At 67.4% G+C, this 221,540-nt stretch carries 208 protein-coding genes and 1 tRNA gene (2 of these 209 only partly in view); 94 read left to right on the forward strand and 115 right to left on the reverse strand.

Translation table 11 applies throughout. From position 1 onward, the window contains the following. From CHRYSEO8AT_RS04975 to typA, 5 genes are all read right to left on the reverse strand, one after another. Positions 1-97, reverse strand: partial view of an OsmC family protein gene (locus CHRYSEO8AT_RS04975; RefSeq protein ID WP_159847093.1) — the 5' end (the start) only. 368 nt of this gene lie to the left of the window's left edge; the window shows 97 of its 465 coding nt (coding positions 1-97); its start codon is at positions 95-97; its stop codon lies off the left edge, out of view. Next, positions 97-1,140 carry a tryptophan--tRNA ligase gene (trpS, locus tag CHRYSEO8AT_RS04980; protein ID WP_159847096.1) on the reverse strand — a complete coding sequence of 348 codons (1,044 nt, stop codon included), beginning with the start codon at positions 1,138-1,140 and terminating at the stop codon, positions 97-99. Before trpS ends, CHRYSEO8AT_RS04975 begins: the two co-directional genes overlap by 1 nt. Positions 1,141-1,264: 124 nt before the next feature. After that, positions 1,265-2,860 carry a murein biosynthesis integral membrane protein MurJ gene (murJ, locus tag CHRYSEO8AT_RS04985; RefSeq protein WP_159847099.1) on the reverse strand — a complete coding sequence of 532 codons (1,596 nt, stop codon included), beginning with the start codon at positions 2,858-2,860 and terminating at the stop codon, positions 1,265-1,267. A 37-nt stretch (positions 2,861-2,897) separates the two neighbouring features. Further along, a complete protein-coding gene (gene glnD / locus CHRYSEO8AT_RS04990) occupies positions 2,898-5,603 on the reverse strand; it encodes a [protein-PII] uridylyltransferase (RefSeq protein WP_159847102.1) in 2,706 nt (901 codons plus the stop codon). A 48-nt stretch (positions 5,604-5,651) separates the two neighbouring features. Continuing rightward, positions 5,652-7,484, reverse strand: a complete 1,833-nt coding sequence (gene typA, locus CHRYSEO8AT_RS04995; RefSeq protein ID WP_159847105.1) for a translational GTPase TypA — start codon at positions 7,482-7,484, stop codon at positions 5,652-5,654. A 218-nt stretch (positions 7,485-7,702) separates the two neighbouring features. Between typA and CHRYSEO8AT_RS05000 the strand changes: the two genes are divergently transcribed. Then, the gene (locus tag CHRYSEO8AT_RS05000) at positions 7,703-8,026 is read left to right on the forward strand and encodes a hypothetical protein (RefSeq protein ID WP_159847108.1); all 324 of its coding nucleotides are present in this window, start codon (positions 7,703-7,705) and stop codon (positions 8,024-8,026) included. Here the strand turns inward: CHRYSEO8AT_RS05000 and CHRYSEO8AT_RS05005 are convergent. Genes CHRYSEO8AT_RS05005 through CHRYSEO8AT_RS05035 form a run of 7 tightly spaced genes read right to left on the reverse strand, consistent with a single transcriptional unit; the run spans position 8,023 to position 12,245 of the window. Next, positions 8,023-8,499: a GNAT family N-acetyltransferase gene (locus CHRYSEO8AT_RS05005; protein WP_159847111.1), complete on the reverse strand. Its 477-nt coding sequence runs from the start codon at positions 8,497-8,499 to the stop codon at positions 8,023-8,025. The genes CHRYSEO8AT_RS05000 and CHRYSEO8AT_RS05005 overlap by 4 nt on opposite strands. 20 nt (positions 8,500-8,519) lie before the next feature. Then, entirely contained in the window at positions 8,520-8,987 is a 468-nt protein-coding gene (locus CHRYSEO8AT_RS05010; protein WP_236547427.1) for a DUF6265 family protein, read from the reverse strand. A 33-nt stretch (positions 8,988-9,020) separates the two neighbouring features. Next, on the reverse strand, positions 9,021-9,845 hold the full coding sequence (locus CHRYSEO8AT_RS05015; RefSeq protein WP_159847117.1) for a DUF6597 domain-containing transcriptional factor: 825 nt from the start codon (positions 9,843-9,845) through the stop codon (positions 9,021-9,023). Position 9,846: 1 nt separating this feature from the next. Next, positions 9,847-10,281, reverse strand: a complete 435-nt coding sequence (locus tag CHRYSEO8AT_RS05020) for a DUF1178 family protein (RefSeq protein ID WP_159847120.1) — start codon at positions 10,279-10,281, stop codon at positions 9,847-9,849. Between the two features lie 7 nt (positions 10,282-10,288). Next, on the reverse strand, positions 10,289-11,128 hold the full coding sequence (locus tag CHRYSEO8AT_RS05025; RefSeq protein ID WP_159847123.1) for a carbon-nitrogen hydrolase family protein: 840 nt from the start codon (positions 11,126-11,128) through the stop codon (positions 10,289-10,291). Between the two features lie 4 nt (positions 11,129-11,132). Beyond that, positions 11,133-11,390 carry a glutaredoxin 3 gene (gene grxC, locus CHRYSEO8AT_RS05030; RefSeq protein ID WP_159847128.1) on the reverse strand — a complete coding sequence of 86 codons (258 nt, stop codon included), beginning with the start codon at positions 11,388-11,390 and terminating at the stop codon, positions 11,133-11,135. 60 nt (positions 11,391-11,450) lie between these two features. Beyond that, on the reverse strand, positions 11,451-12,245 hold the full coding sequence (locus CHRYSEO8AT_RS05035) for a ComF family protein (RefSeq protein ID WP_159847131.1): 795 nt from the start codon (positions 12,243-12,245) through the stop codon (positions 11,451-11,453). Here CHRYSEO8AT_RS05035 and CHRYSEO8AT_RS05040 point away from each other — a divergent pair. After that, a complete protein-coding gene (locus CHRYSEO8AT_RS05040; protein ID WP_159847134.1) occupies positions 12,244-13,146 on the forward strand; it encodes a methyltransferase domain-containing protein in 903 nt (300 codons plus the stop codon). The genes CHRYSEO8AT_RS05035 and CHRYSEO8AT_RS05040 overlap by 2 nt on opposite strands. On the opposite strand, the gene CHRYSEO8AT_RS05045 is transcribed toward CHRYSEO8AT_RS05040, so the two are convergent. Genes CHRYSEO8AT_RS05045 through CHRYSEO8AT_RS05060 form a run of 4 tightly spaced genes read right to left on the reverse strand, consistent with a single transcriptional unit; the run spans position 13,143 to position 16,029 of the window. After that, positions 13,143-13,334 (reverse strand): Flp family type IVb pilin, encoded by a 192-nt coding sequence (locus CHRYSEO8AT_RS05045; RefSeq protein WP_159847137.1) that lies wholly within the window; start codon positions 13,332-13,334, stop codon positions 13,143-13,145. The two genes, CHRYSEO8AT_RS05040 and CHRYSEO8AT_RS05045, sit on opposite strands and share 4 nt — an antisense overlap. Before the next feature lie 25 nt (positions 13,335-13,359). Continuing rightward, positions 13,360-13,773 (reverse strand): (deoxy)nucleoside triphosphate pyrophosphohydrolase, encoded by a 414-nt coding sequence (locus tag CHRYSEO8AT_RS05050; protein ID WP_159847141.1) that lies wholly within the window; start codon positions 13,771-13,773, stop codon positions 13,360-13,362. Further along, on the reverse strand, positions 13,770-15,158 hold the full coding sequence (gene argJ, locus CHRYSEO8AT_RS05055) for a bifunctional glutamate N-acetyltransferase/amino-acid acetyltransferase ArgJ (RefSeq protein ID WP_159847144.1): 1,389 nt from the start codon (positions 15,156-15,158) through the stop codon (positions 13,770-13,772). Before argJ ends, CHRYSEO8AT_RS05050 begins: the two co-directional genes overlap by 4 nt. 1 nt (position 15,159) lies before the next feature. Beyond that, the gene (locus CHRYSEO8AT_RS05060) at positions 15,160-16,029 is read right to left on the reverse strand and encodes a peptidylprolyl isomerase (protein ID WP_236547428.1); all 870 of its coding nucleotides are present in this window, start codon (positions 16,027-16,029) and stop codon (positions 15,160-15,162) included. Positions 16,030-16,318: 289 nt separating this feature from the next. Between CHRYSEO8AT_RS05060 and secA the strand changes: the two genes are divergently transcribed. From secA to CHRYSEO8AT_RS05080, 4 genes are read left to right on the forward strand one after another with little or no spacing between them, the layout of a single operon-like run. Next, positions 16,319-19,168: a preprotein translocase subunit SecA gene (gene secA, locus CHRYSEO8AT_RS05065; RefSeq protein ID WP_159847147.1), complete on the forward strand. Its 2,850-nt coding sequence runs from the start codon at positions 16,319-16,321 to the stop codon at positions 19,166-19,168. A gap of 57 nt (positions 19,169-19,225) precedes the next feature. Then, positions 19,226-19,507, forward strand: coding sequence for a hypothetical protein (locus CHRYSEO8AT_RS05070; protein WP_159847150.1), 282 nt, complete (start codon positions 19,226-19,228; stop codon positions 19,505-19,507). Further along, entirely contained in the window at positions 19,504-19,800 is a 297-nt protein-coding gene (locus tag CHRYSEO8AT_RS05075; RefSeq protein ID WP_159847153.1) for a type II toxin-antitoxin system RelE/ParE family toxin, read from the forward strand. Before CHRYSEO8AT_RS05070 ends, CHRYSEO8AT_RS05075 begins: the two co-directional genes overlap by 4 nt. After that, positions 19,797-20,957 carry an aminotransferase class V-fold PLP-dependent enzyme gene (locus CHRYSEO8AT_RS05080; RefSeq protein WP_159847156.1) on the forward strand — a complete coding sequence of 387 codons (1,161 nt, stop codon included), beginning with the start codon at positions 19,797-19,799 and terminating at the stop codon, positions 20,955-20,957. The genes CHRYSEO8AT_RS05075 and CHRYSEO8AT_RS05080 overlap by 4 nt, the downstream gene beginning before the upstream one ends. On the opposite strand, the gene CHRYSEO8AT_RS05085 is transcribed toward CHRYSEO8AT_RS05080, so the two are convergent. Next, positions 20,958-21,866 carry a hypothetical protein gene (locus tag CHRYSEO8AT_RS05085; protein ID WP_159847159.1) on the reverse strand — a complete coding sequence of 303 codons (909 nt, stop codon included), beginning with the start codon at positions 21,864-21,866 and terminating at the stop codon, positions 20,958-20,960. It abuts the gene before it with no gap. A gap of 437 nt (positions 21,867-22,303) precedes the next feature. On the opposite strand from CHRYSEO8AT_RS05085, the gene CHRYSEO8AT_RS05090 reads away from it, so the two are divergent. Together CHRYSEO8AT_RS05090 and CHRYSEO8AT_RS05095 are read left to right on the forward strand one after the other, a co-directional pair. Continuing rightward, on the forward strand, positions 22,304-27,178 hold the full coding sequence (locus tag CHRYSEO8AT_RS05090) for an NAD-glutamate dehydrogenase (RefSeq protein WP_159847162.1): 4,875 nt from the start codon (positions 22,304-22,306) through the stop codon (positions 27,176-27,178). A gap of 79 nt (positions 27,179-27,257) precedes the next feature. Then, positions 27,258-27,725, forward strand: coding sequence for a universal stress protein (locus CHRYSEO8AT_RS05095; protein WP_159847165.1), 468 nt, complete (start codon positions 27,258-27,260; stop codon positions 27,723-27,725). A gap of 10 nt (positions 27,726-27,735) precedes the next feature. Here the strand turns inward: CHRYSEO8AT_RS05095 and CHRYSEO8AT_RS05100 are convergent, their stop codons facing one another. Both CHRYSEO8AT_RS05100 and timA read right to left on the reverse strand, forming a co-directional pair. Next, positions 27,736-28,854 carry an MltA domain-containing protein gene (locus tag CHRYSEO8AT_RS05100; RefSeq protein WP_159847168.1) on the reverse strand — a complete coding sequence of 373 codons (1,119 nt, stop codon included), beginning with the start codon at positions 28,852-28,854 and terminating at the stop codon, positions 27,736-27,738. Beyond that, positions 28,854-29,492 (reverse strand): TIM44-related membrane protein TimA, encoded by a 639-nt coding sequence (gene timA, locus CHRYSEO8AT_RS05105; protein WP_159851624.1) that lies wholly within the window; start codon positions 29,490-29,492, stop codon positions 28,854-28,856. The genes CHRYSEO8AT_RS05100 and timA overlap by 1 nt, the downstream gene beginning before the upstream one ends. 198 nt (positions 29,493-29,690) lie before the next feature. Between timA and secB the strand changes: the two genes are divergently transcribed. Next, positions 29,691-30,203, forward strand: a complete 513-nt coding sequence (gene secB, locus CHRYSEO8AT_RS05110) for a protein-export chaperone SecB (RefSeq protein ID WP_017505358.1) — start codon at positions 29,691-29,693, stop codon at positions 30,201-30,203. A gap of 57 nt (positions 30,204-30,260) precedes the next feature. Next, positions 30,261-31,199 carry a DMT family transporter gene (locus tag CHRYSEO8AT_RS05115; protein ID WP_159847171.1) on the forward strand — a complete coding sequence of 313 codons (939 nt, stop codon included), beginning with the start codon at positions 30,261-30,263 and terminating at the stop codon, positions 31,197-31,199. Between the two features lie 43 nt (positions 31,200-31,242). Here the strand turns inward: CHRYSEO8AT_RS05115 and CHRYSEO8AT_RS05120 are convergent, their stop codons facing one another. From CHRYSEO8AT_RS05120 to coaBC, 3 genes are read right to left on the reverse strand one after another with little or no spacing between them, the layout of a single operon-like run. After that, entirely contained in the window at positions 31,243-31,671 is a 429-nt protein-coding gene (locus CHRYSEO8AT_RS05120; RefSeq protein ID WP_159847174.1) for a hypothetical protein, read from the reverse strand. A gap of 33 nt (positions 31,672-31,704) precedes the next feature. After that, positions 31,705-32,160, reverse strand: coding sequence for a dUTP diphosphatase (gene dut, locus CHRYSEO8AT_RS05125; protein WP_159847177.1), 456 nt, complete (start codon positions 32,158-32,160; stop codon positions 31,705-31,707). Next, the gene (coaBC, locus tag CHRYSEO8AT_RS05130; RefSeq protein ID WP_159847180.1) at positions 32,157-33,386 is read right to left on the reverse strand and encodes a bifunctional phosphopantothenoylcysteine decarboxylase/phosphopantothenate--cysteine ligase CoaBC; all 1,230 of its coding nucleotides are present in this window, start codon (positions 33,384-33,386) and stop codon (positions 32,157-32,159) included. Before coaBC ends, dut begins: the two co-directional genes overlap by 4 nt. 102 nt (positions 33,387-33,488) lie before the next feature. Between coaBC and CHRYSEO8AT_RS05135 the strand changes: the two genes are divergently transcribed. Continuing rightward, positions 33,489-34,001, forward strand: coding sequence for an S-type pyocin family protein (locus tag CHRYSEO8AT_RS05135; RefSeq protein WP_159847183.1), 513 nt, complete (start codon positions 33,489-33,491; stop codon positions 33,999-34,001). Positions 34,002-34,036: 35 nt separating this feature from the next. After that, positions 34,037-34,891 (forward strand): haloacid dehalogenase-like hydrolase, encoded by an 855-nt coding sequence (locus CHRYSEO8AT_RS05140; protein ID WP_159847186.1) that lies wholly within the window; start codon positions 34,037-34,039, stop codon positions 34,889-34,891. Here the strand turns inward: CHRYSEO8AT_RS05140 and CHRYSEO8AT_RS05145 are convergent. Genes CHRYSEO8AT_RS05145 through CHRYSEO8AT_RS05155 form a run of 3 tightly spaced genes read right to left on the reverse strand, consistent with a single transcriptional unit; the run spans position 34,888 to position 36,420 of the window. Further along, the gene (locus tag CHRYSEO8AT_RS05145) at positions 34,888-35,235 is read right to left on the reverse strand and encodes a PilZ domain-containing protein (RefSeq protein ID WP_159847189.1); all 348 of its coding nucleotides are present in this window, start codon (positions 35,233-35,235) and stop codon (positions 34,888-34,890) included. The genes CHRYSEO8AT_RS05140 and CHRYSEO8AT_RS05145 overlap by 4 nt on opposite strands. After that, positions 35,232-36,098, reverse strand: coding sequence for a kinase (locus tag CHRYSEO8AT_RS05150; RefSeq protein WP_201304364.1), 867 nt, complete (start codon positions 36,096-36,098; stop codon positions 35,232-35,234). The genes CHRYSEO8AT_RS05145 and CHRYSEO8AT_RS05150 overlap by 4 nt, the downstream gene beginning before the upstream one ends. Position 36,099: 1 nt before the next feature. Then, positions 36,100-36,420: a 2Fe-2S iron-sulfur cluster-binding protein gene (locus CHRYSEO8AT_RS05155; RefSeq protein WP_135194274.1), complete on the reverse strand. Its 321-nt coding sequence runs from the start codon at positions 36,418-36,420 to the stop codon at positions 36,100-36,102. Between the two features lie 87 nt (positions 36,421-36,507). Here CHRYSEO8AT_RS05155 and CHRYSEO8AT_RS05160 point away from each other — a divergent pair, with 87 nt between their 5' ends. Then, positions 36,508-36,729, forward strand: coding sequence for a hypothetical protein (locus CHRYSEO8AT_RS05160; RefSeq protein ID WP_236547429.1), 222 nt, complete (start codon positions 36,508-36,510; stop codon positions 36,727-36,729). Then, positions 36,726-37,103, forward strand: coding sequence for a PIN domain-containing protein (locus CHRYSEO8AT_RS05165; protein ID WP_159847195.1), 378 nt, complete (start codon positions 36,726-36,728; stop codon positions 37,101-37,103). The genes CHRYSEO8AT_RS05160 and CHRYSEO8AT_RS05165 overlap by 4 nt, the downstream gene beginning before the upstream one ends. 45 nt (positions 37,104-37,148) lie before the next feature. On the opposite strand, the gene CHRYSEO8AT_RS05170 is transcribed toward CHRYSEO8AT_RS05165, so the two are convergent. From CHRYSEO8AT_RS05170 to sdhC, 4 genes are read right to left on the reverse strand one after another with little or no spacing between them, the layout of a single operon-like run. Further along, positions 37,149-37,943, reverse strand: coding sequence for a succinate dehydrogenase iron-sulfur subunit (locus CHRYSEO8AT_RS05170; protein WP_159847198.1), 795 nt, complete (start codon positions 37,941-37,943; stop codon positions 37,149-37,151). A gap of 1 nt (position 37,944) precedes the next feature. Continuing rightward, positions 37,945-39,729, reverse strand: coding sequence for a succinate dehydrogenase flavoprotein subunit (gene sdhA / locus CHRYSEO8AT_RS05175; RefSeq protein WP_159847201.1), 1,785 nt, complete (start codon positions 39,727-39,729; stop codon positions 37,945-37,947). Between the two features lie 7 nt (positions 39,730-39,736). Continuing rightward, positions 39,737-40,141 (reverse strand): succinate dehydrogenase, hydrophobic membrane anchor protein, encoded by a 405-nt coding sequence (gene sdhD / locus CHRYSEO8AT_RS05180; RefSeq protein ID WP_159847204.1) that lies wholly within the window; start codon positions 40,139-40,141, stop codon positions 39,737-39,739. Continuing rightward, a complete protein-coding gene (sdhC, locus tag CHRYSEO8AT_RS05185) occupies positions 40,138-40,602 on the reverse strand; it encodes a succinate dehydrogenase, cytochrome b556 subunit (protein WP_159847207.1) in 465 nt (154 codons plus the stop codon). The genes sdhD and sdhC overlap by 4 nt, the downstream gene beginning before the upstream one ends. Positions 40,603-40,808: 206 nt before the next feature. Here sdhC and CHRYSEO8AT_RS05190 point away from each other — a divergent pair, with 206 nt between their 5' ends. From CHRYSEO8AT_RS05190 to alaS, 3 genes are all read left to right on the forward strand, one after another. Continuing rightward, entirely contained in the window at positions 40,809-41,402 is a 594-nt protein-coding gene (locus tag CHRYSEO8AT_RS05190) for a hypothetical protein (protein WP_159847210.1), read from the forward strand. Positions 41,403-41,439: 37 nt separating this feature from the next. Beyond that, positions 41,440-42,300 carry a pirin family protein gene (locus CHRYSEO8AT_RS05195; protein ID WP_159847213.1) on the forward strand — a complete coding sequence of 287 codons (861 nt, stop codon included), beginning with the start codon at positions 41,440-41,442 and terminating at the stop codon, positions 42,298-42,300. Positions 42,301-42,385: 85 nt separating this feature from the next. Continuing rightward, entirely contained in the window at positions 42,386-45,034 is a 2,649-nt protein-coding gene (gene alaS / locus CHRYSEO8AT_RS05200; protein ID WP_159847216.1) for an alanine--tRNA ligase, read from the forward strand. 413 nt (positions 45,035-45,447) lie between these two features. Here alaS and CHRYSEO8AT_RS05205 read toward each other — a convergent pair whose 3' ends face one another. The 3 genes from CHRYSEO8AT_RS05205 to CHRYSEO8AT_RS05215 all read right to left on the reverse strand — a co-directional run bounded on the left by CHRYSEO8AT_RS05205 (position 45,448) and on the right by CHRYSEO8AT_RS05215 (position 48,080). Next, a complete protein-coding gene (locus CHRYSEO8AT_RS05205) occupies positions 45,448-46,002 on the reverse strand; it encodes a DUF2939 domain-containing protein (protein WP_159847219.1) in 555 nt (184 codons plus the stop codon). A gap of 61 nt (positions 46,003-46,063) precedes the next feature. Further along, complete coding sequence (locus CHRYSEO8AT_RS05210; protein ID WP_201304365.1) at positions 46,064-46,639, reverse strand: DUF2939 domain-containing protein; 576 nt, start codon at positions 46,637-46,639, stop codon at positions 46,064-46,066. A 220-nt stretch (positions 46,640-46,859) separates the two neighbouring features. Beyond that, the gene (locus CHRYSEO8AT_RS05215; RefSeq protein ID WP_159847225.1) at positions 46,860-48,080 is read right to left on the reverse strand and encodes an NADP-dependent isocitrate dehydrogenase; all 1,221 of its coding nucleotides are present in this window, start codon (positions 48,078-48,080) and stop codon (positions 46,860-46,862) included. 312 nt (positions 48,081-48,392) lie between these two features. Here CHRYSEO8AT_RS05215 and CHRYSEO8AT_RS05220 point away from each other — a divergent pair, with 312 nt between their 5' ends. From CHRYSEO8AT_RS05220 to CHRYSEO8AT_RS05230, 3 genes are read left to right on the forward strand one after another with little or no spacing between them, the layout of a single operon-like run. Then, on the forward strand, positions 48,393-48,605 hold the full coding sequence (locus tag CHRYSEO8AT_RS05220) for a DUF2945 domain-containing protein (protein WP_159847228.1): 213 nt from the start codon (positions 48,393-48,395) through the stop codon (positions 48,603-48,605). Next, positions 48,602-49,750: a DUF1176 domain-containing protein gene (locus tag CHRYSEO8AT_RS05225; RefSeq protein ID WP_159847231.1), complete on the forward strand. Its 1,149-nt coding sequence runs from the start codon at positions 48,602-48,604 to the stop codon at positions 49,748-49,750. Before CHRYSEO8AT_RS05220 ends, CHRYSEO8AT_RS05225 begins: the two co-directional genes overlap by 4 nt. Next, positions 49,723-50,655, forward strand: a complete 933-nt coding sequence (locus CHRYSEO8AT_RS05230; RefSeq protein WP_236547430.1) for an NAD(P)/FAD-dependent oxidoreductase — start codon at positions 49,723-49,725, stop codon at positions 50,653-50,655. The genes CHRYSEO8AT_RS05225 and CHRYSEO8AT_RS05230 overlap by 28 nt, the downstream gene beginning before the upstream one ends. Before the next feature lie 9 nt (positions 50,656-50,664). Here the strand turns inward: CHRYSEO8AT_RS05230 and CHRYSEO8AT_RS05235 are convergent, their stop codons facing one another. From CHRYSEO8AT_RS05235 to CHRYSEO8AT_RS05280, 10 genes are all read right to left on the reverse strand, one after another. After that, positions 50,665-52,467 (reverse strand): DUF885 family protein, encoded by a 1,803-nt coding sequence (locus CHRYSEO8AT_RS05235; RefSeq protein ID WP_159847237.1) that lies wholly within the window; start codon positions 52,465-52,467, stop codon positions 50,665-50,667. An 85-nt stretch (positions 52,468-52,552) separates the two neighbouring features. Next, positions 52,553-54,385: a DUF885 family protein gene (locus CHRYSEO8AT_RS05240; RefSeq protein ID WP_159847240.1), complete on the reverse strand. Its 1,833-nt coding sequence runs from the start codon at positions 54,383-54,385 to the stop codon at positions 52,553-52,555. Between the two features lie 160 nt (positions 54,386-54,545). Beyond that, positions 54,546-56,783 (reverse strand): polyribonucleotide nucleotidyltransferase, encoded by a 2,238-nt coding sequence (gene pnp / locus CHRYSEO8AT_RS05245; protein ID WP_159847243.1) that lies wholly within the window; start codon positions 56,781-56,783, stop codon positions 54,546-54,548. A 260-nt stretch (positions 56,784-57,043) separates the two neighbouring features. After that, positions 57,044-57,313 (reverse strand): 30S ribosomal protein S15, encoded by a 270-nt coding sequence (gene rpsO, locus CHRYSEO8AT_RS05250; protein ID WP_159847248.1) that lies wholly within the window; start codon positions 57,311-57,313, stop codon positions 57,044-57,046. 80 nt (positions 57,314-57,393) lie between these two features. After that, positions 57,394-58,323, reverse strand: coding sequence for a tRNA pseudouridine(55) synthase TruB (gene truB, locus CHRYSEO8AT_RS05255; RefSeq protein ID WP_159847251.1), 930 nt, complete (start codon positions 58,321-58,323; stop codon positions 57,394-57,396). An 82-nt stretch (positions 58,324-58,405) separates the two neighbouring features. Continuing rightward, positions 58,406-58,873 (reverse strand): 30S ribosome-binding factor RbfA, encoded by a 468-nt coding sequence (gene rbfA, locus CHRYSEO8AT_RS05260; protein ID WP_159847254.1) that lies wholly within the window; start codon positions 58,871-58,873, stop codon positions 58,406-58,408. Positions 58,874-58,938: 65 nt separating this feature from the next. Further along, on the reverse strand, positions 58,939-59,637 hold the full coding sequence (locus CHRYSEO8AT_RS05265; protein ID WP_159847257.1) for a DUF2459 domain-containing protein: 699 nt from the start codon (positions 59,635-59,637) through the stop codon (positions 58,939-58,941). Beyond that, positions 59,634-60,173 (reverse strand): hypothetical protein, encoded by a 540-nt coding sequence (locus CHRYSEO8AT_RS05270; RefSeq protein ID WP_159847260.1) that lies wholly within the window; start codon positions 60,171-60,173, stop codon positions 59,634-59,636. Before CHRYSEO8AT_RS05270 ends, CHRYSEO8AT_RS05265 begins: the two co-directional genes overlap by 4 nt. Before the next feature lie 54 nt (positions 60,174-60,227). Next, positions 60,228-60,905, reverse strand: a complete 678-nt coding sequence (locus CHRYSEO8AT_RS05275) for an outer membrane lipoprotein carrier protein LolA (RefSeq protein ID WP_159847263.1) — start codon at positions 60,903-60,905, stop codon at positions 60,228-60,230. 219 nt (positions 60,906-61,124) lie between these two features. After that, positions 61,125-63,530, reverse strand: coding sequence for a DNA translocase FtsK 4TM domain-containing protein (locus CHRYSEO8AT_RS05280; RefSeq protein ID WP_159847266.1), 2,406 nt, complete (start codon positions 63,528-63,530; stop codon positions 61,125-61,127). A gap of 141 nt (positions 63,531-63,671) precedes the next feature. Here CHRYSEO8AT_RS05280 and CHRYSEO8AT_RS05285 point away from each other — a divergent pair, with 141 nt between their 5' ends. Further along, positions 63,672-64,928 (forward strand): UbiH/UbiF/VisC/COQ6 family ubiquinone biosynthesis hydroxylase, encoded by a 1,257-nt coding sequence (locus CHRYSEO8AT_RS05285; RefSeq protein WP_159847269.1) that lies wholly within the window; start codon positions 63,672-63,674, stop codon positions 64,926-64,928. Here CHRYSEO8AT_RS05285 and CHRYSEO8AT_RS05290 read toward each other — a convergent pair. From CHRYSEO8AT_RS05290 to dapF, 5 genes are all read right to left on the reverse strand, one after another. After that, on the reverse strand, positions 64,925-65,740 hold the full coding sequence (locus tag CHRYSEO8AT_RS05290) for a transglutaminase family protein (RefSeq protein ID WP_159847272.1): 816 nt from the start codon (positions 65,738-65,740) through the stop codon (positions 64,925-64,927). The genes CHRYSEO8AT_RS05285 and CHRYSEO8AT_RS05290 overlap by 4 nt on opposite strands. 12 nt (positions 65,741-65,752) lie before the next feature. Beyond that, positions 65,753-66,166, reverse strand: coding sequence for a YraN family protein (locus CHRYSEO8AT_RS05295; protein WP_159847275.1), 414 nt, complete (start codon positions 66,164-66,166; stop codon positions 65,753-65,755). Continuing rightward, a complete protein-coding gene (gene rsmI / locus CHRYSEO8AT_RS05300; protein WP_201304366.1) occupies positions 66,163-67,035 on the reverse strand; it encodes a 16S rRNA (cytidine(1402)-2'-O)-methyltransferase in 873 nt (290 codons plus the stop codon). Before rsmI ends, CHRYSEO8AT_RS05295 begins: the two co-directional genes overlap by 4 nt. Next, the gene (locus CHRYSEO8AT_RS05305) at positions 67,032-69,362 is read right to left on the reverse strand and encodes an NADP-dependent malic enzyme (protein WP_159847278.1); all 2,331 of its coding nucleotides are present in this window, start codon (positions 69,360-69,362) and stop codon (positions 67,032-67,034) included. Before CHRYSEO8AT_RS05305 ends, rsmI begins: the two co-directional genes overlap by 4 nt. A 211-nt stretch (positions 69,363-69,573) precedes the next feature. Continuing rightward, positions 69,574-70,404, reverse strand: coding sequence for a diaminopimelate epimerase (gene dapF, locus CHRYSEO8AT_RS05310; protein ID WP_201304367.1), 831 nt, complete (start codon positions 70,402-70,404; stop codon positions 69,574-69,576). Between the two features lie 143 nt (positions 70,405-70,547). On the opposite strand from dapF, the gene CHRYSEO8AT_RS05315 reads away from it, so the two are divergent. The 5 genes from CHRYSEO8AT_RS05315 to CHRYSEO8AT_RS05335 all read left to right on the forward strand — a co-directional run bounded on the left by CHRYSEO8AT_RS05315 (position 70,548) and on the right by CHRYSEO8AT_RS05335 (position 77,536). Beyond that, positions 70,548-71,345 carry a potassium channel family protein gene (locus CHRYSEO8AT_RS05315; protein ID WP_135194245.1) on the forward strand — a complete coding sequence of 266 codons (798 nt, stop codon included), beginning with the start codon at positions 70,548-70,550 and terminating at the stop codon, positions 71,343-71,345. Between the two features lie 82 nt (positions 71,346-71,427). Then, on the forward strand, positions 71,428-73,611 hold the full coding sequence (locus CHRYSEO8AT_RS05320; protein WP_159847284.1) for a prolyl oligopeptidase family protein: 2,184 nt from the start codon (positions 71,428-71,430) through the stop codon (positions 73,609-73,611). A gap of 158 nt (positions 73,612-73,769) precedes the next feature. Next, positions 73,770-75,992 (forward strand): prolyl oligopeptidase family protein, encoded by a 2,223-nt coding sequence (locus CHRYSEO8AT_RS05325; protein ID WP_159847287.1) that lies wholly within the window; start codon positions 73,770-73,772, stop codon positions 75,990-75,992. Positions 75,993-76,094: 102 nt separating this feature from the next. After that, positions 76,095-76,850 (forward strand): thioredoxin family protein, encoded by a 756-nt coding sequence (locus CHRYSEO8AT_RS05330; RefSeq protein WP_159847290.1) that lies wholly within the window; start codon positions 76,095-76,097, stop codon positions 76,848-76,850. 11 nt (positions 76,851-76,861) lie between these two features. Then, positions 76,862-77,536 carry a phytanoyl-CoA dioxygenase family protein gene (locus CHRYSEO8AT_RS05335; RefSeq protein ID WP_159847293.1) on the forward strand — a complete coding sequence of 225 codons (675 nt, stop codon included), beginning with the start codon at positions 76,862-76,864 and terminating at the stop codon, positions 77,534-77,536. Position 77,537: 1 nt separating this feature from the next. On the opposite strand, the gene CHRYSEO8AT_RS05340 is transcribed toward CHRYSEO8AT_RS05335, so the two are convergent. Together CHRYSEO8AT_RS05340 and glpK are read right to left on the reverse strand one after the other, a co-directional pair. After that, entirely contained in the window at positions 77,538-78,614 is a 1,077-nt protein-coding gene (locus tag CHRYSEO8AT_RS05340) for a phosphotransferase family protein (protein ID WP_159847296.1), read from the reverse strand. A 47-nt stretch (positions 78,615-78,661) separates the two neighbouring features. Beyond that, positions 78,662-80,158 carry a glycerol kinase GlpK gene (glpK, locus tag CHRYSEO8AT_RS05345; RefSeq protein ID WP_159847299.1) on the reverse strand — a complete coding sequence of 499 codons (1,497 nt, stop codon included), beginning with the start codon at positions 80,156-80,158 and terminating at the stop codon, positions 78,662-78,664. A gap of 58 nt (positions 80,159-80,216) precedes the next feature. Here glpK and CHRYSEO8AT_RS05350 point away from each other — a divergent pair, with 58 nt between their 5' ends. From CHRYSEO8AT_RS05350 to CHRYSEO8AT_RS05370, 6 genes are all read left to right on the forward strand, one after another. Continuing rightward, entirely contained in the window at positions 80,217-81,197 is a 981-nt protein-coding gene (locus CHRYSEO8AT_RS05350; RefSeq protein ID WP_159847302.1) for a threonine/serine dehydratase, read from the forward strand. Between the two features lie 61 nt (positions 81,198-81,258). Next, the gene (locus CHRYSEO8AT_RS05355; protein WP_159847305.1) at positions 81,259-81,744 is read left to right on the forward strand and encodes a MaoC family dehydratase; all 486 of its coding nucleotides are present in this window, start codon (positions 81,259-81,261) and stop codon (positions 81,742-81,744) included. Positions 81,745-81,963: 219 nt separating this feature from the next. Continuing rightward, positions 81,964-82,707, forward strand: a complete 744-nt coding sequence (locus CHRYSEO8AT_RS16095; RefSeq protein WP_236547431.1) for an outer membrane protein — start codon at positions 81,964-81,966, stop codon at positions 82,705-82,707. Between the two features lie 159 nt (positions 82,708-82,866). Continuing rightward, the gene (locus tag CHRYSEO8AT_RS16100) at positions 82,867-83,187 is read left to right on the forward strand and encodes an OmpA family protein (protein WP_255451503.1); all 321 of its coding nucleotides are present in this window, start codon (positions 82,867-82,869) and stop codon (positions 83,185-83,187) included. Positions 83,188-83,706: 519 nt separating this feature from the next. Beyond that, positions 83,707-84,837 carry a capsular biosynthesis protein gene (locus tag CHRYSEO8AT_RS05365; RefSeq protein WP_236547432.1) on the forward strand — a complete coding sequence of 377 codons (1,131 nt, stop codon included), beginning with the start codon at positions 83,707-83,709 and terminating at the stop codon, positions 84,835-84,837. A gap of 173 nt (positions 84,838-85,010) precedes the next feature. Beyond that, positions 85,011-85,883: a carboxypeptidase regulatory-like domain-containing protein gene (locus CHRYSEO8AT_RS05370; protein ID WP_236547433.1), complete on the forward strand. Its 873-nt coding sequence runs from the start codon at positions 85,011-85,013 to the stop codon at positions 85,881-85,883. Between the two features lie 39 nt (positions 85,884-85,922). Here the strand turns inward: CHRYSEO8AT_RS05370 and CHRYSEO8AT_RS05375 are convergent, their stop codons facing one another. The 7 genes from CHRYSEO8AT_RS05375 to CHRYSEO8AT_RS05405 all read right to left on the reverse strand — a co-directional run bounded on the left by CHRYSEO8AT_RS05375 (position 85,923) and on the right by CHRYSEO8AT_RS05405 (position 91,708). After that, positions 85,923-87,299 carry a S41 family peptidase gene (locus CHRYSEO8AT_RS05375; RefSeq protein WP_159847308.1) on the reverse strand — a complete coding sequence of 459 codons (1,377 nt, stop codon included), beginning with the start codon at positions 87,297-87,299 and terminating at the stop codon, positions 85,923-85,925. Positions 87,300-87,438: 139 nt separating this feature from the next. Beyond that, positions 87,439-88,518 carry a murein hydrolase activator EnvC gene (locus tag CHRYSEO8AT_RS05380; protein WP_159847311.1) on the reverse strand — a complete coding sequence of 360 codons (1,080 nt, stop codon included), beginning with the start codon at positions 88,516-88,518 and terminating at the stop codon, positions 87,439-87,441. Between the two features lies 1 nt (position 88,519). Continuing rightward, entirely contained in the window at positions 88,520-88,984 is a 465-nt protein-coding gene (rlmH, locus tag CHRYSEO8AT_RS05385) for a 23S rRNA (pseudouridine(1915)-N(3))-methyltransferase RlmH (protein WP_159847314.1), read from the reverse strand. A gap of 4 nt (positions 88,985-88,988) precedes the next feature. After that, the gene (gene rsfS, locus CHRYSEO8AT_RS05390; protein ID WP_159847318.1) at positions 88,989-89,423 is read right to left on the reverse strand and encodes a ribosome silencing factor; all 435 of its coding nucleotides are present in this window, start codon (positions 89,421-89,423) and stop codon (positions 88,989-88,991) included. A gap of 144 nt (positions 89,424-89,567) precedes the next feature. Further along, positions 89,568-90,233: a nicotinate-nucleotide adenylyltransferase gene (locus CHRYSEO8AT_RS05395; protein ID WP_201304369.1), complete on the reverse strand. Its 666-nt coding sequence runs from the start codon at positions 90,231-90,233 to the stop codon at positions 89,568-89,570. An 81-nt stretch (positions 90,234-90,314) separates the two neighbouring features. Next, positions 90,315-91,202, reverse strand: a complete 888-nt coding sequence (locus tag CHRYSEO8AT_RS05400) for an alpha/beta fold hydrolase (RefSeq protein WP_236547434.1) — start codon at positions 91,200-91,202, stop codon at positions 90,315-90,317. Positions 91,203-91,219: 17 nt separating this feature from the next. Beyond that, positions 91,220-91,708 (reverse strand): Fur family transcriptional regulator, encoded by a 489-nt coding sequence (locus tag CHRYSEO8AT_RS05405; protein WP_135194507.1) that lies wholly within the window; start codon positions 91,706-91,708, stop codon positions 91,220-91,222. Between the two features lie 117 nt (positions 91,709-91,825). On the opposite strand from CHRYSEO8AT_RS05405, the gene CHRYSEO8AT_RS05410 reads away from it, so the two are divergent. Further along, the gene (locus tag CHRYSEO8AT_RS05410; protein WP_159847324.1) at positions 91,826-92,602 is read left to right on the forward strand and encodes a SapC family protein; all 777 of its coding nucleotides are present in this window, start codon (positions 91,826-91,828) and stop codon (positions 92,600-92,602) included. 60 nt (positions 92,603-92,662) lie between these two features. On the opposite strand, the gene CHRYSEO8AT_RS05415 is transcribed toward CHRYSEO8AT_RS05410, so the two are convergent. From CHRYSEO8AT_RS05415 to CHRYSEO8AT_RS05425, 3 genes are all read right to left on the reverse strand, one after another. Continuing rightward, complete coding sequence (locus CHRYSEO8AT_RS05415; RefSeq protein ID WP_135194505.1) at positions 92,663-93,070, reverse strand: acyl dehydratase; 408 nt, start codon at positions 93,068-93,070, stop codon at positions 92,663-92,665. Between the two features lie 23 nt (positions 93,071-93,093). Continuing rightward, positions 93,094-94,125, reverse strand: a complete 1,032-nt coding sequence (locus tag CHRYSEO8AT_RS05420) for an NADP-dependent oxidoreductase (protein WP_159847327.1) — start codon at positions 94,123-94,125, stop codon at positions 93,094-93,096. Positions 94,126-94,433: 308 nt separating this feature from the next. Further along, positions 94,434-95,228: a response regulator gene (locus CHRYSEO8AT_RS05425; protein WP_159847330.1), complete on the reverse strand. Its 795-nt coding sequence runs from the start codon at positions 95,226-95,228 to the stop codon at positions 94,434-94,436. A gap of 198 nt (positions 95,229-95,426) precedes the next feature. On the opposite strand from CHRYSEO8AT_RS05425, the gene CHRYSEO8AT_RS05430 reads away from it, so the two are divergent. The 5 genes from CHRYSEO8AT_RS05430 (at position 95,427) to CHRYSEO8AT_RS05450 (ending at position 99,778) form a co-directional block, all read left to right on the forward strand. Next, on the forward strand, positions 95,427-95,630 hold the full coding sequence (locus tag CHRYSEO8AT_RS05430; RefSeq protein ID WP_159847333.1) for a NepR family anti-sigma factor: 204 nt from the start codon (positions 95,427-95,429) through the stop codon (positions 95,628-95,630). Beyond that, the gene (locus CHRYSEO8AT_RS05435; protein WP_135194501.1) at positions 95,627-96,238 is read left to right on the forward strand and encodes a sigma-70 family RNA polymerase sigma factor; all 612 of its coding nucleotides are present in this window, start codon (positions 95,627-95,629) and stop codon (positions 96,236-96,238) included. Before CHRYSEO8AT_RS05430 ends, CHRYSEO8AT_RS05435 begins: the two co-directional genes overlap by 4 nt. 102 nt (positions 96,239-96,340) lie before the next feature. Next, complete coding sequence (locus tag CHRYSEO8AT_RS05440) at positions 96,341-98,041, forward strand: sensor histidine kinase (protein WP_159847336.1); 1,701 nt, start codon at positions 96,341-96,343, stop codon at positions 98,039-98,041. A gap of 50 nt (positions 98,042-98,091) precedes the next feature. Then, on the forward strand, positions 98,092-98,229 hold the full coding sequence (locus tag CHRYSEO8AT_RS05445) for an entericidin A/B family lipoprotein (protein WP_017505506.1): 138 nt from the start codon (positions 98,092-98,094) through the stop codon (positions 98,227-98,229). Between the two features lie 94 nt (positions 98,230-98,323). Further along, a complete protein-coding gene (locus CHRYSEO8AT_RS05450) occupies positions 98,324-99,778 on the forward strand; it encodes an NAD-dependent succinate-semialdehyde dehydrogenase (protein ID WP_159847339.1) in 1,455 nt (484 codons plus the stop codon). Here the strand turns inward: CHRYSEO8AT_RS05450 and CHRYSEO8AT_RS05455 are convergent, their stop codons facing one another. Then, positions 99,779-100,519 (reverse strand): hypothetical protein, encoded by a 741-nt coding sequence (locus CHRYSEO8AT_RS05455; protein WP_159847342.1) that lies wholly within the window; start codon positions 100,517-100,519, stop codon positions 99,779-99,781. An 87-nt stretch (positions 100,520-100,606) separates the two neighbouring features. Between CHRYSEO8AT_RS05455 and obgE the strand changes: the two genes are divergently transcribed. Further along, the gene (gene obgE / locus CHRYSEO8AT_RS05460) at positions 100,607-101,653 is read left to right on the forward strand and encodes a GTPase ObgE (RefSeq protein ID WP_159847347.1); all 1,047 of its coding nucleotides are present in this window, start codon (positions 100,607-100,609) and stop codon (positions 101,651-101,653) included. On the opposite strand, the gene CHRYSEO8AT_RS05465 is transcribed toward obgE, so the two are convergent. Next, entirely contained in the window at positions 101,654-102,832 is a 1,179-nt protein-coding gene (locus tag CHRYSEO8AT_RS05465; protein WP_236547435.1) for an AI-2E family transporter, read from the reverse strand. A 59-nt stretch (positions 102,833-102,891) separates the two neighbouring features. Between CHRYSEO8AT_RS05465 and CHRYSEO8AT_RS05470 the strand changes: the two genes are divergently transcribed. From CHRYSEO8AT_RS05470 to CHRYSEO8AT_RS05525, 12 genes are read left to right on the forward strand one after another with little or no spacing between them, the layout of a single operon-like run. Beyond that, positions 102,892-104,454 carry a helicase HerA-like domain-containing protein gene (locus CHRYSEO8AT_RS05470; RefSeq protein WP_159847350.1) on the forward strand — a complete coding sequence of 521 codons (1,563 nt, stop codon included), beginning with the start codon at positions 102,892-102,894 and terminating at the stop codon, positions 104,452-104,454. Positions 104,455-104,503: 49 nt separating this feature from the next. After that, positions 104,504-105,064 carry a NifU family protein gene (locus tag CHRYSEO8AT_RS05475; RefSeq protein WP_159847353.1) on the forward strand — a complete coding sequence of 187 codons (561 nt, stop codon included), beginning with the start codon at positions 104,504-104,506 and terminating at the stop codon, positions 105,062-105,064. A gap of 54 nt (positions 105,065-105,118) precedes the next feature. Then, the gene (locus CHRYSEO8AT_RS05480; protein ID WP_159847356.1) at positions 105,119-105,700 is read left to right on the forward strand and encodes a helix-turn-helix transcriptional regulator; all 582 of its coding nucleotides are present in this window, start codon (positions 105,119-105,121) and stop codon (positions 105,698-105,700) included. Positions 105,701-105,745: 45 nt separating this feature from the next. Beyond that, positions 105,746-106,153 carry a helix-turn-helix domain-containing protein gene (locus tag CHRYSEO8AT_RS05485; RefSeq protein WP_159847359.1) on the forward strand — a complete coding sequence of 136 codons (408 nt, stop codon included), beginning with the start codon at positions 105,746-105,748 and terminating at the stop codon, positions 106,151-106,153. Positions 106,154-106,163: 10 nt separating this feature from the next. Then, the gene (gene tsaB / locus CHRYSEO8AT_RS05490; RefSeq protein ID WP_159847362.1) at positions 106,164-106,844 is read left to right on the forward strand and encodes a tRNA (adenosine(37)-N6)-threonylcarbamoyltransferase complex dimerization subunit type 1 TsaB; all 681 of its coding nucleotides are present in this window, start codon (positions 106,164-106,166) and stop codon (positions 106,842-106,844) included. Continuing rightward, entirely contained in the window at positions 106,841-107,284 is a 444-nt protein-coding gene (gene rimI, locus CHRYSEO8AT_RS05495) for a ribosomal protein S18-alanine N-acetyltransferase (RefSeq protein ID WP_159847365.1), read from the forward strand. Before tsaB ends, rimI begins: the two co-directional genes overlap by 4 nt. Positions 107,285-107,311: 27 nt before the next feature. Further along, positions 107,312-107,797, forward strand: a complete 486-nt coding sequence (locus tag CHRYSEO8AT_RS05500; protein ID WP_159847368.1) for a Fur family transcriptional regulator — start codon at positions 107,312-107,314, stop codon at positions 107,795-107,797. A gap of 59 nt (positions 107,798-107,856) precedes the next feature. Continuing rightward, complete coding sequence (gene miaB, locus CHRYSEO8AT_RS05505; RefSeq protein ID WP_159847371.1) at positions 107,857-109,248, forward strand: tRNA (N6-isopentenyl adenosine(37)-C2)-methylthiotransferase MiaB; 1,392 nt, start codon at positions 107,857-107,859, stop codon at positions 109,246-109,248. After that, on the forward strand, positions 109,248-110,234 hold the full coding sequence (locus tag CHRYSEO8AT_RS05510) for a PhoH family protein (RefSeq protein WP_159847374.1): 987 nt from the start codon (positions 109,248-109,250) through the stop codon (positions 110,232-110,234). Before miaB ends, CHRYSEO8AT_RS05510 begins: the two co-directional genes overlap by 1 nt. Continuing rightward, entirely contained in the window at positions 110,231-110,680 is a 450-nt protein-coding gene (gene ybeY / locus CHRYSEO8AT_RS05515) for an rRNA maturation RNase YbeY (protein WP_159847397.1), read from the forward strand. The genes CHRYSEO8AT_RS05510 and ybeY overlap by 4 nt, the downstream gene beginning before the upstream one ends. Before the next feature lie 52 nt (positions 110,681-110,732). Then, complete coding sequence (lnt, locus tag CHRYSEO8AT_RS05520; protein WP_370514249.1) at positions 110,733-112,322, forward strand: apolipoprotein N-acyltransferase; 1,590 nt, start codon at positions 110,733-110,735, stop codon at positions 112,320-112,322. Between the two features lie 17 nt (positions 112,323-112,339). Then, positions 112,340-112,750: a helix-turn-helix transcriptional regulator gene (locus CHRYSEO8AT_RS05525; RefSeq protein WP_159847403.1), complete on the forward strand. Its 411-nt coding sequence runs from the start codon at positions 112,340-112,342 to the stop codon at positions 112,748-112,750. Between the two features lie 3 nt (positions 112,751-112,753). Here CHRYSEO8AT_RS05525 and greA read toward each other — a convergent pair whose 3' ends face one another. After that, complete coding sequence (gene greA, locus CHRYSEO8AT_RS05530) at positions 112,754-113,233, reverse strand: transcription elongation factor GreA (protein ID WP_201304371.1); 480 nt, start codon at positions 113,231-113,233, stop codon at positions 112,754-112,756. A gap of 64 nt (positions 113,234-113,297) precedes the next feature. On the opposite strand from greA, the gene CHRYSEO8AT_RS05535 reads away from it, so the two are divergent. Next, a complete protein-coding gene (locus CHRYSEO8AT_RS05535) occupies positions 113,298-114,527 on the forward strand; it encodes a TIGR03862 family flavoprotein (protein WP_159847409.1) in 1,230 nt (409 codons plus the stop codon). A 37-nt stretch (positions 114,528-114,564) separates the two neighbouring features. Beyond that, on the forward strand, positions 114,565-116,211 hold the full coding sequence (locus CHRYSEO8AT_RS05540; RefSeq protein WP_159847412.1) for a M28 family metallopeptidase: 1,647 nt from the start codon (positions 114,565-114,567) through the stop codon (positions 116,209-116,211). On the opposite strand, the gene CHRYSEO8AT_RS05545 is transcribed toward CHRYSEO8AT_RS05540, so the two are convergent. Next, positions 116,208-118,529, reverse strand: coding sequence for a PAS domain-containing sensor histidine kinase (locus tag CHRYSEO8AT_RS05545; RefSeq protein WP_159847415.1), 2,322 nt, complete (start codon positions 118,527-118,529; stop codon positions 116,208-116,210). The two genes, CHRYSEO8AT_RS05540 and CHRYSEO8AT_RS05545, sit on opposite strands and share 4 nt — an antisense overlap. Before the next feature lie 130 nt (positions 118,530-118,659). Between CHRYSEO8AT_RS05545 and CHRYSEO8AT_RS05550 the strand changes: the two genes are divergently transcribed. After that, positions 118,660-119,058 (forward strand): metallopeptidase family protein, encoded by a 399-nt coding sequence (locus tag CHRYSEO8AT_RS05550; protein WP_159847418.1) that lies wholly within the window; start codon positions 118,660-118,662, stop codon positions 119,056-119,058. Positions 119,059-119,062: 4 nt separating this feature from the next. Here CHRYSEO8AT_RS05550 and CHRYSEO8AT_RS05555 read toward each other — a convergent pair whose 3' ends face one another. Beyond that, positions 119,063-119,758: a MarC family protein gene (locus CHRYSEO8AT_RS05555; RefSeq protein WP_159847421.1), complete on the reverse strand. Its 696-nt coding sequence runs from the start codon at positions 119,756-119,758 to the stop codon at positions 119,063-119,065. An 85-nt stretch (positions 119,759-119,843) separates the two neighbouring features. Here CHRYSEO8AT_RS05555 and pyrF point away from each other — a divergent pair, with 85 nt between their 5' ends. Then, positions 119,844-120,575, forward strand: coding sequence for an orotidine-5'-phosphate decarboxylase (pyrF, locus tag CHRYSEO8AT_RS05560; RefSeq protein WP_159847424.1), 732 nt, complete (start codon positions 119,844-119,846; stop codon positions 120,573-120,575). A gap of 49 nt (positions 120,576-120,624) precedes the next feature. Here pyrF and CHRYSEO8AT_RS05565 read toward each other — a convergent pair whose 3' ends face one another. Both CHRYSEO8AT_RS05565 and CHRYSEO8AT_RS05570 read right to left on the reverse strand, forming a co-directional pair. Further along, positions 120,625-121,794 carry a hypothetical protein gene (locus CHRYSEO8AT_RS05565; protein WP_159847427.1) on the reverse strand — a complete coding sequence of 390 codons (1,170 nt, stop codon included), beginning with the start codon at positions 121,792-121,794 and terminating at the stop codon, positions 120,625-120,627. Positions 121,795-121,892: 98 nt separating this feature from the next. Further along, positions 121,893-122,150, reverse strand: a complete 258-nt coding sequence (locus tag CHRYSEO8AT_RS05570) for a DUF1674 domain-containing protein (RefSeq protein ID WP_159847430.1) — start codon at positions 122,148-122,150, stop codon at positions 121,893-121,895. A gap of 96 nt (positions 122,151-122,246) precedes the next feature. Here CHRYSEO8AT_RS05570 and htpX point away from each other — a divergent pair, with 96 nt between their 5' ends. Beyond that, positions 122,247-123,221 (forward strand): zinc metalloprotease HtpX, encoded by a 975-nt coding sequence (gene htpX / locus CHRYSEO8AT_RS05575; protein WP_159847433.1) that lies wholly within the window; start codon positions 122,247-122,249, stop codon positions 123,219-123,221. A 95-nt stretch (positions 123,222-123,316) separates the two neighbouring features. Then, complete coding sequence (locus CHRYSEO8AT_RS05580; protein ID WP_159847436.1) at positions 123,317-124,924, forward strand: M20/M25/M40 family metallo-hydrolase; 1,608 nt, start codon at positions 123,317-123,319, stop codon at positions 124,922-124,924. Between the two features lie 171 nt (positions 124,925-125,095). On the opposite strand, the gene CHRYSEO8AT_RS05585 is transcribed toward CHRYSEO8AT_RS05580, so the two are convergent. After that, entirely contained in the window at positions 125,096-126,271 is a 1,176-nt protein-coding gene (locus tag CHRYSEO8AT_RS05585) for an acetyl-CoA C-acetyltransferase (protein WP_159847439.1), read from the reverse strand. Between the two features lie 160 nt (positions 126,272-126,431). Between CHRYSEO8AT_RS05585 and CHRYSEO8AT_RS05590 the strand changes: the two genes are divergently transcribed. From CHRYSEO8AT_RS05590 to CHRYSEO8AT_RS05600, 3 genes are all read left to right on the forward strand, one after another. Next, entirely contained in the window at positions 126,432-127,148 is a 717-nt protein-coding gene (locus CHRYSEO8AT_RS05590) for a hemolysin III family protein (protein WP_159847443.1), read from the forward strand. Between the two features lie 101 nt (positions 127,149-127,249). Beyond that, positions 127,250-127,873 (forward strand): polyhydroxyalkanoate synthesis repressor PhaR, encoded by a 624-nt coding sequence (phaR, locus tag CHRYSEO8AT_RS05595; RefSeq protein WP_236547437.1) that lies wholly within the window; start codon positions 127,250-127,252, stop codon positions 127,871-127,873. Beyond that, complete coding sequence (locus CHRYSEO8AT_RS05600; protein WP_159847449.1) at positions 127,870-128,223, forward strand: hypothetical protein; 354 nt, start codon at positions 127,870-127,872, stop codon at positions 128,221-128,223. Before phaR ends, CHRYSEO8AT_RS05600 begins: the two co-directional genes overlap by 4 nt. A 200-nt stretch (positions 128,224-128,423) precedes the next feature. On the opposite strand, the gene CHRYSEO8AT_RS05605 is transcribed toward CHRYSEO8AT_RS05600, so the two are convergent. The 3 genes from CHRYSEO8AT_RS05605 to CHRYSEO8AT_RS05615 form a co-directional block, all read right to left on the reverse strand. Then, positions 128,424-128,849, reverse strand: coding sequence for a hypothetical protein (locus tag CHRYSEO8AT_RS05605; RefSeq protein ID WP_159847452.1), 426 nt, complete (start codon positions 128,847-128,849; stop codon positions 128,424-128,426). 85 nt (positions 128,850-128,934) lie between these two features. Next, entirely contained in the window at positions 128,935-129,849 is a 915-nt protein-coding gene (locus tag CHRYSEO8AT_RS05610; RefSeq protein ID WP_159847455.1) for a hydroxymethylglutaryl-CoA lyase, read from the reverse strand. Further along, complete coding sequence (locus CHRYSEO8AT_RS05615; protein ID WP_159847476.1) at positions 129,849-131,534, reverse strand: glycosyltransferase family 39 protein; 1,686 nt, start codon at positions 131,532-131,534, stop codon at positions 129,849-129,851. The genes CHRYSEO8AT_RS05610 and CHRYSEO8AT_RS05615 overlap by 1 nt, the downstream gene beginning before the upstream one ends. Before the next feature lie 76 nt (positions 131,535-131,610). Here CHRYSEO8AT_RS05615 and CHRYSEO8AT_RS05620 point away from each other — a divergent pair, with 76 nt between their 5' ends. Then, entirely contained in the window at positions 131,611-132,339 is a 729-nt protein-coding gene (locus CHRYSEO8AT_RS05620) for a glycosyltransferase family 2 protein (RefSeq protein WP_159847479.1), read from the forward strand. 213 nt (positions 132,340-132,552) lie between these two features. Here CHRYSEO8AT_RS05620 and groL read toward each other — a convergent pair whose 3' ends face one another. Together groL and groES are read right to left on the reverse strand one after the other, a co-directional pair. Next, on the reverse strand, positions 132,553-134,199 hold the full coding sequence (gene groL, locus CHRYSEO8AT_RS05625; RefSeq protein ID WP_159847482.1) for a chaperonin GroEL: 1,647 nt from the start codon (positions 134,197-134,199) through the stop codon (positions 132,553-132,555). A gap of 53 nt (positions 134,200-134,252) precedes the next feature. Beyond that, a complete protein-coding gene (gene groES, locus CHRYSEO8AT_RS05630; RefSeq protein ID WP_008259448.1) occupies positions 134,253-134,540 on the reverse strand; it encodes a co-chaperone GroES in 288 nt (95 codons plus the stop codon). Positions 134,541-134,854: 314 nt separating this feature from the next. Between groES and CHRYSEO8AT_RS05635 the strand changes: the two genes are divergently transcribed. Then, positions 134,855-135,283 carry a hypothetical protein gene (locus CHRYSEO8AT_RS05635; protein ID WP_159847485.1) on the forward strand — a complete coding sequence of 143 codons (429 nt, stop codon included), beginning with the start codon at positions 134,855-134,857 and terminating at the stop codon, positions 135,281-135,283. Positions 135,284-135,341: 58 nt separating this feature from the next. Here CHRYSEO8AT_RS05635 and pgi read toward each other — a convergent pair whose 3' ends face one another. Continuing rightward, complete coding sequence (gene pgi, locus CHRYSEO8AT_RS05640) at positions 135,342-136,949, reverse strand: glucose-6-phosphate isomerase (protein WP_159847488.1); 1,608 nt, start codon at positions 136,947-136,949, stop codon at positions 135,342-135,344. Between the two features lie 109 nt (positions 136,950-137,058). Here pgi and CHRYSEO8AT_RS05645 point away from each other — a divergent pair, with 109 nt between their 5' ends. Next, on the forward strand, positions 137,059-137,535 hold the full coding sequence (locus CHRYSEO8AT_RS05645) for a hypothetical protein (RefSeq protein ID WP_159847491.1): 477 nt from the start codon (positions 137,059-137,061) through the stop codon (positions 137,533-137,535). Between the two features lie 6 nt (positions 137,536-137,541). Here CHRYSEO8AT_RS05645 and recQ read toward each other — a convergent pair whose 3' ends face one another. Together recQ and CHRYSEO8AT_RS05655 are read right to left on the reverse strand one after the other, a co-directional pair. Beyond that, positions 137,542-139,437 carry a DNA helicase RecQ gene (gene recQ / locus CHRYSEO8AT_RS05650; protein ID WP_159847494.1) on the reverse strand — a complete coding sequence of 632 codons (1,896 nt, stop codon included), beginning with the start codon at positions 139,435-139,437 and terminating at the stop codon, positions 137,542-137,544. Positions 139,438-139,521: 84 nt separating this feature from the next. After that, on the reverse strand, positions 139,522-140,499 hold the full coding sequence (locus CHRYSEO8AT_RS05655; protein WP_159847497.1) for a complex I NDUFA9 subunit family protein: 978 nt from the start codon (positions 140,497-140,499) through the stop codon (positions 139,522-139,524). Here CHRYSEO8AT_RS05655 and CHRYSEO8AT_RS05660 point away from each other — a divergent pair. Next, entirely contained in the window at positions 140,498-141,046 is a 549-nt protein-coding gene (locus tag CHRYSEO8AT_RS05660) for a DUF488 family protein (RefSeq protein ID WP_370514226.1), read from the forward strand. The genes CHRYSEO8AT_RS05655 and CHRYSEO8AT_RS05660 overlap by 2 nt on opposite strands. A gap of 175 nt (positions 141,047-141,221) precedes the next feature. On the opposite strand, the gene CHRYSEO8AT_RS05665 is transcribed toward CHRYSEO8AT_RS05660, so the two are convergent. Beyond that, positions 141,222-143,174, reverse strand: coding sequence for a M1 family metallopeptidase (locus CHRYSEO8AT_RS05665; protein ID WP_159847500.1), 1,953 nt, complete (start codon positions 143,172-143,174; stop codon positions 141,222-141,224). Between the two features lie 73 nt (positions 143,175-143,247). Further along, complete coding sequence (locus tag CHRYSEO8AT_RS05670) at positions 143,248-144,498, reverse strand: multidrug effflux MFS transporter (RefSeq protein ID WP_159847503.1); 1,251 nt, start codon at positions 144,496-144,498, stop codon at positions 143,248-143,250. Between the two features lie 142 nt (positions 144,499-144,640). Between CHRYSEO8AT_RS05670 and CHRYSEO8AT_RS05675 the strand changes: the two genes are divergently transcribed. Further along, positions 144,641-146,086: an AMP nucleosidase gene (locus tag CHRYSEO8AT_RS05675; RefSeq protein ID WP_159847506.1), complete on the forward strand. Its 1,446-nt coding sequence runs from the start codon at positions 144,641-144,643 to the stop codon at positions 146,084-146,086. Between the two features lie 160 nt (positions 146,087-146,246). On the opposite strand, the gene CHRYSEO8AT_RS05680 is transcribed toward CHRYSEO8AT_RS05675, so the two are convergent. Together CHRYSEO8AT_RS05680 and CHRYSEO8AT_RS05685 are read right to left on the reverse strand one after the other, a co-directional pair. Beyond that, a complete protein-coding gene (locus tag CHRYSEO8AT_RS05680; RefSeq protein WP_159847509.1) occupies positions 146,247-147,098 on the reverse strand; it encodes a metallophosphoesterase in 852 nt (283 codons plus the stop codon). Then, entirely contained in the window at positions 147,098-148,033 is a 936-nt protein-coding gene (locus CHRYSEO8AT_RS05685; RefSeq protein WP_159847512.1) for a diacylglycerol kinase family protein, read from the reverse strand. Before CHRYSEO8AT_RS05685 ends, CHRYSEO8AT_RS05680 begins: the two co-directional genes overlap by 1 nt. A gap of 133 nt (positions 148,034-148,166) precedes the next feature. Between CHRYSEO8AT_RS05685 and CHRYSEO8AT_RS05690 the strand changes: the two genes are divergently transcribed. The 3 genes from CHRYSEO8AT_RS05690 to CHRYSEO8AT_RS05700 all read left to right on the forward strand — a co-directional run bounded on the left by CHRYSEO8AT_RS05690 (position 148,167) and on the right by CHRYSEO8AT_RS05700 (position 151,332). Continuing rightward, on the forward strand, positions 148,167-148,517 hold the full coding sequence (locus CHRYSEO8AT_RS05690) for a glycine zipper domain-containing protein (protein WP_159847515.1): 351 nt from the start codon (positions 148,167-148,169) through the stop codon (positions 148,515-148,517). Positions 148,518-148,636: 119 nt separating this feature from the next. Next, on the forward strand, positions 148,637-149,077 hold the full coding sequence (locus CHRYSEO8AT_RS05695) for an OmpA family protein (protein WP_159847518.1): 441 nt from the start codon (positions 148,637-148,639) through the stop codon (positions 149,075-149,077). Between the two features lie 92 nt (positions 149,078-149,169). Beyond that, positions 149,170-151,332 carry a protein-disulfide reductase DsbD gene (locus CHRYSEO8AT_RS05700; RefSeq protein WP_159847521.1) on the forward strand — a complete coding sequence of 721 codons (2,163 nt, stop codon included), beginning with the start codon at positions 149,170-149,172 and terminating at the stop codon, positions 151,330-151,332. A 4-nt stretch (positions 151,333-151,336) separates the two neighbouring features. Here CHRYSEO8AT_RS05700 and CHRYSEO8AT_RS05705 read toward each other — a convergent pair whose 3' ends face one another. Genes CHRYSEO8AT_RS05705 through mutM form a run of 5 tightly spaced genes read right to left on the reverse strand, consistent with a single transcriptional unit; the run spans position 151,337 to position 155,022 of the window. After that, entirely contained in the window at positions 151,337-152,230 is an 894-nt protein-coding gene (locus CHRYSEO8AT_RS05705) for an alpha/beta fold hydrolase (protein ID WP_236547438.1), read from the reverse strand. 51 nt (positions 152,231-152,281) lie between these two features. Continuing rightward, the gene (locus CHRYSEO8AT_RS05710; protein ID WP_159847527.1) at positions 152,282-153,070 is read right to left on the reverse strand and encodes an enoyl-CoA hydratase-related protein; all 789 of its coding nucleotides are present in this window, start codon (positions 153,068-153,070) and stop codon (positions 152,282-152,284) included. A 25-nt stretch (positions 153,071-153,095) separates the two neighbouring features. Beyond that, positions 153,096-153,578 carry a hypothetical protein gene (locus tag CHRYSEO8AT_RS05715; RefSeq protein WP_159847530.1) on the reverse strand — a complete coding sequence of 161 codons (483 nt, stop codon included), beginning with the start codon at positions 153,576-153,578 and terminating at the stop codon, positions 153,096-153,098. 42 nt (positions 153,579-153,620) lie between these two features. Then, on the reverse strand, positions 153,621-154,154 hold the full coding sequence (locus CHRYSEO8AT_RS05720; RefSeq protein WP_159847533.1) for a DUF1697 domain-containing protein: 534 nt from the start codon (positions 154,152-154,154) through the stop codon (positions 153,621-153,623). A 4-nt stretch (positions 154,155-154,158) separates the two neighbouring features. After that, the gene (gene mutM / locus CHRYSEO8AT_RS05725) at positions 154,159-155,022 is read right to left on the reverse strand and encodes a bifunctional DNA-formamidopyrimidine glycosylase/DNA-(apurinic or apyrimidinic site) lyase (protein WP_159847536.1); all 864 of its coding nucleotides are present in this window, start codon (positions 155,020-155,022) and stop codon (positions 154,159-154,161) included. 126 nt (positions 155,023-155,148) lie between these two features. Here mutM and CHRYSEO8AT_RS05730 point away from each other — a divergent pair, with 126 nt between their 5' ends. Both CHRYSEO8AT_RS05730 and CHRYSEO8AT_RS05735 read left to right on the forward strand, forming a co-directional pair. Next, positions 155,149-155,931, forward strand: a complete 783-nt coding sequence (locus CHRYSEO8AT_RS05730) for a phosphatase PAP2 family protein (protein WP_236547439.1) — start codon at positions 155,149-155,151, stop codon at positions 155,929-155,931. Between the two features lie 60 nt (positions 155,932-155,991). After that, entirely contained in the window at positions 155,992-158,037 is a 2,046-nt protein-coding gene (locus CHRYSEO8AT_RS05735; protein ID WP_159847539.1) for an OPT family oligopeptide transporter, read from the forward strand. 3 nt (positions 158,038-158,040) lie between these two features. On the opposite strand, the gene CHRYSEO8AT_RS05740 is transcribed toward CHRYSEO8AT_RS05735, so the two are convergent. Together CHRYSEO8AT_RS05740 and ubiG are read right to left on the reverse strand one after the other, a co-directional pair. After that, positions 158,041-158,577, reverse strand: coding sequence for an AAA family ATPase (locus CHRYSEO8AT_RS05740; RefSeq protein WP_159847542.1), 537 nt, complete (start codon positions 158,575-158,577; stop codon positions 158,041-158,043). After that, positions 158,574-159,392, reverse strand: a complete 819-nt coding sequence (gene ubiG / locus CHRYSEO8AT_RS05745) for a bifunctional 2-polyprenyl-6-hydroxyphenol methylase/3-demethylubiquinol 3-O-methyltransferase UbiG (protein ID WP_159847545.1) — start codon at positions 159,390-159,392, stop codon at positions 158,574-158,576. Before ubiG ends, CHRYSEO8AT_RS05740 begins: the two co-directional genes overlap by 4 nt. A 56-nt stretch (positions 159,393-159,448) precedes the next feature. Between ubiG and CHRYSEO8AT_RS05750 the strand changes: the two genes are divergently transcribed. The 6 genes from CHRYSEO8AT_RS05750 (at position 159,449) to CHRYSEO8AT_RS05775 (ending at position 166,582) form a co-directional block, all read left to right on the forward strand. Next, on the forward strand, positions 159,449-160,738 hold the full coding sequence (locus tag CHRYSEO8AT_RS05750; protein WP_159847548.1) for an aspartate kinase: 1,290 nt from the start codon (positions 159,449-159,451) through the stop codon (positions 160,736-160,738). Positions 160,739-160,805: 67 nt separating this feature from the next. Further along, complete coding sequence (gene ptsP / locus CHRYSEO8AT_RS05755) at positions 160,806-163,064, forward strand: phosphoenolpyruvate--protein phosphotransferase (RefSeq protein ID WP_370514227.1); 2,259 nt, start codon at positions 160,806-160,808, stop codon at positions 163,062-163,064. Between the two features lie 100 nt (positions 163,065-163,164). Beyond that, positions 163,165-164,280: a RodZ family helix-turn-helix domain-containing protein gene (locus CHRYSEO8AT_RS05760; protein WP_236547440.1), complete on the forward strand. Its 1,116-nt coding sequence runs from the start codon at positions 163,165-163,167 to the stop codon at positions 164,278-164,280. 47 nt (positions 164,281-164,327) lie between these two features. Beyond that, entirely contained in the window at positions 164,328-165,461 is a 1,134-nt protein-coding gene (gene ispG, locus CHRYSEO8AT_RS05765) for a flavodoxin-dependent (E)-4-hydroxy-3-methylbut-2-enyl-diphosphate synthase (protein WP_159847557.1), read from the forward strand. 129 nt (positions 165,462-165,590) lie between these two features. After that, the gene (locus CHRYSEO8AT_RS05770; protein ID WP_159847560.1) at positions 165,591-166,052 is read left to right on the forward strand and encodes a PEGA domain-containing protein; all 462 of its coding nucleotides are present in this window, start codon (positions 165,591-165,593) and stop codon (positions 166,050-166,052) included. After that, complete coding sequence (locus CHRYSEO8AT_RS05775; RefSeq protein ID WP_159847563.1) at positions 166,052-166,582, forward strand: hypothetical protein; 531 nt, start codon at positions 166,052-166,054, stop codon at positions 166,580-166,582. The genes CHRYSEO8AT_RS05770 and CHRYSEO8AT_RS05775 overlap by 1 nt, the downstream gene beginning before the upstream one ends. Before the next feature lie 56 nt (positions 166,583-166,638). Here CHRYSEO8AT_RS05775 and CHRYSEO8AT_RS05780 read toward each other — a convergent pair whose 3' ends face one another. From CHRYSEO8AT_RS05780 to CHRYSEO8AT_RS05790, 3 genes are read right to left on the reverse strand one after another with little or no spacing between them, the layout of a single operon-like run. After that, positions 166,639-167,415, reverse strand: coding sequence for a sulfite exporter TauE/SafE family protein (locus tag CHRYSEO8AT_RS05780; protein ID WP_159847566.1), 777 nt, complete (start codon positions 167,413-167,415; stop codon positions 166,639-166,641). A gap of 34 nt (positions 167,416-167,449) precedes the next feature. Continuing rightward, a complete protein-coding gene (locus tag CHRYSEO8AT_RS05785) occupies positions 167,450-167,890 on the reverse strand; it encodes an Rrf2 family transcriptional regulator (protein WP_159847569.1) in 441 nt (146 codons plus the stop codon). Between the two features lie 60 nt (positions 167,891-167,950). Next, positions 167,951-168,580: a response regulator gene (locus CHRYSEO8AT_RS05790; RefSeq protein ID WP_159847572.1), complete on the reverse strand. Its 630-nt coding sequence runs from the start codon at positions 168,578-168,580 to the stop codon at positions 167,951-167,953. Positions 168,581-168,774: 194 nt separating this feature from the next. On the opposite strand from CHRYSEO8AT_RS05790, the gene prfA reads away from it, so the two are divergent. Continuing rightward, positions 168,775-169,842: a peptide chain release factor 1 gene (gene prfA, locus CHRYSEO8AT_RS05795; protein ID WP_159847574.1), complete on the forward strand. Its 1,068-nt coding sequence runs from the start codon at positions 168,775-168,777 to the stop codon at positions 169,840-169,842. Here the strand turns inward: prfA and CHRYSEO8AT_RS05800 are convergent, their stop codons facing one another. The 8 genes from CHRYSEO8AT_RS05800 to CHRYSEO8AT_RS05835 form a co-directional block, all read right to left on the reverse strand. Then, the gene (locus CHRYSEO8AT_RS05800) at positions 169,843-170,232 is read right to left on the reverse strand and encodes a hypothetical protein (RefSeq protein ID WP_159847577.1); all 390 of its coding nucleotides are present in this window, start codon (positions 170,230-170,232) and stop codon (positions 169,843-169,845) included. Positions 170,233-170,345: 113 nt separating this feature from the next. Then, positions 170,346-170,957, reverse strand: a complete 612-nt coding sequence (locus CHRYSEO8AT_RS05805; RefSeq protein WP_159847580.1) for a glutathione S-transferase family protein — start codon at positions 170,955-170,957, stop codon at positions 170,346-170,348. A gap of 57 nt (positions 170,958-171,014) precedes the next feature. Continuing rightward, complete coding sequence (odhB, locus tag CHRYSEO8AT_RS05810) at positions 171,015-172,580, reverse strand: 2-oxoglutarate dehydrogenase complex dihydrolipoyllysine-residue succinyltransferase (RefSeq protein ID WP_159847583.1); 1,566 nt, start codon at positions 172,578-172,580, stop codon at positions 171,015-171,017. A gap of 42 nt (positions 172,581-172,622) precedes the next feature. Further along, positions 172,623-175,637, reverse strand: coding sequence for a 2-oxoglutarate dehydrogenase E1 component (locus CHRYSEO8AT_RS05815; RefSeq protein ID WP_159847586.1), 3,015 nt, complete (start codon positions 175,635-175,637; stop codon positions 172,623-172,625). A 221-nt stretch (positions 175,638-175,858) separates the two neighbouring features. After that, positions 175,859-176,761: a succinate--CoA ligase subunit alpha gene (gene sucD, locus CHRYSEO8AT_RS05820; RefSeq protein ID WP_159847589.1), complete on the reverse strand. Its 903-nt coding sequence runs from the start codon at positions 176,759-176,761 to the stop codon at positions 175,859-175,861. Between the two features lie 59 nt (positions 176,762-176,820). Beyond that, positions 176,821-178,011 carry an ADP-forming succinate--CoA ligase subunit beta gene (sucC, locus tag CHRYSEO8AT_RS05825; protein ID WP_159847592.1) on the reverse strand — a complete coding sequence of 397 codons (1,191 nt, stop codon included), beginning with the start codon at positions 178,009-178,011 and terminating at the stop codon, positions 176,821-176,823. An 85-nt stretch (positions 178,012-178,096) separates the two neighbouring features. Further along, positions 178,097-179,632 (reverse strand): MFS transporter, encoded by a 1,536-nt coding sequence (locus tag CHRYSEO8AT_RS05830; protein WP_159847595.1) that lies wholly within the window; start codon positions 179,630-179,632, stop codon positions 178,097-178,099. Between the two features lie 124 nt (positions 179,633-179,756). Then, complete coding sequence (locus CHRYSEO8AT_RS05835) at positions 179,757-181,997, reverse strand: TonB-dependent receptor (RefSeq protein WP_159847598.1); 2,241 nt, start codon at positions 181,995-181,997, stop codon at positions 179,757-179,759. 193 nt (positions 181,998-182,190) lie between these two features. Here CHRYSEO8AT_RS05835 and CHRYSEO8AT_RS05840 point away from each other — a divergent pair, with 193 nt between their 5' ends. Both CHRYSEO8AT_RS05840 and CHRYSEO8AT_RS05845 read left to right on the forward strand, forming a co-directional pair. Beyond that, on the forward strand, positions 182,191-182,949 hold the full coding sequence (locus CHRYSEO8AT_RS05840) for a TetR/AcrR family transcriptional regulator (RefSeq protein WP_159847601.1): 759 nt from the start codon (positions 182,191-182,193) through the stop codon (positions 182,947-182,949). A gap of 69 nt (positions 182,950-183,018) precedes the next feature. Next, positions 183,019-183,798, forward strand: a complete 780-nt coding sequence (locus CHRYSEO8AT_RS05845) for a LytTR family DNA-binding domain-containing protein (protein WP_236547441.1) — start codon at positions 183,019-183,021, stop codon at positions 183,796-183,798. 4 nt (positions 183,799-183,802) lie between these two features. On the opposite strand, the gene CHRYSEO8AT_RS05850 is transcribed toward CHRYSEO8AT_RS05845, so the two are convergent. Next, positions 183,803-184,246 (reverse strand): COG3650 family protein, encoded by a 444-nt coding sequence (locus CHRYSEO8AT_RS05850; RefSeq protein WP_159847604.1) that lies wholly within the window; start codon positions 184,244-184,246, stop codon positions 183,803-183,805. 81 nt (positions 184,247-184,327) lie between these two features. Here CHRYSEO8AT_RS05850 and CHRYSEO8AT_RS05855 point away from each other — a divergent pair, with 81 nt between their 5' ends. Then, entirely contained in the window at positions 184,328-185,461 is a 1,134-nt protein-coding gene (locus tag CHRYSEO8AT_RS05855; protein WP_159847607.1) for a DNA cytosine methyltransferase, read from the forward strand. Positions 185,462-185,873: 412 nt separating this feature from the next. Here CHRYSEO8AT_RS05855 and CHRYSEO8AT_RS05860 read toward each other — a convergent pair whose 3' ends face one another. From CHRYSEO8AT_RS05860 to CHRYSEO8AT_RS05870, 3 genes are all read right to left on the reverse strand, one after another. Then, the gene (locus CHRYSEO8AT_RS05860) at positions 185,874-186,233 is read right to left on the reverse strand and encodes a YdbL family protein (protein WP_159847612.1); all 360 of its coding nucleotides are present in this window, start codon (positions 186,231-186,233) and stop codon (positions 185,874-185,876) included. A gap of 34 nt (positions 186,234-186,267) precedes the next feature. Continuing rightward, positions 186,268-186,456 (reverse strand): YnbE family lipoprotein, encoded by a 189-nt coding sequence (locus CHRYSEO8AT_RS05865; RefSeq protein ID WP_159847615.1) that lies wholly within the window; start codon positions 186,454-186,456, stop codon positions 186,268-186,270. A 77-nt stretch (positions 186,457-186,533) separates the two neighbouring features. Further along, entirely contained in the window at positions 186,534-189,764 is a 3,231-nt protein-coding gene (locus CHRYSEO8AT_RS05870) for a YdbH domain-containing protein (RefSeq protein ID WP_159847618.1), read from the reverse strand. A 319-nt stretch (positions 189,765-190,083) separates the two neighbouring features. Between CHRYSEO8AT_RS05870 and CHRYSEO8AT_RS05875 the strand changes: the two genes are divergently transcribed. Then, on the forward strand, positions 190,084-191,439 hold the full coding sequence (locus CHRYSEO8AT_RS05875) for a M23 family metallopeptidase (protein ID WP_159847621.1): 1,356 nt from the start codon (positions 190,084-190,086) through the stop codon (positions 191,437-191,439). Here CHRYSEO8AT_RS05875 and CHRYSEO8AT_RS05880 read toward each other — a convergent pair. Both CHRYSEO8AT_RS05880 and CHRYSEO8AT_RS05885 read right to left on the reverse strand, forming a co-directional pair. Continuing rightward, a complete protein-coding gene (locus CHRYSEO8AT_RS05880) occupies positions 191,436-193,121 on the reverse strand; it encodes a TadG family pilus assembly protein (RefSeq protein WP_236547442.1) in 1,686 nt (561 codons plus the stop codon). The two genes, CHRYSEO8AT_RS05875 and CHRYSEO8AT_RS05880, sit on opposite strands and share 4 nt — an antisense overlap. After that, a complete protein-coding gene (locus CHRYSEO8AT_RS05885) occupies positions 193,118-193,516 on the reverse strand; it encodes a TadE/TadG family type IV pilus assembly protein (RefSeq protein WP_159847624.1) in 399 nt (132 codons plus the stop codon). The genes CHRYSEO8AT_RS05880 and CHRYSEO8AT_RS05885 overlap by 4 nt, the downstream gene beginning before the upstream one ends. Before the next feature lie 1,122 nt (positions 193,517-194,638). Here CHRYSEO8AT_RS05885 and CHRYSEO8AT_RS05890 point away from each other — a divergent pair. The 5 genes from CHRYSEO8AT_RS05890 to CHRYSEO8AT_RS05910 all read left to right on the forward strand — a co-directional run bounded on the left by CHRYSEO8AT_RS05890 (position 194,639) and on the right by CHRYSEO8AT_RS05910 (position 200,300). Then, positions 194,639-195,226, forward strand: a complete 588-nt coding sequence (locus CHRYSEO8AT_RS05890) for a hypothetical protein (RefSeq protein ID WP_159847627.1) — start codon at positions 194,639-194,641, stop codon at positions 195,224-195,226. 95 nt (positions 195,227-195,321) lie between these two features. Beyond that, positions 195,322-195,954: a hypothetical protein gene (locus tag CHRYSEO8AT_RS05895; protein WP_159847630.1), complete on the forward strand. Its 633-nt coding sequence runs from the start codon at positions 195,322-195,324 to the stop codon at positions 195,952-195,954. A 115-nt stretch (positions 195,955-196,069) separates the two neighbouring features. Beyond that, complete coding sequence (locus tag CHRYSEO8AT_RS05900) at positions 196,070-196,825, forward strand: fimbria/pilus periplasmic chaperone (RefSeq protein ID WP_159847633.1); 756 nt, start codon at positions 196,070-196,072, stop codon at positions 196,823-196,825. 35 nt (positions 196,826-196,860) lie between these two features. Continuing rightward, positions 196,861-199,353, forward strand: a complete 2,493-nt coding sequence (locus CHRYSEO8AT_RS05905) for a hypothetical protein (protein WP_159847636.1) — start codon at positions 196,861-196,863, stop codon at positions 199,351-199,353. Next, the gene (locus CHRYSEO8AT_RS05910) at positions 199,350-200,300 is read left to right on the forward strand and encodes a hypothetical protein (RefSeq protein WP_159847639.1); all 951 of its coding nucleotides are present in this window, start codon (positions 199,350-199,352) and stop codon (positions 200,298-200,300) included. Before CHRYSEO8AT_RS05905 ends, CHRYSEO8AT_RS05910 begins: the two co-directional genes overlap by 4 nt. Positions 200,301-200,362: 62 nt before the next feature. Here the strand turns inward: CHRYSEO8AT_RS05910 and CHRYSEO8AT_RS05915 are convergent, their stop codons facing one another. Beyond that, positions 200,363-200,788, reverse strand: a complete 426-nt coding sequence (locus tag CHRYSEO8AT_RS05915) for a hypothetical protein (RefSeq protein ID WP_159847642.1) — start codon at positions 200,786-200,788, stop codon at positions 200,363-200,365. 300 nt (positions 200,789-201,088) lie between these two features. Beyond that, a tRNA-Arg gene (locus CHRYSEO8AT_RS05920) sits at positions 201,089-201,165 on the reverse strand. Positions 201,166-201,310: 145 nt separating this feature from the next. Here CHRYSEO8AT_RS05920 and CHRYSEO8AT_RS05925 point away from each other — a divergent pair. Further along, positions 201,311-203,053 carry a gamma-glutamyltransferase family protein gene (locus CHRYSEO8AT_RS05925; RefSeq protein WP_159847645.1) on the forward strand — a complete coding sequence of 581 codons (1,743 nt, stop codon included), beginning with the start codon at positions 201,311-201,313 and terminating at the stop codon, positions 203,051-203,053. A gap of 4 nt (positions 203,054-203,057) precedes the next feature. Here CHRYSEO8AT_RS05925 and CHRYSEO8AT_RS05930 read toward each other — a convergent pair whose 3' ends face one another. Both CHRYSEO8AT_RS05930 and CHRYSEO8AT_RS05935 read right to left on the reverse strand, forming a co-directional pair. Further along, positions 203,058-203,921 (reverse strand): lipid A-modifier LpxR family protein, encoded by an 864-nt coding sequence (locus CHRYSEO8AT_RS05930; protein ID WP_236547443.1) that lies wholly within the window; start codon positions 203,919-203,921, stop codon positions 203,058-203,060. Between the two features lie 169 nt (positions 203,922-204,090). Then, positions 204,091-205,980: a ribonucleoside-diphosphate reductase subunit alpha gene (locus CHRYSEO8AT_RS05935; RefSeq protein ID WP_159847648.1), complete on the reverse strand. Its 1,890-nt coding sequence runs from the start codon at positions 205,978-205,980 to the stop codon at positions 204,091-204,093. Positions 205,981-206,254: 274 nt separating this feature from the next. On the opposite strand from CHRYSEO8AT_RS05935, the gene CHRYSEO8AT_RS05940 reads away from it, so the two are divergent. From CHRYSEO8AT_RS05940 to CHRYSEO8AT_RS05950, 3 genes are read left to right on the forward strand one after another with little or no spacing between them, the layout of a single operon-like run. Next, on the forward strand, positions 206,255-207,043 hold the full coding sequence (locus CHRYSEO8AT_RS05940) for a phosphatase PAP2 family protein (protein WP_159847651.1): 789 nt from the start codon (positions 206,255-206,257) through the stop codon (positions 207,041-207,043). Between the two features lie 56 nt (positions 207,044-207,099). Then, positions 207,100-208,419, forward strand: coding sequence for an acetyl-CoA hydrolase/transferase family protein (locus CHRYSEO8AT_RS05945; RefSeq protein WP_159847655.1), 1,320 nt, complete (start codon positions 207,100-207,102; stop codon positions 208,417-208,419). A gap of 44 nt (positions 208,420-208,463) precedes the next feature. Further along, positions 208,464-209,765: a sorbosone dehydrogenase family protein gene (locus CHRYSEO8AT_RS05950; protein WP_159847658.1), complete on the forward strand. Its 1,302-nt coding sequence runs from the start codon at positions 208,464-208,466 to the stop codon at positions 209,763-209,765. Here CHRYSEO8AT_RS05950 and CHRYSEO8AT_RS05955 read toward each other — a convergent pair. Then, complete coding sequence (locus CHRYSEO8AT_RS05955) at positions 209,762-211,000, reverse strand: argininosuccinate synthase (protein WP_159847661.1); 1,239 nt, start codon at positions 210,998-211,000, stop codon at positions 209,762-209,764. The two genes, CHRYSEO8AT_RS05950 and CHRYSEO8AT_RS05955, sit on opposite strands and share 4 nt — an antisense overlap. 207 nt (positions 211,001-211,207) lie before the next feature. On the opposite strand from CHRYSEO8AT_RS05955, the gene CHRYSEO8AT_RS05960 reads away from it, so the two are divergent. Further along, positions 211,208-214,060: a pitrilysin family protein gene (locus CHRYSEO8AT_RS05960; RefSeq protein WP_159847664.1), complete on the forward strand. Its 2,853-nt coding sequence runs from the start codon at positions 211,208-211,210 to the stop codon at positions 214,058-214,060. Between the two features lie 117 nt (positions 214,061-214,177). Here CHRYSEO8AT_RS05960 and yihA read toward each other — a convergent pair whose 3' ends face one another. From yihA to rpmH, 4 genes are read right to left on the reverse strand one after another with little or no spacing between them, the layout of a single operon-like run. Next, a complete protein-coding gene (gene yihA, locus CHRYSEO8AT_RS05965; RefSeq protein WP_159847669.1) occupies positions 214,178-214,831 on the reverse strand; it encodes a ribosome biogenesis GTP-binding protein YihA/YsxC in 654 nt (217 codons plus the stop codon). After that, the gene (gene yidC, locus CHRYSEO8AT_RS05970) at positions 214,828-216,624 is read right to left on the reverse strand and encodes a membrane protein insertase YidC (protein ID WP_159847672.1); all 1,797 of its coding nucleotides are present in this window, start codon (positions 216,622-216,624) and stop codon (positions 214,828-214,830) included. The genes yihA and yidC overlap by 4 nt, the downstream gene beginning before the upstream one ends. Then, positions 216,621-217,037 (reverse strand): ribonuclease P protein component, encoded by a 417-nt coding sequence (gene rnpA / locus CHRYSEO8AT_RS05975; protein WP_159847677.1) that lies wholly within the window; start codon positions 217,035-217,037, stop codon positions 216,621-216,623. The genes yidC and rnpA overlap by 4 nt, the downstream gene beginning before the upstream one ends. Before the next feature lie 32 nt (positions 217,038-217,069). Next, a complete protein-coding gene (gene rpmH, locus CHRYSEO8AT_RS05980; protein WP_003164000.1) occupies positions 217,070-217,204 on the reverse strand; it encodes a 50S ribosomal protein L34 in 135 nt (44 codons plus the stop codon). Positions 217,205-217,329: 125 nt separating this feature from the next. Here rpmH and CHRYSEO8AT_RS05985 point away from each other — a divergent pair, with 125 nt between their 5' ends. Together CHRYSEO8AT_RS05985 and CHRYSEO8AT_RS05990 are read left to right on the forward strand one after the other, a co-directional pair. Further along, a complete protein-coding gene (locus CHRYSEO8AT_RS05985) occupies positions 217,330-218,079 on the forward strand; it encodes a TVP38/TMEM64 family protein (protein ID WP_159847680.1) in 750 nt (249 codons plus the stop codon). After that, entirely contained in the window at positions 218,076-219,548 is a 1,473-nt protein-coding gene (locus CHRYSEO8AT_RS05990; protein ID WP_159847683.1) for a sensor histidine kinase, read from the forward strand. Before CHRYSEO8AT_RS05985 ends, CHRYSEO8AT_RS05990 begins: the two co-directional genes overlap by 4 nt. Positions 219,549-219,562: 14 nt before the next feature. Here the strand turns inward: CHRYSEO8AT_RS05990 and CHRYSEO8AT_RS05995 are convergent, their stop codons facing one another. After that, positions 219,563-219,826 carry a hypothetical protein gene (locus tag CHRYSEO8AT_RS05995; RefSeq protein WP_159847686.1) on the reverse strand — a complete coding sequence of 88 codons (264 nt, stop codon included), beginning with the start codon at positions 219,824-219,826 and terminating at the stop codon, positions 219,563-219,565. A 139-nt stretch (positions 219,827-219,965) separates the two neighbouring features. On the opposite strand from CHRYSEO8AT_RS05995, the gene CHRYSEO8AT_RS06000 reads away from it, so the two are divergent. Further along, entirely contained in the window at positions 219,966-220,466 is a 501-nt protein-coding gene (locus CHRYSEO8AT_RS06000; RefSeq protein ID WP_159847689.1) for a hypothetical protein, read from the forward strand. On the opposite strand, the gene CHRYSEO8AT_RS06005 is transcribed toward CHRYSEO8AT_RS06000, so the two are convergent. Both CHRYSEO8AT_RS06005 and CHRYSEO8AT_RS06010 read right to left on the reverse strand, forming a co-directional pair. Beyond that, positions 220,463-221,098: a glutathione S-transferase family protein gene (locus tag CHRYSEO8AT_RS06005; RefSeq protein WP_159847692.1), complete on the reverse strand. Its 636-nt coding sequence runs from the start codon at positions 221,096-221,098 to the stop codon at positions 220,463-220,465. The two genes, CHRYSEO8AT_RS06000 and CHRYSEO8AT_RS06005, sit on opposite strands and share 4 nt — an antisense overlap. A gap of 46 nt (positions 221,099-221,144) precedes the next feature. Further along, on the reverse strand, positions 221,145-221,540 hold the end of the coding sequence (locus CHRYSEO8AT_RS06010) for a ribonucleotide-diphosphate reductase subunit beta (protein ID WP_159847695.1). It continues 654 nt past the right edge of the window; 396 of the gene's 1,050 nt are visible here — the last part of the coding sequence; the start codon falls outside the window, past its right edge; its stop codon occupies positions 221,145-221,147.

Consider the following 221,540-nt stretch of genomic DNA (forward strand, 5'->3'; position numbering starts at 1 on the left):
CCCCGTCGAAGGTCCAGGAATGGGCGCGGCTGTAGCGTTTGTCGAGGAAGGGTTGGTCGCCCCGGCTCCAGGCGATCTTGGCTTCGTAAACGCCCATCACGCCCTCCAGAAGCCGACGATCTTCTTGACCTCGTCCACCACCGGGTCGGCGACTGCGGCGGCGCGTTCGGCCCCGTCCTTCAGCACGCGGTCGATCTCGGCCGGGTCGTCCATCAGGCGGCGCATCTCGGCCGTGACGGGGGCGAGCGACGCCACTGCCAGATCCGCCAGCGCCGGTTTGAAGGCGCCGAAGCCCTGACCGCCAAACTGTGCGATCACCTGTTCGCGGGTCAGGCCGGCCAGGGCGGCGTAGATGGCGACCAGGTTCTTGGCCTCGGGGCGGTCGTTCAGACCGTCCAGGGTTTCCGGCAGGGGCTCGGGATCGGTCTTGGCGCGTTTGATCTTGGACGCGATCGTGTCGGCGTCGTCGGTCAGATTGATGCGGCTGTTGTCGGACGGGTCCGACTTGGACATCTTGGCGGCCCCGTCGCGCAGGGACATGACGCGCGTCGCGGGTCCCTGGATGATCGGCTCGGGCACGGGGAAATAGCCCGGCACGCCGAAGTCGTTGTTGAACTTGGCGGCGATGTCGCGGGTCAGTTCCAGATGCTGCTTCTGGTCCTCGCCGACCGGCACTTCGGTCGCCTTGTACAGCAGGATGTCGGCGGCCTGGAGCACGGGATAGGTGTAGAGGCCGACCGAGGCCCGCTCCTTGTGCTTGCCCGACTTCTCCTTGAACTGGGTCATCCGGTCCAGCCATCCGAGGCGGGCGACGCAGTTGAAGATCCAGGCCAGGTCGGCATGGGCGCGCACGGCCGACTGCGGGAAGATGATCGATTTCGCCGGATCCAGGCCCGAGGCCAGATAGGCGGCGGCGATCTCGCGCGTCTGGGCGGCCAGCTTGGCCGGATCCTGCCAGACGGTGATGGCGTGCATGTCGGCGACGAAAACGAAGACCGGCGCGCCCTGGTCCTGCAGTTCGACGAACCGCTTCAGGGCGCCGAGATAGTTGCCCAGGTGCAGGGCGCCGGAGGCCTGGATGCCGGACAGGATGCGGCGCGGGCCGTCGTATGTCGCAACGGCTGGGGTCTGGTCGGTCATGGGGTCGGGTCTCGGAAGGTCGAAAGGCAGGCGTGGTGAAGGCGGCGACGGTTCAGCCGCGCCATCGCCGGTCGGAAATCAGGCCCGAGGTCGTCATGCCTCGCGCTTATCGGTTCCCCGCCGGTCAGTCCAGACCGGAGACCGCGCCGCCGCCCGGCTCGCGCCGCAAGGTCGCCTTCAGCTCAGACAGGGTCACGGCGCGGAAGGCGAAGAGGCAGACGCCGTAGGCGGCGGCGCCCAGGCCGCAGACGACGAGGACGGCGATCTCCTTGGCCAGGAAGATCCGGCTCAAAAGCCCATAGTTGATGCTGGCCAGCAGCAGCAGGCCGGCCATGACGGCGCTGGCGGCCAGGACACGGGCGATGCGCGAGACGAAGGCCGGCGACGGTCGCCAGGCTTTTTCTTGGATCAGCACGCCGGCCAGAAGGCCGACATTGACCCAGGCCGAGACGCTGGTTGCGATGGCCAGGCCCAGCACCCCGTCCCAGCCCTGGGTGCGGAACCAGAAGAACAGGCCCGAGCCCAGAACCACGGTGATGACCACGGCGGTGACGGCGAAATACATCGGCCGACGGGTGTCCTCGCGGGCGAAGAAGGGCGGAGTCAGAACCTTGGCCAGGACGAAGGCCGGCACGCCCCAGGCGAACTGGCGCAGCACATCGGCGGTGCGGGCGGCGTCGGCGCTGGTGAAGGCGCCGCGCGTCACCGTTGCGTCAATGATGAAGAAGGGAATGACGAACAGGGCGACGGCGGCCGGCAGGGTGAAGGCCATGGCCAGGTTGATGCCGTCATCCAGCGTCTTCTGACCGCCCTCGTGATCGCCGGACACGAAGGCCCGGGTCAGGCGCGGCACCAGGGCCAGACCGATGGCGACCCCGACCAGGCCAAGCGGAAGTTGGTAGAGTCGGTCGGCGTTGTAGAGGACCGAGCGGGCGCCGGCGTCGGACCCGGCGAGAACCTGGGACACGACCGAGTTGACCTGCATGGCCCCGCCCGCCATGGCGCCGGGCACGGCCAGGGCCAGGGCGCGCTTCACGTTCGGGGTCAGGCGCGGCAGGCCCAGCTTCAGCTTCACGCCCAGACGTCGCACGCCCCACCACAACAGACCGGCCTGGATCACCCCCGAGACAGTGACCGCCGCGCTGGTGGCCAACAGCACCATCGCGGGCGAGACCGGCAAGAAGAAGCCGCCCAACAGCGGCGCCAGGGTGCAAAGGTTCAGAAAGACAGGAACCGCCGCCGACAGGGCGAACCGGCCGCCGGTGTTCAGCACTCCTGACAAGAGGGAGGCGATGGTCATGCAGGCTAGGTAAGGCATGGCCAGTTGGGTCGCGATCACCCCGACGCGCATCACCTCGGCGTCGTCCTTCCAGGCCGACAGCAACAGGGGCACGATCCAGGGCATGGCGACCTGCAACAGGATGCAGAAGGCCGCGACCACAGCGAACATGAAGGACATGGCCTCGGACGCTGTGACGGCTGCGGCCTCGTCGCCCTCGCGTGTCTTGACCCCGCCATAGACCGGCACGAAGGCCTGGGCGAAGGCGCCCTCGGCGAACAGGCGACGGAACATGTTGGGCAGCATCAGGGCCGTGGACCACACGTCCATCATTGGCCCCTGGCCGAAGTTCGCGGACAGGGCCAGATCGCGGCCGAAGCCCAGCAGACGGCTGCCCATCGTCAGGGTCGACTGCACCAGGGTATTGCGGGCGAGGCTCATGCGGACATTCGACAGGGCGCGGAAAGAAGGCTTTCGCTTAGCGCGCTTCCCCGGCGGGCGATACGGGCTTCGCGCGCGGGCTGCGGCGGCCCAGGTCGGAGACGTCCCGGGCGCTGGCGCGGGCCGAGGCGACCTTGCGTCCGGCCGGGGCCGGCGCGCGGCTGTCCAGCACCGCCTCCAGGGCCGTGCGCAGTTCGGCGATCCGCTGTTCCGAGGTGACCTTTCGGCCTTTGAGGTCCACCACATAGAAGCTGTCGACCGCCCGTTCGCCGTAGGAAGCGACGTGGGCGGAGCGGATGTTCAGGCCTTCGTCATTGAACACGCGCGACAGGGCCGCCAGAAGCCCGGGCCGGTCGGCGCACGACACCTCGACCACGGTGGCCAGTTCGCTGGCGTGATGATCGACCATGACCACGGGCCGAACCTCGAAGGCGGCCTTTCGGGCGTTGCCGGTCGGGTCGGGCGCCTTGCCTATGCGACCATCGCCGCGCGCGGCCTTTTCCAGCGCCTCGACCAGGGTCTTGATCCGGCGCGGCTCGGCCTGGCCGTACGGCAGACCCGCTCCGTCCTGGATGCGGAAGACGTCCAGCACCAGACCCTCGGATGTGGTCGCCACGCGGGCGTCGGTCACGTCGGCGCCCAGGGCGGCCATGGTCTGGGCCAGATCGGCGAACAGGCCCGGTCGGTCGGCGGCGGCGATGGAGATTTCGGTGGTCTGGACCGCCAGCCCCGCGACCGGGGGGGTCGGCGCGGCCTCGCCGGCGGCGCCTGTCTGGCGCGCGCGTTCGACCAGGGCCGGGTGCGCCGCCAGCGGATCCTCGCGCGCCACGTCCTCGCCCCGGAACAGGGCGGCGACCTGATTGTAGAGGGTGCGCATCAGCTGACCCTTCCAGCCGTTCCACACCCCCGGCCCCACAGCGCGGATATCGGCGACGGTCAGGACCAGCAGCATCCGCAACCGCTCGGGCTCGCCCACCAGTTTGGCGAAGGCGCGGATGGTGGCGGGATCGGACAGGTCGCGCTTCTGGGCATAGTCCGACAGCGCCAGATGGCTACGCACCAGCCAGACGACCAGTTCGATCCGACGCGGATCGACGCCCAGCCGCTCGCAGGCGCGGCGCGCGGCGATGGCGCCGTCTTCCAGCTGTCCCCGCTCGCCGCCCTTGCCCACATCGTGCAGCAGCATGCCCAGCATCAGGGCTTCCATGTCCGAGATCAGCTGGACGATCTCGGTGGCCAGCGGGTGGTCGTCCTTCAGCTTGCCGCGCGCGATATCGTTGATGATGCCGATGGCCTGCAGCGTATGCTCGTCCACCGTATAGGCGTGGTACATGTTGAACTGGGTCTGGCCCACGATCCGCCCCCACTCGGGCAGGAACCGCCCCAGCAGGCCCGTCTCGTTCATGATGGTCAGGACGCGATAGGGCCGCTGCCCGTGGGCCAGAATGTCCAGAAAGGCGCGCGTCGCCGCCGGATCGCGCCTCAGCCGGGGCGTCACCAGAGACAGCGACCGGGTTACGGCCGAAAAGGCGTCCGGGTGCAAATCCAGGTCGTGCTTGTCGGCGCAAACGAACAGGGTCAGCAGCTTGACCGGATCGGCGGCGAACACCTCCGGTCCTTCGACCGACAGCCGGCCTTGATCGACCCAGAAACCCTCCACCTCCAGTTTGCGTCGGGTGGAACGGAAAGAGGTCATCAGCCGCGACAGGCCCTGCGCCGTCTTCTGATGACGCGCCTCCAGCTTGGCCGACATGGCGCGGGTCAGGGCGCCGACATCGCGGGCGACCAGGAAGTATCGACGCATGAACCGCTCGACCGCCGGCTCGTCGCCCCGCCCCTGCCAGCCCATGCGGCGGGCCACCTCGGGCTGCATGTCGAAGGTCAGCTTCTCCTCGGCCCGCCCAGCGATCAGGTGCAGATGGATTCGCACACGCCAAAGGAAGTCGAAGGCGTCGTCGGACGCGCGCCGCTCGCGCGAGGTGAACATCTCGTCCATCACCGTCGCGCCCAGCCGGCTGTCGGGCGCAAGGGACCGCGCGATCCAGTACAGGGTGTTCAGGTCGCGAAGCCCGCCCTTGCCGTCCTTGACGTTGGGTTCGACCTTGTAGCGGGTCACGCCTGCCTTCTGGTGCCGGACGGCCCGCTCCTCCAGCTTGGCGGCGATGAAGGGGCGTGGATCGGACTTGGAGACCATGTCGCGGAACCGGCCGATCATCAGGTCCGACAGCCGCTCGTCGCCCGCCAGATGCCGGGCCTCCAGCAGGGTCGTGCGCACCGTCATGTCGGTGCGCGACAGGCTGAGGCATTCCTCGACCGATCGCACCGCGGGCCCGACCTTCACGCCCAGGTCCCACAGCACATAGAGGACGAACTGGATGACGCTCTCGCCGCGCAGCGTGGCCTTGGCCGGGCGCAGGAACAGCAGGTCGAGGTCGGAAAAGGGCGCCAGGACGCCCCGGCCATAACCCCCGACCGCCACCAGGGATAGCCGCTCGCTCTCGACGGCGGAGACGGGGAACAGGATCTGGGTGGCGACCCGCCACAGACCCGCCAGCATGTCGTCGGCGGCGGTGGCGTAAATGCGGGCGACCTCGCGCCCCTTCATGCCGCCGTCCAGTTTGCGCTCGGCGCGGGCGCGGGCGGCGTCATAGGTCTCGCGCAGAACGACAGAGACCGCCGCGCGCGGATCTCCCGCGCGGGCGGCCTCGTCAAGGCGGTCATCCAGACTGGGCGAAGCGATCATGTCGGCCAACCTATAGGCCGCATCCCCCTTCGCGTCAGTGAGGGATTGCTATTCCGGGCGAACGCGCTTCTTGCGGAACGACGGGTTCAGCGTCTGCTTGCGCAGGCGGATGGACTTCGGCGTCACTTCGACCAGTTCGTCGTCGTCGATATAGGCGATGGCCTGTTCCAGCGACATCTGGCGCGGCGGGGTCAGGCGAACGGCCTCGTCCTTGCCGGAGGCGCGGACGTTGGTCAGTTGCTTGCCCTTGATCGGGTTGACGTCCAGGTCGTCCCAGCGTGCATTCTCACCGATGATCATGCCCTGGTAGGTCTTTTCGCCGGCGCCGACGAACATGACGCCGCGATCTTCCAGGTTCCACAGGGCGAAGGCGGCGGTGTCGCCGTCCGAGTTCGAGATCAGCACGCCCTTCAGACGACCGGCGATGGCGCCCTTGTAGCCTTCGTAGTGGCTGAAGACGCGGTTGAGCACGCCCGAACCGCGCGTGTCGGTCAGGAACTCGCCCTGATAGCCGATCAGCGAGCGCGACGGGCATTTCAGGCTGATGCGGGTCTTGCCGGCGCCCGACGGGCCCATGTCGGTCATTTCGGCCTTACGCGCCGACAGCTTCTCGATGACGATGCCCGAGAACTCGTCGTCGACGTCGATCATGACGTCTTCGATAGGCTCCAGCTTCTCGCCGTTCTCGCCTTCCTGGAAGACCACGCGCGGACGCGAGATCGAGACCTCGAAGCCTTCGCGACGCATGTTCTCGATCAGGACGCCCAGCTGCAGTTCGCCACGGCCGGCGACTTCGTAGGCGTCGCCGCCTTCGGTCGTGGTCACGCGGATGGCGACGTTGGCCTCGGCTTCCTTCAGCAGGCGGTCACGGATGACGCGCGACTGGACCTTGTCGCCTTCGCGACCGGCCAGAGGACTGTCGTTGACCGAGACGGTCATGGAGATGGTCGGCGGATCGATCGGCTGGGCGGGCAGAGGCTCGGTCACCTCGATGGCGCACAGGGTGTCGGCGACGGTGGCCTTGGACATGCCGGCGATGGCGACGATGTCGCCCGCTTCCGAACCCTCGTCCAGAGCCGTGCGCTTCAGGCCGCGGAAGGCTAGGACCTTTGTGATCCGGCCGCGCTCGATTTCCTTGCCGTCGCGGTCCAGGGCGTGGATCGCCATGCCCGGGATCGCCTTGCCGCTCTCGATACGGCCGGTCAGGATGCGACCCAGGAAGGGATCGCTTTCGATCAGCACGTCCAGCATGCGGAACGGTTTGTCCTTGTTTTCCTGAACCTTGGGCGCCGGAACGTGATCGACGATCAGGTCGAACAGCGGGGCCAGGTTGTCGTTGGGTTGGTTCAGATCCATCGTCGCCCAGCCGTTGCGGCCCGAGGCGTAGATGTGCGGGAAGTCCAGCTGCTCGTCCGTCGCGCCGATGGCGGCGAACAGGTCGAAGGTCTCGTTGTGGACGCGGTCCGGATCGGCGTGGGCGCGGTCGACCTTGTTGATGCACAGGATCGGGCGCAGGCCCATCTTCAGCGCCTTGGTCAGGACGAACTTGGTCTGGGGCATGACGCCCTCTTCGGCGTCGACCAGGATGACGCAACCGTCCACCATGCCCAGGATGCGTTCGACCTCGCCCCCGAAGTCGGCGTGGCCGGGGGTGTCGATGATGTTGATGCGGGTTTCACCGGCCTTGCCGTTCCAGAGCACCGAGGTGCACTTGGCCAGAATGGTGATGCCGCGCTCTTTTTCCTGGTCGTTGGAGTCCATCGCGCGCTCGGTCTGCGCCTCGTTGGCTCGGAAGACGCCGGACTGGGCGAGCAGTTGGTCCACCAGGGTCGTCTTGCCGTGGTCGACGTGGGCGATGATGGCGACGTTGCGCAGGTTCATTTGATAATCGCGAAAAGGCGCGGCCGGCATACGGGCGGCCGCTGGTCATGAAAAGGCATGCGGGAGGCGCGCGCCTCTTACAGGCATGTGGACAGAAACACCATAGCGGGCGTTCGCGGCGATTATTCCAAGCTTACCGATATTTCATCCGCAGGGCCGCATCCGATGACGTCGGACGTCTCCTCTTTCCAGCGAGGGCCTGAAGGCAGGCTCTTCTGATGCGGGAGATTGTGACGATGGGCGTGATGCTGGAATTGATGGTGGCTGGCGCTTTGCTCGCTGGCGAGGCGCCGGACATGCATGTCGATGCCCAGGGCCTGCAGATGGCTCGACCGGGAGATGCGCTGATGTTGGCGGGACGCATTCGGGTCGCCAGTCGTGACTGGTGCGCCGCGCACCGCGCCTTTCTGACCCCGAATTCTGTGGGCGACCCCCTGGTGTGCGAGCGGGAGATGAGGCGTCGGGCATACAACGCCCTGCCCCGGTCCAGCCGCCTGGACTTCGTGCGGGCGGGTGGTCAGACAGCGCTGAATCGTTCCTAGAGCGGCCTGAGCATATAGCGGGCGTCGGGACCGTAGCTGGCGAGTTTCGCCGCCATGGCCTCGGCCGGCTGTTCGACGAAACCGTGCCGGGACCAGAAGCCGACCGCATCATTGACCGCGACCAGGGCGATGGCGGGCCAGTCGTCCTCGGTCGCCTGTTCGGCCAGCCGCTCGATGATCCGGCCCGTGACGCCCCCGCCCCGCGCTTCGGGATGCAGGGCCAGGTCATGCAGATAGATCAGGGCCGGTTCGGCCGGCAGGCCCTCGATCACCGTGTTCAACGGCGGCGCGCTCTCGGCCCGCCACGGATAGGCGATCAGATAGCCCCGGGCCGGGCCATCCGTATCCGCCAGCACGAAACAGCCGCGCGGATAGAGCGCCAGCCGATTTTCGAAACAGGATCGGCCCTCGAAATGGTCCGGGAAGGACAGGCGCGCGACCTCGACCACGGCGTCGATGTCGGTCGGCCGCATGGGTCGCCAGTTTAGCCCCGTTACTGGGTCGGGCAGCGCGCGTTCAGTTCCGCCTTCTGGAAACGCCATCTGATGATCCTTTCCTGACCGTCCATCACGCCTTCGATCCGGGCGTTCAGGACATCGCCTTCGCGTTCATAGACGACGCGTTTGGGAAAGTCGTCGTCCGCCGCCTGTTCGAACACCACGCGGGTCGGGCCGGATGCGATGACCGGAAACGTGGTCGCGGCCTGCCCCTCGGGATGCGCAAAATAGGCCAGAGGGGCCGCCGGGGTCGGATCGACCGGCGCGATGCGCGACAGCTCCCATCCCGCCCGGCCGCCGCGCACCGTCAGCGAGGTTCCCAGCATCAGGTTTAGGCGCGGATCGGTCCAGGTCTCCGACACCTCGCGCTCCGGCTCGCATGACAGCCAATAGCCGGACATCCAGCCCAAGTCGGGTCGCAGGTCCGCGTGAAGCGCAGCGGCGAGAAGCAGCGGGGTCAGCATGGTCGTCATCCCTCTCTAGTCGAGGCATGCAGGCTAGACCGGATGCGGCCCCGACGGCTTGTAGGTTTGCGACGCAATGGCGCGGGCCAGTTCATGCTGTTCTCGCGCCCAGTCTGTGGCGGTGCAGCCCAGAAAGCGTCTTAAGTCGCGCGCCATCTGCGGCTGATCGAAATATCCGGCCTCCAGCCCCGCCGCCAGCCAGCCCTCGGTCTCGCCGTCCGGCTGGGCCGCGTGGTCGAACACCCGACGAAAGCGAAAGATCGAACGCAGCAAGCGGGGCGACACCCCCACTCGATGCGCGAACCGGCGCTGAACGGCGCGCTGTTCGGATGCCGATCGGACCCGCGCCGGGCGTTCGGCCGCGGCGTCTTCGATCTCGGCGCGGATCATGGGGTCGATCGTCCAGCCCGCGCCCAGCCTCTGCGCCTCCAGCCAGGCGGCGATGGCCGCGACCTGACCCTCTGAATCCCCGGTTGGGGCCGTGAATCCGGCCAGCCGCTCGACCATGTCCAGCCGCCGGTCGGTCGCCTCGCTCAGCGGCCGACCCAGAAATCCCCGTGCGCCATCGGGTTCGAACCGCACGGCGACCAGTTCGGTCGGGCCGGTCGGCCGCATGACCAGGGGCCGGGTCATCTGCCCCGCGAACAGGGCCGTGGGCTGCAGGCGGAATTCGCCGTCGTCGCCCTGTTCGGCATAAGGTGCGCCCAGGTCGAAGATCAGCTCGGGACAGCCGTCGGGCGCGATGCGCTGGATGGTCGGCGTCGGATCGGGCGCGTCATAGGTCCAGATGACGCGGACGAAGGGCCGTAAGGCCGGCGGCGGCGCGAACTCCTGATACCGTTCCTCCCCCGAGGCCATGTCAGTTGACCTTGGATGGGTTCGGCGGGGCGTCGGGCAGGGCGGAAACCGGCACGCCGTCGTCCTTGAGCTTTTTCACCTCGGCGGGCGTCGCCTCGCCATAGATTTCGCGCTTCTCCGACTTGCCCTCGTGAATGTCGCGGGCCTCGCGGGCGAACGTGTCGCCGACATAGTCGAAGTTGGCCTCGACGTGGGCGCGCACCTCGCGGGCGGCGGTCATCATCAGGGTCTGCATCTTGGCGGCGACATCCGACGCGGGATCGGCCTTGCGCGCGCTGCTGACGGCCGGGGCCATGATCGCCTTCTGAACCGAATGCGAGCCGCAGAACGGGCACTCCACCAGGCCGCGCCCCGCTTGGTCGTCAAAGTCGGACGAGGAGCCGAACCAGGCCTCGAACTCGTGGGCCTGGTCGCATTTCAGTGCGTAGCGGATCATGGGACAATCAAACGGCGGGCAGGAAATCGCGATCGTGGGTCAGGGCAGGCACCGCCGCTCGCGCGCGGGCCACCGCCTCCATGTCCAGCTTCGCCGTCACGATGCAAGGGTCGTCATGATCCGCCTTGGCGATGATCTCGCCCCAGGGTCCGACCACGGTGGACCGGCCCCAGGTGCGGCGACCGTCCTCGTGCAGCCCGCCTTGCGCCGGCGCCAGGACGAAGGCGCCCGTCTCGATGGCGCGAGCGCGCAGCAAAGTCTCCCAATGCGCCTCGCCCGTCGGGGCGGTGAAAGCGGCAGGGACCGCGATCATCGACGCCCCCGCCTTGGCCAGCTGGCGATGCAGATGGGGAAAGCGGATGTCGTAGCAGATGGTCAGTCCCAGCCGACCCCAGGGCGTGTCCGCGACCGCCGCACCGTCTCCCGGCCGCACCGTCGCACTCTCGCGATAGGTCTCGCCGTTCGGCAGGTTCACGTCGAAGACGTGCAGCTTGTCGTATCGGGCGACGATCCCACCGGACGCATCGATCAACAGCGACCGATTGGCGGCGCGGCCGTCTCCGGCATGGCCGGACCTCACGATGGCTGAGCCGATCAGCAGCCAAACGCCCAGTTCCGCCGCCAGACGACGCAGACCCACCACGACGACATCGGCGTCCTCGGTGGTAATCGCGGCGTCGCGACGGTCCCGGCGCTGTTCCAGGACATTGGTCCCCTCGGGCGTAAGGATGAACTTCGCTCCGCCCTTCGCCGCTTCGCGGATCAGGGGCTCGACATGGGCCAACGCCGCCTCAGCCGTCGCCGGCGTGCGGGTCTGGATCAGGGCGATGTCGAGCCCGCCGCTCACGGGATCAGGCCGCCAGAAGCGCGTCGAGCTTGCCGTCGCGATCCAGGGCGTGGACGTCGTCGGAGCCGCCGACGTGTTGGCCGCCGATGAAGACCTGCGGGAAGGTCATGCGGCCGCCGGACTTCTCGACCATCTCGGCCTTCTTGTCGGGATCGTTCGAGGCGACGATCTCGGTGTAGTCCACGCCCTTCTTCTTCAGCAGCGCCATGGCGCTGTAGCAATAGGGGCAGCCGGGCTTGGTGTAGATGACGACGTCGGCCAAATCAGGTCTCCAGAACGATATGTCCCAGGCGGCGAGCCGCCGCGCGGGGAGCGATAGGGGTTACATAGTCAGTTCACGGGCGTTTCGCACCCGCGCGATGACCGCCAAGTCCACGCCGCGCGCTCCGGCGTCGAGCAGGGCGCGCGCGCAGGCGTCTCCGGTCGCGCCCGTGGTCAACACATCGTCGATCAGAAGGATGCGCCGCCCTCTGATGCGACGCCGCCCGACCTCGGTCACGGCGAAGGCCTTCCTGACGTTCAGACGCCGCCCGCGCTGGCTCTTGCCGCCCTGGCTGGTGGTGTGGCTGGTGCGGACCAGGGAGTCGGGCAGATAGTCGCGGCCTGCGTCGCGGGCCAGCGGTCGGGCGATCTCGGCCGCCTGGTTGAAGCGGCGTGACAGCAGGCGCAACGGATGCAGCGGCACGGGAACGACCGCATCGGCCGCCTCGACCAGATCGGCGGCGGACCGGCCGATCCAGCGGGCGAACAGGGGCGCGAACTGCTGCTGGTCCCCGTGCTTGAACCTCAGGATCAGCCCCCGCGACGCCTCGTCGTACAGACACGCCGCTCGCGCCCGCTGAAAAACATAGGGCTGGGCGATACAGGCTGTGCAGCGGTCCTCGGCGAAGGCGCCGCCGTCATATTCGAACGCCGCCCCGCACCCGTCGCAGACCGGCGCCTCCAGAAACCGGATGCGGCTCCAGGCGTCCGGCGTCAGACCGGCCGCAGCCGTCGCCTCGCGGCTGTCATGCGCCATCGGCGGCAGGATCAGATCCGCCAATCCGCGTCCGGCGCCGCGCAACTGTCGCCCCGCCCCTTCCCAGGCGCGCCGCCAGCCCCCATCCTGTTCGTCCATGACTGCCCCCCAATCCCCTTCCGAAGGCCCCCCGCGCATCTTCGACGCCGCCCGGCGTCAGGCGCGGCTGGCGCGGTCCGCCGCCCGGTTCGACCAGGCCGACTTCCTCCACGCCCGCGCCGCCGCCAACGCCGCAGAGAGCCTGGAAGCCATATTGCGCGATTTTCCCGTTGCGGTCGATCTGTCTGCCCACCCAGGGGTGTTCGAGCGCGCGGTCAGGTCCAGCGACGCCGCAGGTCGCGTGGGACCGATCCTGACGCCCGTCTCCCTGGCCCAACGCGCGGCGCCGGGCGCGCAAGCCCTGCCGCTGGAGGATGGATCGACCGATCTGATCGTCTCGCTGCTGACCCTGCACTGGGCCAACGACCTGCCCGGCGCCCTGGCCCAGATCCGGCGCGCGCTGAAGCCGGATGGTCTGTTCATCGGCACCTTGTTTGGCGCGGGCACCCTGAAGGAACTTCGGGCGATCCTGACCGAGGTCGAACTGGAGGAACGCGGCGGCGCCCAGGCGCGGGTCTCGCCCTTTGCCGACGGCTATGACGGTGCGGCTCTGCTGCAGCGCGCCGGTTTCGCCCTGCCCGTCTCCGACGTCGACCGGTTCAGCGTCCGCTACGCAGACCTGTTCGCCCTGATCCGCGACCTGCGCGCCATGGGCGAGACCAATGTGCTGCATGGATCGGTCCGACCGCTGAACCGCCGCATCGCCGCCCGCGCCGCCGCTCTATACGCCGAACGCCACGCCCAGTCCGACGGCCGCATCCCGGCGACGTTCGAGATCATCCACCTGGCCGGCTGGAAACCGCACGAGAGCCAGCAGAAGCCTCTGCCCCGCGGCTCGGCCAAGACGCGGCTGGCCGATGTCCTGGGCGTAAAGGAAATGACGGGCGAAGAGCCGGATTAGCCGCCGATCGCGGCCTGCATAGCGGCGGACAGCTTTTGCACCGTCACGGCCAGGCCGCCGTTCTGGGTGTTCGCCAGCGCGCTGATCGAGGTGACGATCGCCAGGAAAATCAGGGCGCAGATCAGGCCGTATTCGATTGAGGTGGCCCCGCTCTCGTTACGCAGGAACCGGCCGATAAGACGTCGCATGGCCGGCCTCCCTGGTCGGCGGTGATCAAAGCAGGTCGCGCAACCAGGCGACCAAGGGTTCGTCCGCCGGCGGCATGGGATAGTCCGAAAGCGTGTTCGGCTTCACCCAGGCCAAGCCGTCGTGTTCACGCGCCGTGACCACGCCGTCCCACCGTCGGCACAGATACAATGGCATCAACAGGTGAAACGAATCGTAAGCGTGGCTGGCGAAAACGAACGGCGACAGACAGTTTTCGCTGACGTCGATGCCCAGTTCTTCCTTGAGCTCGCGGATCAGGGCCTGTTCCGGCCGCTCTCCCGGCTCGACCTTGCCGCCCGGAAACTCCCAAAGCCCGGCCAGTTTCTTGCCTTGCGGCCGTTTGGCGATCAGCACCCGTCCGTCAACATCGATCAAGGCGACGGCGACGACCAGGACAGTGGGAAGCGGCGCGTCGCTCATGAGCGATAATCGCCGTTGATCTCGATGTAGCCCTTGGTCAGATCGCAGGTCCAGACGGTGGCGGAGGCCCGGCCCGCGCCCACATCGACGGTTATGTCGATCTCCGGCTTCTTCATATAGGCGCTCATCTTGGCCTCGTCGTAGGTCGCTGACGGCGCGCCGTCGACGGCGGCGACATTGGGGCCGAACCTGATGCCCAGGCGGTCGCGATCCACCGGCTCCTCGGTCTTGCCAACCGCCATGACGACCCGGCCCCAGTTGGCGTCCTCGCCGGCGATGGCGGTCTTTACCAGGGGGCTATCGGCGATGGACTTGGCCAACTTTCGAGCAGATGCCGGGCTGGCGGCGCCGTCCACCGTCACCTTGACGAACTTGGTCGCGCCCTCGCCGTCGCGCACCAGCTGGTGCGCCAGGTCCAGCATCACCTTGTCCAGAGCGGCCGAGAAGCTCTTGAGGCGGCGATCCCCCACCCGCCCGATACGCGGAGCGCCCGAGGTCCCGGTGGCGAACAGCAATGCCGTATCGTTGGTCGAGGTGTCGCCGTCCACCGTCACGCTGTTGAAGGTGGTGCGGACGTGCAGGCCCAGCAGCGCCTGCAGCACATTGGGGTGGATGTCGGCGTCGGTGACGATGAAGGCCAGCATGGTCGCCATGTCCGGCGCGATCATGCCCGACCCCTTGGCGATGCCGGCGATACGGACCTTGTAGCCCTCGATCTCGGCCTCGGCATACGATCCCTTGGGGAAGGTGTCGGTGGTCATGATGCCCCGACCGGCCCTGGCCCAGGCGTCGGCGTCCAGCCCGTGCTCGATCTCGGGCAGTTTGGCGACGATCTTCTTTTCGTCCAGCACCACGCCGATCACCCCGGTCGAGGCCAGCATGACGTCGCGCTGACGACAGCCGAACCGTTTGGCGACCTCCGAGGCCGTGCGGCGCGCCGCGTCGGCGCCGGCCTTTCCGGTGAAGGCGTTGGCGCAGCCGGCGTTGACGACCAGGGCCCGCACGTCCTTGCCGCCGTCCGGCCCCGCCAGATGCTTCTTGCACCAGTCCACGGGCGCAGAGCCGATCTTGTGGCGGGTGAACACCCCGGCGCAGCTGGTGCCGCGCGCGAAATGGAACACCACAAGGTCGTCGCGCTCGTGCTTGTAGAAGCCGGCGCGGGCGGTGGCGATTTCTACTCCGCCGATGGGGGGAATGGTCGGGAAGGGCACGGCCAGGGGCGAGATGGACAGGCCGGGCTTGCCGGCGGCGGGCGCAGCCGCCGCGACGGCCGTGTCCGAGCCGGGGGTGCGCGTCGCGCGCTTCAGGGCCGTAGCGAACGGGTCCAGCGCTTTTTCAAACGCATGCTCGATCTTCTGGCCGGTCGTGGAGGGGGGCTTGGTCATGTCAGGCGGCCGGTGCGGGAGACGGGGTGGATGCCGGGGCAGGCGTGGAGGCGGCGGCCGGCGACTGTGCAGGCAGGCGGACATCGACCTTGGCCTTGCCTCGCAGCTGTTCCAGCAACTGGCGCACGCCTTCATAGGTCAGATAGCGCACGATCTGCGGACGGGCCTGCTCCAGCGTCGGCGGGTTCTCCTTGCGCCGATCCTCGACCCGCAGCACGGCCCAGCCGCCCTCGGTCTGGAACGGGCCGACGGTCGAACCTGCCGGCTTGTCGCGCAGGGCGTCGGCATAGGCTTGGGGCATGACGTCCAGCGTCGAATAGCCCAGGTCGCCGCCCGAGAACCGCGTCGCCTCGTCCACCGACCGCTCCGCCGCCACCGCTTCGAACCCGGCGCCTTGGCCCAGAATGCCGATCACGGCCTCGGCCTCGGGCTTGGTGCGTGACAGGATCAGGCGGACGCGGATCTCTTCAGAGGTCTTCGCCAGCCGCAGTTGCTCATTATAGAGGGTCTGCACCGCTTGGTCGGACACGGCCTTGTTGACCACGCTCTCGACCAGCATGTCGCCCAGGATCCGTTCGCGGGTCGCATCCAGACGCCGCTGCGCCAGGGGCGACGAATCCAGCCGGCGGCGTTGCGCCTCGCCCGCCAGCAGTTTCTGGTCGATCACCTCATCCAGCACGCGGCGGAAAAGATCCGAGGTCGCATCCAGCGTCTCGCCCTCGCCGATCAGGCCCTGCGCCACCGCCTCGCGCTTCACGTCCGACGCCCAGATGGTCTCGTCCTGCACCGTCGCCACGGCCTGGTCGCCCTGCTCGGGCGGCCGGTCGTCGCCGGATCGCGAACAGGCGGCCGTCGAAAGGACCGCGGCCAAAAGCGCTGTCGTCAGGATGCTGGAAGGTCGCCGGAAGGGGGTCAAGGGGGCGCTCCGTCGAAGGCGGCCGAAAGCCCCTCGCGTTGACAGGGGTTAGGCCGGTGCTTAAGTCCCGCCTGCGCCCAAGTCGAGGGGTTTTGATCGTCTGCGCGGCCCTTCGCGCGCGCCTGATGCGGCGCTCCGGGGCCGTGATCGTTCAGGGCCTCTCTCGCGGCGTCCGTATCGCCGCCCCTCACGGGATTTCAGAGCCGCTCAGCTCGCAGACGCTCGACCGCTTACCGGATCCAACATGCTCGGCTTCGCCAAGAAACTTTTCGGCTCTTCCAACGACCGCAAGGTCAAGGCCTTCCAGGACCACGCCCAGCGCATCAATGCGCTGGAGCCCAAGTTCGCGGCCCTGTCCGACGACGAATTGCGGATGATGACCGACGCCTTCCGCGACCGTGTGGCGAACGGCGAGACCCTGGACAAGATCCTGCCTGAGGCCTTCGCCGTGGTGCGCGAGGCGTCCAAGCGGGTGTTGGGCCAACGTCAGTATGATGTGCAGCTGGCCGGCGGCATGATCCTGCACGAGGGCGGCATCGCCGAGATGCGGACCGGCGAGGGCAAGACCCTGGTCGCCGTGGCGCCCGTCTATCTGAACGCCCTGCCTGGCAAGGGCGTGCATGTCATCACCGTGAACGACTACCTGGCCCGCCGCGACGCCGAGACGATGGGCAAGGTCTATCGCTTCCTGGGTCTTGAGGTCGGCGTCATCGTCAACGGCCTCAGCCAGGGCCAGCGCCAGCAAGCCTACAACGCCGACGTCACCTACGGCACCAACAATGAGTTCGGCTTCGACTATCTGCGCGACAACCTGGTCTATGATCGGCGCGAGATGGTGCAGCGTCCGCACAACTTCGCCATCGTCGACGAGGTCGACTCCATCCTGATCGACGAGGCGCGCACGCCTCTGATCATCTCGGGACCGACCGAAGACCGTTCGGACCTCTACAAGGTGCTCGACGGCCTGATCAAAGAGTTGATCAAGGACAAGGAGACCTTCGAGCTCGACGAGAAGCAGAAGCAGGTCCTGCTGACCGAGCTGGGCTCCGAGCGGATCGAAGAGTCGCTGGAAAGCGGCGGGCATTTCGCCGCCGACACCACCGGCCTGTATGACGCCGCCAACATCAGCCTGGTCCACCACGCCAACCAGGCCCTACGCGCCAACACCCTGTATCAGCGCGACAAGGACTATATCATCAAGGGCGGCGAGATCGTCCTGATCGACGAATTCACCGGCCGCATGATGACCGGCCGCCGCCTGTCCGAAGGCCTGCACCAAGCCATCGAGGCCAAGGAAGACGTCAAGATCCAGCCCGAGAACCAGACCCTGGCCTCGGTCACGATCCAGAACTATTTCCGCCTGTACCAGAAGCTGTCGGGCATGACCGGCACGGCCGCGACCGAGGCGCAGGAGTTCGGCGACATCTACAAGATGGACGTGCTGGAGGTGCCGACCAACCGTCCGATCCAGCGCAAGGACTTCGACGACGAGGTCTATCGGACCCACGACGAGAAGAACCAGTCCATCGCCAAACAGATCGCTGAATGCCACCTGGCGGGTCAACCCATCCTGGTCGGCACGGTCTCGATCGAGCGTTCAGAACAGCTATCGGACCTGCTGAGCAAGTTCGAATACAAGGTCGAGGTCTCGCGCGCGCTGAAGCCGGAATATGCGGGCAAGGCCAAGGAAGCCGAGAAGATCGGCGACGCCGCTTATGACATCACCTACGAAACCAAGCTTCGCGGCATCCCGCACTCCGTCCTGAACGCGCGTCAGCACGAGCAAGAGGCCTATATCGTCGCCGACGCCGGCCTACCGGGCGTGGTGACCATCGCCACCAACATGGCCGGCCGCGGTACCGACATTCAGCTCGGGGGCAACCTCGAAATGAAGATGCAGAAGTGGATGCTCGAACAGCGCAATATGGCTGTCGAGGTCACCCACGAAATGGAAGTGGCCCAGGAGGCCCAGTTCAAGGCCGACATCGCCGTTCAGAAGAAGATTGCGCTGGACGCCGGCGGCCTGTTCGTCCTGGGCACCGAACGTCACGAAAGCCGCCGGATCGACAACCAGCTGCGCGGCCGCACCGGTCGTCAGGGGGACCCCGGCACCTCGAAATTCTACCTGTCCTGCGAGGACGACCTGCTGCGCATTTTCGCCGGCGACCGTCTGGACTCGATCATGAAGACGTTCGGGGTCGCGGAAGGCGAGGCCATTACCCACCCCTGGCTGAACCGCGCCATCGAGACGGCCCAAAAGCGCGTCGAGACCCGCAACTACGACATCCGCAAGAACCTGCTGAAATACGACGACGTCGTGAACGACCAGCGCAAGGCCGTGTTCGAGCAGCGTCAGGAGTTCATGGACTCCGAGGACCTGTCCGAACTGGTCGGCGATTTCCGCCGCGACGTGGTCTCCGACCTGGTCGAACGCTACATGCCGCCCAAGGCCTATGCCGAGCAGTGGGACATCGACGGCCTGGACGAGCGCGTCCGCTCGACTCTGGGCCTGGAGCTGCCGCTGCACGACTGGGCGGCCGAGGAAGGCGTCTCGAACGAGGAGATCGAGGACCGGCTTCTGGCCGCCTCCGACGCCCGCGCCGCCGAGCGCCTGGAACAGATCGGCGCCGACCAGACGCGCGGCCTCGAAAAGCAGTTCATGCTGCAGATGATCGACATGCAGTGGCGCGAGCACCTGGTCCACCTGGACCACCTGCGCGGCGTCATCGGCCTGCGCGGCTACGGCCAGCGCGACCCGCTGAACGAATACAAGACCGAGGCCTTCTCCCTGTTCGAAAGCCTGCTCTACGACCTGCGTCATAACGTGACGCGCTGGCTGATGACGGTCGAGTTCCGCTTCCAGGCCCCGCCCGAACTGCCCGAGTTCCAGGAAATCCACCTGAACCCCGGCACCGGCGAGAACGAGATGGCCAATCCGTCGGCCCAGAACCCGGAAGGCACGTTGATCGGCGACGACCGTTCGAAACTGCCGATCGAGATGCTGCCCCCCGGCTGGGAAATGACCGGCCGCAACTCCCCCTGCCCCTGCGGCTCGGGCCGCAAGTTCAAACACTGCCACGGGGCGCTGGTCTAGGCTGCGCCGCTTGCCTCGGCGCGGTCTCTGGACGATCCTGATCGAAAGGAGACCGCGATGGGCAAGCTGGAACGGATAACGGCCGAGGTTCCGGTCGAGATGGCGAACGGCATCCGAGCCGCCGTTGGAGCCGGCGCCTATGCTTCGACCGATGCCTTGGTGCTGGATGCGCTGGCGCATTGGCTGGACGGCGCTCGCCCCGCAGAGCTCTCATCTGAAGACTTGCGCACGCTCCTAGCAGAGGGGGCGGAAGGCGAAGGCATGGACGCCGACGCGTTTTTTGATCGTCTCGATCAAGAAATCGGCGCCCTGCATCATCCGTCGGCAAAGGCGGAATGAAGGCCGTCCTGTCGCCTGCCAGCCAGCGGGATATAAGAAAGATCGTGATCTACATCGCAGGCGACAGTCCGGTTCGCGCGCGATCGCTTGGTCTGGAACTGCGTAAACGTTGTCATGCGATCGGTGACGATCCCGGCCTCTATCCGCTTGCAAAACACCTCGGCGAAGGCCTCCGCCTGGTGAAGCACGGCGTCTATTTCATCTTCTATGTCGTCGAGCCGGACCACGTTCGGATTCGACGGGTCATTCATAGCGCTCGCCTGATCGACGCCGATATGGTTCGTTCGTCATGACCTACAAATCCCTATTTTCACGCGCCCTGTCGGCAGCCCCCGAGCGGCTGCATTTCGCGGCCCACAGCCACCATTTGTGGCCCGACGCCAGTTTCGAGGCGCAGCAGCAGGCCTGGCTGGACGCCAATCTGCACGCCGACCACAAATGGGACCTCGTCTTCGGCCAAGTGATCCCCGAAGCCCAGGCTCAGGTCGCCGCCGAGCTGGGCCTGCCGTCGCCCGACAGCATCGTCTTCTCGTCCAACACCCATGACTTCCTGCTGCGCCTGTTCTCGGGCGTGGAGACGACGCCGGCCCGCATCCTGGCGACGGACGGCGAATTCCATTCCTTCCGCCGTCAGGCCGAGCGGTGGGAGGAGATCGGCGCGGCGGTGGTCACGCGCGTGCCCCTGGCCCCCTTCGACACCTTCGCCGACCGCTTCGTCGCCGAGGCGGCTAAGGGCGGTTACGACTGGATCGTGGTCAGTCAGGTCTTCTTCCGCACCGGGGGGCTGTTCGACCGGATCGAGGATCTCGCCGCCCTGGCCCGGCCCGAAGGGCCCTGGGTGCTGATCGACGGCTATCACGGCTTCATGGCGACCCCGACCGACCTGTCGGCGGTGGCGGACCGGGTCTTCTATGTCGCTGGCGGCTATAAATACGCCATGGCGGGCGAGGGGGCCTGTTTCCTGCACGCCCCGCCCGGCTTCTGTCCGCGCCCCGTGGTGACCGGCTGGTTCGCGGAGTTCGGCGACCTGTCGGGCCCGCCCGGCGGGGTTCAGTATCGCAACGACGGCGGCCGCTTCTGGGGCGCGACCTTCGACTGTTCGGCTATCTATCGGTTCAACGCCGCGCGTCGGATGCTGGAGGATCAGGGTCTGGACACCGCCGCCGTCGCCGCCCACGCGCGTGATCTGGCGGGCCGCTTCCAGGCGGCGGCCCAGGACGGCCGCGCCGGCGTGCTGGACCAGGCGGAAATCCTCAACCCGGTGGTCGGCGACACCCCGCGCGCTCGTTTTCTGGCCCTTCGTCACCCCGACGCTCAGGCCTGGTGCGCCGGTCTTCGTCAGGCGAACGTGGTCACTGATGTGCGCGACGACGTGATCCGATTCGGCTTCGGTCTGTATCAGGACGCCGAGGACGTCGATCGCCTGATCGCCGCCTGCCGCACCCTCTGATCAATAGAAGGTCGTGTCGTCCTGCTTGGTGGGGGCCGGCGCCGCACGGGGCGTCGAACCCGGTCGGTTCAGTCGAGACGGCGGGCCGGGCTGGGCCTGAGGGGATCCCGGCGTCGGCGTCGCGTTCGCATCTGGGGCGTTCACCGGCGGAATAGCCGGAAGCGCCGGATAAGGCATGGCTGGCGCCTCGCCTTGCGCCGTCGGAACTTCGGTCTCGGCCTCGGCCTCGGGTGGGGCGGCGTCGCCTTTCGTCTCCCCCAGTCGATCCGGCGCCCCGACATCGTCGCGGATGAAGGCCCAGGCGCGATGGTCGGCGCAGCCGCAGGCTTTCAGGAAGCCGTTCTGGTCGCGCCACAGGATCAGCGGATAGCTGATCTTGACCCCGGACTCCTTGAGCAGCTGGCTCAGCCGTTCGTCGAACCGGCGCCCGGCCTCGACCACGGCCGTGCGCGCCAGATTGCCGTCGGCCTGGGGCAGACCGGCGGCGGTCCAGCTGTTCGCAGGGGTGGCCATCCAGCGCTCGTAAAGGGGCCAGTCGCGCGTCAGCCAAAGTTCGGCGACCGTCGCGCGCTCCGCCGCCGTCGATTGCGGCGCGCCTTCCAGATCGGGGCGGGCGAACAGGATGAACCGGGTCTCGATCCCTGCGGCCTTCAGCTTGGCCACCTCGTCGCGCTCATAGCGATGGGCCGAGGCGCTGTCGCGATAGGTGACGATATAGAGGGCCTGCCCGCCGCTGCCGTCCGACACCCACGAGGCCTCGTCGAGCAGTTGTTGAACCTCGGCCTGATTGCGGCTGATCGTGACCGGCTGAAACCGCGAATAGAAGTTCCAGTAGGCCCAGTATCCCGCACCCGCGAGCAACAGGCCGACTATGGCCGCCACGATCGATCCCAGAAGAAAGCGACGCATATGATCGGGTGCTCCAGCTTCACCGTTGACCCCTCACAACGCATAGCATCGAAATCCGTTGTCCACGCCAGCGGTCGGCGCCGGACAGAGGCCAAAATGTCGCGAAGAATCCCCGACCCTCGCTCTTGAACGGCGAAACGGGCTTCCCATTTTTGTTTTCGACGCTGCGGGACACTCCCCCTCCGAACCGCAGCGAAGCGAGACCGGCGCCCTCCCCTCCCCTCCAGGCGCCGCTCGCGCAGGCCGCCGGACTCCCCCAGTCCGGCGGCTTTCTGCTTTGTGGCGCTGCACAATAATTCCAACCTGATCGCTGATCATCACAACGATCGGTCGCCAGGGGCTTCCCGAGCGACCGGACCTGGCCTAGTCAGCGGGGGTGGCGCCGCGTCGCGCCGCATTTCTTGCGGCTCTGCCGCGTTGTTCGAGACTGCTCGTCCATGACCGCCCCCGATCTGCGCCAATCCTCCGTTCAGCCGATCACCAAGGCCGCGCTGGAGGCGGCCTTCGCCAAGATCGTTGGGACCGGGCCCGGTGCAGTCGAACAGGCCTATCTGACCCAGGCGCATGAGGACTATGCCGCTGACGAGACGCCCGAGCTGAGCGGCGAGGATCTCGCCGCCCTGCTCGCCGCCTCCTGGACCGCCGCCAAGACCTATCCGAACGACGCCGCGGCGCCCGCCATCACCGTCGGCCCGCTTCAGGGCGCGGACGGCAAGGCGCTGGACTATGACCTGGTGCGCATTGTCCAGGCGGACGCCCCCTTCCTGGTGGACAGCGTCATGGGCGCCCTGGCCGAGGCCGGGGTTTCGGTGCGCGCCCTGTTCCACCCGGTGGTGGAACTGGACGGCCGTCGCCTGTCGATCATCATGCTGGTCATCGACAGCGTGCCGCAGGAGCGTCGCGACGTTCTCGGCGAGGGCCTGGCCCAGAGCCTGTCCGACGTCCACGCCGCCGTCGCCGACCACGAGGCCATGACGGCCCTGATGCGCCAGGCCGTGCAGCGGCTGGAGGCGACCCCGCCGTCGGTCGATCCCGCCGTGCTGGCCGAAAACATCGCCTTCCTGAAATGGCTGAAGAGCGACCATTTCGTCTTCCTGGGCGCGCGCGACTACGACTATCCGCTGAACGCCGACGGCGACTATGAGGCCGAGGCGCCCCTGGGTCTGTCCACCGACGGCCTGGGCATTCTGGCCGACCCCGAACGCACCGTTCTGCGCCGCGCGTCCGAGCCGGCGGTCCTGACGCGTCAGATGCGTCGTCAGCTGGACCTCAGCGAGCCTGTGACAGTGGCCAAGGCCAACGCCCGCTCGCGTGTGCACCGCCGCGCCTACATGGACTATGTCGGGGTCAAGCGTTACGGCCCGGACGGCAAAGCGACGGGCGAGACCCGTTTCGTCGGCCTGTTCACCTCCGAAGCTTACGACCAACTGGCGACCGAGGTGCCGCTGCTGCGTCGCAAGGTGGCCAACGCCCTGGCCCGCGCCGACAAGGCGCCCGGAAGCCACAACGAAAAACGCCTCAAGAACATCCTTGAGAATTACCCGCGCGACGAGCTGTTCCAGATCACCGAGGACGAACTGCTGTCCATCGCCCTGGGCATCCTTCACCTCTACGACCGGCCGCGCATCCGCCTGTTCTCGCGTCAGGACCCGTTCGACCGCTTCGTCTCGGTCCTGTGCTTCATCCCGCGCGAGAAGTTCGATTCCGCCGTGCGCGAACGGATCGGCCAGATCGTCGCCCGCGCCTGGGGCGGCCGGATTTCGGCCTGGTATCCGCAACTGTCGGACGCACCCTTGGTCCGGGTCCACTACATCATCGGCGTGAACCCCGGCGAGCATCCGATCCCCGATCCGGTTCAGCTGGAGGCCGATGTCGCCGAGGCCGGACGCGGCTGGATCGATCGTTTCGAAGGCGCCCTGCGTCGTTCGGGCGTCGAGGAAGTCGCTGTCGGACCGCTCAGCGCTCAATGGGCCCGCGCCTTCGGGACCGCCTATCGCGACCGCTATGACGCCGACGAGGCCGCGGTCGATCTGCAATATGTGAACCGGCTGAACGAGACCGGTCTGCCGGGCGAGGGCAAGGCCGTCGCCGTGCGCGCCTTCCGTTCCATTGACGACAGCCGCCTGCAGTTCCGATTCAAACTCTATCGTCGCGGTCCGGCCGTGCCGCTGTCCGACGTTCTGCCGATCCTGGCGGACATGGGCCTGAAGACGCTGGAGGAGTACGGCTATCCGATCCGGCCGACAGGCGAGACCGAGATCCACGTCCACGAGTTCCTGATGGAGGATCCACGCGGCGAGGCGCTGATCTTCGACGACGTGAAGGTGCCGTTCGAACAGGCCTTCGCCGCCGTCTGGACCGGCCGCAACGAGAGCGACGGCTTCAACCGCCTGGTGATCGAACTGGGCGTCGAATGGCGCGAGGCCGCCCTGATCCGCACCCTGGCCCACTATCGCCAGCAGACCGGCCTCGACCCGTCGCAGACGGTGCAGGAAGAGGCCCTGCGCGAATATCCCGACGTGGCCCGCGCCCTGCTGTCGCTGTTCAAGGCCAAGTTCGAGCCGCATATTACACTCTCGGGCGGCGGCTCGGCCGACGACCGCGCCCCCGCCGTCGCCGAGCTGAACGACAAGATCGTCGCCCTGCTTCAGGACGTGAAGAGCCTGGATCACGACCGGGCCCTGCGCCGCATCGCCGCCCTGATCGGGGCGATCAAGCGCACCAACTATTTCCAGCTGGACGTCGACGGCGAGCCCAAGCCGCACATCGCGATCAAGATCGCCTCGCGCGAGCTGGACGATCTGCCCCTGCCCAAACCCTATCGCGAGATCTTCGTCTGGGCGCCGCACGTCGAGGGCGTCCACCTGCGCTTCGGCCCCGTCGCGCGCGGCGGCCTGCGCTGGTCGGACCGGCGCGATGATTTCCGCACCGAGGTGCTGGGCCTGGTCAAGGCGCAGCAGGTCAAGAACGCCGTCATCGTGCCCGTCGGCTCAAAGGGCGGCTTCTATCCCAAGCAACTGCCCCGCACGACGGATCGTGAGGCAATTCAGGGCGAGGCCATCCGCGCCTATCGCACCTTCCTGTCCGGCCTTCTGGACATCACCGACAATATCGCCGCCGACGGTTCGGTGACCCATCCGGCCAATGTGATCGCGTGGGAAGGCGACGACCCCTATCTGGTCGTGGCGGCCGACAAGGGTACGGCGACCTTCTCCGACATCGCCAACGGCGTCTCGGCCTCCTACGGCTTCTGGCTGGGCGACGCTTTCGCGTCCGGCGGCTCCATCGGCTACGACCACAAGGCCATGGGCATCACGGCGCGCGGCGCCTGGGAGGCGGTCAAGCGCCACTTCCGCGAAATGGGCAAGGACATCCAGACCCAGCCCTTCACTATGGTCGGCGTCGGCGACATGTCCGGCGACGTCTTCGGCAATGGCGCGCTTCTGTCCAAGGCCACGCGCCTGGTCGCGGCCTTTGACCACCGCGACATCTTCATTGATCCGAACCCGGATCATGTGGCCAGCTGGACCGAGCGCAAGCGCCTGTTCGACCTGCCGCGCTCGTCCTGGCAGGACTATGACAAGGGCCTGATCTCGGAGGGCGGCGGCGTCTTCTCGCGTTCGGCCAAGTCGATCCAGCTTACGCCTCAGATCAAGGCGGCGCTGGACATCACCGACGATGTGCTGGATCCCATCAGCCTGATCCGCGCCATCCTGAAGGCGCCGGCCGAGCTACTGTATCTGGGCGGCATCGGCACCTATGTGAAGTCCGCCGCCGAGACCGACGCCCAGGTCGGCGACAAGGGTACAGACGCCCTACGCATTAATGCCGACGAACTGCGGGTCAAGGTGGTGGGCGAGGGCGCCAACCTGGGCTTCACCCAGGCCGGCCGTATCGGTTTCGGACAGGCCGGCGGCCGGATGAACACCGACGCCATCGACAACTCCGCCGGGGTCGACACGTCCGACCACGAGGTCAACATCAAGATCCTGGTCGGCTCGGCCGTGACCAATGGTGAACTGCCGGTCGAGGAGCGTCCGGCCCTGCTGGCGTCGATGACCGACGAGGTTGGCCTGAAGGTGCTGGCCCACAACTACGACCAGACCCTGGCCCTGACCCTGCAACAGGCCGAAGGCGTCGGCGCCCTGGATGCCCAGCAGCGGTTCATGCAGGCCCTGTCGGCGCGCGGCAAGCTGGACCGCAAGGTCGAGGGCCTGCCCAACGACGCCCGTGTAAAGGAACTGATGGCCGCCGGCATTCCGCTGGCCCGGCCCGAGCTGGCGGTCCTGATGGCCTATGCCAAGCTGGAGCTGTCGGACGACATCGTCGCCTCGCAAGCGCCGGAGGATCCCTTCTTCGAACAGATCCTGGTTCGTTACTTCCCCGACGCCCTGGCCCGGTTCGAGCCGGAGATGAAGAGCCACCGGCTGCGGCGCGAGATCATCGCCACCGTCATGGCCAACGAAGTCGTCAACATGTGTGGCCCGACCTTCCCCGACCGCCTCCGCGGTTCGGCGGAATGCGACACCACCGCCCTGATCATCGCCTTCGAGGCGGCGCGTCGCGTCTTCCGCCTGGACCAGGCCTGGGACGCCGTCTCGGCCCTGGACCTGAAAATCTCGGCCGAGGCTCAGACGGCCCTCTATCAGGAGATCGCCGTCGTCCTGCGCCGCCAGACCTTCTGGCTGGCCCGCCGCGCCAAGGGCGGCGTCTCGGTCCAGGCCCTGATCGACCGTTATCGTCCGATCGCCGACGCGCTCCAGGCCGAGGGCTCTCTGGTCCTGTCGCGCTTCGAACAGGAACGTCTGGACGCGCGGGTCAAGACCTTCGCCGACCACGGCGCGCCCGAGGATCTGACGCGCAGCATCGCCATCATGCGTCCGCTGGTCGCCGCCTCGGATATCGGCGACCTGGCCCAGGAAGCCAACTGGCCCGTCGCGGCGATGGCGCGGCTGTATCACCAGGTCGGGGCTGCCTTCGACTTCGACCGTCTGCGCGCCGCCGCCGGCTCCATTCCGTCTGCGGATCATTTCGATCGTCTGGCTGTCCGTCGCCTGATCGAGGATCTGATGAACGAGCAAGCGACCCTGACCCGCGCCGTCGCCCGCGCCTCCGATCCGTCGGTTGGCGTCAGCGAGGATGCGGCCGAGGGCGCCGTGGACGCCTGGATCGGCTCCAAACAGGCAGCGGTCGAGGGCGTGCGCGCCTCGGTGGACGAGATCGAACAGTCCGGCTCGGGCTGGACCTTCGCCAAACTGACCATCGCCAACGCGACGATCCGCGACCTGGCGACGGCGGCGATGAACGGATAGGCGAGCGATCGTCTTCGGCGCTTGACGAAGCGGGCGTCTCACGGCCTCTTCGGCCCTTGATCAGGCTGGGGAGGCTGCCATGCCGAGAAAATTCCTCGTCGTCGTCGACGACAGTCCCGAGTTCGAGGCCGCCCTGCGGTTCGCCTCGCGCCGGGCGAAATCGACGGGCGGGCGCGTGGTCATGCTGCGCGTCCTGCCCACCGACAGCGACGCCCACTGGTCGGGCGTGCGCGAAGAGATCGAACGCCAGCAGCGCGAAGAGGCGGAAATCCTGCTGAACCGGCTGGGCGAAGACGCCATGGCCCGTTCCGGCGCCGCTCCGGTCTTCCTGATCGAACGCGGCGAGGCCCAGGCCGCGATCAAGAAGGTCGTCGCCGCCGATCCCGACATCAAGATCCTGGTCCTTGCGGCGGGAACCGGTTCGCGCGGCCCCGGCCCGCTGGTCTCGGCCATCATCAAACAGGGCGCCCAGCTGGGCGGTCGCAAGCTGCCCGTCACCATCGTCCCCGGCGAACTGTCCGAGGAAGAGATCGAAGACCTGGCTTGAGGGGAGGGGCCTAGCCCTTCGGGACCAGTCGCCACATCCTTAAAGGATGGCGCACGGTCCCCGCCTCGGCCCCGGCTGCGTCGCCGCGTCCCATATAGAGGTCGGCCCGCACAGGCCCGCGAATGGCCGATCCCGTGTCCAGCGCCATGGCCAGGCCGCGATAGCTGGCCGTGGCGCCGCGCAGATTGCCGCCGTCCGCCTCCAGCCAGATCAGCTCGCCATAGCGCCAGTGCGCTGGATCGACGGCGATGGCGCGCCGCTCGGTCAGAGGTATCCCCGCCGCGCCGGCCGGATGGCCGTCGTCGTCCCCGTCCAGCCGGAAGAAGATGTAGCGCGGGTTCAGCGCCATGACGGCTTGCGCTTCATAGCCACGGTGGTTCGCCAGCCAGCCCCGGATAGCGTCGCCCGAGGTGCCGTTCTGAGGCAGCAGGCCTTGCTGGGCCATGGGCCGGGCGATGCCGACGAAGGGCTTGCCGTTGTCGGCGGCATAGGCGGCCCGGCCGCGCGTCCCGTCCTCGAACGTCAGATAGCCCGAGCCCTGGATCTGCAGGAAGAACAGGTCCTCGGCCCGCATCCATGCCAGGGCCTGATCCGGTCGGGCGGCGGATTCGATATAGGCCCGGTCGCCGGCGCCGCGCGGGTTGGCGGGCTTGGGCAGGACAGGGGCCGAGAACTCGGCGTCCTGCCGGCGTCGCGCCGGATACTCGGGCGCGAAATAGGAGGTCAGCAGGCCGGGCCGGCCGTCCGCCGTCGCGGCCGGGACCGCACTGAAACTGGCCTCGAAGAAGGCGCGGGCGTCGGAAGGCGTGACGGTGGTGGTCGTCGCCATGGCCTTGGCCCGTCCGCAGACGGCGCGCGCGGCCGTATCGCGCGCTGCGCCGCATCCATCCAGATAGGCGCGGAAGGCCGCCAGGTGATCCTCTTCGCTCCAGCCCGGCAGGACAGCGGGACTAAGCGCGTTGGACGGCGTGGCCGGTTGGCCCCCGGGCGTCGGGGACGGCGTATAGGGGACAGGTCCCGTCTGCGGCCCCACTGGCGCGACCGGCGTCATGGGCCCGGTCGAGCAGGCCGCGATGGCCAGCGAACCCGCAAGCAGCGGCCAGGCGCCAAACTGGCGCAAGGCGGACATCAGGCGTTGGCCGGCTCGACGCGGGCCAGGACCCAGTTGGGATCGGCCGCGCCCAGAGTGCGCTCGAACGTCCAGTGTTCGGCGGTGCGACGCTCCTCGATCACCGGCTCGCCGCTCTCGACGTCGGCGGGCTCACCCGAGACCTTGGTCACGCGGCTGCGCAGCTCGGCCAGGAACCGCACCTTGGCCACGGCCCGGTCGCCCTCGGCGACGGCGCCTTCCAGATCGGCGCGGGGCGGGAACAGGAACTCGACCGCCTCGGTCTCGCCGCGCGTCTCGCGCGCCGCGATGCCCGCTTCGAACGAGGCCATGACATTGGGCTTCAGCAGCGGCTGCAGCGCCGCCCGGTCGCCGGCGGCATAGCCGCGCACGATGGTCTCATAGGCCTGACGCGCCCCATCCAGGAACCGCGCCGGATCAAAGGCCGGATCACGCGCCTTCAGGGTGGCGATGGAGGCCAGGGTGGCGGGGTCGATGGCCGGGATCTTGGCGGTGTCGGCCGGCGCCGGGCCAGGCAGGACGGCCTTGGCGTCTTCCTGCGGCTGGCGGCCCACCCGCTTGCCCAGGACATTATAGAGCTGGAACAGCACGAAGGCCGCGATGAAGGCGAAGACGACGACCTGGAACTGGACAGGTATGTTCAAGGGGAGATTCCTGTAGCGAACGACGGGCGCGTCAAACGTTGTCTGGCGTGATTACGGTGTCATATAGGGTGAGGCAAGGCGAAGCGCGCCCCCCAATCGCGCGCGCGACGTTGCGGCCAAGCGTCCCGGCATGGTAGTCGCGGCGCCTCATTGTGGCCTCATCGGCCTCCAATCGCGCCAAAGACCGTTCACATGACCGACGCCGCACCTCCCGCCGAACAGCCCCAGCAAGGCGACGCCCAACAGGGCCAGCCCGCCGGCCCCGGCTTCCGCATCCTTGCCCAGTATGTCCGCGACTTCTCGTTCGAGAACCCGCGCGCCCCGGAATCCCTGCGCATCGACGGCAAGCCGGCCATCGACCTGGGCGTCGAAATGGCCGCCCAGGGCCGCCCCGACGGCCTGTTCGAGCTGGACCTGAAGCTGTCGATCAAGGCGACCCACGAGAACCAGCCCGTCTTCCACGTCGAACTGGTCTATGGCGGCCTGTTCCAGCTGGCCAATGTTCAGGAGCAGGACATCGAGCCGCTGCTGCTGATCGAATGCCCGCGCTACCTGTTCCCGTTCGCTCGCGAGATCATCTCGGGCGCCACGGCCGACGGCGGCTTCTATCCCCCGTTCCAGCTCGACCCCATCGACTTCGCCGCCATCTACATCGCGCGCCAGCAGCAGATCGCCCAACAGCCGGTCGAAACCGGCCAGGCGTAAGCCGAACTGTTCCTGCGGCCGGGGCCTTCATCGCCTTGGCCGCATCGAAAGGCGCGGATGGTCGAGGGCGTTCAGGCGACAGGCGGACGCGGCGAGGATATCGCCCGCGGCATCGCCCTGCGCATCGCGGCGGCAGGCTGTTTCTCGGTCATGGCGGCGGTGCTGAAACTGGCGTCGCTGGACGGCGTCGTCGCGCCCGAAATGCTGTTCTACCGCGCCTTCTTCGGCCTGCCGGTGGTTCTGGCCTGGGTGTTGACCCAGCCGGGCGGTCTTGCGGGCCTGACCACGCGCCGACCCTTCGCCCATGTCGGCCGCAGCGCCTTGGGCATCGTCTCGATCCTGTGCGTCTTCCAGACCCTGACGCTGCTGCCCTTGGCCGACGCGACGACCCTCAGCTTCACCGCCCCCATCTTCGCCACCCTGCTGTCCTTCCTGATCCTGAAGGAGGCCGTCGGGCCGCGCCGCTGGGCCGCCGTCGCCGTGGGTTTCATCGGGGTGATCATCGTCATGCGGCCGGGTGCGGCGGACCACGGCGTGCCGGTCGAGGGAATCGCCTTCGGTCTGGTCGCGGCCCTGCTGACGGCCGGCGTGACCATCACCCTGCGCCAGTTGCGTGACACCGAGCATGTCGCCGCCATTGTCTTCTGGTTCTTCGTCGGTTCATTGATCGTGGGGGCGATCCTGCTGCCCTTCGTCGGTCATTGGCATTCGCCCCTGACCTTCGCCCTGCTGATCGGATCGGGGATCGCCGGCGGCCTGGCCCAACTGTTCATGACCGCCTCGCTGCAAAAGGCCCCGGTCGCCGTGGTCGCGCCCTTCGACTATCTCCAGATCGTCGGCGCCATCGTCTTCGGCTGGTTGCTGATGTCCACGACCCCAACTCTCAGCACCCTGGCCGGCGCCGCCCTGATCGGGTCCAGCGGTCTCTACACCGCGTGGCGCGAACACGTCCGCCGCAAGGCCGCCCTGATCCAGCCGACCGCGCCGCCGGTTTAGGGCAATGCACCAGACCACCTCTTAGGCGTTGGCAGTCTTCGTCCTATTTGGAGGGCGTCGCCAGAGGGGCTGCTGTTGGCCCGAGAATTCGGAACTTCGGGATCGCGACGTAAAAGTCGCCAGCGCGAGGAGAATCTTCTCCTTCAACGACTGCGACTTCTGCCGTTCTCAACGCCCTCAATGTTGCTCGTCCGAAACCAACCGGATGAGACTCTGAAACGATTTGGCAATTTTCCAGTGTGCGCACGTCTTTGAAGACGCATCTCACTTCAGCCCAACCGAACGGAATTTGCTGCTCTAACGCCATCTCTGGCGGGTAGGGCCGCTCCATTCGAAGCGGTGCTTCCGCCATGCACCAGGTTTTGACCGCGCCGCCCGCGCCCCTTTCAACAGGGACGCAAACTGGCGCCAAGGGCGTTTCGGGCAGCGCGACGTTCTGAGTGGCCAACAACAGAAAGGCGGCAATGACCATGATCGCTATTCCAGAATAACAGCCAGGCTGTCCCTATCGGCCCGTCGATCCAAATCCACCTGTTCCGCGCGCGGTGTCGTCCAGCGTCTCGACCTCGATCCAGTCGGCGCGTTCATGCTTGGCAATCACCAGTTGGGCGATGCGTTCGCCTCGGCTGATGACGAAGGGTTCAGCGCCGATGTTGGCCAGGATCACGCCGCACTCGCCGCGATAGTCGCTGTCGATGGTGCCCGGCGCATTCGGGCAGATGATGCCGTGTTTCAGCGCCAGGCCCGAGCGCGCCCGCACCTGGGCCTCGTAGCCCACCGGCAGGGCGATCTTCAGACCCGTGGGCACCAACGCCCGCTGGCCCGGCGCCAAGGTGATCGGCTGGTCTTCCGGCACCGCCGCGCGCAGGTCCATGCCCGCCGATCCCGCCGTCTCATAGGCCGGCAGGGGCAGGCCCTCGGAATGCGGCAGGCGCAGGATCTGGATGGCGGTCTCGGTCATTCAGGGCTCTTGAAATGGGCGGCGATACGGGCGGCGACGGCCCGGGCGATGGCGGTCTTGGACTGGCGCGGCCAGGTCTCTGTCCGGTCGGCCGTGACCAGCAGCACGGCGTTGCCGTCCGAGCCGAACACGTCGTCGGAAACGTCGTTGCCGATGATCCAGTCACAGCCCTTGCGCGACAACTTGGCTCGCGCATTGGCTTCCAGATCTGTGGTCTCGGCGGCGAAGCCGATGACCAGGGCCGGCCGGTTCGGTCCCGGCGCGGCGACGCCCGCCAGAATGTCGGGGTTCTCGATCAGGGCCAGGGTCGGCGGGCCGCCCGGTCCCTTCTTGATCTTGCCGCCGGCGATGGTGTCCACGCGCCAATCGGCGACGGCGGCCGACAGCACGGCGATGTCGGCGGGCAGGGCCGCTCGCGTCGCCGCCTGCATCTCCAGCGCGCTCTCCACGTCGATGCGCGTCACGCCCGTGGGCGCCCCCAGCGCCGTCGGCCCGGACACCAGCGTCACCTCGGCGCCCAGTTCGGCCAGAGCCGCCGCAATGGCGTAGCCCTGTTTGCCGCTGGAGCGATTGGTCAGGCCCCGCACCGGGTCGATAGGCTCGAACGTCGGCCCGGCGGTGACCACGGCCTTGCGACCCGCCAGCGGCCGTCCACCCGTACCGGCCAGCAGACCCTCGATGGCCTCAAGGATCGCCGCCGGTTCCGCCATGCGACCGAAGCCGTATTCGCCGCAGGCCATTTCGCCCTCGTCCGGCCCGACCACCGCGACGCCGTGGAAGCCGGGGAAGGCTTTCAGCCGTTCCATATTGGCCTGGACCGCCGGATGCTCCCACATCCGCACATTCATGGCCGGCGCCAGCAGCACGCGCTTGTCCGTGGCGATCAGGGTGGTCGAGGCCAAGTCGTCGGCGAAACCGTTCGCGGCCTTGGCGATCAACCCCGCCGTCGCCGGCGCCACCACCACCAGGTCGGCCCAGCGCGAGAGCTCGATATGACCCATGCTGGTCTCGTCGTCGGGATGGAACAGGCCCGAGCGCACCGGATGGCCGCTCAGCGCCGCCAGCGACAGAGGCGTCACGAACTCGGCCCCGGATTCGGTCAGGATCACTCGCGTCTGTCCGCCCGCCTTGGCGATCAACCGCACCAGTTCCAGCGCCTTGTAGGCTGCGATGCCGCCGCCGACGATCAGCAGGATCTTGCGGTTCGAAAGGGAGCGATTGTCCATGATCTCCGTCTAGCCGCCCCGCGTGACGCCGTCGAGACGAGAACATTGCGCGAACAATAAAGTTGTGCTTTCGTCGCGCTCAGCGGGTATCTGGAGGGAAGAATGAGAACGCTGACGAGGGGAGGGGCCGCGCTGGCTCTGTGCGGTCTGCTGGGGCTGACCGCCTGTGACAATAGTTCGGCGGTCGAGACACGAGACCGGACGGCGGCGGCCGAACCGGTGGCTCTGACGTCCATGCCGGCGACGGGCGAAGAGGCCGCAACGCCGCAGGAAAAGCCGGTTCTGACCGCCAATCGACGCGAGACCGTCGATGCAAAGATCGCCCGGCTTTACGACCGCAACGGCGCCGACTTCGACGCCCGCTCGGCCGAGGATTATCTGGCCAAGGTGACGGCCTTCACGACGAAGCCTCCGCGCGACGCCGAGACCGTGAAACGGCCGAACGGCGACACTCTGATCTATCAGGCCTCGACCAACACCTTCGCCGTGGTGGCGCGAAACGGGTCGCCGCGCACGATGTTCAAGCCGACGACGGGCGCGGACTATTGGGCCGAGCAGAAGGCGGCCGCCCCCACCTTCGGCCAGCGTCGCCAATCGACGGGCGCGGCGGGCTGATATAGAGGGCGGGTTCCACCAAGGATCTCGCCCTCATGTCCGAACCCAAGACCCCGCTGCTGAAAACCGCCCTGATCTATGATTTCGACGGCACCCTGGCGCGCGGCAACATGCAGGAGGTGTCGTTCATTCCCTCCGTCGGCATGGGCATCGGCGCCTTCTGGGAGGAGGCCGAGCGCCTGACCAAGGACGCCGACGGCGACGGCATCCTGATGTACATGCAGCTGATGCTGCATCACGCGCGCCAGAACGGCTCGCCCGTGACGCGCGAGACCCTGCGCCAGCACGGCGAGGCCGTGGCTCTGTTCGAGGGTCTGAAAGACCTCAGCTGGTTCGACCGGATGAACGCCTTCGGCGCCAAATACGGGCTGGAGATCGAGCACTACATCATCTCGGCCGGGCTGGAGGAGATGATCGACGGCACCCCGATCCGCCCCGCCCTGAACCACGTCTTCGCCTCCCACTATGTCTATGACGACAAGGGCGAGGCAGCCTGGCCGGCCGTGGGCGTCAACTACACCACCAAGACCCAGTATCTGTTCCGCATCAACAAGGGCGTGAAGAACCACTGGGAGCACGAGCGGATCAACCACTTCATCCCCGACGACGAGCGCGCCGTGCCGTTCGACCGGATGATCTTCATCGGCGACGGCGACACCGACGTGCCGACCATGAAGATGATGCACACCAAGGGCGGCTTCTCCATCGCCGTCTATGATCCGCGCTCGAACGAGAAGGACCAGAAGAAGGTCTATTCCCTGATCTCGGAAGACCGGGTCAACTTCGTCGCCGCCGCCGATTACCGCGAGGGTTCAGCGCTCGATCTGATCGTCAAGGGTCTGGTGGGGCGGATCGCCATCAACGCCGGCTCCATGCCCGCCGGGCTCTAACGGCCACCGGCTCTCAGCCAGGCCTCGCGCGCCCCGACCAGACGGGCGGGCGCCAGGCCGCGCAGGGATTTGGCGCCGGTCTGTCTCAAGCCCGCCTCGTTCGTCCTCTGCCACACGACGGTCGCGGGATAGGCCACAGCTTGCGTGACATCGACCACCACCACCTCGCGGGGCAGGGCGGCGCCCCGATCCAGCCGAACCTTCATCCCGCCGTCCGAAAGTTCGACGATCACACACGCCGTCTCCACGCCAGGCGCACAGACGACGCCGCGCGCATTGGCCGGACGACGCGCCACCGACCGTCTGTCATCCGTGGCGGCGGGCTTGGATCCAAACAGGCTCATGGTGCGATAACGCGCGAGGCCGGCTCCGGCGCCACGCCCCCTGTCGCCGCGAGGAAGTCCGCGCCCTCCAGGCCCAAGACCCGCCGATCCCTGTCCAGTTCGACGACTAGGTCAGCGACGACGCCGCCTTCGATCATGTGCCGGGTCAGCCGCTCATAGTGCTGGACGAAGACCGCCAGGGCCGCGCGCCGCTCCGGCGGCACGGCGCCGCGCTTCATCAGCCCGGCCTCCTGTTCGCAGCGCCAGTCCAGCACGGCATCGAACGACGGCGCCTTCAGAAGGATCAAGGCGTCCAGACGCGCGCGCAACGGCGCATAATCTCGCGTCAGGGCCTCGTTGATCGCGCCCCGCCAAAGACCGTGGGCATCCTGTTCGGCTTCCAGCCCATTGATCGGCGCGACCAGGGCCAACTCCGCCTGCGCCGTCGCCCCCAGGCACCACCCCTCCAGCACGATCACCCTCGGCCGCCCTTTCACGCCCGGCCAGTCCACCTCGGGCGCCCGGTCGTCGGCCAGCTTGTCGAACCGGGGCAGCGGCGTCAGGTCGTTCGGCCCGGCGCGCCCCAGCCGATCCACAAACCGGTGCAGCAAACCCAGGTCGTGCGTCCCCGGCGGCCCGCGCGTGGCGAACAGCGGATGCACCCGCGCCGCCAGATCGGCTCGCTCGGGCTTGGTCAGATAGACGTCGTCCAGCGACAGGGTCGCCCCGCCGAACCGCTCGGCGACGTCGTGCGCCAAGGTGGATTTCCCGGACCCCTGCGACCCCGCGATCCCCAGGATCGGCGGCGGTCCGGCCGGGCAGGTCTTTTTGATCCAATGGTCGATCCAGAGGCCGATCCTGTCGATCAGCCCCGGCTCGCCCATTTCAGTGCTGGTTCTGCGGCAACCGCACGACCAGGCCGCTCAGCGCATCCGAAACCCGGATTTGGCACGACAGCCGGCTGTTCGGCTCGACCTCCTCGGCGAAGTCCAGCATCGACTCCTCCATGGCGCTGGGCTTGCCCGTCGCCTCGCGCCAGGCCTCGTCGACATAGACATGGCAGGTGGCGCAGGCGCAGGCCCCGCCACAGTCCGCGTCGATGCCCGGCACATTGTTGCGGATCGCGCCTTCCATTACGGAAAGCCCCGGCTTCACGTCGACGACGTGCTCGGTTCCGTCATGCTCGATATAGGTGATGCTGGCCATGGGCCGCTCATATCAAGCCATGCCGCCTGCGCAAGACCGTAAGTTGGCGCCAGCATTCCGATATGGCACTATCGACGCATGAACGACATGCGCAAGATCACCGCCATCCTGCCAGCCCGCCTCCTGGCGGCGGCTCAGGATGCGACGGGCCAGGGCGTGACGGAAACCCTGCGTCGGGCGCTCGAAACCCTGGCGCATTCCGACTGGAGCCGTCGCATGCTGGCCCTGGAAGGCCGTATGCCATTGGACGTCGATCTCGACGACCTGCGCCAGGATCGGCCGCTGGACGGATCGGATCGGTCGATTTGATCGCCGCCGACACCAGCGCGGTCCTGCATTTCCTGCACGGCTTCGATGGACCCGCGCGCCCTGCGGTTCGCCGCGCTCTTCGCGACGAGCGGCTGGTGCTGCCGCCGCTGGTTCTGACGGAACTGCTGTCCGCCCCGTCGCCTGAAAGCGATCTCGACGCCCTGTTGGGCGCGGCGCCGCTCGTGCCGGTCATCGACGGCTATTGGGAAAGGGCGGCGCTCAATCGCCGCACGCTCGCGATGCGGGGCCTCAAGGCGCGGCTGGCCGACGCCCTGATCGCCCAGTCCTGCATCGATGCGGGTATTCCGTTGATCTCCGGCGATTCCGACTTTCGCCATTTCGCCGCCCACTGCGGGCTCAAGCTGGCTGAGTAGAAGACAAGAAAAACCCCCGAAGCGCTGCTCCGGGGGTTTTTGAAGTCAGGCCGCCTTCTTGCGGCTCGGCGCGACCATCAGCTTCTTGGTCTCGGCGATGGCCTTGGCCGGGTTCAGGCCCTTGGGGCAGACCTGGGCGCAGTTCATGATCGTGTGGCAGCGATACAGTTTGAACGGGTCTTCCAGGTCGTCCAGGCGCTTGTCGGTCGCGTCGTCGCGGCTGTCGGAAATCCAGCGATAGGATTGCAGCAGCGCCGCCGGGCCGAGGTATTCTTCCTGGTTCCACCAGTAGCTGGGGCAGGAGGTCGAGCAGCAGGCGCACAGGATGCACTCGTACAGGCCGTCCAGCTTCTCGCGCTCGGCGGGGGTCTGCAGGCGTTCCTTCTCGGGATCCGGCTCGTCCGACTGGAGATAGGGCTGGATCGAGTCGTACTGGGCGTAGAACAGGCTCAGGTCCGTCACCAGGTCCTTGACCACCGGCTGGTGGGGCAGGGGGGCGATGGTGATGTTGTGCGAGTTGCACTCGTCCCAGCCCTTGGTGCAGGCCAGGGCGTTGCGCCCGTCCACGTTCATCGAGCACGAGCCGCAGATGCCCTCGCGGCATGACCGCCGGAACGACAGGGTCGGGTCAATGGTGTTCTTGATGTGGATCAGGGCGTCCAGAAGCATGGGGCCGTGGTCGCCGGTCGGCACCTCATAGGTGTCCCAGCGCGGGTCCGCATCGACCTCGGGGTCATAGCGATAGACCTTGTAGGTCTTGACGTCCTTGGAGCCGGGCGCGGCCTTGTGGACCTTGCCGGTCGTCGGCTTGGAGCCTCTGGGGAGAGTAAGCTGGACCATCTTAGTAAACCCGCGCCTTCGGTTCGATATACGCGATGTCGTCGGACATGGTGTAGTTGTGGACCGGACGATAATCGATCTGGACCTGCTCGCCCGGACGCTTCCACGCCAGGGTGTGCTTCATCCAGTTGACGTCGTCGCGATCGGGATAGTCCTCGCGGGCGTGGGCGCCGCGCGATTCCGTGCGGTTCAGACCGCCCTCGATGGTGACCATCGCCTGGGCGATCAGGTTGTCGTATTCCAGCGTCTCGATCAGATCCGTGTTCCAGATCAGGCCGCGATCGGTGGTCTTGATGTCGGCGCCGGCCGCCTCGATGGCGCGCAGCTTGTCGGTGCCCTGTTGCAGGGTCTCGCCGGTGCGGAACACCGCCGCATCGGCCTGCATGGCCTTCTGCATCGACAGGCGCAGCTCGGCGGTCGGGGTCGAGCCGTCTGCGAAGCGGAAGCGGTCCAGGCGGGCCAGGTGGGCGTCGGTCTGTGTCTTGGAGGCGGACGGCACGGCGGACGCCTTGTCCACCACCTCGCCGCAGCGCAGGCCGACGGCGCGGCCGAACACCACCAGGTCGGTCAGGGAGTTGGAGCCCAGGCGGTTGGCGCCGTGCACCGAGACGCAGGCCGCCTCGCCCACGGCCATCAGGCCGGGCACCACGCTGTCGGGATTGCCGTCACGCAGCGTCAGGACTTCGCCGTGATAGTTCGTGGGGATGCCGCCCATGTTGTAGTGGACGGTCGGCAGGACCGGGATCGGCTCCTTGGTCACGTCCACGCCGGCGAAGATCTTGGCGCTTTCGGAAATGCCCGGCAGGCGCTGGTGCAGGATCTTGGGATCCAGGTGGTCCAGGTGCAGGAAGATGTGGTCCTTGTTCGGACCCACGCCCCGGCCTTCACGGATTTCGATGGTCATGGAGCGCGAAACCATGTCGCGCGGCGCCAGGTCCTTCACGGTCGGCGCATAGCGCTCCATGAAGCGCTCGCCTTCCGAGTTGGTCAGATAACCGCCCTCGCCGCGCGCACCCTCGGTGATCAGGCAGCCGGCGCCATAGATGCCGGTCGGGTGGAACTGGACGAACTCCATGTCCTGCAGCGGCAGACCGGCGCGCAGCACCATGGCGTTGCCGTCGCCGGTGCAGGTGTGGGCCGAGGTGGCGCTGAAATAGGCGCGGCCGTATCCGCCGGTCGCCAGCACCACCATCTTGGCGCGGAACTGGTGAAGCTGGCCGTTGTCGAGCTGAAGCGCCGTCACGCCGGTGCAGACGCCGTCCTGCATGATCAGGTCCAGCGCGAAATATTCGACGAAGAACTTCACTTCGCGACGCACCGACTGGCCGTACAGGGTGTGCAGGATGGCATGGCCGGTGCGGTCGGCGGCGGCGCAGGTGCGCTGCACCGGGCCTTCGCCGAAGTTGCGGGTCATGCCGCCAAAGGCGCGCTGATAGATCTTGCCTTCTTCGGTGCGGCTGAACGGCACGCCCCAGTGTTCCAGCTCATAGACGGCCTTGGGCGCGTTACGGACCAGATATTCGATCGAGTCCTGGTCGCCCAGCCAGTCCGACCCCTTGACGGTGTCGTACATGTGCCACTGCCAGCTGTCCTCGCCCATATTGCCGAGCGAGGCGGAGATGCCGCCTTGCGCAGCCACGGTGTGGCTCCGTGTGGGGAAGACCTTGGTCACGCAGGCGACCTTCAGCCCCTGCTGGGCGGCGCCGAGCGCGGCGCGAAGGCCCGAGCCCCCAGCGCCGACGACGACGACGTCGTATTCGTGATCGATCAGTTCGTAAGCGGCCATCAGTAAATCAGGCTCCGAAACCAGCGGGCAGCGGCGCCGAACCCAGCGCCAGCCGCACGATGAAGAAGACGCTGGCGGCGGCCAGCACGAGGAAGACGATGTTGAGCAGGATCACCAGCAGGCCGCGCGTTCCGGCGTTGGGCACATAGTCTTCCAGGATCACTTTCCAGGCCAGGCTGACATAGCCGAAGAACACCACGACGGTGATGGCCAGCAGGCCCGCGTTCAGCGGATTGGCGAACCAGGCCAGCACGGCGTCATAGCCGGCGCCCGCCAGGGTGAAGCCGGTCGAGGCGGCCCACAGGCCCAGCGGCAGCAGGGCCACCAGCAGCACCCGCTCGATCAGCCATTCGCCGGCGCCGTGGCGCTCGGAAACCTTGACGTTGTTCTTGAACTTGGCGGCGCCGCTCACAGCGAGACCCTCCCGACAGCGAACAGGACGACCCAGAACAGCACGGCCAGCGGGACCGGCGCCCAGACGGCGATATTGGACAGCAGCGTCGCCGACTTCACCGTCAGGCCGTTGCCGGTGTCGTTATAGGTGTGACGCGCGCCGTTCAGGATGAAGGAGAACAGCACCACCGTCAGGCCGAAGCCGATGAACAGACCCAGCGGCGACCCCGCCAGCGAGGCGAAACAGGCGTAATGTTCGGCCCCGAAGGCCATTGCGCCCAGCCAGCCGATGACGAAGAGCGCGCCGACGGTGGCGGCGATGATCGTGGCCCGGAACAGGATCGAGGCCGTCATGGTGACGTGCCAGCGCCAGATGCTCATGTGCGGCGAAAGCGGCGCGATGTGACCGTTCGGTTGGGTGACGAAGCGACCGGTCCGGTCGCTAGAGGCGCCACCCGGCGTCGGGCTGGGCTGGGTCATGCGAATGGTTCTCAAAAGCGAATGAATTCAATCGCCGTGTGCGGTTGCGAAGGCTTTTGTGACCCTGGGGGGCCGGTGTCAACGCACAGGGGCTAACATCGGCGGATTGTTGCTTTGTGAACGGTTCCATCACGCGGAATCACGTTTCCGTTCGAGCCTCCATCGACGGCTAGGCGCCGCGGGGCGGGATTTGGCAGGGTGTCCTCATGATCCTGTTCGCCCTGATCTCCGTCGTCGCTCTGGAGCCCGCTATTCAGACCACGGGTCTGCTGGACGCCACGCCCGAGACCTATCAGGCGCCGGTCATCCGCCCGTTCGAGCCGCCCTCCGACTTTGGTCGCGAAGAAGCGCAGGGCGACGCCGCGACCGATCGGCATCGCCGCCCCCTGACCAACCCCGTCGACGTGAACGCCTATGTCGGCAGTTACGAGGTCAGCCCCACCGACGCAGAGATCGCCTATGATCAGGGCGTGGCCCAGGCCCAGATCGACGCGGACGCCCGCAGCGGTCCTCTGGACGGCCGCTGGCGCGTCGTCGGTCATGACGGAAAGCCCCTGCTGTCCCTGGCCCTGACGGATCGCGGCGCAGGGCGAGTGATCGAGGGCGCTTGGCGTCGGCTGGACGCCCCGGCCGGGACCGACCAGGGCGGCCCAGCCGGCCCCGCTTCGAGGAGCGGCGACATCGCCGTCATCCCCCTGTCCGGCGGCGAACTGCATCTGCAACCCGCCGCCAGGGGCTGGACCGGCGAACTGATCCAGAACGGCCGCGCCCGTCCAGTGACCGTCTCCCGCGCCGGCTAGGCTCGCCAGAGCCGATCCGCCACCCTATATGTGGCGAATGACCCAGCTCCGCCCCGTTCTTCGCCTTCATCCCGCCCACCGCGACGACATTGGCGATCTGACCACCCGTCGTCCCGTGCCGGGTCCGGGCCTGGACCAGGTCGATCCCTTCCTGTTCCTGAACCACCATGGACCGCAGACCTACGCGCCGGGCAACCAGGGCCTGCCGTTCGGCCCCCACCCGCACCGAGGGTTCGAGACCGTCACCTTCATCCTCGACGGCGAACTGGCCCACAACGATTCAGGCGGCGGCGAGAGCATCATCGAGGCGGGCGGAATCCAATGGATGACCGCCGGCTCAGGCCTGGTCCACGCCGAGCTGTCCCCGGCCGACTTCAAGCGCGACGGCGGGCCGATGGAGATCCTGCAGCTGTGGGTGAACCTGCCGTCGCGGCTGAAGATGACCAAGCCGGATTATGTCGGCCTGCAGAAGGCCGACATCCCGACCTTCACCACCGAGGGCGGCGTCACGGTCGAGCCGGTCTCCGGCGAATGGCTGGGCGTCGCAGCCCCGATCCAGTCCCTGATCGACATCCATTTGGCGGTCGTCCGCCTGCCCGCAGGCGCGACATTCCAGACGCCGGTCGCGCCCGGCCGCAACGTCTTCCTCTATGTCATCAAGGGCGAGGTCTCGGTCGCCGGAACCGCAGTGCCGCAATGGAACCTCGCCGCCCTGGGCGACGGCGACGCCGTCCAGATCACGGCCGCATCCGACGCCGTCGTCCTGCTGGGCCATGCCGACCCCATCGGTGAGCCGGTCTTCAGCCACGGCCCCTTCGTCATGAACACTCGCGAAGAGATCATCCAGGCGGTCCAGGACTACCAGGCCGGCAAGTTCGGCCCGCCGCCGAGGGTTTGAGTGCGCCGTGCGGAGGTGATGCGTTCCCCGCCAAAACCCTATAAGACGCCGGTTCCTTAGCGACCGCCGAGCCGAAGACACGCCCATGCCCAGCCTGAACGAGATCCGCGCCACCTACCTCGATTATTTCGCGGCGGACGGCCATGCCAAGGTCCATTCGGCGCCACTGGTGCCGCAGAACGACCCGAGCCTGCTCTTCGTCAACGCGGGCATGGTGCCGTTCAAGGACTATTTCACCGGCGCGTCCAAGCCGCCCTATCCGCGCGCCACCAGCTCTCAGAAATGCGTCCGCGCAGGCGGCAAGCACAACGACCTGGACAATGTCGGCTATACCGCGCGCCACCTGACCTTCTTCGAGATGCTGGGCAACTTTTCGTTCGGCGACTATTTCAAGGAACACGCCATCGAGAAGGCGTGGAACCTGGTCACGCAGGAGTTCGGCCTGGACGCCAAACGCTTGCTGGTCACCGTCTATATCGACGACGACGAGGCCGCCGCGATCTGGAAGAAGGTTACCGGCTTTTCCGACGACAAGATCATCCGCATCGCCGGCTCGGACAATTTCTGGGCCATGGGTGACAGCGGCCCGTGCGGACCCTGCACCGAGATTTTCTGGGACCACGGTGACAAGATCCCCGGCGGCCCTCCCGGCTCGCCGGACGAGGACGGCGACCGCTACGTCGAGGTCTGGAACAACGTCTTCATGCAGTATGAGAAGGAGAACGATCAGATCGTTCGCAACCTTCCCAAGCCCAGCGTGGACACCGGCATGGGTCTGGAGCGGATGACAACCGTCCTTCAGGGCGTGCATTCGGTGTTCGAGACCGACCTGTTCAAGACCCTGATCGCCGCCTCGGAAGACGCCACCTCGACCAAGTCGGACGGCGAACGCGCCGCCAGCCACCGGGTCATCGCCGACCACCTGCGCTCGTCGTCGTTCCTGATCGCCGATGGGGTCACCCCGTCGAACGAGGGCCGGGGCTATGTGCTGCGCCGGATCATGCGCCGCGCCATGCGCCACGCCCACCTGCTGGGCGCTGCCGACCCCCTGATGCACCGCCTGGTCCCGACCCTGGTGGCTCAGATGGGCGACGCCTATCCCGAACTGGCCCGCGCACAGCCTTTCATCGAGGATACGCTGAAGCAGGAAGAGATCCGCTTCCGCACCACGCTGGGCCGGGGCATGGCCCTGTTCGACACGGCGGTTCAGGGTTTCCGTCCCGGCGACATGCTGGACGGCCAGACCGCCTTCACCCTGTCCGACACCTACGGCTTCCCGCTGGACCTGACCCAGGACGAGGCCCGTCGTCGCGGCTTCTCCGTCAACGTCGACGGCTTCGAATCCGCTATGGCCGAGCAGCGCCAGCGTTCGCGCGAACACTGGAAGGGCTCGGGCCAGACCGCAAACACCAACGAATGGCTGGCGATCCGCGACCGCATGGGGCCGACCGTCTTCACCGGCTACGACAATATCGAAGGCTCGGGCGAGGTCCTGGCCATCATGAACGCCGGAGCGCCGGTCGAGACGGCCGAGGCCGGCGACATCGTCGAGGTCCTGTTCGACACCACCCCCTTCTACGCCGAAAGCGGCGGCCAGGCCGGCGATCACGGAACCCTGGAATGGCCGGCAGGTGAGGCCGAGGTCATCGACGTGCGCAAACACGCTGGCGACCTGCACGTGCTGGTGGCCCAGGTCACGGCCGGCAAGCTGGAGATCGGAACCCGTGCGGCCCAGCTAGTGGACGCCGAGAAACGCCGCACGACGCGCGCCAACCACTCCGCCGCTCACCTGCTGCATACGGCGCTGAAGAATGTGCTCGGCCCGGCAGTCGCCCAGAAGGGCCAGCTGGTGGATGCCGAACGCGCCCGTTTCGACTTCAGCCACGGCGCCCCTCTGACCGAGGCCGAGCTTTCGGCCATCGAGACCGAGGTCAATGCGGTCATCCGTCAGAACGTCCCCACCGAGATGAAGCTGATGGCCCCGCAAGAGGCCATCGAGGCCGGCGCGATCGCCCTGTTCGGCGAGAAATACGGCGACGAGGTCCGCGTCCTGACCCTGGGCCGCGCCCTGACCGGTGACAACAACGCTCCCTATTCGGTCGAGCTGTGCGGCGGCACCCACGTCGCCCGCACCGGCGACATCGCCCTGTTCAAGATCGTCCAGGAAACCGGCGTCGCCGCCGGCGTGCGCCGTATCGAGGCCCTGACCGGCGAGGCCGCGCGCCAGTATCTGCTGGCCCAGGCCGGCGTCGCCCGTTCGCTGGCTCAGGGCTTCAAGGTCCAGACCGCCGACGTTCCCGCACGCGTCGACAGCCTGACCGCCTCGGTCAAGACGTTGGAGAAACAGGTCGCTGAGCTGAAGAAGCAACTGGCCCTGGGCGGGGGCTCGGGCGCCGCCTCCGCGCCTGAAGAGATCGGCGGGATCAAGCTGATGGCCCGCGTGCTGGACGGTGTGGACGGCAAGGGTCTGCGAGGGGTCGCCGAGGACTTCCGCAAACAGGTCGGAACCGGCGTCGTCGCCCTGATCGGCGTGACCGAAGGCAAGGCCGCCGTGACCGTCGCCGTCACTTCGGACCTGACGGACCGCGTCAACGCCGCCGACCTCGCCCGCGCCGCCGTCATCGCCATGGGCGGCCAAGGCGCCGGCGGCAAACCCGACTTCGCCCAAGGCGGCGCCCCCGACGGCTCCAAGGCCGAAGACGGCCTGGCGGCGGTGCGAGCGGCGCTGGCGTAAAAGACTAAGCCCTTCTCCCATTGGGAGAAGGTGGCCCGCAGGGCCGGATGAGGGTCGGCCGGTGGGCCAGTTTGCACCATCCGACCCACACCCTTTGGCTGCTTCGCGCCGCCCTTTGGGTCACGCAAGGACGATCGCTGTCGCTCTCGTGAGTTCAAGCCCTCTCCCAATGGGAGAGGGGCAAGGCTTCCTATTTTCGAGACTAACGGCCTTATTCTTCAGCGGCTTAAGCTGCCGCAGCGTCCGCTTCCTGCTCGCCCTCCAAACCGCGCGTATAATCGCCGCCGGTCATAGAGGAGGACGCGCATCCAGGACAAAAGTGCACCAATTGCACTCAATTTTTTGATCGGCGCCGCACCGTCCAATCAGACAGATTAGACACTTTAGACGGTGTTTTTTGCTCCTCGGCCGCCTCACCCCATCGGATCGGGCGTCAGGTCCACCCCCGCCAGCTTCCACGTGAACGGCGTGCGGCGTTCCATGATCAGCACCAGCGCGTCGTCCGGCCGGTCGTCGCGTGTCAGGGTCACGGCGAAGGTGTTGATCCCCCGATAGGCCCAGGATTGATGGATCTTGTCCTTGTCCACGGCCGGCGTGTCGTCGGCGGGGACGGGCCGTTCGGGCTCGGGCGTCTCGCCTGAACGCACCATGGCGGCGATGCCCTGGGGCGTGACGAAGTTGTCGACCGCCCCATCCACCAGCGACGGCGCCAGCAGCATCCCCAGCGCCGCCAGACCGCGATCCCCCTTGGTCCGGCTGCGGATTTCCAGCGCCGCGCGTGCGTTCAGTTCGTCTTTCAGGCTGGCGCGAAAGGCCGGGAAGTCCACCTGCCGTTCCAGCCCCGCCGCATCCCCGGTCCGCGCCGCCCGCACCAGGGCCTGGGCCGCGATGAAGGGCGAGGCGAACAGGGCGACGACCACGCCGACGACGACGGCGATCATGGCTCCGGTGACGATCTTGCGGTTCATGCAGTCTCCTTGAAAAACCAACGCGGCGCCCGACCGCCCGGTTGCCTCATTGTCCCTAGCCTCAGGGACGGGGCGTCACGCTCACGGCCGGTGCCGTCCCGTCCGGCAGGCCGATATGGACCAGCTTCCATTCGAACGGCCCGCGCCGCTCGAAGGTGAACAGGGTGCGCGACCCGCCCTGGTCCGTCACCGCCATCCGCGCCCGGTTGACGCTCCAATAGGCCGGGCTGGGCCAGGGCTTGCGCGCCTGGGCCGACGCGGGCGCCACACCCGCCGTCGTCCTCTGACTGGCGTACCGGCCCTCGCCGCGCAGCAGGGCCGTCAGGGCCGCCGGCGTCAGATAGGCGTCCACGTCGGGCTGGCGCAGGATGGGGTTCTGTTCGATCTGACGCCGAAAAGCGCCGATTGGGTCTTCCAGGAACGACGGCGCGGGCGCCATCGCCTCGGGCCGTCCCGCCAGTTGCGGCCGCAGCGACTGGCGCACGGCGTTGAAGTCGATCAACCGCGACAGCCCCGCCACGTCGTTCGCCTCGGCCGCCGATCGAATGGCGAAGAAGGCCACGGCGGGCGCGACGAAGAAGGACAGCACCGCCGCCACGACCGCCGCCAGCATCAGATTTCCGAACAGACGTTTCAAGACCGCTTCCTCATTATCGCCGATCATGCACGCCCCGGCCGATCACACAACGAAAAGCCCCGCCGGATCGCTCCGACGGGGCTGGATTGTTGTTTGTCCTATCGCCCTTCGGGCTACTTGAGGACGCTTGGTTGGACATTCCTCCCCCATCGGGGGAGGGGGACCGCGTAGCGGTGGAGGGGGCCGGACGCCTCGCGACGTTTCCGGCTCCCGCCTATCCTCAGCCCACGTCCGGCAGAGCGGTCTTCAGGTTCTCGGCGACCTTGTCGAGGAAGCCCTCGGTGGTCAGCCAGCCCTGTTGGTCGCCGACCAGCAGCGCCAGGTCCTTGGTCATGTGGCCGCTCTCGACGGTGTCCACGACCACCTTCTCCAGCGTATCGGCGAAGGTCGCCAGGGCCGCGTTGTCGTCCAGCTTGGCGCGGTGCTTGAAGCCGCGCGTCCAGGCGAAGATCGAGGCGATCGAGTTGGTCGAGGTGGCCTCGCCCTTCTGGTGCTGGCGATAGTGGCGGGTCACGGTGCCGTGGGCGGCTTCCGTTTCCAGCACCTTGCCGTCCGGCGTCATCAGGACCGAGGTCATCAGGCCCAGCGAGCCGAAGCCCTGCGCCACCACGTCCGACTGCACGTCGCCGTCATAGTTCTTGCACGCCCAGACGAAACCGCCCGACCACTTCATCGCCGCCGCGACCATGTCGTCGATCAGGCGGTGCTCGTAGGTCAGGCCGCGCGCCTTGAACTCGGCGGCGTAATGGGCGTCGAACACTTCCTGGAACAGGTCCTTGAAGCGGCCGTCATAGGCTTTCAGGATTGTGTTCTTGGTCGACAGATAGACCGGATAGTTGCGCTGCAGGCCATAGGCGAACGAGGCGTGGGCGAACTCGCGGATCGACTCATCCTGGTTGTACATGGCCATGGCCACGCCGGCGCCGGGGGCCTTGTAGACCTCGTGCTCGATCACGGCGCCGTCTTCGCCCACGAACTTGATCGTCAGGGTGCCGGGGCCGGGCATCAGGAAGTCGGTGGCCTTGTACTGGTCGCCGAAGGCGTGACGACCGACGACGATCGGCTGGGTCCAGCCCGGAACCAGGCGCGGCACGTTCGAGCAGATGATCGGCTCGCGGAAGACGACGCCGCCCAGGATGTTGCGGATGGTGCCGTTGGGCGACTTCCACATCTTCTTCAGGCCGAACTCGGCGACGCGCGCTTCGTCAGGGGTGATGGTGGCGCACTTCACGCCGACGCCGTGCTTCTGGATCGCGTGGGCGGCGTCGATCGTCACCTGGTCGTCGGTGGCGTCGCGGTGCTCCATGCCCAGGTCGTAGTAGTCCAGTTCGAGATCCAGGAACGGGAAGACCAGCTTGTCCTTGATCATCTGCCAGATGATGCGGGTCATTTCGTCGCCGTCGATATCGACGATGGGGTTTTCGACCTTGATCTTGGCCATGCGTGAGGTCCGCCTCTGAACGTTGGGGAAGGGAATGTCGTGGCGGGGATATAGCGGGGCCGCGCGTCCACGCAAACCCCGCCGTCCGTTAACCCCGCCCGGAAAAAACCTCCACGGCCACGCTGAACCCTTCTGTCTGTCTTGGCTTCTCCTTGGCCCAACAACAGCGACGGACGACGCAATGACGAACGAAGAGCGTGACCTGGTCGATCGGTGGATCGTCACTTTCTGCGAGACGCCTCCCGTGATCGATGCGGAACTGATGCGCAGGCTGATCGCTGAACAGGAAGCGACACAGCAGGGATCACAGCCATGCCCGACAAGACGTTTAAGTCCGGCGACCGCGTAAAGTGGGACCACAGCCAGGGCACGACGACCGGCAAGGTCATCAAGAAGGTCACCGCTGAAACCCACATCAAGGGCCACAAGGTCGCAGCTTCGCCGCAAAATCCCGAGTATATCGTCGAGAGCGCCAAGACCGGCGCGCGCGCGGCGCACAAGCCGTCGGAGTTGAAAAAGGCATGAAGACCCTGTCTCGCGGCGTCGCGCTTTCCGCTCTGGCCCTGACCGCCTTCGCCGTGGCGGGTTGCGGCGACAAGGACGCCGACAAGACGCCCGGCGCGCCCCAGGCCGCCATGCCTGCAACGGCCGCTGCCGTCGCTTCTGCTCCCGTGCTTCAGATCCGCGCCGAGACGAAACAGTTCCGCGACTGGAGCGTGACCTGCGGCAACGACGGAACCTGCTGGGCCTTCGGCTTTGCGCCCGAGTTCGCCGCCGGCTGGGTGCGCATCACCCTGGCGCCCGGCCCGGAAGCCCAGCCCCAGATCCTGTTCGGCTATTGGCCCGATAGCGACGCCAAAGGCCCAGGCCAGATCGCGCTGACGATCGACGGCCGCGCCTTTGCCTCCACGCTCAGCCCCGAAGGCGAGGCCGAGGCGCCCATCGGCGAAATCGGCGCCAACGCCCGCGCCGCGATCGACGCCATGGCTCAGGGCAAGGTGATGACCATTCGCGGCGCCTCGACCCAGGACGTCTCGCTGCACGGGGCCGCCGCCGCCCTGTTGTGGATCGACGAGAAACAGGGCCGCCTCGACACGCCCACGGCCCTGATCCGACGCGGCGACCGTCCCGCCGCCACCGTCCCGGTCGCCCCGCCCTTGCCGACGGTCACTCCCGCGCCGGCCGTGGATCAGGCGGGCTTCGGCGACGTGAACCAGACCGTGCCCGCCGCCCTTCGCACCCGCACCGAGGTCGGAACCTGTCTGAAGGAATCCAGCATGCCGGCGATCAGCGACATGGTCATGTCCGCCCGGTTGGACGCCCGAACCGAGCTGTGGGCCGTGCCCTGCGGTGCGGGGGCCTATAATGTCACCCACAACTGGTATCTGACGGGACCGGGCGGTCGCGACCCGCGCCCCGCGATCCTCGCCGGAACGGCCGGACCCGGCGCCGATCCGGTCATGGCCGACAACTCCACCGTCAACGGGGCCTATGATCCCAAGACCCGTACCCTGTCGGCCTTCGCCAAGGGACGCGGCATCGGCGACTGCGGTTCGGCCCAGACCTGGGCCTGGACCGGCGACCGCTTCGCCCTGACGATGGAGAGCACGATGGGCCAATGCGCGGGCGTGCGGTCCGACCTGTGGCCCGTCGCCTGGCGCACGCGGTGAATGACCCCGAGGTCCTGATCATCGGCGCGGGTCCGGCCGGTCTGACGGCGGCGACCTATCTGGGTCGGTTTCGCAGGGGAACTCTGGTGGTGGATGGCGGCGCGCCGCGCGCCTGCTGGATCCCGCTCAGCCACAACATGCCGGGCTTTCCGGCCGGCATAACGGGCGCCGACATCCTGACGCGGATGCGTGAACAGGCCGAGGAATATGGCGCGGTCATCGCGCCGGGCCGGGTCGAGACGCTGGCCCATGACGGCGAGGGTTTTGTCGCCCAGATCGAGGGCCGCGCCATCCGCGCCCGCGCGGTCCTGCTGGCGACCGGCGTTGTCGATCATCACCCGGACCTGCCGGGCGTCGAACAGGCGGTTCAGAAGGCGCTGGTCCGCATCTGTCCCATCTGCGACGGTTACGAGGCGACCGACAAGGCCGTCGCCGTCATCGGCCACAGCGACAAGGGCGCGCGCGAAGCCGCCTTCATGCGCACCTATTCTGACCGGGTGACGCTGATCCACATCGGTCCCGCCGACGCTCTCTCGCGCCGCGACGAGCTGGACAGGCTGGGCGTCGAACTGATCCTGGCGCCGCTGGAGGCGGTGGAACTGGAACAGGACCGCGTGACCGCCCTGACCTGGGGCGGTCAGACCCGAGCATTCGACTTGGTCTATTCGGCCCTGGGCACGTCGCCAAACGCCGAACTGGCCCAAGGCCTGGGCGTCCGCCTGTCCGGCGACGGTCGGCTGGAGGTCGATCTGCATCAGGCGACCAGCGTGCCGGGTCTCTATGCCGCCGGCGACGTGGTGCGCGGCCTCAACCAGATCGCCGTGGCGACCGCAGAGGCCGCCGTCGCCGCCACCGACATCCACAACCGCCTGCGCCGCATCGACGGCCTGACCGTAGCCGACTAGGCCCAGATTTTAGGTTCGGCCGCCCACGATCCGTTCCAGCACGGCCAAGGGCAGGGAGCCGTTCTCCAGCACCTTGTCGTGGAAGGCGCGCAGATCAAATCCGGGCTTGGCCTCCGCCTCCTTGCGCAGGCGGGCGATGACGGTGTGGCCGACCTTGTAGGAACAGGCCTGACCGGGCCAGACGCAGTAACGGTTGATCTCGCTGTTCGACGCATCCAGCGGCTTGGCGCCGGAGGCCGCCATATATTCGACCGCCTGTTCGCGGCTCCAGCGCTCGGAATGCAGGCCGGTGTCCACCACCAGCCGCACGGCCCGGAACAGGTAGGACATCAGGAAGCCGACCCGGCCCAGTGGATTGGTCGCATAGACGTCCAGATCGTTGGCCGCCACCGCCTCGGCATACAGCGCCCAGCCCTCGTTGTAGGCCGAGAAGCCGCCCGCGCGGCGCCATTGCGGCAGCTCGCCGGACTCGCGCTGAAGCGCCACCTGCAGGTGATGCCCCGGCGACGCCTCGTGATAGGTCAGGGTCGGCAGGGCGAAACGCGGCCAGTTCCCGCTGTCGCGCAGGTTGATGTAATAGGCGCCCGGTCGCGACCCATCCAGCGGCGGTCCCTGGTAATAGCCGCCCGGCGCGCCCGACTGGATCGACACCGGCACGCGTCGAATCTCGACGTGCGACTTGGGCAGGCGGCCGAACACCTGTGGCAGCTTGGGCTCAAGATCGGCGACCAACTGGTTCAGCCAGGCCAGCAGCTCGGCCTTGCCCACATCGGTATTGGCGAACAGTTGGGCCGGCTCCTTGTTCAGGGCCTGGATGCGTTCGCCGACCGTGCCCTGCGTATAGCCCTGCGCCTTCAGGATGGCGTCGATCTCGGCGCTGATCTCGGCGACCTGTTCGCGGCCCAGGGCGTGGATTTCCTTGGCCGACAGGGTGGTGGTCGTATTGGCCTTCAGTCCGGCCGCGTAGAAGGCCTCGCCGTCCGGCAGGCGCCAGACCCCGGCGTCATGGGTGGCGCGGGGGCGTAACGCCTCCAGCGCCGCGATCTGGGCGCTCAGGGCCGGCTTGACCTTCTCGTCCACGATGGCGGCGGCGCGGGCGTCGTAACCGGTCAGGTTCAGCCCGGCCGTCTTGCGCGCCAGCGACTTCAGCATGGCCGTGTCGGCGGCGGGCGTGTCGTGCAGGGTGCGGATCTGCGGCAGCATGCGGTCGATGATGAAGTCCGGCGGGATCACGCCCAGGCCAGCGTCTTCCTGAACCTTGGCCGTCTCGCCCTCCAGCACGTCCGAGAAGGCCTCCAGCCGCGACAGGAAGGCGTCGGCGCCCGCCGCGTCCTCGATCCGGTGCTGGTTGTCCAGGAAGTCCGGCGTGCTGAAATATGCGCCCGACAGCTGGGTCACGATATAGGGCGACGGCCGTCCCGGTCCCGCCCCATAGTCGAAGCGCGCCGTCTGCGCCGCCGTCTCCGACCCAAAGGCGGCGATGGCGTAGTTCAGCGCCCCGGCCGGCGACAGGCCAGCCTGATCGAAGCCGCTGAGTTGGCCCCAACGGCCCACGGCCTTCGCGCGATCCTTGCGGATGGCGTCCGGTCCCGCCTCGCTGAGCCTGGACGAAAGCCCCGCCCGCGCGCCCCGGTCCAGGCCCAGGTTGGTGGCGCGCTCCGGGCTTTCGTCGATGTCCGCCTCGAACCAGCCGTCCAGCAGGCTGTTCAACCGTCCATCCGCATCGGTAGAGGCGGCTTGGGCCTTGGCCAAAGAGGGCGCGACTGTGGCTGTGGCTGCGGCGGTCAGCAGAAGGCGGCGACGATCGATCATGCGGGAACTCTCGGTGACGGGACCGCACCGCGCCGACGCGGTCCCTGCTGGTCTTCGACGCGGGTCCGGCGCGACCCTGCTAGTGTCAGGCCTGGGTCGCGACCCAGCCGTCCACGATCCGCTCCAGCACCGACAGCGGCACCCCGCCGGCGGCCAGGGCCGTGTCGTGGAAGCCCTTGATGTCGAACTTGGACCCCAGGGTCGTTTTGGCCTTTTCGCGCAGGCGGACCCATTCGTTGTGCCCGACCTTGTAGGCGCAGGCCTGGCCCGGCCAGCCGCAATAGCGTTCGACCTCGGACGTCGCCGCGCCCTCCTGATCGCCATAGGCCTCCATCATGTAGCGGATGCCCTGTTCGCGGCTCCAGCCCTTGGAGTGGATGCCGGTATCGACCACCAGGCGGGCGGCGCGGAACATCAGCGACTGGAGATAGCCGATCTGGCCCACCGGATCGTTCTCATAGGCGCCCAGCTCGTCGGCCAACTGCTCGGCGTACAGACCCCAGCCCTCGACATAGCTGGAGAAGCCCAGCAGGTTCATCAGCAAGGGCGCAGACTCGCTCTCCTGTTGCAGGCTGATCTGCAGATGGTGGCCCGGCGTGGCCTCGTGATAGGTCAGGGTCGGCAGGGTCCAGGACGGCCATTCCGCCGTATCCTTCAGATTGATCCAGTAAATGCCCGGCCGCGTCCCATCCAGGCTGGGCGAGTTGTAATAGCCCATGGGCGCGCCGGCCTCGATCTCGGGCGGGACGCGCTTGATCTCGACCTTGGCCTTGGGCAGCTTACCGAAGGCGTTCGGCAGCCGCGCCTGCATGTCGGCCATCTGGGCGTTCAGCTTGTCGATCAGCTCGGCCTTGCCGGCGTCGGTGTTGGCGTAGACGTATTTGGGATCGTCCCCCAGGGCCTTGATCCGCTCGGCGACCGAGCCTTGCGTCAACCCTTGCGCCTTCAGCAGCACATCGGCGCGCGCCGTCAGGTCGGCCATCTGCTCGACGCCGGTGCGGTGGATCTCGTCGGCCGTCAGCCGGGTCGTGGTGATGTAGTGCAGGCTGTTGGCGTAATACTGCTCGCCCTGCGGTAGGCGTCGCACCGAAGCCTCGTGGACGGCGTTGGGCTGGGCGGCCTTCAGCACCGCATTCTGGGCGGCCAGGGCCGGATAGACCCGCTCGGTCACCAGACGCTCGACCTGGGCGCCCCAGTCGCCGGTCAGGCCCTTGGCGCGCGCGCGATCGACGACCGACTGCACCATGGGCGAGGTCGCCGCCGGGGTCGCCAGGAAGCCGTCCTGCTGGCGGATCGCCTTGGCCAGGATGAAGTCCGGCGGAATGACGCCCAGCGCATATTCCTCCTTCACCCGGTCCGTCTCGGCCAGCAGCACGTCGGCGAAGGCGTTGACGCGCGCGACATAGGCGTCGGCGTCGGCGGCCGTCTCTATGGTGTGCTGGTTGGCCAGGAAGTCGGGCGTGGACTGATAGGCGCCGCCCTGCTGGCTGACCCTGTACGGATTGGGCCAGCCGCCCTGGCCATAGGGGATGTCGAAGGTGGCGATCACCCCGTCCAGGTTCTGCGCCAGGCTGTCGTAGTAGTTGGCGTTGCGCGCATCCAGCTTGGTGCGGTCGATCCGGGCCAGTTCGGCGCGCTGGCGACGGGTGAAGGCGCGCTGGTCGTCTTCCTCGGCACGGGTGGGGGCGGTCAGTTTCGACTTGGCGGCGGCGCGGTCGCCCTTGTCCAGGCCGAACATGGTGACGATCTCGGGGCTCTTGTCCAGCGTCTGCTCGAACGTCGCATCCATGAAGGTCTTGAGCTGGGCGGCGGCGTCGCCTTGCGATGCGGAAGCCTGCCTGGCCCAGGCAGGACCGCCCACGGCGACGAGGCCGGCGCCCAGCGCGGCGGACTGAAGAAGACGACGACGATCGAACATGGAACGGCCCCTCGAAATTTGGATGCGGCAATGGAGACCGCAGGCGCGGGCGCGGCAAGTGAAATTCCAGACAGGCCACCGATCTCTGCATGGTGCGGCCAAAGAAAAAGGCCCGGCGGATCGCTCCGCCGGGCCTCTTCAGTCTCGATACCGAGGTCGCTTAGTCGCGACGACGACGTCCGCGATCGCCACCGCGATCACCGCCGCCTTCGCGCTTGGGACGGCCGCCGGTGTCGTCCGACAGAGGCTCTTCGCCACGCTCGGCGCGTTCGGCGTTGATCTTGTCGGTCAGGTCTTCACCCGTGGTCTGATCGACGATCTTCATCGACAGCTTGGTCTTGCCGCGATCGTCGAAGCCGAGGAACTTGACCTTCACTTCCTGGCCTTCCGACAGGACGTCGGCCGGGTTGGCGACGCGTTCCAGAGCGATCTGGGACACGTGGACCAGGCCGTCCTTGGCGCCGAAGAAGTTCACGAAGGCGCCGAAATCGACGACCTTGACGACCTTGCCGGAGTAGATGGTGCCGACTTCCGGCTCCGAGGCGATGGACTGGATCCAGGCCTTGGCGGCGTCGATCTTCTCCTGGTCGTTGGCGGCGACCTTGATGGTGCCGTCGTCGCCGATGTCGATCTTGGCGCCCGTCTTCTCGACGATCTCGCGGATGACCTTGCCGCCCGAACCGATCACTTCACGGATCTTGTCGACCGGGATCTTGACCGTTTCGATCTTGGGAGCGTGCTCGCCCAGTTCGGTGCGCGGCGCGTCCATGGCCTTGGACATCTCGTCCAGGATGTGGAGGCGACCGGCCGAGGCCTGCGTCAGAGCCTGCTTCATGATCTCCTTGGTGATACCGGCGACCTTGATGTCCATCTGAAGGCTGGTGATGCCTTCCGACGTGCCGGCGACCTTGAAGTCCATGTCGCCCAGGTGATCTTCGTCACCCAGGATGTCCGACAGGATGGCGAACTCGCCCGACGGCTCCAGGATCAGGCCCATGGCGATGCCCGAGACCGGACGGATCAGCGGAACGCCCGCATCCATCAGAGCCAGCGAAGCGCCGCAGACCGTGGCCATCGAGGACGAGCCGTTCGACTCGGTGATCTCGGAGACCAGACGGATGGTGTAGGGGAAGTCTTCCTTGGTCGGCAGCATCGGACGAACCGCGCGCCAGGCCAGCTTGCCGTGACCGATCTCGCGACGGCCGGGCGAACCCATGCGGCCCGCTTCACCCACCGAATAGGGAGGGAAGTTGTAGTGCAGCAGGAAGCTCTCTTTGTAGGTGCCCGACAGGCTGTCGATGTACTGCTCGTCCTCGCCGGTGCCCAGGGTGGCGACGACCAGGGCCTGGGTTTCCCCACGCGTGAACAGGGCCGAACCGTGGGTGCGCGGCAGGACGCCGACTTCAGACACGATCGCGCGGACCTTGTCGAGGGCGCGGCCATCGACGCGGTGTGCGTTCTCGATGATGTCGCGACGCAGGACCTCGGCTTCGCATTCCTTGAAGGCGGCCGAGAACTTGGAGCTGTCGACACCGTCGGGGTTTTCGTCGGTCTTCACCAGCTTGGCGGCGGCGGCCTTCTTGGCGGCGTCGACGCCCGAGCGGCGGTCGTACTTGCCGGCGTGGGTGTAGGCGGCCTTGATATCTTCGCCGACCAGCGACTTGATCGAGGCGACGACGCCCGAGTGATCTTCGGCCTGGAAGTCGAAGGGCTCCTTGGCGGCGTGTTCGGCCAGTTCGATGATGGCGTCGATCACCGGCTGCATGCCCGCGTGCGCGAACATCAGGGCTTCGAGCATCTTCTCTTCCGACAGCTCCTTGGCTTCGGATTCGACCATCATCAGGGCGTCCTGGGTGCCGGCGACCACCAGGTCGAGGTCCGAGGTCGCGATCAGGTCGATGTGCGGGTTCAGCACCAGCTCACCGTCGATCAGGCCGACGCGCGCGGCGCCGATGGGGCCCATGAAGGGCACGCCCGAGATGGTCAGGGCGGCCGAGGCGGCGACCAGGCCGACGATGTCCGGATCGTTCTCCATGTCGTGCTGCAGCACGGTCACGACGACCTGGGTCTCGTTCTTGAAGCCCTTGACGAACAGCGGGCGGATCGGACGGTCGATCAGGCGGGAAACCAGGGTTTCCTTCTCGGTCGGGCGGCCTTCACGCTTGAAGTAGCCACCCGGGATCTTGCCGGCGGCGAAGGTTTTTTCCTGATAGTTGACCGTCAGGGGGAAGAAATCCAGGCCCGGCTTGGGCGAGCGGCCATAGACGACGGTGGCCAGAACCACGGTCTCGCCGTAGGTCGCCAGCACGGCGCCGTCGGCCTGGCGGGCGATGCGGCCCGTTTCCAGGGTCAGCGGGCGGCCGGCCCAGTCGATCGTCTTGCGTTTGATGTCGAACATATTTCGTCTTTCGTATCCCGGCAGGCGTATTCCCGGCGGGGTCCCATCATTGGGGGTGGATGCGTCGGGCGTTCAGTCCTTCGATCCAGAGGTCGCCGCGCCATCGCGATCGACCGGGAGAGGACCGGCATGGCCCTCGCAACTGCGCCGTAAGTCCTGCGGCGCCCAGGTCGTGTCTAGGAGGTCGTCTCTAGTCGCACAACGAGGCGCGGACGTGACCGTCCGCGCCTCGAAAGCGTATTCTACACTGATCCGACGCCTTAGCGGCGCAGGCCCAGCTTGGCGATGAGCGCCTGGTAGCGACCGGCGTCGACCTTGGTGAGGTGGTCGAGCAGGCGGCGACGTTGCGACACCATCTTCAGAAGGCCACGACGCGAGTGGTTGTCCTTCTTGTGGGTCTTGAAGTGTTCGGTAAGGTTGGCGATGCGTTCCGACAGGATCGCGACCTGAACCTCGGCCGAGCCGGTGTCGCCAGCGGTGCGGGCGTTATCGGCGATGATCTCGTGCTTGCGTTCAGCAGTAACCGACATCGAAGAGTCCTTTCTTGGCCTATCGCGCTTTAGCGCGACTTGAGGCCGTGAGGTCTCGGCCCTTGCCAGATGGCGCGGGCCTAGAGGTTGAAAACGCGGTCGGGTTCTAACCGGCCGGCCCGCAACTGACAGAGTGCGACGAGGGTCTGGCCCTGAAAGGCTGAAACCGTCCGCGAACCGCCGGTAAGACGATCCTTTAGGGTTTCCACCTGACGGGGGAGCAGAACGATCGGGCGTCCCTGCCGAAGCGAGAAGGCGTCCTGTTCCGTCACGGCCAGCTCCGGGATGTCGTCCAGGGCGGTCGCAACGGCAAGCAAGCCTTCCGAGGCGGCGCCCCTATGCACCATTTCCTCCAGAGAATCCAGAGTGACGGCGTTTTGCGTGCTGAACGGCCCGACCAGCTCGCGCCGCAGGGCCGACACGTGACCCTCGGCGCCCAATACGACGGCCAGGTCGCGCGCCAGCGAGCGGACATAGACGCCCTTGCCGGTGCGGATGGTCAGTTCGACGTGGTCGGCGTCGGGCGCATCGCTGACCTCGGCCGAATATATGGTCACGCGCCGCGCCTGCAGCTCGAACTCCACCCCGTCGCGGGCCAGGTCATAGGCGCGGGCGCCATCGACCTTGATGGCCGAGAAGCGCGGCGGCGTCTGATCGATCTCGCCGACGAAGGCCGGCAGCGCCGCCTTTACCTGATCGACCGTGGGCCGCACGTCGGAACGGCCGATGATCTCGCCCTCGCGGTCCACGCTGTCGGTCGAGACGCCCCAGTTGATGGTGAAGCGATAGACCTTCTGCGCCTCCATCATCATCGGCACGGTCTTGGTCGCCTCGCCCAGCGCGATGGGCAGGATGCCGCTGGCCAGCGGGTCCAGCGTCCCGGCATGACCGGCCTTCTGGGCGTTGAACAGGCGGCGGATGCGGCTGACCGCCTCGGTCGATCCCATCTCGAACGGCTTGTCCAGGCAGACCCAGCCATCGACGACGTCGCCCTTCTTCTTGCGGGCCATTATGCTTGGCCTATCGCGCTTCGCGCTACTTGAGGCCGCAAGGCTGGGCCAACCGCGCTTCGTGCGACTTGAGGCTGATCACTCAAGCGTCGTCCCCTTCGTCGTCGCGGGCCGCCAGGTCGGCCTGGATGCGCGGGTCGGCGAACAGCTTGTCCATGTGGTTGGCGGCGCCGAAGCTCTCGTCGTGGCGGAACTTCAGGTCGGGCGTGAACTTCATGTCCAGGCGACGGCCCAGCTGACCGCGGATGAACTTGGCGTGGACGTTCAGGGCCTTGATGATCTCGCTCTCATGGCCGTTGGTCGGCGCGGCCTCGACGCCGGCGCCCAGGGGCTCGACGAAACAGGTGGCGTGTTTCAGGTCCGGCGACAGGCGAACCTCGGTCACCGTGATGGACACGTCGGCCAGGGCCTCGTCGCGGATGTCCTCTTCGCGCAGGATATCGACCAGGGCGTGACGGATCAGCTCGCCGGCGCGCAGCTGGCGCTGGCTGGGCGCTTTTCCTGCCGGGCTGGCGCTGGAGGAACTGCGGGTAAATTGCTTGTGGGCCATCGGCCTCTCCTTCTTGTTCGCCCGCCGGGGCTCGGACCCGGCCGGATAAGCGAAAGTCGGGCGGTCTAGTCTCGCGAAGGGCCTATGTCCAGTTTTCGCTCCCGTTCCTCGATCGTGGCGGCCGCCCGCACCGACCGCATCACCTCGGCCGAGGTGATCGACGGGACCGGGCGGACAGGAACCCCGCCGGCGTTCAGCACGCCCGCCGTCCAGTGGTTGCACAGATGCAGGATGGAGAAGGTCTCGCGACTGGCGAAGAAGCGCGCATCGTCGCCGGGGCGCGCGGCGGCGACACGGGGCGCGCCGTCCGACAGGTCGAGCGACGCCTCCACGCGGGCGGCCAGACGGTCGAACTGGGCGCGCGTCAGGGTCAGGGTCGCGCTGTCCTCGCCATAGCTGAGACGCGGATCGGCAGTCACCGGGTCCAGCATGACCACCGAGAGATTGCCGGGTCGGAAGAAAGCGCGGGCGCCGTCGGGCAGCCGGTCTGCGATCGGGCTCTGGTCCACATAGAAGCGGGCGTCGCCCCAGCCGATCAGGATCCAGTCGCCGGGCGCCAGCCCCGCAACGGCGCGCGCCAGAGGCCCGCCGCGTCGCAACAGCGCCTCGCGCGGCACGGCCAGGTCGGTATGGAATCCGTTGTCGAGCACCTGAACGACGACGGTGTCCGGCGCGCCGGCGGGTGTCGCATCGCCCGGTTGGGTCCAGGTCAGAAGCGCCGCGACCGCCCCGACCAGGGCCGCCAGCAACAGCCCCCGTATCATCGGCTCAGGTCCAGAACGGCGCACAGCCGATCGTCAGGCGTCAGGGCGCCGGGCGGCGGCCCCTGCCGGACCGGCATCATAACGAAGCCGTCGCGCCGCACCGCCAGCGCCAGCCAGCCGACAGGATGCCCCGCGCAAAGCCGGGTGTCCTCTTCGGCCGTCACGCGCCGAATCTCGATCTGGGCCTGGGTCGGCACGGTCATGGCGTCGGCGAAGATCGTTGAGACGCTGGCCCGCTGATCCGCCGGGACCAGGCGATGCGGTTCGGACTTCAGCGTCCCGCCGTTGCCGATCGACAGCGCGCCGCCCTCGATCTGGACCACCAGCGTCGATCCGGCCGTGGCGTATCGGCCGGCCAGCACTGCGTCCCCGACCTCGACCCGGCCGGACGGGCGCGGCGGCGCGGGATCATCCGCCGGTTCGATCAGGCGATGCACCACCGGCTCCACCACCAGCGCACCCAACATGAACAGGGCGAAGGCGCCGAGGCCGACCGCCACGATCCATTTCAGCGATGGCGGGGCGGTCGCGCTCATGCGGCCAGTCTAGAGGAACAGGGGTTGAGGAATGGTCACCCGCCCCTCAGGGTCTTAGTTCCGGCCGGGACGACGAGTCGGGTCGGTCAGCTGGAACAGTCGCGCCGACAGGTTCGACGCCGGCTGCAAGGCCGTCAGCTGGGTCCGCGTGCGCGCCCCTTGCGGATCGGTGATGGTCCATTCCTGCAAGCGCATCGGATTGCCGGCGAAGGCCAGGATCACCTGTCCGTCGTTCGGGCGGTTGGCGTCGCGAGCCGTGATGGCGAAGGCGCCGGACGCCATCCGCGTCACGCGCTCGATGCGGACGCCCTGGTCCAGACGGACGTTGCGCGCCAGGAAGGTGGACAGGGGCGTGCGGCCCAGCGGCACCTGCTGGAAATTGTTCAGGCGGGGGTCGTAGCGTTTGACGTTATAGCCGTCCGACACCACCAGAAGCCCGGCCGGGTTGGTGTATTCGAACCGCATCTTGCCCGGACGCTGCAGATAGAACCGGCCCTGGCGGGTCTGGCCGCCCGGACCCGTCTCGGTGAAGGTCCCCTGCGCCGAGGTCAGGGCCTGCAGATAGCCTTGCGCCTGCTGAACCACCGCGCGGTCTTCGGCCGACAGGTTCGATTGCGCCTGCGCGGCGTCGAACACGCCCAGGGCGGCGAACGCGGTCAGAAACCCTGCGCCCAGCAGCAGGCTGCGGCGCTGAAGGTCGGTCGGAGCGATGGCGAGCGTCTTGGAGGTCATGAAGTCCGTCTCCCGTTCGGGATGGTTGTCGATCCTGCCGTCTTGCCCGGTTGGCTTGGCGTCGGAATGACGCGAGCCTGACCATATTCCGGCGCTGCGATGAAGCCTTGTTCATCGAAATGCTGAAGCTTGGCAGAGATGGCGGGGTGGAGAACGGACATTGGCGAGGACGGTTGCATGTTGTCTCCTCTCCATCTCGTGGGGAGGAGACGGGTGTTCTCACGCCATCGGCGGCGGACCGGCCAGGACGTCGCGCTTGCCGGCGTGGTTGGCGGGGCTGACCACGCCTTCCTGCTCCATCCGCTCGATCAGGGAGGCGGCGCGGTTGTAGCCGATCTGGAGCCGGCGCTGGACGTAGCTGGTCGAAGCCTTGCGGTCGCGAGTGACGACGGCGACCGCGCGGTCGTAGAGGTCGTCGCCCGAGCCGCCGCCGCCCTCGTCTATCGCGCCGTCGCTGTCGCCGTCCGGCTCGTCGGTGATCAGGTCCAGATAGTCAGGCTCGGCCTGGGCCTTCAGATGTTTGCAGACGTCCTCGACTTCCTTGTCGTCCACGAACGGACCGTGAAGGCGCGTGATCCGCCCGCCGCCGGCCATGTAGAGCATGTCGCCCTGGCCCAGCAGCTGTTCGCCGCCCTGTTCGCCCAGGATGGTGCGGCTGTCGATCTTGGACGTGACCTGGAAGGAGATGCGGGTCGGGAAGTTGGCCTTGATGGTGCCGGTGATCACGTCGACCGACGGGCGTTGCGTGGCCATGATCAGGTGGATGCCGGCGGCGCGGGCCATCTGGGCCAGGCGCTGGACGGCGCCCTCGACGTCCTTGCCCGCGACCAGCATCAGGTCCGCCATTTCGTCCATAACCACGACCAGGAAGGGCAGGGGTTCGGGCCGGATCTTCTCGGACTCATACACCGGGCGGCCTTGATCGTCGAAGCCGGTCTGGACCGTGCGTTCGAAATGCTCGCCCTTGGCTTGCGCTTCTCGCGCACGCTCGTTGTAGCTGGCGATATTGCGCACGCCCAGTTTGGACATGCGGCGATAGCGATCCTCCATCTCGCGCACCGTCCATTTCAGCGCGACGACGGCCTTCTTCGGATCGGTGACGACGGGCGCCAGCAGGTGCGGGATGCCGTCGTAGACCGACAGCTCCAGCATCTTGGGGTCGATCATGATGAAGCGGCATTCGGCCGGGCTGTGGCGATACAGGATCGACAGGATCATGGCGTTGACGCCGACCGACTTGCCCGAGCCGGTGGTGCCCGCGATCAGCAGATGGGGCATGCGCGCCAGATCGGCGACATAGGGCTCGCCGCCGATGGTTTCGCCCAGGGCCAGGGGCAGCAGGTGGCCCTTCTTGTCGTATTCGGCGCTGGACAGCAGGTCGCGCAGATAGACGGTCTCGCGCTTGGCGTTGGGCAATTCGATGCCGATGGCGTTGCGCCCCTGAACCACGCTGATGCGGCAAGCGCGGGCCGACATCGAGCGCGCGATGTCGTCGGCCAGGGCCACGACGCGGCCGTGCTTCACGCCGGGCGCGGGGACCAGTTCGTACAGGGTGACGACGGGGCCGGGACGGATCTGGTCGATCACGCCGCGCACGCCGAACTCCTGCAGCACGCCTTCCAGCATCTTGGCGTTCTGCTTCAGCGAATCCTCGTCGACCGCACCCACGCGCTGGGGGGGCTTGGTCAGTATGCCCAGCGGCGGCAGGTCGAAATCGCCCTCGGGCCGCACGAAGTCGAAGGCCTGCTGGTCCACGTCGTCTTTGCGGGCCTTGGGCGCCTTGACCGCAGCGACGCGCGGCTCGACAGGGCGGGCGGCCGACGGGCGCGGCGCGGGCTGGACGGCGTCGTCCTCCCAGGGCGGCAGGTCGTCATAGGCGGTCTGCGGCGCATCTGCGGGCGCGGCTTGCGAAGCCTCCTCGGGCGGGGGCGCGGCGCGGGGCGTGCGGGCCTTGGCCGGCGCCTTTTCGCGGGCAGGCTGGGCCGTAGCGCGGGGTGCGACGGCCGGGCGCAGAGACTTGCCCCAATGCAGGGCGTCGATGAAGTCCATGGCGCGCAGGCCGATGGCGAAACCGACCAGCCAAAGGCCGACAATCACGAAGATGACGCCGGCGATGATCCGTCCGCCTGGAATATGCAGGGCGCCGATCCCGCGCGCCGCCAGACCCGTGACCGCATCGCCCCACAGACCGCCGAGACCGGCCGCCAAGGGCCAAGCGGCGGGCGCGGCCAGGGCGGCCAGAGCGCTGGACAGCAACAACACCCCGCCTGTCGCGGCCAGAGCCTTCAACGGCGTGGGTTTGAGCCTTTGCTGGATCGCATCGCCGACCGCGCGCGCTAGGCCGAAGGCGACCAGGAGCAGGGCGGCGGGCCATGCGGCGAGGCCCAGCGACTGCATGAACAGATCGGCGAACAGGGCGCCGTTCGTTCCCAGCCAGTTGGTCGTCGGCAGGCTGGAGGCCGCATTCAGGCTGGCGTCCGCCGGATTCCACGAGATCAGGGCGACCAGCAGCAGGGTCGCCAAAAGCGCCTGAAGCACCCCCCTGAATCGCACGACAAAGGGCGCGTCCCACAGGATGCGGGCGCTGATCCAGGCCTGACGGCTGATGGCGAGGGCGGTGGACATGAAAGGCGTGACCTTCCGGGCGGCTGACGTTCGACGGCCCTTGTCGCACCCCCAGGGTTAAGAGCGCATTTACCAGCTTGGCCTTGGCGAGGGACAAACCGCCCTCTGGACCTTTGGCGTCGGCGGCGCGACAAGCCTGTCATGGCTGACACCGAACGCTACGACATCGTTATCGCCGGCGCGGGGCTGACCGGGGCGGCGTTCGCCCTGGCGGCGGCGCAGGGCGGGTTGAAGGTCGTCATGGTCGATCCGCAGCCGTTCAGCGACCAGCTGGCGCCGACCTTCGACGGGCGCTCGACCGCCGTCGCCTTCTCGACCTTCCGCATGCTGGACGCCCTGGGCCTGGGAGAGACCTTGCGTCCCCATGCCTGTCGGATGGACCATATTCTGGTGACGGACGGCAGGCGACCGGGCGCGGCCAGCCGCAAGGCCTCGCCGGCCTTCCTGCGTTTCGACGCCGACGAGATCGGCGGGCGCACCGGGGGCGAGCCGCTGGGATACATGGTCGAGAACCGCCGCATTCGTACGGCCTTGGCCGAGGCGGTGACGCGGGCGGGGATCGCGGTGCGGGCGCCGGGCACCGTCGCCAGGGTCGAGGCCGATGCGGGCAAGGCGACCGTGACCCTGGCCGATGGATCGACATTGATCGCGCCCTTGGTCGTCGGCGCCGAAGGGCGAGGCTCGACCGTGCGCCGCGCGGCCGGGATCGAAACCGTCGGCTGGGGCTATGGTCAGAGCGGTGTCGTGGCCACGGTGGGGCTGGGTCGCGACCACGGCAATATCGCCCACGAATATTTCCTGCCCAGCGGCCCCTTCGCCATCCTGCCCCTGACCGATCAGCGCGCCAGCCTGGTCTGGACCGAGACGACGCGGCGGGGCGAGGCCTTGCGCGACGCCTCCGATGAAGCCTTCCACGCCCATCTGATGCGCCGGTTCGGAGAGTTTCTGGATGGGGCGACGGTCGAGGGGCCGCGCTTCGTCTATCCGCTGGCGCTCAGCCTGGCCGAGAAACTGGTCGCGCCGCGCATCGCCCTGATCGGAGACGCGGCGCACGGCGTCCACCCCGTCGCGGGCCAGGGGCTGAACATGGGCCTGAAGGACGCCGCCGCCCTGGCCGAGGTGCTGGCCGAGGCTGCGCGCCTGGGCGAGGACCTGGGCGCCGAGACGGTGTTGGAACGCTACGCCCGTTGGCGCCGGTTCGACAATGCGGCCCTGGCGGCGGGCTTCGACGCCTTCGTGCGGCTGTTCTCAAACGATATCGCGCCGGTGCGCCTGGCGCGCGATCTGGGCATGGCGGCGGTCAACCGCATCGGTCCCCTGCGCCGGGCCTTCATGCAGGAGGCCGGCGGCGCGACGGGCGATCTGCCGCGGCTGCTGCGCGGCGAGGCGGTCGTCTAGTTCAACTGCATCCGCACGCGTTCGAACGTCGTGAACCGCCGCGCCTCCTCGACCCCGTCCAGGCCGTGGGCGCGGGACAGGGCCTGTAGCGAGCCAGCCAACGCCCCCTGTTTCTCGCGCGCCGAGGCGACGTCGAGCCAGGGCCGGTGGTCTTCGGGATCCAGCAGGGCGCGGCGCAGGGCCGAGCGTTCGGCAGCCTCATAGTCCTGGCCGCGAATGGCGCGGCTGAACAGCACGTTCTGCAGTCGGATCAGGGACTGCCGATCCGTCACCGGCGCCATCAGGATGTCCAGCCGATCCGCGACGTGTGGCATCAGCCCGGCGCGCAGGGCCCGGCGGGTCAACTCGCTGGGCAGGATCAGCCGCCCCTGGCTGAATGGGTCCAGCGCCACCGGCCCTTCCGGCGTCTCGACGCGGATCATGAAATGGCCGGGGAAGTCCACGCCCGCCGCCGCGATCCCGGCCTCGCGCGCGGCATGCAGGTAGAAGACGGCCAGGGCGGCGGACAGGCCGCGCCGCCGCTCGGCCACCGCGATGATGTCGGTGTTGCCGGGATGATCGAAGTGGATCAGGTCGCCGTTCAGCCTCAGGTCGGCGCACAGGGTTTCGGACAGGGCGTCGTCGGGGCTTTCGCCGCCGATCCGTTCCTTCAAGCGCTCACAGGCGTTGCGGGCCAGGGCGCGCACGGGTTCGGGATCACGAAGAGGGTGGTCGTGGATCGCGCAGGCGATCGCGGCCTCCAGCAGGGGGAAGACGTCGTCTTCGGCCTGACCGGCCGCGGTCAGGATGGCCTCGGCCTCCTCGCGCGTCATGCGATCCCTTCGTCAGCGCCTTTCGACGTTGCGAAGATGACGTGGAACGCGCCACGGAGCCAGCGCCACCATATCAATTCTCAAATCAAGACGTTGCAGCCCCGGCCGATTGCGCCGGATCGCCTCGCCCGCTGCGATCAGCCGGTCGTGCTGGTCGGGTTTCAGCGCCAGCATCGCCGCCTCCATCGTCGCGCGGCGCTTGACCTCGACCACGGCCAGCACAGGCCCGCGACAGACCAGCAAATCGATCTCGCCGGCCCGGCTCTTGAGGCGAAACCCCAGCACCCGATAGCCGCGGAGCATCAGCCACAGGGCGGCGATCCATTCGGCGGCATGCCCGGCCTTGAACGCCGTCCCGCCCTTCGCCTGACGCCACGCCGCCTTGGGGCGACGGATGGGCGCTGGGCGAGGCAGGCGCGGGCTCACTTGCCCTTCAGCTCCAGCGCGCGGCGATAGAGGGTCTTGCGGTTCAGCCCCAGGGCCTTGGCGACCTCCGAGGCGGCGTCGCCGGTCGACAGGGTCTGCAGGGCGTCCTTCAGGGCGGCGTCCGCATCGGCCTCGGTCGCCTGAACCTCTTCGCCGGGGCCGACGACCACGACGATCTCGCCCTTGGGGCCATCCAGGCGCGGGTCGACGGCCAGTTCGTCCAGCGTCCCGCGCACGCACTCTTCATAGAGTTTGGTCAGTTCGCGGGCGACGGCGGCGGGACGCGGCCCCAGCACGGCGGCCATGTCGGTCAGGCTGGCCTTCAGCCGCGGCCCGCTTTCGAAGAAGACCAGCGTCTGGCGCTGGCCTTTCAACGCTTCCAGCGCGGCGGTGCGACCGGCGGTCTTGGGCGGCAGGAAGCCGGCGAACAGCACCCGGTCGGCAGGCAGGCCGGCGATGCACAGGGCCGCCAGCAGGCTGGACGGCCCGGGGATCGGATGGACGGGCAGGCCCTCGGCGATGACCGCGCGGGAGACGACGAAGCCGGGATCGCTGACCAGGGGCGTGCCCGCGTCCGAGACCAGGGCCACGACCTGGCCTTCGCGCAGGCGGGCGATGGCCTGTTCGGCGGCGCGGCCCGACGCGTGATCGTCGCAGCGTTCCAGCTTCGCCTTCAGCCCATAGGCCGCCAGCAATTTGGCGGTGACGCGGGTATCCTCGGCCAGCACCAGATCGGCGGCGGCCAGCACGTCCAGCGCCCTCAGCGTCATGTCGCGCAGGTTCCCGATCGGGGTGGCGACCAGATAGAGGCCCGGCTCCACCCGCCGGGGCGGCGGGGCGGCGGGTGGAAAGGGCGAGGTTTCGCTCAACGCTCGACCACGGCCGCCGGCGGGCGCGGCGCCGAGGTCAGGCCCGACCCCTGGAAGGCGGGACCAGCGTCATAGGCGGCGAAGGTGGCGGCGGTGATGATCTCGCTGACCGAGGCGCCCAGCGAGACAATCTGCACCGGCTTCTCCAGACCGACCAGCAGCGGGCCGATCACGGTCGCGCCGCCCAGGGCCTGGACCAGTTTGGTCGAGATGGCGGCCGAATGGATGGCGGGCATGACCAGGATGTTGGCGGGCTTGGTCAGGCGGTTGAAGGCGTAGGCCGGGTGACCCTTGGGATCCAGGGCGACTTCCGGCGGCATTTCGCCCTCGTATTCGAAGTCGACGCCCTTCTTGTCCAGAATGCGGATCGCCTCGCGCACCTTTTCGGCGCGGTCGCCGGGCGGGTTGCCGAAGGTCGAATAGGACAGGAAGGCCACGCGTGGGTTACGGCCCAGCTTGCGCACCGTCTCGGCCGCCTTGACGGCGATGTCGGCGAGTTCTTCGGCGTTGGGCAGTTCGTGGATGGTGGTGTCGGCGACGAACAGAGTCCGGCCCTTGGCCAGAAGGATCGACAGGCCGATCAGCGTGTCCTCGACGTCCAGCACGCGCTGGACCTCCTTCAGCGCCATGTTGAAGTTGCGGGTCACGCCCGCGACCATGGCGTCGGCCCGGCCCTTGGCGACCAGGGTGGCGGCGAAATAGTTTCGGTCCTGATTGATCATCCGCTGTACGTCGCGGCGCAGATAACCCCGACGTTGCAGCTTTTCGTACAGCCAGTCGGTGTCCTCGACATTGTGGTCCGAGACGCGGGCGTTGATGATCTCGATTCCCAGTTCGTCGAAGTTCAGACCCGCCTCGGCGGCGTTCTGACGGATCAGGTCCTCACGCCCGACCAGGATCGGCGTGCCAAGATCAGCCTGTTTGAAGCCCCAGGCGGCGCGGATGACGGCGGGTTCTTCACCCTCGGCGAAGACGACGCGCTTGTTCGGCCCGCCGCGCACGGCCGAGCTGATCTTCTGCATCAGGGCGGCGGACGGATCGACGCGCGAGCGCAGGGCGTTGCGGTAGGCGTCCATGTCCTCGATCTGGACGCGGGCCACGCCGGTATCCATCGCCGCCTGGGCGATGAAGGGCGGGATGTACCAGATCAGGCGCGGGTCGAACGGGGTCGGGATGATATAGTCCGGGCCGAACTTCAGCTTGCGCCCGCGATAGGCGGCGGCGACCTCGTCCGGCACGTCCTCGCGCGCCAGAGCGGCCAGGGCCTGGGCGCAGGCGATCTTCATTTCGTGGTTCACGCGGCGCGCCCGCACGTCCAGCGCGCCCCGGAACAGATAGGGGAAGGCCAGGACGTTGTTGACCTGGTTCACATAGTCCGAGCGGCCCGTTGCAATGATGGCGTCCGATCGCACCGACTGGACGTCTTCGGGCGTGATCTCGGGATCGGGGTTGGCCATGGCGAAGATGATCGGATTGGGGGCCATCGACGCCACCATCTCCTTGGTGATCGCGCCCTTGGCGGACAGGCCCAGCACCACGTCCGCGCCGACCATGGCCTCGGCTAGGGTGCGCAGCGGGGTGTCGGTCGCGTGGGCGGCCTTCCACTGGTCCATGCCGTGTTCGCGACCCTTGTAGACCACGCCGTCGCGGTCGCAGATCACGGTGTTCTCGGCCTTGACGCCCGCGGCCTTCATCAGGGCGATGGAGGACAGGCCCGCAGCGCCGGCGCCCGCCAGCACGACCTTGACCTCGTCCAGCTTCTTGCCCGCCACATGGCAGGCGTTGATCAGGCCGGCGGTCGAGATGATGGCTGTGCCGTGCTGGTCGTCATGGAAGACGGGGATGTCCAGCAGGTCCTGAAGTTCGCTCTCGATGACGAAACATTCCGGGGACTTGATGTCTTCCAGATTGATGCCGCCCCAGGTGTCGCCGATGTTCTTGACGACGGTGATGAACTCGTCCGGATCGGTGGTCTTGACCTCGACATCGAAGCTGTCGACGTCGGCGAACCGCTTGAACAGGACCGACTTGCCTTCCATTACCGGCTTGGAGGCCATGTGGCCGAGGTTGCCCAGGCCCAGGATGGCGGTGCCGTTCGAGATCACGGCGACCAGATTGCCCTTGGAGGTGTAGTCGTAAGCCTTGTCCGCATCGGCGGCGATGGCCAGCACCGGCACGGCCACGCCCGGGGAATAGGCAAGCGACAGATCGCGCTGTGTCGCCATCGGCTTGGTCGGCGCCATGGAGATCTTGCCCGGCGTCGGGATGCGGTGGAAATCCAGGGCCTCCTGGTCGGAGAAGGTCTGTTTTTCGGTCTGATCGGGCATGACTTTGGGCGTTTCCGGGCGCGTCGTTTCTGATTGGCTTGTCTGTTCCTAAAGCGGCGGGCGGTAAGGGACAACCGCCGACGCCCTATCCGGCCCTATCCCGCAGCATCAGGATGCAAGGGCCGTCACGGCCGCAGCAGTCTCAACGGCTGTGCGGAAAAGGTGACCCGACGGAATGGCTGGGTGCGGTTTTCCGCAAAACGGCCGGTGTTCAGATCGCCAGCACGCCCGTGCGCTCGATCTCGACCGGCCCGGTCATCAGGACGTGATCGCTCTCAGCATCCCAATCGATGACCAGTTCGCCGCCGTCCACGACTACCGTCGCCTTGCGGTCGGTGAGGCCTCGCCGCGCTGTGGCGACCAGGGCGGCGCAGGCGCCGGTGCCGCACGCCTTGGTCAGACCGGCCCCGCGTTCCCAGACCCGCAGGCGGATGTTATCGCGGTCCAGCACGTTGGCGAAGCCGACATTCACCCCCTGCGGGAACATCGGGTGATGCTCGACCAGCGAGCCGGACCCGGTGACGAAGGCGTCGTCCTGGCGGTCGGTGAAGAAGACCACGTGCGGATTGCCCATCGAGACGGCGCCCGGCGTGTGCAGGATCGGCGCATCGATCGGGCCGACCTGAAGCTCGATCCCACGCGTGTCCATCTCCTCGGCCAGCGGCACCTGGGTCCAGTCCAGGCGGGGCTTGCCCATGTCGACGGTCACGCGTTGATCGCCGGCGCGTGTGGCGGTGGTCGGGCCGCCTGCCGTGTCGATGACAACGCGGTCCGCGCCGTTCGCCTGCATCAACAGCCAGCCGACGCAGCGTAGGGCGTTGCCGCATGTCTCGACCATCGACCCGTCGGCGTTCCAGACCCGCATGAAGGCGTCGGCCGTTTCGGATGGCTCGATGGCGATCAACTGGTCGAAGCCTTCGCCCGTCGCACGGTCGCCCAGGGCGCGAATCTGGTCCTCGCCGGGAGCAAACGGCTGTTCCAGCGCATTGACGACGACGAAATCATTGCCGGCGCCGTTCATCTTGACGAAAGGACGGGTCATGCAGGCCATATAGGCCGCGCGCGCGTTTCGTGAAATCTCCCGCTCGGTTCGCCTGTGTCGGAACCGTTGGACATGCCGAGCCGTAAGCGGTTGAGTGCCCGGTGCATCAAGCCCGGCTTCGCCCGGGCGAGCGGAAGGTTGATTTGTCTCAGACCGACACCGAATCCCGGCAGGACGGCCTGCGCCTGCGGGCGCGGCTGCGCTATCTGTATCATGGCTCTCAGCCTCCGGCGGTGCGGTTCCGGCTGACGGTCATCGTGATCGACCTGGCCATCATCGCCTTCTTCCTGGCGGCGCCGATCCTGAAGAATATGGGTTGGGCCTTCTATGCGCTGGATTATCTGATCGCCACCGTTCTGGCGTTGGACCTCGCCGCACGCGCCTATGCCTATGCGGACATCAAGGACTGGCTGAAGCGGCCCATCGTCTGGGTCGATCTGTTCGTTCTGGCGACCCTGTTGTTCCCGGCCTGGCTGTTCAACCTCGGCTTCCTGCGGATGCTGCGGCTGTGGACCCTGTTGAACTCGGATTTTTTCTGGCGAACCATCGGGGCTCGATTCGACGATACGCGGGTCGAAGGGATCGCGCGCGCCCTGGCCAACCTGATCACCTTCGTCTTCGTGGCGACAGGTTTCGTCTATGCGACGTTCAGAGGCCACGACGGCATTTCCGGCTACGTCGACGCCCTGTATTTCACCGTGGCGACCCTGACGACGACAGGCTTCGGCGACGTGACCCTGCCTGGCCCTTGGGGGCGACTGCTGTCGATCGCCGTCATGCTGGTAGGGATCACGCTGTTCCTGCGGCTCGCCCAGGCCCTGATCAAGCCGCACAAGGTGCGCTATCCCTGCGAGCGTTGCGGCCTGCAGACGCACGATCAGGACGCCGTCCACTGCAAGGCCTGCGGCAATCTGCTCTGCATCCCTGACGAAGGATCATGACAAAGCCGTAAGGTTCGGGCGGCGCGCTTGCCGCCCTAGGTCTCGCCGCTAAGGTGCCGGCGTCGTTTTTCGGGGACTGTCCATGATCCGCTCTTCCGCCGTCGCGCTCGCGGCCCTTCTCGCCTCCACCAGCCTGACCTCGGTATCCATGGCCCAGACCCCTGTTTCTTCTCCCGCCCCTGCCGGTGGATTCGCGACCAGCGACGCGACCGACCCCTATCTGTGGCTGGAGGAGGTCGAGGGCGAGCGGGCGATGGAGTGGGTCAAGGCCCACAACGAACGCACCTTCGCCGTGCTGCAGGGCGATGCGCGCTATGAGCCGCTGCATCAGCAGGCGCTGGAGATCGTCCAGGCCCAGGACCGCATCCCCTCGCCCGGCTTCACCCACGACGGTCATATCGACAACTTCTGGCAGGACGCCCAGCACGTGCGCGGCGTCTGGCGGCGGACCACGCTGGACAGCTATCGCACCGCGACACCCGAGTGGCAGACCATCCTGGACGTCGACGCCCTGGCCGCAGCCGAGGGCCAGAACTGGGTCTACAAGGGCGCGACCTGCCTGGCGCCCGAAGAACGCTATTGCCTGCTCAGCCTGTCGAACGGCGGCAAGGACGCGGTGACCCTGCGCGAGTTCGACAGCGTCGAGCGCAAGTTCGTCGAGGGCGGCATCGTCCTGCCGGAATCCAAGGGCGGAGCCTCGTGGATCGACAAGGACACCCTGTTGATCTCGCGCGACTTCGGTCCCGGCACCCTGACGGACTCGGGCTATCCGATGGTGGTCAAGCGGATGAAGCGCGGTCAGGGCCTGGATAAGGCAGAGACCCTGTTCACCGGCAAGCCCACAGACGTCTCGGTGTCCGGCTATACGCTGCGCGACGCCGACGGGGTGGTGAAGGCGACGCTGATCAACCGTTCGGTGGATTTCTATTCGTCCGAGACCTGGCGGCTGACCGACGACGGCGCCCTGACCCAGCTCCAGCTTCCGGCCAAGTCCGATATCACCGGTCTGGTGGACGGCCGCCTGCTGGTGTCGCTGAAACAGGACTGGACCGCGCCGTCGGGTCAGGATTTCAAGACGGGCGATCTGATCGCCTGGCCGCTGGAGGCCTGGCTGGCCGATCAGGCGACCCCGGCCCAACTGGTGCTGCGCCCGACCGACCGTCAGGCGATCGAGGGCGTCAACGTCACGCGCAATCGTCTGGTCGTCGCCCTGTATGACAATGTGCGCGGTTCGGTGCGGGTCTATACGCCTGGCCCAGAAGGAAGTGACGGAGAATGGGCGCACACCACCCTGGACCTGCCGCAGAACGTCTCGGTCGGCATCGGCTCGGCCTCCGAGAAGGACGACAAGGTTTTCGTCAGCGTCACCGGCTATCTCAACCCGTCCAGCCTGTGGCTGGCCGATGCGGCGACCGGCGCGGTCGATCAGGTGAAGTCCATGCCGGCCAAGTTCGACGCGACGGGCATGACGGTCGATCAGCACGAGGCCCGCTCAGCCGACGGCACGATGATCCCTTATTTCGTGGTCCATAAGGCGGACATGCCGCTGGACGGCTTCAACCCCACCTTGCTCTACGGCTACGGCGGGTTCGAAAGCTCGCTGCTGCCCGGCTATTCGGCGACGGTCGGCAAGCTGTGGCTAGAGCGGGGCGGGGTCTATGTCATCGCCAATACGCGCGGCGGCGGCGAGTTCGGCCCGCGCTGGCACGAGGCGGCCCTGCAGCAGAACCGCCAGCGGGCGCACGAGGATTTCCAGGCCGTAGCCCTGGACCTGATCGCCCGCGACATCACCAGCCAGCCCAAGCTGGGCATCATGGGCGGCTCGCAAGGCGGCCTCTTCATGGGCGCGATGCTGACCCAGCGGCCGGACCTGATCAACGCCGCCGTCATCCAGGTGCCCCTGTTCGACATGCTGCGCTTCCACAAGCTGCTGGCCGGCGCCTCGTGGATCGGCGAATACGGCGACCCCGACATCCCCGAACAGCGCGCCTGGATCGAGCAATATTCGCCGTATCAGAACCTTCGCGCGGGCCAGCCCTATCCCGAGGTCTTCATCCACACCTCGACCAAGGACGACCGCGTCCATCCGGGCCATGCCCGCAAGGCGGCGGCGCGTCTGGAAGAGCTGGGCTATCCGGTGCTGTTCTACGAGAACGTCGATGGCGGCCATGCGGCCGGGGCGAACCTGCGCGAGACCGCGCGCCGCCTGGCGCTGGAATACACCTATCTGTCGCGCCGCCTGATGGACACGCCGGCGCAGGAATAGAACTCAATCCTCCCCCGTGAGCGCTTGCGAACGGGGGAGGGGGACCACGAAGTGGGGGGCGACCCCGCCGCACCCTGTCTGGTTCCGCCTCTTCCACCGCCTGACGGCGGTCCCCCCTCCCCGCGATGCGGAGGAGGATTAGTTTGCGGAGTTTTCGAATGCGTCACCTGATCCTGTCCGCCTCCATTTCGGCGCTTCTGCTGGGCGCTTGCGCCACAGCTCCGGCGCAATCCTCAATGTGGCGGGCGGATGAGCATCCCGAGCGCATGGGGCCGCCGCCCGGTTACCCTCAGAACCTAACCCCGGCGGGCGTGGCGGCGGCGGATGACCATCTGGCGCTGGAGCAGGTGGATGGGGCTGAGGCCATGGCTTTCGTCGCAGAGGAGAACCGCAAGTCCCTCGCCATCCTGACCGGGGACCCCCGCTACGAGACCTTCCGGGCCGAGGCGCAGGCGATCCTGACCGCGACCGACCGAATCCCCACGCCCAGTTTCCTGGGTGATGGCGTCGGCAACTTCTGGCAGGATGCGACCAATCCCAAGGGCGTCTGGCGCCGCACGACGCTGGACAGCTACCGCACCGCCACGCCCCAGTGGGAGACGCTGCTGGACATCGACGCCCTGTCAAAGGCTGAAGGGCGCGACTGGGTGTTCAAGGGCGCCGACTGCCTGGCGCCCGACGAGACTCGCTGCCTGATCAACCTGTCCGATGGCGGCAAGGATGCGGTGGTCGTGCGCGAGTTCGACCTGATGACGAAAACGTTCGTCGATAACGGCTTCAGCCTGCCCGAGGGCAAGCACCGCATCGAATGGCTGGACCGCGACACGCTTCTGGTCGCCACCGATTTCGGCGCCGGAACCATGACCGAGTCGGGCTATCCCTTCATCGTCAAGACGTTGAAGCGCGGCCAGGCCCTGGTCCAGGCGACCGAGGTCTATCGCGGTGAACAGGGCGACGGCGGCTACGGCGTCAGCCCCGCCGTCTATCGCGACAAGGACGGCCAGGTCACGGCGGTTATTATCACCCGCCCACTGGACACCTTCCGGTCGGAGACGTGGCGTCTGTTGGGCGACCGAACTTACAAGCTGCGACTCCCTGAGCGGGTAAGCATCTATGGCGTGCTCGACGGCATGCTGGTGTTCACGCCCGAGGAGGTCTTCGGTCGGGAGCTGCTCGGGTATGGCGGTGGCCCCGCCGGTGCCCTGATGGCGATGGCGTTGGACAGCTTGCATGATCGCCCTGACGGTTCGCGTTCAGGGCCGCGTCATCAAGATACGCAAGTCTTCGTCCCGAGCCCGCGCCAAGCCATTGCCGATGTCAGGGTGCTTTCTGATCGGATCGTCGTCGCCATCAACGACAATGTCAGCGGTCGCCTTTCGATCTTCGCGCCAAGAGGCGAGTTCCCTTGGACCGTGCAGTCCGTCGCCGTGCCCGACAACCTCGCGGTCGGTCTGGGCGACTCGTCCAAATCGAGGGGCGAGGTCTTCGTCTCGACCCAGGGATTCCTGGTCCCGCCGACCCTCAGCCTGGCCGACGCGGACGCCGCGACCCTGACCACGCTGAAATCGGCGCCGGCCAAGTTCGACGCCTCGCGCGACGTGACCGAGCAGTATGAGGCCTCCTCGACCGACGGAACCAAGATTCCCTATTTCATCACCCGCCCGCGCGACATGCAGCTGGACGGGTCGAACCCGACCATCCTGCTGGGCTATGGCGGTTTCCAGGTCAGCCTGAACCCGGCCTACAAGCCCGAGATGGGCAAGCTGTGGCTGGAGCGGGGCGGCGTCTTCGTCCAGGCCAATATCCGCGGCGGCGGCGAGTTCGGACCCGATTGGCACCAGGCGGCGCTGGATGGCAACCGCCAGAAGGCTTTCGACGACTTCGCCGCTGTGGCGCGTGATCTGGAACAGCGGGGCGTCACCAGCCCGCGTCGCCTGGGCATATACGGTCGCTCGAACGGCGGTGTCCTGACCAGCGTGTCGATCACCCAGCATCCCGAACTGTTCAATGCGGCGGTGATCGAGAGCCCGCTCGTGGACATGCTGCGCTATCACGAGCTGCCGGCCGGCGCCTCGTGGATCGGCGAATACGGCGACCCGCGCATCCCCGAAGAAGCAGCCTGGATCGCTGAATATTCGGCTTACCAGCAGCTCCGCCCCGACGTGGCCTATCCGCGCGTCTATCTGACCACCAACACCCGCGACGACCGCGTCCACCCCGGCCATGCGCGCAAGTTCGCCGCCCGACTGGGCGACCAGGGCCACGACCATCTCTATTACGAGGACACGGCGGGGGGTCACTCCAACGACGCCGACCCGGTCGCCAACGCCCGCCGCTGGGCCAGGCATTATGTCTATCTGTCGCAACAACTGATGGACTGAGAGCTCATTCTCTCGGGCTATCGCGCTTCGCGCTGGCTGAGCCCAGAGTTGGTCACGCGAATATGAGGCGTTCCGCATCGGGCCTGGGGTAAGAACAACGCCATGAACACCAAGGGCTGGATCATCGCGGGAACGGTCATGGCGGGCGCCCTTATGTCCGTCGCCTCGGCGGCCCAGCCGGCGGCTGGCCGACCTCCGCTTGCGCCGCGCCACGCCACAGCCAACGGCCCGCCCGTGGTGGTCGAACTGTTCACCGCCCAAGGCTGCGGCGGCTGCATCGAGGCCAATGCGGCGGTGGAAAAGGCTGCGTCCCAGCCCGGCGTGATCGCGCTGACCTATGGCGTCGACTACTGGGACTATCTGGGCTGGACCGACACCTTCGCCCGGCCCGAGTTCGTCCAGCGCCAGCGCGCCTATCGCGCCGCCCTGCATCAGCGCGGCGTCTCGACGCCCCAGGTGGTGATCGACGGCCGTCGTCAGGTGTCGGGCGCCCGCAGCTTTGAGCTTGAAACCGCCATCGGCCAGGAAGCCGTTCGCCAGGCCTGGCCGCCCCAGATCGAGTTCCGCGAGAACGGAAACGGCGTCGGCGTCGGCTCGGGACGCGCGCCTGTCGGCGGCGCCGAGGTCGTGGCGGTGACCTATACGCCCGGCCCTCAGGTGGTCGAGGTCCGCCAAGGCGAGAACCGTGGCCAGGCCGTGCGGCACATGAACGTCGTGCGCGGCGTGACCCGCCTGGGCGAATGGCGCGGCCGCCCCATGCTCTACACCCTGCCCCCCGCCCGCTCCGGCGAGGCGGTTGCGGTGCTGGTCCAGGGCAAGACCGACAAACGCATCCTGGGCGCCGCCGTCAGGGACTGATGTCTAAGCTTATGACGCTCGATCATGCGGCGTTTCAGAACTTGGGCGCCCAGCGTTTTCACGGCGCGGTTTCGGATGACCTCGATACGCTCTGCACGATCCTCGCCGACCTTCCCTCTGATCGCGCGGGCGTCCGCCTACACGGCATTGATCGACTAAGCCGATATTTGGCGCCAGACGGACGGATAGGGGCCGTTGCCGCCGAGGTGCTTGGTGATGCCAGCCGGCCCGTCCGGGCTATTCTTTTTGACAAGACGGCTGAAACCAATTGGTCGCTGGATTGGCATCAGGACCGCATGATCTGCGTCGAGCGGCGTGTCGCCGTCGATGGATTTGGTCCCTGGTCCCTGAAAGCGGGAATGCAGCATGTCGCGCCGCCGTTCGATCTGCTTTCGCGTATGGTGACCTTGCGGGTGCATCTGGACGATGTCTCCGAAGACAATGCACCGCTCCTGATCGCGTCGGGCTCTCACCATTATGGCCGGGTTGCGATTGACGATGTCCCTGGGGTCGTTCGACAGTGCGGCGTTCAAGTCTGCCTCGCCAAGGCTGGCGATATCTGGCTGTACGCAACGCCGATTTTGCACGCCTCGGACGCCGCAGCCCGGCCCATGAGACGGCGCGTTCTTCAGATCGATTATGCAGCCGATGAGCTTCCTGGCGATTTGGAGTGGCTCGGCGTCTGATCTACGCTCCCGCCGTCTTCGCGAACCCCCAGGCCGCATCGCTGAGGGGGCCGACCTGGGCGGCCATGGTCCTGGCGTGGGCGCTGGCGGCGGTGCCGTCGCGGACGCGGCCGGCGATGCCTTGGCAGATGGCCGCCAGACGGAACAGGTTGTAGGCGTAGAGCCAGTCCAGATCGGCGGGCCGCATGCCCGTCGCGGCGGCGTAGCGTTCGACCGTCTCCTCGACGGACGGGATGCCCAGGGCCTCCAGATCGGCGCCGGCCAGGCCGTTGCGCAAGCTGGCCGGAATGGCCCAGGCGATCAGCAGATAGGAGAAGTCGGCCATCGGATCACCCAAGGTCGACAGCTCCCAGTCCAGCACGGCTCGGACCTCGGCACGGTCAGGCGCCAGGATCATGTTGTCGAGACGGAAGTCGCCGTGGACGATACGGCTTGGCCCCTCTGCCGGCAGGCTGTCGGGCAGGAAGGTGATCAGTCGGTCCATGGCGGGAACGGGCTCGGTTTCCGAGGCGCGATACTGTTTGGTCCAGCGGCCGACCTGGCGGGCGAAATAGTTGCCAGCCTTGCCATAGTCGCCCAGCCCGATGGCGGCGGGGTCGAAGGCGTGCAACCGGGCCAGCGTATCCGTCTGCGCCTCATAGACGGCCCGGCGTTCGGCGGGGGTCAGGCCGGGCAGTTTCAGATCCCAGAAGATCCGCCCTTCGACCTTGTCCATCACATAGAAGATCGAGCCGATGACGGCCTCGTCCAGGCACAGGGCATGGGGTTTCGCCACCGGGAAGCCTTGGGCGGCGAGGGCCGAGATGACCTGAAACTCGCGGTCCACGGCGTGGGCGCTGGGCAAAAGGACGCCGGGCGGCTTGCGGCGCAGCACATAGGTGGCCGTGGGCGTGGTGAGCTCATATGTGGGGTTCGACTGGCCCCCCTTGAACTGACGCACCGCCAACGGGCCCGCGTGGCCCGCGACATGGGCGGTCATCCAGGCGTCCAGCGCCGCCTCGTCCAGACGATAGCGGGGATCGACCTCGCGCGTGCCGGAAAAGGTCGTTTGCGCGTCGAGGGAAGAGGCGTCGGTCATGGGCGACCCAGTCCGTTCTTTTGGCGTTTCCTTGCGCCGCCCGGATCTTAGGCCCGGTCCGGCGCGGCGATGATGGCGGCCTTCACGGCGCGACGCCAGCCGGAAAGCAGACGCTCGCGTTCGGCCTGGCCCATGCGGGGTTTCCAGCAGGCCGGGGCCTCGGCCGGTCGAGCCTCGAGGTCGGGCAGCAGGCCGACGCCCAGGGCCGCTAGGCGCGCGGCGCCCAGGGCCGTCATTTCCTGAAACGCGGGCCGCTCGACCTCGACCTTGCAGATGTCGGCGACGAACTGCATGGCGAAACTGTTGGCGGTGACGCCGCCGTCCACCTTCAGCGTCTTCAGCGGCGGGGCGCCGTCCTGGGCCAGGGCGTCCAGAAGGTCGCGCGTCTGATAGGCCAATGCCTCAAGCGCGGCGCGGACGAAATGGGCGGGTCCGGAATCCCGCGTCAGCCCGACGACAGTTCCGCGCGCCTCCGGCTCCCACCAAGGTGCGCCCAGGCCGGTGAAGCCCGGCACCATATAGACCCCGCCGTTGTCGGGAAGCTCCTGCGCCATCGCCTCCGACTGACGCGACTCCGAGATCAGCTTGACCCCGTCCCTCAGCCACTGGATCGCCGATCCGGCTGAGAAGATCGACCCCTCCAGCGCATAGGCGGTCTGACCGTCGGCCTGGTAGCCCAGCGTGCCCAGCAACCGGCGCGTCGAGGCCACGGGCTCGGCCCCGACATTGGCGACCAGGAAGGCGCCGGTGCCATAGGTGATCTTGGCGTCGCCGGCTTTCAGCGCGCCGTGGCCGACCAGGGCCGACTGCTGGTCGCCTGCCGATCCGGCGATAGGCAGAGGCCGGCCAAACAGCGCCGGATCGGTCTCGCTGATGACGCCCGCGCAAGGGACGATGATGGGCAGGGCTTCGCGCGGCACATCGAACAGGGCGCACAGGTCGTCACGCCATTCGACCGTCTTCAGGTCCATCAAGGCGGTGCGGGACGCATTGGTCGCATCGGTGGCGTGGACCCGGCCGCCGGTCAGTTTCCAGATCAGCCAGGCGTCGATCGTGCCCAGCTTGACCTCACCCTTCGCCGCCCGCTCGCGCGATCCCGGCACGGCGTCCAGCAGCCAGGCGAACTTGGTCGCCGAGAAATAGGGATCCAGGATCAAGCCGGTCGCAGCCTGGACCATGGGTTCATGGCCCTCTGCGGTCAGGCGAGCGGTGACGTCGGCGGTGCGGCGGTCCTGCCAGACGATAGCGCGGTGCAGGGGCTCACCGGTCAGGGCGTCCCAGATCACCGCCGTCTCGCGCTGGTTGGTGATGCCGATGGCGGCGAAACGGGCGACGCCGCCCGCTTTGCGCACCACCTCTCGGCAGGTCTGAAGGGTCGCGGTCCAGATTTCGGCCGCATCATGCTCGACCCGGCCGGATTTGGGAAAGTGCTGGGCCAACTCGATCTGGCTGACCGCGACGGGATGCAGATCCTGGTCGCGGACCTCGAAAGCGATGGCCCGCGTCGAGGTCGTGCCCTGGTCGATGGCGAGAATCAGGCTCATTCATTTCTCTCCCGGTCACGTCTTGGGCGACGCCTGTGGTTCGGTCTAAGGGGAGCATATGACGACGCACCTGCCCAGCTATGAAGGCGTACTCGACGCCGCCCGTCAGATCGACGGCGTCGCCGTCCGCACGCCGCTGCTCGAAAGCCCCGCCTTGAACGCCATCGTGGGCGGGCGTGTCCTGATGAAGGCAGAGAATCTGCAGCGGGGCGGGGCTTTCAAGTTTCGCGGCGCCTATAACCGCATCAGTCGCCTGAGCGCCGACGAGAAGACGCGCGGGGTGGTCGCCTTCTCGTCCGGCAACCATGCGCAGGGGGTAGCCGCCGCCGCTGCACTCGTCGGGATGCCGGCCATCATCGTCATGCCGTCGGATTCGCCCAAGGTGAAGGTCGAGGGGGTGATCGGTTTCGGCGGCGAGGTGCGGTTTTACGATCGCTGGACCGAAAGCCGCGAGGCGATCGGCGCCGGCATCGCCGCCGAGAGGGGATCGATCCTGGTGCCGCCGTTCGACGATCCCTCCATTATCGAGGGGCAGGGAACGACGGCGCTGGAGATGCTGGATCAGGCCGATGCGCCGTTCGACCAGCTACTGTGCGGCGCTTCGGGCGGCGGATTGATGGCCGGGGTCAATCTGGTCATGGGCGAACGCAGCCCTTCGACCCCGGTGTTCGTCGTCGAACCCGAAGCGTTCGACGACACGGCGCGGTCGTTGGCGGCGGGCGAGCGGGTCGGTCATCCGCAAGGCGCGCCCTCGATCTGCGACGCCCTGATGTCGCCGATGCCAGGCGTCCTGACCTGGCCGATCAACCGGCGGCTGGCGGGCGCCATCACCGTGTCGGACGCTGAGGTCGCCGAGGCCATGCGCTTCTCCTTCCGCCATCTGAAGCTGGTCATCGAGCCCGGCGGCGCAGTTTCCCTGGCGGCTCTGTTGGCCGGAAAGATCGGGACGGAAGGGCTGACGACGGCGATCATCCTGTCAGGCGGCAATGTCGATCCGACACTGTATGCCGAGATCATCGAGGGTCGGTTCGGCGGCTGAGGGCTTTCCTTCGCCACGCGGGTCGGCCAACCTCGCCTCAAAGCAAACGAGGGAGGACGCGATGACTAAGGCCAGTGAACTTCAGGGACTGATCGGCCAGGAGGTCGGGCTATCGAAATGGTTCGATGTCACCCAGGCCCGGATCGACGCCTTCGCCGACTGCACCGAGGATCACCAGTTCATCCACGTCGACCCCGAGGCAGCCAAGGCCACGCCGTTCGGTGGAACCATCGCCCATGGGTTCCTGACGTTGAGCCTGGCGTCTGCCATGAGCTACGACGCGGTCGCCCCCCTGGACGGGGTGGTGATGGGGGTCAACTACGGCTTCGACAAGCTAAGGTTCCTGGCCTCGGTACCGGCGGGATCACGCATCCGAGGCCGGTTCAAACTGCTATCCGCCGAAGACAAGGGGGGCGGTCGCTGGCTGTTGAAGCACGAACTGACCGTGGAGATCGAAGGCGGCGACAAACCGGCTCTGATCGCTGAGTGGCTAGGGATGCAGATGACGCAGGCGCGACGCGCCGACGAACAGAAGGTGCTCGGATGAGTTATTGTCCGAACGTTCGTCGATTGTGACGCGCGGAGGGCTGAATCTTAACAATTCGTAGCCAGGACGCCAAATTTACCTGTATCATCAACGCCACGGTGTGCGTTTGTGCAGCGTGTGCGGTCACGTTTCCGCCTCGACCTTCCACAGCAAGGCTGATAAGACCCGCTTAGGCGGTAGACCCGCCCCTACTATAACAAAGGCGGAGGGCCACCCCCTATGCGTATGAAGACTTTCGTGCTGGCCTCCAGCGCAGCGGCCGCCCTGGCCCTGTCGGCTGGTGCTGCGTCGGCAGAACCGAACGGCTGGTACGGCGCGATCGACGCCGGTTACCACATGATCGACGACATCAATGCCGAGTCGTCGACGACCGGTGCGTCGTGGAACTATGAAGTGAACAACGGCTGGGCGGCGTTCGCCCGTCTCGGCTATCGCTTCAACCCCAACTGGCGCGTTGAACTCGAAGGCGGCTATCGCTCGGGCGATATCGGCAAGGTCCGCGCCGTTTCTGGCACGCAGGGCCTTTGCAACCTGACCCCGGCGACGGGCGGCTGCTTCTCGCCCGAAGGCGACATCGAGTCCGCCGCCCTGATGGCGAACGTCATCTATGACTTCGGCTTCGAATACTGGGGCGTTCGTCCCTTCGTTGGCCTGGGCGCTGGTGTAAACCGCGTCGATACCAACACGATCGGCAATCTGCGCGCTAACCGCACCGCAGCTTTCAACGTCGATGACACCTCGACCAAGTTCGCCGCTCAGGCGATCGCCGGTCTGGCTTGGGCCGTCAGCGACCGCGCCAACATCGACCTGACCTACCGCTATCTGACGGGCGACGCTTCGTTCGCCTCGACGACGGTCGGCGGTACGCAGTTCGGCGAATGGGACGGCGACTACGATCAGTCGCACACCGTGACCCTGGGCCTGCGCTACAGCTTCGGTGCGGAAGACGCACCGAAGCTGTAGCGCAGGCCCAGGGTCACGGTGTGCGACTGATCGTAGTCGCCGTCCCATTCGCCGAACTGCGTACCGCCGACCGTCGTCGAGGCGAACGAAGCGTCGCCCGTCAGATAGCGGTAGGTCAGGTNGCCGCCGGTCGCTCAGACCCCGGTCGCTCGCCAGTTCGTGGTCTACTTCGACTGGGATCGCTCGGACCTGACGGCGGAAGCCCGTTCGGTGGTGACACAGGCCGCCAACTACGCCAAGTCGGGTCGCCCGACGCGCGTCCTGATCGTCGGCTACACCGATACCTCGGGTTCGGCCGCCTATAACCTGGGTCTGTCCAACCGCCGTTCGCGCACCGTCGCGGACTCGCTGGTTGCTGCAGGCGTCAACGGCGGCGTCATCGCCCTCGACGGCAAGGGCGAAACCAACCTGGCCAAGCCGACCGCCGACGGTGTGCGTGAACCGCTCAACCGCCGCGCGACCATCGACATCAACTTCTAAGACCTCCGAGGAAGCCGGTCTGGAGTTCCAGACCGGCGGCTTGCAGATCATGGAAGCTGTCGATTCCAAGACATCAAGCCGTCGTCGCCTTCAGGGCGGCGGCGGTTTTGATGCGAAAAAGCCATGTCGTGGAGTTGGCGCGTCAAAACCGTCCATGATCTGGCGATTTCGATTGATTGCACCCGATCGTCGCGACACAAGGGCGATAATGACCTCCCCTTGCAAACGTTGTGATTGTATCGGTCTCGCGACTGCTCATGCCGCGGTGCAATCGCACGGGTGGGCGTAATGGTGGACCTGCGCTCGTCCTCGAGAATGCTTTCAGCACGTCGCCGCCGTCGCTATCGGCTTAGGGCGGACGGCGTCCGTCCCGATGTCCAACTGCGACTTCGAGCGCCCCATGCCGCTCAATCGGCCGTCATCTCCTCTTTTCCACCCTCCAAGCGGCTTGACTCGCAGCCGTTGGCGGGGCGTCGATTTCTGATCGTCTCAGCGCCTTTCGGGGCGTTCGGACCGGCGATGGCCTCGGTGCTTGAGGCGCGCGGCGCCGTCGTGAACCGGATGATCTTCAACGCAGGGGACGCCATGAATTGGCGGCGGCCGGGTGGTCTGGTGTTCAAGGATACAGCCAAGGTGTGGGTCGATAGTCTGGAAGCGTTCGCCGCAGGCTTCAGCGACATCGTCGTGTTCGGAGAAGCCGGCGTCTACAATCGCGCCGTTCTGGCGGCGGCCGAGGCTCTGGATGCCCGTATATGGGTGCTGGAGAACGGCTATTTCCGCCCCGACTGGGTGACGGTCGAGCGCAACGGCGTCAACGGTTCCAGCGCCTTGCCCCGGTTCCGCGACGGCTATCCCGAACCCGCGCCGCGCCTCCCCGAACCGGTCGCGATCGGCAAAATCTTGCCGCACCATGTGGCCAATATCAGCGCCTATCACGCGGTCCAGGTGATCGGAAAGGCGCTGTTCCCGCATTACAGCGCCCCTTACGTCTTTTCCCCGCTGAAACAGTGCGTCGGCCATATCAGACGCTATGTCGGCCTCGCTTTCCGCAAGGCCGAAAATTGCGACGCCGACGTCATCAAGGCGCGGGGCGACTTCTTCATTGCCTGTCTGCAACGCGAAGGCGATGCGCAGTTGCTGCGATATTCGCGCTACGCCGACAATCGCGCTTTCCTGACGGCGGTCGTCGCCAGCTTTGCCGCTCGGGCTCCGTCGAATGCTCGGTTGGTAGTCAAGAACCACCCTCTGGACCCCGGTCTGGTGAACCTGCGCGCCGTTACGATGCGTCTGGCGCAAGAGCATGGGTTGGCGGGCCGCGTCGATTTTATCGACGGCGGCAATCTCGCCGCCCTGTGTCGCGCATCGCAAGGCATGGTGGTCAACAACTCCAGCGCCGCCCTGTCGGCCTTGGGCTTCCATACGCCGGTCAAGGTCATGGGCGACGCCTTCTTCGACTTCGACGGCCTGACCGACCAGCAACCGATCGACGCCTTCTGGTCTGCGCCCCAGGCGCCCAATACCGCTTTGTTCACCCGCTTCCGCGCCCATGTGATCGCCCAGAGCCAGGTCAACGGGAACTTCCACGAACCCCACGCGATCGTGCCGACGGCGCGCGGCATCGCGGACGTCTTCGAGCGTACCTCGGACTGAACGTAAGATACGAATCCCGAAGGTGTGGCGCCGAGACCACTCTCTGGGCGCTGTCATGTACCTGTCACATAAATGTCGTCCCAGGGTTCAACATGAGTCCTAGAGGGGGCTGGATTGCGACATGTCTTGAACATGTCCTCGACCATTTTCGGTCCACCAGCTGGGGATAGCTAATGACCTTCCGGAAACTGGCGTACGGCGCTTCGGCCGTCGCCATCATGATGTCCGCCTCGACGGCCGTCTTCGCACAAGAAACCACCGGCGGCATCTCGGGCGTCGTCTATGACGCTGCCGGTTCGCCGGTGGGCGGCGCGACCGTCACCGTGGTCCACGTTCCGTCGGGCACCACTTCCACGACCTTCACCGATCCGAACGGTCAGTTCTCGTCGCGCGGCCTGCGCGTCGGCGGCCCCTATCTGGTCCGTAGCGCATCCGCCGCCGGCGACGCCGCGGCTCAGGTCGCCACGATCGGTATCGGCACGCCGGTTTCCATCGAACTGGTCATCGCCGGCGCCGGCGAAAGCGCCGCCCAGGTGGACGACGTGGTCGTGACGGGCGTTCGCTCGGGCGGTCTGCGCACCTCGCCGCGCAGCAACCTGAACCTCGCCGACATCGAGACCCTTCCGTCGATCGGTCGCGACATCATGGCGCTGGATGCCGGGATTCTTGTCGGCGAGGTGCTGGACACCTTCGACAACGGCATCGCGGTCGCCATCACCGACATCTCCGCGACCTGCCACATGCCCGATGTGATCGAGGCGCCCTATCGCCCGGCCATGCTGAACGAGGGCGAAACCGGCACGACATTCCGGCTGGGCGGGCCGTCGTGCCTGGCTGGCGACATCATCGGCGACTATGTCTTCGAGACGCCGCCGACGTCGGGGACACGCATCGCGTTTCTGGACCAAGCCCACTATTCGATGGTGAAGACCAACACCTTCAACGGGGTGCCGCTTCCGGCCATCGCCCTGTGGAACAGCGAGACGGACGCGCTGAGGCTGGTGCGCGAGTTCGACTATTCGGAATTCCGCGACCGACTGTCCTGATCGCAAAGAAAAGGGCGGCTCGCGCCGCCCTTCCCCGTCCTATTCTTCTTTCGGTTCGTCCGCCGCCGGCTCGGCGTCGGGCTTGGGCGTCGAGCCCGGCTCGGTGACGACGATGCCTTCGGGCGCAGCCGACAGTTTCGACAGGTCTCCGCCGGCGCGCAGGACGTCCAGCGCCCGCTGAAGCTGGTAATCCTTTTCCTTGTCGAAGCTCTCGCCAGGGGCTTCGCGCGGCGTGTGCGGCCCCTTGCGCTCGGCGCCGATGGAGGCGTCCAGCGCCGTGGCGTAGGCGGCTTCGGAATAGATGAAGCTGGAGCGCGAGACGATGCGCGCCTCGGCCTCGGACCGGGCGACCTCCAGATCCGGCTCGATGCCGATCTTCTGGATCGAGGCGCCCGACGGCGTGTAGTAGCGCGCGGTCGTGATCGACAGGGCGCCGTCCTGGCCTTGGCGCAGCGGGATCACCGTCTGGACCGATCCCTTGCCGAAGCTGGTCAGGCCGACCACGGTCGCGCGCTGATGATCCTTCAGGGCGCCGGCGACGATTTCCGACGCCGAGGCCGAGCCATAGTTGACCAGCACGACCAGCGGCAGGCCGCCGGTGATGTCGCCGGGCTTGGCGGAATAGCGCTGGATCTGCTCGGGCTTGCGGCCGCGCTGGCTGACGATCTCACCGCGCTCCAGGAAGGCGTCGGACACGTCGATGGCGGCGTTCAACAAACCGCCGCCGTTGTTGCGCAGGTCAAGGACATAGCCCTTCACGCCCGGCTTCTCGGCCTTGATCTTGGCGATGGCCTCGTTCAGCTCGCGCCCGGTGTTTTCGTTGAAGGTCGAGACGCGCAGATAGCCGAAGTCGCCCTCCACCCGACCGGTGACCGACTGGACCTTGATGACCTCGCGGGTCAGGACGACCTCAAGCGGATCGGAGCCGTCACGCAGGAAGGTGACCTTGACGCTGGTGCCCACGGCGCCGCGCAGCTTCTCGGACACCTGGCTGACCGTCAGGCCGGCCGCGTTCTGGCCCTCGATCGAGGAGATGACGTCGCCTGCCTGGACCCCGGCCTTGGCGGCGGGGCTGTCGTCCATCGGCGAGATGACCTTCACCATGCCGCCGTCGGCGCTGATGGTCAGGCCGACGCCCGAATACTGGCCCTCGGTGCGCTCGCGCAGCTCGTCGTAGTTGGAAGGCGGCAGATAGTTGGAGTGCGGGTCCAGCGCCGTCATCATGCCGGCCAGCGCGGCCTCAATCAGTTTCTTGTTGTCGACCGGGACGACGTAGGCCTGCTCGACGATGCCGACCACGTCGCCGAACAGCTCCAGCATGCGGAAGGTTTCGTTGCGAGGGGTCTGGCTGCTGACAGCAGCGGCGGATCCGCCGAGCACCAGTGCGGCGCAGCCGACGAGGAGCAGTTTACGCATTCGGTCTCTTTCGGTCGGGCCGATCATTCAAGGCGCCCGTGGGAAGGGTAAGGCGGTGCAGACACGACCAAATCGTGGCGACGCAGCGTTCCGCCGATAAAATCAGCGTCAGACGAGAATGCAAAGGACTATTGCAGGTTCACTGCAACCATGGTCCCGGATCGATGGGCCGTTCGTCGCGACGAAGCTCGAAATAGATGTCGCCGTCCGGGCCGCTGCGCCCCAGAGTCTGGCCGTCCGACACACGGACGTCCGATCCCACATCCACGCTGTCCAGTCCGGCGATGACAGCGCGCCAACCGGGGCCGAGATCAAGCACCACCACATTGCCCCATCCGGTCAGCGGCCCGGCATAGGCGACCTTGGCGTCGGCGGGGGCCGTCACGGCCGCCCGGTCGGCGCGCCAGCGCCAGCCGGAAGTCCCGGCGCCCCAGGTCTGGCTGGGGGCGCCGGAGAGGGGCGGACTGAGGCGGGCGCGGCCGGCGGGCAGGCGGGCCGTGGGGGTTTCCGCCGCCTGGGTGGTCGGCACGGCCCCGCCCAGTTCACGGATGCGGCGTTCCAGCACGGCGGCGGCGCGTTCGGCGGCGCGGGCCTCGGCGTTCAGGACGGCGGTCAGGGCGGTCTTGCGCGACGTCAGACCCTCGATCTCGCCCCGTCGGTCGCCCTGCTCGCTCTCGGTCGTCAGCAGCCGTTCGGAGGACAGGACGGCGAGGCGACGGATGCGCATGATCTCGGCCTGACGCGCGCCCAGGGCCTTGGCGCGATTTTCCAGGTCCGGCGTCATGGCCTTGAGCAGGATCGAGGCGCGCACCGTGTCGATGGCCTTGTCGGCGGGGACCAGCAGGGGCGGCGGCGGGCGGCGGCTCATCATCTGAAGCGCGCTGAGCAGACGGCCCTGGGCGCCGCGTTCGCGGGCCAGGTCGGTGACAAGTTCGGCCTCGCGTTCGGTCAGTTGCTGCAGCCGGGCGCGCTGATCGTCGATCTGGCGGTCGCCGGTCTGCTCGTCGGCGCGCAGCAAAGCCAGGCGGCGCTCCAACTGGGCCAGTTCGGACTTGGCGGCGTCGGCGTCGGCGCGCAGGCGGCGCGCCCGCACCGTCTCGTCGCGGTATTCGGCCTGGATGCGCGACAGCTCGCTTTCGGGCGCCTGCCTGCCGACGGCGGGCACGGCGCAGACGAAACCCGTCAGCAGGGCTAGCGATAGGGGAATGGCGCGACGCATGTCAGTCGCGATGATAGGGCGATCCGGCCAGGATGGTCACGGCCCGATATAGCTGTTCCGCCAGCATGGCGCGCGCCAGGGCGTGGGGCCAGGTCTGGGGACCGAAGGCCAGGGTCGAGGACGCGGCGGCGCGCACGCTTTCGTCCAGTCCGTCCGCCCCGCCAATGGCGAAGACCAGACGGCGCTCGCCCTGATCCCTCAACTTGGCGATGTGGTCGGCGAAGGCGCGCGAGGAGTAGGTTTTTCCCCGTTCGTCGCAGGCGATCAGGTGCGCGCCCTCTGCGGCGGCCAGGATCAGCTCGGCCTCCGGCGCCTTGCCGGGCTTTCGGGCCTCAAGATCGATCAGTTCGAGGGGACCTAGGCCAAGCGCGCGTCCCGACAGGGTGGCGCGCTTGGCGTAGTCGTCGGCGAGCGTCGCCTCAGGCCCCCGGCCCGGTCGGCCGATGGCGACGATGCTCAGCTTCACGGTCTTAGTCGCGGACCATGCGGTGGGCGGAATCGACGGCCCAAATCTTCTCGATATTGTAGAAGGTGCGCACTTCCGGGCGGAACAGGTGCACGATCACGTCGCCGGCGTCGATCAGGACCCAGTCGCAATGCGGCAGGCCTTCGACCTTGGCCTTGCCCAGACCGTTTTCCTTGAGCGTGCGCAACAGGTGGTCGGCGATGGCGCCGACGTGACGGTGCGAACGGCCGGACGCCACGATCATGGTGTCGGCCATGGCGCTTTTGCCCTTGAGGTCGATCAGGACCATGTCCTGGGCCTTGTCCTCGTCGAGGCGGCTCAGGATGGCTTCTTCAAGCGGAGTTGCGCCGACGGGGCGCGGAGCGGAATCGTCGAAGCCGCGCGGGGAGGCGTCGGATTCAAAGCCGTCTTCGGAATGGAGAGGTTCGATAGCGTCCATCTCGTGCGCCGTGTTCGAGACGGCGGCGTCTTGCGTATCATACGCGGGCGAGGGGGTCAGCGGAGGGCTCCGGGAGCGTTGACTAAAGAAGCCCTCTAGCACGGATGGGCCGCAACGTGAACCGGCGCCCGAATCATCGGGCGATCACGAGGCCGCGCGTCGCCCCGTCGAACTCCTGATCGCGGTCGAGGACAGGGGATTGAGCGGCGCCGTCAGATAGGTCCAGGCCGGCGCTTCAAGCGTGGGCAGCAGGCCGGCTTGCTGGGCCGGAATGCGGAAACCGGCGAAGCGGGCGGCGGCCGGCGCAGTGCGGCTGTCCAGCAGCGAACCAGGTCGGGCGATCACCGCCACGGGCATCAGCCGCATGATGTCGGTCCAGCCTCTCCAGCGATGGAAGCTGGCCAGATTGTCCGATCCCATCAGCCAGACGAAGTGCACGCCGGGATGCCGCGCGACCAGCAGGCGCAGGGTGTCCACGGTCCAGGCGACGCCGGCGCGGGTCTCGAAGTCCGAAACGATCATCGACGGACCGCGCGCTTGCTGGCGGGCCGAGGCCATGCGCTCGTCCAGCGGCGCGCTTTGGCGGGCCTCCTTCAACGGGTTCTGCGGCGAGACCAGCCAGACGACGCGGTCCAGACCGAGGCGACGCATGGCGGTCTCGGCGACATGGGCATGGCCGTCGTGGGCCGGATTGAAGGAGCCGCCGAACAGGCCGACCTTCATGCCCGGCGCCAGGGTCAGGCCATCGCGCAGCGCCCCGGATCGGGGGCCGGCGCCTTTAGGCGCGGGACCGGCGTGGAAGAAGGACAAGCGGCGTCTCGGGCGGCGAGGGAGTTTTGCTCAGCGGCGCCCTTATAGCGCGGGTGTTTGTTCAGCCTACAGAAATCATTCTCAAACCGCGGCGTCGAACAGGGCGTCGCGCGCGATGTCGGCGTGGGTCATGGGGAACAGGTGGCCGCCGCCGGATACGACCTCGACCGTGACGTTGGGCAGGCCGCGAGGCGTGACCGGCACATGGGTCAGGGCGCCGTGTTCGGCCTTCAGGATGCGCACCGGCCCCGGATAGCGCCGCAGCGCCCGCCAGGGGTCGTGCGCCTGGGCCGAATAGTTGGCCGCCTCCCAGGCCGGGGTGGCGCTGAGGTTCAAGCCGCCCTCCCCCTCGCCTTTTTGCTCACTCAGGCCTTCCGACAGATAGTCTGCCAGGACCATGTCGGGCCAGCCCTTGAAGGCGCCGCGCCCGCGATAGGCGGCCATGGCCTGCTCGCGGCTGTCGAACAGGCTGCGGCGACGCAGGGTCGCCTTGGCGATGGGGATGGCGCCCATCAGCCGGTGGGCGAAGGGCAGGTTGAAGGCGAACACCGCCGAGCGTTTCCAGATCACCGGGTCGAACAACACCAGGCTGGAGACGCGCTCCGGCTGCATGGCCGCCGCCATCAGCGAGGCCGTGCCGCCCATCGAATGGCCGGCCATAACCACCGGTGGACCGTCGATGGCCTTGAGCAGGGCCAACAGGTCGTCGCGGTGATCCAGCCAGCTTGTCTTGGGACGGGTGAAGACCGGCAGGGTCGAGCGACCATGCCCGCGCAGATCGGGCGCCCAAATCCTCAACGACGCCGACAGGGGCGACAGCAGGCTGCGGTAGGTGGCGGCGTTGAAACCGTTGGCGTGGGAGAAGATCAGATCGACCGGGCGTTTGGGATCGCCGAAATCCAGCACCGCCATCTCGCCGGCGCCCCAACGGTTGTCGATGGGGACGGACAGGCGCCGAGGGGGAGACATCAGCGCCGCATCCATGCTCAAGCCGCCTCGCGGCACGCGGCGCAACGGCCGTGCGCCTCGATGGTGGTGCGGGCGATGGCGTAGCCCGCAGCGGCGGCGGCGGCGTTCATGGCGCTCTGATCCGGGCCGCTGACCTCTCGCGTTGCCCCGCAGCAGTCGCAGATCAGGAAGGCGGCGGCATGGGCGGCGTCGCCGTCGTCTGTGCAGGCGACGTAGGCGCTGATCGAGGCGATGCGGTGGGCCATGCCCAATCGCTCCAGAAACTCCAGCGCACGATAGACGGTCGGCGGCTTAGCGGCCTGCCCGTCCTCGCCGAAGCGCGCGATCAGGTCATAGGCCTTCACCGGCTCGCCCGTTTCCAGCAGCAGGGCCAGAACCCGGCGGCGCTGGGCGGTCATGCGCTCGCCTCGCTGGACGGCGCGCGCCTCGGCCGCCGCCAGGGCGCGATCCAGCGCGCCGCCGTTCAGGCCGGAATGGTCGTGATCGTGATCGCAGGCGGAACCCATGCGCCACAGCTAATGGCTGGCGCCCCCTACCGCAACCGACGCATCGCGGGTTTGCCGGTTGCGCAGGGTTGGGCTAGAAGGCGCGCCTCATATCCCCAATCAGAGCGTCCTCGCTTCATGACCGACACGAACAACTCGCCGCTCGAAGGCAACGTCCTCTTCTACGTCAACCCCGAGCCGCTCGATCAGGGCATCCACGGCGGCCTGGGCGTCAACCCGACAGACAAGCCCTACGCCTTTGTGGCCCAGACGAATGTCGTGCCGCTGACGGTGACCGAATTCTCGGCCGCCGCCCTATCCTATCCGATTATCTTCACCGGCGAGAACCGCCAGCCGGTGGCCGTGATGGGTCTGCGCTCGAACGAGAACCTGTTCGTCGCCGACGACGGCGAGTTCCGCGCCGACGCCTATGTGCCGGCCTATGTGCGCCGCTATCCGTTCGTCTTCGCTGACGACAAGCAGAACCAGCGCCTGATCCTGTGCATCGACCGCGGCGCCTCGATCGTCGCCGAGGGCGGCCAGAACCCGCTGTTCGTCGATGGCCAGCCCAGCGACTACACCAATATGGCGATGGAGTTCTGCAACAACTTCGAGCAGGAGCGTCTGCGCACCGAAGGCTTCATGACGCTGATCAACGAGCTGGACCTGCTGGACATCCGCGAGGCCCACTTCACGCCGCGCAACCCCGATGGCACGCCCGGTGAGCCGCAGAAACTGGCCGAATATTATGCGGTGTCGGAAGACAAGCTGCGCGCCCTGCCCGCCGAGAAGCTGGTCGAGCTGCGTGACAACGGCGCCCTGGGCCAGATCTACGCCCACCTGGTGTCGCTGGTCGGTTGGGATCGCCTGATCGCCCTGGCCGTGCTGCGCCAGGCGCCGACGACCGTCAACTAAGCCGACGACGCTGCAAGACGATCAGCCCCGCCGGTTCCGCCGGCGGGGTTTTTCGTGGACTCAACGCCGCGAGAACAGCGCCCGTGTCAGGCAGGAGAAGACCAGCCGCCCGGATTCGTCCAGCAGGTCGTGCGAAGCGATGACGATGCCCTTTTCGTCGCCGACCGGATCCTTGCCCATCACCGTCATCCGCCCGCGCAGCAGTTCGCCGGCCGGGGGATTGCGCATGTAGCGCAGGCCATCGACGGCCAGGACCTTAGTCTGGGCCCAGCCTCCGGACTTGTCGGCCGCCAGACGGCTCCACAGGACATAGACCATGGCGTCCGGCGCGCCGTAGGCCACGTCCCACCCCGGCGAGAACCGCTCGATGAAGACGTCCAGCGCCGCCTGGTCGACGGCGCAGGCGCCCAGCGGCACGACCTGACCCACTTCCAGGTCTTCGAAATGGACATGCAGCGGATCGCTCATGGGCGGGACTTTCCGTATCGGCTTCAGGCGGGTTCTTCGGAAACGCGAACCAGCAGCTTGCCGTCGTGATCGCCGGTGAACAAGCGGTTCAGCGAATCCACCGCGCCGTCCAGGCCGTCATCGACGTGAACCTTCCACTTCACCCGTCCGTCCGCCAGCCACGGCCCCATCTCGGCGACCATCTCGCGGGCGCGCGGGGCATAGTCCAGGACCAGGAAGCCCTGGACCTGAAGACGGTGGGTGATGATGCGCGCGAAGTTGGGCGACGGCGGCGCCTTGGTCGCATTGTAGGAGGACACCAGGCCGCAGACCGCCATCCGGCCATGGACCTTCAGACGGTTGAAGACGGCGATCATGATGTCGCCGCCGACGTTCTCGAAGTTCAGGTCGACGCCGTCGGGAGCCAGACGGTCCAGCGCCTCGCCCACATCCTCGTTCTTGTAGTCGATGGCGGCGTCGAACCCGAGTTCGTCGGTCAGCCAAGCGCATTTTTCGGGTCCGCCCGCGATGCCGATGACGCGACAACCGCGCTGTTTGGCCACCTGACCGGCGATGGAGCCGACGGCGCCCGCCGCCGCCGAGATGACGATTGTCTCGCCTTCCTTGGCCTTCAGCACGTCTGTGACGCCGAAATAGGCGGTCAGGCCGGTCATGCCGAGCACCGACATATTGGCCGTCAGCGGCAGGCCCGGCGCGCGGTGAACGGGGCGAAGGCCGCCTTCCGGCACGACGGCGTAGTCGGCCCAGCCGCCCGAGGTCGGCATGACCACGTCGCCGGACTTGAAACGGCTGGACCGCGAGGCCTCGACCACGCCCAGGGTCAGGCCGCGCATCACCTCACCCAGGCCCACCGGCGGCAGATAGCCTTCGGAATCGTTCATCCAGGTCCGGTTGGTGGGGTCCAGCGACAGGTAAACGGTGCGGACCAACACCTCGTTTTCCTTCAGATCGGGAATGGCCGTCTCGACCAGTTCGAGGTCGCCGGGCTGGATCAGACCCTTGGGCCGCTGGCGCAGCACCCATTGTCGGTTCGTCTTGCCATTCGTCGAGGCCATGCGCGTCTCTCCCGTGGGTTTTCTTTGACCACCACCTTGGCCCCAGCGCGCGCGGCGGTCGAGCCATGACCAAGAAAAAAGCGGCCCTTGCGGACCGCTTTGAAGTGGCATCATCGAGAATGAGGCGCGGAGGCGGCATGATCGGCTATCGCTGATCAAGTCGGGGGGCGTCGCCGCCTCCGCATCCCGATAACGACGAGACTGAACACGGGTTCCCGGCGGTTGCGACTTTTCCTGTAGGCGCAAAAGATAAGGCCCCGTCGCGGATGCGAACGGGGCCTCTGTCGTCTCAAAGACGAACTGCGGCCCTACGCCGCTTCCTTCTGACGCGAAGGATGGAAGAACAGCGCCTGGCTGATCGCCGCCTTCACCGTTTCCGGCTGGAACGGCTTGGTGATCAGGAAGGTCGGCTCGGGACGCTCGCCGGTCAGCAGGCGTTCCGGGAAGGCGGTGATGAAGATCACCGGCACGTCCATGGTCTTGAGGATGTCCTTGACGGCGTCGATGCCGGACGACCCGTCGGCCAGCTGGATGTCCGCCAACACCAGACCCGGCTTGTGGCGGGCGACGGCGTCGATGGCTTCGTCATGCGTTGTGGCGGTGCCGGTCACGCGGTGACCCAGTTCCTTGACCAGACTCTGGATGTCGGCCGAGATGATGGCCTCGTCCTCGATCACCAGCACGTCCGTCGCCAGTTCGGCGTCGATGTCGGATTGGGCGTCGGCGATCAGGCGTTCGACGTCGCGCGGATCGGCGGACAATATCTGGGCGGCTTCCGAAGGCGTGAAGCCTTCGAGCGCGGTCAGCAGGAAGGCCTGACGCGAGCGCGGCGCGATACGCAGCAGACGCTGCGATGCGTCGTTGCCCGTGGTCTCCAGCGTGCCGGTTTCGAGCTGGGCGCCGGTGGACGACCAGATGGCGTGGAAGACGTGATACAGGGCCACGCGCGGCGTCATGTCGGCCGACAACTGCTGCTCACCGGCCGCCAGGGCTTCAAGGGCGACGCGGACGTAGTTGTCGCCGGTGGATTGGTCGCCGGTCAGCGCCCGGGCGTAACGGCGCACATAAGGCAGGTGCGGCGCAAGTCTGGCCAGAAGGCTCATTCAGATAGTCCCCGACAAATCTCCGCAATCCCGCCAAGGGAAAGCGCTACAGCGAGCCTAAACGTATCATACGCATCACGGTTCCGCAGTTTGGACAAAGCTTGAGCTTAAAATCTGCGTCACACAGGAACCCTAGGGGGACGATGACGTTATCGGCGGGCATCTCTGCGAAGAACGTTGGGTGGGCGTGTTCTGTCTATGATTGATTCTACCGACTCCTCGCGCGCCAAGGGCGCCGACAACAAGGGGGAGGCGGGGCTTGAAGAAGCTCGGCTTCGCCAGCAGGCCATTGGCGTAAAGCTGCGGCATATGTTCGACGAGGTCGTCAACGAACCCGTCCCCGACGAGTTTCTCGATATCCTCAAGCGCGCCGACGCCAAGGCGGCGGATGGCGCCGCATGAGTACGTCTCGCCTGGGGGCCGCCCCCAAGCCCGCCTCGGCCGACGACGAAGGCTTCAAGCGCGAGCTGGTGGTGCTGATCCCACATCTGCGCGCTTTCGCCCGCACCCTGACCGGTGATCCGACCGCTGCCGACGACCTGGCGCAGGACGCCATGATGAAGGCGTGGGACGCGCGCGCCTCCTATCAGATGGGCACGAACATGAAGGCCTGGACCTTCATGATCCTGCGCAACCAGTTCTATTCCGAGAAGCGTCGCTCGTGGCGTCAGTCGCAACTCGATCAGGAAGCCGCCGAGCGGACCCTGGTCGCTGTGGACGATCCCGAGGCGCCCGTCGCCCTGGACGAACTGCGTCAGGCGCTGAAGACCCTGCCCGAAGAACAGCGTGAAGCGCTGATCCTGGTCGGCGCCGGCGGCTTCGCCTACGAAGAAGCGGCCGAAATCTGCGGCTGTGCGGTCGGCACGGTGAAGAGCCGCGTCAGCCGGGCGCGCCGCGCGCTTGCGGCCACGCTGGAAAAGGGCGGCTATGGCCGCGACGGCAAGGCGGCGGGCGACGCCATGCGCTCCATCCTGGGCGAGGCCGACAGGCTGGCCGGCGCCCGGAGCTGACCTGCGGTGAATGAGACGACCAGAGACGCCTCAAGGCCGCGCCTCGGTCGCACGTGGAATACGGACCGGTTTCAGGGCATTCGCTTTCGGCTGGGCGCGGCCATGGCCATGGCCCTGCTGCCGATCTTCGTCCTCAGCCTGATCCAGACCCAGGCGGATTTCCGCCGACAGGCCGAGGATCGACAGGTCGATCTGCAACTGGCCGCCGAGCGCAGCGCCTCCAGCGCCAAGGCCCAGTTGGACAGCGCCCAGGTTCTGCTGCGCGCGCTCAGTCCCGATGCGCTCGGGCCCTATTGCGCGCCGCGCTTGACGGCCCTCGTCGGGCGGCTGGAAGGCTATGAAGGCCTTTATCGCATCAGCCCGACCGGCGAGGCGGTCTGCGCCTCGGGCCGCACGGACGGGCTGCGTTCCGGCGTGGCCCCCGCCGCACAGGCCACATGGTTCCAGCGTCTGCGCAATGGGGAGGAACTTGTCGTGGTGCGCGCGCCGGATGGCGCGGGCTATCAGGGCGCGCTGATCGTGGCGACCCGCGCCGAGCGGCCGATGGGTCGGTTCGACGGAGCCATGGTCGCCGTCATTCCTCTGTCCGCTCTGCAACCCGACATCGGCGACCCCGCCCTGCCCTCGGGCGCCGAGGCCGCCCTGACCGACGGCGCGGGGCGTATCCTGACCGCCAGTGACCCCGATGTCTTCAAGCTGGCCGACGGCGACGACATCGCTGGATGGGTCGCCCGTGCGCGCGACCAGGGTTCGGCCGTGTTCGAGGCCAAGGATGTTCAGAACCACCGGCGCGACTATGCCGGCGCGGCGCTGGCGGGCGGCGATCTCTACGCCCTGCTGTCGGCGCCGGCGCCTGGCCTGCTGTCCTGGGCGCGGCTCAATCCTATCGGGACGCTGCTGCTGCCCCTGGGCGCATGGCTGACGGCGTTCGCGGCGGTGATGTTGCTGTCCGAGCGCATCTTCATCCGCTGGCTGGACTATCTGGAGCGGGTCGCGGCCATCTATGCGCGCGGGCGGTTCTCGGTGCGGCCGTTGCAGGCGATGAACGCTCCGGCCGAAATCCGCACCATGGCCCGCACCCTGGACGAAATGGCCGAGGCCATCACGGTTCGAGATCGGGAGCTGACCGACGCCCTGGCGGAGAAGGACGCGCTGATGCGCGAGATCCACCACCGGGTGAAGAACAACCTTCAGATCATCTCTTCCCTGCTGTCGATGCAGCAGCGCGCCCTGACCGACGCCCCCGCCAAGGCGGCGCTGGGCGACACGCGCCAGCGGATATCGGCTTTGGCCCTGATCTATCGCACCCTCTACCAGAGCAACGACATCCGCCATGCCGATGCGCGCGAATTCCTGAACGAACTGGTGGGCCAGCTTGTCTCCAGCGAGGCAGGACGCGGCCCAGTGGTGCTCAGTTCGGTGGACGCCGATTCCCTGCACGTCGATCCCGACAAGCTGGCGCCCCTGGCGCTGTGGCTGGTCGAAGCGGTGACCAACGCACAGAAGCACGCCTTCGCCGGCAGCGGCGGCGAGCTGAAGGTCCGGTTCCGCGTCCATGGCGACAGCTCGGTTCTGGAGGTCGAGGATAATGGCCCCGGCGCCCCTGCCGGCGCAGAGGTCGGCGTGGGCCGCACCCTGATGAGCGCGTTCGCCAAACAGTTGCGGGGAGAGACCGATTTCATCACGCCCCCCGGCGGCGGCACCATCGCCCGCATGACCTTCGCCACGCCCGAAGCCCTGGCGCCGGTCGATCCGGCGGACAAGGCGTCCAGCAACGGAACCGGAGCCGTGGCGTCGCGTTGATGTGGCAAGACCGGCGGAGTTTCACCCCGGCTAACCTCGGAGCTTCACTCATGCGCAAGATTTTCGTTCTGGTCGCCGCCGCCGCCGCCCTGACCACCGCCGCCTGCAATACCGTCGAAGGCGTGGGCCGCGATACCCAAGCCGCCGGCCAAGCCGTGACCGGCGCCGCCCAAGACGCCAAGAACTAATCGACGGCCGCAGCCTCGGCTGCATCGTCGGACTTGCAAGGCCCCGCATCGTCGGGGCCTTGTTCGTTTCAGGACCGTGACAGGAGCTTCTCTCGTGAACCACACCGCCCGCCACGCCGGCCTTGCGCTGCTGCGCCAGCACGCCTTGATCGCCGGAGAGCCCATCCTTGCGAACGGTGCAGGCATCGCCGTCGATGATCCGGCGACCGGCGAAGTCATCGGCCATGTCCCCGACCTGGGCGCCGCCGAAACCGAACGGGCGATCGCGGCGGCGGCCGAGGCGTTCAAGACCTGGTCCCGCTCCGATCCTCATGAGCGCGCCGCCTTCCTGCGCAAATGGGCCGCGCTGATCGACGACAATGTCGAGGGGCTGGGCGCGCTGATGGCGCTGGAGAACGGCAAGCCGTTCGACGAGGCCAAAGGCGAAGTGACATACGCCAACGGCTTCCTGAAATGGTTCGCGGGCCAGGCCGAACGCTTGATCGGCGAGACCCAGGACAGTCCGCTGGGCCATCTGATCCTGACCTATCGCGAGGCGGTCGGGCCGTGCGCCCTGATCACGCCATGGAACTTCCCCGCGGCCATGCTGACCCGCAAGCTGGGCCCCGCTTTCGCCGCCGGCTGCACCGCCGTGGTCAAGCCGGCCAGCCAGACCCCCTTCACCGCCATCGCCCTGGCCGAACTGGCCTATCAGGCCGGTCTGCCCAAGGGCGCCCTGTCCATCGTCACGGGCGACGCCGCGACCATCGGCAAGGTGCTGACCGACAGCCCCTTGATCCGCAAACTGTCGTTCACCGGCTCGACCGGCGTGGGCCGCAAGCTGGCGGAACAATGCGCCCCGACCTTGAAGCGGGTGTCGATGGAGTTGGGCGGCGCCGCCCCCCTGATCGTCTTCGCCGACGCCGATCTGGATTTGGCCGTCGCCGAGACCATCAAGGGCAAGTTCAGGAACTCGGGCCAGACCTGCGTCTGTCCCAACCGTGTCTATGTAGAACGGTCGGTCGCCGAGACCTATGCCGAGAAACTGGCCGCCGAGGTCGCGAAGATCGTGGTCGGGAACGCCTTCGAAGACGGCGTGAAGGTCGGGCCTCTGATCGAGGACAAGGCGATCGACAAGGTCGAGAAACATGTCGCGGCGATCAAGGCCGACGGCGGCCGGGTTCTCACCGGTGGATCGCGCCATGAGCTGGGCGGCCGCTTCTTCCAGCCGACCGTGACCCTGGGCGGGAACGACGCACTGTTCCGCGAGGAGGAGACGTTCGGCCCGATGATCCCCGTCTTCGCCTTCGACACCGAGGATGAGGTTCTGGAGAAGGCCAACGCCAGCGACTACGGCCTCGCCTCTTATCTGTTCACGCGCGACCTGGACCGCGCCATGCGGTTTTCGCGCCGGATCGAGGCGGGTATGTGCGGGGTCAACACCGGCCTGATCTCCACCGCCGTCGCCCCGTTCGGCGGGGTCAAGCAATCGGGCTATGGCCGCGAGGGCTCGATCCACGGCATCGACGAATATGTGGACATCAAGACGGTGACCCTGGCGCTGCGGTGATCAGACCGTCAGGGAAATCCCGCCGACGTTCAGGTTTTTGCTCGCATCATCGACGGCCTTGAGTGCATCAGCGGCGGCCTTCTCCGCCGTCTCGGCGTCGCGCCGTTCGACCGGATCGGCCTTGGAAGCGAACGCCTGTTTGGCCATGGCCTTGATCTGATTGGCGAGGCCGCGAACGTCGGTCAGGAAGTCCCTGTCAGCCTGGCTGGACACGCCGCGACGTGACGCATCGGCCAGCTTGACCTCGGCGTCCTGCGCCATGCGCTGGTAGGGATTGTCGGGCGATCCGGCCTCGTCCTGTTTTGGCTCGTCCGCCTGTTCTGTCGCGACAGCTTGGGCCGTAGCGGCGGCGTCCCCTGCCTCGACCTGCGCCGCGCCCACATCGGCCGACGGGGTCGAGGCGGCGGGTGTCGCCGTCACGCCCAGATCGCCGGCGGACCCGCCCGCCCCGGCATAGCTGCTGACCGCCGATTTCAGTTCGCGCGCCAACTGGGCCAGCACCTTGGGATCGACGGGACTGCTCATCTTCAGCATCTGCAGCCGGGCCTTGAGCTGATTCACCCGCTGTTTGGCGGCGGCCTTCTTCTGGTCCGAGGCGTTGGTGTTCATCTGTTTCAACGTCGCCACCGCCGACCTGGCGTCACGCAGCCGGGCGGCGGATCGCTCGTCCGCCGCCTTCTCGCGCTGGACCCGGCCCTCGTTCAGGACATTGACCATGGCGCTGGCGGACGAGACGTTCATGGGCGAAGAGTCTGGGTGGCGTCGCTTAATGACCTATGAATTACGCGGCGCCTCGCCCTCGCCGTCGTCTTTTGGCATAAGCCCGCGATGAAGTTCCTCGACCAGGCCAAAATCTACATCCGCTCCGGCAATGGCGGCGGCGGTTCCGTGTCGTTCCGACGCGAGAAGTTCATCCCCAACGGCGGCCCGGACGGCGGCGACGGCGGGCGCGGCGGCGATGTCTGGATCGAGTCGGTCGATGGGCTGAACACCCTGATCGACTATCGCTACCAGCAGCATTTCAAGGCCCAGACCGGCCACCACGGCCAAGGGCGCCAGATGCACGGCGGCAAGGGCGACGACATCCACCTGAAGGTGCCCGTCGGCACCCAGGTTCTGGACGAGGACAAGGAAACGGTCCTGCTGGACATGGATGCGCCCGGCAAGATGGAGCTGCTGCTTAAGGGCGGCAACGGCGGCTGGGGCAATGTGCGCTTCAAGGGGCCGACCAACCAGGCGCCGACCTACGCCAACCCTGGCCAGGACGGTCAGGAACGCTGGATCTGGCTGCGGCTGAAGCTGATCGCCGATATCGGTCTGGCGGGCCTGCCGAATGCGGGCAAGTCGACCTTCCTGTCGGCCGCCAGCGCCGCCAAGCCCAAGATCGCCGACTATCCGTTCACCACCCTGGCGCCGAACCTGGGGATGGTGGACCTGTCGCCGTCCGAACGGTTCGTCATCGCCGACATTCCCGGCCTGATCGAGGGCGCGAGCGAGGGCGCAGGGCTGGGCACGCGCTTCCTGGGTCACGTCGAACGCTCGGCCAGCCTGATCCACCTGATCGACGGCACCCAGGACGATGTGGCCGAGGCCTACCGGATCATTCGTGGAGAGCTTGAAGCCTATGGCGAGGGCCTGGCCGACAAGGCCGAGATCCTGGCGCTGAACAAGATCGACGCCCTGACGCCGGAAGCGCGCGAAGAGAAGGCGGCCGAACTGGAGGCCGTCGCCGGTCGCCGTCCCATGCTGGTGTCCGGCGTGTCGGGCGAGGGCGTCGCCGCCCTGCTTCGCGCCGCCTGGGCCGAGGTGAAGAAGACGCGCGGCGCCCTGGCCGGCGACAGCGATGCGGACCAGATCAGCGGCTGGCAGCCCTGATCAGGCCTCCGGCGCGGGCTCGGGTTCAGGCTCGGGTTTGCGCCGGGTCGATTTCGACTTGGCGGGCTTCTTGTCCTCGTCCGCATAAGGTTCGCCGTCGCCGGAGAGCAGGATCGCCATCCAGCGCGAGCCCTTAAACTCGGCCAGGATCGCCATGGCCATCACCGCAAGCGGCGTGGACAGGAACATGCCGATCACGCCCCACATCTTGCCCCAGAAGGCCAGGGCCAGCAGCACCACGACCGGATCGATGTTCTGGTTCTCGCCCTGCATGCGCGGCTGGATGAAGTTGCCGACGACGAACAGGATGACCTGCAATCCGACCAGAAGGATCGCGGCGGGCCAGTAGCTCTCGAACTGGACCAGGGCGAACAGCGGCGGCGCCAGGCCTGCGACCGCCCCGCCCAGCACGGGGATGAAGCCGACGATGAAGATGACGAAGGTCCAGAACTCGGCGTTCTGAAGCCCGACCGCCCGCATCAGGATCCAGGCGACGACGCAGATCATCACCCCCGTCACCGACTGAACCCATATATAGCCCTCGACCCCGCCGCGCACGCGCTGGAACACGGCGACAGCCTCGTCGCGCTGGGCCTCGGACGGGAACATGGCGATGATCTTGCGCCGGAACCCGACCTGCGACGCCAGGAGAAAGCCCAGATAGATGAGGACGAAGAAGGCGCCCGAGGCGATGCCTTGCACTTGGAAGGCCATCGACGTCAGATAGCCGCGCACGTCGATGCCGTTGATCAGGTCCTGAGCCGTCGGCGGATTGGCCAGTCGCACGACGCCATAAACGTCGCGAATGATCTGATCGATGCGCGGGCCGATGTTCTGGGACACGCCCGACGCCTCGCCGAAGAAGCCAGCCGCGCCGTTCACGATGATGGCGATAGAGGCGAAGAAGGCCAGCACCACCAGGGTCAAGGCCGCGATCCCGGCCCATCGGTGGTTCAGCGGCGTGCGCGCCTCGACCAACCGCTTCACGCCGTCGATCATGATCAGCAGGAAGATGGCCATGGCCAGCGGGGTCAGGATGTCCCGTAACCAATAGACCGCCGCCCCCGCCGCCACCGTGGCGATGACGCCCAGGGCGTTGCGGGACACGGCCGAGGACGGCATGGCGACGGGGCTTTTCATGCCTGTGTTGTCGAACCGCCCGGCTTCGGCGTCAATCACTGTTCCGACCGCGTTTGGAACGCGCTAGACCTTTCTTCGAGACGTCATCGGAGACCTTCATGACCGACGCCCTGCCCGGCCTGTTCCTCGGCCAGTCCGACGCCGACCAGCCGGAAAGCCTGCTGTTCAATCGCGCCAACCGCCACGGCGTCGTCGCCGGCGCGACCGGAACGGGCAAGACGGTCACGCTTCAGATCATGGCCCAAGGCTTTTCCGACGCCGGGGTGCCGGTCTTCTGCGCCGACGTGAAGGGCGACCTGTCGGGCATTTCCCAGGTCGGAACCCCGAACGAGAAGCTGTTGGCCCGCGCGACCGAGATGGGCCTGACCCTGACGCCCCGCGCTGCGCCGACCGTCTTCTGGGACCTGTACGGTCAGAAGGGCCACCCGATCCGCACCACCGTGTCCGAGATCGGCCCGGTGCTGATGGCGCGGATGTTGAACCTGAACGACGTGCAGGAGGGCGTTCTGACCGTCGTCTTCCACGTCGCTGACAAGGAGGGCCTGCTGCTGCTGGACCTCGACGATCTGCGCAGCTTGCTGGTCTATGTCGGCGAGAACGCCGAGCGGATCGGGCGCGAGGTCGGCAATGTGGCCCCCGCCTCCATCGCCGCCATCCAGCGCTCACTGCTGCAGGTCGAGCAACAGGGCGGCGACGCCTTCTTTGGCGAACCGGCGCTGAAGCTGGAAGACATGATCCGCGTCGGCCTGGACGGGCGGGGCCAGGTCAATGTGCTGGATTCGACCCGACTGATGAACAGCCCGCGCCTCTATGCGGCCTTCCTGCTGTGGCTGCTGTCCGAACTGTTCGAACAACTGCCGGAGGTCGGCGACCCGGAAAAGCCGCGCCTGGTCTTCTTCTTCGACGAGGCTCACCTGCTGTTCAACGACGCCCCGCGCGCCCTCTTGGAAAAGGTCGAACAGGTCGTCCGCCTGATCCGTTCCAAGGGTGTGGGCGTCTATTTCGTCACCCAGAACCCGGCCGACATTCCCGACAGCGTCCTGGCCCAGTTGGGCAACCGCATCCAGCACGCCCTTCGCGCCTATACGCCGTCGGAACAAAAGGGGCTGAAGGCCGCCTCGCAAAGCTTCCGCGTCAACGCCGCCTTCGATACCGCCGAGGCCATCCAGGGTCTGGGCGTGGGCGAGGCCCTGGTCTCGGTGCTGGACGAAAAGGGCGCGCCGACCATCGTGGCCCGCACCAAGATCCGCCCGCCCGCCTCGCGCCTGGGCCCCGCAACCGACGCCGAGCGCGCCGCGATCATGGCCGCCAGTCCCGTGCGTGGCCTCTACGATCAGGTTCTGAACCGCGAATCCGCCGCCGAAATCCTGGCCAACCGCCACGGCGCCGCCGATCAGGCAGCGGCTCAGGCGAAGGCCCAGGTCGAGGCCGACAAGGCCGCTCAGCTTCAGGCCAAGGCCGATGAGAAAGCGGCCCAGGCCCAAGCCAAGGCGCAGGCTCAGGCCGATGCGCGGGCCGCGCGCGCGACAGCGACCCCGGCCCGCCGTTCCACGCGCGAAACACCGATCGAAGCCATGACCAAATCGGTCCTTCGCACCGCCGGATCGACCCTGACCCGCGAGCTGATGCGCGGCCTGCTGGGCGGGTTGAAACGGCGCTAGGTTCCGCGCGGGTCTTGCAACGGGGCGGGGGCGAGCGCATCTCCCGCCCATGTTCATCCAGACCGAACCCACGCCCAATCCGAACGTGCTGAAATTCCTGCCCGGCCGCGACGTGTCGCCGGCCGCCGCGCTGGAGTACCGCACCATCGACGAGGCGACGGCCTCGCCCCTGGCCGAGGCCCTGTTCGAGTTGGAAGGCGTCGACGGCGTCTTCTTCGGCGCCGACTATGTGTCCGTGACCCGGCAACCCCAGGGGCCGGAGTGGTCGGAGATGAAGGCGCCCATCCTGGGCGTCGTCATGGATCATTTCGTCTCGGGCCAGCCGCTGACGCGCGGCGCGAGCGCCGAGACCGACGGCCATGCCGAGGACGACAGCGAGATCGTCGCCGAGATCAAGGCCCTCTTGGACAGCCGCATCCGCCCGGCCGTGGCCCAGGACGGCGGCGACATCCTGTTCGATTCCTTCGACGAATCGACCGGCGTATTGAATCTGCGGATGCGCGGCGCCTGCGCCGGCTGCCCGTCGTCGTCGGCCACGCTGAAGGCCGGCGTCGAGCAGATGATGCGCCACTATGTGCCGGAAGTGACGCGGGTCGAGCAGACGATCTGATCGTTTCGACGGTTTCGTCTCGCCAGACAGGCCGTCGGGCGTCATCTTAAGTTGGTGCCACGCTTCGTTCCCGACCCTGAAGTTCTCCGCCTCGGCGAAGCCCTCGCCGCCTTGCGTCGCGAGCGCGGTCTCTCGCAGGCCGAAGCGGGCGCGCGCCTGAACATGACCAGCCAGGGGTGGGGTCTTTATGAATCCGGCCGGCGTCCCGGTCTGTTCCGACCCGATGTGCAACGTCGCCTGACCAGCGCGCTGGACGCCAGTCCAGACGCCCTGGCCTTGCTGGTGTCCGGTAAGGCCGAACCGCCGGAGACATCTGATCCAACAGGCGTGCAAGGCCGAGGGCGCACCTTTGAAGGCCGACCGGCCGGTTTGAAACGCATCAAGGTCCGCAACGAAAACCTGTCGCCCTGGGCCGAACCCGGCGTGCAGTTGGAATACGAACCGGATCTGTGGCCTCGACAAGGCCAAGGCTGTGTGATCGAGATGACGGACGGATCGACGCGGGTGCGATTATTCGAGCGGGCCAGCGATCAAGAGATGCACGTTCGTGGCGCGGGTGGGCTCGACAAGGCCGAGACCATCGACCGCCGCTTGGTCGTCAGAACGTCCGCCATCGTCGCCCGACTGGAGCGATGAAACGAAAAAGTTGCACTCTCGGTAAGGTTGTGAAACTGTCCTCTTATGGACAAGGCGGACGCTAAAACACGCAAGACGGCCCGCGCGGTCGAGCCTCTGGATGTTCTGGTCGGCGCGCGAATCATGGCGCGACGCACCGCGCTGGGCCTGTCACAAACGGCTCTCGGCGAAATGGTCGGCGTCAGTTGCCAGCAACTTCAGAAATACGAAGGCGGAAAGAATCGCATCTCGGCGGCGCGTCTGCACCGCCTGGCCCTCGCCTTGGGACTTCCCGTCGAAGCCTTCTTTCCGGATCGGCCAAAAGCGAGCGACGACCCCGAACTTGTGGTGATCAAGTCTCTGGCCGCGACGATCGAGGGACGCGCCATGGCCGACGGATTTTCCCGCATCGACGACCGCGCAGTGCGCCAGGCCCTGACACGGCTGGTGGAGGTTCTCGCCAGAGCGGCCTAGAAGGCCCTTCATGAGACTTCTGGTGATCGATACGGCGCTCGGCGCCTGCACGGCGGCGGTGTTCCAGGACGGCCGCCCCCTGGCCGTGCGGTTCGAACCGATGACCAAGGGCCATCAGGAACGTTTGGGCGGCCTGGTTCGCGATGTGATGGCGCAAGCGGGCGACGGCTTCGACAGCCTGGACCGGATCGGCGTCACCGTCGGGCCGGGATCGTTCACAGGCCTGCGTGTCGGTCTGGCCTTCGCCCAGGGACTGGGCGCGGCGCTGGATCGGCCCGTGGTCGGCATCTCCGCCCTGGACGCCCTCGCCGCCTCGCTGGAGGAGGCGACAGGGCCGGTTGCAGCCCTGATCGACGCGCGACGGGGCCAGGTTTACGCTCGGCTGTTCACGAGCGGCGCAGCGCTTGGTCCAGACGAAGCACTTTCTCTGGAAGAGGCGGCGCGACGGGTCGCCGATACCGGTCCTGACGTCGCTCTGGTCGGCAATGGCGCAGCAGTGCTTGCGGAGGCCTTCTCCAACCTGAAGTTCGCCAATATCGACGACCGCGTTGCCCCATCGCCGGAAGCCTTGGCTCGCCTCGCCGCCGTCGCCGATCCGGCGACGCATCCGCCGCGTCCGCTCTACCTGCGCGCGCCCGACGCCACCCCGCCCAGCCGCCTGCCGGGCCAGCCCCGTCAACCGGCGTCATGACCGCATCGGACCCGGTCGCCCTCGCCGCCCTTCATGCCCAGGCCTTTGCGGCCCCCTGGAGCGCGCGCGAGTTCGCCGACCTGCTGTCCCAGCCCGGTGTCCTTGCGATCCAGGAACCCGACGGCTTTATCCTGATCCGCGTCGTGCTGGACGAGGCTGAAATCCTGACGCTGGCGGTCATTCCGACGGCCCGCCGCCTCGGCCTGGGCCGTCGTTTGGTCGAAGAGGGCGCGGTCGTCGCGACGCAGGCCGGCGCCGCGCGACTGTTCCTCGAAGTCGCCGAGGACAACACCCCCGCCCGCGCCCTTTATGACCGCGCAGGATTCCGTCAGATCGGCCGTCGAAAGGCCTATTATACGCAAGCCGACGGGTCTCGGACGGACGCCGTGGTGATGAGCCGCGATCTCTGTGTGGATCAGGCCAACGTGCCGCTTCCCTGATGCGATCCGAGCCCCTATTCTAGGGTCATGGACCGGATCGAAAAACTCTGCGCCGACCGCGGCATGCGTATGACTGAACAGCGTCGGGTGATCGCCCGCGTACTGTCGAACGCCGAAGACCACCCCGATGTCGAGGAGCTGTACCGCCGCGCCTCGGCCATCGACCCCCACATCTCGATCGCCACCGTCTATCGCACCGTGCGCCTGTTCGAAGAGGCAGGCGTGGTCGAGAAGCATGACTTCGGCGACGGCCGCAGCCGCTACGAAGAGGCGGGTGACGATCACCACGATCACCTGATCGACACCAAGTCCGGCGAGGTGATCGAGTTCTTCGACGCCGAGATCGAGCGGCTGAAGTCCGAGATCGCAGAACGGCTGGGCTTCCAGCTTATCGGCCACAAGCTTGAGCTTTACGGCGTCGCCATCGAGGGCGCCGAGCCGTCCAAGCGCGAAGGCCTGATCTTCACCCGCCACGCCGCGCGGGTCGATCCCGCCGATGTGGATGCGGGCTGAGCGCCCGTCTTGTCGGGGCGCGCCTTGTCGTCAGGGGCATGGGCGATCATAAGCCCCCGATGACCGAGACCCTGGCTCCCCAAGTCGAGACGGCGCCCGAGAAGCGTCTGTTCATCAAGACGTACGGCTGCCAGATGAACGTCTATGACTCGGAGCGCATGGCCGACGTGCTGCGCCCGCTGGGCTATGCCGTCACCGACGACGTGAAGGCCGCCGACTTCGTCATCCTGAACACCTGCCACATCCGCGAGAAGGCGGCCGAAAAAATCTATTCCGAGCTCGGCAAGCTGCGCGAGATGCGCGACATCCGGCGAGAAACCGGTGGCGACCTGACCATCGCCGTCGCCGGGTGCGTCGCCCAGGCCGAGGGCGAGGAGATCATGCGCCGCCAACCGGCGGTCGACATCGTCGTCGGCCCCCAGGCCTATCATCAGCTGCCCGAACTGCTGACCCGCACGGCGCGGGCGCGGGGCGAGCGCATCGGCGCCGACTTCGCCCCCGATGACAAGTTCGACGCCCTGCCCGCTGCACGATTCACAGAAGGACCGACCGCCTTCCTGACGGTGCAGGAGGGGTGCGACAAGTTCTGCACCTTCTGCGTCGTGCCTTATACGCGCGGCGCCGAATGGTCGCGGCCGATGGCTTCGGTGCTGGAAGAGGCGCGGCAACTGGCCGGGCGCGGCGTGCGTGAGGTCACCCTGCTGGGCCAGAACGTCAACGCCTATGCCGGCGAGCGCCTGGATGGGAAGAAGGCGACCCTGGCCGAACTGGCCTATGCCCTGGCCGAGATCCCCGGGCTGGACCGGATCCGCTATACGACCAGCCACCCCAACGACATGGCCGACGAACTGATCGCCGCGCACGGCGAGCTGGACGCCCTGATGCCCTATCTGCACCTGCCGGTTCAGGCGGGGTCGGACCGAATCCTGCGGGCGATGAACAGAAAGCACGGCCGCCAGAAATATTTCGACCTGATCGACCGCATCCGCGCCGCGCGGCCCGACATCGCCATCGCGGGCGATTTCATTGTCGGCTTCCCCGGCGAGACGGACAAGGAGTTCGAGGACACGCTGGATCTGGTGCGTCGCGTAAACTACGCGGGGGCGTTCGCCTTCGCCTATTCGCCCCGCCCCGGCACGCCCGCCGCCGGCATGGGCAAACAGGTCGAGCCGGAAGTCGCCAAGGAACGGCTGCACCGTCTGATCGCCCTGCTGACCGAACAGCAGACCGCCTTCAACCTCGCCCAGGCGGGCCGAACCCTGAATGTGCTGTTCGACAAGCCCGGCCGACACGGCCACCGTCGCCAAGCGATCGGTCGATCCCCATATCTGCAATCGGTCCACGTCGATGACGCGGATCATCTGATCGGACAAATCGTTCCGGTCGAGATCGTTGCGGGCCAGCAGAACAGTCTGATGGGCCGGCTTATTTCCCAGCAAAAGGCTGCTTGATGGCGCGTGAGTCCGAATTCGTCCCGTTGAATGACGCCGAGCTGCGTGCGGTCGTCGGGCCGAACAGCCGTCACGTCGCCCTGATCGAGGACGCCTTCAAGGTGCTGGTCGAGGCGCCGGGCGGCGGCGTCTCCGTCAACGGCGGCACGCGCGACCGCAACGATGCGCGCCAAGTCATCGAGGACCTGGCCAAGCGCGCGGCCCTGGGCGCCGAAGTCACCGAGGCCGATGTACGTGCGGCCCTGGGTCAGGCGCGCGGCGGCAAGGGCACGCCGGGCATGGCGGCGGCGGGCGTGTCGCTTCCCGGCGGCAAGCGGGGCTCCATCGTGCCCAAGACCAAGGCGCAGGCCGCCTATCTGGACATGCTGGGCCGATGCGAGCTGTCGTTCGGCGTCGGCCCGGCCGGCACCGGCAAGACCTTCCTGGCGGCGGCCTATGGCGCGTCGCTTCTGCGGCGAGGACAGGTGGACCGGCTGGTCATCACCCGGCCGGCGGTCGAGGCGGGCGAGAAGCTGGGCTTTCTGCCAGGCGACCTGAACGAGAAGGTCGATCCCTATCTGGCCCCGATCTGGGAGGCGCTGAACGACATCCTGGGCGCCGAGGACGTGCAGCGTCGCCGCGACAAGGGCGAGATCGAAGCCGCCCCCATCGCCTTCATGCGCGGCCGCACCCTCAGCCACGCCTTCGTCATAGTCGACGAGGCTCAGAACACTTCCCGCCTGCAGATGAAGATGGTCCTGACCCGGCTGGGCGAGGGCGCGCGGATGGTGGTGACGGGCGATCCGTCGCAGATCGACCTGCTGAACCCGCGCGATTCCGGCCTCGCTCATGCCCTGAAGATCCTGGACGGGGTCAAGGGCGTCGGTGTCCTGAAGTTCGAGGCCTCGGACGTGGTGCGCCACGCCATGGTGGAGCGGATCGTGCGCGCCTATGACGCCGACGTTGCGAAGGGTCGTCCGGCTCCTGTTGCCGAAGACCCAGCATGATCGAGATCGAAGTCGAGGCCGAGGCCTGGACCGGCGCCCTGCCGGAAACTGAGGCGGTAGTCGAACGCGCCGCCCAGGCCGCGTTGGGAACGGTCGAGGGCGACATCGTCGTCCTGCTGACCGATGACTCAGCCGTGCGCGAACTGAACGCCCGGTTTCGCGACAAGGATCGGCCGACCAACGTCCTGTCCTTCCCCGCGCCCGAAAACGCCGCGCCGCATCTGGGCGACATCGTCCTGGCCTACGGCGTCTGCGCGACCGAAGCCGAGGCCCAGGGCAAGACCCTGGCCGATCACCTGAGCCATCTGGTCGTCCATGGCGTGCTGCACCTGCTGGGCCGCGACCACGAGGACGACGGCGAGGCCGAGGAGATGGAGGCCGAGGAGCGCGAGATTCTGGCCCAGATCGGCGTCGCCGACCCCTACGCCTCCGAGCAGCAGGACTGACCCCATGTTTCCCGACGCCCTGCTGGACCGTGTCGCCGCCCCGATCCGCGCGATGCCCGACAAGAAACGCGCGCTAACCTGGCGTCTGATCCGCGTCGTCTTGGCGCTGCTGGCCGGCGCCGGGACCGCCTTCGCCCATCCGCCGTTCGGGGTGCTGATCGGCCTGCTGGGCTATCCGCTGCTGATGATCCTGTCGGAGCGATCCGACACGGTGCGCGGCGCCTTCTGGATGGGGTGGCTGGCGGGCTTCGCCTATTTCTTCGTCGGCTGCTGGTGGGTGGCCGAGGCCTTCTTCGTCAATCCCGAACAGGCGTGGATGGCGCCCTTCGCCGCCAGCCTGTTGCCGGCCGGCCTGGGTCTGTTCTGGGGGGCGGCGACCGCCTTGTATCGTCGCTGGGCGCCGCTAGGCGCGGTGCGGGTGCTGTTGTTCGCCGCCCTGTTCTGCGCGGCCGAATGGTTGCGCGGTCATGTGCTGACCGGCTTTCCGTGGAACCCGGCCGGCGCGACCTGGCGTGCGGGGGGGGGCATGTCCCAGTTCGCCTCGGTCGTCGGCGTCTATGGGCTGAGCCTGGTGACGGTCGCCGCGACGGCGGCCTTCGCTCCGCTGATCGGGCCGGGCGCGAAACGCAGCCGCCTGATCTCCACAAGCCTGGGCGCCCTGACCCTGATCGCCGTCGGGACGTTCGGCGCCATCAGGCTGGCGCAGTCGGACCTGCAGTTCACCGACACGGTCGTGCGGCTGGTTCAGGCCGATGTGAAGCAGGAGACCAAATGGTCGCCCGAGGCCTATCGCTCCATCGTCGATCGCTATGTCGCCCTGACGGGTCAGGCGGCGGCGCGCACGCCTAATGTCGTGGTCTGGCCCGAGGGCGCCCTGCCTGCGTCGGCAAACGACGTCTTCGCCTCGGCCGACGCCCAGGCCATCGCCGGCGCCTTGCGGCCCGGCCAGACCCTGCTGATGGGCCTGGCGCGCGGCGAGCCCGACCCGACGGCGCCGGAGGGCGGCCGCTATTATAACAGCCTGTTCGCCATGGCCGACGAGGGCGGGGCGGGCCTGAGGGTTGCCGCCGTCTATGACAAGCATCGACTGGTGCCGTTTGGCGAATATCTTCCGCTGGGCGGGATCATGACCAAGATCGGCCTGCGCAGCCTGGTGCATATGCCCAGCGATTTTTCCGCCGGACCCACGCCGGCGCCGATTTCGATTCCAGGCGCGCCGCCGGCCCAGGTGCTGATCTGTTACGAGAGCCTCTATCCCGGCTTCACCCCCGGCGCGGCCGGGCGGCCCGAGTGGATCGTCAACGCCTCCAACGACGCCTGGTTCGGCGCGACATCGGGGCCGCGCCAGCATCTGAACCTGGCCAGCTATCGCGCCATCGAGACCGGCCTGCCTATCGCGCGGGCCACGCCGACGGGGATTTCGGCCATGATCGACCCCTGGGGCCGGATCGTGGACGGCCAACGGCTGGACCCCGGCGTCATGGGCGTGATCGACGCCCCCCTGCCGCGCCCGACCGGGATCACGCCCTATGGTCGGTTCGGCGATTTCCTGTTCTTTTTCTCGACCCTAACAGCGTTCATCCTGTCCTTGTGGCCTTCGATCCGGCGATCTAGGGTCCGTGCGAATCGGGCAGCGATCTGACTTAGAGGGGGACGGCGATGGCGCGTGAGAAGGACGAGGATCCGCATCCCGTCGATCGCCATGTCGGCCGTCGCGTTCAGGAGAAGCGTCTGGACCTGGGTTTGACCCAGACGGCCTTGGCCAAGGCCGTCGGCGTCAGCTTCCAGCAGGTGCAGAAATACGAGAAGGGCACCAACCGCGTCTCGGCCTCGAAACTGTTCGAAATGGCCGATTTCATGAAGGTCGAAATCCCCTTCTTCTTCAAAGGCTACGCCAGCACCCAGCCGGGTATGGCGGAAGAAGCGGCCCCCGCCTTCGACCACGAGCACAAGCCGACCAGGAACAGCGTCGAGATCACCCGCCTTGCGCCGCGCCTGCCGCCGCGCAAGCAGAAGCTGATCCTGGACATGATGCGCGAGATGCTAGGCGACGAAGACGCCCAAAACTAGGGTCTAGCTGACGGCGACGATTTCCGCCGACTGGCCCGCCACGATCACCTCGTCACCGACCCGCTTGCCCACGACGGCGCGGGCCAGGGGCGAGACATGGCTGACGGAGCCGGCCGCCGGATCGGCCTCGTCCTCACCGACGATACGCCAGGTCTGGGCGCGGCCGTCCTCGCGCTCGATGGAGACCGAACCGCCGAACCGCACGGCGCCGTCGTCCTGCGTCGGCTCGACCAGCTGGGCCGAGGCCCGCCGGGCCGACCAGTAGCGCAGATCGCGCGTCGCGCGCGCCATCGCCGTACGGTCGCTCTCGATGGACCCCTTCACCTGGGCGGCGGTATAGGCGGCGCGGGCCGAGGCCAGTTCGGCCTCGATCATCGCCAAGCCTTCCGGGGTGACCAGATTGGGATGGGGCGAGATCGGGCGGTCCGCCAAGTCGGCGGCGGTGGCCTCAAGATCTTCTTCGCGGGTGAATGCAACGCTCATGGTACGGAACATAGCGATGCGGGAAGCTATAGCCAGCGCCGCCGCAAGCGCGCAAAGCGACGCCATGCAACAGTCCCCTCGCCCGATGCCCTCCCGAACCGTCCATGTGATCGGCGCCGGTCCCGCCGGACTGATGGCCGCTGAGCGGCTGGCGCAGGCGGGGGCGACCGTGGTGGTGCACGAGCGGATGCCGTCCGTCGCCCGCAAGCTGTTGATGGCCGGACGGGGCGGACTGAACCTGACCCATTCGGAACCGCTGGACCGGTTCGCCACCCGTTATGGCGCTGCCCAACCCACAGCCGCCGCCTGGATCGACCGGTTCACGCCTACCGACCTGACCGCCTGGGTCGAGGCCCTGGGACAGGAGACCTTCGTCGGGTCCAGCGGCCGGGTATTTCCCAAGGCGATGAAGGCCTCGCCCCTCGTGCGGGCCTGGCTCGCGCGGCTGGAGGGATTGGGCGTCGAGATCCGCACCCGGTCGCGCTGGACCGGCTGGCGCGACGGGGCGCTGGCGTTCGAGACGCCGGAAGGCGAACGACTGGAGCGACCGGACGCCGTGGTTCTGGCCCTGGGCGGCGCCAGCTGGCCGCGTCTGGGTTCGGATGGGGCCTGGACGCCTTGGATCAAGGAGGCTGGAACCGAAGTCACGCCGTTCCGGCCCGCGAACGTCGGGTTCGACGTCGCCTGGTCTAGGCTGTTGCGCGACCGGTTCGCCGGCCAGCCGCTGAAGGGCGTCGCCGTCACCCATGGCGACAGGACGGCGCGCGGCGAGGCGATGATCGCCCGCTACGGCATCGAAGGCGGCGCTGTCTACGCCCTGTCGGCCGTCCTGCGTGAGGCGGTCGAGGCGGAGGGAACGGCGCAGATTCGCATCGACCTGAAGCCCGACGTGGCGACCGGGCGGCTGACAGAACGTCTGTCCCAGCCGCGCGGCAAGGCCAGCCTGTCGAACCATCTGCGCAAGGTGGTTGGGCTCGATCCCGCCGCCGTCGCCCTGCTGTACGAAGCCGGCCCCCTGCCCGCCTCGCCCCGCGCCATTGCCGAACGAATCAAGGCCATGCCGCTGACCCTGACGGGCGTGCAGGGGCTGGAGCGGGCGATTTCCTCGGCGGGCGGCGTGGCGCTGGACGGCCTGGACGAACGGCTGATGCTGGTCGCGCGGCCGGGCGTCTTCGTCGCCGGAGAGATGCTGGACTGGGAGGCGCCGACCGGCGGTTATCTGCTTCAGGCCAGCTTCGCGTCAGGGGTGGTGGCGGCGTCCGGCGTCATCGACTGGCTCGACAGCCGCGACTGAGGAAGGCAGGGTCGCCCGGTTCGATTAGGAGTTTCCGATGCGCCGCACCCTGCCCACCGTTTCAGTCCTGGCTCTGATGATGGCCTGTTCCCCCGCCCTGGCGCAGGAGGCGTCGCCGAACATCGACGCCGCGCGGATGAACGAATCGGTGCGGGTCCTAGCGTCGGATGAGTTCGAAGGCCGCGCCCCCGCCTCGCCGGGAGAGGAGAAGACCGTCGCCTGGCTGGTCGAACAGTTCCGTGCTGCAGGCGCCGAGGGCGGTGGACCGGACGGCGCCTTCGTCCAGGTCGCCCATCTGTCGCGCACGCGCCAGGACGGCCCCGCGACCGTCGCCGCGACGGTCGCCGGCAGGACGATCAGCCTGGAGCGCGGTCCCGACGTGCTGGTGTCCAGCGACCGCCCGACCGACCACATCACCGTGACCGACGCGCCCGTCGTCTTCGTCGGCTATGGCGCGACCGCGCCGGAACGCCAGTGGAACGATTTCAAGGACGTGGATGTGCGCGGCAAGGTCATCGTCGTCCTGGTCAACGATCCCGATTTCCAGGCACCCGAGGGCGATCCGGTCGCCGGCAAGTTCGACGGCAATGCGATGACCTTCTATGGCCGCTGGACCTACAAGTTCCAGGAGGCGGGCCGTCGCGGCGCGGCGGGCGTGCTGGTGGTGCATGAGACGGACGGCGCCGGCTATGGCTGGTCCACGCTGCAGAATTCGTCGGCCGCGCCAAAGTTCGACATCGTACGCGCCGATCCCGACGCCGAGCGCGCGCCCTTCCAGGGCTGGATCCAGCGGGCCAAGGCCGAAGAGTTGTTCACCGCCGCCGGCCTGGACTTTGCCGCCCTGAAGGACAGCGCCCGCAGCGCGGACTTCAAGCCCGTGATCCTGCCCGGCGTGACCATGAGCGTGGACTTCGGCCAGATCGCCGACAAGGTGGAGACCAAGAACGTCATCGCTCGCATTCCCGGCGCCGAACGCCCGGACGAGACCGTCATGTACGGCGCCCACTGGGACGGCTACGGCGTCGGCACGCCGAACGCTCAGGGCGACAAGATCTATAACGCCGCCGTGGACAATGCGACCGGGGTCGCGGCCCTGCTGGAACTGGCCCACACCTTCGCCGACGGTCCGCGTCCGAAACGGTCGGTCGTCTTCGCCGCCTGGTCGGGCGAGGAGGCGGGCCTGCTGGGCTCGACCTACTACGCCGCCAATCCTGTCTGGCCGCTGGAGACAACGGTCGCCAACATCAACGTCGACAGCCTGCTGCCCGGCGTCGAAATCGACCCCAACGTCGTCGTCATCGGCAAGGGCAAGAACCAGCTGGACGACGTCCTGGCGCGCCACGCAACCCAGGCCGGCCGAACCCTGATCGCCGATCCGGCGCCCCAGGCCGGGGGCTTCTATCGCTCCGACCACTTCCCCCTGGCCCTGCGCGGCGTGCCGGCTCTGTTCCCGGCGGCGGGCTTCACCGGCGCCAGCGCGGCCAGCCGAGACTATGTCCAGAACCGATATCATCAGCCTACAGACGAATGGGATGCGACCTGGAAAATGGACGCCGCTGCCGCCGACGTGGCCCTGATCTACGCCGTCGGCCGTGAGCTGGCCGACAGCGACCAATGGCCGGAATGGAACGCAGGCGCCGAGTTCGGCCCGGCGCGCGATACGTCGAAAGCGTCGCGACGCTAGAGTTCCAGCTGAAGCTCGGGCGCGGCGGCGGTGGTCGCGGCGCCCAGCGGCAGGTGCAGGATGAAGGCGGCGCCCTTGCCCGGCTCGCTCTCGACCTCGGCCCACCCGCCGTGCAGTTCGACCAGGGCCTTGACCAGGGCCAGGCCCACGCCGGGGCCGCCCCGTTCGCGCCGCACGAAGCGGTCGAAGACGTGGGCCTGCAGGTGATAGGGGATGCCTCGCCCCGTGTCGGAAACGGTCAGGCGGATTTCGGACGGGCCGGTCTCGGCCTTCAGCTCAACCGCGCCGCCCTCGGACACGGCGCGGGCGGCGTTTTCCAGCAGATGATCCAGAGCCTGGCCGATGCGGTGCTCGTCCGCGCGGATCGGCTTGAGGTCGCTGGGACAGGCGATGGTCAGGGTCGCGCCGCGTCCCTCGACCCGCGCACGGACCTTTTCCGCCGCCTGGATCAGCAGGTCGCTGACGCGCATGTCGCCCAGCGACAGCTCCATCTCGCCGGCGTCGATCTGGGCCATGTCCAGCACGTCGTCGATCGAGCGCGCCAACTGGCTGGCGGCGATGCGGATGGCGCCGGCGTGCTGGCGGCTGCGCTCGGGCAGGTCGCCCATGGTCTCCAACAGTTCGGAATAGCCGACGATGGTGGTCAGGGGTGTGCGCAGCTCATAGGAGACGCTGCCGACGAACTCGCGCTTCAGCGCCTGGCTTTCGGCCAGGGCCTGTTCGCGCTGAACCAGGGCCTGTTCCAGACCGCGCCGGGCGGTCACGTCCGAGAAGGCGACCAGGGTCGCGCCGTCCGGCAGCGGCCGGGTCTGCCAGGCGGCGACGCGTCCATCGACGGTGCGGCCCTCGCCTGAGATCGCCACGCGGCTTTCGGGATCGGGATCGGCGACGCGCGCCTTCAGCCCCAGCCACAAGGCGGGATCGGGCAGCACCGCCTTGCACAGTTCGGCCAGGGCGTCGAAATCCGACGCCGCCGCGATCCGGTCGACCGACAGGTTCCAGAAGGTCTCGAACGCCTCGTTGTGCAGCCTCAGCCGCCCGTCCGAGCCGAACACGGCGACCGCGTCGTTCAGCTTGTCCAGCGTCGCGCGCTGGACCTGAATCTGGGCGTTGAACCGGCTGCGCAGCTTCAGCTCGTCAGTGATGTCCGAGAAGATCAGCAATATGCCGCCCAGCGGATGCGGCTGGCGCACGACACGCAGGGTGCGCCCGTCCGGCAGGGACCAGCTGTCGTCGGGCGAGGCCTCCGACGCGCCGTAGAACTCTAGCTCACGCGCCTTCCAGCCGGCATAGTCCACGACTTCGGGCAGGCTGCGACGCTGGCGCAGCCGGTCCAGCAGTTCGGCATGGGTCGGGCGTTCGTCCAGCCAGGCCGCGTCGATGTCGAACAGGGTCTGGAAGGCGGTATTGTGGAAGGCCAGCCGCTTCTGCGGGCCGAAAATGGCGACAGCGTCAGCCAGGTGGTTCAGCGTCTCGTCATGGGCTTCGACGTGGCGGCGCAGGGTGTCGCGCGTCTCTTCCGCCTCGGTCACCTCGATGGCGAAGGCGGTGACGGCGCCGCCGCCCGCCGGTTCGGCGATGATGCGCCAGGCGCGGCGCGCCCCCCCGCCGGTCGTCCAGCGGAAGCCCTCCTGTCGCACGCCCAGCCGCGCGGCCTCGGCGACCAAGGCGTCGGCCCCACGGTCGAAAGACAGGCCTTCATCGATGGCGGCTTCGATGGTTTCGGCGTTGATCTCGGCCAGCCAGGCGCGGTTGGCCCAGGCCAGTTTGCCGGTCCCGTCCACGACCCAGGTCGGCATGGGCGAGGCGTCGCCCAGCATGGCCAACCCGCTCTCGGTCGCATCGGCGCCGGTCAGGGTGAAGCGCGACGCGGGCGACAGCCGCAGCCAGGCCGAACCGCCCGCGACCCGCCCCTCGATCCGCCACGGCTCGACGTCGTCCAGCGCGACCAGACCTTCGAACGCCTGGCCCGACTGCACCAGGGCCTCGATCAGGGCGTCGTGGGTGATCTTGAGCTTGGCCAGGACGGCGGCGCCGACCTCGTCGCTGTCGCCCGCCAGGCGCGCGATCAGTTCGGCCGAGCCGATGGGCGCGCCGGCCGCCTGACCCTCCGGCGTCAGGGCCAGGCTGACGTCGTCGAAGGCGCGCAGCATGGCGTCGTGGCGGCTGAGGTCCGCCAAAGCCTCGACCCGCTCGCGTTCGGCCTGGACCGCCGTCTCGTTCAGCCGTCCACGCAGCAGCAAGGCCCAGGCGCTGACGGCCATGGCCAGTCCGGCTGCGCCCGCTGTGGCGACATAGGCGATGTCGGCCTCGGCCATTCGTGTCCCTGGAGAAAGGTCTGCGCCCCGATTCGGTAACCATACCCCAAGCGCGCGAAAAAGCGGCAGTCTCGTGATCGCGTCATCGCGCCCCGTTGCGGCGGAGCCTCGGGGCGGCGATATCGCAGTCATGACCGACGCGATCGCCCCCTCCCTCGACGACTTCGCCAGGCTGGCGCAAGAGGCGTTCGACGCCCTGCCGGGGCCTTTCAAACAGGCGGCGGGCGAGGTGGTCATCCGCATCGACGACTTCGCCGACGAGGCGACGCTGGCGGAGATGGAGATCGAGGATCCGTTCGAGCTGACGGGCCTGTATCACGGCGTGGACATCGGCCGGCGCGACAGCCTGGGGCCGGCGGCCGAGCCGTCGCGCGTCTTCCTCTATCGCCGCCCGATCCTGGACGAATGGTGCGAGCGCGGCGACGTGGGGATCGGCGAACTGATCGCCCACGTCCTGATCCACGAGATCGGCCACCACCTGGGCCTGACCGATGACGACATCCACGTCATTGAGGACGACGAGGACTGAAGCCCTATTTCACCGCCGGATAGGGCGTGGTCACCGCGCCGGAGATCATGCCTGGGATGGCCTCGCCCAGGCCCAGCAGGATGAACTGGATCGCCAGGGCGCACAGGATCAGCCCCAGCACCTTGACGATGATGGCCATGCCCACTTCGCCCAGCAGACGACTGAGCGACCCGGTCAGGGCGAAACAGACGAAGGACACGGCGCAGGCGGCCGAAATGGCGACCAGCGAGCCCATGGTGCCGGCATAGCCCAGCTTGGCCGCCTCGCCCGCCTGGATGATGACCGCCGAAATGGCGCCGGGGCCGATCATCAGCGGAATGGCGAAGGGCACGACCAGGCGCTGGAAACGGCGGCGGGCATAGCCGCGCACGTCCTTGGAGTCGGCAAGCGCGTCCTTGTCGGCGAACATGGCCAAAAAGTCGCCGCGCGCCATGTCCAGCCCCAGGAACAGCAGCAGAATGCCCCCGGCGATGCGGAACGCCGCCAGCGAAATTCCGAAGAACTGCAGCAGGCCCAGGCCCGTGAACAGGAAGAAGGCCAGGAAGACGGCGGCGAAGGCGCAGATCAGGGCCGACACCGAAATCCGCTGACGCAGCGTCGCCCCGGCCGTGGCGGCGGCGAAGATCGGCAGATTGCCGATCGGGTCCAGCAGGGCGAACAGGGTCACGAACAGGTTGACACCCAAATCGACTGCGTTCATCGCCTGCCCTCGCCCTCAATCAGTCACGCCGCATGCCGACGCGCCCCCACAGGTCCCGGCATAGCCGCTAAGCGCGAGTCCGTCGATGACCCAGACCCATACCGCATCGCCCAATCGCCTGCCTGACGAACGGATCATCTGCGCCCTGGACGTGCCGACGACCGCTGAGGCCGCCGCCTTGGTCGCGCGGATCGGGGATGCGGTCGGCTTCTACAAGATCGGGCTTCAGCTGTTCGCGGTCGGCGGCATGGACCTGGCGCGCGAGTTGAAGGCGCAAGGGAGCAAGATCTTTCTGGACTGGAAGCTGCACGACATCGGCGCGACGGTGGAGAAGGCGACGGCCAATCTGGCGAGCGCCGACTGCGACCTGCTGACCGTCCATGCGCGGCCGCAGGTGATGGCGGCGGCGGCGCGGGGCGCGGCGGGATCGACCATGAAGGTGCTGGGCGTCACCGTCTTGACCAGCCTGACGGCCGAGGATCTGGCCGCCGACGACCACAGCCTGTCGCCGGCCGACCTGGTCGAGCGACGCGTGCGCCAGGCGCTGGACGCCGGCATCGACGGCGTCGTCTCCAGCCCGCACGAGGCGGCGCGCGCGCGGGCCTTGGCCATCGCGGCGGGACGGCCGGATTTCCTCATCGTGACACCGGGCGTGCGGCCGGTCGGCGCGGCGCTGGACGACCAGGCGCGGGCGGCGACCCCGCAGGCGGCGCTTCAGGGGGGAGCCACCCATTTGGTCATCGGCCGGCCGATCACGGCGTCGGCCGACCCGCGCGCGGCGGCGCAAGAGATCGCACAGCAGATCGCCCTGATCTGAGACAGACCAGGGCGACCGTTTCGTCTTCGGTTGTCCTATCGCGAGGCGATCAGCCCCGCTCGCCCGGCTCCTGGGCATAGCCGTGGCGCGGCGGCGCGTGAGGCGCGGGCGCTTCCGGCGGCGGCAGGTCGCCGTAGTAGCCCGAAGGCGGCGGCGGAGGGGGCGGCGGCATGGTGTTCACCTCCGGCGGGGCCACATAGATCTGGGCCGGGGCGACGTTGACCGGTGCGGACTGCACATAGACCGGCGACTGATCGACATAGACCGGGCCGCCGGTCTCGATCTGCGGCGGCGCCATGTTGACCTGGCCGGGGGCGACCTGGATGCGTTGCGGGCCGATGTTGACCGGGGCCGACTGCACATAGACCGGGGCCTGATCGTAATAGACCGGACCGCCCGTTTCGATCTGCGGCGGGGCCAGGTTCACCTGCGACGCGGCGACCTGGACGCGCTGAGGCCCGATGTTGACCGGCGGCGCCTGCACGTAGATGGGCGGTTGCTCGATATAGGTGGGCGGTCCCATCTCGATCTGAGGCGGCGCGAAGTTCACCTGCGACGGCGCGACATAGATGCGCTGCGGCGCGACCTGCACCGGCGGCGCCTGGACATAGACCGGGGGCTGCTCGACGTAGTTCTGTTCGTACCGCTGCTCATAGCGCTGCTCGTAACGCACCGGCGGACGTGCGGGCGGGCGGCAGTTGCAGTCGACCGGGCGGCCCTGCTGATACGGACGCCAGCCGATGTAGTCGCGACCGAAACCATAGACGGGATAACCGACTGGGGCGCTGACCGGGGGACGACCGACCAGAACCGGGGCCGAGGTCACATAGCCGCCGCCGTATCCGCCGCCATAGTAGCCGTCCGAATAGCCGCCGCTGCCGACATAGGTCGTGCCGCCGCCGACGTAGCCGCGCTGGAAGCTGGACGAGCTGGAATAGGACCGGGCGTTGATCGCCGAATAGCTGGATGCGCCCGCATAGGCGTTCGCGTTCGCGTAGGCGCCGCCGTTCACGTTCACATTGACGTTGTGGTTGGCGTTGTAGTTGCCGCCGCCGTAATGGCCGCCGCCTCCACCGCAGCCACCGCCGCAGCCGCCGGGTTGACCGCCATGGCCGCCGCCATATCCGCCGCCGTGGCCTCCGGGACCTCCGGCGAGAGCGGGCGCCGCCGAAAGCAGCAGAGCCGCCGATGCGGCAGTGATTATCGACTGTATCGTCACGGGACAGACTCCTCTGAGTTGTCCCTGCACTGGCAAATCCGGCGCCTGTTTCTTAAGCCGTGGTTAACCCTTTTGCCCGCGCCGACTGGGCCAGAAGGTCAGAAATCGACCGCCAGCCCCTTCTTTTCCCAATCGCCGAAACGGGTCGGTTCGGGACCGGACGGGCCGCCGTATTCCGTGTACGCCTGAACCGCCTCTTGGCGCGCGCGACGATCGGCCGCCTCCTGAAGCGCACGGCGGGCGGCCTCGCTGAGGGGGCGTTCGGGCGTTGCGTGGGGCACGTCAGCGTTGAAGACGGGGGTCGCTGGAGCCGTTTCGGCGTCGTTGTCCGGGCCGGGGGTGGGATGTTCGGTCACAGGGCGGCTCCCTTGAGGCTTGATGCGCCTTCTCTCAAATAGAGGATCAAACCCGTGACGCCAGACTTAGCGGCCGGATCGGGGGACGGAACCGCGATGAACCATCTGAAGACCTTCATCCTGCTGGCCGCGCTGACCGCCCTCTTCATGGGAATCGGCTACCTTATCGGCGGCGCGACCGGCATGGCCATCGCCCTGCTGCTCGCGGGCGGGATGAACCTGTTCAGCTACTGGAACGCCGACAAGATCGTGCTGAAGATGTACCGCGCCCAACCGGTCGACGAGCAGCATCCCAACGCCGTGGTCAGGAATTATGTCGCCGACGTGCGCCAGATGGCCCGCGACGCCGGCCTGCCCCAACCCCAGGTCGCCATCATTCCCAACGACCAGCCCAACGCCTTCGCCACGGGCAGGAATCCCGAAAACGCCGCCGTCTGCGCCACCACCGGCCTGCTGGACATGCTGACCCGCGAGGAGGTGCGCGGGGTGATGGCGCACGAGTTGGCCCATGTGAAGAACCGCGACACCCTGATCATGACAGTGACGGCGACCATCGCCGGCGCGATCGCCGCCCTGGCCAACTTCGCCCTGTTCTTCGGCGGGGGTCAGGATCGCGAACGGCCGGGCGGCATCATCGGAACCCTGGCCCTGATGCTGCTGGCGCCCATGGCGGCCGGTCTGGTGCAGATGGCGATCAGCCGGGGTCGCGAATACGAGGCCGACCGCGTCGGCGCCGAAATCGCGGGCGACCCCCAGGCTTTGGCCTCGGCCCTGCAGAAGATCGACGCCTACGCCAAGCGGATCACCAATCAGACGGCCGAGCGCAATCCGGCTTCGGGCCAGATGTTCATCATCAATCCGCTGGCGGGTCGCGGGGCCGACAACCTGTTCTCGACCCACCCGGCGACGGCCAACCGCGTGCGGGCGCTGGTGGAGTTGGGCGCCAAGATGGGGATGCAGCCGCGCCCGCGAACGCCGGACCTGACTCAGCCTCGCCCCGCCGCCGGCTTCACCACCTCGACCACCGGCGTGCCCGCCACGCCGACGGAACCGCGCGGCCCCTGGGGCTGATCGTCGCGACGCAGGCCTTCTTTGCGATTTGCACTCCGTAGGCGGATCGCATCAGATGCGCTCCTGTTCAGCCATCGGTCTTTCTAGGGGAATCCATGCCGCGTCTGCTCGCCTTCGTATCCGCCGCCGCCCTTCTCGCCACGCCGGCCGCCGCACAGTCGGTCGACCGGGTCGCCGTCAACGGCATCATCGACCAGGGGCTGAACCACAGCCAGGTGATGCAGACCGCCGCCTATCTGACCGACCGGATCGGCGGGCGGATGACCAACTCGCCCCAGATGCGCGAGGCTGAGCGGTGGGCTCAGGCGCAGTTCACCGACTATGGCCTGTCCAATGTCCGGGCCGAAGGGTTCGAGTTCGGCCGGGGCTGGTCCATCATCCGCTCCAGCGCCCGCATGACTGCGCCTCGCCCGCTGGACCTGCGCGCCATTCCCGTCGCCTGGACGCCTTCGACCAACGGAACGATCAGCGGCGGCGTGATCGTGGCTCCGATCTCCAAGGTCGAGGATTTCGACAAATGGCGCGGCAAACTGTCGGGCAAGATCGTCATGCTTTCTCAGCCGGGCACGGGCTCGGAGCCGACCGAGCCGGCCTTCCGCCGCTGGACCAGCGCCGAACTGGCCGAGCGCAACACCTATAACCAGCCGCAGCATTCGCCAGCCGCCATCGAACGCTCGCTGAAGACCGTCAACTTCGCCAATGAACTGGACGCCTTCCTGGTCGAACAGGGCGCCCTGGCCTGGGTGCGGATTTCCCAGCGCGACGGCGGCCTGCTGCACGGCACGGGCTACACCTATCAGGTCGGCGCCACGCCGAAGCTGGCGGGGATGGAGCTGGCGGCCGAGGACTATCGCCGCCTGGCGCGCCTGGCCCTGACCGATGCGCCCCCGACGCTGGAGCTGAACAGCGAGGTCCGGTTCCACGACGAGGACGTCAAGGCCTACAACATCCTGGCCGACATCCCCGGTACAGCGCGCGGCAGCGAATACGTCATGGCCGGCGCCCACCTGGACAGCTGGGTCGCCTCGGACGGCGCGGTGGACAATGCGGCGGGCAGCGCGGTGGTCATGGAGGCGGCGCGCATCCTGAAAACCCTGAACGTGCGGCCCAAGCGCACCATCCGTTTCGCCCTGTGGAACGGCGAGGAACAGGGCATTCTGGGCTCGCTGGCCTACGTCGATCAGCACCTGGCGACCCGCGCGGCGTCGAACGACCCGGCCTTGGCGGGCCTGTCGAACAATCGCACCTGGCGCAGCCGCTGGCCCATCGAGCCGCGCGCGGGCTATCGCGACCTGGTCGCCTATTTCAATCTGGACAACGGCTCGGGCAAGATTCGCGGCATCAACGCCGAGGGCAATGTCGCCGCCGCCCCGATCTTCCAGGAATGGCTGGCGCCCTTCGCCAGCATGGGCGCGACTACGGTCTCGCTGCGCAACTCGGGCGGCACCGACCACGTCTATATGCAGACGGTGGGCGTGCCCGGTTATCAGTTCATCCAGGACCCGCTCGACTATTCCAGCCGCCTGCACCACACCAGCATCGACAGCTATGACCACCTGAAGGCCGAGGATCTGCGTCAGGCGGCCGTCATCCTGGCCAGCTTCCTGCTGAACGCCGCCAACCGCGACGAGCCCCTGCCGCGCATGCCGACGCCGACCCAGCCGACGCCGAGCGACCCGTTCGAATACCCGGCGGCGGACTGACTAACGCCTCCCTCTCCCGGTGGGAGAGGGCTTGAGCGCCCGAGAGCCGTCAGGCGATCGGCTTCGCGAAAGGGTGAGGGTTCGGTGGTGCGATCTGGCCCACCATCAGACCCTCATCCGACCGGGCTCCGCCCGGCCACCTTCTCCCAATGGGAGAAGGGACTTACAAAATTACGCCCGCTCCACACACATGGCCACGCCCATGCCGCCGCCGATGCACAGGGTGGCCAGGCCCTTCTTCGCGCCCGAACGCTTCATCTCGAACAGCAGCGTCGTCAGGATGCGTGCGCCCGAGGCGCCGATGGGGTGGCCGATGGCGATGGCGCCGCCGTTGACGTTGACCTTGGCCGGGTCGAGACCCAGTTCCTTGACCACGCACAGGCTCTGGGCGGCGAAGGCTTCGTTGGATTCGACCAGATCGAGATCAGCGACGCTCCAGCCCGCCTTCTCCAGCGCCTTCTTGGAGGCCGGGATCGGCCCCGTGCCCATGATCGACGGATCGACGCCGGCCGTCGCGTAGGAGGCGATGCGCGCCAGCGGCTCCAGCCCGCGCGCCTTGGCCTCGTCCGCACTCATCAGCACCAGGGCGGCGGCGCCGTCGTTCAGGCCGGACGCATTGGCGGCGGTGACGCTGCCGTCCTTGGCGAAGGCAGGCTTCAGCTTCTGCATCAGCTCAAGCGTCGCGCCGTGGCGGATGTATTCGTCCTTGTCGACCGTCACGTCGCCCTTGCGGCCGGGAATGACGACGGGAACGATCTCGTCGTCGAACTTGCCGGCGTTCTGGGCCGCCTCGGCCTTGTGCTGGCTGGCGAGACCGAATTCATCCTGGGCTTCGCGGCTGATCGCCCATTTGTCGGCGATGTTCTCGGCCGTCTGGCCCATGTGATAGCCGTTGAAGGCGTCCCACAGGCCGTCCTTGACCATGGTGTCGACCAGAGCGACGTCGCCCATCTTGTGTCCGTTGCGCAGGGCTTGCGCGTGCGGCGCCTGGCTCATGCTCTCCTGGCCACCCGCGACGACGATCTTGGCGTCGCCGAGCGCGATCTGTTGGGCGGCGATGGCGACCGCGCGCAGGCCAGAGCCGCAGATCTGGTTCAGGCTCCAGGCGGCGGCCTCCTTACGCACACCGGCGCCGATAGCGGCCTGGCGCGCTGGTCCCTGGCCGGCGGCGGCCTGAAGCACGTGACCCAGGATCACCTCGTCCACCTCGTCGCCCGAGACGCCGGCCCGCTCCAGCGCCGCCTTGATGGCGATCTCGCCCAGTTTCGAGGCAGGCAGGGAAGCCAACGCGCCCAGGAAAGAGCCGACCGGCGTGCGCGCGGCGGAAACGATGACGACGTCGGTCATGGGATTTCACTCTCTGGAGAATAGGTCTGCGTGGCCGTTTTGCCGCATCGCAGCGTGTTCGTCACCTGCGACGATAGGAACCCGGCCGGATTCAGCCATTCGTCACCCTGTCGGCGCATTGTCGCGGAACGATAGAAGCGATCCATGGATTGGAAGGGCTATGCTTCGTACGCTGAAACGTCTCGTCACCCACGTCTGCACGCCGGACGAGCTGGACATGATCGAGCACTATCCGACACGCGCCGAGAAACTGGCGGACCTGTGGGTCCATGTCGTCGGCCTGATGCTGGCGGCGGTCGGCGGGATCATCCTTGCGGGACTGGCGGGCGTCTATACCGGCATCGGCGGCGTCATGGCGACGGCCATCTACGCCCTGTGCCTGGTCGGCATGCTGACGGCCTCGACCATCTACAACTGGACCAACCCCTGCGCCGCGCGGCCTGTGCTGCGGCGGCTGGACGAGGCGGCCATCTTCTTGATGATCGCCGGCAGCTACACCCCCTTCACCACCCAACGGTTCGAGGGCCTGTGGGCCATCGGCTTCACCACCCTGATCTGGACCCTGGCCTTCATGGGCGCGGGCGTGAAGCTGTTCGCGCCGCGCATCTCGGACAAGTTCTGGAGCGGCGTCTATGTCGTCTTCGGCTGGCTGGCGGTCGCGGCCCTGAAGCCGATGGTCGAGACGGTGCATCCCGTCGCCCTGGCTCTGCTGGTCATCGGCGGCCTGATCTACACCGCCGGCGTCTTCGTCTTCGTCAGCCCGCGTGTGAAGTTCCGCCGCGCCATCTGGCATGGCTTCGTCGTCACGGGCGCGACCGTCCACTGGACGGCGGTGCTGGTCGGCGTCGTCCTGGCCCCGGCGATGAGCCACGGCTGATCCGTCCGCACACTTTCGCGGGGGGCGCGCATTGACGCCCCCTCTGGCGCTTCGCGGCGCAAGGGGGGATAGTGATGCGTTGCAACATCGCGAGAACAAGCGTGGCTGACGAAAAAACCAAGGGCGGAAACAAGAACGAGGCGAACGCGGTCGTCATCAAGAAGTATGCGAACCGCCGTCTCTACAATACACGGACCAGCGCCTATGTGACGCTGGAAGACCTGGCCGCCATGGTGCGCGAGGGGGTCGATTTCGTCGTCTATGACGCCAAGACCAACGACGACCTGACCCGCCAGATACTGACCCAGATCATCTTCGAGGAAGAGAGCCGCGGCGAGGCCCTTCTGCCCGTCCAGTTCCTGCGTCAGCTGATCGGCTTCTACGGCGGCTCGATGCAGGGGGTTCTGCCCTCCTATCTTGAGATGTCCCTGGCCAACTTCGGCCGCCAGCAGGAACAGTTCGCCAGCCAGGTCGGCCGCGCTTTCGGCGCCGGCTCGGGCGCGACCCTGATCGAGGAGACGGCCAAGGCGAACATGGCCATGTTCGAGCGGGCCATGCAGATGTTCCCGGCTTTCGGCTATCCGCGCGCCGAACCGGCGGCGACGCCCGAGACCAAGCCGGAGCCCACGTCTGAGGCGCCCGACGCTCTGGACGAAATGCGCCGCCAGATGGACGAGATGCGCCGCCAGATCGACAAGCTGGCGGGCGGCGCCAAGCCCAAATGACCGACCGGATCCAGGCTGTGGGCGGGCCGGAGCGCGTGGATCGTCGCGAAGGCGACCGCCGCGAACGCGAGCGGCGCGCCCAGTCGGCCTCGCGCGCTCTGGTGCCGGTCGATGCGCCCGAGATCGTCGAGCCCCAGCCTGCCCCGGCAAGAGCTGCCGTCCTCCCGGCGCCCGAGCCCGGCGCCGCCGCCTTCGTCGCCCAGCAGATGGGCCAGACCGGACAGAAGCGCGGCCTGCGCGGCGGCCCGCCGGTGCTGGACGCGGCGCGCTCCGCCTATCTCGGAGCCGAATATTCCGGCGCAGCCGAGCGTCGTCCGACGACGGGCAAGACGGCCAAGACCGACATCTGATCCGGCGGCACGGGGTTTGCTGGAGGCGCGGCATAACGCCTTCAGCCGGACCTGCCCATGCCCGCCGTCTTCGCCCTCGCCGCCAAATTCCTCGACGTCGCCGTGGTCGCCCTGATCTTCACGGCATTCTCTTAGGGCCTATCGCGCTTCGCGCTATTTGAGGCCCATTGTTCGTAAGGGCCTACTTGAGGCCGCGCGGCTCACGCTCCGCCGAAATCGAAATCCTTGCGGGACGCGATGATCGTCACGATGAAGCCGGCCAGCACGTCCAGCAGGATCATGATCACGATTAGAAAGAAGGTCGAGGTCGCAAAGCCCGGCAGCAGCAGGAACTCCACCAGCACGGCGATGAACAGGATCATCGACAGGGCGTGATTGATGATGGCGACCCGCTGGCTGGATGTGGACTTCACCAGCTCGAAGAACAGCAGGATCAGCCCCAGGAACAGGATCAGGTCGCCCGAACCGATGGTCCATTGCGCGCCCGAGGTCATGGTGATCGAGAACAGCGGATCGCGCAGCAGGGCGTCCGCCTGGACGATGGCGCCGCCGCCCGACCCGCCGAACAGCACCACGATATTGTAGAGCACCACGGGGATCAGCAGCAGCGGAATGGCGATCAGCATGGTCTGTCCTCTTCGCAGCCCGCCCGACGGCTACGCCTGTTCATCATGAATAACGCCGTTTGCGAATCGTCGCCACAGCAAGGCTTCAGCCCTTGGGGAACCCGCCCGCACGGCTAAGCGCCGACGGCGCCGGCCGTCCGATGGCCTCGCCGATCCAGCGCGCCGCAGCGATCAAAGCGTCCAGGTCATAGCCCGTCTCGAACCCGCCCCGCGTCAGCATATAGACTAGGTCCTCGGTGGCGATATTGCCCGTGGCGCCCGGCGCGAAGGGACAGCCGCCGATGCCGCCGACCGAGGCGTCCAGCACGTCGATCCCGGCCTCGACCCCTGCATAGGCGTTGGCCAGGCCGGTGTTGCGAGTGTCGTGGAAATGCAGGCGCAGGGTCGCGTCCGGCGCTACGGCTTTCGCCGCCTCGACCTTCTTCGTCACCGCCCAGGGATCGCCGGCGCCGATGGTGTCGGCCAGACCGATCTCGCCTACGCCCATCTCTGCGATGGCTCCAACCATGTCCGCGACCTGATCGACCGAGACCTCGCCGTCGAACGGACAGCCCCAGACGCACGAGATCATGGCCGACAGCGCCGGCGCGCCTTCGGACGCCTCCGCATTGTGCCGCCGGGCGACGATCTCGCCCAGCATGGTCAGCTGATCCTTCACCGCCAGTCCCTGATTCTTCAGGCCGAAGCCGTCGGTGGCGGCGACCGAGACATTGACCTCGTCCACCCCGGTCGCCAGCGCCCGGTCATAGCCCTTGCCGTTCAGAACCAGGCCGATGCGGCTGCGGCCCGCCTCATGCGGCAGGGCGGCCATGACCTCTTCGGCGCCGGCCATCTGCGGCACATATTTGGGATGGACGAAGGAGACGGCCTCGATCCGTTTCGCCCCAGCGCTTTCCAGCCGTCGCACCAGATCGGCGCGGACGGCGGGCTCCAGCACGGCCTTCTCGTTCTGCAGCCCGTCGCGTGGGCCGACCTCGACGATCTGGATGAAGCGGCCCATCACGAGCCTCCGGCGCCGGCGCCCGACCCGTTCCGGGGAGGCGGCGCATAAACGGTCAGGCTGACCTCGTCCCCGCCCGAATAGTTATAGCCGTTGACCACCCCGACCGCGCGGCCCGAGACGCCCAGCCGAGCCGCCGCCGCACGGAAGGCGTCGGCGTCGCGTCCCTCGACGATGGCGGGACGCCCCTCGGCCAGGGCCTGGGCTGCGCCTCGCGCGTCCGTCAGATCGGTGTCGCGCCCGGTCAGGAAGACGAAGCTGGGTTCATGGAAGCCGGTGATCGCTACCGGACCCGGCGTGCGACCCTGGCGCGGATGCAGGTCGGCCGCCTCCAGCGCCTTCTCAAGCTGAGGCGCGACGGCCAGGGGCCGCAGTTGGCGGATGGTGCCGGCCAGGGCCGCATGGGCCACGATGCCGAAGGCCAGCGAGGCGACCAGCGCCGCGACCGGCGCCCGGTTCAACAGCAGGAAGCCCCCCATCGCCCCCGCCGCCAGCGCCATGACCACCGTCAGCGCCGCCCAGGTCTGGGCCGTCGAGGTGCCATAGACCGTCAGCCCATAGACAGTGATGCCGATGACCAGCAGGGCCGCAAACGCCGCCAGGACCGCGCCGGTGATCCTCGACACCTTGCCGATCGGCTGGGCCAGGGCTGCTGCGGCCAGCAGAGCCAGCGCCCCAAAGGTCGGCAGGGTGTAGTGCCACAGCTTGGTCGGAGCCAGTTCGAACATCAGCCAGCCGGGAACCAGCCAGCAGACCAGGAACCGGATCGCCGGCTCGGCCCGCCGGCTCCACCCCGTCGACACGGCGGCGGGCAGCAGCAGGGTCGAGGGGAAGAACAGCAGGGGCGCCAGCAACAGGTACATGCCGGGGAAGCCCGAGTGGCTTTCGTGGGCGCCGGCGATCTTGGGTGCCAGGTCGCCGCCGATGGCCTCGCGCCAGAAGCCGCCATCGGTGGCGATGGTGATGGCGATAGCCCACGGCCCGACCATCAGGGCGACCAACGGCAGGCCCCAGCCCCAGCCGAGGCGATAGAGCCATTTGATGTTCCGATCCCAGATCGACAGGGCGATGATGGCCAGGGCCACGACCAGAAACCCGATCGGTCCCTTGATCAGGATCGACAACCCGATGCCGATCCAGAACAGCAGCTTGTGCGGTCGGATCGGCCGTTCACCGGCCTTGGTCGCCATATAGATGCGCGCCAGCGCCGCCATCGCGAGCGTAGTCGCTCCGCACAGCATGGCGTCGGTCTTGGCGATGCCCGCCTCGGTCGACAGCAGGAAGGTCGCCCCCATGATCGCTCCGCCGAAGAAGCCGACCCGACTGCCCAGCATGGCCGACCCGGCCCAGGCCACGGCCCAGGCCGCCAGCATGGCCCCCAGCAGGGACGGGATGCGATAGGGGGCGATCTCGCGGTTCTCGACATCCGAGGTCAGCCCGACGGCGACGGCCTGCATCCAGTAGATGCCGACCGGCTTCTTCCAGCGCGGCTCGTCCTGATAGCGGATGTCGACGTAGTCGCCGCTTTCCAGCATCTGGGACGTGGCCTGGGCGAACCGGCTCTCGTCTCGGTCCAGCGGCGGCAGCAGCAACAGGCCGGGCAAGCCCGCGATCAGCGTCAGCAGGGCCGCGAGGACCGGGCCGCGCCAGCCGGCGATGCGGCCATCCAGATCAAAAGTCTTCATTCCAGACTCCTTACACCGCGACCGCGCCGTCGTCAGCCGTCTCCCCTAAGCCGTCGTTCTCGTCTATGGAGCGCCAATGACCGTCGAGACACCCGAGATTTCCGTCGTCGTTCCCGTCCATGACGAGGCGGGCGCCGCCGTGCCCCTGGCGCGCGAGATCGCCGCCGCCTTCGCCGGGCGCTCGTATGAGATGATCTTCGTCGACGACGCCTCGAAAGACGCCACCCTGGCCGAGCTGAAGGCCGCCATGGCCGAACTGCCGGCCCTGCGCGTCCTGGCCCACGGAACCAATGCGGGCCAGAGCCGCGCGGTCCGCACCGGCGTCCTCGCGGCCCGCGCGCCGGTCGTCGTGACGATGGATGGTGACGGCCAGAACCCGCCCGCCGACGCGCCACGCTTGGTCGACGCCTTGCTGGCCGCGCCCGCCGACGTCGGCCTAGTGGGCGGCCGTCGCGCCAAACGCCAGGACACCGAGGCCAAGCGCCAGGCCTCGATCTGGGCCAACCGCATCCGCCGCAAACTGCTGGGCGACGACGCCGACGACACCGGCTGCGGACTGAAAGCCTTCCGCCGCGACGTCTTCCTGCGCCTGCCCTACTTCGATCACATCCACCGCTACCTGCCGGCCCTGATGATCCGCGAGGGGTTCAGGAACCAGTACCTCGACGTGGACCACCGCCACCGCGAGGTCGGCCGCTCGAAATACACAAACTGGGGCCGACTGCGGGCGTCCTTCTCGGACCTGCTGGGCGTCATGTGGCTGAAGACCCGCTCGCGCCGGCCGGGCGCGATTTCGGAGTTCTGAAACACCGTCTCCTCCCCACATCGTGGGGAGGTGGCGCGACGCCTCTTGGCGTCCTGACGGAGGGGTTCTGCGACGCATCGCAGACGTCAGTGGGACTTCAAGAGCCCCTCCACCGCTACGCGGCCCCCTCCCCACTTCGCAGGGAGGAAACAGCAAAAAGGGCGGGGTCTCGCGACCCCGCCCTTCTGCATTTCAGCGTGGGAGGACTTGGACTTAGAAGTCCATGCCGCCCATGCCGCCCATTCCACCCATGTCAGGGGCGCCGCCGGAGCCGCCCTTCTTGGGGGCGTCGGCGACTGCGGCTTCCGTCGTGATCAGGATGCCGGCCACCGAAGCGGCGTCTTGCAGGGCCGTGCGAACGACCTTGGCCGGGTCGATGACGCCCATCTTGACCAGGTCGCCGTATTCTTCGGTCTGGGCGTTGAAGCCGAACGAGGCGTCTTCGTTTTCCAGAACCTTGCCGACCACGATCGAACCTTCGACGCCGGAGTTTTCGGCGATCTGACGGATCGGAGCCTGCAGGGCGCGACGGATGATCGCGATGCCGGCGTTCTGGTCGGCGTTGTCGCCCTTGACGTCAGCCAGGATCTTGGAGGCCTTCAGCAGGGCGATGCCGCCGCCGGGAACGATGCCTTCGTCAGCCGCGGCGCGCGTGGCGTTGAGGGCGTCGTCGACGCGATCCTTCTTTTCCTTCACTTCGACTTCGGTCGAGCCGCCGACGCGGAGAACCGCGACGCCGCCGGCCAGCTTGGCCAGACGTTCCTGCAGCTTTTCCTTGTCGTAGTCGGAGGTCGTGTCTTCAATCTGGCGCTTGATCTGGGCCACGCGGGCTTCGATCGCGTCCTTCTCGCCGACGCCTTCGACGATGGTGGTGTCGTCCTTGGTGATGGTGACCTTCTTGGCCTTGCCGAGCATGTCGATGGTGACGCTCTCAAGCTTGATGCCCAGGTCTTCCGAGATGACCTGGCCGCCCGTCAGGATGGCGAGGTCTTCCAGCATGGCCTTGCGGCGATCGCCGAAGCCCGGCGCCTTGACGGCGGCGACGCGCAGGCCGCCCCGCAGCTTGTTGACGACCAGGGTCGCCAGGGCTTCGCCTTCGATGTCCTCGGCGATGATCAGCAGCGGACGGCCCGACTGCACCACGGCTTCCAGGATCGGCAGCATGGCTTGCAGCGAGGTCAGCTTCTTCTCGAACAGCAGGATGAGCGGCTCTTCGAGTTGAACCTCCATCTTGTCGGCGTTGGTGATGAAGTAAGGGCTCAGGTAGCCGCGGTCGAACTGCATGCCTTCGACGACGTCGACGGTGGTGTCGGCGGTCTTGGCTTCCTCGACGGTGATGACGCCTTCGTTGCCGACCTTGGCCATGGCCTGGGCGATCAGCTCACCGATCTCGCTGTCGCCGTTGGCCGAGATGGTGCCGACCTGGGCGATTTCCGAGTTGTTCGAGACCGGCTTGGACTTGTCCTTGATCTCTTGCAGGACCAGCGTGACAGCCTTGTCGATGCCGCGCTTCAGATCCATCGGGTTCATGCCGGCGGCGACGGCCTTGAGGCCCTCTTGCACGATGGCCTGAGCCAGGACGGTCGCGGTGGTGGTGCCGTCACCCGCCTTGTCGTTCGTCTTCGAAGCGACTTCGCGGATCATCTGGGCGCCCATGTTCTCGAAGGCGTCTTCCAGCTCGATCTCTTTGGCGACCGACACGCCGTCCTTGGTCGAGCGCGGGGCGCCGAAGGACTTCTGGATCACGACGTTGCGGCCCTTGGGACCCAGGGTCACCTTGACGGCGTTGGCGAGCACGTTGACGCCGCGCAGCATCTTGTCGCGCGCGTCGGTGTTGAAGTGTACGATTTTAGCGGCCATGCGGGCAGCTCCTATCTATGGATTACGTTGAAGAAGGTCGTCGACGCGGGTGCTTACGAGAGCACGCCCAGAACGTCGGATTCCTTCATGATGATCAGGTCGTCGCCGTCGATCTTCACTTCCGTGCCCGACCACTTGCCGAACAGGATGCGGTCGCCGGCCTTCAGTTCCAGGGCGTTGACCTTGCCGGATTCGTCACGAACGCCGGGGCCGACGGAGACGACTTCGCCTTCCTGCGGCTTTTCCTTGGCGGTGTCGGGGATGATGATCCCACCCTTGGTCTTGGATTCTTCTTCAACGCGCTTGACCAGCACGCGGTCGCCGAGCGGACGGAACGCCATCGGACTTCTCCCTGTAAAACCCCCGGATCGGGGCGTTTTTGAAACGGTGTGCGGCATTCCCGCGATCGCCGTTTTGGCAGCCGACCGGCGAGAGTGCTAACGCGAGCGGGAGTTAGGCAGACGGCAGGCCATCGTCAAGCGGCGCCGCCCTTAATCGCCTGCGAAACTTCCGCGACAAGGCGACGCGAGCATGAACCGAAAATGAATGCCGACCTCTGGGGTCGTTCAAGCGCGGGCCGATAGAACCGTTTCAACGCTGGAGGCATTCCTCTCTCGGAACGCAGATCGAGCAACGAAACAAAAGGAGACGGAACATGTCCAAGCTGCTGAAGATCACCGCCGTCGTCGCCGCCCCGGTCATGGCCCTGAGCCTGATGGCCGCCCCGGCCTCGGCCCAGTCGCGTGATCGCGACGATACCGGCCGCAACGCCCTGATCGGCGCCGCTGTCGGCGGCCTGGCCGGCGCCATCTACGGCAACGGAGACGGTCGCTACATCGCAGGCGGCGCCCTAGGCGGCGCAGCCATCGGCGCGGTGGCCTCGTCTTCGAACCGCGGTTCGGGCTGCGAATATTATCGCGGCGGCCAGTGCTACCGCAACCAGGGCCACTGGGAACGCGACCACGGCATCAACAGCCGGGACTCGCGCTACGAGCAGCGCCGCGACTACCGTGATTATCGCCGCGAGCAACGCTATGATCGCCGCGACGATCGCCGCGATTACCGTCACGACCGCCGCTGGTAATCGCGCGACGATCTGAAAAGAACGAAGGGCTCGGCCGCAAGGCCGGGCCCTTTCTTCGTTAGCCCATCAGGCGCGTCATCAGCGCAGCCGTCGACGGATCGAGGTCTGCCGACGGCCCGCCGGCGTCCACGTCCTTCAGGATCGCCTTGGCCAGCACCTTGCCCAGTTCGACCCCCCATTGGTCGAAGCTGTTGATGTCCCAGATCACGCCCTCGACGAAGGTCTTGTGCTCGTAGAGGGCCAGCACGGCGCCCAGGGCCTGGGGCGTCAGGCGCTCCATGACGATGGCCGTCGAGGGGCGGTTGCCGGTGAAGGTGCGGTGGGGCGCCAGACGGGTCGCCTCTTCCTCCGACAGGCCCTGGGCCTGAGCTTCGGCCTTGGCCGCCTCGGTCGTCTTGCCCAGCATCAGGGCCTGACCTTGCGCCAGGGCATTCGACCACAGCGGCGATTCCGGCGCATCGTCATGCGTCTTGGCGACAATCACGAACTCGGCCGGCACCGTCTGCGGCCCCTGGTGGATCTGCTGAAAGAAGGCGTGCTGGCCGTTGGTGCCCGGTTCGCCGAACACGACGGGGCAGGTCTGGCGCGTCACCGGCGTGCCGTTGCGATGCACCCGCTTGCCGTTCGACTCCATCTCCAGCTGCTGCAGGAAGGACGGCAGGCGACGCAGCGCATGAGCATAGGGCGCCACCGTCCGCGCCGGTCGGTTCAGCCCGTCGACATTGAACACCTGGGCCAGGGCCAGCAGGATCGGCGCGTTCCGCTCCAGCGGAGCCGACACGAAATGGTCGTCCATGGCCGCGGCCCCGGCCAGCATCTGTTCGAACACGTCCCAGCCCAGGGCGATGCCGCACGACAGGCTGACGGCCGACCACAGCGAATACCGCCCGCCGACCCAGTCCCGGAACGCAAATGTCCGGCCGCAGCCGAACGCCCCAGCCTTTTCCGGGGCGGCGGTTACGCCGATGAAGTGTTTCGTCATCCCCTCGGCCGGCAGCGACGCCGCCAGCCAGGCCTTGGCCGCCTCGGCGTTGGCCAGGGTTTCCTGGGTGGTGAAGGTCTTGGACACCACCACGACCAGGGTCGTTTCGGGGTCCAGGCCCGTCAGGGCCTCGGCCATGTCGCGCGGATCGATATTGGCGACGAAGCGCAGGTCGATGGCCGGATCAAGCGGACGCAACGCATCCCAGACCACGCGCGGCCCCAGATCCGACCCGCCAATGCCGACATGGACGATGGCCTCGAACTTGCGCCCCGTCGCTCCGGCCTCGGCCCCCGACCGCACCGCGTCGGCATAGGCCTTCATGTCCGCCCGCACGGCGTCCACCTCGGCCGAGACCGGTTCGCCCAGGGCCTTGAAGTCGGCGCCGGGGGCGGCGCGCAGGGCGGGGTGCAGCACGGCTCGCCCCTCCGTCAGGTTGACGGCCTCGCCAGCGAACAGGGCCGCGCGACGACCCTCGACGTCGGACGCCCGCGCCAGGTCCAGACAGGCGTCGAACGCCGCGCGGGTCCAGCTCTGTTTCGACAGGTCCAGATAAAGTCCCGCCGCCTCGACCGACATCCGCGCCAGCCGGTCGGGATCGGCGGCGAACTGATCCACGATCCGGGTCTGGCCCGCCTCGGCGGCGGTGCGATCGAATGTCTTCCAGGCGTCGTCGCGGCTCATGGCGTCCTCGGTCGATGATGTGGGCGTTGGAGAGGGTAAACACTCGTTTACGGGTCGGGCGTATTTAGGTTCAACGTCCTAGCGGACGGTGAAACAGGAAGTCATCCCCATGTCTTGCGGCCTCGCGCTTTCGATCGCCCTGGCGATGTCCAATCCCGCCGTTGCGCTTGCGGCGGATCAGCCGGCGGCCGTGCCCGGCGCGCCGATCTCGGTGGCGGGCGAGCCCTTGTTCGCCGACATCATCTCGCGCTCGACCAGCCTGAAGGCCATGGTCGATGGCTGGGCGACCGCCAAGGCCGCCGACGACGCCGCCTTCTTCACCAGCCAGGCCTTCGCCGGCTTCAAGGCCCAGACCGAGCAGCTGGCCGCTTTGGACATGCAGGGCCACCTGATCCTGAAGGAACGCGGCACCGACGGCGATTTGAAATGCATCCTGCGCGGCATTTCCGAGGACATGCCCAAGAAGGTGCAGGCCGTTCAGGCCGCCGCCAATCCGGCCGAACGCGCCACAGCCCTGTCGGAACTGTCCTATCTGCTGAACGACAATGTCGAAGTCATCACCGCCCCGCCCAAGCCGGCGGTCTGACCCGATCTAGAGGGCGTTCAGCGTCTCCAGAACACCCTTGCCGTAGCGATCCAGCTTGGACTGGCCGACGCCTGAAATCGCCCCCAAACTGTTAAGATCGCCCGGCTCCGCCTGGGCGATTTCCAGCAGGGTCTTGTCCTGGAAAATGACATAGGGCGGGACATGCTGTTCGGAGGCGCGGTCGCGGCGCCAGGCGCGCAGGGCCTCGAACCGGGCGCGGACATCGGCGTCCATCGTCTCCAGCGCCGCGTTGCGGCCCTCGCCGGTGCGGTCGCGACGATTGCGTGGATTGCCCGAGCGCGTGCCTGCGTCGAAGCCTGCGGGCACGCGGCGAACCTCGATCTTGCGTTCGGCCTTGTAGACGGCGCGCACCGCCTCGCCATCGCCCAGACCGACCAAAGGTTTGCCGTCGTTGGCGTCTTCGACCAGCAGGCCTTCGAACAGCAGGTGATCGACGATATCGCGCCAGCCGTTGGGCGATATGTCGGCGCCGATGCCCCAGGTGGACAGCTGCTGCTCCCACGGCTGGACCGCCTTGGTGCGGCCGGTCAGGTGATCGACGATCCGGCCGCGCCCAAACCGGCCGCCCAATCGCTGCACCGTCGCCAGCGCCTTTTGCGCCGGGACGGTGGCGTCATAAAGCTGGGGCGGGTCGCCGCAGATGTCGCAGACGCCGCACGGCGCCGCGTCGGTCTCGCCGAAATAGCGGCGCACGGCCTGGGCGCGGCAGACGGCGCCGTCCAGCATGGCGAACAGCTGTCGGGTCTTGCGCACCTGGACCTGTTTGACCTCTTCGGCCATCGGTCGGCTGTCGAGGCGACGCAGGGACCAGGCGATGTCGGACGGGCCATACAGGGTGATGCCCTCGGCCGGTTCGCCGTCGCGCCCGCCCCGGCCGATCTCCTGCCAATAGGCCTCCAGCGAACCGGGCGGATCAGCGTGGATGACGAAGCGCACGTCAGCCTTGTCCACCCCCATGCCGAAGGCGATGGTGGCGACCATGACGGCGCCCTCCTGGGCCAGGAACCGCTCCAGCCGGCGGTCCCGCTCCCTGGTGTCCATGCCGGCGTGATAGGCGATGGCGTTGGTCCCGGCGTCGCGCAGCGCCTGGGCCACGCGGTCGCAGCCGTCGCGGCTGCCGCAATAGACCACGCCCGACTTGCCCAGCCGCTCGCGCACCAGTTCGATGACGCGGGCGTCTGTCTTGGCGCGCGAGGCGCTTTCCTTGCGCTCGGCCGACAGTTGCAGGTTCGGACGCGCGAAACTGTCGACGAAGACCTTGGCCTCTTCCAGCCGCAGCGAGCGCAGGATGTCGTCGCGCGTGCGGGCGTCGGCGGTGGCGGTCACGGCTATGCGCGGCACATGGGGGAACCGCTCTGCCAGCAGACCCAGGTTGCGATAGTCGGGACGGAAGTCGTGACCCCATTGCGAGACGCAGTGAGCTTCATCGATGGCGATCAGGCTCAGCGGCAGTTCGGCCAGACGATCCATCATGGCCCCGGCCGCCAGGCCTTCGGGCGAGACATACAGCAGGTCCAGATCGCCGGATCGGGCCGCCGCCCAGATGGCCGAACGCTCGTCCAGCGACACCCCGGAATCGAGACGTGCGGCGGCGACCCCCTGCTGTTTCAGGGCTTCGACCTGGTCGGTCATCAGGGCGATCAGGGGTGAGACCACCAAGCCCAGGCCAGGGCGCAGGATGGCGGGGATCTGATAGCAGACGCTCTTGCCGCCGCCGGTCGGCAGGACGGCCAGCACATCGCCGCCGGACAGGATCTGCTCGACCACCTGGCCCTGCATCCCCCGGAAATCGGCATGTCCCCAGACGCGCGACAGCAGGGCCCGCGCGTCGTTCAGGTCAGGCGTATCGGTCCGGGAGAACTGGGGCTGCGTGGCCGGCATCCTTAAGCTGTGCACTCTTTGTTCCCATATGCGAAGCGCCGCCGGCCGCGAAAGCGACCGGCGGCGGCATCAGATGGGGATGGTTCAGTGGGCGGGGGCTTCGGCGAACTGGCCGCCGACGCGGTAGCGCCACAGATAGGAGGGGGCGATGGCCGCCATGCCGGCCGGATGGTCGATGCCCAGGGCGCTCAGGCCCAGGGCGTCGGACGCGACGACATTGTCCTTCTCCAGCATCAGCACCTGATCGCGCGTCAGCGGCGGTGTGACGCCGACGAACCGGCTCAGTTGCAGCAGCGACCCCAGGGGTTTGGCGACGGCGAAGGGCACGGGGACCAGCATCCGGTCGCGACCGGTCTCGCGGCGCACCAGCTCCAGCACTTCGCGGAAGGTGTAGAGGCTCGGCCCGCCCAGTTCAAAGGTGCGGCCCGCCGCATCGACGCGGGTCACGCCGCGCGCGATGGCCTCGGCGACATCGCCGACATAGACCGGTTGGAACCTGGTGTCGCCGCCGCCGATCAGCGGCAGGAACGGCGACAGCGTCGCCATGGCGGCGAAGCGGTTCAGGAAGCCATCGCCGGCGCCGAACACCAGCGACGGCCGCAGGATCACCGCGTCGGGATAGACGGCGCGCACCGCCTCTTCGGCCTTGGCCTTGGAGCGCCCGTAGGCCGAGGCGCTGGCGGCATCCGCGCCGATGGCCGAGATCTGGACCAGACGCTGGACGCCCGCCGTCCTGGCGGCTTCGGCGATGGTCTTGGCCGCCTCGGTATGGACGGCGTCGAAGCCGCGCTTGCCGCCTGCGTCGTGCAGGACGCCGACCAGATTGACTACGGCGTCGGCGCCGCGCACGGCGGCGGCCACGTCCTCGGCGCTGGTGATGTCGCACCGCATGAACTGGATCTGACCGGGATCGCCCAGCGGCTGGATCTCGATGGCCAGGACCGGATTGCGCACGGCCACGCGAATGCGCCAGCCGCGACGCGCCAGCGCGCGCACCGCCTGCGACCCGATAAAGCCCGATCCTCCGAAGAGAGTCACGACGCCGGGGGCGAGGTCAGCCATGGGGAAAGCTCCAGTCGAAATCCGTGTCGGCGGGATAGACGATAGGGCGCCGCACCGCAACGCGGGCGTTCACGGTGACGCTGGCGATACGCCCGTCGCCGCCCATCTGATGCGGATGAAGCTTTTCACCATTGGTTATGAAGGCGCGACCCAGGCGGAGGTGATCGCGCGGTTGAAATCCGCCGGGGTCGAAACCCTGATCGATGTCCGCGCCGTCGCCGCCTCGCGCCGCGCCGGTTTTTCCAAGACGATCCTGGGCGAAAGCCTGAAGGCCGAGGGGATCGACTATGTCCATCTGCGCGGTCTCGGCACGCCCAAGGCCGGACGCGATGCGGCGCGCAAGGGCCATGTCGGCGAGATGCGCGCCATCTTCGCCGATCATCTGGCCGAACCGCAGGCGCAGGTCGAATACGAGCGGCTGAAAGCGCTCGCGGGCGAGAAGCGCGTCGCCCTGCTGTGCTTCGAAGCCGACCACGCCGGTTGCCACCGCGCCGTCCTGGCCGAACGGCTGGCGGACGAAGACGGCGCCACGGTGGTCAATCTCTAGGATTAGAACCGGGCGGCCCCTAGCCGTCTCCTCCCCATGAAATGGGGAGGTGGCGCGGCGCGCCTTCGCGCCGTGACGGAGGGGCTCTTACGCATCACCGGCGCCTGTCGGACTTCAAGAGCCCCTCCACCGCTTCGCAGTCCCCCTCCCCGTAAGGGAGAGGAGAAGATCTCACTTACTGCCGTCCCACCAGCTGATCGACCGAGCCGCTTGTCACGGGGTGATACAGCGGCCGGGCCTCCGCGTAGATGCGGCGGGCGATGGTGCGGCCCCAGTCGCCCTCGTTCCACAGGGTCTGGAACAGGGGCATGACGAATTTGCGCCGGCCCTGGCTGGTCAGGAACTTGTCGGCCGTGGCGATGGCGGGCTGATAGCGGTGCGCCAACGCGATCTGCAGCCAGCCGAAGGTCAGTTCGGCATTGCCCTCGTTCGCCAGGTTCAGGGTGCGCTCCAGATCGGCCAGCTGCGCATTGGTCAGCCAGTCGGCGTTGGCGCGCAGGCCCTCGGGACGCCAGCCCAGGAAGCGCTGGCGCTGCTGGGTGTTCCAGTCCGCCCAGGGAATGGCCGAGGCCGGTCCCTTGTCCTTGAAGAAGGCGACGGCGGCGGCGTCGACGGGCGTGAAGGCGTCCGACACCGGCGCGACCGCGTTCGACGGCAGGCCGGGCTGATAGACCCAGGCCTCCAGTTGCAGTTCGGATTCCAGACGGGGGTCGCCCTTCACCAGATTGGCGCGGATGTCGTCCAGGAACATGGCCGTGGTCATCGGGCGATAGGCGTTGCGGTCGAAATAGCCGCGCAGCCAGGCGTCGAACTTGTCGCGCCCGACGACCCGTTCGATGGTGCGCAGGAAGGCCGAGCCCTTGTCATAGGCGATGGTGTTCATGCCATCGTCGGGATCGCGACCCAGCAGGTTCAGATGCAGGCGGGTGTCGTCGGCCGGCAGGGATTTCAGCTCGTCCTGCAACCCGTCCCAGCTGAGCACCTGTTCCTGAACCGCGCGGTCATAGCCGTAGATCGACTCCATGATCCGGTTCTCGAAATAGGTGGTGAAACCCTCGTTCAGCCAGAAGTCGTTCCAGGTGGCGTTGGTCACCAGATTGCCCGACCAGCTGTGCGCCAGCTCGTGCGCGACCAGCGACACCAGCGAGCGGTCGCCAGCGATGATGGTCGGGGTGGCGAAGGTCAGCTTGGGGTTCTCCATCCCGCCGAACGGGAAGGAAGGAGGCAGGACCAGCAGGTCGTAGCGGCCCCAGCGATACGGGCCGTACAGCTTCTCGGCCGCCGTCACCATCTGGGCGGTCGGCTCCAGCTCCCACTGGGCGGCGCGCAGGCGGCTGGGCTCGGTCCAGACCCCGGTGCGACCGTCGAACGGCGCAAAGGCGATGTCGCCCACGCCGATGGCGATCAGATAGGGCGGGATCGGATTGTTCATCCGGAAGCGCCAGGTCTTCATGCCGTTGGCGGCCGCCTCGCCGTTGGGCGTCAGGTGGTCGGCGCTCATGACCACGGTCAGGTCGGCGGGCGCGGTAATGCGGGCCGAATAGGTCTGGCGGATGCCGGGGCTGTCCTGGGTCGGAACCCAGGTGCGGGTCAGGATCGCCTGGCCCTGGCTGAACAGATAGGGCTTTTCGCCGCCCGCCGTCTGGGTCGGGCTGAGCCATTGCAGGGCCGCCGCATCGGGTCGCGTCGAATAGGTGACGACGATCTTGCGCCGTTCGTTGGCGGCGAAGGCCGGGAAATAGACGGTCAGGGGCTGGCCCTTGATGGCGTCGTTCGGCCCCGTGACGTAGCGCAGGGCGCGGCCTTCGGCGTCGCGCACGTCCTGGATGTCCAGGTTCTTGATGTCCAGGATCACCTCGTTGGCGCCCTGTGCGGCTAGGATGTCCAGGGTCGCCGTGCCCGACAGGGTCTTGGCCTCGAAGTTCGCGGTCAGGTCCAACGCCACGTCGACGACGCGGGCGATCTCGGGCCGGGCGTAGGTGTGGCTGTCGACCGCGTCGGGACCGGGCGCCGGCGCAATGGCGGGCGGGGTCATGGCGCTGCCCCCGGTCGTGGTGGAGCAGGCGCTCACCCCCAGGGCGGCGACGAGGGCGAGGGCGGAGACGAGACCGAGCGCTTTGCGCTTCATCGAGGTTTTCCTGGGCTGACCGTAACGATTGGCCGGAGAACGCGCGGAAACGCCGAAAAGATCAAGTCTCGGTCTAAGTGCTCACGACGGGAGGCAGGTGATGGGCACGGAACAACCGGCCGCGCTCGGCAAACAGCACCCAGCCCAGGGCGATCAAACCAAAGACGGTGAAGCCCACCGACATCGGGATGGTCGTCCCGTTGAACTGCTGGCCCACCGCAAAGCCCAGCAGCGAACCGACGATGGTGGAGATGAAGCCCTGGATCGAGGCGGCGGTGCCGGCGATCTTGCCCATTGTCTCCATGGCCATGGCCCCGAAGTTTCCGGCGATCAGGCCGAAGCAGAACATGGTCAGGGTCTGCAGCACCGCAAAGGTCCAGATCGATTCATGGCCGCTGATCGCCACGGCGGCGTGGACGGCCGAAATGGCGGTGAAGCCGATCAGGGCCGTGTGCGAGATCTTGCGCGACCCCAGTTTCACCACCAGCCGGGCGTTGACGATCGAGGCCACGGCGATGCCGCCCGCGATCAGGGCGAAGACGGCCGGGAAGGCCGCCTCGGCATGAAACACGTCGGCGAAGATCTGCTGCGACGAGTTGATGAAGCCGAACAAGGCGCCGGTGATGGCCGTCATGGCCAGCATGTAGCCGACGGCGGTGCGGTCGGTCAGGGCAGTCTTGTAGGCCGCAGCCAGGCGTTTGGCCTGGATCGGCAGACGATCCTCGGGCTTCAGGGTTTCGGGCAAACGCAACGACGCCCAGACGATCAGGCCCACGCCGATCAGGCCCAGCCCCGCGAAGATCCAGCGCCACGGACCGACCAGCATGATCATCTGACCGATGGACGGCGCCAGGATCGGCACGCCCAGGAAGACCAGGAAGCTGAAGGACATGACCCGCGCCATGGTGCGGCCCTCGTAGCGGTCACGCACGATGGAGACGGCCAGCACGCGGGTGCAGGCGCTGCCCAGACCCTGACCGATACGCGCCAGGATCAGCATGTCGAAGGTCGGCGCCAGGGTCGCCAAGAGGCTGAACACCACATAGACGCCCACGCCGAACAGCAGGACGGGCTTCCTCCCAAACCGGTCCGCCAGCGGGCCGTAGAACAGCTGGGCGCCGCCGAACCCGAGCAGATAGGAGGTCACCACCCATTGCCGGTCATTGTCGGTCGCCACGTTCAGGTCCGCGCCGATGTGCGGCAGGGCCGGCAACATCGAATCGATCGCCAGAGCGTTCAGCGCCATCATCAAGGCGATGAGACAGACGAACTCGACGAAGCCGAGCTCCTTCTTGGCGGGCGCTGACGCGAGGGAAGAAGACATTCGGGCCAGATGCGCCGTCGCGCCCCGATCCGCAACCGCAGCCCCGTCACAAATTGCTGCAATGCAGCGAAGTCGGGGCAGCGAAATCAAGCTTGAGCGTCAGGCGCCTCGCCATTGCCGCGAAGCTCGGCTAGAGGAAGTCATGACAGAACAGATGACAGCACAGGCGGCGCTGGACCGCCTCGAAACCCTCTACACCCAATCCGTGACCAACCTGCGCGACGCCGTGCGGGATTTCGTCAATACCGGCGAGCGGCCCGATCCGCTGAAACGCGCCGATGGGGTGTTCGCCTATCCCGAACTTCGCATCCGCTGGGACGGGGATCGCCCCCAGGACCTGGAGCCGCGCGCCTATGCCCGGCTGTCGAAACAGGGCAGCTACGCCACCACCATCACGCGGCCGGACCTGTTCCGCCCCTATCTGACCGAACAGCTGGGCCTGCTGGAACAGGAATACGCCGCGACCTTCGAGGTCGGACTGTCGCGCCAGGAAATCCCCTTCCCCTATGTGACGGACGGGCTGGAGGTCGCGCTGGACCGGTCGATGACGGCCGCCCTGGCGCGCTGGTTCCCGACCACGGACCTGGCCCATATCGGCGACGAGATCGCCGATGGTTTATTTGAGATGGGCGGCGACTTCCCCCTGTCGCACTTCGACGGCCTGCGGACCGACTTCTCGCTGGCGCGGCTAAAACACTACACCGGCACGCCGGTGGACGACGTTCAGTCCTACGTCCTGTTCACCAACTACAATCGCTATGTCGATGAGTTCGTGCGCTGGGCCATCGAACAGCTTCAGACGCCGGGTTCGCCGTATCAGACCCTGTCCTGCGCCGGCGGCGTCGTCATCACGCGCGACACCCCCAACCCCGAGGCGGCGATCAGCGACACGGCCTGGAAGAAACACCAGATGCCGGCCTATCACCTGACCGCGCCTGGCCATAAGGGCGTGACCCTGGTCAACATCGGCGTCGGCCCGTCCAACGCCAAGACCATCACGGATCACCTGGCCGTCACCCGGCCCCACGTCTGGCTGATGATCGGTCACTGCGGCGGCCTGCGCGCCAGCCAGACCATCGGCGACTATGTGCTGGCCCACGCCTATCTGCGCGACGATCACGTGCTGGACGCGGTCCTGCCGCCGGACATCCCCATCCCGTCGATCGCCGAGGTCCAGCGCGCCCTGTACGACGCGACCAAGTCGGTCAGCGGCATGCCAGGCGACGAGGTCAAGCTGCGCCTGCGCACCGGCACCGTGGTCACCACCGACGACCGGAACTGGGAGCTGCGCTATTCCAAGTCGGCCCTGCGCTTCAACCAGAGCCGCGCCGTCGCCATCGACATGGAAAGCGCCACGATCGCCGCACAAGGGTATCGCTTCCGCGTGCCCTACGGGACGTTGCTGTGCGTGTCGGACAAGCCGTTGCACGGCGAGATCAAGCTTCCGGGTCAGGCCAACCGCTTCTACGAAGGCTCGATCTCCGAACACCTGCAGATCGGCATCCAGGCGGTCGACCTGATGCGCAGCGAAGGGCCGAAACTGCATTCGCGCAAGCTTCGCGCCTTCGACGAGCCGCCGTTCCGGTGATCACGATGTCTCCTCCCCGCTTTGCGGGGAGGGGGACCGCGCGAAGCGTGGTGGAGGGGCTCTTTGAAGTCCCACAGGCGCTGGTGATGCGGTGAGAACCCCTCCGTCACGGCGCGAAGAGCGCCGCGCCACCTCCCCATGAAATGGGGAGGAGACAGGTTCAGACCGCCGCCTTCTCCAATGCGCCCGGCTCGACAGGGCTGGGCGCGGTGGCGGCCTTGCGGGTGTCCTGACGACGGGGCAGTCGCCAGATTTGGTGCGATCGGTAGCTGACGCCGTCCCAGGCCAGGGCCGTGACCGTTATGGTCTTGGCGTCCCAGTCGATCTGGTTGAAGCCTGGCGGCGCACCCCGCTCACGGTGAGACAGCGTCCCGCACCCGACGGCATAGGAGCAGCGATCCGCCAGCGGGATCGGCATGGCGAAGGGCACATGGACATGGCCCGTCATGATCAGATCGACGCCGGCCTCGGCGAAGATCAGGGCCGCCTCGTCGCCGCGCTTGACGTCGCCAGTCATCGGCGTGCCGACCATTTCGATCAGCGGATGGTGGCAGGCCAGGATTCTGAGCGTGCCGATGGGGGCCTGGCGCAGGGCCTCGGCCGCGCGCCGCGTCTGATCCAGGTCGATGACGCCCTTGGACCAGTTGGGCCGCGCCTGCCAGCCGCGCGCGGTGACCACGCCGCGCACCATGACGTCCTTGCCCAGGAACTGACCGTCGTGGGCGGGAAAGCCCGTCGCCGTCTCGAACGCGCGCCACGGATGAAGCACCCGCGCGACGGCATCCCAATAGGGCACGTCGTGATTGCCGACGATGACGAAGCGTGGCTCGGGCATGGCACGCATCCATTCGCCGGCGGCCGTGAACTCGTCCGGGAACCCCTTTTGCGTGATGTCGCCGGTTATCAGGACCAGGTCGTTGGGCGTGGCGTGGGCGTAGTCCAGAGCGGCGGCGCAGGCGTGCTTGTGCTCACAACCAAAATGGACGTCGGAAAACTGGAGAATACGCCCCATTAGATGCTGTCCTCGGCCGACGGCGGCCGGGGCGCCAGGGCCTTGAAGGCCTTGGGCACGAAGCGGATCACGGCCTCGGGCTTGAGCAACAGCGGCTCGCCGTCGATCACGGCCGGAATCTTGGAGCGGGCGCGCACCTCGATCAGCTTGGCCGGACGGGTCGAGACGGCGGGGTCTTGGCGCCAGTCGCTGAACAGGGCGGTGGCGGCCAGGCGGAAGGCCTGGGTCGTGTCGCTGGGGTCCATGGCGGCCGCCTCCAGTCCGATGGGATCTTCCATCGCCTTGGAGATCATCGGGCTGATCAGCACAAGCGCCTCGGTGCGACGTTTCTCGCCGCCGTCCAGCGTGAACCGCAGGCGGCCGGAGAAGGCGCGCTTCAAAGCGCGGCGTCCGTATTGCCACGCCAGCTTGATCTTGCCGGTCCGCATGGCCTCGCGCGCCGGCGCCCACAGGGCAGGCGAACCCAGGATGGCCGCGCAGTAGAAATATTCGCCTTGGACCTCGCCGCCAGAGACGGCCTGAGGCTCACCCTCCTCTAGCGCGCGCTTCAGAGCCAGCTTCCAGTCGGCTGTGCCGTACAGCGCCTTGGGCAGCATGTTCATCGTCCCGCCCGGCAGGGGCGCGATCATCGGACCGTCCGGCTGGGCCTTGGACGCCACCGAGCGCGCCGTGCCGTCTCCGGCCAGGACGAAGATGACGTCGGGTTCCGCCGCGAAGGCGTCGGCGATGATCTGATCGAAGTTGCCGCCCTCGAACGTCATGACCTCGGCCTTCAGATCATAACCGGCCAGGATCGCCTCGGCCTCGTCTGCGGCGCGCGGCCCCACGCTGCCGGACAGCGGGTTGACCAGCATCACGACATGCTTCAGCGCCGCATGAGGCGTCAGCGTGGGCCCTGCATCGGCTTCGGGCGGTGAGATCGTGGTGTCTGTCATGGCGGCCGAACGTCCCGCAGCCGCCGCCGTTCCGCGCAAGCGTGACCATATTTGTCGCGTCGATGCGGAACCCAAGCTGGACCGATACGTTTGCGGACCTAGGGGCAGACACCCAGGGACAAAGGATTTCACCATGAACAAGGCGATTATCGCGATTGCCGGCGCCGGCCTTCTGGCTTCGGCCTGCGCCAGCGACCCGTACAGCAGCAACACCGGCCCGAACCAGACCGTTCGCCAAGGCGCCATCGGCGCAGGCCTCGGCGCTGTCGCCGGCGCCATCATCGGCAACAACGTCGGCGGCGGCAACGCAGCCACCGGCGCCCTGATCGGCGGCGCCCTGGGCGGCGCCGCAGGCGCGATCCGCGGTTCGAACCAGGACCGCAACAACCAGCAGCGTTATCGCGACAGCCAAGGTCGCTACTACTACTGCTACGACAACCGCCAGGACGAGTGCTACTGGGACAACGGTCAGCGCCGTTATTGATCGCTAAGAACTTGCCGGTCGCGCAACTCAGCGACCGGCGCTAGGTTGAAGGGGCGGCTTGTCGAAGGACAGGCCGCCTCTTTTGCGTAATGGGCCGGCCAAGCCGGAGGAGGGCTGTGATGAAGCGATCGACTGGGCTGGCGATGCTGGCGATGGGACTGCTGGCGGCATGCGCGCCGACGCCGAAGCGGACGGCGCTGGTGGTTGGGGAATCGCCCTGCGTCTCAGGCCGGTTCGACGTCTATTTCGTGGAGAACCAGGCCAAGCTGACCGACGCGGCCACGCTGCTGCTGCGGACCGCCGCCGAGAAGGCCAAGGAATGCCGCGTGAACCACGTGCGGGTGCTGGGCCTGGCGGATGCGACCGGCACGGTGGAGGCCAATCTGAGCCTGTCGCAACGGCGCGCCCTCGCGGTCGCCGAAGCCCTGACCCAGGCCGGCATGCCAGCGCCGGCCTTTGAAGTGAACGCCGCCGGCGATGCGGGCGCCGTCAACGCCTCGGGCGCGGACGAACTGCTGCGCCGCCGAGCGGAAGTGTTCATCGAGACCTCGCCGCGCTGATCTGCGACGGCTGATCTGTGGCAAAGGGGGCGATGGCGCGGGGGCGACCGAGGGACTAGGTTGCGGCCGCCTCCAACGTCGGAAATCGCCCTTTGCGTCCCCTTGCCTTCCTCGCCGGTCTGTTGCTGTGCCTGCTGTCGCTCTCGACGGTTCAGGCCCAGCCGGTCCAGAGCCAGCCTTCCGGCCTCGTCGCCTTCGGCCCGCAAAGGACCGAGCGGATCGAGGCCGAACTGGTCCCGATGTCGCAATGGGTCGCGCCCGGTTCGACCACCGTGGTGGCCGTACGTCAGAAGATCGCGCCGGGCTGGCATACCTATTGGCGCAATCCAGGCGACAGCGGCGGGGCGACCAGCCTGGTCTGGACCCTGCCCGAGGGTGTGACGGCCGATCCGATCCTGTGGCCCCTGCCCAGCCGCCAACGGCTGATGAGCCTGATGAACTACGGCTATTCGGGCGAGGTTCTGCTGCCCGTGCCGATCCATGTGCCGGCCTCGGCGCGGCCGGGCGAAGTGCTGACCCTGACGACGGACGTGCTGTTCCTGGTGTGCAGCGACCAGATGTGCGTGCCCGAGCCGCTGACCCTGTCGCTGGCCCTGCCGGTGCGCGAGAGCGCCGCTCCACTTGCCAAGCCCTGGGGGGCCGAGATCGAGCGGATGGTCGAGACCGCGCCGCGCCCGGCAGGCATTGAGGCGCGCGTCACCGCCCAGGCCGGCAAGCTGGTTTTGACCGCGACGGGCGGCCCGCTGTCAGGCGCCGACATCGGCCAGGTCTATTTCTATCCGTTCGACGGCGGACGGGTAGACCACGCAGCGGTCCAGCCGGGAAGCCGGGGACCGCACGGCGTGAGCGTGACGTTGACGCCCGGCCGTGAGGCGGCGTCTTCGCCCCTGAGCGGCGTCCTGGCGACCGACAAGGGCGCGTGGGAGATCACGGCCCAACCCGGTGCGCCGCTGGCCGGCGCGCAGGGGCAGGGTGTGCTGGCGCCGCTGGACGATGCGACATCGGCGCCGGCCAGGACCGGCGTTCTGGTCTTTCTCCAAGCCCTGGGACTGGCGCTGCTGGGCGGGCTGGTGCTGAACCTGATGCCCTGCGTCTTCCCCGTCCTGGCGATGAAGGCGGCATCGCTGTCGGCGGCGGCGCACGATCCGGCGCGGGCGCGGCGTGATGGGGTGGCCTTCACCGCCGGGGTGCTGGTCAGCTTCTTGGTGCTGGCGGGGGCGCTGCTGGCGCTGAGGGCGGCGGGTCAGGCCATCGGCTGGGGGTTCCAGCTTCAGTCGCCAGGCGTGGTCGCGGCCCTGGCTCTGGTCATGCTGCTGGTCGGGCTGAACCTGTCGGGCGTCTTCCATGTCGGCGCAGGGATGCAGAACGCCGGGTCGGGGCCTCTGTCCCGCCTGCCCGGCGCGGCGGGCGCCTTCTTCACCGGCGTGCTGGCCGTGGTGGTCGCGGCGCCCTGCACCGCGCCCTTCATGGCGGCGGCCCTGGGCGCGGCGTTGGTCCTGCCTTGGCCGATGGCCCTGGCGGTGTTTCTGATGCTGGGGCTGGGCCTGGCCCTGCCCTATCTGGCGATCAGCCTATCGCCGGGCTTGCTGGTGCGCTTGCCGCGACCGGGCGTGTGGATGGAGCGCCTCAAGGGGCTGCTGGCCTTTCCCATGTATGGGGCGGCGCTGTGGCTGCTGTGGGTGTTCACGCGGCAGGGCGGCGTGGATGCGCTGGGTCTGCTGCTGACGGCGGCGCTGCTGCTGGCCTTCGCCGCCTGGCTGTGGGGGCTGGCCCAGGCCGCCCGCCAGAGGGAAGAGCGGCCCGTACTGGCCACGATCTGCGCAACCGTCGCCAGCGTCATGGCCATCGGATTGGCGGGCGTTGCGGCCGGCGCCACGCGGGATGCCGACGCCGCGCCCCGGGGCGAGAGCGGCCCTCTCGCCGCCCGGCCCTGGTCGGCCGCGGCGGTAAGCGAGGCGACGGCGGCGGGCCGGCCCGTGCTGGTCAATCTGACCGCCGATTGGTGCGTGACCTGCAAGATCAACGAGCGCGCGGCTCTGTCTTCGCCCCGCGTCGCCAAGGCGATGACGCAGGCGAACGCCGCCTATCTGGTCGGCGACTGGACCCGTCGCGACGACTCCATCACGCGCGAACTTCAGGCCCACGGCCGTTCGGGCGTGCCGCTGTATCTGTTGTATCGCCCCGGTCAGGCCGAGCCGGAGATCCTGCCGCAACTGCTGACCGAGGGCGTCGTGATCGACGCGCTGACGGACTGAAGGATCAGCTCAGGAACCGCTGAACCGCCGCCAGGAACCGCTGTGGCTGTTCGATCATCACCTGGTGCTGGGCGCCTTCGATCCGCTCGAACCGCGCGGTGCGCGGCAGGCCCTCGAAGCCGTAACGATAGAGGCCTTCCAGCCGATTGCGGGGGGCCTCGGTATCGCGGGTCCAGCCATAAACCACCGTCACCGGGGCGGTGATCTGGGACAGGCGCGGGCGCAGGTCCACCGTCAGGGCTTCATACAGGCCCTGGGCCAGGACGCGCCGGTCGCCGCCCTGAAGGCCCAGCCCCTGGAACACCATGTCGCCGGCCAGACCCATGTCCACGCCAAAGGCCGCGACCTGGGACTTCAGCGCTTGGTCGCCGAACAGCAGCAGGGCCTGATAGCCCAGCCGCGCCAGGGGCTCGACCTGGGCCGAGGTTGCGCGGGCATCCACCAGCGACGGGAAGAAGGGCGAGGAATCGACCACCATCACCCGCCCGATACGGTCGCCCATGTCGGCGGCGACGCGCAGGGCGATCTGACCGCCCAGCGAATGGCCGATCACGGCGGGACGGTCGATACGCTGCTCACGGATATAGCGTTCGATCTCGCTGGCCGCCGGTCCGGCCAGGCCGCCGCTGACATTGCCGCCGATGTCCGTCTCGCCAAAGCCGCGCACCGTGACCAGATGCACCCGGTAGCGGTCGTCCAGCCGATCCGCCGTCGAACGCCATGCCGCGCCAGTCGAACCCAGACCCGGAATGAATATGATGTCCGGCCCCGTCCCGCGCGTCTCGACGATGATCCGGCTGGAGCTGAACGCGGCTGGCTGAACGGGAGCCTGAGCCTGAACGGCGGCGGGGACGAGAACGAACAGGGTCGCCATAAGCGAAACGAAGAGACGGATCATCATTCGCCCCTAACGCCCGATCACGGCGATCGGTTGACGGCGCGTTGCGGCTTATCGCCCCTTGAAGTCGGGTTTGCGCTTTTCGACGAAGGCGGACATGCCCTCCTTCTGGTCCTCGAAGGCGAACAGGGAGTGGAACAGGCGGCGCTCGAACTGGACGCCTTGCGTCAGGGTCGTCTCAAGGGCGGCATTGACCATCTCCTTGTTGGCCATGACCGCCAGCGGGCTTTGCGAGGCGATCCTGGCGGCGATCTTGCGCGTCTCGTCCATCAGGGTGTCGTGGGGGAAGACGCGCGAGGCGAGACCGGCGCGCTCCGCCTCGGTCGCGTCCATCATGCGGGCGGTCAGGACCATGTCCATGGCCTTGGACTTGCCCACCAGACGAGTCAGGCGCTGCGAGCCGCCGATGCCGGGGGCGACGCCGAGGTTGATCTCGGGCTGACCGAACTTCGCCTTCTCGCTGGCGACGATGAAGTCGCAAAGCATGGCCAGTTCGCAGCCGCCGCCCAGGGCGAAGCCGTTGACGGCCGCGATGATCGGCTTCCTGAACCGGGTGATGCGGTCGTGGCCGAGGGCGAAATAGTTGCCCGTGTACATCTGGGCATAGGTCTGATCCGCCATCTCCTTGATGTCAGCGCCGGCGGCGAAGGCCTTTTCGCCCGAGCCGGTCAGGATCAGGCAGCGGACACTGTCGTCATATTCGACGGCGTCCAGGAAGTCGGCGAGGTCCTTGAACAGGGCGGAGTTCAGGGCGTTCAGCGCCTCGGGCCGGTTCAGGGTCACCACCGCATAGCCGTCGGCGTGGCGTTCGATCAGCAGGTTGGAATAGGTGTCGGCCATGGTCGGTCTCCTCTTTCGGCCCGGTCTAACGTCTGGCGCGCAGCAGGGCGAGCGTCATGGCGAAACGGATCAGCTCCGACACCACCACGCAGCCCATCAGGCCGTTGGCGATCAGCACCAGCAGATTGGCCGGCGTCGTCGCCGCCAGCAGCCGCGCCGTAGCGGATTGACCGATCCAGCCGATGATGAACAGGACGGCGGCGACCACCGTGACCATACCGATCAGCGCCATCAGCGAGACGTGGCTGGCCTGCAGCGACGCCTTGCGCTCTGCCGCGCCGTCACGTGTGTCGGCATGCGGCAGTAGCCGGGCGATCAGGGTCAGCGCCCCCTCGGCGATCCCGATCAACAGCAGACCGAACAGGAACAGCCCGCCCATCTCGCCAGCGAAACCGGTCGTCTTCAGGTCGCCGACCCAAACGCGTTCGAGTAACTGCCAGACATAGAGCCCCCAGACGCCCAGCGTCGTGACGATGGCGATCCACAGATGTTGCTGGCGTAGGGTCATTAGACGATCTGGCACGAAATCGGCGTCGAGATGAAGGCGTCTCTACAGCCCGACCATGGCGGCCAACTTCTGCACCGTGTTCCAGTTGCGGCCGGTGCCGACGCCGATCAGGCGCGGCTGGGCCTTTTCCGCCACCTTTGACCGACCCAGACCGTCGGGATGCCAGAAGAACAGGTCGCCGCCGACCGGTTCGACCCGTTCGTCGCCGGCCGCGAAGCCGCGCAACGCCTCGACCGCGCCGTCCTTGATCCCCGCCTTCATCACCATGACCAGCAGTTTGGAGCCGTCGAGACCGGCCTCGTTCACGAACGGATTGGCGGCCATCAGCGCGGCCCACTGACCGGGCGTGCGCACGATCACGTCGATGGGGCGGCCAAAGTGGGCGACGATCCCCTGCTCCAGCCGCGCCTCGACATCGGCCGGATCGGCGTCGCTCTCGACCACCAGATTGCCGCTGGCCAGCAGGGTGCGGGGGTCGCCGAAACCGGCCTCGACGGCGATGGCCTTCAGCTCGGCCATGGGAACCTTGACCCCGCCCACATTGACGCCGCGCAACAGGCAGATGCGGTCGCTCATGGCCTTACGCCTTCTGGCAGGAGGGGCAGTAGAAGGTGGAGCGGCCGCCCTGGACGATGCGGGCGACCACGCCGGTGCATTTCTCGCCTCTGCACGGCTCGCCCTCGCGGCCATAGACGTCGAACCGGTGCTGGAAATAGCCCTGACCGCCTTCGGCGTTGGCGAAGTCGCGCAGCGTCGAGCCGCCCGCCGCGATGGCGTCGTTCAGGACGTTGCGGACCTCGGTCGCCAGTCGCTCCAGCCGGGCCTTGGACACCGATCCGGCCGCGACCAGGGGCGAGATGCGGGCGCGGTAAAGCGCCTCGCACACATAGATATTGCCCAGGCCGGACACGATCCGCTGATCCAGCAGACTGACCTTGATGTTCTGTTTCTTGCCGGAGAAGGCCTCGACCAGATGCGCGCCGGAGAAGCCGTTGCCCAGGGGTTCTGGGCCCAGGCCGGCGAACCACGGATGGGTCTCGACCTGGTCGGTGGGGATCAGGCCCATGAAGCCGAACCGGCGGGCGTCGGCGTAGCCGATGCGGGTTGCGGAGCCGTCGCGGACGGCGCAGCCGCTGAAATGTTCGTGCTTGCCCGCGATGGGCGCCGCCTCCTCGAACTCGCCCAGCAGCGTTCCGTCCAGGGTGAAGCGGCCGGTCATGCCCAGATGGGTGATCCAGGTCTCGCCGGTCGACAGCGGCATCAGCAGATATTTGGCCCGCCGGTCGATCCGCTGGACCGTCGCCCCCTCCAGCCGTTCGACGAACCGCTCGGGGAAGGGAAAACGCAGGTCGGGCCGGTTGATCCTGATCCGCGACAGCCGCGCACCCTCCAGCACCGGCGTCAGGCCGCGTCGGACGGTTTCGACCTCGGGAAGTTCAGGCATCAGGCGTCGTAGCCCGCCCGCGTGCGCCCGCCAAGCTAGGTCGCGCATCATGGGGTCGTCGCAGGATCGACATCGCGGCGACACGCCTTGAGGGCATGGAGGGCGTGCGATGATCCGGGGACGATCATGACGGACTTCACCGCAGACGCCGTCCCGCCGACCCTGCGAAAACCTGCCGCCTTTCGATGGCGGATGCGGCTGTCCAGCGAGGAAACGGCCATCCTCGCCGCCGCCGCCATCGTGGGACTGAGCGCCGCCTTCCTGATGTTCCCCGGCATGGACCTGGCGGTCAGCGGCCTGTTCCACCGGACGCGGGACGGCTTCTATCTGGCCGACGATCCCGTGCTGCGCGCCCTGCGCAAGAGCTCGACCCTGGTGATGTCGCTGATGTTGCTGGCGGCGATCGGGCGGTGGATCTGGCGGTTGCTGCGGCGGCGAAAGGCCGATCTGGCCGGGCGGCGGGCCTTGTTCGTGATCTCGGGCCTGGCCCTGGGGCCGGGATTGGTGGTCAATAGCCTGTTCAAGGAACTCTGGGGTCGGGCACGCCCGATCGACGTGCGGCTGTTCGGCGGCGACGACGCCTTCACGGCCGCCTGGCTGCCCAGCACGGCGTGCCAGTCCAACTGTTCCTTCATCTCGGGCGAGGGCGCCGGCGCGGCCTGGATGGTGGCGGCGGCTCTGGTGTTGGCGCCGCGTCGCTGGCGGCCTGTGGCGGGCGGACTGGCCCTGGCCTACGCCATCAGCCTGTCGGCCAACCGCATCGTCTTCGGCGGCCATTTCCTGTCAGACGTGCTGCTGTCCTGGGCCGTGACGGCCTTGGTTTTGGCCCTGCTTTATCGCGGCCTGAAGGTCGCATCGGCGGCCCTTCGCCGGCGCAAGCTCCGTGTCCTGAACATCGCAACCGCCTGAGACCAGTTGCCGCCTGCGACATAATGCGCTTACGTCCGCCGCGAACGTGGGAATTCGCCGATGACAGACGCCGCCGCCGCCCCTAAGGGCCGGCTTGAACTCACCCTTCGCGCCATCGTGCTGGGGGTGCTGCTGGCGGTGGTCTTCACCGCCGCCAACACCTATCTGGGCCTGAAGGTGGGTCTGACCTTCGCCTCGGCCATTCCGGCGGCGGTCATTTCGATGGCCATCCTGCGCGGTTTCCGCACCTCGACCATCTGGGAGAATATGACGGTCCAGACCGTCGCCTCGGTCGGCGGCGCCATGAGTTCGATCATCTTCGTCCTGCCCGGCCTGGTTATGATCGGCTGGTGGCTGGAGTTTCCGTTCTGGGAATCAACGTTGATCTGCATCTTCGGCGGCATCCTTGGGGTGACCTTCTCGATCCCGCTGCGACGCGCCCTGGTGACCAACGGCGGCCTGCCCTACCCCGAAGGCGTCGCCGCCGCCGAGGTGCTGAAGGTCGGCTCGCGCGGCGCGGAACAGACCGAAAGCGCGGTGCGCGAGAACAAGTCCGGCCTGTGGGTCGTTGTCGCCGGCGCCGTGGTGTCGTCCGGTTACGCGCTGCTGGTCGCGGGCCGTGTGTTCGCGGGTGAAGCGGCCAGGTTCTTCAAGCTTCCGGCCGCCCTGGGCGGCGGCGCGACCGGCGTCGGCTTCGGCATGCAGTTCGCCCTGCTGGGCGCCGGGCATCTGATCGGCCTGACGGTCGGCCTGGCCCAGCTGTTCGGTCTGATCCTGGCCTGGGTCATCGCCGTGCCCATCCTGACCAGCCCCGACACCATCGCCTGGCTGACGTCGCACGGCCTGCCGTCGATCGCCGCGAGCCTGCCGGCCGGGACGCCCGCCGAGGAACTGGCCATGACGGTCTGGAGCCGTGAAGTTCGCTTCATGGGCGCCGGCGTCATCGGCGTGGCGGCCATCTGGACCCTGATCAAGCTGGCCGGACCTCTGATTGGCGGCCTGACCTCGGCCCTGGCGGCCCAGTCCAAGCGCTCGCACGGCGAGGTGCTGGAGCGCACGGAACAGGATATTCCCATCAAGATCGTCGGCGCCGTCTCGGTTGCGGCCCTGATCGCCATCGCGGGCCTGCTGACCTGGATCGCCCTGGCCTCGCCGACGCTGGCGGCGTCCGCGCCCCTGCTGGTCATCGGCGGTCTGATCTATGTCGTGCTGATCGGCTTCGCGGTCGCGGCCATCTGCGGCTATATGGCCGGCCTGATCGGGTCGTCGAACAGCCCGGTGTCCGGCGTCGGCATCCTGGCCATCATCGTCGCCTCGCTGCTGATGCTGGGCGTGATGAAGATCGCGGGGGTGCCGGCCGACGGCTCCATCATCGCCTTCGCCCTGATCGTGACGGCCGTGGTGTTCGCGGTCGCCGTCATCGCCAACGACAACCTTCAGGACCTGAAGACCGGCCAGTTGGTCGACGCCACGCCCTGGCGCCAGCAGGTCGCCCTGATCGTCGGCGTCATCGCCGGCGCCCTGGTCATCCCCTTCATCCTGAACAAGCTGAACGGCGCCTTCGGGTTCGAGGGCGGCCCCCCCGGCATCGCCAACGAGCCGCTGGCGGCGCCTCAGGCGACGCTGATCTCGGCCCTGGCGCGTGGCGTCATCGGCGGCGACCTGCGCTGGGACCTGATCGGCCTGGGCGCGGTGATCGGCGTGGTCATCATCGTGCTGGACGCCGTCGTGTCCAAATCGACCAAGGGCAAGATCAAGCTGCCGCCGCTGGCCGTGGGCATCGGCTTCTATCTGCCGGCGGCCGTGACGACGATGCTGGTCATCGGCGCCGTGGTCGGCTGGGTCTACGACAAGGCAGTCAAGACGACCCGGTTCGCCGATGTGGCGCGCCGCATGGGCGTGCTGCTGGCGTCCGGCCTGATCGTGGGCGAGAGCCTGTTCGGCGTCTTCTACGCCAGCGTCATCGTCGGCACGAACAGCGACGCCCCCTTCGCCATGATTCCCGAAGGCTCCGGCTGGCCCGCCATGCTGGCCGGGATCGTCGCCTTCGCGGCGGCGGTATTCGGCCTCTACAGCTGGACGCGCAAACGGGCCGAGAAGGTCTGACGCTTAGACCAGACCGAGATGATCGAGAACGAAGGCGGCCCGCTCTGCGACGGTCGCCTTCGGCATCTCCACCAGCTCATAGCCATAGGTCGGATAGACGGCGGCCATGGCGTCGAAGGTGCGTTTCGCCTCGTCGAAATCCTGACGCCGCTCTGCATCCTGTCCAAAAATCTCGGGCCAGGGCGGGGCGATGAAAACCTTGGGATGATATCGCAGGGCGGCCGCCGCCTGGGACAGGTGATCGGGAATCGGCAGGCCGCACAGGGTCAGATAGCCGATGACGTCCGGCACGCCGCGATCATGAAATACCAGACCTGCGGCTGATCGACTGCGTTCGTGGGCTTCGATGTCATGTTCCAGCATGCGCCGCGCAAACAAGGCGCGGTCTCGCCAAGGCAGGGCCTGGCCATCTTCCGCCTGTTGCCGGCGTATGATTGCGCGCCCGGCTTCGGGTTCGACGGGGTGTCCGGCGTCCGCCAGCGCCTCGATCAGGCTGGTCTTGCCCGAACCGGGCCCACCTGTGATGACGACCCCCGTCATGCGCCCCGCGTGGCGACCATCATGTAGTTGATGCCCGCGTCGTCGGTCTGGCTCCAGCGGTCGTGAAGCGGGTCGTAGTTCAGGCCGTACGGCCCTTCGACCGTAACCGGCTCGGCGGCCAGCATCGCGCGGATCTCTTCGGGCTTGAGGAATTGACGCCAGTCGTGCGTCCCGGCCGGCACCCAGCGCAGGATGTATTCCGCCGCCACCTTGCCCAGGGCCAAAGACTTCAAGGTGCGGTTCAGCGTGGCGACCATCATCACCCCGCCCGGCCGGACCAGGCGCGAACAGGCGCGAACGAAGGCCTCAGGATCGGCGACATGCTCGATCACCTCCATCGTCAGGACTACGTCGAACGGCCCCGCGCCCTCAGCCTCGATCTGTTCGACCGTGGCGGCGCGATAGGCGATGTCCAGCCCGACCATGTCGGCGTGCGCTCGCGCCGTGCCGATATTCTCGGACGAGGCGTCGATGGCGGTGACGGCAAAGCCCATCCGCCGCATCGGCTCGGCGATCAGTCCGCCGCCGCAGCCGACGTCCAGCAGGGTCAGCCCCTCAAAGGGCGCGCGCGCCCTGGGATCGCGGCCAAGGCGGGTGCAAAGCTGGTCGCGGATCAGGGCCAACCGGGCCGGATTGAACCGGTGCAGGGGCGCGAACGGCCCTTTAGCGTCCCACCATTCGGCGGCCTGGGCCGAGAAGCGGGCCACGTCGGCGGGGTCGATCGATGCGCCGAATGCGCCTTCGGGCGAATTTTGCGAAAAACCATGCCCTTCGCGGGGTAGGCGAGACGGTGCGGCGTCGCTAGAAGCGGTCATGACGCGAGGGATGAACCTTCGCGCCCTTTCACGCAAGCAGGGGGCGGAACGCCACGATGACGCGGCCTGATTCTTCACGATCCGATACGACACGACTGGTGATGAAGTTCGGCGGCACCTCGATGGGCGACCTCGAACGCATTCGCCGTGCGGCGCGGATCGTCGCGGCAGAGGTTTCTGCGGGCAAGAAGGTCGCCGTCGTCGTCTCCGCCATGGCGGGCAAGACCAACGAACTGGTCGCCTGGACCGACGGCGCGGGTCCGGCCGGCGCCGGCCTCCCGCTCAGCGACGACGAATACGACGTGGTGGTCGCCTCTGGCGAGCAGGTGACCTCGGGTCTGCTGGCCGCGACCCTGCGCAACATGGGCTTCAACGCCCGCTCGTGGATGGGCTGGCAGGTGCCGATCATCACCGACGACGCCCACGCCCGCGCCCGCATCATCGACATCCCCGGCGAGAAGCTGGGCGAGGCCGTCGATTCTGGCGAGATCGCCATCGTCCCCGGTTTCCAGGGCGTGACGACGGACGGCAAGATCACCACCTTGGGCCGGGGCGGCTCGGACACCTCGGCGGTCGCCGTGGCGGCGGCCCTGGGCGCGCCTTGCGACATCTATACCGACGTGGACGGCGTCTATACGACCGACCCGCGCATCGAGAGCCGCGCGCGCCGCCTGGCCAAGGTGTCCTACGAGGAGATGCTGGAAATGGCGTCGCTGGGGGCCAAGGTGCTGCAGACCCGCTCGGTCGAGCTCGCCATGGCCAAACAGGTGCCGGTGCGCGTGCTGTCTAGCTTTATCGAACCCGACGCGAATGGCGTCATGCCCGACAAGGGTGGAACCCTGATCTGCGACGAGGAGGAGATCGTGGAAAAACGTATCGTGTCCGGTGTGACCATGAGCCGTGACGAGGCCCGCATCACCCTGCTGGGCCTGTCCGACCGCGTGGACGCCCCCGCCGATGTCTTCACGCGTCTGGCCGAGGCCAACGTCAATGTCGACATGATCGTGCAGAGCCAGTCGCGCACGGCCGGCGCGGTCAATCTGACCTTCACAACCGGCCGCCGCGACGCGGTGCGCGCCGCCGAGCTGATGACCGCCGGTCAGGCGCAACTGGGCTTCGAGGAAATCCGCATCGACGAGGACGTGGCCAAGGTCTCGGTCGTCGGCGTCGGCATGCGCAGCCATGCGGGCGTCGCCCAGCTGATGTTCCGGGCCCTGGCCGACAAGGGGGTCAAGTTCCAGGCCATCTCGACCTCGGAAATCAAGATCAGCGTCCTGATCGACGCCGCATACGCCGAACTGGCGGTTAGGGCGCTGCACGCGGCCTATGGGCTGGACGCGGTATAGGTGATCTGAACAGGGCGTCTATATCCACGAAAAGGGCGCGGGAGACATGATGCCGGCAGGCGGCGCGATGACCAGAGGACCTCGGATCCTCCTGCGCCAGATCCGCGAGGCTCTGGGCGGGGCCGGCGCCGGCGCGACGCCGGCGCAGGACCGACTGAACATGGTCGTCAGGATCATCGCCCGGTCGATGGTCGCCGAGGTCTGCTCCATCTATCTGCGTCGCGCCTCGGGCGAGCTTGAGCTTTTCGCCACCGAGGGCCTGAACCCCGACGCCGTCCACAACACCCGCCTGCGGCCCGGCGAGGGCCTGGTCGGCGAAGTGGCGCGCCTGGGCCAGCCGATCAGCCTGTCGGACGCGCCGTCGCATCCGTCGTTCTCCTATCGGCCGGAGACGGGCGAAGATCCTTATCACGCCTTCCTGGGCGCCCCCTTGCTGCGCGGCGGCCGGGCCATCGGCGTGCTGGTCGTCCAGAACCGCACCGAGCGGCGCTATGACGAGGAAGAGGTCGAAGACATCCAGACCATCGCCATGGTCCTGTCCGAGACGGTGTCGTCCGGCGAACTGCTGGCCCTGGACGAACTGCGCGATGTCGAACTGGCGCCCCACCGGCCCGAGAGACTGAAAGGACAGAAGTTCTCGGACGGCCTGGCCTTCGGCCGCGTGGTGCTGCACGAGGCGCCGCTGCCGCCTGAAAAGCTGCTGTCCGAAGACCCGGCGATGGAGGAGGCGCGGCTGAAGCTGGCGCTGGCCACGCTGAAGACCGGCCTGGACGTCATGCTGGACAAGGGCCAGGGCCTGGCTGGTCCTTCGTTCGAGGTGTTGGAAACCTATCGCATGTTCGCCGACGACCGGGGCTGGAACCGGTCGCTGGAAGAGGCGGTGCGTAACGGCCTGACGGCCGAGGCGGCGGTGGACCGGGTGCGCAACGAACACCGCGCCCGCTTCGCCCAGGCGCGCGACCCCTATATCCGCGAACGGCTGCACGACTTCGAGGACCTGGCCAACCGGCTGCTGCGGGTGCTGGCGGGCGACAAGCCGGGCGAGCGCGAACTGCCCGACGACGCCATTCTGGTGGCGAGGAACCTCGGCCCCGCCGACCTGCTGGAATATCCGCGCGACAAGCTGAAGGGCCTGTTGTTGGAGGAAGGCTCGGCCGCCAGCCACGCCGCCATCGTCGCGCGAGCTTTGCAGATCCCGTGCGTCGGGCGCCTGATGGGCCTGCGCGACCGGCTATCGGAAGGCGACATGGTCATCGCCGACGGCGAGACCGGTGAGACCTATCTGCGCCCCCGCCCCGACATGCTGGAGGCCGTGCAGTCGCGCATGGCCGTGCGCGAACAGCGCCAGGCCGAGTTCGCCCAGCTGCGCGACGTGCCCGCCGTCACCCTGGACGGCCAGCGGATCACGGTCCTGACCAATGCAGGCCTGGCGGTCGATCTGGAGAACATGGCCGAGACGGGCGCCGAGGGTATCGGCCTGTTCCGCACCGAGTTCCAGTTCATGGTCTCGGACGAACTGCCCCGGCTGAACGCCCAGACGGCGCTCTACAAGCTGGTGCTGGACGCGGCCGGCGACAAACCCGTCACCTTCCGCACCCTGGACATCGGCGGCGACAAGGTCCTGCCCTATCTGGAGGCCGAGCGCGAAGAGAACCCGGCCCTGGGCCGGCGCGCCATCCGCCTGGGCCTGGACCGGCCGTCGCTGCTGCGGATGCAGCTTCGTGCGCTGCTGGCGGCGGGGGCGGGGCGCGAGCTGCGGGTCATGTTCCCGATGATCGCGACGGTGGACGAGTTCCGGGCGGCGCGCGAACTGGTCGATATCGAATGCGCCTGGGCCAAGCGTCGCGGGCGCGCCCTGCCGGCCCTGCTGCGCGTGGGGGCCATGGTCGAATGCCCGTCGCTGTTGTGGCACCTGGACGCGCTTCTGCCGCTGACGGACTTCGTCTCCATCGGCACCAATGACCTGTTCCAATATATGTACGCCGCCGACCGGACCAATCCGCTGGTCTCGGACCGCTACGATCCGTTGTCGCCGCCGACCCTGCGCGCGCTCCAGACCATCCAAAAGGCCTGCGCCGACACCGGCACGCCAGTGTCGATCTGCGGCGAGCTGGCGGGTCGACCGCTGGAGGCCTTCGCCCTGATCACCCTGGGCTTCACGCGCCTGTCGGCGCCGGCGGGCGGGGTCGGGCCGGTCAAGCGGATGATCCTGTCGGCGGACCTGACCGCGGCGCGACGCGGCATGTCCAACCTGCTGAACCTGTCCACCGGCTCGGTGCGCAACGAGATCGAGTCCCTGGCGCGCAAGCTGAACGTCGCAGTCTGATTCCGACGGTAGTGGCAGGCCACGCGCGGCGTTGCTGGCAAGCCCGCAATCGTCTATCTCCGGCGACATAGACGGCGCTCGGGCGCAGTATTTCCCGAACATGGGGTCAGGCGTAATGGCGCTGAATGCGGGGGCCGCCCCCGACGCGATCAAGACCATTTCGGACGGGCAGGATCCGGCGGCCGCCTTCACCGACGCCGCGACCCTGGGCGAGGGCCTGCGCGCCGCGCGCGAGCGGTCGGGCAAGTCCCTGGCCGAGCTGGCCGCCGAGACCAAGGTGCATCGCCGCTTTCTGACCGCGCTGGAGCAGAGCGACTGGTCGTCCCTGCCCTCGCGCGTCTTCGCCCTGGGCTATGTGCGCGCCTACGCCTCGGCGCTGTCGGTGGACGAGCAGTCGGCGGTCGAGCGGTTCAAGCGCGAAAGCCCCGACACCTCGGTGCCGCTGAAGGCGCCCATCGGCATCGCCTTCGAGGACGTGAAACGCCATTCGCCGCGCATCGTCGCCGGCGTCGTCGCCGTGGTGGTCGCCGTCATCGGCTGGAACGTGTTCCAGCGCGCCAGCCTGCACCAGGTCGCCCACCCTTCCGACATCGCCGCCGTGCCCAAGACCTGGGCGAAGGGCGACGATCCCGATCCGCAGGTGGCTCTGAGCGCGCCCTTGGCCGCGCCGCCCGACCAGACGACGCCCGAGCTCTACATCACGCGCGGGCTTGAGGCCGAACTGACGGGGGTCGATCCGACCGATCCGGCCGCGATCGCCGCCGCCGCCAATCCCGAGCCGGTACAGAAGGCCTTCAACCCGCGCGGCGCCGTCTATGGCGCCTCCGCCAACGCCTCCATGGTGGTGATCCAGGCCAAGACGGCCGGCGCTCTGGTCGTGCGGCTGGGCGATGGTCAGGCCCTGTTCGCACGCCAAATGGCGCCGGGCGAAGCCTGGCGCGCGCCGATCGGCGTGGCGGCGACGGTGGACGTGTCCGACCCGGCCGCCTTCGACCTCTATCTGAACGGGGAATACGGCGGGTCGCTGGCCGGGGTGCTGACGCCCCTGGCCCAGTTGAACAGCCGCGCCGACCAGGCCGCGCGGGCGTTGGCGGCGACCCAGGCGCGCGCCCAGGTCCAGGCCCAGGCGGCTCAGGCCCGAGCCCAGACGCAGGCCCAGACGCCACCTTCCGCGACCCCCGCCGCCCCGACCCCGACGCCCACGACGCCGAACTGATCGTCGGCCGTGGTCCCGCCGTCATCATCGGCCTATATGATCCTTCCATGAGCGATCACTCTCACATCCGACCCTGGCGCCATATCGAGCGCCGCAAGAGCCGCCAGATCCGCGTGGGCTCCGTCCTGGTAGGCGGCGACGCTCCGATCAGCGTCCAGTCGATGACGAATACGCCGACCACCGATGCGGCGGCGACGGTCGACCAGATCCGCCAGTTGGAAGAGGCCGGCGCCGACATCGTGCGCGTCTCCTGCCCCGACGTGGAATCGACCCAGGCCTTCAAGACCATCGCCCGCGAGGCCAAGGTCCCCTTGGTCGCCGACATCCATTTCCACTACAAGCGCGGCATCGAGGCGGCCGAGGCGGGCGCCGCCTGCCTGCGCATCAATCCGGGCAATATCGGTTCGGCCGACCGCGTCCGCGACGTGATCCAGGCCGCCAAGGACAACGGCTGTTCGATGCGGATCGGCGTCAATGCCGGCAGCCTGGAAAAGGAGCTGCTGGAAAAATACGGCGAGCCCTGCCCCGACGCCATGGTCGAGAGCGCGCTGAACCACGCCCGGATTCTTCAGGATCACGATTTCCACGAGTTCAAGATCTCGGTGAAGGCGTCCGACCCCTTCCTGACCGTCGCCGCCTATCAACAACTGGCAGAGGTCATCGACTGCCCCCTGCACCTGGGCGTGACCGAGGCCGGGCCGCTGCGCACCGGCACCATCAAGTCGGCCATCGGCATGGGCAATATGCTGTGGGCCGGCATCGGCGACACCATCCGCGTGTCGCTGGCCGCCGATCCGGTCGAGGAGATCAAGGTCGGGTTCGACATCCTGAAGTCTCTGGGCCTGCGGCACCGGGGCGTGAACATCATCGCCTGCCCGTCCTGCGCCCGTCAGGGATTCAACGTCATCGAGACGGTGGCGGTGCTGGAAGAGAAACTGGCCCATATCTCGACGCCGATGAGCCTGTCAGTCATCGGCTGCGTCGTGAACGGACCGGGCGAGGCCCTCTACACCGACGTCGGTTTCACTGGCGGCGGCAAGGGCGCGGGCATGATCTATCTGAACGGCAAGATCGCCCACAAACAGGCCAACGACGGCATGATCGACCACATCGTCGATCTTGTGGAGCAGAAGGCCGCCGAACTGGACGCGGCGCGGGCACCGCTGGAAGCGGCAGAATAGGCCTGCGGCGCCTCGCCGCACCCTCGCTTTCAAACTTCACCGTTCCGTGATTGACGCTCGATAATGAAAGTGCAACCTAGGCTATAGGCCCGCCTGGGGAGGCCGGACCCTATTTCATCGAGGGTTTCCATGATTTCCAAGACTGTCGCGCGCTTTGGCGCGCGTGCGTTCACGCTGGTCGGCGTGGCGCTTTCCCTGCCCGCGTGTGCGACCATGACACGCGGCACGACGCAGGAGTTCACCGTCGAGAGCACGCCACCCGGCGCTCAGGCCAGCACGTCGAACGGTTTCGAGTGCGCGGCGACGCCCTGCACCTTCCGCATGTCGCGCAAGGACGCGTTCAACATCACCGTGTCCAAGGAGGGCTATGTCTCGCAGACCCACGAGGTGACCAGCAGCATGTCCGGCGCCGGCGGCGCGGCCTTGGCTGGAAACGTTCTGGTCGGCGGCCTGATCGGCGGAGCCGTCGACGCCTCATCCGGGGCCTTGAATGACCTGAAGCCCAATCCGCTGACCGTCGTCCTGCTCACGCCCGCCGAGGAAGCGGCGGCCGCCCGCGCGCCCGCCGCAACTTCGGCTGGCGGCGAATGATGATCCGCCGCATCGCAGCCGCTGGCCTGGTCGCCGCCCTGATGGGCGTCGCGGCCTGCGCCACGCCGTCCAACCCCGCCATGATGACCTTGGCGGCGACCCCGGGCCTGACGGCCTCAGCGGGGGACCTGGGCTATCGCTCGGTAACCAGCGTGACGGTTTCCGGAGGTCAGAGCACCAACCCGCTGTGGACCTCACAGGTCTCGAATGCGGACTTCAAGACCGCGCTCGAAGGCTCGTTGGCCGCAGCCGGCTATATGGGAAGCGAAGGCCAACCCATGACCGTCTCGGCGTCGCTGATCAACCTGAAGCAGCCGCTGGCCGGCTTCGACATGACGGTCACCAGCCAGGTTCGCTACACGGTCGCTCGTGGCGAACGCACCGTCTTCGACGAAACGGTCGGTGCGACCGGAACGGCGACGATGGGTCAGGCCCTCGTTGCAGGCGAACGTCTTCGCATGGCTAACGAGGCGGCGATCCGCGAGAACATCAAGGAATTCCTGACCCGCTTCCGCGCCCGCGCTCGCTGAGCCGTAGGACAGGATAAAGAAGAGGCGGCGGGTTCGTACCGCCGCCTCTTTTCGTTTCAGATCACGTTGAACAGCCGCAGGGCCTGATAGCCGGCGGACAGAAGCACCACGGCGCCGACGCCGTAGGTCAGCACGCGACGCGGAGCGATGCGGGCGATGATGCCGGCGAAGGGCGCGGCGATCAGGCCGCCGATGATCAGGCCCAGCACCGCCATGGCGTGGGTGGAGAAGCCCTCGGCCTCCTGCCAGTGGCCCGTCAGCAGGGCGACCAGGAAGGTGGCGGAAATGGCCGAGGTGACGAAGAACTCGGCCGTATTGGTGGTGCCGATCGAGGCGCGCGGGTCCTGCCCCGTGCCGACCAGGGTGGTGGTGACCGTAGGGCCCCAACCGCCGCCGCCCACCGCATCGAAGAAGCCGCCGACCAGGCCCAGAGGCCCGGCGAACTTGCGCGGGAAGATTCGCTCGCGCGTCTGGCGGGTGGCGCGCCAGATGATCACCAAACCCATGACGGCCAGATAGGCGGTGATGAACGGCCGGATCACGTCGCCGTCGATGCTGGTCAGGACGAAGGCCCCGATGCTTCCGCCCACGACCCCGCCAAGGGCCAGGGGCACGAACAGCTTCCAGTTCACGTTCTTGTTGACCGTGTGCGATCCGGCCGACGCCGCCGTGGTGAAGACCTCGGCCGCATGGACGCTGGCCGACGCCGTCGCAGGCGGCACGCCGAACGACAGCAGCACGGTCGAGGATATGACGCCATAGGCCATGCCCAGCGCCCCATCCACGATCTGGGCCAGGAAACCGACGAGGAGAAAGAGGAGAAAATCTTGCATGGGCGGCCCCTGAAACGCGGACGAACGGTGCGGTTTATTTCCCTAGTCGGTCAATAGGAGAAGAATTGGCGGCGGCTTGCAGAAGGGTTCGTCCCTCGAACACCGCCGCGATGGCGTCGCGCCCGTCCTGAAGCACGGGTTGAAGAGGACAGGTCTCTACATCCGGGCAGGTCTCGCACGGGCCATAGGCGGTGCGAGAGGCGCAAGGCGCGAGAGCCAGCGGTCCTTCCAGCGCGCGGATGACGTCGGCGAAGCTGATGGCGTCGGCCGGGGCCGCCAGCGCGTAGCCGCCCGCCCTGCCCCGTTTCGACACCAAAAGATGCTGGCGTCGCAGGTCCAGCAGGATGGCCTCCAGAAACTTGCGCGGGGCCGCCGCCGCCTCGGCGATCTCGGCGATGGTGGCCGGTCCCCCGCCCGGAAGACCGGCCAGATGGACCATGGCGCGCAGGGCGTAGCGGGACCGGTTCGACAGCATGGTCCGTGATCGCCCGACCGGACGCCGGACGCAAGACGCCGTTCGCCGGTGCGGACGATCTCAGGCCGTGCGCCCCAGACGGGCCACGGCCTCAAGGATCTGGGCGCCGTTGTAGGGTTTCAGCACCAGGGCCTCGGCCATGTCGGCGTTTCGGGCAGCGGCGGCGACATCGCCGGAGATGAAGATCACCCGCACGTCCCAACGTCCGGTCAGCACCTGGGCCAGTTCAACCCCGGTCATCTCGCCCGACAGATTGATGTCCAGCAGGGCCGCGTCGAGGCTGTGCAGCGCCGCCGCCGCCTCGGCCGCCGCCGCGCTGTGGAAGGGGCCGACGACGCTGTGGCCCGCCTCGGTCAACAGCTCGGTCAGGGAGGCGGCGGCGTCGGGATCGTCCTCGACCACCAGCAAGGTCAGGGCCTCGACATCGGTCGGCGGCGTGGCGTCCAGCGGCGCCTGACGCGTGACGACGGCGCGCAGGTCGCGCCAGACCTCGGTCGAGGGGCGGTCGGTGTCCAGATCATAGATGGCGGCCATGGCGTTCAGCTCCCGGGCGTCTTCAGGTGAGAGGTCCCCGCCGGTCTCGGCCAGGCGGGTATCGTACAGGCGGCAAAGGCGTTCGACGCTGTCGGCGACAGGGTCGGTGTCGAATTGAGCCGTATCGGGTTTAGATAGGGGCGGGCGATCGAACATGCGTCCTCCTCACGATTGCTCATGGCCAGCTAAGCGGTTGAACCCCTCTTCGTAACCGCCTCTGACGCCATCGTGACCGTGGCGTTATCGCCGATCACAAGCGCGGCGCCCGGTCGGTGAGACGGCTTGCAATCGACACGACCGCCCCCGGCGGGTAAGGACGGCCCCTTGCGTTTCCTCAGGATATTTCCGTCTTGCGACTGCCCCAGGCCCGTCTCGATCAGGTGCTCGACCGCTTCCACGAAGTCGAAGCGCGCATGGGCGCGGTCACCGACGGCGCCGAGATCGTGCGCCTGTCCAAGGAACATGCCGAACTGAAGCCCGTGGCCGACGCGGTTCAGGGCCTGGCCCGCGCCCGCGCCGAGATGGCGGACCTGGAAGCCATGACGGCCGACCCCGAAATGGCGGCGATGGCGCAGGACGAGCTGCAGATCCTGAGTGAAACCCTGCCGGGCCTGGAACGCGAGGTGGCCCTGCTGCTGGCCCCGCGCGACGCCGACGAGAACGCCTCGGCCGTGCTGGAAGTGCGCGCCGGCACCGGCGGCGACGAGGCGGCTCTTTTCGCCGGCGACCTGTTCCGCATGTACTCCCGCTACGCCTCCACGCGCGGCTGGAGGATCGAGTTGGATTCGGCGACCGAGGGCGACGCTGGCGGCTACAAGGAAATCATCGCCACGGTCACCGGCGACGGCGTGTTCGGCCGGCTGAAGTTCGAGAGCGGCGTCCACCGGGTGCAGCGCGTGCCGACGACCGAGTCGCAGGGGCGCATCCACACCTCGGCGGCGACGGTCGCGGTCCTGCCCGAGGTCGAGGACGTCGAGATCGAAATCCACGACAAGGACATCCGCATCGACACCTTCCGCGCCTCCGGCTCGGGCGGTCAGCACGTCAATACGACCGATTCCGCCGTGCGCATCACCCACCTGCCCACCGGCATCATGGTGACCTCGTCGGAGAAGTCCCAGCACGTCAACCGAGACAAGGCGATGAAGAACCTGCGCGTGCGCCTGTACGACATGCAGCGCCAGGCCAAGGACCTGGCCCGGTCCGATACGCGCAAGTCCCAGGTCGGATCGGGCGACCGGTCGGAACGGATCCGCACCTACAACTATCCGCAAGGCCGGGTCAGCGATCACCGCATCAACCTGACCCTGCACAGCCTGGCCCAGATCATGGAAGGCGACATCGACCCCCTGCTGAACGCCCTGATCGCCGAGGATCAGGCCGCGCGCCTGGCGGACCTGGAAGCCGAGTTCGGCTGATCAGCCCAGCACGCCGGCGACCGGCAGCCACAGCACCAGGCCGGTGACGGCGGTGTAGCCCAGGAAGGCGTGGACCGAGCGCCGGCGGCCGGCGGCGGCGGGATCGTTCAGATCGGAACGGTTGGCCCACAACAGATAGGCTGCCTGGATGCCCCATCCCGCCAGGAAGGCGACGACCGCCCAGGCGCTGAGCGCCGCAAGCGCCGCGCCGGACGCCAGGACCAGCACCCCGCCCAAGGCGATAACCCCGTCAGCGACCTGATCATTGGTCGGAACGGAGATCAGGCCGGACAAGGCCCGTTGCAGACGCCAGTTGAGCCAAGCCTGATACATAAGCATCAGTCCGCCCAAGACGTAGAACACCCCGATCGCGCGTGCAGCCCACTCCATGGCAGGAATAAGGCACCATTTTCGGCCGTTGTAATCGCCGAAAATGCAGGGCGATTCGAAACCTTAACGACCGGCGCAAAATAGACACAACCGATGGTATCCCACCGCGCCCGCTACCCCTCGGCGGCCAGGGCCCGGATAACAGCGGGCCGGGCCTGCATCCGTTCGAAATGGGCCTGGACCTTGGGGAAGTCGGCGATGTCGACGCCGTCGCTGTCCAGCCAGGCCGCGAAGGTGAAAAGATAGGGGTCCGCGACCGTATAGGCGTCGCCCATGACCCAGTCGCCGTTCAGACCGCCTTCGATCAAGGCGAAGCCATCGCGCATGTTCTGCGTCACCTTGGCCGCCATGGAGGACTGGGCGGCGGCATCGTCGCTCCAGCGCGAGGCGCGACGGCCGTGGGCGTGGGCCACATGGATCGTGGTGGCCAGATAGAGGTTGAAGGCCTGCATCCGCGCGAATGCGAACGGATCGACCGGCGCCAACAAGCCCGCAGGGGCGAGCGCGGCGATGTAGGCGAGGATCGCCGGGCTTTCGGTCAGCACGCCCTGATCGGTCGCCAGGGCGGGGACGCGTCCCTTCGGATTGATCGCCAGAAACGCCGGCTGGCGTTGGTCCGCCTTGGCGAAATCGATCAGGCGGATGTCGAAGTCCAGGCCGGACTCTTCCAGCGCGATGTGGCTGGCGCGGCTGCACGAGCCGGGAGAGGTATGGAGGGTCAGCATGTTCAAACCTCTGATCAAAGAAAAAGGCGGCGAGATCGTCGCCGCCTTTCAGGGTCTTTACAGGTCCAACAGGGCCCGCGCCGGATCTTCCAGCAGTTCCTTGACCCGAACCAGGAAGGTCACGGCTTCCTTGCCGTCCACGATGCGGTGATCGTAGCTGAGGGCCAGGTACATCATCGGGCGGATCTTGACCTCGCCGTTGATGGCCATCGGGCGCTGGACGATGTTGTGCATGCCCAGGATGCCCGACTGTGGCGCATTCAGGATCGGCGTGGACATCAGCGAGCCGTAGGTGCCGCCGTTGGTGATGGTGAAGGTGCCGCCCTGCATCTGATCCATAGTCAGGGCGCCGTCACGTGCGGCCTTGCCCAGGGCGCCGATGCCCTTTTCGATCCCGGCGAGGGTCAGGGTGTCGGCGTCGCGCAGGACCGGAACCACCAGGCCCTTGTCGGTGCCAACGGCGACGCCGATGTCATAGTGGTTCTTGTAGATGATGTCGGTGCCGTCGATCTCGGCGTTGACGGCCGGGATCTCGTGCAGGGCCGCGACGACGGCCTTGGTGAAGAAGGACATGAAGCCCAGCTTCACGCCGTGACGCTTCTCGAACACGTCCTTGTACTGGGCGCGCAGAGCCATGACGTTGGTCATGTCCACCTCGTTGAAGGTGGTCAGCTGGGCGGCCGTGTTCTGCGATTCCTTCAGGCGACGGGCGATGGTCTGACGCAGGCGCGTCATCTTGACCCGCTCTTCGCGCGGCTGGTCGGCGCGCGGGGCGGCAGGCGCAGCAGCGGCGGCCGGAGCCGAAACGGCGGCCTGACCAATGGCGGCGATGGCGTCGGCCTTGGTGATGTTGCCCTTCGGACCCGTGGCGGCGATGGCCTTCGGATCCAGATTGTTCTCGCCCACGACGCGCTGGACGGCGGGCGACAGGGTTTCGTTCTTGGCGCCTGAGACTTGGGCCGAGCCGGTGTTGGCCGGGGCGGCGGCAGGGGCTGGAGCGGCAACAGCAGCAGCAGCTGGGGCAGCGGCGGCGGCGCCCGAGCCCGAGATCGAGCCGATCTTCTGGTTCGGGGTAACTGTCGCGCCTTCGTCGGCGGCGATGGTCAGGACGCCGTCAGCCGGGGCCGACACCTCGACCGCGACCTTGTCGGTCTCGATCTCGACCAGCAGTTCGTCCTTCTTGACCGTGTCGCCGTTCTTCTTGACCCACTTGCCCACCGAGCCTTCGGCGACGCTTTCGCCCATGACCGGGACCATGATGTCGATCGCTGTTTCAGCGGCGGGCGCGGCGGGCGGAGCCGCAGCAGCGGGGGCCGACTTGGTCTCGGCCTTGGCGGCCGGTGCGGCCTTTGCCTGAGCGGGGGCGGAAGCCGGAGCGGCGGCGGACGCGCCCTCGGTCACCGACCCCAGGATCGTGCCGGGAACGACGTTGTCGCCCTCGGCCGCCTTGATGTCGCCCAGCACGCCGTCGGCGGGCGAGACGACTTCCAGCGAGACCTTGTCGGTTTCCAGCTCGACCAGCAGCTCGTCCTTCTTGACCGGGTCGCCGACCTTCTTGGTCCACTTCGCGATGGTGGCTTCGGTGACGGATTCACCGAGGGCGGGGGTCAGGATGTCGGCCATGTCAGGTCCAGCTCGTCTCTAGGTCGGTCTTTTATACGTGTATCAGGCGAAGGCTTCGGTCGTGAAGGTGTCGAGTTCCTTCAGGTGCCGGCTCATCAAACCGGCGGCGGTCGAGGCGGAACCCGGCCGTCCGATATAGCGGGCGCGCTTGGAGGCGACGTCCAGCTTGTCGAGCGTCAGCTCCAGCCACGGATCGACGAAGGTCCAGCCGCCCATGTTCTTGGGCTCTTCCTGGCACCAGACCACTTCCGCCTTGGGGAAGCGGGCCAGTTCCTTGCGCAGGGACTGGATCGGCCACGGATAGAACTGTTCCAGACGCAGGATGTAGACATCGTCCACGGCCTGGCCGTCCTTGGCCTTCTTCTCGCGCGCGTCCAGCAGGTCGTAATAGACCTTGCCCGAGCACAGGATGACCCGGCGGATATCCTTGTCCGCCTTGATCGTGATCCCGGCGATCTCGGGACGCGTCTGGGCGTCGTCGTGCAACAGGCGGTGGAAGGCCGAACCCTCCGCCAGGTCCGCCATCGACGAGACCGCCTTCTTGTGACGCAGCAAGGACTTGGGCGTCATCAGGATCAGCGGCTTGCGGAACGGCCGGTGCATCTGGCGACGCAGGATGTGGTAGTAGTTGGCCGGGGTCGTGCAGTTGGCGACCTGCATATTGTCTTCGGCGCACTGTTGCAGGAAGCGCTCCAGACGGGCCGAGGAGTGCTCCGGTCCCTGGCCCTCATAGCCGTGGGGCAACAGCATGGTCAGGCCGCTCATACGCAGCCACTTGCGTTCGCCCGAACTGATGAACTGGTCGATCACCACCTGGGCGCCGTTCACAAAGTCGCCGAACTGGGCTTCCCACATGACCAGCGTATTGGGGTCGGCCAGCGAGTAGCCGTACTCGAAGCCCAGCACCGCCTCTTCCGACAGGGCCGAGTCGATGACCTCGAAATTGGCCTGGCCTTCGCGCAGGTTGTTCAGCGGGATGTAACGCTCTTCGGTCGTCTGATCGATGATGCCCGAGTGACGCTGCGAGAAGGTGCCGCGCACCGAATCCTGGCCCGACAGGCGGATCGGGAAGCCTTCGTCGACCAGGGTGGCGAAGGCCAGGCTCTCGGCCGTGGCCCAGTCCAGACCCTGGCCCGAGGTGATGGCTTCGCGGCGACCGTCGATGACGCGCTTCAGCGTCTTGTGCATGTCGACGTTGTTGGGGATGGTGGTCAGGCGGTGACCCAGGTCGGTCAGCTTGGCCAGCGGCACGGCGGTGTCGCCGCGCAGCTCGGCGTTCGGCGCCTGGAAGCCCTGCCATTGTCCGTCCAGCCAGTCGGCCTTCTCGGCGGACCAGGTCTTGCCGGCCTCGAACTGTTCGTCGAGGAACGTGTCGAACCGCTCAAGCTCGGCGTCCACCTCGGCCTGGGTGATCACGCCTTCGGCGACCAGACGCTGCGAATACAGTTCGCGGGTCGAGGGCTGGGCGCGGATCTTTGAATACATCAGCGGCTGGGTGAAGGTGGGATCGTCGCCTTCGTTGTGGCCGAAGCGGCGGTAGCAGAACATGTCCACCACCACGTCCTTCTTGAACTTCTGGCGGTATTCGGTGGCCACCTTGGAGGCGAAGACGACCGCTTCGGGGTCGTCGCCGTTGACGTGGAAGATCGGCGCCTGGACCATCAGGGCGACATCCGACGGATAGGGCGACGAACGCGAGTTGCGCGGGCTGGTGGTGAAGCCGATCTGGTTGTTGATGACGAAGTGAAGCGTGCCGCCGGTGCGGTAACCCTTCAGCCCCATCAGGGCGAAACATTCGGCGACCACGCCCTGGCCGGCGAAGGCGGCGTCGCCGTGGATCAGCAGCGGCACGACCTTGGAACGGTCCAGCGCCCATTGGCCCTCGGGCACGCCCTCATTGGCTTCACGGATGTCGAACGCCTGTTTGGCGCGCGCCTTGCCCAGGACGACCGGGTTGACGATTTCCAGGTGCGACGGGTTGGCGGTCAGCGACAGATGGACGTGGTTGCCGTCAAACTCGCGGTTCGACGAGGCGCCCATGTGATATTTGACGTCGCCCGAGCCCTCGATGTCGCTCGGCACGGCCGAACCACCCTGGAACTCGTGGAAGATGACCTTGTAGGGCTTGCCCATCACGGCGGCGAGCACGTTCAGGCGGCCACGGTGGGCCATGCCGAGAACGACCTCGTCCACGCCCAGCGAACCGCCGCGCTTGATGACCTGCTCCAGCGCCGGGACCATGGCCTCGCCGCCGTCCAGACCGAACCGCTTGGTGCCGGGGAAACGCTTGTGCAGGAAGCGTTCGAAGCCTTCGGCCTCAACCAGCTTGGACAGGATGGCCAGCTTGCCTTCCTTGGAGAAGGCGTTCTGCTCGAACTTGTCAGGCCCCTCGAACCGCTGCTGCAGCCAGGACTTCTCTTCCGGCTCGGCGATATGCATGAACTGGATGCCGACCGTGCCGCAGTAGGTGCGCTTCAGGATATCCAGAACTTCGCGGATCGTGCCGGTCTGCAGACCCAGCACGCCGTCCAGGAAGATCGGGCGATCCAGATCGGCCCCGCTGAAGCCGTAGAATTCCGGCGTCAGTTCCGGGTTCTCGACCGGCTGTTCGATGCCCAGCGGGTCCAGCTTGGCCTGCAGATGACCGCGCACGCGGTAGCTGCGGATCAGCATCAGGGCGCGGATGGAATCATGGGCGGCGGCGCGGATCACGTCGGCCGAGACATCTGCGGGCGCAGCCTTGGCGGCGGCCGGCGCGGGCGCAGCGTCGGGCTTCTTGGGATCGGGTTTCGGCGCCGGCCAGCGGCCGTCGAACACGCCAGTCTCCTCGGTGGGTTCGGTCGCCGTACCACGGCCCCAGCCGCCGGCCTCGGCGGAGGCGGTCACCAGCGCGGCGTTGTCGCGCAGCTGGTCGAAGAAGGCTTTCCATTCCGCCGAGACGGAGCCGGGGTCCTTGGCCCACTTCTCCTGCAGCTCCTCCACATAGGCCGCATTGGACCCGTAGAGGAATGAGGTCTCGGCAAAGACCTGGTTCAGCCGACCGGCATCGTCCGCCATCGTTTCGCAATCCCTGGGCCCGACGGACACATCTCCGTGAGGGGCGCGCCCGTCATATAGGCGTCGTTTCCTTATGGGTCATGACCGAAACGGGGCAATTCGGTGAGAAATTGGTCGCAGGCCCAAAGAAAAACGCCCCCGGCCTGAGCCGAGGGCGTCCATTCCAGCCGAGAACGGCATTTTTCTTCTCCCTCCCCGTTTCGGGGAAGTCGTAGCGGGTCTTAACCCTTCAGGACTTCGACCAGGGTCTTGCCCAGGCGAGCGGGCGATTCCGACATGCGGATACCGGCGGCTTCCATGGCGGCGATCTTGGATTCCGCATCGCCCTTGCCGCCTGAGACGACGGCGCCGGCGTGGCCCATGGTGCGGCCCTTGGGCGCCGTACGTCCGGCGATGAAGCCGGCCATCGGCTTCTTGCGGCCCTTCTTGGCTTCGTCGATCAGGAACTGGGCGGCGTCTTCTTCGGCGCCGCCGCCGATCTCGCCGATCATGATGATCGAGGTGGTTTCATCGTCGGCCAGGAACAGCTCCAGCACGTCGATGAACTCGGTGCCCTTGACCGGGTCGCCGCCGATGCCGACAGCCGTGGTCTGGCCCAGGCCTTCGTTGGTGGTCTGGAACACGGCTTCATAGGTCAGGGTGCCCGAACGCGACACGATGCCGACCGAGCCCTTCTTGAAGATATTGCCCGGCATGATGCCGATCTTGCACTCGTCCGGCGTCAGGATGCCGGGGCAGTTCGGACCCAGCAGGCGCGACTTCGAGCCTTCCAGACGGCGCTTGACGTTGACCATGTCCAGCACCGGGATGCCTTCGGTGATGCAGGTGATGAAGGGGATCTCGGCGTCGATGGCTTCGATGATGGCGGCGGCCGCGCCCGACGGCGGGACATAGATCACCGAGGCGTCGGCGCCCGTGGCGTCACGGGCTTCGGCGACCGAGGCGTAGATCGGCAGGCTTTCGCCGTGCGAGCCGGTCCAGCTGGTCCCGCCCTTGGTCGGGTGCACGCCGGCGACCATCTGGGTGCCGTGATAGGCCAGGGCCTGTTCGGTGTGGAAGCCGCCGGTCTTGCCGGTCAGGCCCTGGACGATGATCTTGGTGTCTTTGTTGACGAGGATGGACATGGGTCTATCGATCTCTGGAATGTGTCAGTCAGCAGGGCGGTGGCGGTGAGGCGATAGCCTCAGCCGACCGCCGCGACGATCTTCTGGGCGGCGTCGTCGAGGTCGTCGGCGGCCGTGATGGCCAGGCCCGACTCGTTGAGGATTTTCTTGCCCAGTTCGGCGTTGGTGCCTTCCAGACGCACGACCAGCGGCACCTTCAGACCGACTTCCTTCACCGCGGCGACGACGCCCTCGGCGATGACGTCGCACTTCATGATGCCGCCGAATATGTTGACCAGGATGCCCTGGACGTTCGGGTCGGCGGTGATGATCTTGAAGGCCGCAGCGACCTTCTCCTTGCCGGCGCCGCCGCCGACGTCGCAGAAGTTGGCCGGTTCTTTACCGTACAGCTTGATGATGTCCATCGTCGCCATGGCCAGGCCCGCGCCGTTGACCATGCAGCCGATGTTGCCGTCCAGCGAGACGTAGGCCAGGTCCCACTTGGACGCTTCGATCTCCTTGGCGTCTTCCTCGGTCTCGTCGCGCAGGGCCTTCATGTCGTCGTGGCGGAACAGGGCGTTGCCGTCGAAGCTGACCTTGGCGTCCAGGACGCGCAGATGGCCGTCCTTCATGACGATCAGGGGGTTCACCTCCAGCATGTCCATGTCCTTCTCGACGAAGGCCTTGTACAGCGCAGGGAACAGCGACTTGGCGTCTTCGGCGGCGGCGCCCGTCAGGCCGTAGGCGGCGGTGATGGCGGCGACGTCGGCGTCGGTCACGCCCGCGCTGGGGTCGATGACGATGTTCTGGATCTTCTCGGGCGTGTCGTGGGCGACGGTTTCGATGTCCATGCCGCCTTCGGTCGAGATGACGAAGGCGATGCGGCCATAGGCGCGGTCGACCAGCAACGAGCAGTACAGTTCACGATCGATGTCGGCGCCGTCCTCGATATAGAGGCGGTTGACCTGCTTGCCGGCGTCGCCGGTCTGGGCGGTGACGAGTGTATTGCCCAGCATCTCCTTGGCGTGGGCGACGGCTTCCTCGACCGAGAAAGCCAGGCGGACGCCGCCCTTGGCGTCGGCCGGCAGTTCCTTGAACTTGCCCTTGCCGCGTCCGCCGGCGTGGATCTGCGACTTCACGACATAGAGCGGGCCGGGCAGGGATCTGGCGGCCGCCTCCACCTGATCGACCGACGTCACTGCGACGCCTTCGGCGACGGGGGCGCCGAAACCTTTGAGGACCTGCTTGGCCTGATATTCGTGGATGTTCATGAGGGACCGTCGCAACCGCTGCTGGGAGAGTTGCGGGGCTTATAGGCCCCACCCCTTCGCAGGTGCAACCGTCCACAGCCTGCCTTTAGTCGACCCAGTCCTTCTTGAGGGTGCGTGACGCGCCGATCAGCAGGATCGCCGCCAGCACATAGAAGCCCATGCCGGTGTAGATGGCCCAGCGCAGGCTCTCCTCGCCGAAGCGCGGCGCCAACAGGTCGCTCATCCAGCCGAAATAGTAGAAGCCGACCGCGATCCCGAGCAGATTGTTCAGCAGCAGGAACAGGGCCGAGGCCGTGGAGCGCATGGCCGCCGGCACCAGATGCTGGACCGCCGCCGTGATCGGACCCAGCCAGGCCAGGTTCAGTCCGGTCGGCAACAGGAAGATCAGGAAGGCCAGGGTCAGCTGCTGCACATGGCTGCCGCCGCCGGGCAGGACCAGGCCGATCAACCAGGGCGAATTCATCGCCAGGATGAAGCACGGCGCCGAAATCAGGAAGGCGATGGCGGGCGTCAGCGGATAGGCGCCCTTGCCCTTCTTCGACAGCTTGTCGGCGATCATGCCGCCCAGCCAGATGCCCAGGACGCCGCCGATCAGGGCGATGCCGGAATAGTAGATGCTGGTCTGGCGCAGGGTCAGGTCGAAGCTGCGCATGAAGAACAGGGGCAGCCAGCCGGCGACGCCGTAACCGCACACCGACGACGAGGCCGCACCCAGGCCCAGCAGCCAGAAGCTGGGCTTGCGGATCACGACCGACGCCGTGCGACGCGCGATCATCAGCGAGATGCCGATCACCACCGCCAGCAGGCCGCCGAACGCCAGCACCAGGGGATTGCCCAGCGACGTGCCCATCAGCCAGCTCAAGCCCCCAAGGATTAGAAGGCCCGCGCCCAGCCCCAGCATGACCTGGGCGGCGATCTTGCCGGCCCGGTCCGTGCCGACGGGTGCGGCCGCCAAGGCCGCGACCTGGGCCGGGGTCTTGACCGCATCGGTTCCACCGCGCCTGGGATCGCGGACCGTCAGTCGCAGCAACGGCGCGACCAGCACACCCAGCAGGCCGACGACGATAAAGGCCGTGCGCCAGCCGTAGGTCGCCGCCAGCAGGCCGCCGACCAGGGTGCCCGCCGCCATGCCCAAGGGAATGCCGAAGGCGAAGGCCGCCATGGCCCGCGCCCGTTGATGCGGCGGGAAATAGTCGGCGATCAGCGAATAGGCCGGGGCCACGCCCCCCGCCTCGCCGATGCCCACGCCCATCCGGCACAGGAACAGCTGCCCGAACGAGCCCGCCATGCCGCACAGGGCGGTGAAGCCCGACCAGACGGCCAGGGCGCCGGTCATGATCCAGACCCGACTGTAGCGATCCGCCATCCAGGCCAGGGGAATGGCCAATGTCGAATAGACCGAGGCGAAGGCGATGCCGCCCAACAGGCCGAACTGGCTGTCGGACATGCCGAACTCTTCCTTCAGCGGCGCGGCCAGGATGCCGATGATCTGGCGATCCAGGAAGTTCAGCATGTAGATCAGGATCAGGACCGCCAGCACATAGTAGCGATAGCCGGGCCGCTCCGGGCGCACCCCACCCTCGACCGCCTTGTCCTCGACCGTCCGCGTATCCGTCGTCATCGGCGTTTCCCTCGGCATTTTCTTTTTTGTTGAGGCGAGCCTAGCCGCAACTCTGCTCCCTGCAAACAAAAGGGCGGCGGCCCGGAGACCGCCGCCCCTCGTCGTCAGGCGTTGTGGATATGGATCAGAACTTCAGACCCAAAGTGGCCGTGACCGTGCGCGGCGGACCGTAGAAGCCGATGATCGAGTTCCCGGTCAGTGCCGCGGGGAAGTTGTATCCGCCGACACGGTAGCGTTCGTCGCCCAGGTTCTTGCCGTGGACGCCGAAGGTCAGACGGTCGTCGGACGAGGTCCAGACGATGCTGGCGTCATACATCCAGTAGGCGTCCTGATCGAGCAAAGGCAAAGCTTCCTCGAACTGCTGATAAGCGCCGCGATAGGCGACCGACGGGATGAAGGCGATCGACGAGCCGTTCTCCATGAACCAGTTGTAGGTGGCGCCGATCGAGCCGGTCCATTCGGGGGTGTTCTGGAAATCACGCAGCGACGACACGTCGACGAAACAGCCCGGCAAGGTGGGGCAGGCCGTGTTGCCCGACGCCGTGGGGATATAGGCCAGGAACTGGTCGAAGCTGGCGTCGATATAGCTCAGCGAGGCGTTGATCGTCAGGGCGCTGGTCGCGCGCAGACGACCCTCGAACTCCCAACCGCGGATCGAGGACGAGCCGACGTTGTCCACCACCGAGGCGACGGTGGCGCCGGCCGGATACTGGGTCGTGATCTGCTGGTTCTCGTAGCTGGAATCGAAGATCGCCGTGGCGAACGTCAGGCGACGATCCAGTAGCGAGCCCTTCAGCCCGATCTCATAGGTCTCGACGGTTTCGGGCGCATAGCCGTTGACGGTGGCGGGATACAGGACCGCATCGCCGCGCATGTCGAAGCCGCCCGACTTGAAGCCCTCGCCCCACGAGGCGTAGGCCGTCAGATCCGGGCCGAACTTGTAGTTGACCGAGACGCGCGGGGTGAACTTCTCGAACTCGCGGGTGCGGGTGTAGTTGGTGCGCGGCGCGCCCAGCGGCACGGCGGCGTTGTTGCCGAAATAGGGGCTGCGGATGCCCAGATACTGCTGGCGGAAGACCGTGCCTTCCTTCTCGTCCTTGGTGAAGCGGCCGCCGACCGACACCGACAGGGCGTCGGTCACGTCGTAGCTGAAGTCGGCGAAGGCGGCGTAGCTCTTGGTGGCCACCGCGCCCGAGGTCAGGGTGGTCAGATTGGCCAGGCCCACGACGGTGTCGAAGGCGCCCGAGGCGTTGGCGTCCATGTAGAAGACGCCGGCGACGCCGTTCAGGCGGCCCGCGCTGACCACCACCTGGAATTCCTGGCTGAACTGGTCGTCGTCATAGGCTGCGGGAATGTCGAGGATCGGTCCGGGCAGGTTGTCGAAGTCGATGTTGCCGCGCGTGAAGCCGTCGCGATAGGCGGTGACCGACTTGAAGGTCAGCAGGTCGCTCATCTCCCATTCGCCGGTCAGCGATACGCCGCGCGTCTGGACGCGGTTCTTGTCGCCGGCGCCGGCGTTGGTGTCATACGGATCCGACGGCGACGGGGCGGTTTCGCGGTGACCATGGCGGGCGTTGGAATCGTCGTTCACCAGATCGCCGGCCAGGCGGAAGAACAGGCTGTCGGTCGGGGTCCATTCCGCGCTGGCGCGGAAGGCGGTGACGTCCTTGTTGTAGTGTTCGTTGCCGGTGTTCAGGTTCTTTCCGTAGCCGTCGCGCAGATAGCGGGCCAGGGCCGCCGAGACCTTGAACTCGTCGCTGAACGGCAGTTGGGCGCTGGCGATCACGTCGCGCTGGTTATAGCTGCCGTAGGAGGCGCGCAGGCGACCTTCGGGCTCGTCGGCGTCGATGCGGCGGGTGACGTATTTGATCGCCCCGCCGATGGTGTTGCGGCCGTACAGGGTGCCTTGCGGACCGCGCAGAACCTCGACCCGCTCCACGTCGAAGATGTCCAGAACGGCGGCCTGCGGACGGGCCACATAGACGTCGTCGATATACAGGCCGACGCCGGGATCGAAGCCCCACAGCGGATCCTGCTGGCCCACGCCGCGGATGAAGGAGATCAGGGTCGAGTTCGAACCGCGCGCCGCGTTCAGCGTCAGGCTGGGGGTCGAGCGCGCCAGTTCGGTGATGTCCAGGGCGCCGCGCGCCTCAAGCTGTTCGCCGCTGACGGCCGTGACGGCGACCGGCACGTCCTGCAGGCTTTCCGCACGACGGCGCGCGGTGACGACGATGTCGTCGACGGTGGCGGCATCCTGGGTGTTGGCCGCTTGAGCGGTCGCCTCCGCGTCTTGGGCGACCGAGGCCCCCGCAAGCACGCCCCACGCCGCGCCGGCCAGCAGCGCGCACTTCACATGACGGTTCATGATCCTAGACCCCTTGTTGTCGTTTCCAGCCCGATTGACGCTTTTATTCAGCGTTCAATGATTTTCATGGAACCTACCCGGTTTCGTCCGGCTGTCAAACGCTGTGCTGACGCAAGGTCACTTGAGCTGTCGAGCGTGGCGCCGTTGCACCGGCCCGTTGCACCGGGGTTGGGTCGCGCCTAAGCCTTGCCGCATGAGCAAACTGGACGCCGCCATCCCGACACCCCGCCCCGTCGCCGCCGCGCGTCGCCAGGCGGCAGGCGCTGCGCCGGCTCGGCGGGGCCGCCCCCCCAAGGCCCAGGCCAAGGCGGCGGGCGAGACCCGCGACCTGATCCTGGACGCGGCCGAGGACCTGTTCTCCAAACACGGTTTCTATGGCGTCACCATCCGGGAGGTGGCGCGTGAGGCGGGCGTGGATACGGCCCTGGTCCATTACTATTTCGGGGCCAAGCGCGAGCTGTTCGACGCTGTCTTCCTGCGCCGGGCCGAGGTGTGGAACGCCGACCGGGTGTCCGCCATCGACCGTTATGCCGAGACGGCGGGCGAGGACATGACGCTGGAGGGCCTGTTGGAAGCCTTCCTGCGGCCGCCGTTCGAATGGTCGCTGAAGGGCGGGCCGGGGTGGAAACACTATTCCGCCCTGGTGGCCCAGACCAACGCCAACCCCAGTTTCGGCGGCGAGACCATGGCCCGCTATTTCGACCCGGCCATCCACCGGCTGATCGAACTGATCGCCGTGGTGTTGCCCGACGCCAGCGAGGTCGATCTGTACTGGGGCTATCACAATCTGTCGGGCGCCCTGACCCTGACGCTGGGCGAGACGGGGCGGCTGGACCGGCTGTCGAATGGTCAGGCGCGCTCAGGCGATCTGGAGACGGCGGGCGACTATATGGTCCGGTTCGCGGCGGCCGGCTTCCGCGCCGTGGTCGGGATGTCGCCGCGCACAGCGTGATCGGCGCGACGGCTTTCGCCCCCTCCTTTCAACGGGCGGGAAATCGTGGTCTCAAGGCGCGATCTTCTGATGCCGAAAGCCGCCATGACGCCCCTTGCCGCCGAACGCCGCCGCACCTTCCTGCGCGGCCTGATCGTCGCCGTTCTGGGCGGCGTCTTCCTGGCGATGACCGGGGCGTTCGGGACAGCAGGCGCGGCGTTAGGGCCACGGCTGGCCTATTGGGTCGTGGTCATGGTTCTGGGCGGGGTGTGGGGCCATTTGTGCAGCGCCCTTGTCAGCCGTTTTCTGGATATAGACGAGCGGCCGTGGCTGACCATCGGGGTCATGGTGGTGATGATCACCGGGCCGGCGTGCGTCCTCGTCTGGGCCGCGACGGGTCTGTTCTTCGCCCAGCGCCTGTACCCGTTGGCGGTGCTGCCTCAGGTGGTCGTGCCGGTCGTGGTGGTGACGGCGGCGGTGACGACGCTGAACGTCTTCCTGGGGCGCGCTCGGCCGGTCCAGACCCATGCGGCGCCGACCGAGACGACGGCCCGGCCGGTGCGGTTTCTCGACCGCCTGCCGATGAAGCTGAAGGGCGCGACCCTGCACGCAGTGCAGGCCGAGGACCATTATCTGCGCATCCACACCGACCGGGGGTCTGACCTTATCCTGATGCGGCTGTCGGATGCGGTGGAGGAGCTGGAGGGGCTGGAAGGCGCACAGACGCACCGCAGCTGGTGGGTGGCGCGCGACGCGGTGCGCGGGGTCGAGCGCGGCGACGGGCGGGCGACCCTGACCCTGGACGGCGGCCTCTCGGCGCCCGTCAGCCGCCGCTACGCCCGGATGCTGCGCGACGCCGAATGGTGGTGAGCGATCACGAGGCGGGCTGGGCCGTCAGCATCGACGCCGGGGCCGCGCAGCCGGTCAGGGTGTCGTCGCCGATCTCGACCTTGGCCGTCAGCGGATAGGTGCGGTCGCTCATGCCGTCCGAGCATTCGGTGGCGATCAGGACGACATTCAAAGCCTGGTTCAGATCGGTGGAGCTGGCGAAGGTGGCGACCGTGCCCTGAACCGTCGCGCCACGATTGGGCGCGCGCTGGGCCGGCTGATCGACGCGGGTGTAGATCAGGGCGTCGGGGGTGATCTCCACCCCCCAGAAAGGTTCGGTGCCGAGCGCGCGCACCGGCTTGCCCAGATCGACGCCGCCCAGGGTCGCGGCCGTCTCGGGCGCAGCGGCGGCCTTGGGGGCGTTGGCCTCGCGGTCGTAACAGCCGGCCAGAGCGGCGCCGGCCAGCAGAACGGGCAGTATGAAACGCATGGACGGCCTCCCTTTCGTCCCTGCGCAGGTGTGGTCGCGTGCGGCCTCGGTCAAGGGCGGAGCCTGGGTTATGCTGGTGGGATGTCGATTCGCCCCAGCGCATACGAGTTCTTCGCCGGGGGCGGTCTGGCGGGACTTGGTCTCTCAGGACTGGGCCTGTCCAGCGCCGGCATAGACACCGTCTTCGCCAACGACATGGATGTGGCCAAGGCTCGGGCTTTCGTCGCCAATCATCCGCACACGCCGTTTCGTCAGGGGGATGTCTGGGGCCTGACGGTCGAGGATCTGCCGGGGCGGCCGGACATGGCCTGGGCCTCGTCGCCCTGTCAGGACGTCAGCCTGGCCGGCGCGCGCGGCGGGCTGGAGGCCGGACGATCTGGCGCCTTCTGGGGCTTCTGGCGGTTGATGCAGGGTCTGGCGGCCGAAGGGCGCGGGCCGCGCGTGATCGTGCTGGAGAATGTGATCGGCTTGCTGACCTCAGGCCAAGGTCGAGATTTTGCAGCTGTGTGCGCGGCCATGACCGAGGCGGGATATAGGGTCGGGGCGCTGGAGATGGACGCCGCGCATTGGCTCCCGCAGTCGCGGCCGAGGCTGTTCGTGGTCGCCATTCGGGGCGAGGCGCCGCGTGCGCAGGCGCCGGTCGCACCCTTCCATTCGCCGCGCCTGATCGCCGCCCACGCGCGCCTGCCAGAGGCGGTGAAGGCGGCCTGGGCCTGGTGGTCCCTGCCCGCGCCGTCGCAGCGCAATCTGGATCTGGCCGCCGTGCTGGAGCCGGACGACGCCGTGACCTGGCTGGAGGATGCGGACGCCATCCTGGCCTTGGCCGGGCCGCTGCACCGCGCCCGGATTGCGGCCGCCGTGGCCTCGGGCCGGCGCTGCGTCGGGGCCGCCTATCGTCGGGTGCGGACCGAGGACGGGCAGAAGATCCAGCGCCTGGAGGTCCGGTTCGACGGCCTGGCCGGATGTCTGAGGACGCCGGCCGGCGGCTCGTCGCGGCAATATGTGGTGGTGTGCGATCAGGGCCGGGCACGGGTGCGGCGCCTGACCGGGCGAGAGGCGGCGCGGCTGATGGGGGTGGGCGAGGACTATCGCCTACCGTCCAGCGAAAGCGCGGCGCTGAAGCTGATGGGAGACGCCGTCGCCGTGCCGGTGGTCAGGGCGCTGGCCGAGGGTCTGTTGCTGCCCGCGCTGTCGGATCGACGCGCGGCGGCCTGATCCGGTGAGGCGGTTAGGGCGGAATTGCACTGCAACGGAAAAACAGTGCAATTGGTGCAATCTTGCCTCAGAACGTTGTTTTCGTTGAGGTAAAATTCAGCCTCGAATTACACTCGTGCAACAAGGTGCAATTTACTCGGCGAAGTTGGACTCCGAAAAAAACAGTCCAACGAGTCCAAGTCGTGGAGATGGCGATGTCAAAGACCGGGCACGCATCATAACCCGGTCTGACGTGGCGCTAAGGAAGATGACGGTCCGGCAGTCTAGTGGCCTGAAAACGCGTCTTTTCTTCTTGCGCAATAGGATGGGTGAGCAGCCCGGCGAGGGTTGAGGCCGCGCAGCCAAGCTCTGCGACTCATGCCTGAACCCGCCGTGGGCCCTCGGGACAAGCCCGAGGGTGACGGTCTTTTAGTTAGCGCTGGACCCACTGCCCCTGGGCGTTGCGGTACCACTGACCCGAGGAGATGCGGGGCAGGAGCTGGGATTCGAACATCCGGGCGCCGGCGACATCGGCCGAGGTGCCGGCGTCGGTTGCGCTGCGGGCGTAGGCGGCGCGGCGGCCGGCGTTGGTGGCGTCTACGGCGGCGCGCAGGCCGGCGTCCGAGGTCGGGGTGCGGAAGCCCAGGAAGCCGTCGGCCTGTTCGCCGACCGTGCCGGCAGCCTTGGCCTGATCGATCTGGGCCTTTTGAGCGCCGGTCTGGGCGATGGCGGCCCCGGCGACACCCATTGCGGCGACGGCAGCGCCGATGACGAAGAGTTTGCGGAAGGTCATTTCAGCCTGTCCCTTTCAGAAGAGAAGCGGGAAATCAGAAGAGGTTGGGGTTTTGCTGGAGCAGCGTCTGCAGCTCCTGGTCCAGGCGGACGCGCACGTCGGCGTCCAGCTTGGCGTAGATCTGGATCGGCGCGACCTCAAGACGGATGGTCGGGGCGCAGGCCGCGAGGGCGACGACGACCGCTCCGAAGCCGAGGCCGGCCAATTGGCGCTTGTGGATCATGACGTGGACTCCGGTACGGCCGAGAATGATGGCTCTAATAGCACGTCGCCAAGTGAACGCGCGCTGAATGGTGAAGTTCAATCGGCGGGCGCCGGGATCGGGTCCGGCTCCTGCTGACCCTGGCGGGCGCGATTGACCGCCAGCAGGTCCGAGATCAGCTGGTTGGCGTTCAGGGTCGTGTCCAGCGTCAGATCGATCTGGGTGTTCGACGGCAGGGGCAGTTTGCGGTTCAGGAACTGGCGGCTGATCAGCTCGGCGATCGTCAGACGCAGTTCCTGGCGCTGGGGCGGATCGTGACGGCCGCGAATGTGGAACAGCACCGAGACCCGGCCGCCGTCCATGCTGTTCACATCGGCGCTGAGCACGTCGAAGGACAGGTCTTCCATCGCCTGATAGGCCAGATCCTCGACCATGCCGGAGGGCAGTTCCTCGCCGCCGCCGCCCGCATTGACGTCGGTCAGGACCTCGCGCTTGATCGACAGACGGCCCGGCTGGACCGCGCCCAGTGTCCCGGCGGTGATCCGCAGGCCCGTCTTGGGGTCCATGATGAAGGGCAGACGGCCCGAGACCACGGCGTCCAGCTTGACCTTGTCGTCGAAGCCGGTGTCGGCGACGATATCGCCCAGCTGCACCCGGTCCAGCACGATGACGCCGCTGTAGGGCTGGGTCGCGTCCAGCGGGACGGTGAAGGGTTCGACCGAGACGGTGCCGCCGCCGGCGACGACCTGGGCGCCGTCGATCAGGACGCCCGCCTCGTTGACCGAGAAGGTCACATCCAGCGCCGTGACCGCCGTGCCGACCGCCAGACTGTCGGCCGTCAACTTCTGGTTCGGGGCGGTGATCAGGGGCGTCAGGCTGCTGAAGACCACGTCGCCGCGCAGGCCCTTGACCGCACCGGCCGGGCTGACGAAATCTAGGCCCGGCGTGACCAGATGCCCGCTGGAGGTCGGCTCGGCGTCCTTGGTCCAGTCGAAGCGGCCGTCGAAGCTGACGGAGCCGGCGACCGGCGACTGAAGGAAGTCGGCGGCCAGGGGGCTGAGCATTTCCGGCTGAAGCCCGTGTTCGGCGAAGGTCACATTGGGGGCGGTGATGACGATGCCGCCCGCGCCCGTGCGGCCGTCGTGCGCCAGGGTCAGACGGCCTAGCGTATGCGCCGCCGCCTCGCCCGTGCCCTTCAGGTCGAAGGCGCCGCTCCAGCGTTCGTCAGCCAGGGTCGCGGAGCCGGTCGCCGCTAGAGGTTCGAACCGTGAGGGGGTCAGGGCGTCGATGGCGCGGGCGGCTGTGACGTTCGCCGTCAGGCCGACGCCGGCCTTGGTCCCATCGACCGTGACCCGCCCCGAGGCGTCGGCGAACCGCATGCCCAGGAAGGGGGCCTGAGCCGAGACCTGATCGAAGGCGCCGACGACGCGCCAGACGCCGTCCTTGGATGTCAGCAGGGGACCGCCGGCGGGGCACAGTTTGCCGGCGACTTGGTGCACGTCGTTCTCGTCCAGCTCCAGCCGCTCGACCGTCAGATCCACGCAGTCCGGTGTCGCATAGGTCAGCCGGCCGTCGGCCATGGCCAGGACGCCGCGCGTCCGGGCGTCGATGCCGCGCGCCAGGTCGAAATCCAGACGGGCGCGGCCGTCCAGCGTGGCCTCGAAACCGGTCTCGGTCAGGCGCCAGTTCGGCACGGCGACGGTCATCTCCGGCAGGCCCTTGCCGCGCGTCGCGGTGACGTTCAGCGCGCCGCCGCCAGGCCGTCCCGGCTCGGCCTGATAGGCGCCCTCGCCGGCTTGAGCCACCGTCAGGACGCCGCCGTTGGCCGGGGTCAGGGTCACGGGGCGCGCCAGGGCGACCGTGGTGCCCGCCGTGCCGGTCGCGAACCGGATCGCCGGGGCGTTCAGGGCGAAGCTTCCCAGCGCACGCTTCATTTCGGCCAGTTCGGCGATGTCGTCGGGACCGACCGGGCCGAACAGGGGCCAGGCGCCGTCGGCGGCGCGCAGAGATCCATCGGCGGCGATCTGGATCACGCCGTCGCTGACGACATCCAGGTTCAGGTCGGCGCGTCCGCGTTTCAGCGCCAGGTCGCCGAAGCCGAACCGGTCGAAGGTCGCGCTGACCGGGCCGGTCGCCTCGAACACCGCATCCTTGCCGCCGAACGTCAGGGCGCGCGAGGTCAGCGACAGGCGGTTGATACTCGTCTGGCCCATCCGGCCCGAGCCGGCCGTCACGGACAGGGGCGCCTGCACGCTCCAGCGCAGGGCGGCGTCGCGCGAGACGGTCAGCTTGGCCCTCGTCGCCGTCGCCGCGACATCGGCGATGCGCAGGTCCGCGCCTTGGACCGCCGCCGCCTTCAATGCGGTCGTAGTCGCGCCCTCCAGACGGAAGGTCTCGATCCAGCCGGAGACGACGCCGTCGAACTGGGCCGTGACGTCGGCGTTGCGCGCGCCGACGGTTTCGGTCCCCAGGCTTGCGCCGGTCAGGCGGGCGTCCAGAACCAAACGGCCGTCGCCACGTCGGGTCTTCAGATCGGGATAGGGCAGGTCGCCGGTCAGGGTCAGATTGGCCCCCTGCCCTCGCGCTGCCGGCGTCGTAAAGGCGTCGGCCGCCGCCAGCAGCCGCAACGCCACCCGGTCGCCCGTGGTGGTCAGGTCCAGCGTGGCGGACAGGCCTCGCGCCTCGACTTCTCCGCTCTTCAGCGCCGCCGTGGGCAGGCGCGCCGCCAGCCGCATCAGCTTGCCGTCGTCGATCCGGGCGTCGGCCAGGATTTCGACCGGCCCATATTCGGTGTCCAGCCGCCCGCGCCCGCCCTCGACGATGACAAGGGGACTGCGCGAATCCGGGCGTGGCGGGCCGCCGGTGAACTCCTTGACCAGCGGGTCCAGCGATCCGAGCGACAGTTTCCCACCCTTCCAGCTGGCCCGCACCACTGGCCGAACCAGGCGGATGCGGCTGGGCGTGACACCCAGGCCGGTTTTGGACCACGGCAGGGCGAGGGCGTAATCGACCTCGGCCCGCTCGACCACGACATCGGGGTTTTTCGGATCGCCGATGCGGATGCGCCCGACGAAGCCATCGATCTCGATCCGCTCGACCTCGACATCGGCCTGGATGCCGCGCTGGTCCAGCCAGCCGACCAGCACGTCCCGCGCCACTGCGCGGCGATTGAGATAGAGGACGGCCGCCGCCACACCGAGCAACAGCGCCAGGATCAGGACGCCGATGGCCACAGCGCGCAGGACGCGGCGCGGCTTGGCCCTGGGCGGCTGGGCCTTGGGCGACGGAGCGTCGGACTTGGCGGAAGTCTGGGCGGAGGTGTCGGTCAAGCGGATCGATCGCGGGATTAAAACGTGTCGCCGATCACCTTCGTCATCCTGACCCCAAGCACAAGATCAAAGCGTCACCGGCGGCGTTCGACGGCGCGTTGCTTGACGGTGAAGCTGGGCGACAAAGGGGCGCGAGCGGGTGCGGCCCTCCACAGCGGATGATCCATCCTGATTCGGACGTTAACCGTTTGTAACGGTCTGTCTTCCCAAACTGAGACAGGCAAGGTATAGGACCGCCCTCGCGCCATGGGCGATCGGCGCGAACTTCGAGAACGAGTAACGCTTTGGCGCCGCAGGCGTCGCAATACGACGGGGACCGATGGCTCAGTTCGACCCACGCCGCCAGCCGACACGGCTCGCGCCGCATATGCTGACTGCGGTCGCCGCAATCTCGGTGGCGATGCTCGCCGGTAGAGCCTATCAACCCGCTCAGGCCGAAGAAGTTCCCGCGCTGACCTCGGCCCAGATGGCCGCCATGGAAGCCCAAGCCTTCGCTTCGGCCAACGCCCCCGCCGGCCTGACCGCGCCCGAGGCCGTCAACGTCCAGATTCGCCGCGGTGAAACCTTCGAGCAGGCCGTGCGCCGCACCGGCGTCGCGCCGGAAGAAGCCAGCGCCGTCGCCGCCACCGTCGCCAACGCCTTCGACCTCGCTGACCTGCGCGCCGGCCTGAAGTTCGAGACCGCCATCGCCAAGCCGCGCGACGGCCGGGGCGACGCCCGCCTGATCGGCCTGACCATGCGCACCGGCCCGGCGTCCCAGCTGACTGTATCGCGCAGCTTCGACGGCGCCCTGCGTCTGCGGTCGCTGGAAGAAAAAGTCACCCACGAGACCGTAGTGCTGAAGGGCGACGTCGAGCGTTCCCTGTCCGCCAGCGCCCGTGAACTGGGCGCCACCGCCTCCATCGTGCGTTCCGCCAGCCGCCTGTTCGCCACCAAGTTCGACATGCAGCGCGACATCCGCGCCACCGACGAGTTCACCATGGTCTTCGACCGTGAAGTGACCGAGGCCGGCCGCACCGTCGACGTGGGTGACCTGATGTACGCCGAACTGCGCGGCGTCACCTTCTATCGCTTCAAGCCGGCCGGCGCGAAGGACGCTCAGTTCTTCGACGCCAACGGCAAGAACCTGCGTTCGGCCATGATGCGCACCCCGCTGCAGAGCTTCCGCCGGGTGTCGTCCAGCTTCGGTTTCCGCACCCACCCGATCTCGGGCTACAAGAAGATGCACCAGGGCATCGACTTCGCCGCCGGCACCGGCACGCCGGTCGTGGCCCCCGCCGACGGCGTGGTGGTCGAGGCCCGCCGCTGGGGCGGCTATGGCAACTGGCTGCGCATCCGTCACAACAACGGCCTCGAAAGCGGCTACGGTCACCTGTCGCGCTACGGCTCGGGCATCCGCGCCGGCCAGCGGGTCAGCCAGGGCCAGATCGTCGCCTATGTCGGTTCGACCGGCGCCTCGACCGGGCCGCACCTTCACTATGAGCTGTGGCGCGGTGGCCAGCGGATCAATCCCGCCGGCGTGCGCACCCAGGAAGGCACCGAACTGGCCGGCGCCGACCTGACCGCCTTCCGCGCCGAAAAGGCCCGTATCGACCGCATCATCGCCTCGGGCGGTCAGAAGCGCCCCTCGATGCAGCAGGCCTCGGCCGAGGGCCTACGTCCCGCACGCGGCTAACCCGACCCAGTTGAGTTCAGCCGACCAGGCGCGGCGTCGATCGGCCTTCGCTGGGGCAGGACAGGCCGTGAACGGTCACATCGGCCTCGCCCAGCCTGAGCCCCAGCATCCAGCACCGGGTTCAGCACGCCATCCAGCACCGGGCCCAGCGGCTCCAGCAGCCGGCCCAGAGCCCTGGTCAGGTCGCCGAGCCCCAAGCCCAGGCCGACCACGTTCACGTCCACGTCCAGCCGCCCCAACAGGCTGGACACCAGGCCGCTGGCGAAACTACGCGAGGCCATGGTCTTGGCCCGCTGCGCCTCGATGTCGGCGGCATCGAACCTCAGCGGTTTGAAGCCTGGATCGGCGGCCTCCACGTCGGCCTTGCCGGTGATGCTGACCAGCCCCAGGATGGACAGCAGGGTTGCGGGGCGCGGCGACAGACCCGTCTTGAAGTCGTCCAGCGTCGTCTCGTCCACCGCGCCGATCGAGGCGCGGGCCAGGCCCGGCCGCACCTCGACCTCGACCGAGCGCGCGGGATCGCAGGACAGGGATTTCAGCCGCGCCTCGGACGCCGCCAACTCGACCAGGATCGGCAGCTCGACCCGCGCCAGACCCGACAGAGTCTGGGCCGTTTTGGCTCGAACATAGAGCCGCGCCTGGGCCGTGCGGATGATCGGCTGGCCGTTCGCCGTCACCGTCAGCCAGGGCGAACGATTGGGCCGTTCGCCGATGGCCAGGCTGGTCTTCAGATCGGCGAGGCCGGCGGGCACACCCAGGTTCAGCGCGATCTGCCGGTCCCCGCCCCCGACCTCCAGCATCGCCATGGCCAGGTCCATGGCCGAGACCGAGGCGTCCAGCCCCTCGCGGATTCCTTGCGGCGACTGGGCCTCGACACCGATCAGATCGCCCAGCTTCACCTTCGTTCCGACCGAGGCCGAAGCCAACCGACCCAGCGCGCCGCCGTCGTCGCCACCCGCGAGGCGTTCCAGCACCTTCAACGCCCGGCCGGCATCGACATCGCTCGCCAGCAGCCTGTCGTAATCACCGATCTCGATGTCCAGATCCGTCGCCAGGGCGTCGGTGAAGCCCAGCAGATTGACGTCCAGGTCCGCCAACCGCCGATAGTCCATGACGCTGAGCGAGACCTTGGAGCCAGTCAGGCCGCTCAGCACCTGGTTCACCACGCCCTCGTCCAGCCGCGCCAGGCGTGAGCCGATGGAGAACATGGCCTTGGGCGGGGCGCCGTCGGATGCTGCCGCCGTGGCACGACGATGCACGCGCACCTGATCGCGGCCCAGAAGCAGTTCGGTGAAGAACAGCGGCGCACGGCTCGTCACCTCGACGCGGGCGGCGTTGGGCGTCGCGCCGCCCGGGGCGAACCTATCATCCCGAGCCTTTTTCGGGTCGGGCGCATAGACGCCGAGGGTGGTCGCCACGGGCACCGTGACATCGGGCGAGACATTGGCCTCGACCGTCGCAGACGCCGCCCGCCGCACGGTCGCCTCGCCCTGTGACAGGTTCTGAACCGCCGACAGGGCCGCCAGATCCGCCGCCGCCTGGACCCGTCGTGTGTGCAGCACCAGCACGCCCAGATCGATGGTCACGGCCGTGACGATGCACAGCACGCCCCCCGCCACGGCCGCGATCACGGCGACCGCCCCGCGCCGATCAGCGCCGAAGCGTTTATGCCAGGCGCTCACGAGTAGTCCCCCACATGGATCACCGCCGAGCGCCGGATGACCACCGGCGGACGCGGCAGCATTCCGCCCAAGGCCATGACCAGGCTGTCGCCGGAATCATAGACGACCACGACCCGCAGCCGCCCGGCCTCCTCCGCCACCTCGATCGTCATCCTATCGGGATCCAGCGCCACGCCCCGCACGGCCGCCGTCACCTCGCGCCGCGCCAGCCCATCGCGCTCGACCGCGTCCAGCCCGCCCACCGCGGCCCGCGCGCCCTCAGACGCCAGGGCCTGAACCGACTGGGCCATCAGGAACCAGCCGCCATAGACGACGATGGAGATCAGCAGCAGCACCAGGATTGGCCCCACCAACGCAAACTCCACCGCCGCCGCGCCTTCGCGCCGGCGTCGCATGGTCTGAGGGATGGGTCCGTGCGTGCGCATACCAACCTCACGATTGCTCGCATGGGTTGTATATCCAGCAGCGTTAAAGGTTCGTGCAGCAGCCTGGGATGCCTCGCCGTCGCGCCGTGCGGTGACGCATGACGGCGTGACCGCTCGGTGGCTATGGCCTTGCGCGTTAATGCTGCGATCGTTTTGTGGGACGACATCAACGGCCGCGCATCGCCTATGCCGACCGCAAGATGCATGGCCTGGATCGCACATCGAGCTAGCGATCTGCGCGTAGAGATCGTCTGATCGACCTCTAAGCCGACATGCGGATTTGCAGTCCGCCCACGACTGTATCGTTTTGATACATTCGTGGGCATATGCGCACGAACCGACACAACTTGTCCCCTTGCCCGCCATTTCCGCCAGACGTCGTGGTGGAGGCACCAGCGACGCTCGATCCGCAGAATTGGCAGACCTGTTCCAGCTCGCACCGCCTGCCGACAGTCGCTTAAAATCGGCGAAGATCCCCGGCGCATCTTCAGGGGACCGCTCAGAGAAGACACCCAGAATGAGCCGTCGCTTCGGCGCCCTATGGCACGGGATCACGCAGTCCCGGAGCGGGCTTATGGTCAAGCTAAGCCTTTGGGACACCTGATTTTTAACACTCGGAGGAAACGGCCACGCCCTCTAGATGCCAGTTGCATTTCGTCAAAAGCGACATTACAGGACTCTTCGATTAACGTTTTCTTAACCATCCTGCATATCCACGCCGAAACCGTCCTGATTCGGGACGGCATGGAACTTGGAAGGGTGAGGGAAGACGGTGGAGGGGAAGACAACTTTGGGCACGATCTGACACAGCAGATCATACGGCCGACTATATGTTCGCCGCTTGAGCGCCAATCAGAACGACAACCACTGATTTTCAAACTCATTGTCGTAGTAAAAGCGATGCGGTCTGATGACTTTGCATCAATGCGCAAGTGTATCCTGATCTCCGATATTTCCCCTGAATGGCGAGTGTCTGAGCGAACCAGACAGTTCAGTTTTTATCTATTGACGTTCTACTTAGTCTGGCGGTAATTCGCCGCCGAATAACAACGATAGGCACAGGCTGGGGCCTGATGCTCAGGGGAAGCGATCATGAGGGGGCAACTGCGATGCATCGCGGCGTTCGGCGCCCTGTGTCTTGCTGGCGGGCTGAGCACCGCCGCCAGCGCCATGGACCTGGGACCGACCGGCGCATCGAACCGGCTGCGCGTCGAAGTGGCCGGCGTGATCTCGCCGCGCTGCATGGTCAGCCAATCGGAAAGCTCGGCCTCGTTCGGCCAACTGCTGGATCCGTCCAACGGCGGCACGGCGGCACGGGCCCTGAGCCTAGGCTTCACCTTTGACTGCAATAGCCCCTTCCGCGCGGTGATGACCTCGCAGAACGGCGGGCTGCAGACCGATGCGACGCCTGCCTCCGGTTTTCGTAATCGCATCACCTACGACGCGGCTCTGGCCCTGCCGAACGGCCGCGCCACCTCGTCTTGCGACAGCGAGCAAATGCAACGCGAAGCCGGCGAACGCGCCGGATGCGTCTTCCGCTTCAACGGCCGCCAGGGCGCCTCGGGCGCCGCGTCGGTGAAGCTGACCATGGCCGCAGATCCGACGCCGGTTCTGGCAGGTCAATACCGAGATCGATTGGTCCTTCGCCTCTCGCCCGTCCTGGGCGGGGAGAGGGACTGAGAGAGATGACGACGGCGATTTCGCCGCCGCCATATTGGGGCCAGCGCCCCGTAACGCACGAGGCTCGATGGGGCCTCTACCTGGAGACTACCACCATGAAGAAGCTGCTTCTCGCCGCTGCCGGCGTCGCCCTGATCGCCAGCCCCGCCGCCGCCCAAACCAACTGGGGTTCGGCTACCTACGGCAACGACGGCCAAGCCACCTGGGCTCTGCGTTCGACCGTCGCCGACTTCTGCAAGCTGGGCACCTCGGTGACCACGCGCGCCGGCAACTCGACCGTTGCTCCTGGCGACAACGGCCGTGGCGGCACCGCCGCTAACGGTGACGGCACCATCACCTTCAACATCCAAAACCCGACGACCAACACCATCCAAGCGTCCGCCGCCGCGATGGTCTATGCTCAATCGCAGTGCAACACGACCTTCAACGTGACTGCCGAATCCGAGCGTGACGGCCTGCGCAACACCGCCTTCGGTTCGGCCTTCGGTTCGGCCTTTACCGACCAAGTGCGTTACAACGTGTCGGCCCTCTTCGGCGGCCAAACCGGCTTCAAGAGCGCTCTGAGCGGCACGTCGACCCTGCTGGCCAACCAACAACCGGCTGCCGGCGATTTCGAAATCCGCGTCGCCGTTCCGGCCGACGCCAGCCGCCTTCTGCTGGCCGGCCAATACACCGACTTCCTGAAGGTGACGATGGCTCCGGTCGTTTCGGGCGCCACGCCTCTCTAAGGAACGTCTGACGTTCTGATACAGGGCCCGGTCTCAACGAGGCTGGGCCCTTTTTCTTGAAGCTTTCTAAACCCCTACGACGCGATGGTCGCGGGACGTTAGTCGGAGACGCGTGATGCCTGCCGCCATTTTCAAGAAGCTGGGATTGCTCGGGGCGCTTGCCCTGATGCTTGTGGCGACGCCGTCTTCGGCATTGCTCGTACAGCCGGTCTTTCTGGACATGCGCTACAGCGGCGCTCAGTCCAACGGCGGCATCCGGGTCGTGAACGACCGCAACCGCCCCGTTTCCGTCGAACTGACGGTGAGCAGCCTTGAAATTCCCGAGAAGGGACAGGCGGTATTCACCCCCGTCGAAGGCGAGGACTTCCTGATCTTTCCCGCCGTGGCGAACATCCCGCCGAACGGCACTCAGATTTTCCGCATTCGTTGGGTCGGGGACCCGACACTGGCGGAAGGCAAGATGTTCGCCTTCACCACCAGCGAATTGCCGATCGAAATGGACCAGACGGCAGGCGCCGCCGTGCAACTGCTTTACGCGATCCAGACTGTGGTCGCGATCGGTCCGGCCGGCGCACGCGCCGATATAAAGCCCATTGCAATCCGTCGCGGCGAACTGGCCGACGGCACGAAGGGCGTGATCATCACCTTCGAGAACACCGGCGCCCTGCATGGCCAGGTGAACTCCAGCACCATCACCGTGTCCGTCCCCGGCTGGAGCCACCGCATCGAGCCGGCCGACGTCTCGAACGCCGTCGGCTTGGGACTGGTGCCTGCAAACGCCAAACGCGAGATGTTCCTCGCCCTTCCCGACGTACCGGCCGATGGCGATCTCAATGTCGTCGCCGACGTTCCCGCCGCACCCTTGATCTGAGCACGCACGTGATCCGGGGGGACAAAATCAAGTTGATGACCGCCACGACGCTGATGGCGTTTTTGGTGACACCGCACGGCGCCTTCGCCTGGGCGAATACGCTGGACCTGTTCGACAGCGGCGTGATCGTCACGGCGCCGCCTGCGCCTGCGCGCATCAACTCTACACAGCAGGACATCGAACTGGTCGTGCCGGTCCGAGAACGTGGACCTCTCGGGCAGGCGACGATCATCATCGGCGCCGACGACAGCATCCGTATCCGGGCCGCCGATCTGGTCGGCCTGCTGCGCAGCCTGATCACACCCGCTGCGGCTCAGTCACTGACCGGACTGGCGAATGACCAGGGCTATCTGACGCCCGAGGCCGTGCGCGGCCTCGGCTTCGATCTGGTGTTCGATCCAGGCCTTCTTGATCTGGCCGTGAGCGTCCCCCTGGAGGCCCGGCAGCGGCAGACTTTCGAACTGGGCTTCGACACATCCGTCACGCCCCCGACAGTCACCGACCGTCAGGCCGGTTTTTCCGCCTATGTCAATTATCGCGCCTCGATCGATTATCTTCACCGCGACACCGGTTCGAGAGAAAAAGGGCTGCAGGCGCCGCGCTTCGACCTGGACGTCAACGGCTCCGTCGGCCCGGTCGCATTCGAAAACCTGCTGACCATCGACGCCGATGCGCCTGAAGCCTTTCAGCGCAATGCCTCGCGCCTGATTTACGATCAATCCGACAAGGCCATTCGCTGGACCGTCGGCGATCTGTTGCCCGAGGGCAATTCGTTCCAGAGCGCGAGCGATATCGCCGGCCTCAGCGTGGCCCGACTGTACAGCTTGCGGCCCAACGATCGTTTCGTGGCGTCGCGGTCCTCACGCAGCATCACGTTGCGCGAAGCGTCTACGGTCGACATCAGAATCAATGGCGCGACCGTCCGCACCCTGACCCTGCAACCTGGCACCTATGACCTGCAGGATCTTCCGCTGACGCAAGGGGCGAACGCGGTCGAGATCGTTGTCGAGGGACCATCGGGAGCCCGCGAGGTCATCTCGTTCGACTTCTTCAGCGACGCAACCCTGCTGGCGCCCGGCGTCGACGAGTTCTACTTCTCGGGCGGCGTACGCGCGCCGCGGGAGTTCGGCAGTATCGATTATCGCCAGGACGATCCGATCGTTTCGGGGTTCTATCGCCGCGGCATCAACGCCCAGCTCACCGCCGGCGCCAACTTGCAGGCCACAAAAGACGCCAGTCTTGTCGGCGCCGAGCTTGTGTACGGCGGCGGTTGGGGTCTGACGGCGTTCGAACTGGCGGTCAGCAATCGCGACATCGAAGGCGGCGGTTATGTCGCGCGCGTCGAGCATCGCGTCTTTCGCGAACTTAAAACCCTTCCGGGCCAAGAAACCTTTGATTTCTCGATCGAAATGCGGAGCCGTGAATTCGCGACGATTGAACAGCTAGGCTCTGCAACAAACTTCGCCTACCAGGCCGCAGCTCGTTACTCACGCCCGCTGAGCCGGAGCTTGACCGCCTCGATCGGCGCGGATTACGCCAAGGGCCGCGATCAGTTGCGTGACCGTTACGGCGTGACGACCTTCGCCAACTGGCGCCTCAACTACGAGACCAACGTCAACTTCGGTGCGACCTACAACTCCAATGCGATCAGGGGCGAAGAGACCAATGTCTTCGTCAACCTGACCCGCCGCTTCGGCGCTCGCCGAACCGTCTCGGCCGGAGCGGAGAGCCGCAGCGGCCTGGTGCGCGCCGGCTATTCGCGAGCGCCCGAGCGGTCGCTCAACGATTGGGCCTACAGCGTCGATGTCTCGCGGACGAATGAAGCCATCGGCCTGAACGGCGCAGCCGTCTACATCGCCAACCGCGGCGAGCTGGAGGTCAACCACGCGACCGTCTTCGACAACGACGGCGAAATCGCAAACCAGCAGACCTCGCTGCGCGCCTACGGCTCCGTAGGCTATGCTGGCGGACGGCTCGGCATCGGACGCCGCGTCTACGATTCCTTCGGTCTGGTGTCGGCTCATAGCAGTCTGGGGCGCCGGCCCGTGCTGATCCGCGGCTTGTCCGCCCTGGAAGAGAGCGCCCGGTCAGGACCGTTAGGGCCTGCCCTGGTGCCGCTGGGTTCCTATTATGCGCAGTCCGTGCCCTACGACGTCGAAGACCTGCCGATCGGCTATGACTTGGGCTCGGGCCTGTTCCAGGTGCAACCGCGCCTGCACTCGGGCTATGCCCTCACGGTCGGCTCGGCCTATTACGTCACGGCGTCAGGCATCATGATGGACGATCAGGGCCAGGCGGTCAGCCTGCGCTCGGGTCGCGCCGTCTCGCTGGACGACCGCGATGCGCCGCAAGCCGATGTGGTCACAAACCGCCAGGGACGGTTCGCCGTCAGCGGGCTGTCCGCCGGGCGCTGGCGCATCACCTTGGTCGGCCAACCCGCGCTGATCTATGATATCGTCGTTCCGGACACGACCCTATACCGGGCCGGCGAGATCCGTCCGACCGTGACGGCAGGAGGAAGCCGATGAACCGCAAGGCGTTGATGACGGCGGCGGCGCTGGCCGCCGCGACTTTGGGCGGGGCGGGCGCGGCCCAGGCCGAGTGCGATCTGACCTCGGTGCGCGTGATCTCGGACGGCGTGGTTCTGCGCTACGACCCGTTCGATCAGGACGACGCACGCGGCGAGATTCAGGTGCGTCTGGCCTCGAACGACGGCTGCGCCAATGCACGTATCGAGATGGCGGTGACGCCGGACATCGACAGCATCGGCCCCTCGGGCTCGCTGCAGGCCCGCGACGGCGCCAACGGCGTGACCGTCCAGCTGACCTCGCAGATGGGGCCGGCGCGCATCGTGACCGATCCCTCGAACGCCTTCAACAGCCCCGCGCCGGCCGGCCGCTTGTCGGCCTCGGGCGTGCTGACCGGGCCGGGCCTCAGGGTGTCTGCGTCCTATGGTCAGGTGGTGCCGCCGGGTCGCTATCGCGCGCGCGCGACGTTGTTGACCCGCGCCCTGGACGCAGAGGGCGACGCGACCGCGACGATCGAGACGCCTTTCTATGTGGAGATCGAGGTCCAGCCCTCGTTCCGCCTGGCCGCAGGGGTCGAACAGCAGCGTCTGTTCCTGGGCGAACTGACGCCCGGCGCCGAAAGCCAGCCGATGACCTTCAACGCCTATTCCAACGTGGGCTATGAGTTGAAGGTGCGCTCGGATCATCAGTGGCGCATGACCCTGGACGGCTCCAACGCCGCCGATGCGCCCAGCGTGCCTTATCGCGTCGCCATTTCAAATCGTCCCGTTCGCCGCGACGGCGACGAGGCCTCGGTGCTGCGCTTCGACCAGCCCAGGAACGGGCGGCGCTCGCACGAACTCAAAGCGACGGCGCTTCCGTTCGAGTCGGGCCAGGCCGGCGCTTATAGGGACTTCATCACTGTAGAGATCAGCCCACGCCTCGGCGGCGGCTCATCTCCTGCGTAGAATGACAACAGGCCCGACCGGAGGACATCCAGTCGGGCCTGTTATTGTCCTGTCCGCTTAACCTAAAGCGGCGAGATCGACACGCGCATGAAGACCGGCGCCTGGACGTCCGTCAGCGCTGCATTGGTCAGCCGCCAATTGACGGTGCGTACGCGGGGCTGGTTCGAAAACAGTTGCAACTGGCCCGACGGGTCCACCGTGTCCTGCTCCGCCCCATGCGACAGCAGGCCGCCTGTGACGTTCAGCAGTCGCACATCCATACGATAGCCCGGGGTGTTGCAGACCTCGCGCACCATGCCGAGCTCGACCACGCCGTCGCGCATGAACAAGGCAGCGTCGCCGACCTCGGACTGCACCCGGCAAAAGGGCTGCACCACGGCGACGAGGCGGAAACCAACACTGGCGTCGGCGGCGGACGCCGCGCTGGGCAGGGCAAGCACAGCACCCAGGGATGCGGTTGCACAAGCGGCGGTCTTGAAAACGTTCACGGGAATTCTCCCTCCGGTTCATCCCGACAATCGTCGCTGCAGGTAAAAATCACGCGTAGGGACATGCTTTACCGATGCTGAGCAGACAGCGTTTCCAGCTATTTAAGAACTGAAAATCGTCGACGGCTGGCGACGTGCAAGATCGACAGGCACACGCGTGGCCGTCCTTATGCCTGAACAATCAAAAAGCGTTGGCTTCTGACCGTCGGATGGATTGCTTAACGCGGGTGCGTAGCAATCGTCGGAAGACGGGTTGTGCGGACGGTATTTCCGCAGCGTTTTCAACGATGATTGGAAAAATGGCGCACCCGGAGCGATTCGAACGCCCGACCCCCAGATTCGTAGTCTGGTGCTCTATCCAGCTGAGCTACGGGTGCGGCTGCCTTGCGGCGAGGGCGGGTCTTTAGCTCGGGGATTGGGCGGACGCAAGCGGGGGAATGCAGTTTTGCGCAGATAGAGCGGTTGGCGCGGCGCGCGGGACGGATTAGGCCTTTGGGACGCTCTCGCCTCTCCGGATAGTCCATGCGCTCGTTTCGTCGTCAGATCGCCGCCCTGCTCGTGCCCGTCGTCCTGGCGGGGTGTCAGACGACAGGGATGCAAGCGGCGGCACCCCAAGGCATAGCGGGCGCTCCGGCTTCGTCGTCGGCGTCGTCCTCGGCTCGGGGGCCGTTCGTGACGGCGGCCAATCCGCTGGCGGTCGAGGCGGGAATGAAGGTGTTGCGGCGCGGCGGCGCGGCGGTGGATGCGGCGGTGGCGATCCAGGCGGTGCTGGGGCTGGTGGAGCCGCAATCGTCGGGCCTGGGCGGCGGCGCCTTCATGATGAGCTATGACGCCGGGACCGGGACGGTGACGGCCTATGACGGGCGCGAGACGGCGCCGGCGTCGGCGACGCCCGAGCTGTTCTATGAGGACGGCAAGCCCCTGGCCTTCATCGACGCGGTCCTGTCGGGGCGTTCGACGGGCGCGCCGGGCGCGGTGGCCATGCTGGCCATGGCGCAGAAGGATCACGGCAAGCTGGCGTGGCGCGACCTGTTCGGGGACGCCGAGCGGTTGGCGCGCGACGGGTTCACGGTCAGCCCGCGTCTGGCCGGCATGATCAACGGGCGCTTTCCCCAGGCGCGGACGCGCTGGGCGACCGCCTATTTCACCAAGCCGGACGGGACGCGGTATCAGGCAGGCGACACGCTGAAGAACCCCGCCTATGCCGACACGGTCGTGCGGTTGGCGCAGGAGGGGCCGGGCGTCGTCTATGGCGGCTCCATCGGGCATGAGATCGCCGACGCGGTGCGCGAAGGGCCGCGTCCCGGCGGTCTGACCGAGGCGGACATCGCCGGCTATCGGCCGCTTCGCCGTGACGCTATTTGCCGCCCGTATCAGGCCTATGTGATCTGCGTGCCGCCGCCGCCGTCCAGCGGGGTGGCCCTGTTGCAGTTCCTGGCCATGGCCGAGAAGACGCCGGATCTGGACAAGGGGGCCGCGAGCCCCGAGGCCTGGGTCGCGTTCGGGCGGTTGCAGCGGCTGATGTATGCCGACCGGGACCGTTATGTGGGCGACAACGACTTCGTCGGCGTGCCTATCGCCGGCCTGCTGGATCCCGACTATGTCGCCGCCCGCGCGGCGCTTGCGCCCCAGGTGGATGGACCTGTGGAGGCGGGTGCGCCGACGGGGTCGCCGCCGCGCGGGATCGACCAGACAGCCGAGCCGGGCGGGACCTCGCACATGGTCGTGGTCGACGCCTGGGGCAATGCGGTCAGCATGACGACGACGGTTGAGAGCATCTTCGGCAACGGTCGGATGGTCGGCGGCTTCTTCCTGAACAATCAGCTGACAGACTTCTCGTTCACGCCGCGTGAGGACGACCACCCGGCCGCCAATGCGGTGGCGGCGGGCAAGCGGCCACGGTCGTCGATGACGCCGGTGCTGATCCTGGATCGGCAGGGCCGTCTGGTCGGGGCCATCGGGTCGCCGGGCGGGTCCAGCATCCTGGCCTATGTGGCCAAGGCGCTGGTCGGGACGATGGATTGGGGCCTGTCGATGCAGGACGCAATCGCCCTGCCCAATCTGGTGGTGCGGGGCGACATGGTCGGCGCCGATACCGACATGATCGCGCCAGAGATCCGCGACGCCCTGGGCGCGGCGGGCATGCGGCTTCAGCCCAACGCCACCGAGACCTCGGGACTTCATGGGGCGATCTGGCGCGACGGTCGATGGGATGCGGGGGCGGATCCGCGTCGCGAAGGGGTGGCGGTATCAGAGGTTCGCTAGAGGCTCAGCGGCCGGGGCGGATCGACAGCTGGAAGGCCAGCAGGCCCTCGCTGACGTCGGTATCGAGGCCGTTCATGCCCCGCAGGCCCTTGCCGGCGTCGATCTCGCGATAGACGACGCCAAAGGAGGTCTGCATGTCGCCCTTGCGATAGGCCACGCCGATCGAGGCGTCTCCGAGGAAGCTGCCCTTGTCTTGGGTATAGCCTGAGCGGGTGTAGTCGCCGTCGCGCGTGCGGGCGAAGTTGTAGCCCACGGCGCGGCCTGAGCCTGCAGCATACAGATACCAGCGGGGCCTTTCGCCGAACCGTTCGCGGCCGTTGGGCGCCAGACGGTCCAGTCCCTCGCCGATCTTGAGGGTCACGCCGGCCTCGGCCGAGCGGCCCTCGCTGCCGACGCCCAGGCCGGCATGGGGCGTCAGGCTGACTTCCAGACCCGAAGCCGTATGGCCGCGCGCGGCCCGGAAGCCGCGCACATAGCGCAGGTCATAGGCGTCTGGGTCCAGTTCAGCCCGGTCCACTGGAGTGACCGGCAACGGCGAGCCGTCGGCGCGACGAAGCCGCCCTGCGGTCTCCAGCGTGACGCGGTCGGTGAAGTCGGTGCGGTCGATCCAGACGTCGCGTCGGGTGGTGGCGGACAGGCCCGATCCGTCCTCGGGGCGGAAGGCGGTGGGGATTTCGATCTCTGGACCGAAACGGGCGTCGGGCGCGACACGGAAGGTGGTCTGGTCGGTCAGGCGGGCGGTCACGGCGCCCGCAGCGTCCGGCGCAGCGTCGAAGGCGTTGGGGGCCCAGGTCTGCGCACAGGCGGCGTTGGCGCAGGCTGTCGCCAATACGCCGGTCGCTCCAATCATGCAGGCCTTCAAACGCATCCGGTCTCCCCACCGATCCGCTGAACTCACACTGCAACCACCCGGCGCAGGAGTCCAACAGGTTTTCGACATGGTTTCGTCGCTTTTCAACGAGGACGACCGGCGAGGGTTCCCAAATGCAAAAGGGCCCCGCTGTCGCGGAGCCCTTCGAGGTCTTCAGTGCTGAGGCCTATTGGCAGGCCAGGCACTCGTCGTAATCGGTCTTGGGCATGGAGAAGAGATCGGGCTGGTTCGGATCCAGAACCGCCTCGACCTTGTCCTCGGCGCCGGCGAAGGCCGCGCGCTGCACCGACTTGGAGCGCAGATAATACAGCGACTTCACGCCACGTTCCCAGGCGGACCAGTGCAGCATGTGCAGATCCCACTTGTTGACGTCGCCGGGGATGAACAGGTTCAGCGACTGGGCCTGGCAGATTTCCGGCGCACGGTCGGCGGCCAGTTCGACCACCCAGCGCTGGTCCAGTTCGAAGGCGGTCTTGAAGATGCCCTTCTCGTCCTCGTTCAGGGCCTCGATGTGCTGGACCGAGCCTTCCTGTTCCAGGATCGAGTTCCAGACGGCCTCGGTATTGATCCCCTTCTCGTCGAGCAGGCGCTCCAGATAGGGGTTCTTGACCGCGAACGAGCCCGACAGGGTCTTGTGGGTATAGATGTTGGCCGGGATCGGCTCGATGCCGGCGGACGTGCCGCCGCAGATGATCGAGATCGAGGCGGTCGGGGCGATGGCCAGCTTGTGGCTGAACCGCTCCATGACGCCGCGTTCTTCGGCGTCCAGGCAAGGGCCCTTCTCTTCGGCCAGCAGGCGGCTGGCCTTGTCGGCCTCGCGACGCAGATGCTTGAACAGGCGCATGTTCCACGACTTGGCCATGGCGCTTTCGAAGGCGACGCCCTGACCCTGCAGGAAGGAGTGGAAGCCCATGAGGCCGAGGCCCACCGAACGCTCGCGCTTGGCCGAATAGACGGCGGCGGCCATGGCGGGCGGGGCGCGGCGGATGAAGTCTTCCAGGACGTTGTCCAGGAAGCGCATCAGGTCCTCGACGAAGCGCGGCTCCTCGCGCCATTCCAGGAAGGTCTCGGCGTTGACCGAGGACAGGCAGCAGACGGCGGTCCGGTCCACGCCCAGGTGGTCACGGCCGGTGTGCAGCATGATCTCGGCGCACAGGTTGGACTGTTTGACCTTCAGGCCCAGGTCGCGCTGGTGCGGCGCCATCTGGCGGTTCACCGTGTCGGAGAAGATCATATAGGGCTCGCCGGTCTGCATCCGGATGTCGAGCAGCTTGGTCCACAGCGAACGGGCGTCGACGGTCTTCATGACCTCGCCGTTCTTGGGCGACTTCAGATCAAACGTGGCGCCGGCCTTCACCGCCTCCATGAACTCGTCAGTGATGTTGATGCCGTGGTGCAGGTTCAGGGACTTGCGATTGAAGTCGCCCGAGGGTTTGCGGATTTCGAGGAACTCCTCGATCTCGGGGTGGTGGATGTCGAGATAGACGGCGGCCGAGCCGCGACGCAGCGAGCCCTGCGAAATCGCCAGGGTCAGGCTGTCCATCACGCGGATGAAGGGGATGATGCCCGAGGTCTTGCCCGCGCCCTTCACCTTTTCGCCGATGGAGCGCACGCCGCCCCAGTAGGTGCCGATGCCGCCGCCGTTCGAGGCCAGCGAGACGTTCTCGTTCCACACGTTCTGGATGCCGTCCAGGCTGTCGCTGACGGCGTTGAGGAAGCAGGAGATGGGCAGGCCGCGATCCGCGCCGCCGTTCGACAGGACAGGCGTCGCCGGCATGAACCACAGGCGGCTCATATAGTCATAGAGGCGCTGAGCGTGTTCGGGATCGTCCGAGAAGGCGGTCGAGACGCGGGCGAACATGTCCTGATAGCTTTCGCCGGCCAGCAGGTAGCGGTCCTCCAGGGTCTTCTTGCCGAAATCGGTCAGCAGGGCGTCGCGCGACCGGTCCACCTGGACCGATTTCACCACCGTCAGGTGGGGGCGTTCAGGCGTCTGCGTTCCCGCAACACCTTGGAATTCCGTCGTCTTCAATGCCTCGCCGCCAGCCATGGTCATCCGCGTCCTGAACAGAAAAAGCCTAGAGCCACCTGCGCCGTAACCACATCATCTTGTGGCCTCTGCGCTCCCCGAGCCCACATATAGGGCGCATATGCCTAATGACCCGTCAACGGGCTTGACGGACACTTAGTGGGCGAATCGCTTGGACAAGTCGCGCAGGCCTGGGGAAAAGCCAGTGCGCAAGCCAGCACGGCCCCTTTACGTTCACGCGACAGCACGATCACGAACGCGTGATCGGAACATTGACCGAGCTTGGCCGTTTGGGCCGTCCATGACCCAATCCCTGACCTTGGCCGATATCCGTTCCTTTTTGATACGCGTCCTGACGGTCGCCCGCACGGAGATCGCGGCGCTGGGCGCCTTGCTGGTCCTAGCCCTGTCGGTGTCGATCTTCGCCGAGGTGACCGAGGACCTGGGCAGCGGCGACACCCAGGTGTTCGACCGTCATGTCCTTGCGCTGATGCGTCCCTATGCCGACGACCCCGGACGACCCTGGGGCCCGTGGTGGCTGAAGGAGGCGGCGGCGGACATCACTTCGCTAGGCGGCATATCGGTGCTGGGCCTGTTCGCTTTGATCGTGATCGTCTTCCTGCTGAGCCAGAGGAAATGGCTGTCGTCCCTGCTGCTGATCCTGGCGCTGGCCGGAGGCGTGGTGCTGAGCGAGGGTCTGAAGGCCGTGTTCGAGCGCGAGCGGCCGCCCGTCGCCATGCAGGCGGTCGAGACGATCAACGCCAGCTTCCCCTCGGGCCACGCCCTGCTGTCGACGGTCTTCTATCTGAGCGTCGCCGTCATGCTGACGCGCGCCTTTCCCAAGCGGCGGTTCAAGATCTTCGTTCTGGGCGTCGGCATGCTGATGGCCCTGCTGGTCGGACTGACGCGCATCTATCTGGGCGCCCACTGGGCCTCGGACGTATTCGCGGGCTGGGCCGTCGGCGCCGCCTGGGCCATGGTCCTCTGGCTGGTCGCCTATGGTGTGGAACGGCTGCAGAAACGCCACCACGCGACGTTGCAGGACCAACCGGCGGCCGATCTCCCGGAAGAAGGCCCGACCAAAGTCTAGGCCCGCCGTCCGGGTGGCGACGCGCTAGTCTGGCTGGACGCCGCGAGAGATAAGCCATGGACCACGCCGCCCTCTACGCCGAACGCCTGAAGACCCCGGATCAGGCCGCCGCCCTGATCCGCTCGGGCGCCAAGGTCGCCATGGGCCTGGGCGTGTCCCAGCCGCCCGCCTTGCTGAAGGCTCTGGCCGAGCGGGCGGAGCGGGAGGAGGTCGAGGATGTGAACCTCTACTATCTGCTCTCAACCGCCATCGCGGGCGAGACGGTGCTGCGCTACGAGCTGATGGACCGGATCCGGCCCTGGAGCCTGTTCCACAGCGCCATCGAACGGCGTCTGGAACAGCGGGCCTACGAAGAGGGCCGGCCCAATCCCGTCCAGTTCATTCCTACCGGCTTCCAGCAGTCGCCGCGCCTGCTGTGCGACGAGGTGAAGGTGGACACCCTGGTCTGCACCGTGTCGCCGATGGATGCGGACGGCTTCTTCTCGTTCGGGACCAACACCGACTATTCCAAGCCGGTGTCGCAGACGGCGCGGACCGTGATCGTCGAGGTCAATCCGCACATGCCGCGCGTGTTCGGCGACTGCACCGTCCATGTGTCGAAGGTCGCCGGCATCGTCGAACACGCGGCCCCCCTGCTGGTCGTGCCGCGCGCCGAGCCTCAGCCGGCGGACTTGACCATCGGGCGGATCATCGCCGGCCTGGTCGAGGACGGCGCCACGCTGCAAATGGGGATCGGCGCCCTGCCCAACGCCGTCTGCGACGCCCTGAAGGACCATCGCGACCTGGGCGTCCATACCGAGATGTTGACGCCCGGCCTGGTCGAACTGATGCAGGCCGGCGTCGCCAACCATGCCCGCAAGACCCTGCATCCCGGCGTGGGGGTGTTCGCCTTCTCGATGGGCGACCTCAACACCTATGAATTCCTGGACGGCAATCGCGGCATGGAGGCCCATCCGGTCTCCTATGTGAACGACCCGGCCGTGATCGCGCGCGATGCGAAGATGATCTCGGTCAACGCCACGCTTCAGGTCGATCTGACCGGCGCCTGCTGTTCGGAGTTCCTGAACGGGCGCCAGTTCACGGCCGCCGGCGGTCAGCTGGACTTCGTGCGCGGCGCCTACGGCTCCGAAGGCGGCAAGTCGATCATCGCCTGTCACGCCACGGCGGCGAAGGGGACGGCCTCGCGCATCGTGGCGCGGCTGGACGGGCCGGTCACCACGCCGCGCAATGACACGCACATCATCGCCACCGAACACGGCTGGACCAATCTGAAGGGCAAGTCGTCCAGCGAGCGCGCCCGCGTCCTGATCGCCCTGGCCGCGCCCGAGTTTCGCGACGGGCTGACGGCGGCGGCGCGCGAGCAGGGCCTGATCTGACGTGACGGCTTGATCTTCGGCCGCCTGTCAGGACTTCTACGCCCATGAATACCGTCCGCCTGCTGGCCCTGCTCGCCCTTCTCCTCGCCGCGCCCGTCAGCGCCAGCGCGGCGCAGGGCGCCTATGCGACACAGGGGGATTGCGGCGGCCGGCCCATGACCGGCGTGCGGATGGCGCCCGGCTATTGCCTGGGGCTGGTGTGGCAGGGATCGGGCGCCGAGGGGCCACGAATGCCGCGCGGCCTGTTGGCGCTGTCCGGCGGCGGCTGGTTGGTGACGGACCTGGGCAACTGGTATCCGGGCAACGGCGCCATCTGGCGGCTGTCGTTCGGCCCCGACGGCGCGCCGCGCTGGCGACGGCTGGCCCAGGGCCTGAACATGCCGCACACGGCGGCGCGCGGACCGGACGGGCGCCTCTATGTGTCCGAGATGAACCGGATCCTGACGCTGGATCCCGACGCGGCCGATCCAGCGGCGACGGTGCGCACGGTGATCGGCGACCTGCCGGACAACCGGCTGCACGCCAATCGCCATCCTCTGTCCAGTTTCGTCTTCGACGGGAACGGTGATCTGTTGGTCAATGTCGGCGCCCCCAGCGACCGCTGCGTGGATGCGCAGGGCCGGGCGCGCACAGACGCCAGGGGCGCCTGCATCGACAGCGCCGCGACGGCCCAGGTGCGCCGCCACGCCTATCTGGGGAACGGCCGGTGGGACGAGGACAGCACGGTCTTCGCCTCGGGCCTGCGCAACTCCATCGCCCTGGTCCGGCATCCGTTGGGCACGATCCTGCAAGGCGAGAACTCGGTCGATCTGACCACGCCCGACCATCCCTATGACGAGATCAATGTCTTGCGTCAGGGCGGCCATTACGGCTGGCCCTATTGCGTGGACCTGGCGACGCCCCTGCCGGGCTGGAGCGCGGCCCAGGCGCAATGCGGCGAGCGCGACCGACCGCTGGCCCTGCTGCCGCCGCACGCCGCGCCGCTGGACCTGGTTTATTACGAGGGGGCGATGTTCCCCGAACTGCGCGGCCGACTGCTGATGAGCTGGCACGGCTATCGCCGCGCGGGCGGCCGGATCGTGGCGGCCGAGACGGATGCGGAAGGCCGCCCCCTGACGGACCGGGGCGGGCGCTACGCCATCTATCCGCGAGGATCGCTGACCTATCCGGCCGGGGCGCCCAGCGTACGCGGCAAGGTGCTGACACCAGGCTGGGACACGGCCGTGGGTCGTCAGCCGCGTGGCGCGCCGGTGGTCCTGGCAGTCGCCGCCGACGGCGCGATCTGGGTCACGGACGACCGGAACCGGGCGATCCTCAGGATCGCCCGGTCGGAGATCGCGCCCTAGGCCTTGCGCGCGTCGCGCTTGGCCAGGACGCGCAGGCGCAGGGCGTTCAACTTGATGAAGCCGGCGGCGTCCTTGTGGTCATAGGCCTGGACGCCTTCCTCGAAGGTCACCAGGTCCTGATCGTACAGGCTGTGGGGGCTTTCGCGGCCGATGACGCTGACGTTGCCCTTGTAGAGCTTGACCTTGACCGTGCCGGACACCTTTTCCTGGCTCAGGTCGATGGCGGCCTGTAGCATCTCGCGCTCGGGCGAGAACCAAAATCCGTTGTAGATCAGCTCGGCGTATTTCGGCATCAGCTGGTCCTTCAGGTGCATGGCGCCCCCGTCCAGGGTGATGCTTTCGATGCCGCGGTGCGCCGCGATCAGGATCGTGCCGCCGGGGGTCTCGTAGACGCCGCGCGACTTCATGCCGACGAAGCGGTTCTCGACCAGGTCCAGACGGCCGATGCCGTTGTCGTGGCCGTACTGGTTCAGGGCGGTCAGGATCGTAGCCGGCGACAAGGCCTCGCCGTTGATCGAGACGGCGTCGCCTTGCTCGAAGCCGATCTCGATGACGGTGGCCTTATCCGGCGCGTCCTCGGGCGAAATGGTGCGCTGGTGCACGAACTCGGGGGCCTCGACCGCCGGGTCTTCCAGCACCTTGCCCTCGGACGAGGAGTGCAGAAGGTTGGCGTCGACGCTGAAGGGCGCCTCGCCGCGCTTGTCCTTGGAAATCGGAATCTGGTTCTTCTCGGCGAAGTCCAGCAGGGCCTCGCGGCTGCGGAACTCCCACTCGCGCCAGGGCGCGATGACGCGGATGTCGGGCTCCAGCGCATAATAGCCCAGCTCGAACCGGACCTGGTCGTTGCCCTTGCCGGTCGCGCCGTGACAGACGGCGTCGGCGCCGACCTGACGCGCGATCTCGATCTGGCGCTTGGAGATCAGCGGGCGGGCAATGGAGGTGCCCAGCAGATAGTCGCCCTCATATTGCGCATTGGCGCGGAACATCGGGAAGACGAAGTCGCGCACGAACTCCTCGCGCAGGTCGTCGATGAAGATGTTCTCGGGCTTGATGCCCAGCTTGAGCGCCTTCTCGCGTGCGGGGCCAAGCTCCTCGCCCTGGCCCAGGTCGGCGGTGAAGGTCACGACCTCGGCGTTATATTCAGTCTGCAGCCACTTCAGGATGATCGAGGTGTCCAGGCCGCCCGAATAGGCGAGGACGACCTTCTTGATGGGCTTGTCGGCGGGGGCGGACATGGCGGCTCTTTCTACAGGCTTGGGCGGCAGTCGTCGGGGAGTTGACGCGCGCATAAGACCGGGGGTCCGGCGATGCAACCTTTTCCGGGGTCTGCCGACGAAGAGACGGCGGCGAACATGAACCTTTGGTCATGTTTCATTCCGTCGCGTTGCCACACGACAGACCAGCGTTATGGTCCGAACCAACTGCAATCCTGAGGATCTCGCATGCGCCGCACCGGCTCTCTCGTCGCCGCCGCCGCCCTTCTGGCGGTTTCAACCCCTGTCTGGGCCTCTGTCGCGCCCGCCCCGGCCGTCCAGGCGGCTGCGCCCGCCGTCCAGGCCGCGCCGGTCGCCGATCTGGTCGCCGAAGTCGATATTCCCTACACCAAGTTCACCCTGGACAACGGCCTGACCGTCCTGGTCCACGAGGACCACAAGGCCCCGGTCGTGGCCGTGTCCGTCTGGTACAATGTCGGTTCCAAGGACGAGCCGGCCGGCAAGACCGGATTCGCCCACCTGTTCGAACACCTGATGTTCGGCGGGTCCGAGAATGCGCCGGGCAGCTATTTCACGCCGATGCGCAACATGGGCGCGACGGACATGAACGGCACGACCTGGTTCGACCGCACCAACTATTTCGAGACGGTCCCGACCCCGGCGCTGGAACAGGCGCTGTTCATGGAAAGCGACCGCATGGGCTATATGCTGGGCGCCATCAGCCAGGAGACGCTCGATCTGCAGCGCGGCGTGGTCCAGAACGAGAAGCGCCAGGGCGACAACCAGCCCTATGGCCTGAACCAGTACAAACAACTTGAAGCCCTGTTCCCCGAAGGCCACCCCTATCGCCACTCGACCATCGGCTCGATGGCCGATCTGGACGCGGCGTCGATGCAGACGGTGCGTGACTGGTTCACCTCCAACTACGGCCCCAACAACTCGGTGCTGGTCCTTGCCGGCGACATCACGCCCGCCAAGGCGCGTGAGCTGACCGAGAAATATTTCGGCCCCATCGCCAAGGGTCCGGTCAACAATCCCGCCCAGGCGCCGGTCCCGACCCTGTCTGCGCCGGTCAATGAGACGACGCATGACCGCGTCTCCAACGCCCAGGTCGAGATCAGCTGGGTCGTGCCCGGCATGCTGGACGCGGACTCGGTGCCGCTCAGCGTCGGCGCCTCGGTGCTCGGCGGCCTGGCGTCTTCGCGTCTGGACAATGAACTGGTGCGTGGCGACCAGAGCGCCGTGTCGGTCAGCGCCTCGAACGGCGCCTATCACCGCATCGGCATCTTCGAGATCAGCGCGATGGTGAAGCCCGGCGAGGACCCGGCTGCGGTGGAGGCCCGCACCCGCGAGATCCTGAACGGCCTGATCGCCAACGGCCCGACGCAGGACGAGATCAACCGCGTCGTCACCCAGTACGCCTCGCGTCGCATCCAGGGCCTGGAACAGGTCGGCGGCTTCGGCGGCAAGGCCACGGCCCTGGCGGAAGGCCAGCTCTATGCCGGCGATCCCGAGTTCTACAAGAAGGAGTTGGCCGCCTATGCGGCGGTGACGCCGGCCCAGGTCCAGGCGGCGATGCAGAAGTGGTTGACCCGTCCGGCCTATACGCTGACGACGCTGGTGGGCGAGCGTGAAGCCTATGCCGAGGCGGCCGCGGCCCCGTCGGGCGCCAACCATACGCCGGCGCCGGAAATCCAGCGCGTCGCCCGCATGGCCAAGCCCGAGATCGGCCAAGTCGCCAACGTCGACTTCCCGGCCGTCGAACGCGCACACCTGTCGAACGGCATGGAAGTCATCTACGCCCAGCGCGACGCCGTGCCCGCCACCAAGATCGCCATCGACTTCGACGCCGGTCTCGCCGCCGACGACCGGGCGAAACTGGGCCTTCAGACCCTGATGCTGGACCTGATGGACGAGGGCACCCGCACCCTGAACGCCACGCAACTGGCCGAGGCGCAAGAAGCGCTGGGCGCCAGCATCACCACCGGCGCGACCATGGATCGCTCGGTCGTGCAGCTGTCCGCCGTCACGCCGAACCTTCAGCCGTCGGTCGCCCTGCTGGCCGAGGTGGTCAAGAGCCCGGCCTTCGCCCCGGCGGAGCTGGAGCGTCTGCGCGCCACCCGCCTGTCGCGCATCGCCGCAGAGCGCACCCAGCCGGCCGCCCTGGCCAGCCGCGCCCTGCCGGAACTGATCTATGGATCGGCCAGCCCCTATGGCCGTCCGTTCAGCGGCAATGGCGACGAGACCAGCGTCAAGGCCATCACCGAGGCCGATATCCGCAGCGACTACGCCAAGTGGATCCGGCCCGACAACGCCAAGATCTTCGTGGTCTCGGACCGGCCGTTGAGCGAGATCACGCCGATCCTGAACGCCAGCTTCGGCCAGTGGGTGCCGCCTGCATCAGCCAAGCCGGTCAAGGACTTCTCGGCCCCGATCCCGGCCGCGACGCCCAAGATCGTCCTGATCGACCGTCCGCAATCGCCCCAGTCCTACATCATGGGCGGCGAAGTGCTGGCCGCTTCGGGCACGGATGATCTGCTGATGCTGAATGCGGCCAACAATGTGCTGGGCAACGACTTCCTGTCGCGCATCAACTCCGACCTGCGCGAGACCAAGAGCTGGTCCTACGGCGTCAACGCCTCGGTCGCCGGCTTCGCCGGACGCGTGCCCTATTTGGTCACCGCCCCGGTCCAGGCGGACAAGACCGGCCCGGCCATCGAAGCCCTGAACCTTCAGTTCAACGACTTCCTGTCGGGCGGCAAGGGCGTCACGCCGGCCGAGCTGGAGCGGACCATCAACGGCAACACCCGCCGTCTGGCCGGCAGCTACGAGACCTCGGCGGCCGTCCTGGGCGCCCTGCGCTCCAACGACCTGCTGGGTCGCCCGGACGACTATCCTGAGACCATCGCCGCCCGCACCAACGCCCTGACGGCGGCCCAACTGGACGCCGCAGCCAAGGCCGCGATCGACCCGTCCAAGTTCGTCTGGGTGGTTGTCGGCGACGCCTCGGTGGTCAAGCCTCAACTGGACGCCCTGGGCATCCCCGTCGAGGTCCGCTCGGCGGCCGGCGCTGCCCAGTAGGCGACGACAGCTTAGAACGACGAAGGCCCGGAGAGCGATCTCCGGGCCTTTTTCTTTGGTCGGATGCAATGCGGCGGAACATTCGCCCCTCGGGTCGAGCCGAGGATGACGACGATATCAGTCGGTCGTCGCACCCGTCGTGCGCATTATCTCGGCGCGCAGTTCGGGCAGGCCCAGGCCCTTTTCCGACGAGGTCAGCAGCACCACCGGGAAGGCGGCGGGGCGTTTGGATATGGCCTTCAGAGTGGCGTCCTGCACGACCTCGCCCTCGCCCTTCTTCAGCTTGTCGGCCTTGGTCAGGACGATCTGATAGCTAACGGCGGCCAGGTCCAGGGCGTCCAGCGCCTCCTTGTCCACCGACTTCAGACCGTGGCGGCTGTCGATCAGCAGATAGACCCGCTTCAGCGTCACCCGGCCGCGCAGGTAGTCGCGGCCCAGATCCTGGAACTTCCTGACCGTGGTCTTGGACGCCTTGGCCCAGCCATAGCCGGGCAGATCGACCAGGCGCATCCGGCCGTCCAGGTCGAAGAAGTTGACCTCGCGCGTCCGGCCCGGCTCGTTCGAGGCGCGGGCCAGCTTGTGCATGCCGACCAGGCCGTTGATCAGGCTGGACTTGCCGACGTTGGAGCGGCCGGCGAAGGCGATCTCGGGCAGGTTCGGCTCGGGCAGTTGCTCGATCTTGGCCGCGCCCATGATGAAGGTGGCGGGCCGCGCGAACAGGACCCGCGCGGCCTCGATTTCCTCGGGCGTGAACTCGGTTTCGTCGATCACGCCGGTGACTTCTTGAACCGGGCGAAGAAGGTGTCGATCGGGTTCTCGGCCTTGTAGCGGTGCATGATCACGTACTGCTGCAGGATGGTCAGGACGTTGGACCAGGCCCAGTAGATCAGCAGGCCGGCCGCGAACGGCGCCATGATGAAGGTGAACAGCAGCGGCATGAACTGGAAGATCTGACGCTGGATCGGATCGGTCGCCGGCGGGTTCATCGCCGTCTGCAGCCACATGGTCAGGCCGTAGGCGATGGCCAGCAGGCCCAGGTGCAGCGGGCCGGCCAGCAGGCCGCCGATCAGCGGCGCCATGGACGGATCCCACGGGATCAGGCCGAACAGGTTCCAGATCGACGACGGATCGCGCGCCGACAGGTCATGCACGAAGCCCAGGAACGGCTGGTGACGCATTTCGATGGTCACCGTCAGCACCTTATACAGGGCGTAGAAGACCGGGATCTGAAGCACCAGCGGAAGACACCCGGCGACCGGATTGATCTTTTCCTTCTGGTACAGGGCCATCGTCTCCTGCTGCTGCTTCTGCGGGTCGTCTTTGAACTTCTTCTTGATCTCCTCCATCTTGGGCTGGAGGTTCCGCATCTTGGACATGCTGGCGTAGGCGTTGTTGGCCAGCGGGAACATCACCAGCTTCACGATGACGGTCAGGGCCAGAATGGCGACGCCGAAGCTGCCGACCAGGCCATAGACGTTTTCCAGGATCCAGAAGATCGGGCGCGTCAGGAACCAGAACATGCCCCAGTCGATCGCATAGACGAAGCGCGGCAGCCCCAGGCTTTCCTCATAGGACTTCAGCACTTCGGCGCGCTTGACCCCGGCGAACAGGCGCTGGGTTTCGGTCGCGGTCGCGCCCGGCTGGACGGTGCGGGTCGTACCCAGGACATTGGCTTCCAGCTGCTGGCCGCCGTTGATGTCGCGCACGCGGAATTCGGTTTCGACCGCCTCGTCCTGCTGGGGCAGCAGGGCCGCCAGCCAGTATTTGTCGGTGATGCCCAGCCAGCCGCCGGTCGAGGCGTTCTCGATACGGGGCTCCTTCAGCCAGTCCTTGTACTTCTTCTGCTCGGTGCGATAGCCGCCGGGCTTGCCGAAGGTGCCGATCGCGCCCTCGTGGACGATGTGCGACGAGCCGGCTGCGGGCGGGACGCCCTGGCGCTGCACGCTGCCGTAGGGGGCGATGGTGATGGCCTGGGTTCCCAGGTTCTGGACCGTGTCCTGAACCGAGAAGACATATCGGTCATCGACCGACATCACGCGGGTGAAGCGCAGGCCCTGGCCGTTGTCCCAGGTCAGGGTGATCGGCGTGGTCGGCGTCAGGGTCGAACCATTGGTCAGGCGCCAGACGGTGTTGGGTCCGGGCACGCCGCCGGCGACGTTGGGGCCGGTCCAGCCGAACTGGGCGAAATAGGCGTTCTGCATCCCTTGCGGGCGGAACAGCTCCACCGGCTGGGGCTTGTCCTGAACCTCGCGATAGTCGGTCAGGAACAGGTCGTCGATACGCCCGCCCTGAAGCGACAGCGAGCCCTTCAAAGTGCCTGACTGGATCGGCACCCGCGCGGCGGTGCTCAGCGCCTGGCTGCGGTCGGTGACGAAGGTCGGGCCTTGGGGGCTGAGCGCCGTGCGCGCAGCGTTGTCGGCGGTCTGCGACTGCTCGGCCTGGGCCTGCTGCTGCACCGCGCGACGCTCGGCCTGCGGACGCAGCACGGCGAAATAATAGATCCCCATGATCAGGGCCGAGCACACGATGAAGATGATCGTGTTGCGCGTGTTCTCGTTTTTCATGGATTCTGGCGGTCCTGGCCGGATGGGGCGCGGGCGGGCGAGGGCTTGGCTGCCCCCCGATCATGTCGCGGTGTCGCCAGCCTTGTAAGCGTCGATTTCACGTCGTCAAGCAGACGGTCCCACGCACGCTCGGTCGTGCCCATGCGGGCGATGAAGACATAGTCGCTGCCGGGCACGCCGTGCTGGGCCAGCATGGCCCGCGCAGCCTCGCGCAGACGGCGTTTGGCGCGGTTGCGAACCACCGCGCCGCCGACCTTTTTCGTGGCGGTGAAACCCAGGCCGATGTGCGGCGAACCGTCGCCGCGCTCCAGACGCTGAATCACCACGGCGCCGCGCGCCTCGGAAACGCCTTTGGCGGCCGCCAGAAACTGGGGCCGCCGCAACAGACGTTTGATCTGTAAAAGGTCGCTCATGCGTCCAAAAGATTCCGGACGCTGAAAGCCGCTTACGCCGTCAGGCGCTTGCGGCCCTTGGCGCGACGGCGCGCAACAATCTTCTGGCCGTTCTTGGTGGCCATCCGGCTGCGGAAGCCGTGACGGCGCTTGCGCACGAGTCGCGACGGCTGATAGGTCCGCTTCACGGTCGGCTCCTGACGTTAAAGGTTGGGCGGCGGGGCAAGAGGCGTCCGTCGCAGGAAGGGCGGGCGTATAAGTCGCATGTCCGCGTGAGTCAACGCTCGGACGGCATTTCGGGACGATGAAACGGATGGCGAAACGAACGGCGAAGGAATGGGGCCTGCGGCTGCTGCCGCTCGTGGCCATCGCCGGTCTGGTGGTCGCCTTCTTCGCCTTGGGCTGGAACCGCTATCTGTCGATGGACCTGATCCGCGAGCACGGCCTGAACCTTCAGGCCTATGCGCGCGAACACTGGTGGATCGCGCTGGCCGCCTTCATCGCCGTCTACGCCCTGGCGACCGCCTCGACCATCCCTGGACCCGTCTTCCTGACCTTGCTGGGGGGCATGATGTTCGGGCCCTATGTCGGCGCCCTGGCCCAGGCGAGCGGGGCCACAATCGGCTCTGTCGTCATCTATTATGTGTACCGCACCTCCATCGGGACGTGGCTGCGCGCCAAGTTCGAGACCGACGCCGGTTTTATGGATCGGCTGGCCAAGGGCATCGATCGTAACGCCTTCACCACCCTGTTCACCCTGCGCGTGATCCCCAGCGTGCCCTTCGTCCTGGTCAACGCCACGGCGGGGATGATGGCGGTGCCGCTGCGGCCCTATGTGATCGCCACCTTCATCGGCCTGTTGCCCTCCACCTTCATCTACACCTGGATTGGATCGCAACTGGGCGACCTGCTGCGCGCCGGCGTGCGGCCGGACCTGCCCATGCTGCTGCATCAGTTCTTCTGGCCCCTGATGGGCGTGGTCTTCCTGTCCCTGCTGCTGCCCATCGGCATCAAGCTGTTCCAGATGGTCCGCGCGCGGCGTAACGCGGGCGCGCCCGCATGAGCGCCCTGTTCGACCGGATCGCCACGCGGCTGAACCTGACGCCCGAACAGGCGACCCTGTGGCGCGAACGCCTGACGCCGCGCGCACCTGATGGTCTGTCGGCACGGCTGCTGCTGCTGACGGTCGCCTTCACCCTGGCGGTCGAGGCGCTGATCATGGGGCCGAACCTGGCGGCCTTCCACGAGCGCTGGCTGCGCGACCGGCTCCAGGCCGCCGAACTGGCCTCGGTGGGCGTCGAGGCCCTGCCCTATAGCGCGGTCGAGGACGACACGGCCGCCGAGCTGATGCGGATTGGCGGGGTCCAGGCGGTGGCCCTGACGGAACAGGGTGTGCGTCGGCTGCTGCTCCAGGCCCCCAACCTGCCCCGTGCGCCTGAACTGATCGATTTGCGGCGCCAGGACAGCTGGGGGCGGCTGACCGACCCCTGGCGCACCCTTTTCGGCCACCCCGACCGCTCGCTGCGGGTCCAGGCCAAGCCGCGTTATCGCTCTGGCGACTTCATCGAGATCGTCACCCCGGCCCAGCCGTTGAAACTGGAGCTGAAGACCTTCCTGCTGAACAGCCTGATCGTGTCCCTGCTGGTGTCGGTGACGGCGGGCGCCCTGCTGTATGGCGGTCTCGCGCTTCTGGTGCTGCGTCCCCTGCGCCGTGTCACCCGCTCAATGGAGCGGTTCGCCGCCGATCCCGAAAGCGAAGCCGAGGCGCCGTCGGATCGGCACGACGAAATCGGTCGGGTCGAGCGCGAGCTGAGCCGGATGCAGGAAGAGGTGCGCCATTCGTTGCGCTCGCGCGCCCGTCTGGTGGCGCTGGGCGAGGCGGTGGCCAAGATCAACCACGACCTGCGTAACATGCTGACCTCGGCCCAGATGGCGTCGGAACGGCTGGCGACCTCGGCCGACCCCCAGGTGGCCAAGGCCCTGCCCCGGCTGGAGCGCGCGTTGAGTCGCGCCGCCAACCTGTCGCGCAATGTGCTGGAATACGGCCGCAGCGAAGAGCCCGCCGCCCAGAAGACGCGCGTGGTCCTGACCAAGGCCCTGACCCTGGCGGCCGAGGATGCGGGGCTGGAGCCGGACGGCGTAGCGCTGATCAAGCAACTGCCGCCGCGCTTCGCCGTCGAGGCCGACGCCGATCAGTTGTACCGGATCCTGGTCAATCTGATGCGCAACGCCCGTCAGGCCATCGAGGCCGATCCGGGCCGGCCGGCCGAGCGCCGCGGCAAGGGCGCGATCACCGTCAGCGCCTTCGGCCAGGACGGTTTCTGCGTGGTCCGCATCGCGGACGACGGCCCCGGCATCCCGCCGCGTTTAGCCGAACGCCTGTTCGAACCCTTCGTCAGCTCCAAGAGCTCCGAAGGCACCGGCCTGGGCCTGACCATCTCGCGCGAACTGGCCGCCCTGAACGGCGGGGATCTCCGCCTGGTCGAGTCCGACGGCGCAGGCGCGACCTTCGAACTGCGCCTGCCGGGTTGAAGGCTTAGGCGGCCTTATTCCAGTCCGTCGTCCGACACCACGAACGGCCGGTTTTCGGCCTTGGCCTGGGCCGCCAGCTCGTCCTGGACCAGGTGCCAGCGCCGCAGCCGTTCGTAGTCGATGGCGTGTTCCGGCGAGGCGTCCAGCCAGTGGCGGAAATCCTCGATCTGCAGCCGGGCGTCCGAGGCGGCGGCATCCGGCAGGGCCGGGACGTTCGGCAACTGACGCGCGACATCGGCGGGGATGGGGAAGTCACCGGACGAGGTGCTGAGGATCATCAAGTCTTCTCGCGTGCGGAAACGGTTGAGGAGGAACCGACCATGCCGTGAAGCTGGGTCTTGCGCCACCTTTTCGTGGCTGCGGCGTTGTGCTGCGTGGCGGCTTATGGCCAAGCTCAAGCCCTCAGGAGACAAGCCCATGATCGTTCGCCCTTCCCTTTGCGCCGTCATGCTGGCGGCTGTGGCGCTGGCCGGACCGGTCCAGGCGCAGGCGGCCCCGACCGCCCCCTATGCCTCGCCCGATCCCTATCGCGATCAACGCGCCCTGCCCGATCCGGCGGATCCGAACAGCCGCGACGCCCTGTTGAGGGCCCGGGGAGAGGCCTACCACCGCGCGAGCGACGATCAACAGACGGAAGAGGAGTTGCGCACCACTCGCGCCCTGAACGACGAGATCGCGGCCCAGAACGTCCTGGCCGACAAGGCCGACGAAGCCGCCCGTCTGGACTATGACGCCGCCCTGGCCCGTCATCAGATCGAGGTGCGCCAGACCGAGGAACAGGCTCGCGCCGCCGCCCTGGCTACCCGTGAGGCCCAGGATCAGTACGACCGCGACTACGCCGCCTGGCAGGAACAGGTGCGGCTGTGCCGGTCCGGCGTCCGCTCGGCCTGCGGGACGCCGGCGCCGTTGGGACGCTAGGTCTCGCTCGCCTTCGACTCGGCGATCAGGGCGTCGTCGATCGCTCGCGCACGGACGGCTGCCGGACGCGCCGCAATCCGCTCGGCATAGGCCTGGAAGGCCGGTCGGGCGGGCAGGCTCTTGAACATCAGGCCCCAGGCGATCTGGCTGCCGACATAGACGTCGGCGGCGGTGAACCGCTCGCCCAGCAGCCACGGGCTCTTGTCCAGCGCGTGCTCCAGGCCATCGACGACCTGATCGAACGAACCATAGCCGACCATGGCGGCTTTTTCGGCAGGCGGCAGTTGTCCGAGCGATTTGGCGGTCACCGCCGCCTCGACAGGGCCGGCGGCGAAGAACATCCAGCGGTAATAGGGGCCCCGCAGCGGGTCATCCGTAGCGGGGGCCAGACCGGCGTCGGGGAAGGCGTCGGCCAGATAGGCGCAGATGGCGGCGCATTCGGTTACGACGATCCCGCGATGGGTGATCGCCGGCACCTTGCCCATCGGATTGATCGCCAGATAGTCCGCAGCCTTCATCGCCGCATAATCGACCACGACGGTGCGATACGGCTGACCGACCTCCTCCAGCATCCAGCGGACGATCCGCCCGCGAGACATGGGGTTGGTGTAGAAGACGATCTCGTCGGTCATGGCGCTCTCCCTTTCGGGAGAGCCTACGCCCGAAAGGGGTTGAGCGTCAGCCCGCGACCAGGCTCATGTCACGACGCGCCATCATGCGGTCGAACTCGGTCCAGACACCCTCGACGCCGTGCCAGTCGCCCTGCGTCGCGGCCTTGGAATATTCGGTCGCGCGCGCCTCGAAGAAGTTGGCGTGCTCGACGCCCGACAACAGCGATTGCAGCCAGGGCAGCGGGTTTTCCTTCACCCCGTAGACTTCCGGCAGCTTGAGCTGACGCAGGCGCCAATCGGCGATGAATCGGATATATTGCTTGATGTCCTCGGGCGTCATGCCCTGGACCGAACCCATTTCGAAGGCCAGGTCGATGAACCGGTCTTCCATGGTCACCACGGTCTTGCAGCAGTCGACGATGTCGTCGGCGACCGACTTGGTGACCGCGCCCGTCTCCTGGTT

Origin of the sequence: Brevundimonas sp. G8 (genome assembly GCF_902506205.1) — a bacterium.
In the GTDB taxonomy this organism is placed as follows: Bacteria; Pseudomonadota; Alphaproteobacteria; order Caulobacterales; family Caulobacteraceae; genus Brevundimonas.

Bases quoted from the DNA above. Each gene is read 5' to 3' on its own strand.
- trpS (WP_159847096.1), bottom strand. From the start codon at position 1,140: ATGACCGACCAGACCCCAGCCGTTGCGACATACGACGGCCCGCGCCGC.
- murJ (WP_159847099.1), bottom strand. From the start codon at position 2,860: ATGAGCCTCGCCCGCAATACCCTGGTGCAGTCGACCCTGACGATGGGC.
- glnD (WP_159847102.1), bottom strand. From the start codon at position 5,603: ATGATCGCTTCGCCCAGTCTGGATGACCGCCTTGACGAGGCCGCCCGC.
- typA (WP_159847105.1), bottom strand. From the start codon at position 7,484: ATGAACCTGCGCAACGTCGCCATCATCGCCCACGTCGACCACGGCAAG.
- CHRYSEO8AT_RS05000 (WP_159847108.1), top strand. From the start codon at position 7,703: ATGCGGGAGATTGTGACGATGGGCGTGATGCTGGAATTGATGGTGGCT.
- CHRYSEO8AT_RS05005 (WP_159847111.1), bottom strand. From the start codon at position 8,499: ATGCGGCCGACCGACATCGACGCCGTGGTCGAGGTCGCGCGCCTGTCC.
- CHRYSEO8AT_RS05010 (WP_236547427.1), bottom strand. From the start codon at position 8,987: ATGCTGACCCCGCTGCTTCTCGCCGCTGCGCTTCACGCGGACCTGCGA.
- CHRYSEO8AT_RS05015 (WP_159847117.1), bottom strand. From the start codon at position 9,845: ATGGCCTCGGGGGAGGAACGGTATCAGGAGTTCGCGCCGCCGCCGGCC.
- CHRYSEO8AT_RS05020 (WP_159847120.1), bottom strand. From the start codon at position 10,281: ATGATCCGCTACGCACTGAAATGCGACCAGGCCCACGAGTTCGAGGCC.
- CHRYSEO8AT_RS05040 (WP_159847134.1), top strand. From the start codon at position 12,244: ATGACTGCCCCCCAATCCCCTTCCGAAGGCCCCCCGCGCATCTTCGAC.
- CHRYSEO8AT_RS05035 (WP_159847131.1), bottom strand. From the start codon at position 12,245: ATGGACGAACAGGATGGGGGCTGGCGGCGCGCCTGGGAAGGGGCGGGG.
- CHRYSEO8AT_RS05045 (WP_159847137.1), bottom strand. From the start codon at position 13,334: ATGCGACGTCTTATCGGCCGGTTCCTGCGTAACGAGAGCGGGGCCACC.
- CHRYSEO8AT_RS05050 (WP_159847141.1), bottom strand. From the start codon at position 13,773: ATGAGCGACGCGCCGCTTCCCACTGTCCTGGTCGTCGCCGTCGCCTTG.
- argJ (WP_159847144.1), bottom strand. From the start codon at position 15,158: ATGACCAAGCCCCCCTCCACGACCGGCCAGAAGATCGAGCATGCGTTT.
- secA (WP_159847147.1), top strand. From the start codon at position 16,319: ATGCTCGGCTTCGCCAAGAAACTTTTCGGCTCTTCCAACGACCGCAAG.
- CHRYSEO8AT_RS05070 (WP_159847150.1), top strand. From the start codon at position 19,226: ATGGGCAAGCTGGAACGGATAACGGCCGAGGTTCCGGTCGAGATGGCG.
- CHRYSEO8AT_RS05075 (WP_159847153.1), top strand. From the start codon at position 19,504: ATGAAGGCCGTCCTGTCGCCTGCCAGCCAGCGGGATATAAGAAAGATC.
- CHRYSEO8AT_RS05080 (WP_159847156.1), top strand. From the start codon at position 19,797: ATGACCTACAAATCCCTATTTTCACGCGCCCTGTCGGCAGCCCCCGAG.
- CHRYSEO8AT_RS05085 (WP_159847159.1), bottom strand. From the start codon at position 21,866: ATGCGTCGCTTTCTTCTGGGATCGATCGTGGCGGCCATAGTCGGCCTG.
- CHRYSEO8AT_RS05090 (WP_159847162.1), top strand. From the start codon at position 22,304: ATGACCGCCCCCGATCTGCGCCAATCCTCCGTTCAGCCGATCACCAAG.
- CHRYSEO8AT_RS05095 (WP_159847165.1), top strand. From the start codon at position 27,258: ATGCCGAGAAAATTCCTCGTCGTCGTCGACGACAGTCCCGAGTTCGAG.
- CHRYSEO8AT_RS05100 (WP_159847168.1), bottom strand. From the start codon at position 28,854: ATGTCCGCCTTGCGCCAGTTTGGCGCCTGGCCGCTGCTTGCGGGTTCG.
- secB (WP_017505358.1), top strand. From the start codon at position 29,691: ATGACCGACGCCGCACCTCCCGCCGAACAGCCCCAGCAAGGCGACGCC.
- CHRYSEO8AT_RS05115 (WP_159847171.1), top strand. From the start codon at position 30,261: ATGGTCGAGGGCGTTCAGGCGACAGGCGGACGCGGCGAGGATATCGCC.
- CHRYSEO8AT_RS05120 (WP_159847174.1), bottom strand. From the start codon at position 31,671: ATGGTCATTGCCGCCTTTCTGTTGTTGGCCACTCAGAACGTCGCGCTG.
- dut (WP_159847177.1), bottom strand. From the start codon at position 32,160: ATGACCGAGACCGCCATCCAGATCCTGCGCCTGCCGCATTCCGAGGGC.
- coaBC (WP_159847180.1), bottom strand. From the start codon at position 33,386: ATGGACAATCGCTCCCTTTCGAACCGCAAGATCCTGCTGATCGTCGGC.
- CHRYSEO8AT_RS05135 (WP_159847183.1), top strand. From the start codon at position 33,489: ATGAGAACGCTGACGAGGGGAGGGGCCGCGCTGGCTCTGTGCGGTCTG.
- CHRYSEO8AT_RS05140 (WP_159847186.1), top strand. From the start codon at position 34,037: ATGTCCGAACCCAAGACCCCGCTGCTGAAAACCGCCCTGATCTATGAT.
- CHRYSEO8AT_RS05145 (WP_159847189.1), bottom strand. From the start codon at position 35,235: ATGAGCCTGTTTGGATCCAAGCCCGCCGCCACGGATGACAGACGGTCG.
- CHRYSEO8AT_RS05150 (WP_201304364.1), bottom strand. From the start codon at position 36,098: ATGGGCGAGCCGGGGCTGATCGACAGGATCGGCCTCTGGATCGACCAT.
- CHRYSEO8AT_RS05155 (WP_135194274.1), bottom strand. From the start codon at position 36,420: ATGGCCAGCATCACCTATATCGAGCATGACGGAACCGAGCACGTCGTC.
- CHRYSEO8AT_RS05160 (WP_236547429.1), top strand. From the start codon at position 36,508: ATGCGCAAGATCACCGCCATCCTGCCAGCCCGCCTCCTGGCGGCGGCT.
- CHRYSEO8AT_RS05170 (WP_159847198.1), bottom strand. From the start codon at position 37,943: ATGGTCCAGCTTACTCTCCCCAGAGGCTCCAAGCCGACGACCGGCAAG.
- sdhA (WP_159847201.1), bottom strand. From the start codon at position 39,729: ATGGCCGCTTACGAACTGATCGATCACGAATACGACGTCGTCGTCGTC.
- sdhC (WP_159847207.1), bottom strand. From the start codon at position 40,602: ATGACCCAGCCCAGCCCGACGCCGGGTGGCGCCTCTAGCGACCGGACC.
- CHRYSEO8AT_RS05190 (WP_159847210.1), top strand. From the start codon at position 40,809: ATGATCCTGTTCGCCCTGATCTCCGTCGTCGCTCTGGAGCCCGCTATT.
- CHRYSEO8AT_RS05195 (WP_159847213.1), top strand. From the start codon at position 41,440: ATGACCCAGCTCCGCCCCGTTCTTCGCCTTCATCCCGCCCACCGCGAC.
- alaS (WP_159847216.1), top strand. From the start codon at position 42,386: ATGCCCAGCCTGAACGAGATCCGCGCCACCTACCTCGATTATTTCGCG.
- CHRYSEO8AT_RS05205 (WP_159847219.1), bottom strand. From the start codon at position 46,002: ATGAACCGCAAGATCGTCACCGGAGCCATGATCGCCGTCGTCGTCGGC.
- CHRYSEO8AT_RS05215 (WP_159847225.1), bottom strand. From the start codon at position 48,080: ATGGCCAAGATCAAGGTCGAAAACCCCATCGTCGATATCGACGGCGAC.
- CHRYSEO8AT_RS05220 (WP_159847228.1), top strand. From the start codon at position 48,393: ATGCCCGACAAGACGTTTAAGTCCGGCGACCGCGTAAAGTGGGACCAC.
- CHRYSEO8AT_RS05225 (WP_159847231.1), top strand. From the start codon at position 48,602: ATGAAGACCCTGTCTCGCGGCGTCGCGCTTTCCGCTCTGGCCCTGACC.
- CHRYSEO8AT_RS05235 (WP_159847237.1), bottom strand. From the start codon at position 52,467: ATGATCGATCGTCGCCGCCTTCTGCTGACCGCCGCAGCCACAGCCACA.
- CHRYSEO8AT_RS05240 (WP_159847240.1), bottom strand. From the start codon at position 54,385: ATGTTCGATCGTCGTCGTCTTCTTCAGTCCGCCGCGCTGGGCGCCGGC.
- pnp (WP_159847243.1), bottom strand. From the start codon at position 56,783: ATGTTCGACATCAAACGCAAGACGATCGACTGGGCCGGCCGCCCGCTG.
- rpsO (WP_159847248.1), bottom strand. From the start codon at position 57,313: ATGTCGGTTACTGCTGAACGCAAGCACGAGATCATCGCCGATAACGCC.
- truB (WP_159847251.1), bottom strand. From the start codon at position 58,323: ATGGCCCGCAAGAAGAAGGGCGACGTCGTCGATGGCTGGGTCTGCCTG.
- rbfA (WP_159847254.1), bottom strand. From the start codon at position 58,873: ATGGCCCACAAGCAATTTACCCGCAGTTCCTCCAGCGCCAGCCCGGCA.
- CHRYSEO8AT_RS05265 (WP_159847257.1), bottom strand. From the start codon at position 59,637: ATGATACGGGGGCTGTTGCTGGCGGCCCTGGTCGGGGCGGTCGCGGCG.
- CHRYSEO8AT_RS05270 (WP_159847260.1), bottom strand. From the start codon at position 60,173: ATGAGCGCGACCGCCCCGCCATCGCTGAAATGGATCGTGGCGGTCGGC.
- CHRYSEO8AT_RS05275 (WP_159847263.1), bottom strand. From the start codon at position 60,905: ATGACCTCCAAGACGCTCGCCATCGCTCCGACCGACCTTCAGCGCCGC.
- CHRYSEO8AT_RS05280 (WP_159847266.1), bottom strand. From the start codon at position 63,530: ATGTCCACCGCCCTCGCCATCAGCCGTCAGGCCTGGATCAGCGCCCGC.
- CHRYSEO8AT_RS05285 (WP_159847269.1), top strand. From the start codon at position 63,672: ATGGCTGACACCGAACGCTACGACATCGTTATCGCCGGCGCGGGGCTG.
- CHRYSEO8AT_RS05290 (WP_159847272.1), bottom strand. From the start codon at position 65,740: ATGACGCGCGAGGAGGCCGAGGCCATCCTGACCGCGGCCGGTCAGGCC.
- CHRYSEO8AT_RS05305 (WP_159847278.1), bottom strand. From the start codon at position 69,362: ATGCCCGATCAGACCGAAAAACAGACCTTCTCCGACCAGGAGGCCCTG.
- dapF (WP_201304367.1), bottom strand. From the start codon at position 70,404: ATGACCCGTCCTTTCGTCAAGATGAACGGCGCCGGCAATGATTTCGTC.
- CHRYSEO8AT_RS05320 (WP_159847284.1), top strand. From the start codon at position 71,428: ATGATCCGCTCTTCCGCCGTCGCGCTCGCGGCCCTTCTCGCCTCCACC.
- CHRYSEO8AT_RS05325 (WP_159847287.1), top strand. From the start codon at position 73,770: ATGCGTCACCTGATCCTGTCCGCCTCCATTTCGGCGCTTCTGCTGGGC.
- CHRYSEO8AT_RS05330 (WP_159847290.1), top strand. From the start codon at position 76,095: ATGAACACCAAGGGCTGGATCATCGCGGGAACGGTCATGGCGGGCGCC.
- CHRYSEO8AT_RS05335 (WP_159847293.1), top strand. From the start codon at position 76,862: ATGACGCTCGATCATGCGGCGTTTCAGAACTTGGGCGCCCAGCGTTTT.
- CHRYSEO8AT_RS05340 (WP_159847296.1), bottom strand. From the start codon at position 78,614: ATGACCGACGCCTCTTCCCTCGACGCGCAAACGACCTTTTCCGGCACG.
- glpK (WP_159847299.1), bottom strand. From the start codon at position 80,158: ATGAGCCTGATTCTCGCCATCGACCAGGGCACGACCTCGACGCGGGCC.
- CHRYSEO8AT_RS05350 (WP_159847302.1), top strand. From the start codon at position 80,217: ATGACGACGCACCTGCCCAGCTATGAAGGCGTACTCGACGCCGCCCGT.
- CHRYSEO8AT_RS05355 (WP_159847305.1), top strand. From the start codon at position 81,259: ATGACTAAGGCCAGTGAACTTCAGGGACTGATCGGCCAGGAGGTCGGG.
- CHRYSEO8AT_RS16095 (WP_236547431.1), top strand. From the start codon at position 81,964: ATGCGTATGAAGACTTTCGTGCTGGCCTCCAGCGCAGCGGCCGCCCTG.
- CHRYSEO8AT_RS05365 (WP_236547432.1), top strand. From the start codon at position 83,707: ATGGCCTCGGTGCTTGAGGCGCGCGGCGCCGTCGTGAACCGGATGATC.
- CHRYSEO8AT_RS05370 (WP_236547433.1), top strand. From the start codon at position 85,011: ATGACCTTCCGGAAACTGGCGTACGGCGCTTCGGCCGTCGCCATCATG.
- CHRYSEO8AT_RS05375 (WP_159847308.1), bottom strand. From the start codon at position 87,299: ATGCGTAAACTGCTCCTCGTCGGCTGCGCCGCACTGGTGCTCGGCGGA.
- CHRYSEO8AT_RS05380 (WP_159847311.1), bottom strand. From the start codon at position 88,518: ATGCGTCGCGCCATTCCCCTATCGCTAGCCCTGCTGACGGGTTTCGTC.
- rsfS (WP_159847318.1), bottom strand. From the start codon at position 89,423: ATGGACGCTATCGAACCTCTCCATTCCGAAGACGGCTTTGAATCCGAC.
- CHRYSEO8AT_RS05400 (WP_236547434.1), bottom strand. From the start codon at position 91,202: ATGTCTCCCCCTCGGCGCCTGTCCGTCCCCATCGACAACCGTTGGGGC.
- CHRYSEO8AT_RS05405 (WP_135194507.1), bottom strand. From the start codon at position 91,708: ATGGGTTCCGCCTGCGATCACGATCACGACCATTCCGGCCTGAACGGC.
- CHRYSEO8AT_RS05410 (WP_159847324.1), top strand. From the start codon at position 91,826: ATGACCGACACGAACAACTCGCCGCTCGAAGGCAACGTCCTCTTCTAC.
- CHRYSEO8AT_RS05415 (WP_135194505.1), bottom strand. From the start codon at position 93,070: ATGAGCGATCCGCTGCATGTCCATTTCGAAGACCTGGAAGTGGGTCAG.
- CHRYSEO8AT_RS05420 (WP_159847327.1), bottom strand. From the start codon at position 94,125: ATGGCCTCGACGAATGGCAAGACGAACCGACAATGGGTGCTGCGCCAG.
- CHRYSEO8AT_RS05425 (WP_159847330.1), bottom strand. From the start codon at position 95,228: ATGAGCCTTCTGGCCAGACTTGCGCCGCACCTGCCTTATGTGCGCCGT.
- CHRYSEO8AT_RS05430 (WP_159847333.1), top strand. From the start codon at position 95,427: ATGATTGATTCTACCGACTCCTCGCGCGCCAAGGGCGCCGACAACAAG.
- CHRYSEO8AT_RS05435 (WP_135194501.1), top strand. From the start codon at position 95,627: ATGAGTACGTCTCGCCTGGGGGCCGCCCCCAAGCCCGCCTCGGCCGAC.
- CHRYSEO8AT_RS05440 (WP_159847336.1), top strand. From the start codon at position 96,341: ATGGCCATGGCCCTGCTGCCGATCTTCGTCCTCAGCCTGATCCAGACC.
- CHRYSEO8AT_RS05445 (WP_017505506.1), top strand. From the start codon at position 98,092: ATGCGCAAGATTTTCGTTCTGGTCGCCGCCGCCGCCGCCCTGACCACC.
- CHRYSEO8AT_RS05455 (WP_159847342.1), bottom strand. From the start codon at position 100,519: ATGAACGTCTCGTCCGCCAGCGCCATGGTCAATGTCCTGAACGAGGGC.
- obgE (WP_159847347.1), top strand. From the start codon at position 100,607: ATGAAGTTCCTCGACCAGGCCAAAATCTACATCCGCTCCGGCAATGGC.
- CHRYSEO8AT_RS05470 (WP_159847350.1), top strand. From the start codon at position 102,892: ATGACCGACGCCCTGCCCGGCCTGTTCCTCGGCCAGTCCGACGCCGAC.
- CHRYSEO8AT_RS05475 (WP_159847353.1), top strand. From the start codon at position 104,504: ATGTTCATCCAGACCGAACCCACGCCCAATCCGAACGTGCTGAAATTC.
- CHRYSEO8AT_RS05485 (WP_159847359.1), top strand. From the start codon at position 105,746: ATGGACAAGGCGGACGCTAAAACACGCAAGACGGCCCGCGCGGTCGAG.
- tsaB (WP_159847362.1), top strand. From the start codon at position 106,164: ATGAGACTTCTGGTGATCGATACGGCGCTCGGCGCCTGCACGGCGGCG.
- rimI (WP_159847365.1), top strand. From the start codon at position 106,841: ATGACCGCATCGGACCCGGTCGCCCTCGCCGCCCTTCATGCCCAGGCC.
- CHRYSEO8AT_RS05500 (WP_159847368.1), top strand. From the start codon at position 107,312: ATGGACCGGATCGAAAAACTCTGCGCCGACCGCGGCATGCGTATGACT.
- miaB (WP_159847371.1), top strand. From the start codon at position 107,857: ATGACCGAGACCCTGGCTCCCCAAGTCGAGACGGCGCCCGAGAAGCGT.
- CHRYSEO8AT_RS05510 (WP_159847374.1), top strand. From the start codon at position 109,248: ATGGCGCGTGAGTCCGAATTCGTCCCGTTGAATGACGCCGAGCTGCGT.
- ybeY (WP_159847397.1), top strand. From the start codon at position 110,231: ATGATCGAGATCGAAGTCGAGGCCGAGGCCTGGACCGGCGCCCTGCCG.
- lnt (WP_370514249.1), top strand. From the start codon at position 110,733: ATGCCCGACAAGAAACGCGCGCTAACCTGGCGTCTGATCCGCGTCGTC.
- CHRYSEO8AT_RS05525 (WP_159847403.1), top strand. From the start codon at position 112,340: ATGGCGCGTGAGAAGGACGAGGATCCGCATCCCGTCGATCGCCATGTC.
- greA (WP_201304371.1), bottom strand. From the start codon at position 113,233: ATGAGCGTTGCATTCACCCGCGAAGAAGATCTTGAGGCCACCGCCGCC.
- CHRYSEO8AT_RS05535 (WP_159847409.1), top strand. From the start codon at position 113,298: ATGCAACAGTCCCCTCGCCCGATGCCCTCCCGAACCGTCCATGTGATC.
- CHRYSEO8AT_RS05540 (WP_159847412.1), top strand. From the start codon at position 114,565: ATGCGCCGCACCCTGCCCACCGTTTCAGTCCTGGCTCTGATGATGGCC.
- CHRYSEO8AT_RS05545 (WP_159847415.1), bottom strand. From the start codon at position 118,529: ATGGCCGAGGCCGACATCGCCTATGTCGCCACAGCGGGCGCAGCCGGA.
- CHRYSEO8AT_RS05550 (WP_159847418.1), top strand. From the start codon at position 118,660: ATGACCGACGCGATCGCCCCCTCCCTCGACGACTTCGCCAGGCTGGCG.
- CHRYSEO8AT_RS05555 (WP_159847421.1), bottom strand. From the start codon at position 119,758: ATGAACGCAGTCGATTTGGGTGTCAACCTGTTCGTGACCCTGTTCGCC.
- pyrF (WP_159847424.1), top strand. From the start codon at position 119,844: ATGACCCAGACCCATACCGCATCGCCCAATCGCCTGCCTGACGAACGG.
- htpX (WP_159847433.1), top strand. From the start codon at position 122,247: ATGAACCATCTGAAGACCTTCATCCTGCTGGCCGCGCTGACCGCCCTC.
- CHRYSEO8AT_RS05580 (WP_159847436.1), top strand. From the start codon at position 123,317: ATGCCGCGTCTGCTCGCCTTCGTATCCGCCGCCGCCCTTCTCGCCACG.
- CHRYSEO8AT_RS05585 (WP_159847439.1), bottom strand. From the start codon at position 126,271: ATGACCGACGTCGTCATCGTTTCCGCCGCGCGCACGCCGGTCGGCTCT.
- CHRYSEO8AT_RS05590 (WP_159847443.1), top strand. From the start codon at position 126,432: ATGCTTCGTACGCTGAAACGTCTCGTCACCCACGTCTGCACGCCGGAC.
- CHRYSEO8AT_RS05600 (WP_159847449.1), top strand. From the start codon at position 127,870: ATGACCGACCGGATCCAGGCTGTGGGCGGGCCGGAGCGCGTGGATCGT.
- CHRYSEO8AT_RS05605 (WP_159847452.1), bottom strand. From the start codon at position 128,849: ATGCTGATCGCCATTCCGCTGCTGCTGATCCCCGTGGTGCTCTACAAT.
- CHRYSEO8AT_RS05610 (WP_159847455.1), bottom strand. From the start codon at position 129,849: ATGGGCCGCTTCATCCAGATCGTCGAGGTCGGCCCACGCGACGGGCTG.
- CHRYSEO8AT_RS05615 (WP_159847476.1), bottom strand. From the start codon at position 131,534: ATGAAGACTTTTGATCTGGATGGCCGCATCGCCGGCTGGCGCGGCCCG.
- CHRYSEO8AT_RS05620 (WP_159847479.1), top strand. From the start codon at position 131,611: ATGACCGTCGAGACACCCGAGATTTCCGTCGTCGTTCCCGTCCATGAC.
- groL (WP_159847482.1), bottom strand. From the start codon at position 134,199: ATGGCCGCTAAAATCGTACACTTCAACACCGACGCGCGCGACAAGATG.
- groES (WP_008259448.1), bottom strand. From the start codon at position 134,540: ATGGCGTTCCGTCCGCTCGGCGACCGCGTGCTGGTCAAGCGCGTTGAA.
- CHRYSEO8AT_RS05635 (WP_159847485.1), top strand. From the start codon at position 134,855: ATGTCCAAGCTGCTGAAGATCACCGCCGTCGTCGCCGCCCCGGTCATG.
- pgi (WP_159847488.1), bottom strand. From the start codon at position 136,949: ATGAGCCGCGACGACGCCTGGAAGACATTCGATCGCACCGCCGCCGAG.
- CHRYSEO8AT_RS05645 (WP_159847491.1), top strand. From the start codon at position 137,059: ATGTCTTGCGGCCTCGCGCTTTCGATCGCCCTGGCGATGTCCAATCCC.
- recQ (WP_159847494.1), bottom strand. From the start codon at position 139,437: ATGCCGGCCACGCAGCCCCAGTTCTCCCGGACCGATACGCCTGACCTG.
- CHRYSEO8AT_RS05660 (WP_370514226.1), top strand. From the start codon at position 140,498: ATGGGGAAAGCTCCAGTCGAAATCCGTGTCGGCGGGATAGACGATAGG.
- CHRYSEO8AT_RS05655 (WP_159847497.1), bottom strand. From the start codon at position 140,499: ATGGCTGACCTCGCCCCCGGCGTCGTGACTCTCTTCGGAGGATCGGGC.
- CHRYSEO8AT_RS05665 (WP_159847500.1), bottom strand. From the start codon at position 143,174: ATGAAGCGCAAAGCGCTCGGTCTCGTCTCCGCCCTCGCCCTCGTCGCC.
- CHRYSEO8AT_RS05670 (WP_159847503.1), bottom strand. From the start codon at position 144,498: ATGTCTTCTTCCCTCGCGTCAGCGCCCGCCAAGAAGGAGCTCGGCTTC.
- CHRYSEO8AT_RS05675 (WP_159847506.1), top strand. From the start codon at position 144,641: ATGACAGAACAGATGACAGCACAGGCGGCGCTGGACCGCCTCGAAACC.
- CHRYSEO8AT_RS05680 (WP_159847509.1), bottom strand. From the start codon at position 147,098: ATGGGGCGTATTCTCCAGTTTTCCGACGTCCATTTTGGTTGTGAGCAC.
- CHRYSEO8AT_RS05685 (WP_159847512.1), bottom strand. From the start codon at position 148,033: ATGACAGACACCACGATCTCACCGCCCGAAGCCGATGCAGGGCCCACG.
- CHRYSEO8AT_RS05690 (WP_159847515.1), top strand. From the start codon at position 148,167: ATGAACAAGGCGATTATCGCGATTGCCGGCGCCGGCCTTCTGGCTTCG.
- CHRYSEO8AT_RS05695 (WP_159847518.1), top strand. From the start codon at position 148,637: ATGAAGCGATCGACTGGGCTGGCGATGCTGGCGATGGGACTGCTGGCG.
- CHRYSEO8AT_RS05705 (WP_236547438.1), bottom strand. From the start codon at position 152,230: ATGATCCGTCTCTTCGTTTCGCTTATGGCGACCCTGTTCGTTCTCGTC.
- CHRYSEO8AT_RS05710 (WP_159847527.1), bottom strand. From the start codon at position 153,070: ATGGCCGACACCTATTCCAACCTGCTGATCGAACGCCACGCCGACGGC.
- CHRYSEO8AT_RS05715 (WP_159847530.1), bottom strand. From the start codon at position 153,578: ATGACCCTACGCCAGCAACATCTGTGGATCGCCATCGTCACGACGCTG.
- CHRYSEO8AT_RS05720 (WP_159847533.1), bottom strand. From the start codon at position 154,154: ATGAGCGACCGCATCTGCCTGTTGCGCGGCGTCAATGTGGGCGGGGTC.
- mutM (WP_159847536.1), bottom strand. From the start codon at position 155,022: ATGCCTGAACTTCCCGAGGTCGAAACCGTCCGACGCGGCCTGACGCCG.
- CHRYSEO8AT_RS05730 (WP_236547439.1), top strand. From the start codon at position 155,149: ATGACGGACTTCACCGCAGACGCCGTCCCGCCGACCCTGCGAAAACCT.
- CHRYSEO8AT_RS05735 (WP_159847539.1), top strand. From the start codon at position 155,992: ATGACAGACGCCGCCGCCGCCCCTAAGGGCCGGCTTGAACTCACCCTT.
- CHRYSEO8AT_RS05740 (WP_159847542.1), bottom strand. From the start codon at position 158,577: ATGACGGGGGTCGTCATCACAGGTGGGCCCGGTTCGGGCAAGACCAGC.
- ubiG (WP_159847545.1), bottom strand. From the start codon at position 159,392: ATGACCGCTTCTAGCGACGCCGCACCGTCTCGCCTACCCCGCGAAGGG.
- CHRYSEO8AT_RS05750 (WP_159847548.1), top strand. From the start codon at position 159,449: ATGACGCGGCCTGATTCTTCACGATCCGATACGACACGACTGGTGATG.
- ptsP (WP_370514227.1), top strand. From the start codon at position 160,806: ATGACCAGAGGACCTCGGATCCTCCTGCGCCAGATCCGCGAGGCTCTG.
- CHRYSEO8AT_RS05760 (WP_236547440.1), top strand. From the start codon at position 163,165: ATGGGGTCAGGCGTAATGGCGCTGAATGCGGGGGCCGCCCCCGACGCG.
- ispG (WP_159847557.1), top strand. From the start codon at position 164,328: ATGAGCGATCACTCTCACATCCGACCCTGGCGCCATATCGAGCGCCGC.
- CHRYSEO8AT_RS05770 (WP_159847560.1), top strand. From the start codon at position 165,591: ATGATTTCCAAGACTGTCGCGCGCTTTGGCGCGCGTGCGTTCACGCTG.
- CHRYSEO8AT_RS05775 (WP_159847563.1), top strand. From the start codon at position 166,052: ATGATCCGCCGCATCGCAGCCGCTGGCCTGGTCGCCGCCCTGATGGGC.
- CHRYSEO8AT_RS05780 (WP_159847566.1), bottom strand. From the start codon at position 167,415: ATGCAAGATTTTCTCCTCTTTCTCCTCGTCGGTTTCCTGGCCCAGATC.
- CHRYSEO8AT_RS05785 (WP_159847569.1), bottom strand. From the start codon at position 167,890: ATGCTGTCGAACCGGTCCCGCTACGCCCTGCGCGCCATGGTCCATCTG.
- CHRYSEO8AT_RS05790 (WP_159847572.1), bottom strand. From the start codon at position 168,580: ATGTTCGATCGCCCGCCCCTATCTAAACCCGATACGGCTCAATTCGAC.
- CHRYSEO8AT_RS05800 (WP_159847577.1), bottom strand. From the start codon at position 170,232: ATGGAGTGGGCTGCACGCGCGATCGGGGTGTTCTACGTCTTGGGCGGA.
- CHRYSEO8AT_RS05805 (WP_159847580.1), bottom strand. From the start codon at position 170,957: ATGCTGACCCTCCATACCTCTCCCGGCTCGTGCAGCCGCGCCAGCCAC.
- odhB (WP_159847583.1), bottom strand. From the start codon at position 172,580: ATGGCCGACATCCTGACCCCCGCCCTCGGTGAATCCGTCACCGAAGCC.
- CHRYSEO8AT_RS05815 (WP_159847586.1), bottom strand. From the start codon at position 175,637: ATGGCGGACGATGCCGGTCGGCTGAACCAGGTCTTTGCCGAGACCTCA.
- sucD (WP_159847589.1), bottom strand. From the start codon at position 176,761: ATGTCCATCCTCGTCAACAAAGACACCAAGATCATCGTCCAGGGCCTG.
- sucC (WP_159847592.1), bottom strand. From the start codon at position 178,011: ATGAACATCCACGAATATCAGGCCAAGCAGGTCCTCAAAGGTTTCGGC.
- CHRYSEO8AT_RS05830 (WP_159847595.1), bottom strand. From the start codon at position 179,632: ATGACGACGGATACGCGGACGGTCGAGGACAAGGCGGTCGAGGGTGGG.
- CHRYSEO8AT_RS05835 (WP_159847598.1), bottom strand. From the start codon at position 181,997: ATGAACCGTCATGTGAAGTGCGCGCTGCTGGCCGGCGCGGCGTGGGGC.
- CHRYSEO8AT_RS05840 (WP_159847601.1), top strand. From the start codon at position 182,191: ATGAGCAAACTGGACGCCGCCATCCCGACACCCCGCCCCGTCGCCGCC.
- CHRYSEO8AT_RS05845 (WP_236547441.1), top strand. From the start codon at position 183,019: ATGCCGAAAGCCGCCATGACGCCCCTTGCCGCCGAACGCCGCCGCACC.
- CHRYSEO8AT_RS05850 (WP_159847604.1), bottom strand. From the start codon at position 184,246: ATGCGTTTCATACTGCCCGTTCTGCTGGCCGGCGCCGCTCTGGCCGGC.
- CHRYSEO8AT_RS05855 (WP_159847607.1), top strand. From the start codon at position 184,328: ATGTCGATTCGCCCCAGCGCATACGAGTTCTTCGCCGGGGGCGGTCTG.
- CHRYSEO8AT_RS05860 (WP_159847612.1), bottom strand. From the start codon at position 186,233: ATGACCTTCCGCAAACTCTTCGTCATCGGCGCTGCCGTCGCCGCAATG.
- CHRYSEO8AT_RS05865 (WP_159847615.1), bottom strand. From the start codon at position 186,456: ATGATCCACAAGCGCCAATTGGCCGGCCTCGGCTTCGGAGCGGTCGTC.
- CHRYSEO8AT_RS05875 (WP_159847621.1), top strand. From the start codon at position 190,084: ATGGCTCAGTTCGACCCACGCCGCCAGCCGACACGGCTCGCGCCGCAT.
- CHRYSEO8AT_RS05885 (WP_159847624.1), bottom strand. From the start codon at position 193,516: ATGCGACGCCGGCGCGAAGGCGCGGCGGCGGTGGAGTTTGCGTTGGTG.
- CHRYSEO8AT_RS05890 (WP_159847627.1), top strand. From the start codon at position 194,639: ATGAGGGGGCAACTGCGATGCATCGCGGCGTTCGGCGCCCTGTGTCTT.
- CHRYSEO8AT_RS05895 (WP_159847630.1), top strand. From the start codon at position 195,322: ATGAAGAAGCTGCTTCTCGCCGCTGCCGGCGTCGCCCTGATCGCCAGC.
- CHRYSEO8AT_RS05900 (WP_159847633.1), top strand. From the start codon at position 196,070: ATGCCTGCCGCCATTTTCAAGAAGCTGGGATTGCTCGGGGCGCTTGCC.
- CHRYSEO8AT_RS05905 (WP_159847636.1), top strand. From the start codon at position 196,861: ATGACCGCCACGACGCTGATGGCGTTTTTGGTGACACCGCACGGCGCC.
- CHRYSEO8AT_RS05910 (WP_159847639.1), top strand. From the start codon at position 199,350: ATGAACCGCAAGGCGTTGATGACGGCGGCGGCGCTGGCCGCCGCGACT.
- CHRYSEO8AT_RS05925 (WP_159847645.1), top strand. From the start codon at position 201,311: ATGCGCTCGTTTCGTCGTCAGATCGCCGCCCTGCTCGTGCCCGTCGTC.
- CHRYSEO8AT_RS05930 (WP_236547443.1), bottom strand. From the start codon at position 203,921: ATGCGTTTGAAGGCCTGCATGATTGGAGCGACCGGCGTATTGGCGACA.
- CHRYSEO8AT_RS05935 (WP_159847648.1), bottom strand. From the start codon at position 205,980: ATGACCATGGCTGGCGGCGAGGCATTGAAGACGACGGAATTCCAAGGT.
- CHRYSEO8AT_RS05940 (WP_159847651.1), top strand. From the start codon at position 206,255: ATGACCCAATCCCTGACCTTGGCCGATATCCGTTCCTTTTTGATACGC.
- CHRYSEO8AT_RS05945 (WP_159847655.1), top strand. From the start codon at position 207,100: ATGGACCACGCCGCCCTCTACGCCGAACGCCTGAAGACCCCGGATCAG.
- CHRYSEO8AT_RS05950 (WP_159847658.1), top strand. From the start codon at position 208,464: ATGAATACCGTCCGCCTGCTGGCCCTGCTCGCCCTTCTCCTCGCCGCG.
- CHRYSEO8AT_RS05955 (WP_159847661.1), bottom strand. From the start codon at position 211,000: ATGTCCGCCCCCGCCGACAAGCCCATCAAGAAGGTCGTCCTCGCCTAT.
- CHRYSEO8AT_RS05960 (WP_159847664.1), top strand. From the start codon at position 211,208: ATGCGCCGCACCGGCTCTCTCGTCGCCGCCGCCGCCCTTCTGGCGGTT.
- yidC (WP_159847672.1), bottom strand. From the start codon at position 216,624: ATGAAAAACGAGAACACGCGCAACACGATCATCTTCATCGTGTGCTCG.
- rnpA (WP_159847677.1), bottom strand. From the start codon at position 217,037: ATGAGCGACCTTTTACAGATCAAACGTCTGTTGCGGCGGCCCCAGTTT.
- CHRYSEO8AT_RS05985 (WP_159847680.1), top strand. From the start codon at position 217,330: ATGGCGAAACGAACGGCGAAGGAATGGGGCCTGCGGCTGCTGCCGCTC.
- CHRYSEO8AT_RS05990 (WP_159847683.1), top strand. From the start codon at position 218,076: ATGAGCGCCCTGTTCGACCGGATCGCCACGCGGCTGAACCTGACGCCC.
- CHRYSEO8AT_RS05995 (WP_159847686.1), bottom strand. From the start codon at position 219,826: ATGATCCTCAGCACCTCGTCCGGTGACTTCCCCATCCCCGCCGATGTC.
- CHRYSEO8AT_RS06000 (WP_159847689.1), top strand. From the start codon at position 219,966: ATGATCGTTCGCCCTTCCCTTTGCGCCGTCATGCTGGCGGCTGTGGCG.
- CHRYSEO8AT_RS06005 (WP_159847692.1), bottom strand. From the start codon at position 221,098: ATGACCGACGAGATCGTCTTCTACACCAACCCCATGTCTCGCGGGCGG.